General features: G+C 59.7%; 195 protein-coding genes, 3 tRNA genes, 3 riboswitches and 2 other annotated features. Of the genes, 40 read left to right on the top strand and 158 right to left on the bottom strand.

The annotated features are described in order from the left end of the window. The 5 genes from RIN56_11420 to RIN56_11440 form a co-directional block, all read right to left on the bottom strand. Positions 1 to 1,019: phosphoenolpyruvate carboxykinase (ATP) (locus tag RIN56_11420; protein MDR7867419.1), on the bottom strand; the 1,019-nt coding region annotated here is incomplete at its 3' end. 27 nt (positions 1,020 to 1,046) lie between these two features. Further along, positions 1,047 to 2,549, bottom strand: coding sequence for a threonine synthase (thrC, locus tag RIN56_11425; GenBank protein ID MDR7867420.1), 1,503 nt, complete (start codon positions 2,547 to 2,549; stop codon positions 1,047 to 1,049). Positions 2,550 to 2,592: 43 nt separating this feature from the next. After that, entirely contained in the window at positions 2,593 to 3,069 is a 477-nt protein-coding gene (ybaK, locus tag RIN56_11430) for a Cys-tRNA(Pro) deacylase (protein ID MDR7867421.1), read from the bottom strand. Between the two features lie 10 nt (positions 3,070 to 3,079). After that, on the bottom strand, positions 3,080 to 4,153 hold the full coding sequence (locus tag RIN56_11435) for a DUF362 domain-containing protein (GenBank protein MDR7867422.1): 1,074 nt from the start codon (positions 4,151 to 4,153) through the stop codon (positions 3,080 to 3,082). Positions 4,154 to 4,291: 138 nt separating this feature from the next. Further along, on the bottom strand, positions 4,292 to 4,552 hold the full coding sequence (locus tag RIN56_11440) for a hypothetical protein (protein ID MDR7867423.1): 261 nt from the start codon (positions 4,550 to 4,552) through the stop codon (positions 4,292 to 4,294). Positions 4,553 to 4,772: 220 nt separating this feature from the next. On the opposite strand from RIN56_11440, the gene RIN56_11445 reads away from it, so the two are divergent. Continuing rightward, positions 4,773 to 5,837, top strand: coding sequence for an HD domain-containing protein (locus tag RIN56_11445; GenBank protein MDR7867424.1), 1,065 nt, complete (start codon positions 4,773 to 4,775; stop codon positions 5,835 to 5,837). On the opposite strand, the gene aroF is transcribed toward RIN56_11445, so the two are convergent. From aroF to fliB, 6 genes are all read right to left on the bottom strand, one after another. Then, the gene (aroF, locus tag RIN56_11450; protein ID MDR7867425.1) at positions 5,838 to 6,851 is read right to left on the bottom strand and encodes a 3-deoxy-7-phosphoheptulonate synthase; all 1,014 of its coding nucleotides are present in this window, start codon (positions 6,849 to 6,851) and stop codon (positions 5,838 to 5,840) included. It lies immediately after the preceding gene. A gap of 11 nt (positions 6,852 to 6,862) precedes the next feature. Then, positions 6,863 to 7,735: a prephenate dehydratase gene (gene pheA / locus RIN56_11455; protein MDR7867426.1), complete on the bottom strand. Its 873-nt coding sequence runs from the start codon at positions 7,733 to 7,735 to the stop codon at positions 6,863 to 6,865. 63 nt (positions 7,736 to 7,798) lie between these two features. Then, positions 7,799 to 8,051: a binding site (T-box leader), on the bottom strand. A 55-nt stretch (positions 8,052 to 8,106) separates the two neighbouring features. Further along, positions 8,107 to 8,721, bottom strand: a complete 615-nt coding sequence (locus RIN56_11460; GenBank protein ID MDR7867427.1) for a L,D-transpeptidase family protein — start codon at positions 8,719 to 8,721, stop codon at positions 8,107 to 8,109. Between the two features lie 133 nt (positions 8,722 to 8,854). Further along, on the bottom strand, positions 8,855 to 9,106 hold the full coding sequence (locus tag RIN56_11465; protein MDR7867428.1) for a hypothetical protein: 252 nt from the start codon (positions 9,104 to 9,106) through the stop codon (positions 8,855 to 8,857). Positions 9,107 to 9,121: 15 nt separating this feature from the next. Further along, the gene (locus tag RIN56_11470) at positions 9,122 to 9,418 is read right to left on the bottom strand and encodes a hypothetical protein (GenBank protein ID MDR7867429.1); all 297 of its coding nucleotides are present in this window, start codon (positions 9,416 to 9,418) and stop codon (positions 9,122 to 9,124) included. Between the two features lie 136 nt (positions 9,419 to 9,554). Further along, positions 9,555 to 10,754: a flagellin lysine-N-methylase gene (gene fliB / locus RIN56_11475; protein ID MDR7867430.1), complete on the bottom strand. Its 1,200-nt coding sequence runs from the start codon at positions 10,752 to 10,754 to the stop codon at positions 9,555 to 9,557. Between the two features lie 191 nt (positions 10,755 to 10,945). Between fliB and RIN56_11480 the strand changes: the two genes are divergently transcribed. Further along, the gene (locus RIN56_11480; GenBank protein ID MDR7867431.1) at positions 10,946 to 11,284 is read left to right on the top strand and encodes a hypothetical protein; all 339 of its coding nucleotides are present in this window, start codon (positions 10,946 to 10,948) and stop codon (positions 11,282 to 11,284) included. 102 nt (positions 11,285 to 11,386) lie between these two features. Here RIN56_11480 and cobT (RIN56_11485) read toward each other — a convergent pair whose 3' ends face one another. The 4 genes from cobT (RIN56_11485) to RIN56_11500 all read right to left on the bottom strand — a co-directional run bounded on the left by cobT (RIN56_11485) (position 11,387) and on the right by RIN56_11500 (position 15,537). Next, positions 11,387 to 12,472: a nicotinate-nucleotide--dimethylbenzimidazole phosphoribosyltransferase gene (cobT, locus tag RIN56_11485; GenBank protein ID MDR7867432.1), complete on the bottom strand. Its 1,086-nt coding sequence runs from the start codon at positions 12,470 to 12,472 to the stop codon at positions 11,387 to 11,389. Then, positions 12,466 to 13,545, bottom strand: a complete 1,080-nt coding sequence (cobT, locus tag RIN56_11490; protein MDR7867433.1) for a nicotinate-nucleotide--dimethylbenzimidazole phosphoribosyltransferase — start codon at positions 13,543 to 13,545, stop codon at positions 12,466 to 12,468. The genes cobT (RIN56_11485) and cobT (RIN56_11490) overlap by 7 nt, the downstream gene beginning before the upstream one ends. A gap of 92 nt (positions 13,546 to 13,637) precedes the next feature. Then, positions 13,638 to 13,821, bottom strand: a riboswitch (cobalamin riboswitch). Positions 13,822 to 13,879: 58 nt separating this feature from the next. Beyond that, complete coding sequence (locus RIN56_11495) at positions 13,880 to 14,476, bottom strand: hypothetical protein (protein ID MDR7867434.1); 597 nt, start codon at positions 14,474 to 14,476, stop codon at positions 13,880 to 13,882. A gap of 104 nt (positions 14,477 to 14,580) precedes the next feature. Continuing rightward, positions 14,581 to 15,537: a threo-3-hydroxy-L-aspartate ammonia-lyase gene (locus RIN56_11500; GenBank protein ID MDR7867435.1), complete on the bottom strand. Its 957-nt coding sequence runs from the start codon at positions 15,535 to 15,537 to the stop codon at positions 14,581 to 14,583. Between the two features lie 210 nt (positions 15,538 to 15,747). On the opposite strand from RIN56_11500, the gene nadE reads away from it, so the two are divergent. Next, a complete protein-coding gene (gene nadE, locus RIN56_11505; GenBank protein ID MDR7867436.1) occupies positions 15,748 to 17,649 on the top strand; it encodes an NAD(+) synthase in 1,902 nt (633 codons plus the stop codon). 36 nt (positions 17,650 to 17,685) lie between these two features. Continuing rightward, positions 17,686 to 18,576, top strand: a complete 891-nt coding sequence (locus RIN56_11510) for a radical SAM protein (protein ID MDR7867437.1) — start codon at positions 17,686 to 17,688, stop codon at positions 18,574 to 18,576. Positions 18,577 to 18,629: 53 nt separating this feature from the next. Here RIN56_11510 and RIN56_11515 read toward each other — a convergent pair whose 3' ends face one another. The 3 genes from RIN56_11515 to RIN56_11525 all read right to left on the bottom strand — a co-directional run bounded on the left by RIN56_11515 (position 18,630) and on the right by RIN56_11525 (position 21,058). Then, entirely contained in the window at positions 18,630 to 18,983 is a 354-nt protein-coding gene (locus RIN56_11515; GenBank protein MDR7867438.1) for a hypothetical protein, read from the bottom strand. 14 nt (positions 18,984 to 18,997) lie between these two features. Then, entirely contained in the window at positions 18,998 to 20,509 is a 1,512-nt protein-coding gene (locus RIN56_11520) for a hypothetical protein (GenBank protein MDR7867439.1), read from the bottom strand. Positions 20,510 to 20,749: 240 nt separating this feature from the next. Then, positions 20,750 to 21,058: a zinc-ribbon domain containing protein gene (locus RIN56_11525; GenBank protein MDR7867440.1), complete on the bottom strand. Its 309-nt coding sequence runs from the start codon at positions 21,056 to 21,058 to the stop codon at positions 20,750 to 20,752. Positions 21,059 to 21,436: 378 nt separating this feature from the next. Between RIN56_11525 and RIN56_11530 the strand changes: the two genes are divergently transcribed. Next, positions 21,437 to 22,774, top strand: coding sequence for a DEAD/DEAH box helicase (locus RIN56_11530; GenBank protein ID MDR7867441.1), 1,338 nt, complete (start codon positions 21,437 to 21,439; stop codon positions 22,772 to 22,774). Positions 22,775 to 23,101: 327 nt separating this feature from the next. Here the strand turns inward: RIN56_11530 and RIN56_11535 are convergent, their stop codons facing one another. The 15 genes from RIN56_11535 to yedE all read right to left on the bottom strand — a co-directional run bounded on the left by RIN56_11535 (position 23,102) and on the right by yedE (position 40,381). Then, positions 23,102 to 23,713, bottom strand: a complete 612-nt coding sequence (locus tag RIN56_11535) for a lactate utilization protein (protein MDR7867442.1) — start codon at positions 23,711 to 23,713, stop codon at positions 23,102 to 23,104. A 52-nt stretch (positions 23,714 to 23,765) separates the two neighbouring features. Further along, positions 23,766 to 25,142, bottom strand: coding sequence for a 23S rRNA (uracil(1939)-C(5))-methyltransferase RlmD (gene rlmD / locus RIN56_11540; protein MDR7867443.1), 1,377 nt, complete (start codon positions 25,140 to 25,142; stop codon positions 23,766 to 23,768). Beyond that, positions 25,139 to 27,580: an ATP-binding protein gene (locus RIN56_11545; protein MDR7867444.1), complete on the bottom strand. Its 2,442-nt coding sequence runs from the start codon at positions 27,578 to 27,580 to the stop codon at positions 25,139 to 25,141. Before RIN56_11545 ends, rlmD begins: the two co-directional genes overlap by 4 nt. 172 nt (positions 27,581 to 27,752) lie before the next feature. After that, positions 27,753 to 27,998: a hypothetical protein gene (locus tag RIN56_11550; protein ID MDR7867445.1), complete on the bottom strand. Its 246-nt coding sequence runs from the start codon at positions 27,996 to 27,998 to the stop codon at positions 27,753 to 27,755. Positions 27,999 to 28,014: 16 nt separating this feature from the next. Next, on the bottom strand, positions 28,015 to 28,695 hold the full coding sequence (locus RIN56_11555) for a type II CAAX endopeptidase family protein (protein MDR7867446.1): 681 nt from the start codon (positions 28,693 to 28,695) through the stop codon (positions 28,015 to 28,017). Positions 28,696 to 28,921: 226 nt separating this feature from the next. Next, the gene (locus RIN56_11560) at positions 28,922 to 30,013 is read right to left on the bottom strand and encodes a M20/M25/M40 family metallo-hydrolase (protein MDR7867447.1); all 1,092 of its coding nucleotides are present in this window, start codon (positions 30,011 to 30,013) and stop codon (positions 28,922 to 28,924) included. A gap of 6 nt (positions 30,014 to 30,019) precedes the next feature. Then, complete coding sequence (locus RIN56_11565; GenBank protein MDR7867448.1) at positions 30,020 to 31,234, bottom strand: diguanylate cyclase; 1,215 nt, start codon at positions 31,232 to 31,234, stop codon at positions 30,020 to 30,022. Positions 31,235 to 31,254: 20 nt separating this feature from the next. Beyond that, positions 31,255 to 32,688 carry an Asp-tRNA(Asn)/Glu-tRNA(Gln) amidotransferase subunit GatB gene (gene gatB / locus RIN56_11570; GenBank protein MDR7867449.1) on the bottom strand — a complete coding sequence of 478 codons (1,434 nt, stop codon included), beginning with the start codon at positions 32,686 to 32,688 and terminating at the stop codon, positions 31,255 to 31,257. 3 nt (positions 32,689 to 32,691) lie between these two features. Next, the gene (gene gatA, locus RIN56_11575; protein ID MDR7867450.1) at positions 32,692 to 34,155 is read right to left on the bottom strand and encodes an Asp-tRNA(Asn)/Glu-tRNA(Gln) amidotransferase subunit GatA; all 1,464 of its coding nucleotides are present in this window, start codon (positions 34,153 to 34,155) and stop codon (positions 32,692 to 32,694) included. An 11-nt stretch (positions 34,156 to 34,166) separates the two neighbouring features. Then, positions 34,167 to 34,457, bottom strand: coding sequence for an Asp-tRNA(Asn)/Glu-tRNA(Gln) amidotransferase subunit GatC (gene gatC, locus RIN56_11580; GenBank protein ID MDR7867451.1), 291 nt, complete (start codon positions 34,455 to 34,457; stop codon positions 34,167 to 34,169). Between the two features lie 49 nt (positions 34,458 to 34,506). Continuing rightward, positions 34,507 to 36,543: an NAD-dependent DNA ligase LigA gene (ligA, locus tag RIN56_11585; GenBank protein ID MDR7867452.1), complete on the bottom strand. Its 2,037-nt coding sequence runs from the start codon at positions 36,541 to 36,543 to the stop codon at positions 34,507 to 34,509. Between the two features lie 5 nt (positions 36,544 to 36,548). Further along, positions 36,549 to 38,735 carry a DNA helicase PcrA gene (gene pcrA, locus RIN56_11590; GenBank protein ID MDR7867453.1) on the bottom strand — a complete coding sequence of 729 codons (2,187 nt, stop codon included), beginning with the start codon at positions 38,733 to 38,735 and terminating at the stop codon, positions 36,549 to 36,551. Positions 38,736 to 38,843: 108 nt separating this feature from the next. Continuing rightward, positions 38,844 to 39,092, bottom strand: coding sequence for a DUF3343 domain-containing protein (locus RIN56_11595; GenBank protein MDR7867454.1), 249 nt, complete (start codon positions 39,090 to 39,092; stop codon positions 38,844 to 38,846). A 4-nt stretch (positions 39,093 to 39,096) separates the two neighbouring features. After that, positions 39,097 to 39,303: a sulfurtransferase TusA family protein gene (locus RIN56_11600; GenBank protein MDR7867455.1), complete on the bottom strand. Its 207-nt coding sequence runs from the start codon at positions 39,301 to 39,303 to the stop codon at positions 39,097 to 39,099. Between the two features lies 1 nt (position 39,304). After that, positions 39,305 to 40,381: a YedE family putative selenium transporter gene (gene yedE / locus RIN56_11605; GenBank protein ID MDR7867456.1), complete on the bottom strand. Its 1,077-nt coding sequence runs from the start codon at positions 40,379 to 40,381 to the stop codon at positions 39,305 to 39,307. 184 nt (positions 40,382 to 40,565) lie between these two features. On the opposite strand from yedE, the gene RIN56_11610 reads away from it, so the two are divergent. Continuing rightward, positions 40,566 to 41,465: a LysR family transcriptional regulator gene (locus tag RIN56_11610; GenBank protein MDR7867457.1), complete on the top strand. Its 900-nt coding sequence runs from the start codon at positions 40,566 to 40,568 to the stop codon at positions 41,463 to 41,465. A 59-nt stretch (positions 41,466 to 41,524) separates the two neighbouring features. Here RIN56_11610 and RIN56_11615 read toward each other — a convergent pair whose 3' ends face one another. Continuing rightward, on the bottom strand, positions 41,525 to 43,153 hold the full coding sequence (locus RIN56_11615) for a putative manganese-dependent inorganic diphosphatase (GenBank protein MDR7867458.1): 1,629 nt from the start codon (positions 43,151 to 43,153) through the stop codon (positions 41,525 to 41,527). Between the two features lie 160 nt (positions 43,154 to 43,313). Here RIN56_11615 and RIN56_11620 point away from each other — a divergent pair, with 160 nt between their 5' ends. The 5 genes from RIN56_11620 (at position 43,314) to RIN56_11640 (ending at position 48,288) form a co-directional block, all read left to right on the top strand. Next, the gene (locus RIN56_11620) at positions 43,314 to 44,645 is read left to right on the top strand and encodes a putative DNA modification/repair radical SAM protein (protein ID MDR7867459.1); all 1,332 of its coding nucleotides are present in this window, start codon (positions 43,314 to 43,316) and stop codon (positions 44,643 to 44,645) included. After that, positions 44,611 to 45,435, top strand: a complete 825-nt coding sequence (locus RIN56_11625; protein ID MDR7867460.1) for a TIGR03915 family putative DNA repair protein — start codon at positions 44,611 to 44,613, stop codon at positions 45,433 to 45,435. The genes RIN56_11620 and RIN56_11625 overlap by 35 nt, the downstream gene beginning before the upstream one ends. Before the next feature lie 54 nt (positions 45,436 to 45,489). Then, on the top strand, positions 45,490 to 46,269 hold the full coding sequence (locus RIN56_11630) for an ATP-binding protein (protein MDR7867461.1): 780 nt from the start codon (positions 45,490 to 45,492) through the stop codon (positions 46,267 to 46,269). Between the two features lie 76 nt (positions 46,270 to 46,345). Continuing rightward, positions 46,346 to 46,558, top strand: a binding site (T-box leader). An 87-nt stretch (positions 46,559 to 46,645) separates the two neighbouring features. Beyond that, positions 46,646 to 47,125, top strand: coding sequence for an Lrp/AsnC family transcriptional regulator (locus RIN56_11635; GenBank protein MDR7867462.1), 480 nt, complete (start codon positions 46,646 to 46,648; stop codon positions 47,123 to 47,125). Further along, on the top strand, positions 47,122 to 48,288 hold the full coding sequence (locus RIN56_11640) for an aminotransferase class I/II-fold pyridoxal phosphate-dependent enzyme (GenBank protein ID MDR7867463.1): 1,167 nt from the start codon (positions 47,122 to 47,124) through the stop codon (positions 48,286 to 48,288). The genes RIN56_11635 and RIN56_11640 overlap by 4 nt, the downstream gene beginning before the upstream one ends. 37 nt (positions 48,289 to 48,325) lie before the next feature. Here RIN56_11640 and RIN56_11645 read toward each other — a convergent pair whose 3' ends face one another. Then, positions 48,326 to 49,528, bottom strand: a complete 1,203-nt coding sequence (locus RIN56_11645) for a divergent polysaccharide deacetylase family protein (protein ID MDR7867464.1) — start codon at positions 49,526 to 49,528, stop codon at positions 48,326 to 48,328. 90 nt (positions 49,529 to 49,618) lie between these two features. After that, complete coding sequence (locus RIN56_11650; protein ID MDR7867465.1) at positions 49,619 to 50,371, bottom strand: MBL fold metallo-hydrolase; 753 nt, start codon at positions 50,369 to 50,371, stop codon at positions 49,619 to 49,621. A gap of 118 nt (positions 50,372 to 50,489) precedes the next feature. Here RIN56_11650 and RIN56_11655 point away from each other — a divergent pair, with 118 nt between their 5' ends. From RIN56_11655 to RIN56_11665, 3 genes are read left to right on the top strand one after another with little or no spacing between them, the layout of a single operon-like run. Continuing rightward, complete coding sequence (locus RIN56_11655; protein MDR7867466.1) at positions 50,490 to 50,903, top strand: Lrp/AsnC family transcriptional regulator; 414 nt, start codon at positions 50,490 to 50,492, stop codon at positions 50,901 to 50,903. A gap of 14 nt (positions 50,904 to 50,917) precedes the next feature. After that, positions 50,918 to 52,015: a 4Fe-4S binding protein gene (locus RIN56_11660; protein ID MDR7867467.1), complete on the top strand. Its 1,098-nt coding sequence runs from the start codon at positions 50,918 to 50,920 to the stop codon at positions 52,013 to 52,015. A gap of 13 nt (positions 52,016 to 52,028) precedes the next feature. Beyond that, positions 52,029 to 52,919, top strand: a complete 891-nt coding sequence (locus RIN56_11665; GenBank protein MDR7867468.1) for a DMT family transporter — start codon at positions 52,029 to 52,031, stop codon at positions 52,917 to 52,919. Positions 52,920 to 52,946: 27 nt separating this feature from the next. Here the strand turns inward: RIN56_11665 and RIN56_11670 are convergent, their stop codons facing one another. Further along, entirely contained in the window at positions 52,947 to 53,897 is a 951-nt protein-coding gene (locus RIN56_11670; protein MDR7867469.1) for a hypothetical protein, read from the bottom strand. Beyond that, on the bottom strand, positions 53,890 to 54,720 hold the full coding sequence (locus RIN56_11675) for a hypothetical protein (protein MDR7867470.1): 831 nt from the start codon (positions 54,718 to 54,720) through the stop codon (positions 53,890 to 53,892). Before RIN56_11675 ends, RIN56_11670 begins: the two co-directional genes overlap by 8 nt. Before the next feature lie 96 nt (positions 54,721 to 54,816). Here RIN56_11675 and mug point away from each other — a divergent pair, with 96 nt between their 5' ends. The 6 genes from mug (at position 54,817) to RIN56_11705 (ending at position 60,309) form a co-directional block, all read left to right on the top strand. Further along, positions 54,817 to 55,347 carry a G/U mismatch-specific DNA glycosylase gene (gene mug, locus RIN56_11680; protein ID MDR7867471.1) on the top strand — a complete coding sequence of 177 codons (531 nt, stop codon included), beginning with the start codon at positions 54,817 to 54,819 and terminating at the stop codon, positions 55,345 to 55,347. 36 nt (positions 55,348 to 55,383) lie between these two features. Next, positions 55,384 to 55,515 (top strand): hypothetical protein, encoded by a 132-nt coding sequence (locus RIN56_11685; GenBank protein MDR7867472.1) that lies wholly within the window; start codon positions 55,384 to 55,386, stop codon positions 55,513 to 55,515. A gap of 165 nt (positions 55,516 to 55,680) precedes the next feature. Then, positions 55,681 to 56,541, top strand: coding sequence for a MurR/RpiR family transcriptional regulator (locus RIN56_11690; GenBank protein MDR7867473.1), 861 nt, complete (start codon positions 55,681 to 55,683; stop codon positions 56,539 to 56,541). Positions 56,542 to 56,704: 163 nt separating this feature from the next. Further along, a complete protein-coding gene (locus RIN56_11695) occupies positions 56,705 to 57,790 on the top strand; it encodes an NAD/NADP octopine/nopaline dehydrogenase family protein (protein ID MDR7867474.1) in 1,086 nt (361 codons plus the stop codon). A gap of 78 nt (positions 57,791 to 57,868) precedes the next feature. Next, on the top strand, positions 57,869 to 59,230 hold the full coding sequence (locus RIN56_11700; GenBank protein ID MDR7867475.1) for a sodium/glutamate symporter: 1,362 nt from the start codon (positions 57,869 to 57,871) through the stop codon (positions 59,228 to 59,230). Positions 59,231 to 59,268: 38 nt separating this feature from the next. Continuing rightward, positions 59,269 to 60,309 (top strand): ornithine cyclodeaminase family protein, encoded by a 1,041-nt coding sequence (locus RIN56_11705; protein ID MDR7867476.1) that lies wholly within the window; start codon positions 59,269 to 59,271, stop codon positions 60,307 to 60,309. 85 nt (positions 60,310 to 60,394) lie between these two features. On the opposite strand, the gene hisIE is transcribed toward RIN56_11705, so the two are convergent. Genes hisIE through hisG form a run of 8 tightly spaced genes read right to left on the bottom strand, consistent with a single transcriptional unit; the run spans position 60,395 to position 66,801 of the window. After that, entirely contained in the window at positions 60,395 to 61,039 is a 645-nt protein-coding gene (hisIE, locus tag RIN56_11710; GenBank protein MDR7867477.1) for a bifunctional phosphoribosyl-AMP cyclohydrolase/phosphoribosyl-ATP diphosphatase HisIE, read from the bottom strand. Next, positions 61,036 to 61,794 carry an imidazole glycerol phosphate synthase subunit HisF gene (hisF, locus tag RIN56_11715; GenBank protein MDR7867478.1) on the bottom strand — a complete coding sequence of 253 codons (759 nt, stop codon included), beginning with the start codon at positions 61,792 to 61,794 and terminating at the stop codon, positions 61,036 to 61,038. Before hisF ends, hisIE begins: the two co-directional genes overlap by 4 nt. After that, complete coding sequence (hisA, locus tag RIN56_11720; GenBank protein ID MDR7867479.1) at positions 61,776 to 62,531, bottom strand: 1-(5-phosphoribosyl)-5-[(5-phosphoribosylamino)methylideneamino]imidazole-4-carboxamide isomerase; 756 nt, start codon at positions 62,529 to 62,531, stop codon at positions 61,776 to 61,778. Before hisA ends, hisF begins: the two co-directional genes overlap by 19 nt. Further along, positions 62,528 to 63,136: an imidazole glycerol phosphate synthase subunit HisH gene (gene hisH, locus RIN56_11725; GenBank protein ID MDR7867480.1), complete on the bottom strand. Its 609-nt coding sequence runs from the start codon at positions 63,134 to 63,136 to the stop codon at positions 62,528 to 62,530. Before hisH ends, hisA begins: the two co-directional genes overlap by 4 nt. Positions 63,137 to 63,144: 8 nt before the next feature. Then, the gene (hisB, locus tag RIN56_11730; GenBank protein MDR7867481.1) at positions 63,145 to 63,732 is read right to left on the bottom strand and encodes an imidazoleglycerol-phosphate dehydratase HisB; all 588 of its coding nucleotides are present in this window, start codon (positions 63,730 to 63,732) and stop codon (positions 63,145 to 63,147) included. Positions 63,733 to 63,735: 3 nt separating this feature from the next. Continuing rightward, positions 63,736 to 64,797: a histidinol-phosphate transaminase gene (gene hisC / locus RIN56_11735; protein ID MDR7867482.1), complete on the bottom strand. Its 1,062-nt coding sequence runs from the start codon at positions 64,795 to 64,797 to the stop codon at positions 63,736 to 63,738. Beyond that, positions 64,772 to 66,139, bottom strand: a complete 1,368-nt coding sequence (gene hisD / locus RIN56_11740) for a histidinol dehydrogenase (protein MDR7867483.1) — start codon at positions 66,137 to 66,139, stop codon at positions 64,772 to 64,774. The genes hisC and hisD overlap by 26 nt, the downstream gene beginning before the upstream one ends. Next, the gene (gene hisG, locus RIN56_11745; GenBank protein MDR7867484.1) at positions 66,139 to 66,801 is read right to left on the bottom strand and encodes an ATP phosphoribosyltransferase; all 663 of its coding nucleotides are present in this window, start codon (positions 66,799 to 66,801) and stop codon (positions 66,139 to 66,141) included. The genes hisD and hisG overlap by 1 nt, the downstream gene beginning before the upstream one ends. 145 nt (positions 66,802 to 66,946) lie before the next feature. On the opposite strand from hisG, the gene RIN56_11750 reads away from it, so the two are divergent. Beyond that, entirely contained in the window at positions 66,947 to 67,897 is a 951-nt protein-coding gene (locus RIN56_11750) for a D-2-hydroxyacid dehydrogenase (GenBank protein ID MDR7867485.1), read from the top strand. A gap of 49 nt (positions 67,898 to 67,946) precedes the next feature. Here the strand turns inward: RIN56_11750 and RIN56_11755 are convergent, their stop codons facing one another. The 3 genes from RIN56_11755 to RIN56_11765 are packed head-to-tail and all read right to left on the bottom strand — an operon-like array spanning position 67,947 to position 69,962. Beyond that, a complete protein-coding gene (locus tag RIN56_11755) occupies positions 67,947 to 68,474 on the bottom strand; it encodes an HD domain-containing protein (protein ID MDR7867486.1) in 528 nt (175 codons plus the stop codon). Beyond that, positions 68,458 to 69,660 carry an ATP phosphoribosyltransferase regulatory subunit gene (hisZ, locus tag RIN56_11760; GenBank protein ID MDR7867487.1) on the bottom strand — a complete coding sequence of 401 codons (1,203 nt, stop codon included), beginning with the start codon at positions 69,658 to 69,660 and terminating at the stop codon, positions 68,458 to 68,460. Before hisZ ends, RIN56_11755 begins: the two co-directional genes overlap by 17 nt. Then, a complete protein-coding gene (locus RIN56_11765) occupies positions 69,657 to 69,962 on the bottom strand; it encodes a YerC/YecD family TrpR-related protein (protein MDR7867488.1) in 306 nt (101 codons plus the stop codon). The genes hisZ and RIN56_11765 overlap by 4 nt, the downstream gene beginning before the upstream one ends. A 191-nt stretch (positions 69,963 to 70,153) precedes the next feature. Between RIN56_11765 and RIN56_11770 the strand changes: the two genes are divergently transcribed. Beyond that, positions 70,154 to 70,960, top strand: a complete 807-nt coding sequence (locus RIN56_11770; protein MDR7867489.1) for a MetQ/NlpA family ABC transporter substrate-binding protein — start codon at positions 70,154 to 70,156, stop codon at positions 70,958 to 70,960. Positions 70,961 to 71,302: 342 nt separating this feature from the next. Here RIN56_11770 and RIN56_11775 read toward each other — a convergent pair whose 3' ends face one another. The 18 genes from RIN56_11775 to RIN56_11860 all read right to left on the bottom strand — a co-directional run bounded on the left by RIN56_11775 (position 71,303) and on the right by RIN56_11860 (position 90,224). After that, positions 71,303 to 74,389: an efflux RND transporter permease subunit gene (locus RIN56_11775; GenBank protein ID MDR7867490.1), complete on the bottom strand. Its 3,087-nt coding sequence runs from the start codon at positions 74,387 to 74,389 to the stop codon at positions 71,303 to 71,305. Further along, positions 74,386 to 75,480, bottom strand: a complete 1,095-nt coding sequence (locus RIN56_11780) for an efflux RND transporter periplasmic adaptor subunit (GenBank protein MDR7867491.1) — start codon at positions 75,478 to 75,480, stop codon at positions 74,386 to 74,388. The genes RIN56_11775 and RIN56_11780 overlap by 4 nt, the downstream gene beginning before the upstream one ends. A 63-nt stretch (positions 75,481 to 75,543) precedes the next feature. Further along, positions 75,544 to 76,125, bottom strand: coding sequence for a TetR/AcrR family transcriptional regulator (locus RIN56_11785; protein ID MDR7867492.1), 582 nt, complete (start codon positions 76,123 to 76,125; stop codon positions 75,544 to 75,546). 213 nt (positions 76,126 to 76,338) lie between these two features. Beyond that, positions 76,339 to 76,971 (bottom strand): TetR/AcrR family transcriptional regulator, encoded by a 633-nt coding sequence (locus RIN56_11790; GenBank protein ID MDR7867493.1) that lies wholly within the window; start codon positions 76,969 to 76,971, stop codon positions 76,339 to 76,341. Positions 76,972 to 77,039: 68 nt separating this feature from the next. Further along, positions 77,040 to 77,552, bottom strand: a complete 513-nt coding sequence (locus tag RIN56_11795; GenBank protein ID MDR7867494.1) for a DUF456 family protein — start codon at positions 77,550 to 77,552, stop codon at positions 77,040 to 77,042. A gap of 28 nt (positions 77,553 to 77,580) precedes the next feature. Then, complete coding sequence (purD, locus tag RIN56_11800) at positions 77,581 to 78,858, bottom strand: phosphoribosylamine--glycine ligase (GenBank protein ID MDR7867495.1); 1,278 nt, start codon at positions 78,856 to 78,858, stop codon at positions 77,581 to 77,583. 169 nt (positions 78,859 to 79,027) lie between these two features. Then, positions 79,028 to 80,563, bottom strand: a complete 1,536-nt coding sequence (gene purH / locus RIN56_11805) for a bifunctional phosphoribosylaminoimidazolecarboxamide formyltransferase/IMP cyclohydrolase (GenBank protein ID MDR7867496.1) — start codon at positions 80,561 to 80,563, stop codon at positions 79,028 to 79,030. 9 nt (positions 80,564 to 80,572) lie between these two features. Next, entirely contained in the window at positions 80,573 to 81,190 is a 618-nt protein-coding gene (gene purN, locus RIN56_11810; GenBank protein MDR7867497.1) for a phosphoribosylglycinamide formyltransferase, read from the bottom strand. Continuing rightward, positions 81,183 to 82,235: a phosphoribosylformylglycinamidine cyclo-ligase gene (purM, locus tag RIN56_11815; protein ID MDR7867498.1), complete on the bottom strand. Its 1,053-nt coding sequence runs from the start codon at positions 82,233 to 82,235 to the stop codon at positions 81,183 to 81,185. The genes purN and purM overlap by 8 nt, the downstream gene beginning before the upstream one ends. After that, on the bottom strand, positions 82,232 to 83,689 hold the full coding sequence (gene purF / locus RIN56_11820) for an amidophosphoribosyltransferase (GenBank protein ID MDR7867499.1): 1,458 nt from the start codon (positions 83,687 to 83,689) through the stop codon (positions 82,232 to 82,234). The genes purM and purF overlap by 4 nt, the downstream gene beginning before the upstream one ends. A 13-nt stretch (positions 83,690 to 83,702) precedes the next feature. Then, positions 83,703 to 84,413: a phosphoribosylaminoimidazolesuccinocarboxamide synthase gene (locus RIN56_11825; GenBank protein ID MDR7867500.1), complete on the bottom strand. Its 711-nt coding sequence runs from the start codon at positions 84,411 to 84,413 to the stop codon at positions 83,703 to 83,705. Between the two features lie 17 nt (positions 84,414 to 84,430). Next, positions 84,431 to 84,922 carry a 5-(carboxyamino)imidazole ribonucleotide mutase gene (purE, locus tag RIN56_11830; protein MDR7867501.1) on the bottom strand — a complete coding sequence of 164 codons (492 nt, stop codon included), beginning with the start codon at positions 84,920 to 84,922 and terminating at the stop codon, positions 84,431 to 84,433. A 30-nt stretch (positions 84,923 to 84,952) separates the two neighbouring features. Beyond that, positions 84,953 to 86,323, bottom strand: coding sequence for an NCS2 family permease (locus tag RIN56_11835; GenBank protein ID MDR7867502.1), 1,371 nt, complete (start codon positions 86,321 to 86,323; stop codon positions 84,953 to 84,955). Positions 86,324 to 86,595: 272 nt separating this feature from the next. Beyond that, positions 86,596 to 86,697: riboswitch (purine riboswitch) on the bottom strand. A gap of 88 nt (positions 86,698 to 86,785) precedes the next feature. Beyond that, the gene (locus tag RIN56_11840; protein MDR7867503.1) at positions 86,786 to 87,607 is read right to left on the bottom strand and encodes an RMD1 family protein; all 822 of its coding nucleotides are present in this window, start codon (positions 87,605 to 87,607) and stop codon (positions 86,786 to 86,788) included. 13 nt (positions 87,608 to 87,620) lie between these two features. Beyond that, positions 87,621 to 88,439 carry an adenosylmethionine decarboxylase gene (gene speD, locus RIN56_11845; GenBank protein ID MDR7867504.1) on the bottom strand — a complete coding sequence of 273 codons (819 nt, stop codon included), beginning with the start codon at positions 88,437 to 88,439 and terminating at the stop codon, positions 87,621 to 87,623. Positions 88,440 to 88,487: 48 nt separating this feature from the next. After that, positions 88,488 to 88,619, bottom strand: a complete 132-nt coding sequence (locus RIN56_11850; protein ID MDR7867505.1) for a hypothetical protein — start codon at positions 88,617 to 88,619, stop codon at positions 88,488 to 88,490. Beyond that, positions 88,616 to 88,822, bottom strand: coding sequence for a hypothetical protein (locus RIN56_11855; protein MDR7867506.1), 207 nt, complete (start codon positions 88,820 to 88,822; stop codon positions 88,616 to 88,618). Before RIN56_11855 ends, RIN56_11850 begins: the two co-directional genes overlap by 4 nt. 58 nt (positions 88,823 to 88,880) lie before the next feature. After that, the gene (locus RIN56_11860; protein ID MDR7867507.1) at positions 88,881 to 90,224 is read right to left on the bottom strand and encodes a hemolysin family protein; all 1,344 of its coding nucleotides are present in this window, start codon (positions 90,222 to 90,224) and stop codon (positions 88,881 to 88,883) included. A gap of 462 nt (positions 90,225 to 90,686) precedes the next feature. Here RIN56_11860 and RIN56_11865 point away from each other — a divergent pair, with 462 nt between their 5' ends. Next, a complete protein-coding gene (locus RIN56_11865; GenBank protein ID MDR7867508.1) occupies positions 90,687 to 91,343 on the top strand; it encodes a flagellar brake domain-containing protein in 657 nt (218 codons plus the stop codon). Between the two features lie 6 nt (positions 91,344 to 91,349). Here RIN56_11865 and RIN56_11870 read toward each other — a convergent pair whose 3' ends face one another. Then, positions 91,350 to 91,580 carry a hypothetical protein gene (locus RIN56_11870; protein ID MDR7867509.1) on the bottom strand — a complete coding sequence of 77 codons (231 nt, stop codon included), beginning with the start codon at positions 91,578 to 91,580 and terminating at the stop codon, positions 91,350 to 91,352. 255 nt (positions 91,581 to 91,835) lie between these two features. Between RIN56_11870 and RIN56_11875 the strand changes: the two genes are divergently transcribed. Continuing rightward, entirely contained in the window at positions 91,836 to 92,024 is a 189-nt protein-coding gene (locus tag RIN56_11875; protein MDR7867510.1) for a YjfB family protein, read from the top strand. A 516-nt stretch (positions 92,025 to 92,540) separates the two neighbouring features. Here RIN56_11875 and guaA read toward each other — a convergent pair. The 7 genes from guaA to RIN56_11910 all read right to left on the bottom strand — a co-directional run bounded on the left by guaA (position 92,541) and on the right by RIN56_11910 (position 99,476). Beyond that, positions 92,541 to 94,082: a glutamine-hydrolyzing GMP synthase gene (guaA, locus tag RIN56_11880; protein MDR7867511.1), complete on the bottom strand. Its 1,542-nt coding sequence runs from the start codon at positions 94,080 to 94,082 to the stop codon at positions 92,541 to 92,543. 50 nt (positions 94,083 to 94,132) lie between these two features. Further along, positions 94,133 to 94,954, bottom strand: a complete 822-nt coding sequence (locus RIN56_11885) for an MTAP family purine nucleoside phosphorylase (protein MDR7867512.1) — start codon at positions 94,952 to 94,954, stop codon at positions 94,133 to 94,135. Continuing rightward, positions 94,951 to 95,994 (bottom strand): cyclic dehypoxanthinyl futalosine synthase, encoded by a 1,044-nt coding sequence (mqnC, locus tag RIN56_11890; GenBank protein MDR7867513.1) that lies wholly within the window; start codon positions 95,992 to 95,994, stop codon positions 94,951 to 94,953. The genes RIN56_11885 and mqnC overlap by 4 nt, the downstream gene beginning before the upstream one ends. After that, entirely contained in the window at positions 95,991 to 96,830 is an 840-nt protein-coding gene (locus tag RIN56_11895) for a menaquinone biosynthesis protein (GenBank protein MDR7867514.1), read from the bottom strand. The genes mqnC and RIN56_11895 overlap by 4 nt, the downstream gene beginning before the upstream one ends. After that, positions 96,823 to 97,926 (bottom strand): aminofutalosine synthase MqnE, encoded by a 1,104-nt coding sequence (gene mqnE / locus RIN56_11900; GenBank protein ID MDR7867515.1) that lies wholly within the window; start codon positions 97,924 to 97,926, stop codon positions 96,823 to 96,825. Before mqnE ends, RIN56_11895 begins: the two co-directional genes overlap by 8 nt. 125 nt (positions 97,927 to 98,051) lie before the next feature. Continuing rightward, a complete protein-coding gene (gene pdaB / locus RIN56_11905; protein MDR7867516.1) occupies positions 98,052 to 98,792 on the bottom strand; it encodes a polysaccharide deacetylase family sporulation protein PdaB in 741 nt (246 codons plus the stop codon). Between the two features lie 45 nt (positions 98,793 to 98,837). Further along, on the bottom strand, positions 98,838 to 99,476 hold the full coding sequence (locus tag RIN56_11910; GenBank protein MDR7867517.1) for a hypothetical protein: 639 nt from the start codon (positions 99,474 to 99,476) through the stop codon (positions 98,838 to 98,840). Between the two features lie 288 nt (positions 99,477 to 99,764). Here RIN56_11910 and RIN56_11915 point away from each other — a divergent pair, with 288 nt between their 5' ends. Together RIN56_11915 and RIN56_11920 are read left to right on the top strand one after the other, a co-directional pair. Continuing rightward, on the top strand, positions 99,765 to 100,931 hold the full coding sequence (locus RIN56_11915) for an FIST N-terminal domain-containing protein (GenBank protein MDR7867518.1): 1,167 nt from the start codon (positions 99,765 to 99,767) through the stop codon (positions 100,929 to 100,931). Positions 100,932 to 100,945: 14 nt separating this feature from the next. Continuing rightward, positions 100,946 to 101,863 carry an ATP-binding protein gene (locus RIN56_11920; protein ID MDR7867519.1) on the top strand — a complete coding sequence of 306 codons (918 nt, stop codon included), beginning with the start codon at positions 100,946 to 100,948 and terminating at the stop codon, positions 101,861 to 101,863. Between the two features lie 307 nt (positions 101,864 to 102,170). Here RIN56_11920 and RIN56_11925 read toward each other — a convergent pair whose 3' ends face one another. The 11 genes from RIN56_11925 to tsaD form a co-directional block, all read right to left on the bottom strand. Beyond that, complete coding sequence (locus RIN56_11925) at positions 102,171 to 102,590, bottom strand: STAS domain-containing protein (protein MDR7867520.1); 420 nt, start codon at positions 102,588 to 102,590, stop codon at positions 102,171 to 102,173. Beyond that, on the bottom strand, positions 102,536 to 102,940 hold the full coding sequence (locus RIN56_11930; protein MDR7867521.1) for a hypothetical protein: 405 nt from the start codon (positions 102,938 to 102,940) through the stop codon (positions 102,536 to 102,538). The genes RIN56_11925 and RIN56_11930 overlap by 55 nt, the downstream gene beginning before the upstream one ends. 14 nt (positions 102,941 to 102,954) lie before the next feature. Then, complete coding sequence (locus RIN56_11935) at positions 102,955 to 103,854, bottom strand: phosphatidylglycerol lysyltransferase domain-containing protein (protein ID MDR7867522.1); 900 nt, start codon at positions 103,852 to 103,854, stop codon at positions 102,955 to 102,957. A gap of 18 nt (positions 103,855 to 103,872) precedes the next feature. Beyond that, a complete protein-coding gene (locus RIN56_11940; protein MDR7867523.1) occupies positions 103,873 to 105,255 on the bottom strand; it encodes an MATE family efflux transporter in 1,383 nt (460 codons plus the stop codon). Positions 105,256 to 105,559: 304 nt separating this feature from the next. Beyond that, positions 105,560 to 107,194 carry a chaperonin GroEL gene (gene groL / locus RIN56_11945; protein MDR7867524.1) on the bottom strand — a complete coding sequence of 545 codons (1,635 nt, stop codon included), beginning with the start codon at positions 107,192 to 107,194 and terminating at the stop codon, positions 105,560 to 105,562. 22 nt (positions 107,195 to 107,216) lie between these two features. Next, entirely contained in the window at positions 107,217 to 107,501 is a 285-nt protein-coding gene (gene groES, locus RIN56_11950; protein ID MDR7867525.1) for a co-chaperone GroES, read from the bottom strand. Positions 107,502 to 107,892: 391 nt separating this feature from the next. Continuing rightward, positions 107,893 to 108,483 carry a DUF1405 domain-containing protein gene (locus RIN56_11955; protein MDR7867526.1) on the bottom strand — a complete coding sequence of 197 codons (591 nt, stop codon included), beginning with the start codon at positions 108,481 to 108,483 and terminating at the stop codon, positions 107,893 to 107,895. After that, positions 108,483 to 108,968, bottom strand: a complete 486-nt coding sequence (locus tag RIN56_11960; GenBank protein ID MDR7867527.1) for an acyltransferase — start codon at positions 108,966 to 108,968, stop codon at positions 108,483 to 108,485. The genes RIN56_11955 and RIN56_11960 overlap by 1 nt, the downstream gene beginning before the upstream one ends. Before the next feature lie 37 nt (positions 108,969 to 109,005). Continuing rightward, positions 109,006 to 109,584, bottom strand: a complete 579-nt coding sequence (locus RIN56_11965) for a response regulator (GenBank protein MDR7867528.1) — start codon at positions 109,582 to 109,584, stop codon at positions 109,006 to 109,008. Position 109,585: 1 nt separating this feature from the next. Then, complete coding sequence (locus RIN56_11970; GenBank protein ID MDR7867529.1) at positions 109,586 to 111,004, bottom strand: histidine kinase N-terminal domain-containing protein; 1,419 nt, start codon at positions 111,002 to 111,004, stop codon at positions 109,586 to 109,588. 356 nt (positions 111,005 to 111,360) lie between these two features. After that, positions 111,361 to 112,377, bottom strand: a complete 1,017-nt coding sequence (gene tsaD, locus RIN56_11975; GenBank protein ID MDR7867530.1) for a tRNA (adenosine(37)-N6)-threonylcarbamoyltransferase complex transferase subunit TsaD — start codon at positions 112,375 to 112,377, stop codon at positions 111,361 to 111,363. 111 nt (positions 112,378 to 112,488) lie between these two features. Between tsaD and RIN56_11980 the strand changes: the two genes are divergently transcribed. Continuing rightward, complete coding sequence (locus RIN56_11980) at positions 112,489 to 112,692, top strand: alpha/beta-type small acid-soluble spore protein (GenBank protein MDR7867531.1); 204 nt, start codon at positions 112,489 to 112,491, stop codon at positions 112,690 to 112,692. Between the two features lie 119 nt (positions 112,693 to 112,811). Here RIN56_11980 and rimI read toward each other — a convergent pair whose 3' ends face one another. The 4 genes from rimI to thiL are packed head-to-tail and all read right to left on the bottom strand — an operon-like array spanning position 112,812 to position 115,412. Next, on the bottom strand, positions 112,812 to 113,282 hold the full coding sequence (gene rimI / locus RIN56_11985) for a ribosomal protein S18-alanine N-acetyltransferase (GenBank protein ID MDR7867532.1): 471 nt from the start codon (positions 113,280 to 113,282) through the stop codon (positions 112,812 to 112,814). Then, the gene (gene tsaB / locus RIN56_11990) at positions 113,249 to 113,953 is read right to left on the bottom strand and encodes a tRNA (adenosine(37)-N6)-threonylcarbamoyltransferase complex dimerization subunit type 1 TsaB (GenBank protein ID MDR7867533.1); all 705 of its coding nucleotides are present in this window, start codon (positions 113,951 to 113,953) and stop codon (positions 113,249 to 113,251) included. The genes rimI and tsaB overlap by 34 nt, the downstream gene beginning before the upstream one ends. Continuing rightward, positions 113,947 to 114,414, bottom strand: a complete 468-nt coding sequence (gene tsaE / locus RIN56_11995) for a tRNA (adenosine(37)-N6)-threonylcarbamoyltransferase complex ATPase subunit type 1 TsaE (GenBank protein MDR7867534.1) — start codon at positions 114,412 to 114,414, stop codon at positions 113,947 to 113,949. The genes tsaB and tsaE overlap by 7 nt, the downstream gene beginning before the upstream one ends. 11 nt (positions 114,415 to 114,425) lie before the next feature. Next, on the bottom strand, positions 114,426 to 115,412 hold the full coding sequence (gene thiL, locus RIN56_12000; protein ID MDR7867535.1) for a thiamine-phosphate kinase: 987 nt from the start codon (positions 115,410 to 115,412) through the stop codon (positions 114,426 to 114,428). A gap of 152 nt (positions 115,413 to 115,564) precedes the next feature. Between thiL and RIN56_12005 the strand changes: the two genes are divergently transcribed. Further along, the gene (locus RIN56_12005) at positions 115,565 to 117,133 is read left to right on the top strand and encodes a sigma 54-interacting transcriptional regulator (protein ID MDR7867536.1); all 1,569 of its coding nucleotides are present in this window, start codon (positions 115,565 to 115,567) and stop codon (positions 117,131 to 117,133) included. A 1-nt stretch (position 117,134) separates the two neighbouring features. Continuing rightward, positions 117,135 to 118,247, top strand: coding sequence for an alanine racemase (gene alr / locus RIN56_12010; GenBank protein MDR7867537.1), 1,113 nt, complete (start codon positions 117,135 to 117,137; stop codon positions 118,245 to 118,247). A gap of 215 nt (positions 118,248 to 118,462) precedes the next feature. Here the strand turns inward: alr and thiC are convergent, their stop codons facing one another. The 9 genes from thiC to acpS all read right to left on the bottom strand — a co-directional run bounded on the left by thiC (position 118,463) and on the right by acpS (position 125,843). Next, positions 118,463 to 119,764 carry a phosphomethylpyrimidine synthase ThiC gene (thiC, locus tag RIN56_12015; protein MDR7867538.1) on the bottom strand — a complete coding sequence of 434 codons (1,302 nt, stop codon included), beginning with the start codon at positions 119,762 to 119,764 and terminating at the stop codon, positions 118,463 to 118,465. A gap of 72 nt (positions 119,765 to 119,836) precedes the next feature. Next, positions 119,837 to 119,934: riboswitch (TPP riboswitch) on the bottom strand. A 40-nt stretch (positions 119,935 to 119,974) separates the two neighbouring features. Further along, the gene (locus RIN56_12020) at positions 119,975 to 120,538 is read right to left on the bottom strand and encodes a GerMN domain-containing protein (GenBank protein MDR7867539.1); all 564 of its coding nucleotides are present in this window, start codon (positions 120,536 to 120,538) and stop codon (positions 119,975 to 119,977) included. Continuing rightward, on the bottom strand, positions 120,538 to 121,689 hold the full coding sequence (locus RIN56_12025) for an N-acetylmuramoyl-L-alanine amidase (GenBank protein ID MDR7867540.1): 1,152 nt from the start codon (positions 121,687 to 121,689) through the stop codon (positions 120,538 to 120,540). The genes RIN56_12020 and RIN56_12025 overlap by 1 nt, the downstream gene beginning before the upstream one ends. Positions 121,690 to 121,871: 182 nt before the next feature. Next, a complete protein-coding gene (locus RIN56_12030; protein MDR7867541.1) occupies positions 121,872 to 122,093 on the bottom strand; it encodes a DUF3006 domain-containing protein in 222 nt (73 codons plus the stop codon). Between the two features lies 1 nt (position 122,094). Next, a complete protein-coding gene (locus RIN56_12035) occupies positions 122,095 to 122,964 on the bottom strand; it encodes a ComEC/Rec2 family competence protein (GenBank protein MDR7867542.1) in 870 nt (289 codons plus the stop codon). A gap of 111 nt (positions 122,965 to 123,075) precedes the next feature. After that, positions 123,076 to 123,426 (bottom strand): type II toxin-antitoxin system PemK/MazF family toxin, encoded by a 351-nt coding sequence (locus tag RIN56_12040; GenBank protein MDR7867543.1) that lies wholly within the window; start codon positions 123,424 to 123,426, stop codon positions 123,076 to 123,078. Position 123,427: 1 nt separating this feature from the next. After that, on the bottom strand, positions 123,428 to 123,703 hold the full coding sequence (locus RIN56_12045; GenBank protein ID MDR7867544.1) for a ribbon-helix-helix protein, CopG family: 276 nt from the start codon (positions 123,701 to 123,703) through the stop codon (positions 123,428 to 123,430). Positions 123,704 to 123,912: 209 nt separating this feature from the next. Continuing rightward, positions 123,913 to 125,463, bottom strand: coding sequence for an NAD(P)H-hydrate dehydratase (locus tag RIN56_12050; GenBank protein ID MDR7867545.1), 1,551 nt, complete (start codon positions 125,461 to 125,463; stop codon positions 123,913 to 123,915). Then, positions 125,460 to 125,843: a holo-ACP synthase gene (acpS, locus tag RIN56_12055; protein ID MDR7867546.1), complete on the bottom strand. Its 384-nt coding sequence runs from the start codon at positions 125,841 to 125,843 to the stop codon at positions 125,460 to 125,462. The genes RIN56_12050 and acpS overlap by 4 nt, the downstream gene beginning before the upstream one ends. 188 nt (positions 125,844 to 126,031) lie before the next feature. Between acpS and RIN56_12060 the strand changes: the two genes are divergently transcribed. Further along, entirely contained in the window at positions 126,032 to 126,436 is a 405-nt protein-coding gene (locus RIN56_12060; GenBank protein ID MDR7867547.1) for a YckD family protein, read from the top strand. Between the two features lie 41 nt (positions 126,437 to 126,477). Here RIN56_12060 and splB read toward each other — a convergent pair whose 3' ends face one another. After that, the gene (gene splB, locus RIN56_12065; GenBank protein ID MDR7867548.1) at positions 126,478 to 127,503 is read right to left on the bottom strand and encodes a spore photoproduct lyase; all 1,026 of its coding nucleotides are present in this window, start codon (positions 127,501 to 127,503) and stop codon (positions 126,478 to 126,480) included. Between the two features lie 127 nt (positions 127,504 to 127,630). On the opposite strand from splB, the gene RIN56_12070 reads away from it, so the two are divergent. Both RIN56_12070 and RIN56_12075 read left to right on the top strand, forming a co-directional pair. Next, positions 127,631 to 128,290, top strand: coding sequence for a rhomboid family intramembrane serine protease (locus tag RIN56_12070; protein MDR7867549.1), 660 nt, complete (start codon positions 127,631 to 127,633; stop codon positions 128,288 to 128,290). Between the two features lie 56 nt (positions 128,291 to 128,346). Then, positions 128,347 to 128,814, top strand: a complete 468-nt coding sequence (locus RIN56_12075; GenBank protein MDR7867550.1) for a hypothetical protein — start codon at positions 128,347 to 128,349, stop codon at positions 128,812 to 128,814. A gap of 59 nt (positions 128,815 to 128,873) precedes the next feature. Here the strand turns inward: RIN56_12075 and RIN56_12080 are convergent, their stop codons facing one another. From RIN56_12080 to RIN56_12090, 3 genes are all read right to left on the bottom strand, one after another. Next, positions 128,874 to 130,553, bottom strand: coding sequence for an FAD-dependent oxidoreductase (locus RIN56_12080; protein MDR7867551.1), 1,680 nt, complete (start codon positions 130,551 to 130,553; stop codon positions 128,874 to 128,876). A gap of 119 nt (positions 130,554 to 130,672) precedes the next feature. Continuing rightward, positions 130,673 to 131,887, bottom strand: a complete 1,215-nt coding sequence (locus RIN56_12085) for a molybdopterin molybdotransferase MoeA (protein ID MDR7867552.1) — start codon at positions 131,885 to 131,887, stop codon at positions 130,673 to 130,675. A 15-nt stretch (positions 131,888 to 131,902) separates the two neighbouring features. Further along, positions 131,903 to 132,523: a molecular chaperone TorD family protein gene (locus RIN56_12090; GenBank protein ID MDR7867553.1), complete on the bottom strand. Its 621-nt coding sequence runs from the start codon at positions 132,521 to 132,523 to the stop codon at positions 131,903 to 131,905. A 234-nt stretch (positions 132,524 to 132,757) separates the two neighbouring features. On the opposite strand from RIN56_12090, the gene RIN56_12095 reads away from it, so the two are divergent. After that, entirely contained in the window at positions 132,758 to 132,967 is a 210-nt protein-coding gene (locus tag RIN56_12095; GenBank protein MDR7867554.1) for a small, acid-soluble spore protein, alpha/beta type, read from the top strand. Positions 132,968 to 133,100: 133 nt separating this feature from the next. Beyond that, entirely contained in the window at positions 133,101 to 134,417 is a 1,317-nt protein-coding gene (locus RIN56_12100; protein MDR7867555.1) for a metallophosphoesterase, read from the top strand. 556 nt (positions 134,418 to 134,973) lie between these two features. On the opposite strand, the gene RIN56_12105 is transcribed toward RIN56_12100, so the two are convergent. Continuing rightward, positions 134,974 to 136,176, bottom strand: coding sequence for an MFS transporter (locus RIN56_12105; protein ID MDR7867556.1), 1,203 nt, complete (start codon positions 136,174 to 136,176; stop codon positions 134,974 to 134,976). A gap of 180 nt (positions 136,177 to 136,356) precedes the next feature. Between RIN56_12105 and RIN56_12110 the strand changes: the two genes are divergently transcribed. Then, entirely contained in the window at positions 136,357 to 136,830 is a 474-nt protein-coding gene (locus tag RIN56_12110; GenBank protein ID MDR7867557.1) for a chemotaxis protein CheX, read from the top strand. A 77-nt stretch (positions 136,831 to 136,907) separates the two neighbouring features. Here RIN56_12110 and RIN56_12115 read toward each other — a convergent pair whose 3' ends face one another. Beyond that, positions 136,908 to 137,828: a LysR family transcriptional regulator gene (locus tag RIN56_12115; GenBank protein ID MDR7867558.1), complete on the bottom strand. Its 921-nt coding sequence runs from the start codon at positions 137,826 to 137,828 to the stop codon at positions 136,908 to 136,910. 129 nt (positions 137,829 to 137,957) lie between these two features. Between RIN56_12115 and RIN56_12120 the strand changes: the two genes are divergently transcribed. Next, a complete protein-coding gene (locus tag RIN56_12120; GenBank protein ID MDR7867559.1) occupies positions 137,958 to 138,662 on the top strand; it encodes a hypothetical protein in 705 nt (234 codons plus the stop codon). A 1-nt stretch (position 138,663) separates the two neighbouring features. Next, entirely contained in the window at positions 138,664 to 139,029 is a 366-nt protein-coding gene (locus RIN56_12125; protein ID MDR7867560.1) for a cupin domain-containing protein, read from the top strand. Positions 139,030 to 139,142: 113 nt separating this feature from the next. Here RIN56_12125 and RIN56_12130 read toward each other — a convergent pair whose 3' ends face one another. From RIN56_12130 to RIN56_12140, 3 genes are all read right to left on the bottom strand, one after another. Next, positions 139,143 to 139,730 (bottom strand): DJ-1/PfpI family protein, encoded by a 588-nt coding sequence (locus RIN56_12130; GenBank protein MDR7867561.1) that lies wholly within the window; start codon positions 139,728 to 139,730, stop codon positions 139,143 to 139,145. A gap of 175 nt (positions 139,731 to 139,905) precedes the next feature. Further along, positions 139,906 to 140,391 carry a ferritin gene (locus tag RIN56_12135; GenBank protein ID MDR7867562.1) on the bottom strand — a complete coding sequence of 162 codons (486 nt, stop codon included), beginning with the start codon at positions 140,389 to 140,391 and terminating at the stop codon, positions 139,906 to 139,908. A gap of 191 nt (positions 140,392 to 140,582) precedes the next feature. Continuing rightward, positions 140,583 to 140,658: transfer RNA gene (locus RIN56_12140), tRNA-Arg, on the bottom strand. Positions 140,659 to 140,930: 272 nt separating this feature from the next. On the opposite strand from RIN56_12140, the gene RIN56_12145 reads away from it, so the two are divergent. Beyond that, complete coding sequence (locus tag RIN56_12145) at positions 140,931 to 141,800, top strand: methyl-accepting chemotaxis protein (GenBank protein MDR7867563.1); 870 nt, start codon at positions 140,931 to 140,933, stop codon at positions 141,798 to 141,800. 102 nt (positions 141,801 to 141,902) lie between these two features. Here RIN56_12145 and RIN56_12150 read toward each other — a convergent pair whose 3' ends face one another. The 10 genes from RIN56_12150 to RIN56_12195 all read right to left on the bottom strand — a co-directional run bounded on the left by RIN56_12150 (position 141,903) and on the right by RIN56_12195 (position 149,298). Next, complete coding sequence (locus tag RIN56_12150; GenBank protein ID MDR7867564.1) at positions 141,903 to 142,094, bottom strand: hypothetical protein; 192 nt, start codon at positions 142,092 to 142,094, stop codon at positions 141,903 to 141,905. A 167-nt stretch (positions 142,095 to 142,261) separates the two neighbouring features. Then, a tRNA-Gly gene (locus tag RIN56_12155) sits at positions 142,262 to 142,335 on the bottom strand. Positions 142,336 to 142,349: 14 nt separating this feature from the next. Beyond that, positions 142,350 to 142,426, bottom strand: a tRNA-Pro gene (locus tag RIN56_12160). Between the two features lie 129 nt (positions 142,427 to 142,555). Beyond that, a complete protein-coding gene (locus tag RIN56_12165) occupies positions 142,556 to 143,113 on the bottom strand; it encodes a Fe-S-containing hydro-lyase (protein MDR7867565.1) in 558 nt (185 codons plus the stop codon). A gap of 13 nt (positions 143,114 to 143,126) precedes the next feature. Next, positions 143,127 to 143,972, bottom strand: a complete 846-nt coding sequence (locus RIN56_12170; GenBank protein MDR7867566.1) for a fumarate hydratase — start codon at positions 143,970 to 143,972, stop codon at positions 143,127 to 143,129. Positions 143,973 to 144,055: 83 nt separating this feature from the next. Then, positions 144,056 to 145,762 (bottom strand): sigma 54-interacting transcriptional regulator, encoded by a 1,707-nt coding sequence (locus RIN56_12175; GenBank protein MDR7867567.1) that lies wholly within the window; start codon positions 145,760 to 145,762, stop codon positions 144,056 to 144,058. 86 nt (positions 145,763 to 145,848) lie between these two features. Further along, positions 145,849 to 146,592, bottom strand: coding sequence for a succinate dehydrogenase iron-sulfur subunit (sdhB, locus tag RIN56_12180; GenBank protein MDR7867568.1), 744 nt, complete (start codon positions 146,590 to 146,592; stop codon positions 145,849 to 145,851). Beyond that, the gene (gene sdhA / locus RIN56_12185) at positions 146,589 to 148,346 is read right to left on the bottom strand and encodes a succinate dehydrogenase flavoprotein subunit (protein MDR7867569.1); all 1,758 of its coding nucleotides are present in this window, start codon (positions 148,344 to 148,346) and stop codon (positions 146,589 to 146,591) included. Before sdhA ends, sdhB begins: the two co-directional genes overlap by 4 nt. Positions 148,347 to 148,406: 60 nt before the next feature. Beyond that, positions 148,407 to 149,018: a succinate dehydrogenase cytochrome b558 subunit gene (locus RIN56_12190; protein MDR7867570.1), complete on the bottom strand. Its 612-nt coding sequence runs from the start codon at positions 149,016 to 149,018 to the stop codon at positions 148,407 to 148,409. A gap of 88 nt (positions 149,019 to 149,106) precedes the next feature. After that, entirely contained in the window at positions 149,107 to 149,298 is a 192-nt protein-coding gene (locus tag RIN56_12195; GenBank protein MDR7867571.1) for a hypothetical protein, read from the bottom strand. A gap of 397 nt (positions 149,299 to 149,695) precedes the next feature. On the opposite strand from RIN56_12195, the gene RIN56_12200 reads away from it, so the two are divergent. Beyond that, positions 149,696 to 150,394, top strand: coding sequence for a GntR family transcriptional regulator (locus RIN56_12200; GenBank protein ID MDR7867572.1), 699 nt, complete (start codon positions 149,696 to 149,698; stop codon positions 150,392 to 150,394). A gap of 60 nt (positions 150,395 to 150,454) precedes the next feature. Here RIN56_12200 and RIN56_12205 read toward each other — a convergent pair whose 3' ends face one another. From RIN56_12205 to RIN56_12285, 17 genes are all read right to left on the bottom strand, one after another. Then, the gene (locus tag RIN56_12205) at positions 150,455 to 151,333 is read right to left on the bottom strand and encodes a response regulator (protein ID MDR7867573.1); all 879 of its coding nucleotides are present in this window, start codon (positions 151,331 to 151,333) and stop codon (positions 150,455 to 150,457) included. Next, positions 151,333 to 152,646 carry a sensor histidine kinase gene (locus RIN56_12210; protein MDR7867574.1) on the bottom strand — a complete coding sequence of 438 codons (1,314 nt, stop codon included), beginning with the start codon at positions 152,644 to 152,646 and terminating at the stop codon, positions 151,333 to 151,335. Before RIN56_12210 ends, RIN56_12205 begins: the two co-directional genes overlap by 1 nt. Before the next feature lie 50 nt (positions 152,647 to 152,696). Next, a complete protein-coding gene (locus RIN56_12215) occupies positions 152,697 to 153,170 on the bottom strand; it encodes a metallophosphoesterase (GenBank protein ID MDR7867575.1) in 474 nt (157 codons plus the stop codon). Continuing rightward, positions 153,151 to 153,762 (bottom strand): XTP/dITP diphosphatase, encoded by a 612-nt coding sequence (locus tag RIN56_12220; GenBank protein MDR7867576.1) that lies wholly within the window; start codon positions 153,760 to 153,762, stop codon positions 153,151 to 153,153. The genes RIN56_12215 and RIN56_12220 overlap by 20 nt, the downstream gene beginning before the upstream one ends. Next, positions 153,759 to 154,496 (bottom strand): ribonuclease PH, encoded by a 738-nt coding sequence (gene rph, locus RIN56_12225; GenBank protein ID MDR7867577.1) that lies wholly within the window; start codon positions 154,494 to 154,496, stop codon positions 153,759 to 153,761. The genes RIN56_12220 and rph overlap by 4 nt, the downstream gene beginning before the upstream one ends. Before the next feature lie 19 nt (positions 154,497 to 154,515). After that, complete coding sequence (locus RIN56_12230) at positions 154,516 to 155,838, bottom strand: histone deacetylase (GenBank protein ID MDR7867578.1); 1,323 nt, start codon at positions 155,836 to 155,838, stop codon at positions 154,516 to 154,518. After that, the gene (locus tag RIN56_12235) at positions 155,838 to 157,493 is read right to left on the bottom strand and encodes a hydantoinase/oxoprolinase family protein (protein ID MDR7867579.1); all 1,656 of its coding nucleotides are present in this window, start codon (positions 157,491 to 157,493) and stop codon (positions 155,838 to 155,840) included. Before RIN56_12235 ends, RIN56_12230 begins: the two co-directional genes overlap by 1 nt. Before the next feature lie 40 nt (positions 157,494 to 157,533). Then, a complete protein-coding gene (locus RIN56_12240; GenBank protein MDR7867580.1) occupies positions 157,534 to 158,313 on the bottom strand; it encodes an acyl-CoA dehydratase activase in 780 nt (259 codons plus the stop codon). Between the two features lie 5 nt (positions 158,314 to 158,318). Next, entirely contained in the window at positions 158,319 to 159,296 is a 978-nt protein-coding gene (locus RIN56_12245; protein MDR7867581.1) for a 2-hydroxyacyl-CoA dehydratase, read from the bottom strand. A 160-nt stretch (positions 159,297 to 159,456) separates the two neighbouring features. Continuing rightward, entirely contained in the window at positions 159,457 to 160,122 is a 666-nt protein-coding gene (locus RIN56_12250) for a coenzyme F420-0:L-glutamate ligase (protein ID MDR7867582.1), read from the bottom strand. A 12-nt stretch (positions 160,123 to 160,134) separates the two neighbouring features. After that, the gene (locus RIN56_12255) at positions 160,135 to 160,671 is read right to left on the bottom strand and encodes a hypothetical protein (GenBank protein ID MDR7867583.1); all 537 of its coding nucleotides are present in this window, start codon (positions 160,669 to 160,671) and stop codon (positions 160,135 to 160,137) included. Positions 160,672 to 160,704: 33 nt separating this feature from the next. Continuing rightward, positions 160,705 to 161,517 carry a glutamate racemase gene (murI, locus tag RIN56_12260; GenBank protein MDR7867584.1) on the bottom strand — a complete coding sequence of 271 codons (813 nt, stop codon included), beginning with the start codon at positions 161,515 to 161,517 and terminating at the stop codon, positions 160,705 to 160,707. Positions 161,518 to 161,606: 89 nt separating this feature from the next. Then, positions 161,607 to 162,023, bottom strand: coding sequence for a thioesterase family protein (locus RIN56_12265; protein MDR7867585.1), 417 nt, complete (start codon positions 162,021 to 162,023; stop codon positions 161,607 to 161,609). A 1-nt stretch (position 162,024) separates the two neighbouring features. Continuing rightward, a complete protein-coding gene (locus tag RIN56_12270; GenBank protein ID MDR7867586.1) occupies positions 162,025 to 162,450 on the bottom strand; it encodes a DUF3842 family protein in 426 nt (141 codons plus the stop codon). Positions 162,451 to 162,484: 34 nt separating this feature from the next. Further along, positions 162,485 to 163,843, bottom strand: coding sequence for an MFS transporter (locus tag RIN56_12275; protein MDR7867587.1), 1,359 nt, complete (start codon positions 163,841 to 163,843; stop codon positions 162,485 to 162,487). 235 nt (positions 163,844 to 164,078) lie between these two features. Then, positions 164,079 to 164,288, bottom strand: a complete 210-nt coding sequence (locus tag RIN56_12280) for a hypothetical protein (protein MDR7867588.1) — start codon at positions 164,286 to 164,288, stop codon at positions 164,079 to 164,081. A gap of 105 nt (positions 164,289 to 164,393) precedes the next feature. After that, positions 164,394 to 164,618: a hypothetical protein gene (locus RIN56_12285; protein ID MDR7867589.1), complete on the bottom strand. Its 225-nt coding sequence runs from the start codon at positions 164,616 to 164,618 to the stop codon at positions 164,394 to 164,396. Positions 164,619 to 164,738: 120 nt separating this feature from the next. On the opposite strand from RIN56_12285, the gene RIN56_12290 reads away from it, so the two are divergent. Continuing rightward, complete coding sequence (locus RIN56_12290; GenBank protein ID MDR7867590.1) at positions 164,739 to 165,266, top strand: PH domain-containing protein; 528 nt, start codon at positions 164,739 to 164,741, stop codon at positions 165,264 to 165,266. Between the two features lie 226 nt (positions 165,267 to 165,492). Here RIN56_12290 and RIN56_12295 read toward each other — a convergent pair whose 3' ends face one another. The 23 genes from RIN56_12295 to RIN56_12405 form a co-directional block, all read right to left on the bottom strand. Next, positions 165,493 to 166,227 (bottom strand): hypothetical protein, encoded by a 735-nt coding sequence (locus RIN56_12295; protein ID MDR7867591.1) that lies wholly within the window; start codon positions 166,225 to 166,227, stop codon positions 165,493 to 165,495. A 114-nt stretch (positions 166,228 to 166,341) separates the two neighbouring features. After that, positions 166,342 to 166,584: a hypothetical protein gene (locus RIN56_12300; GenBank protein ID MDR7867592.1), complete on the bottom strand. Its 243-nt coding sequence runs from the start codon at positions 166,582 to 166,584 to the stop codon at positions 166,342 to 166,344. A gap of 122 nt (positions 166,585 to 166,706) precedes the next feature. After that, positions 166,707 to 167,162 carry a hypothetical protein gene (locus RIN56_12305; GenBank protein MDR7867593.1) on the bottom strand — a complete coding sequence of 152 codons (456 nt, stop codon included), beginning with the start codon at positions 167,160 to 167,162 and terminating at the stop codon, positions 166,707 to 166,709. Then, entirely contained in the window at positions 167,159 to 167,602 is a 444-nt protein-coding gene (locus tag RIN56_12310) for a hypothetical protein (GenBank protein ID MDR7867594.1), read from the bottom strand. Before RIN56_12310 ends, RIN56_12305 begins: the two co-directional genes overlap by 4 nt. Beyond that, complete coding sequence (locus tag RIN56_12315; protein ID MDR7867595.1) at positions 167,599 to 167,970, bottom strand: DUF6527 family protein; 372 nt, start codon at positions 167,968 to 167,970, stop codon at positions 167,599 to 167,601. Before RIN56_12315 ends, RIN56_12310 begins: the two co-directional genes overlap by 4 nt. After that, on the bottom strand, positions 167,970 to 168,341 hold the full coding sequence (locus RIN56_12320) for a hypothetical protein (protein ID MDR7867596.1): 372 nt from the start codon (positions 168,339 to 168,341) through the stop codon (positions 167,970 to 167,972). The genes RIN56_12315 and RIN56_12320 overlap by 1 nt, the downstream gene beginning before the upstream one ends. After that, positions 168,342 to 168,857, bottom strand: a complete 516-nt coding sequence (locus RIN56_12325; GenBank protein MDR7867597.1) for a peptidoglycan recognition family protein — start codon at positions 168,855 to 168,857, stop codon at positions 168,342 to 168,344. Beyond that, entirely contained in the window at positions 168,858 to 169,292 is a 435-nt protein-coding gene (locus RIN56_12330; protein ID MDR7867598.1) for a hypothetical protein, read from the bottom strand. 12 nt (positions 169,293 to 169,304) lie between these two features. After that, entirely contained in the window at positions 169,305 to 169,649 is a 345-nt protein-coding gene (locus tag RIN56_12335; GenBank protein ID MDR7867599.1) for a hypothetical protein, read from the bottom strand. 39 nt (positions 169,650 to 169,688) lie between these two features. Beyond that, positions 169,689 to 170,255, bottom strand: a complete 567-nt coding sequence (locus RIN56_12340; protein MDR7867600.1) for a DUF4376 domain-containing protein — start codon at positions 170,253 to 170,255, stop codon at positions 169,689 to 169,691. Between the two features lie 15 nt (positions 170,256 to 170,270). Then, on the bottom strand, positions 170,271 to 171,152 hold the full coding sequence (locus RIN56_12345) for a hypothetical protein (protein MDR7867601.1): 882 nt from the start codon (positions 171,150 to 171,152) through the stop codon (positions 170,271 to 170,273). Continuing rightward, entirely contained in the window at positions 171,152 to 171,799 is a 648-nt protein-coding gene (locus RIN56_12350) for a phage tail protein I (protein MDR7867602.1), read from the bottom strand. The genes RIN56_12345 and RIN56_12350 overlap by 1 nt, the downstream gene beginning before the upstream one ends. Next, a complete protein-coding gene (locus RIN56_12355) occupies positions 171,792 to 172,910 on the bottom strand; it encodes a baseplate J/gp47 family protein (GenBank protein ID MDR7867603.1) in 1,119 nt (372 codons plus the stop codon). Before RIN56_12355 ends, RIN56_12350 begins: the two co-directional genes overlap by 8 nt. After that, on the bottom strand, positions 172,900 to 173,217 hold the full coding sequence (locus tag RIN56_12360) for a hypothetical protein (protein MDR7867604.1): 318 nt from the start codon (positions 173,215 to 173,217) through the stop codon (positions 172,900 to 172,902). Before RIN56_12360 ends, RIN56_12355 begins: the two co-directional genes overlap by 11 nt. Continuing rightward, on the bottom strand, positions 173,214 to 173,678 hold the full coding sequence (locus RIN56_12365; GenBank protein ID MDR7867605.1) for a phage tail protein: 465 nt from the start codon (positions 173,676 to 173,678) through the stop codon (positions 173,214 to 173,216). The genes RIN56_12360 and RIN56_12365 overlap by 4 nt, the downstream gene beginning before the upstream one ends. Position 173,679: 1 nt before the next feature. Then, positions 173,680 to 174,162, bottom strand: a complete 483-nt coding sequence (locus RIN56_12370; protein MDR7867606.1) for a phage baseplate assembly protein V — start codon at positions 174,160 to 174,162, stop codon at positions 173,680 to 173,682. Further along, on the bottom strand, positions 174,152 to 175,240 hold the full coding sequence (locus RIN56_12375) for a contractile injection system protein, VgrG/Pvc8 family (protein MDR7867607.1): 1,089 nt from the start codon (positions 175,238 to 175,240) through the stop codon (positions 174,152 to 174,154). Before RIN56_12375 ends, RIN56_12370 begins: the two co-directional genes overlap by 11 nt. Further along, on the bottom strand, positions 175,241 to 175,456 hold the full coding sequence (locus RIN56_12380; protein ID MDR7867608.1) for a tail protein X: 216 nt from the start codon (positions 175,454 to 175,456) through the stop codon (positions 175,241 to 175,243). It abuts the gene before it with no gap. Then, complete coding sequence (locus tag RIN56_12385; GenBank protein MDR7867609.1) at positions 175,449 to 177,575, bottom strand: phage tail tape measure protein; 2,127 nt, start codon at positions 177,573 to 177,575, stop codon at positions 175,449 to 175,451. The genes RIN56_12380 and RIN56_12385 overlap by 8 nt, the downstream gene beginning before the upstream one ends. 179 nt (positions 177,576 to 177,754) lie before the next feature. Next, the gene (locus RIN56_12390; protein MDR7867610.1) at positions 177,755 to 178,030 is read right to left on the bottom strand and encodes a phage tail assembly protein; all 276 of its coding nucleotides are present in this window, start codon (positions 178,028 to 178,030) and stop codon (positions 177,755 to 177,757) included. 56 nt (positions 178,031 to 178,086) lie between these two features. Continuing rightward, positions 178,087 to 178,608 (bottom strand): phage major tail tube protein, encoded by a 522-nt coding sequence (locus tag RIN56_12395; protein ID MDR7867611.1) that lies wholly within the window; start codon positions 178,606 to 178,608, stop codon positions 178,087 to 178,089. A gap of 15 nt (positions 178,609 to 178,623) precedes the next feature. Continuing rightward, positions 178,624 to 180,084, bottom strand: a complete 1,461-nt coding sequence (locus RIN56_12400; GenBank protein MDR7867612.1) for a phage tail sheath family protein — start codon at positions 180,082 to 180,084, stop codon at positions 178,624 to 178,626. Positions 180,085 to 180,088: 4 nt separating this feature from the next. After that, positions 180,089 to 180,304 (bottom strand): hypothetical protein (locus RIN56_12405; GenBank protein ID MDR7867613.1); only part of this gene is annotated, 216 nt, incomplete at its 5' end.

Here is a 180,304-nt window from a genome sequence, read left to right on the forward strand (position 1 = left end):
GCGTCGGCGGTCAAAAAGACGATCGTCTTGGGGTGGCCGCCCACGCCGGGGATGACCGCTCCCGGTATATAGTCGACCGGATAGGCGACGCGGGTGTTCTCGGTGATCGCCTCGCTGTCGTAGTCCACTTCGCGGGTGGCCTCGTCGATAACGACATTCTCCAGCACCGCCCCGAAGCGGATGGCCTCCCAGATCTGCGGCTCGGTCTCGTATTTGAGCTTGATGCACTTGGCGTAGCAGCCGCCTTCGATGTTAAATATGCCGCTATCCGACCAGCAGTGCTCGTCGTCGCCGACCAGTTTCCGGCCGGGGTCGGCCGACAGCGTCGTCTTGCCGGTGCCGCTCAGGCCGAAGAACAGCGCCGCGTCGCCCTTGGCGCCGATGTTGGCCGAGCAGTGCATCGATAATATGCCCTTTAAGGGCATGACGTAGTTCATGCAGGTGAAGACCGACTTCTTCATCTCCCCGGCGTAGTGGCTGCCGCCGATGAGGACAAGGCGGGCGGCGAAGTCGAGGATAATGAACGCTTCGGAGTTGGTGCCGTCGCGGGCGGGGTCGGCCTTGAAGCCCGGCAGGCAGATGACGGTGAAGTCCGGCCTGGGGTCAACGGGCGGCGCGTCGGGCCGCACGAACAGCTGGTGGACGAAGAGGTTCTGCCAGGCGAATTCGTTGATGAAGCGCACAGCCAGCCGCTCTTGCCCCGAGCCGGCGAAGCCGTCGAAAACGTAAAGATTGCGGCCTGCGGCGTAGGCCAGCATCCGCTCGTAAAGGCTGGCGAACTTTTCGGGCGCGAAGGACTTGTTGTTGCTCCAGTCGATGGCGGCGTGAACCGTCGGCGAATCGACGACGAACTTGTCGTTGGGCGAGCGGCCGGTGTACTTGCCGGTGGTGACGCGCAGGGCGCCGCTGGCGGTCAGCATGCCTTCGCCGGCGCGCACGGCGTGCTCCGCCAGCACGGGCACCGGCAGATTGTAGTGGGCCCTGGCGGCCTTCTCTAGCATCTTCTGGGCGTAATCCATTCTGTCTCCCCTATCCTTAATTCTTTTCTATTCCCTGGCCAAAGCCTCGTCGACCATTGTCTTCATCTCGTCCGGATCGCAGACAGCTTTATGCCTTACGGCTTTATGCTCAAGCCCGGCCAGCGAGGGAGGCATCGGACTGGCGGTCAACCGGGAGAGCTCACGGGCGGCCGCGAAGGCCGATTTGCCAATCAGCGCTTCCGGCCCGGCAAGGGCTGCCAGAACGCTGTCGTTGAATTTAAAAGGACTGGCGGTGGAAACGACGACGGCGGGAACTACGTCGCCCGTTGCCTCGCGGTAAGCCTTCAAAACGCGGGTCGCCACCGCGGTGTGGGGATCTACCAGATAGCGGTGCCGGTCGTATACAGCCCTGATTTCGTCGGTCGTGCCCCGGTCGCCGGCCCAATCCGACCAGAAGGTATCCTGGATTGACGCCAGCGGCTGTCCCTCCACACGGTAGACGCCGTCCTGATTAAGCTGTTCCATCCATGCCGCCACCTGGGCGGAGTCGCCGCCGGTGACGTGATACAGGAGCCTTTCCAGGTTACTGGAGATAAGGATATCCATGGAGGGGGACAGAGTTTTGTGGAAACTGCGCCGGCGGTCATAGACCCCGGTGCGGAGGAAATCGGTTAGCACATTATTGGCGTTGGCCGCGCAGACCAGCCTGTTGACCGGCAGCCCCATAAGTTTGGCGTAATAGCCGGCAAGGATGTTGCCAAAATTGCCAGTGGGCACAACAAAGTTGACCGGCTGTCCGGCGGAGATAGTTCCACCCTTGAGCAGATCGGCGTAAGCGCTGAAATAGTAGACTATCTGCGGCAGCAGGCGCCCCCAGTTGATCGAATTGGCGGAAGAAAGTTTGAAGCCGCGGGCTGCGAGTTGCTCGCCGGCCACGCGGTCGCCGAAAATTCGCTTGACGCCGGACTGGGTATCGTCGAAATTGCCGCGCACCGCCACTACAGCGACATTGCCGCCTTCCTGGGTGACCATCTGAAGGCGTTGCATCTCGCTGACCCCTTCGTGGGGAAAGAAGACGATGATGCGGGTCCGCTCCACATCGCGGAAACCTTCGAGAGCGGCCTTGCCGGTATCGCCCGAGGTGGCCACAAGGATGACGATCTCGGCCGTTTCCCCGGTCTTGGCCAGCGCGCGCACCAGCAGCTGGGGCAGTATCTGCAGCGCCATGTCTTTGAAAGCGCTGGTCGGTCCGTGCCACAGCTCAAGCATATGGGTATCGCCGTCCAGCGAGACGACCGGGGCAACCGCGGGGTGGTCGAACTTGGCCGCGCCGTACGCGGCGTCAACGCAGGCGGCTATCTCCTCCTGCGAGAAGTCGGCGAGAAAAAGCTCGAGAATGCTTACGGCGCGTTGCCGGTAGCTGAGCGGCAGGAGAGCGTCGAGGAAATTCCGATCGATCACCGGCACCGCCTCGGGAACGAACAGGCCGCCATCGGGAGCGATGCCGGTCTTGATCGCCGCCGCCGCCGTCAACTTCTCCCGGCCGCCGCGGGTACTATGATATAGCATATCACACCTCAATTTCCGGGGAAGGTTGCCCTGATTCCCCCTGTCATGTTTTCGTCCTGGCGATCGCGCCTGTTTTGCCGCCCACCGCCGCCAGGACGTCGTCCGGCGTCAACACCATCTGGCAGCCGCGCACACCGGCGCTAACCGATATCTCCGGCCAGACGAGGATAGTTTCGTCGAAATAGGTGGGATACCGCTTTTTGGTGCCGACGGGGGAAACACCGCCGCGGATGTAGCCGGTCAGGCTCTGAACCTCTTTAAGCGGCACCATGTCAACCTTCTTGTTGCCGCTGACCGTGGCCAGGGCCTTAAGGTCAAGCTCGAACGAACCGGGAATGCAGGCCAGTATGACGCCCGTTTTGTCACCTTTGGCGACAAGCGTCTTAAAAACCTGCTCGGACGGCATGCCGACCTTAGCGGCGACGCTCTCGGCGCTGAGGTCGTTTTCGTCCACCGGATATTCTATGAGCCGATAGGTTAATTTGAGCCCGTCGAGAATTCGGGCGGCGTTGGTTTTCACGCTGATTACCTCATTTTACCTCGATCAACTCGTATTCGAGGGAGCCCATGCCGACCTTGGCGGCGTGCTCGATCTGGATCATGGCATCATGCTTGGCGTAAGCCAACTGGGCCAGCGACTGACCGTGGGCCTTGGCGGTGAGATCGAGGGTTGCTTTGTCGATGGCTACCGGGTCGTCGGAAGCGAGGATGCCGATGTCTGGTATGAGCTTGCGTTGGTCGACGTTGAAACAGTCGCAGTCTTTGGTCATGTCGATCATGACATTAAAGAAAAAGCACTTGCCCTTCTTGCCGACGATTGCCCCATAGGCGTGCTCGGCCATGCTGCGCTGCATGTAGCCCGATTCCGCCCCCCAGTCGTAGCTGACGGCGTCGAAACGGCACATAGCCAGGCATTCGCCGCAACCGATGCATTTCTCCGTCATTATATACGCTTTGCCGTCCTTCTCGACGATAGCATCGCGCGGGCACCACTTGATGCACTTCCCGCAGAAGCGGCACTTGTCGGTGAGCACTTCGGGCAGCATCGCCGAATGCTGGCGCATTTTGCCCATGCGGCTGGCCAACCCCATGCCGAGGTTCTTGAGGCAAGCGCCCAATCCGGCAGCAGGATGCCCGGTGGGATGAGCCACGGCGATGAGTGTATCCGCGCTCATTATTTCGCGCGCGACTTTGACGCTTTTATGCAATTCGCCGTCGATCGCCACCTCGTACTCGGTGTTGCCGGTGAGACCGTCGGCCATTATGAACGGGGCGCCGACGCTGTCGATGCCGAAACCGTGGCGGTGGGCGTGAAGAATGTGCTTTACGGCGTTCTCCCGTTCGCCTTTGTAGAGGGTGGACGTCTCGGTGAGGAAGGGGACGCCGCCTTTGTCCTTGACCCTGTCAACCAGCAGCTTGATAAGTTCGGGCTTTATGTGGGTGGTGTTCTTCTTTTCGCCGACATGAAGCTTCACGGCTACGAAATCCTTGGCGGCGATTACGGCCTCGGCGCCGGACGCCGTATAGATCCTGTCCATCGCCACCGCCTGCTCGCTGATCGGCAGGCCGTCGGACACGGGAAGAAAGTACACTTTAGCGGTCAATGGGAACACCTCGCGTTTATTTTCTATTTTTTCTCAAAATCATATATACTCTTCCTGCGTTTGTCAAGGCGGGTAATCGACTGCACGCGCGAAGCCGCGGGCACCTGCGCCCGCGGCCTCCCGGCAGCTAAGGTTCCTTTAGAAATCCAGGCTCATTGTCTTAACCTTGACGTTGGGGATGGCGTTGAGCTTTTTCTCCATGTCTTTGACAGGGATGTTCTCACCGCAAAGCTGGAGAAGGATGAGGCCGGTGTTGGTGCATTGGTCGATTGCGGCATCATGCAGTCCGAGCCTTACCCTGATGAAGCAGCCAAATTCGGTGAGAATGTCCTGAACCTTCGGGGCGGTCTCGACGCGGTTCTCTTGGAGAATTGCCACGATCGTCGAGCAGTTGGTCATTGGCGTCACCTCACATTTATTTTTTCTGGCGCATTACCTAATATTTCTTATTATCTTCTTTTCCATGCGCAATAATCCCTGCCGGGGACAATGACAAACCGCTAAATGAAAATAGTCATTTTCGCGAAAAAAGTATTCTTTCCCCGAAATTGATAAAGGAAAAACCGCTCAACCGTCGTACTTACCATAAATAGGAATTACTTCTGAGGAGACTGTGTGAATGACACAAAGGGAAGCCCTGCGTAGAACGGTGCAGCTCCATGTCAATCAACTCGTACCGGGAATGGAACTAGCCCATGACCTCCTCTCAGGAGACGGCGCTGTTCTGATCGGCGCCGGAACTATCGTCAGCAGCCATACCATCAACAAGTTGAAAAACTGGCAAATCGCCGTTGCCAATATCGTCAGCGAAGTACCCGTCAACCCCATCCTCAGTCGAGAGGTCGAGCAGTTTGTCAACAGCTACAACAAGTCGGTCAGTGTCGTTCAGAGTGCGTTTTCCGACCTGAGGGCCAGCCAGGAAATGCCCCTGGAAGCCTTCACGGCCACCGCCGACGAATTGGCCGCAGGCGTTCAGGCGGCCGGCAACGTCGTCGACCGGCTTTACGACCTGCCGCCCTGCGACGACGCCACTTTCCAGCACAGTGTCAACGTCGGCGTCATCGCCGCTCTCATCGCTACCTGGATGAACTACCCGCCGGAAGTGGTCAACGCCGTTTCCCTAGCCGGCCTACTCCACGATGTCGGCAAATCCCAGCTCCCGCAATCCCTTCTCCACCGCACCAACCTGCTGCCTCCCAACGACTACGCCCACTACAAGCAGCATGTCCGCTACGGCTTCGAGCTTGTCAAGGGCCTTGATCTCGCCGCCAGCGTTAAAGCCGCCATCGCCCAGCACCACGAGCGTAACGACCGTAGCGGCTACCCGCTGAGCCTGCCGGGGGAAAAGATCCACCCCTACGCCAAAATCGTCGCCGTCGCCGACATCTACGATGAAGCCCTGACGATAAACCGCAACCCGTGCGCCGTTTACAGCCCCTATTCGGGTCTGGAGACAGTCAACGACGCCAAGCACCAGGCCGACCCGGAAATATGCTTGTTGTTCTCCGGGCGGATGCTCAACTTCCTGTGCGGCAATATCGTCGCCCTAAACGACGGCCGCGAAGCCCGGGTGGTCTACCTTAACCCGGTGTCGCCTTCCCGCTCGATCGTTCAGCTCACGAGCGGCGCGGTCCTGGATCTGGCCGACGACCCCGAGCTCCGCATCCATCACGTAATCCGCTAACTACACCGCCGGGCGGAGAAAGGCGGCCAACGAAAACACCGCCGCCATCAGTTCTCGGTACTGATTGGGATCGAGGGACTGGGGCCCGTCGGAAAGAGCCTCAGCCGGGTTGGGGTGCATTTCGACCATCAGACCGTCGGCGCCCGCGGCCACAGCGGCCAGCGCCATCGGCCCGACAAGCTCGCGGCGGCCGGTGCCGTGGCTTGGATCGACGACGACCGGCAGGTGGCTGAGCTTTTTTGCCGCCACGACCGCGCTTAAGTCCAGGGTATTGCGGGTGTATTCCTCGAATGTGCGGATGCCCCGTTCGCAGAGCATGACCCGGAAGTTGCCCTCGCTGAGGATATATTCGGCGGCGTGCAGCCACTCGCTGATTGTAGCCGCGATCCCCCGTTTGAGAAGCACCGGCTTGCCCGCCTGGCCGACCGCCTGCAGCAGCTTGAAGTTCTGCATGTTGCGGGCGCCGACCTGAAGTACATCGGCATATTCCGCCACCATCGCAACCGAGGTCACGTCTACGACCTCGGTTACTATTTTCAGGCCGGTAGCGTCGCGGGCCTCTGCTAAATACTCAAGGCCCTGGCGCTCCAGGCCCTGGAACGAATACGGCGAAGTACGCGGTTTAAAAGCACCGCCCCGCAGGAACTGCGCACCGCCCTCTCTGGCGATTTCGGCTGCCTCGAGAAGCTGCGTGCGGCTTTCCACGGCGCACGGCCCGGCCATGACGACCAGCTTCCCGCCGCCGATCTCAACTCCACCGACGTCGATAACCGATGCCTCGGGACGGAACTGCCGACTGGCCAATTTATAGCTGTCGGTGACCGGCAGCACCTTTTCCACGCCCGGAAAAGCTTCCACCGGCAGGGTAACGATCAGCCGCTTGTCGCCGACGATGCCGATCAGCGTCCTGTCCTGTCCGCGCGACAGGCAGGTCGATAGGCCGGCTGCCTCGACGCGGCCGACGACGTGGCTGATGTGGCTGTCGGTAGCATCATGTTTCATTACGATTACCATGGTGAACCTCCTCAGTCGTCCTGATATTTGACCATATACACGGGATATGAGCCGAGGCTCTTGAACCATAGGCTTTTCTTGCAGACGGCCTCTACCGCTTCACGGACATTGTCGTCCTCCAGGCTGCCTTCGGCATCCAGGAAGAAGATATACTGCCCCAGGCCGGTGCGCGCGGGCCGGGACTCGATCTTCGTCAAATTGACCTGGCGGCAGGCGAATTCGCCGAGAATATCATGCAAACTGCCTGGCTTCTCGCCGTTGATCTGGCAAATGAGCGAGGTTTTGCAACCCGGCCCGCCCGCTGTCGCCGCATCGCAGGCGAGAACGATAAAGCGCGTGCTGTTGTGCGGATTATCCTGGATTTCCGTAGCCGTCACCGCGAGACTATAAAGCCGGGCGGCCCGCAGGCTGCCGATCGCGGCCGTATTCTTGGCGCCGCCTGCCACCTGATAGGCTGCGGCCGCGGTGCTCTCCACAGCGACCAGTTCGGCGCCGGGGTAATGCTCGCGCAGGTAGTTGCGGCATTGGGCGAGAGCCTGGGGGTGGGAGAGGATAACGTTGATGTGCTTTGTATCGTCCCGCGTCAGCAGATTGTGGCGGATGGGCAGTATCATCTCCTTGACGATGCGGAGATCCACTTCGTGGGCCAGTGTGTCGAGGGTGATATTCACTGAGCCGTCGAGGGAGTTTTCCACCGGGACGATACCCTCCGCCGCCTCGCCGTCGGCCACCGCCCGGATCACGGCGTCAATGCTCGCGTACGGTGTAAAGTATCCCTCGACCCCCCGGTAAAAGCTGAGCGCGATTTCCTCGCTGAAGGTGCCGCGGGGTCCGAGGTAAGCTACTTTGGGCTCGGCAGCCGGTTGCGGTCTGGTTGTTGTCACAGTGATCTCCTCCTCAAATATATATTGGTCCTTTATCCGGGAAAAACAAAAAAGCCCTCGTCCGTAAAGGACGAGGGCTTCGCTCGCGGTACCACCTTTGTTACCCGCCAAACGGCGGGTCACCTCAAGGGTACGGGCCGAAACCGATACCCCCCTTCTTGTAACGGCGAAGGTTCCCGGCATCCCCTACCACCCTTGCGGGCTTCAGTTTGCAACTCCCAGGAGAACTTCGGCATCTTACCCGTACCGGGCTCCCACCAACCCCGGCTCTCTGCGACAAGGCGTCATGCCTACTTTTCCTGTTCACGGTTTTTGTAATGTGCGGTTGTTGAAAGTGATTATAACATAGTCTACCGGAAGGTGCAAGGAGATTACTGCACGCCGAGGACAATCACCGGCCTCTTCCCAGGCTCCAACCAGGCGATAATCTCCAGGAGATCGGCCTCGGCCATAGCGACGCAGCCACTCGTAGGTTCCCCGGGCCCACGCCACAGGTGGACGAAGATCGCGCTGCCCTTGCCCGGAATCACCGGCCGGGTGTTATACTCCACGACGATCCCGTGGCGGTAGAGGCCGTCCGTTCGTAGCATCGTCTCCCACGACGAGGCCTGTAGTCTGCCGCTAATCCAGGTGTTGTACTGCGGCGATGCGGGGTCGTCGACCCAATAGTCCTTTACTGTAATCTGACGGTAAGGCATTGCGGTGTGAGCAGTGGCCGCGTAGCCAAAAACAAGGCTGAGGGGATAGACGCCTGTTGGCGTACCGCCGTCGCCTTCGATTTTATCGGCTGGTGGAATAAAGCCGCTCCGTCCGATGACTGCCGCCGCTTCGCAAACCGGCAGCCAGCAGCCGTTCCGGCGCTCCCAGGTGGTCAAGGTCACTTGGCAGCCACCGACCGCATCGAGGTAAACGGTCACAGCCTGCTCGATGCAGTTGTCGAGGTGGTCGAGGATGGCGGGTTGCTGTCTGAACTGGTCATGCATCATCGTCACTCCATAGGCTCCGTGTAGGGAGTATATTTCCCCCTGGCAGATGGCTTTTCCTGCCTGTCTTGGCTTCGACGAAGCTAATAGCAGAGAAGAACCGGAACCTTGTGGTTCCGGTTCGTGGTCGCTTTATTTAGTCTTCACCTACGGAAGTAACAGCACAAAGATTAATGGTGATATTACCCAAATCAATTTCGTCTCCGCCGGGAAGATCCGCCTCGACGTCTGAACCGAGGGCCAATCTATCCTCCACGCGAACAAGCCGCCCCAGTTCGAACTGGAATCCCCCTACCGTTCTTATGTTTACGTCTTCCTCGCCTTCCAGGCGCTTCAAGATATGGATGAGGCGGCACGTGCTATCACGGGCAACCGGTTCGTCACTCACTTCTATTTCCCTCCTTTAAGCCTCATTCTTTTCACAATTGAACGGGTTTTTCTGTACGTTCTTCGATATTGCTACAACAGTACAGATATCGATGAACGACAGGTCTTCTTCCTCTTCCTCGCCACCGGCGGTAATTACGATAACGTCGTCTTCTCCGGCCGCCGGAAGCAGAATGATTATACCGTCTTCCACCCGGTCGAGCAGGCCGAAGAAGGTGAATCCGTCGGCGGTGAACACCACAACGTTGTTGCCGCAGGCGCAGATCAGCTCTTCACACCAATGTCGATTGCATATGTCATCGAAGAATCCCATATGCTCTTCTCCTCCCTCTATGGTTGCTTTATTACAATTTATGCTGAATCAACACAAAAAGCGACTGCGCAAGGGAATCATTTCGCCAGCAGATTTACCGGTCAGACCAAATTCGCGTTGATACTCCCTCCACCGACTATATGGCGGCCAGGAGCAGACCACGTTCCAGAATCTGCCGCGGGCTTTTCCCGGCATTGGTCGCGGCGGCGTACGGATAAAACCAAGTGCCGTAAAAGATGTTCTCTACATCGTAAACCGCCTGCAACACGGTTTGCTCGTCTACGGTCCGGTTTGTGGAAATACCGAGTCCGACACTGAAGGCAACGATAGCGGCATAGGCGAAAGCCATCCGGTAGTAGGCGAGGTGCGGCGGCCGCAGATAAAAGCTTTTATCCAATACGAAATTAACTAGATAGTTCTCCAGGATACCTTCGCCGACATCGCAGGACGAATAATAGTATCGCTCGACCATTTGCCGGTATTGGTCAGGGCGCGGCAGCGTTAATTTAGGCCGGGCCGCACTTTTGGCGCTTTCCGTGGGGTGTGGCGGATCGGCCGATAGAGGAAGCAGTCTCTGACAGAGAGTTTGCGAGCTTGCCGGCGAACGGGAGTTCACCAAAAAAATATTTGCCATCTTAAAAAGCTGGGCTAAATGTTCTCTCAAGTTCCCTGACCCGTCCGACTTCTGTGGTTCGCCTCCGGGAACCAGTCGCCCGAGTTCCTGCCCCAGGGCGACCATCCGCGGGCCAACGAGGCTTCTCCGATCCTGGAGCAGTTCGATAAACCGGTCTTCGAGCAGAGAGTAAGGCAGAAGCGGATTGCCTACAGGGCTTCGTTCAGGGTAATAGCGCTGGATAGTGTTCGGCTGCATAAAGAAAAATTCCGGTCCTTGCCCGTCCTTTATCGGCCAATCGGTTTCGGCAATCGTTATCTTGCCTTGCTGCAACGTTTTTACCGCTGTTGGACAGGAAAGCGACAAAGAAAATTCCAGCGCGTCCTGAGAGGCGAATACATGGCGCGGATAAACCTTGCAGATGTCGAACAGATAGTCTCCGCCAAGCTCGAGCTGGATGCGGCATAGGTTTTTGTCCGATAGATAGGGACACTTCCCGTTAGGGAGAAACCGAAACCGGGGGGCAATGTAACCACTTATGAAATTGTCCTCTAGTTCCTTTTGTCTACCAAGTTCTGCGAGTTTTTTACACAGCTTGTCAAAGGACACGGCATCGATTTTGATCCGCCACTTATTGGTGCAGCATTCGCCGCATTGGGCGCAGCGAAAGGCGGCGACGTGGCTGGGAAGTCTGATTTTACGTGGGATACTCGTCTCGTCCAAAATGACCCTCCTCACCTCTTCCTTCTTAAATATGATATGGGAAGACCACTGAAATGGTGAGGCGGCGGCTGGAGAGCCATCAACCACGGGCTAAATATTTACATAGCACCTTTACCGTCTACGACGAATATCATACAGTAGATTTACCCTAAAATTCTGGAGTCCCAGCGACTCTAACAGGAGGATTGCAAATGGTGGACAGAGGACAAACGTTTAACGTGGGTCAAACGGTAACGGTTCTTACCGATGACGGCTTTCTGTTTGTCGGCCAGATCGTTGATTGCAGGGTCAAATTAAAGTGTGAGTGCTGCGATGACAGGGGCAAAGACAAATGCGACGATCACAATCACAAAGACGATGTAGAGTGCGACACCTTCCTTGAGCTTGAATTGGAAGAGGATGTCGAAGTGGGAGGCCCCCCCGGCCCGTCCGTCGTCGCGTTTCAAGAAGGCCAGATCGTGTTCATCAACTTCTGCCAGATCATCGCCATTGCCCCAGGGTTCCCGCCGACTAAAGGGAAAGATGCTTAAGTAGTTCAAGAGGAACCGGTTACCTAAAGAAGCTGCCAACCAAACATTATCCCTCACTAAAAAAGCACTCCGTATTAGGAGTGCTTTCGTCTTTTTCGGGTACTATACATCCGTCCTCTGCCGCAGCGCCCCCGGCCCGTCCTGGGCAACCGCCACCGCCGCCTCGCCGAAGGTCTTCATGTCGTTAAGCACGTGAAGGCCGGCATCGATCAGCCGCATGCCGAGGGCCGCGCCGGTCCCCTCCCCCAGTCTCATATTGAGATGAAGGTAGGCGTCAAGGCCAATAAGTTTCAAGGCTTCCTTGTGAGCCGGCTCGCAGGAAAAATGCGAACCGACGAGATAATCTCTGGCTGCGGGAGCGAGCTTCACCGCCAAAAGCGCTGCGGCGCTCGTTATAATACCGTCGAGCACCACTGCCGCCCGGCAGGCGGCGGCGCCGAGAATGACGCCCACCAGGCCGGCGATCTCGAAACCGCCGACTTTGGCGAGCACGTCTAGGGCGTCAGAGGGGTCGGGCCGGTTCACGGCGATGGCGCGGCCGATGACATCCGCTTTATAGGCGATGGCGGCGGCCGACAGCCCCGTCCCGCGGCCGGTGAGCTCGGACAGGGTTTTGCGGCTGTAACAGGCGATTATCGCCGTGCTGGGCGTCGTGTTGCCAATCCCCATCTCGCCGAGACCAATGACTTCCGCGCCCTGTCCGACGGCAACCCGGGCCATTCTGACGCCCACTTCGATCGCCCGCAAAGCCTGCTCGCGGGTCATTGCCGGACCACGGGCGATGTTGGCGGTGCCGGGAGCGATTTTCTCGCGGTACAGGCCGACCATCTGGGGCAATTCGACGCCAACGCCGATATCGACAAGAATCAGTTGGGCTCCGGCGTGGCGGGCGAAAGCGTTGATAGCGGCGCCGCCGTGCAAGAAGTTGACCACCATCTGGGGGGTAACCTCACGTGGGTAGGCGCTTACCCCTTCGGCGACCACGCCGTGGTCAGCGGCCATCAGGATGATGTATTTCCCCAAATCCCGCGGTCTGGGGCGGCCGGTTATGCCGGCCATCCGGACAGCCAACTGCTCAAGGCCGTGCAGGCTGCCCAGCGGCTTGGTCAGGTTGTCGATCCGCAGCTGACAGGCGGCCATCGCCGCCTCGTCCAGGGGACCTATCGAGGCAATCGTGTCCTTCAGCATGATTTCAAGACCTCCTGGCTCTCGCGGCAAACGCCGGCCTCGGCAAAGGTGGCCATCTCGTCCAGCATCTTGATCGCCGCGTCGAGAAGGTTCATGGCCAGCGAAGCGCCGGTGGCCTCACCGAGGCGAAGCCCCATATCGATGTAAGCTTCGAGACCGAGATATTCGAGCATCTTCGTGTGGGCCGGCTCGGCGGAGAGATGGGACGCCAGCAGATACTCCCGTGCGTCGGCGGCCAAGGACGTCGCGATGAGGGCGGCGGCGCTGGCGTTGAAGCCGTCGATGACGACAAGGCAGCGATGGGCTGCGGCGCCGAGGATCACCCCGGCCAAGGCACCGATTTCGAAGCCACCGACTGTGGCCAGGATGTCAAGCCCGTCGGTGCGGTCGGGGCGGTTGACCGCCAAACCCCGCCTGACGGCGTCGATTTTAATGGCCAGGCGACTGTCCGAGATGCCGGTGCCGCGGCCGGTTGCCTGCTCGGGAGTTATCCCCGTGAAAGCCGCAACAATGGCCGCGCTGGATGTTGTGTTGCCGATCCCCATCTCGCCGATGCTGAAACAGCGGTAGCCGTTTCCGCACCGATCTACGACGATTTCGATACCGGTTTCAATCGCCTGAATCGCCTGCTCCCTCGACATAGCCGGTCCCTGGGTAAAATCGGCGGTGCCGTGTGCGATCTTGCGGTGCCACAGGCCGGGAACGTCAGACAGGTCGCCCGCCACACCCATATCGACGACAACCATGTCGGCGCCGCAGAATTTTGCCAGGGCGTTGGCGCCGGCCCCTTGGGAAAGGAGGTAATTGCGGGTCATGTGGATCGTCGTCTCGATCGGGTAAGCGCTGAGCCCCAGCCGGGCTACGCCGTGGTCGGCGGCTGCCAGCACCATGCACTTCCTGGGGATGGCGGGCCGCTCCTCGCCGGTGACGCCTGCGTACTGGCGGATGATATCCTCCAGCCTGCCCAGGCTGCCCGGCGGCTTGGTAAGGCTGTCCAGCCTAACCTGAACTTTGGCCATTACGCCGTCGTCAAGCGGCACAATCGAGGCCAGTGTTTCCTTGAGCAACTTCATGATATCCCTCCTAAAAAAGCAAAAGCCTCTCAGGGGTGAATAACCCCCGAAAAGCCAAAAATAACCGGGAGATTACTCACCTTTCCGCGAAGGTTCGTATCGACGGCAAAGGCAGGTCTCCTGGCTCCCGGTTCTTCGACGCCTGCGCCTTCCCCTCGCGAGTGGCTGTGCAGGCTCTCCCCGGTACAGTGGCGGGACCGCGTGGCAGCATGGGACATGCTCCGACTTCCCTATTATCCCCCGTTTGGCGGGGGCACCTCTGCCGTATGATATTTTGAGTTATTATACCAATCGCCCGTCTCTTTAGTCAAACCTGTTTCTGGAAGTTTGCTCCCTATTCGAGATTGATCTGCTCCAGGGCAAACTTCTCCACGACCTTATCAAGGGCGAGGCGGATTGCCTGATGACGGTCGGCGAACCCGATGAAGAAATCGTGTTTGGCATATTCGTTGATATACGCCTCGTACGCGTAGCCGCCGGTACGGACGTTGGTGGCGGTGAAAGTGACCGGCACAGAAGCCGACCAAGCCTTCATAAGCAGGAAAATGTCGGGAAAATGAACCCGTTGCCGGATGATAAGCGGGTGAATCTCAGCCCTGACCGCGTAATCGATTCCCAGGTTCCTCAGAGCGCCGATAAGGGCGGCGTCGCTGGCCGCGCGAACATCGTCGATACCCTGGCGGCGCAGGGCATCATTCAGCGCCTGACCGTCCACAAGCAGGTAACGGCCGGTGCCGAACTTGACGTAAAGGGCTTCGGTGACGATATCGGTAATGTATTCGGTCCGTTTCTGGCCGGAGTTGTTGATTACCGGCAGCATGGCGACCGTCGGCCTGCGGATTGCCGTCCCTTCATCTGCATGGGCTACCGTCGTCGCGGACAGCAGGCCGGCAAGCAACAAAACGACTAGTGCGAAAAAAAGGCGACGCATCGAAGGTATCTCCCCTTTGGACTTGGTACTGCTTTATGTATAGTTCGCCACTCTCGACCATTTCCCTGTAAATCTTTCCAGCGACCGCAAATTTTTCCTTGTAGTCAGCCGCTAACCGCTGCAAACAGTTTGCCGACCTCACGAACATCGACGTTGCCGCCGCTGAGGATGACGCCGACCCGCTTGCCGACGATGGGCAGCTTGCGGTGGAACAGAGGAGCGAGCGAGACGGCCCCCGAGGGCTCTACCACTATTTTGAGACGGGTCCACAGATAGTACATCGTACTGATTATTTCCTCTTCACTGACGGTAACCATATCATCGACATACTTGCGCACAAGCGGAAAAGTTATTTTCCCCAGCGAGGGCGTGCGGAGACCGTCGGCGATCGTGGGCGGGTTATGCACGGTGTGCAGTTCGCCCGTTTTGAACGAACGGACGGCATCGTCGGCCAACTCGGGCTCGACGCCGATAACCCGGCAATCTGGCAGAAGATGCTTGGCGCTGATGGCGGTGCCGGAAAGCAACCCGCCGCCGCCGCAGGGAGAGAATAAGTAATCCAGGCTGCCGGTGTCCTCGATGAGTTCCTTGGCGGCTGTCCCCTGTCCCGCAACGACCTCCTCGTGATCGAAGGGCGGGATCAGCGTATAACCGTATTGGGCGGTCAGCTCGTCGGCCACCTTCTCCCGCGTCGTTTTCTCTTTGTCGTACTTAACTATCGTCGCCCCGTAGCCTTCGGTGGCGGCAAACTTCACCGCCGGTGCGTCGGAGGGCATGATAACGGTCGTGGCAATGCCCAGCAACTTGCCGGTGAGGGCGATTGCCTGGGCGTGGTTGCCGGAGGAATAAGTCACGACGCCCCGCGCACGCTCTTCAGGCGGCAGCGCTGTAACGGCGTTGTACGCGCCCCGGAATTTGAAAGCCCCCATCCGCTGGAAGTTCTCGCACTTGAGGTATACGGTGTTGCCGGTAACCCCGTTAAGAAGCCTGGACGTCATAACCGGTGTGCGGTGGGCTACACCGTCGATCCGTCTGGCCGCAGCCAGTACTTTGTCAAACATCTTGTCATCTCCTTTAGCTGTTTATAAAGCCTGCCTCTCACCGCAGTCCGCCCGGCTGCACGGAACGCGTTTTTTGCCCCGGGCGAAAAGGAATAAACCTGCCGGCAGAGAATGATAATAACAGCATTTCCACAGCAGCCGCAAACATTCCTGTTTCTTACTAACGTGCCGTAAAATTCCTGATCGGCAACACGCGAGGTGAACTTTCTGTTGGTTAGAATCGCCCTGGCCCAAATGGAGGTAATACCGGGACGACCGGATCTGAATAGCGCCGCCATGTTGACAATGATCGACGAAGCTCGCGGGCAGCAGGCAGATTTGGTGGTTTTCCCGGAAATGGCCGTTCCCGGCTACCTGCTCGGCGATACATGGGAGCAACAAGCCTTTCTCAAAGATTGCGAGGAATACGGGCGCCGCATCGTCGCCGCCTCCCGCGGCCTGTGCGTCATGTTCGGCAATGTCGGTGTCGACTGGGCGAAACGCGGCGATGACGGCCGGGTGCGAAAATACAACGCCTTTTTCGTCGCCCAGGACGGCCAATTACTTGGCGGCGAGCAGTTTCCCTACAAGTTCCGCATCAAGTCCCTCCAGCCCAACTACCGGGAATTCGACGACTCCAGGCATTTCTACAGCCTGCGCAAACTGGCTCTGGACCTTGGACGACAGCCGGCCGATCTTCTCCGTCCGGTCGCCGTAAACATCGGCGGCCACACCGTCAATATCGGCTGCATCCTCTGCGAAGACGGCTGGAGCGACGACTACGGCCTCAAACCCGTCACAATCCTGAAAAGCGCTGGCGCCGAGCTTATCGTCAACATTTCCAGCTCGCCTTTCACCCTCGGCAAAAACAACAAGCGCAACCGCGTCTTCTCCAAACAAGCGCAGGAAAACGGCATCCCCTTAATTTATATTAACAATGTCGGCCTGCAGAACAACGGCAAAACGGTGTACACCTTCGACGGCTTCAGCACCGTCTACGACGGCGGCGGCCAAATCGTCGCCTACTGCCCGCCGTTCGCCCCGACCATGATGACGGTCGACCTTGACCTCGATACACGAAGTGAAAACCTTGCGCCGGTGACCGTTCCGGACGATCAGGGGATCGCAGCCATTTTCCAAACGCTCCGTTACGGCGTAGCCAATTTCCTGGCCCAGATCGGCCTGGACCGGGTCGTTATCGGCGTATCCGGCGGCATCGACTCCGCTGTCGCGGCAGCGCTGTACACCAACATCCTCGGACCTGATAAGGTGCTGCTCGCCAATCTGCCCAGCGTCTACAACTCCGCCACCACCAAGAACCTTGCCGCGGAACTGGCGAAGAACCTCGGCTGCCTGTACGCCGTCTTGCCCATCCAGGAGGCGGTCGATTTCACCGTGGAGCAGCTAAGCCGCACGGAAATCGTGAACATGAGGGACGGCAGCCGCTTCCACCTGACCGTCACCCCTTTCATGACCGAGAATATCCAGGCCCGCGACCGTTCAGCGCGCGTCCTGGCCGGTCTGGCGGCGGCGTTCGGCGGCGGCTTCACCTGCAACGCCAACAAGAGCGAGATTACCGTCGGCTACGCCACGCTCTACGGCGATCAGGCCGGATTCCTGGCCGCGCTGGCCGATCTCTGGAAACACCAGGTATACGCCGTCGCCGAATATATCAACACAAGCGTCTTCGGCCGCGAGATTATCCCGGCATCCGTCTTCCGCCTCGTCCCGAGCGCAGAGCTATCCCACGCCCAGGCGGTGGACGAGGGCAAGGGGGATCCGCTGATATACCCTTACCACGACTATCTCTTCCGGGCTTTTATGGAATGGTGGGACAGGGCTACCCCCGAGGACATCCTCTGCTGGTACGCGGCCGGCGAGCTGGAAACGCGGCTGGGCTGCGAAGACGGCCTTACCGCCCGCCTCTTCCCGACGGCCGCGGAATTCATCGCCGACCTCGAAAAATGGTGGCGGCTTTACACCGGCATGGCGGTGGCCAAGCGAATCCAGGCGCCGCCGGTGCTCGCCATCAGCCGCCGGGTCTACGGCTTCGACCACCGCGAAGCCCAGAACGGACCTTACTTCACTGCCAGGTACCATAAACTCAAAGAAAAACTCCTTGCCGTAACATGAGGGAGTCCAAACCCATATTGGGAGGATTAACGCAAAATGTATCTCGACAACGCCGAAGGCATGGTCTTCCGCCCCCCTTCCGAAGCCAACAGCCTCATCCTCAGAGTGACCATCGGTTGTTCCCATAACGCATGCTCCTTCTGCGGCATGTACCGCGAAGTGCAATTCCGGTCCCGTCCCGAGGAAGAAGTGACGGCGCTCATCGACACGGCGGCCCGCCACTGGCCGGAAACGCGGCGCATATTCCTGGCCGACGGCAACGCTCTCGTGCTGAAAACCGACCGCCTGCTAGCCATTCTCGCCAAACTGCGGGCTTCTTTCCCCAAGCTCGCCCGCGTGACCTGCTACGGCGGCCCCAAAGATATCCTGCGCAAGACGCCCGACGAACTGGCTGCCCTCAAGGCGGCCGGCCTGCAGATCATCTACCTCGGCGTCGAAAGCGGCGACGACGAAGTGCTCACCCGGGTCTCCAAAGGCGGCACCGCCGCCGAGATGATCGACGCCGGACGCCGGGTCTTAGCGGCCGGCATCAAGCTGTCGGTCATGGTCATCCTCGGTCTGGGCGGCGCCGAGCGCAGCCGCGAACACGCTCTCGGCACAGCCCGGGTAGTGAGCGCAATCAGCCCTACGATGCTCAGCGCCCTCACCCTCATGCTCCATGACGGCACCCCACTCAGGGCCGCGGCCGACCGGGGCGACTTCCACCCCCTCTCCCCCCTCGGCCTGCTGCAGGAACTCAAACTGATGGTGGAGCATGTCGACGTAGCCAGCCCCTGCATCTTCCGCAGCAACCACGTCTCTAACTTTCTGCCTCTCGCAGGAACGCTGCCCCACGACAAAGCCCAGTTGCTTGTCGACATCGACGAAGTGCTTGAAGTCTTCAAGAACAGAACGACGCCCACTTACAACAATACAGGCTCATTCTAAGCAGCGAAAAAGCCGCCCTCAAGGCGGCTTTTGACTTCGACGCGATCATTTCCTCAACGGCGCAGCAGGCTGGCAATGAACCATACCAGGCCGACGGCGGCGAAAAAGAGGAAGAACATCGGCAGGACGACGAACACGACTACGGCGACGACGGCCAGGAGAACGAGCTTGGTCAGCAGGCTCGACTTGCCGCCGAAGGAAACATGGCGAACATAGACTCGCTGGCGCTGTCCGGCGTTATCATATCGGTCCCGGCGCTCATCCTCCGGTCCGTCGTCCAGAGTAACCCCCTGGAAATTTTCGCGCTCAGCCGGAGTGAGCACCTTGACCTGGGCTTCGCTGTCCCGGCAATACGGGCAGCCGGTTTCATGCGACGCAGTATCCCGGCCGCAAGTCGGACATTTCATCATACTCCCTCCCGTCAGGACATGAATAAGGAATACACGAACCCCTCTTCATTGAGATAACGGGGATCGAATTTCGTCAGATCGAGTACCCGGAAAATCTTATCGCGGTTGGCGTAAACGCTGGAGGTCGATACGTCGAAATCGGCGGCCAGTTGTTCGGCCGATATCCCCTGGGGAGAATTGATCTGGGCGTACGCGTACACGACTGCGGCCGCCCAGGCTCCGGGCTTGCGGATCGCGTTGACCGCCAGTTGGCTGAAATCGTGCCATAGCCGCCGGGCGAGGTCGAGATCGTGCTTTGAAAAGCCATATTCCGGCATCAGTTTCGTAAACAGGCGGCTCACTCGCGTATCAGGCGCCCGCGTGACGACGATCGGCGGAAACTTGCGCTCCAGTTGGGCGAAAGGGGTAACGTTGACCTTAGCGAGCGTAATGAGCGAGTCGACGGTGTGGCGGAAAGCCAGAGCGTGGCGGTCGAAGAAATCCTCCCAACTGGCGCCGGGTTGCTGAATATCGAAAATCGCCTTCTGGTGCTGCGCTTCTTCCTTGATGCGGCGGCGGAGGTTTGGGCTCAGCTCGACACTGGTGATATAGTTTACCATGACAGTGTCGCGGGCAAAGACATGCCCGAAAAAAAGCAGCTTCTTCATCGTCTTATAGTCGAATTCGGGATGGGGAAGGCGAAACTTTTCGTCGGTGAACACATTAGTGCACTCCACCCATTCCGACGACAAGACGCGATGGACGGTGAATACTGTGAAGCGGGCGTTGAGAAGCTCATCCATTATCTGGCGTTCCTCGTCGCTGAACACGTCCATGTGGGCCGCGGCGAAATGTCTGAGCGGCGTATCGTCGCTCGCCAGGAGGCGGTAGTCGAACAGGAAAAAATCCCAAAATTCCTGCCAAAACAGGTTGAATTCCCCCGGCTCGGTATCGGGCAGGGTGCTCAGCGGACCGGCAAACAGAAAAAGAGCCCGCTGAAAGTCGTCATTGAACTCCTTGCGCTGAAAAAAAGCCCCCAGCTTAAGCATCAGCCCCTCGACAATATCGTTCACAACCTGATCGAGTTCTTCGCTGAGGGTGTCTACCGCTTTGCGCATAGCCGAGTTGCGGTCATCCAGCTTGATCTTCTTGCCGCCGGCGATTTCCTCGGCCGCCTGCTCCAGCCCGCTGGTGTCGGTCACCAGTTTTTTTAGGGCGAGAAAGCGATAAAAATCGATCAAGACGTTGAAAAACCGCCGCACGGGTTTCAGCGTCGCTTTGAAACCTTTGACATGGACCGCCAGCCACTGGATCACCCGGCTGTACTCCTTGCGGGGGATATCCTCGATGTCGGCGGCCTCGGTATGGTCAAGGTAAAGGAAAAACATCCGGAGATTGGTCCAGATCTCCCGGAGACCGTCGTCTCCGGCGCCTCCCCACGCCTTCTGGCGCAGGAAGCCTTCCACCCAGTCGCGCCTTACCGCCGGACTGTTGGCCATTTCCTCCTCGAAAAAGTGTTTTACCTCGTCATAGACGTTTTTCATCAGGTGAACTTTCTCCTTACGCAAAGGCTAGACTCATTATACCACTTCATAGATAAGGCCGCTAGCAGCGACCTGCCCTGTCAGACGATCGCCTTCTTCGGCGCCTGGCGTTCATCCCATATATTCGCAAATCCATAAAACAAAATTCGCCTGGAAGCCAATCCAGGCGAAGCGGAGTCGACCGACACTACATTTCCGGCCAATCAATAATCTTCTCTTGCGGCAAGCATTCAGTTTTAACTAGTGACGGGCGTTTCTGCTAAAGCAATCGCTGCAATATACGGGCCGGTCGCCGCTGGGGCGGAAGGGTACCTGTGTTTCCCGGCCGCACTCCGCACAGGTAGCCGGATGCATCTCACGTCGCTGAAAGCCACCGCCACCGCGGCTATAGCCCCCACCGGGGTTCTGTTGCTTGCGGGCTGCCCGGCAATCGGGGCAACGGCCGGGTTCATTTGTGAAGCCCTTTTCGGCAAAGAAGTCTTGTTCAGATGCGCTGAAAGTAAATTCTCTATCGCAATCTCGGCAGGTTAGCGTTTTGTCTTGGGCCATAGTATTACCTCCCAGAAATAAATAAATTGCCTTTCTCATGTCTATATTATTGACATACGTCGCAACACAGATACCTTGCAGATAATGGGCAAAGCCGCATTGAGCCTTTTATGCGGCCAACGCAAGGAAAAGAATTTGCATTGCACTAGTTAGTGTGCTAGCATAAGTATATAGCCTGTGGTGCACGTCATCTTTAATCCTGAGCTTCCCATGTTTTCGTAAATTTGCGGATTTACCTAACGGTAAGTCCCTTTTTTGTAGCAGCCTGTCCACTCCGCCCTGGCAGCCTACGATGCCTGGCGCTCCCCAGAATACCGTGCCAATGGCCTGTGCAGACTAAGGGCGGAACAGTAACTAAAAAACAAAGGGGTATCATAAATGTCCCACGATTTTTTGACGCTGGGCATCCGGCGGGAAGTAAACGGTTTTCTGCAGCAAATGGGAATTACCGAGCCTACGCCGATTCAAACAAAAGCAATTCCCGTGGCGATGGCGGGAAAAGACCTTGTTGCTCAGGCGCAGACGGGTACGGGAAAGACACTGGCTTTCTTATTGCCTATTATGGAAAGCATTGAGCCTAACAAGCCCTATGTTCAGGCCTTAATCGTCACCCCTACCAGAGAACTGGCGCTGCAGATTACCAAAGAAGCCAAGAAACTGGGCGATAAGTTTGCTGTTGATGTCCAGGCTTTATTTGGCGGCCATACCTTAGAGAAACAGATTAACCAGCTAAAAAGCCCCCCGCACATTGTAGTAGGTACGCCGGGCCGTTTGCTGGATCTTATCCGCCGCAAAAAGCTCAGCCTTGCCGGAGTGTCCAAGCTTGTGCTGGATGAAGCGGATCAAATGCTCCATATGGGCTTCTTGGATGATGTCGAAGAAATCATTAACCAAACCGCCAACAAGCACCAAACAATGTTATTTTCGGCGACAATACCGCCGAAAATCCGTTCACTGGCTGCGCGGTATATGGGAAAAGCTGTCGATATCCGTGTTCAGACCCCTAATGTGACGCTGGACGAAATCAAGCAGATTATTGTGGAGACAACCCAGGAAGAAAAACTTGACAGACTTTGCAGTATGATAGATGAATATCGCCCTTATCTGGCGATGGTTTTTTGCCACACAAAGCAGCGCGCCATATCTCTTAACATCGCGCTTGCTCAGCGCGGCTACGAAGTGGACGAGCTTCACGGCGATCTGTCTCAGGCGAAGCGCGAGCAAGTGATGAAGCGGTTCCGGGAGGCAAAGCTGCAAATACTGGTTGTAACGGACATAGCCGCCAGGGGTCTCGACATCGAGGGCGTTACCCACATCTTTAACTACGATATCCCTCATGACACCGAATCTTATATCCACCGCATCGGCAGAACAGGCCGCGCTGGACAGACCGGTACAGCTGTGACATTCGTCGTCCCGGGAGAACATTCATACCTGCGTATAATCGAGCAAGGCATCCGGGCCTCAATTAAAAGGCAAAAATCCAAGGAAACAAAAGGCGCTGTAGATAACGAGACTATTGATGGCCAAGCGACCGCGAGGAAGTCCCCCCTGTCTCCTCCGGCCAGGAAAAAACAGCTAGCTGCCAAAAATACTCCCGCCCATGGCGGAAGTAACCTGCGAAGCCGCCGCAAGCCTAAAACCGACGAGAGCTCGCCTCCTCCGAGTCATCGGGGGGCAAAAGGCAGACCAGCCAGACGGGGGCGTCCCTCATAAGAACATTCGGCTGCACCCAATCAACAAAAAAGGTGCGCCTGGCATTTAACCAGGCGTACCTTTTTTGTTATTTCCCTCGGCCGCTTTTTCGCATCGGCATCTGACGCTGATTGTTATTCCCTGGTGTAGTTTTCGAGTTCTTAGGAAACGGCTTATTATTCTCATTTGCTTTTTTTTTCTTCTCCGCCAGCAGTGCATTAAGGTCCATAGCTCTCTTCCCTTTCATAGAATTACTCGTTATTTATTTCATGATTCCCCGTCAAATTTCCTCTTGCAAAATGGTGTTACAGCGATTTCCCGCAATCGCGAAAATGCCTACACCCCCGCTCATATTCCCAGGTCTTCATCCACTATTATGACATGAATGCGTTCCTTATCTGCCGGCATTTGGCTGCCGATTACCGTGTAACACCGACAAATTCTCTCCGGTGAACTGCAGTCCGAACATACCCCGCTAGTGGCGCAGGGAGTAGCGCGCCCCAACTTGCGGGCCAGTGAGGGAGCAGCCTTTTCCCGCAGGCGTTGCCACGCATGTGCCTGATCGCGAACTACCTTGTTCCTGCCGACAACGACAACTACCTTATCGGGGCCGAACAGCATTGCCGCAACCCGATTGCCTTTGCCGTCGATATTGACCAACTCGCCATCCATTGTCACGGCACTCGTGCCGGTAAAGTACACATCGGCCAGCAAGCCCCGCTTACGGCGGCTGATATTTTCGCCGGGCGAAATACCTGCTTCGAACTGATTTATGACGTCGTATTTCCCGCTGATTAGTGCGTCAAAAATCCCCGTCTCGCGGAGACTAAGCGAATTACCCATCGCAACCGTAGCCCCGGCCGGGATTAACTCCAAGGCAATCGCTTTTGCTTCCGCACTGTTTCGAACCCAATAAGCGTTTATGTTGCGGCTCTGTAATTTTTCGATCAACTGCTGCATAAACGATCTCCTCTTTTAATACAGCAACCAATAAAGCCTTGGGGACAAGTCTTTATTCGCTGTTTTTCCTTTCCACAAGTGCCACGCACTCTACATGGTAAGTCTGGGGAAACATATCGACAGGCTGAATCTCCCTCACCCGGTACCCCCCGCCCGCCAGGACGGCGAGGTCGCGGGCCAGCGACGCGGGATTGCAGGAAACGTACACGATCCGCTCCGGGCGCATGCGGACGAAGGTCTCCAGCACAACCGGGTCGCAGCCGGCGCGCGGCGGGTCGACGACGATTGCGTGGGGCTGCACGCCGCGCGCCCGCAGCTTAGGCATAACCTCGACCGCGTCGCCGACGATGTATTCCACGTTGCCGATGCCATTGGCGGCCGCATTTGCGCGGGCGTCGGCGACGGCGTCCGCCACCACCTCGATACCGTAAACCCTGGCGGCGCGGCGGGCAAGAAAAAGCGTGATTGTACCGGTGCCGCAGTAGGCGTCGATAACCGTCTCCGTTCCGGTAAGGCCGGCGTATTCTTCCGCCTTGCCGTACAATACCGCCGCCTGGGCGGTATTCACCTGGAAAAATGAGCGGGCCGAAACGCGGAACAGGAAATCGCCGATACGGTCGACGATGGTATCCCGCCCCCAGATCGTCGCCGTCTGGCGGCCGAGGATGACGTTGGTCCGCGCCGGGTTAACATTGTGAACGACGCTGACCAGCCCCGGGATATCGCGCCGCAGACTGGCGATGACGCTCTCCTTTTGGGGCAGGTCGGCGGTGGCTGTGACGATCACCGTCATGACCTCGCCGCTGGCTGTGCCCACCCGGCCAAGAACATGGCGGACGACGCCGCGGCCGCTCTTCTCGTCGTACGGCGGAATACCGAGCTCGGCCAGCGCGGCGCGGACAGCGCGGGCGACGGCATTGTTGGCGGCATGCTGGATATTGCAGTCGTCCACATCGACGATGTCGTGGCTGCCGGGGGCAAAGCAGCCCACCGCCAGCCGGCCGCCCGAAAGCCCCACGGGAAACTGCATCTTGTTGCGGTAGTGCCATGGCTCGGCCGCGCCAAGAGTCGGATGGACAGTGACGTCGCCCAGTTTGCCGATCCGGGAAACGGCGTCAATCACCGTCTGTCGTTTGGCGGCCAACTGCGCCGGGTAGGACAGATGCTGGAGTTGGCAGCCGCCGCAGCGCCGGTAAACGGCGCAGCGCGGCGCCGTGCGGTCGGGCGAAGGCGCCAGCACCTCGTCGAGACGGGCCTTGGCGTAATTTTGCTTGACGACTTCGGCGGTGGCCGTCACCTTCTCGCCCGGCAACGCTTCGGGCACGAAGACGGTGAAGCCGTGGTACCGGCCCACGCCTTCACCGCTGTGTCCCAGGCTGGTTATGTCGAGCCCGTACTTCCCGCCGCGCTCGACAGGCTGCTTGCTCATGTACCGCCATCCTTCGGTCCGGCCCCGCTGCCGTGCTCCTCGGCCGACTTGCCCATCTTGATGAGCGTGTCGGTGTAGACGGTCAGCTGCTTGACGACAAGATGGTGGATGGTGCCGGGCGGAAAGGTTCCGTCGGCGCCCTTCTCCCCTGCCGGCACGCCGGTGAGAACTTCGATCCCCTCGTTGACTGTCGCCACCGGCCAAATGTGGAACTTCCCGGCTCTGACCGCTTCGATCACCTCGTCGTCGAGGGTGAGATTGGAGCTATTCTGGTGAGGGATCATGACGCCCTGGCGGCCTGTCAGCCCTTTGATTTTGCACACCGCGAAGAAGCCCTCGATTTTTTCCGTGACTCCGCCGATGGGCTGGATCTCGCCTTTTTGGTTAACCGACCCGGTGACGGCAATATACTGGCGAATGGGTACACCCGACAGGCTGGACAGGATGGCGTACAGCTCGGTGCTCGACGCGCTGTCGCCGTCGACCCCGTCATAGAGCTGTTCGAAGGTCAGGCTGGCGGTGAGGGTGAGCGGCCGTTCCTGGGCATACTGCTGCCCCAGGTATCCGCCGAGGATCATTACCCCCTTGCTGTGGCTAGTGCCGCTCATCTTGGTCTCCCGTTCGATATTCACGACCCCGCTCTTGCCGAGAAAAGTGTTGGCCGTTATCCGCGACGGCTTGCCAAACATATACTCGCCCACCGACAGCACCGCCAGGCCGTTGACCTGGCCGACCTTCTCCCCGTCGGTGTCGATCAGCAGTTTACCGTCGGCGAACATCTCCTGCAGCTTTTCCTCGTACTTGTTGTAGCGGAACCTCTTCTCGTCGATCGCCCGGCGGACATGGGTCACCCCCACCAGCTCGGCGCCGTCGACGCTCGCCCAGGCATCCGCCTCGCATAATAGCTCGACCACTTCGCTGAAGCGAGTGGTGAATTTGTGCTGGCTGCCGGACAGGCGAGTGGCGTACTCCACCACCCTTGCCACCGCCGCCCGCTCGAAGTGCTTCAGCTTCTCCCGCTGGACGGTGGATGCGACGAATCCGGCCAGTTTGCCGATATTGGCCGCATTATTGGCCATCTCGGTGTCGAAGTCGGCGTAAACCTTGAACAACTTGCGGAAATCTTCGTCGTAGTTAAAAATCATATGATACAGGTACGGATTGCCGATAAGGATGACTTTGACGTTGACCGGGATGGGCTCGGGCTTGACGGACGCCATTGCCAGCATCCCGTACTGCTCGCCGAGGTTCTCGATATGGAGCTTCCTCGTTTTGAGGACGCGTTTCAGCCCCTCCCAGGCGCCCATGTTGGCGAGGATATCCTTGATGTTGAGGATGAGGTAGCCGCCGTTGGCTCTGTGCAAGGCCCCCGGCTTGATCATCGAAAAGTCTGTGTTGACCACGCCCATGCGGGCCTCGTACTCCACCCGTCCCACCAGGTTATAGTACGTCGGGTTGACCTCGACCACGACGGGAGCGCCCTCGACTTCGCGGTTGTCGACCAGCAAATTTACCTGGTACTTGTCCTTCACCGCCTCCTGCATGCTCTTGCGGAACATCAGCAGCGGGTTGCTTTCGTCTTCAGCAGCCGGCCTGAAGTCGTTAATGTTTTTGACCACGTCGTTCTTCACGGCTTCCAGGTAGGCGACGACCGTATCGAAGGCTGCGTACTTTGCCTTGAGTTCGTCGATGAAGTGGCCGACGGCGAACAACCCGACCTTGGAATCGAGTCCCTTGAGCTCCTCACGCGCCTCGCGCTCCAAATGCTGCACCTGGCGGATGGCCTCCATGGCCTTCTCGTGGACGGTCAGCATCCGCTTCTCGATCATTTCCTTCTTATCGCGGTCAAGCTGCTGGAACTCCTCAGGCGTCAGCGGCTTGCCGCCCTCGACCGGCAGCCCCACGAACCCGGTTGTCGTCCACTGGGGCAGGATGCCGTGTTCCTCGGCCTGCTGTCCGAAAACGTCCATAATCTGGCCGCGGCTGTCCTGGAATTTCTTCATAACGGCCGACTTGGCCTGCTCATAGTCGTCGCCGCTGAAGACCTTGGGAATGTCGTTCTTGAGGTCGTCGACCAGTTCCCGCATATCCTGCCGGAAAACGCTGCCCATTCCCGCCGGCAGACTTAGCGCGACCGGCTGGCCGGCGTTTTCGAAGTTATTCACATAACACCAGTCGGGCGGCACCTGCTCACCGCAGGCGACCTTGCTCACCGCCGCCTTGGCGTAAGTTATCTTGCCGGTTCCCACCAGGCCCGACACATAAATGTTGTACCCGAAATTTTTGGCGTATAGGCCGAATTCGATAGCCTTGACGGCCCGTTCCTGGCCGATCATGACATCGAGCGGCGGCACCGTGGCTGTCGTCTCGAACGGGAGAGCGTCATCGGTGCAGAAATAGCGGAGCTTCTCCGGCGGCAGTTCCAGCCGTTTGGTCATTGCTTCAAACCCCCTCGCCAAAACTCGCCACCAGGGCGGCCAGGACGTCGACGGACGGTGCAGTTTTTTCCCAGTTGCTCTTCGGGCAGGCTTGAGAAGTCATTTTCTTTCCTCCCTTTGGCGTTTATGGATAATTATTCCCCTTCCCAAGCCTGTATTCCTTTTTCGGCTATCAGCCCGACCAGTCGATATCCTGGCTGCCGCAGACGAGGCAGGTATCAAAATAATCTGCCGGTTGTCCGCCGGCTGCCCTGACGGTCGCCTTATCGGCCCCGAGGCGGGTAATGGTGACAAGCTCACCGCCGGTGTCGAAGTCACCGAGGAGACCGGAAGCGAAACCGTTGGCGGTCGGAGCGGCAGGCGGAACGCTGCTGGCGGCAAACAAGCGGCGGTTTCCGCAGGAACGGCAGTATGGCATAGCGACACCTCCTTGTCTAAATAAGCGGCACATTGTAAAACAGCATTGCGATCTTGGTCGTGTTGATGAAAGAATGCGCGGCGATAGAGGCCAGCAACGAACCCGTCCAGTGGTAGAGAACCGCGAGACCGACGCCGACGACCACCATCTCGGCCAGCCAGAACGGATTGAAGTGAAAAAGGGCGAATATGGCGGCACTGAGCACCGCCCCGCCCCACAGACCGAAGCGGTCCCGGAGAGCGGTGAAGGTAAACAGGCGGTAAAGCACCTCCTCGGCGACCGGCGCCGCCAGCCCTGCTAAGAACAAAGGCAGCACCAGATCGCGCCACGAGAAAGCCTGCTCGACCATCGCCAGCAGCGGATGCTGGGTCGGCGACAGGAAAAGCACGGTGGTATAGATGCGCTCGGTGAAGAGGCTGACAGCAAGGAGAACGGCGCCGCCGCCCAGCCCGGCGGCAAGATTGCGGACCGGTCTGGCGAAAGCCAGCCCCCAGGAAGCGAGTGTCCCGCCGTGGCGGTGAACGGCGAACCAGACGAGGACGACGACCACTAGCCGGTCGGTAACTTCCACTACCGGCGGCGGCGCGGTGAAGAACAGCGGATAAACAAACCTTACGACGATAAAACCTACCGCCAGCCGCATAAAATGGACAAGAGCCACGTCCCGGATATTCCATGGCGCTTTGCCTCGCAGCATTTTTTCGCCTCCCTGTCGACAGGATCACAGTACCATTATGCGCGGGCCATTTTCGTTTCATGCATTAGAAAACTTTGCTTCGCCAAGCCTCTTGAGGCGCAGGCGAAGCAATAGTTGCCCTCATATCTTTCAGAAATTTTTCTATCTGATAGACAAAAACGAGGCTGCCTAATAGGTCCATTCGGACCTTTTCAGGCAGCCTCGCCGTGGAAGCTTCTTTGCGTTATTACAAAAACTTCGTCAAGTCGTCCACCGCATCTGCCGTAAGCCGGCGTAAAAAGACACTAAGCAAGGCGGCGGTGTTGGCGATGTCGCCGATGTCGGCCACCTCCACCGGAGCGTGGCTGCAGCGCCGCGGCATGAAAACTCCGCCGCTTGGCACGCCCTCACCGGAATAAGCGACCGTAGCCGCGTCCGTCCAGGTGCGGAAAACGTCCTCCTGATAGGGGATGCCCTCAGCCTCGGCGGCAGCCCGCAGCTCGCGGACGATTTTCGCGCTGTATACGGCGCCGAGCAAGGCATGGGTCAGGAAATCGGCCGTGCGGATGACAGGACCGCCGCCCAGCCTCGCTGCCGACTGCTGGGGCGGGGTATAGGGGTCGGCCGCCGGTACAGTGTCGATACAGAGCGCGATAGCGGGCTTCAGCCGCTGGGCAGCCACTTTTGCGCCGCGGGAGCCGATCTCTTCCTGGGAGGTGGCTACGAGGCAGAGAGTATAATTCAGCGGCTCGGCGGCCAGGACCTCGGCCACCGCGAGCAGCACAGCGCAGCCGGCCCGGTCGTCGATAGCCTTGGTCGTGAACCGACCGCCGGCGAGGAGATCGAAATGGCGGCGATAGACGATCGGATCGCCGACCTTTATGCCTAGCGCGGCCACGGCGGCGGCCGAGTCGGCGCCGACATCCAGCCACAGGTCGCCGATGTTCACCGGCCGGGCCAGTTCCTCCGGCGTCATCAGGTGGCGGCTCTTAATGCCGATAACGCCAACATGGACAGTGCCGTCGCCGGCGATAACCTCAACCTTGGTGTCGAGCAGAACCCGCTCGTCGAGGATACCGTTGGCTTCGAAATAGATGTAGCCCTGGTCGTTTATGTACTTGACGAACATTCCCACTTCGTCGGTGTGGGCCGACACCATAACCCTGCGCTCGCCTTGGCCGAGGAAGGCATACACGTTTCCGACCGCGTCCACTTCCACCCGTGACGTGTGGCGGCGGAATGCTTCGGCCATATAGGCTGCCACCGCCTGCTCGCGTCCGGCGCCGCCGGGTATAGCGGTAAGGTCGCGGATAAGATCAAGCATTTTCGTTTTTTCCATAAATAATCATCCCCCGCTCTCGCTATTATCGGGCACCGCAACAACGCGGTTGCGCCCCTGCTGCTTAGCACCGTATAGCGCCTGGTCGGCGGCGGCGATAAGGCTCTCGGTTCGTTCGCCGTCCCTTGGAGACATTGTCGCCAATCCCAGGCTGATTGTGACCACCTTGTCCACGCCGGCGTCATGGGCGATATTCAGGCTGGCCACCGCCACCCGGATTTTTTCGGCCACGACCGCCGCGCCCATGGAATCAGTGCCGGCCAGGACGACGGCGAATTCCTCGCCGCCGTAGCGCGCCGCCAGGTCACCGGCTCGGCCGGCGACGTCGGCTATCGCCCAGGCCACCTGGCGCAGGCAGTCGTCGCCCGCCTGGTGGCCGTAAGTGTCGTTAAACAATTTGAATTTATCGATATCGGCCATCAGCAGCGAAACCGGTTCGCGGTCCCGCATGGCCTGCCGCCAGACCCGGTCCAGGAAATCGTCGAAAACCCGCCGGTTGGCGATGCCTGTCAGGCCGTCCTGGTTGGATAGCCGCTGCAGCTCAACGTTGGCTGCCGCCAGTTGTTCCTGCTCACGGGCGATGGCCTGCACCGCCGGGCGGAAGATAAACATAGCTTCCATCAGCAGTACCAGCAGCGTCAGCCCCAGCACCAGTCTTTCCAGAGCTTGCAGCCTTGCGACCCGCTCCTCGCTCTCCCGCTGAAACTGGGCGACCATCGCGTCCTGAGCTGCCAGCAGTCCGTCGACCGACGCCATGATGGCGGCTAGTTGGGGGTTATCATAAGTAAGCTGGTTATCTTCGAGTGCCAGCAGCGCCCCGAGGGCGGCGAAATGCTGCTGCAGTTTCGCATCCAGCATGACCGGCGGGTTGAACACCAGTGCCCCCATCGCCGGCGACAGGCCACCCGGCAGTCTCAATTCGGGGTCACCGTACACCAGCGCGTAATGAGCATCGCTTATCGTTGCGATGACCTGCCGCAGTTCGGCCCGCAGTCGGTTCCGTTCCGCCGGGCCGGGGGTTATCACCAATTGTTGGCTGAGCAGCACCGCCTTCTGCGACAGCATCCGCTGCCGCCCGCTGACATTGATGACTGCTGCGCTCACCTGTTCGCCAATTATAAGTTCGCGTAGCGTGAAATAGGCAGCCAGCGCCAGCAGGGCTATGAGGCTAAGAGCGACTATATATTTGATGCTCAGCGATCGGACTGATGAACTTTGCATGACGTTAACCGGCATCACCGCTACATCCGCTCGCGCAGCAGTTTGTTGACAAGCTCAGGGTTGGCGCGACCCTTGGTCTCCTTCATTATCTGACCGACCAGGAAGCCCAGCGCTCTTTCCTTGCCCGCCTTGAAGTCGGCTACCGATTGCGGGTTTGCGGCGATGACCTGCTCCACAATCGCGACCACCGCTCCCTCGTCGGAAATCTGCACCAGGCCTTGCTCCTTCACGATGACGGCGGCATCCTTGCCGCTGGCCCACATCTCCTCGAACACCGTCTTGGCAATTTTCCCCGAGACGGTGCCTTTGACGAGCAGGTCGATAAGCGCCGCCAGTTGACCCGGGGCAACCTGGCATTCTTCTATCTCCCGGCCCGCGGCGTTCAGATGCCTCGAAAGCTCGCCCATGATCCAGTTGGCCGCCGCTTTGGCTTCTGCGCCGGCGGCCACGGTGGCGTCGAAGTAGTCGGCCATCGCCCGGCTGGCGGTAATAACGCCGGCGTCGTAGGCCGACAGGCCATAGTCCTTCATGAGGCGGGCCTGGCGGGCGTCAGGCAGTTCGGGGAGGCTGCGCCTGATGTCTTCGACCCAGGCGGGGTCGACCACCATCGGCACAAGATCGGGCTCGGGAAAGTAACGATAGTCGTGAGCCTGCTCCTTACTCCTGAGCGACACCGTCTGGCCGCGGGCATCGTCCCACGAACGCGTCTCCTGCACGATACGGCCGCCCTCTTCGAGCACCTCCGTCTGACGGAGCGCTTCATATTCGAGGCCCTTCTGCACCGCTTTGAAGGAGTTCAGATTTTTGATCTCCGCCTTTGTGCCGAGCTTTGTTTCGCCTTTCGGCCGGAGCGAGATATTGGCGTCGCAGCGCAGGCTGCCCTCTTCCATCTTGCAGTCGGATACGTCGATATACTGGAGGATGGCCTTGAGCTTCTCGAGATAGGCCTTGGCCTCCTCCGCCGAACGGATATCCGGCTCGGAAACGATCTCAAGCAGGGGTACCCCGGTGCGGTTATAATCTACAAGGGTATAATCGGCCCTGGCGATCGTGCCGGCGTGTACCAGCTTGCCGGCGTCTTCCTCCATATGCACGCGGGTGATGCCGATGCGTCTGGTCTCGCCGCCAACCTCGATGTCGAGGTGACCGTCCACGGCGATCGGCAGGTCGTACTGGGAGGTCTGGAAGTTCTTCGGCAGGTCGGGGTAGTAATAATTTTTGCGGTCGAACTTGCTGAAGGGCAATATCCGGCAATTGAGCGCCAGGCCGGTGCGGACGGCGAACTCCAGCACCTTGGCGTTTAAGACCGGCAAGACACCGGGCAACCCGAGGCAGACCGGACATACGTTGGTATTCTGCTCGGCCCCGAACGAAGTGCTGCAGCCGCAAAAAATCTTCGAGGCGGTTTTCAGCTCAGTATGTACCTCAAGGCCGATGACGATTTCGTATTCCATCTCCTACACCTCCCCCCGCGGCGCCAGGCGCCGGTGGTAGTCGTTGGCCTGCTCGAAGGCGTAGGCCGCCCGCAGGATGGTCTCTTCGCCGAGCGGCCGGCCGATGATCTGCAGCCCGATGGGCAGGCCGCCGGCAAAGCCGCACGGCAGCGAGATAGCCGGCAGACCGGCGAGGTTGATCGGCACGGTGCATACGTCCTGCAGGTACATGGCCAACGGGTCGTCCACCTTCTCGCCCACCTTGAATGCCGTCGTCGGCGCAATCGGGGCGATGAGTACGTCCACCTCGCCGAAAGCCCGGTCGAAATCCTGCTTGATGAGGGTGCGGACTTTCAGCGCCTTGAGATAGTAAGCGTCGTAATAGCCCGAGCTGAGGGCGTAGGTGCCGAGCATGATGCGGCGGCGCACCTCCTCGCCGAACCCCTCGGTGCGCGAGCGCTTGTACATGGCGACGATATCGTTGCCCTCGCCGCGGTGGCCGAAGCCGACGCCGTCGAAACGGGCCAGGTTGGAGCTGGCTTCGGCGGTCGCGATGAGGTAATAGGTCGCTAGAGCGTATTCGGTATGGGGCATGGAAACTTCCTTATACTCGGCCCCCATCGCCTTGAGCTGGTCGATGGCGGCGTAAACCGCCTTCTCTACCGCCGGGTCCATGCCGGCGACGAAGTATTCCTTGGGAAGGCCGATTTTAAGCCCCCTGGCGTCGGGAATGAGCGCCTTGGCGTAGTCAGGCACGGGGGCGTCGATCGAGGTCGAGTCGCGGCCGTCGTGGCCGGCGATTGCCCCAAGGACGAGGGCACAGTCGGTAACATCGCGGGTGATCGGGCCGATCTGATCAAGCGACGAAGCGTAGGCCACCAGCCCGTAGCGCGAAACTCGGCCGTAGGTGGGCTTGAGGCCGACCACACCGCAATACGCGGCTGGCTGGCGGATCGAGCCGCCGGTGTCGGACCCGAGGGCCCACACCGCTTCCGCCGCCGCCACCGCCGCCGCCGAACCGCCGCTCGAGCCGCCGGGTACGGCCGTGGTGTCCCACGGGTTGCGAGTGGCGAAGAACGACGAATTCTCGCACGAGGAGCCCATGGCGAACTCGTCGAGATTGGCCTTGCCCACCAGCACGGCATTCGCGGCTGCCAGCTTCTCGGCCACGGTCGAATCGTAGGGAGGAACGAAATTGGCCAGTATCTGCGAAGCGCAGGTTGTCTTGACCCCTTTGACGCACATATTGTCCTTGAGGGCGCCGGGGATACCGGCCAGCGGCGCAATATCCTCGCCCCGCGCGATTTTTGCGTCCGCCGCTTTGGCCTGGGCCATCGCCAGGTCGCGGGTCTGGGTTATATAGGCGCGCACCTTGTCTTCCACCGCGTCGATGCGGTTAAACACCGCGGCGGTTATTTCCGCGGCCGACACTGCCTTGGCGGCCAGCTGCGCGTGCAATTCGTGGGCAGTCAGTTTCTGCAGTTCCAAGCGTCTCCCCCCTAACCTTCCAAAATCTTCGGCACCTTGAAGTAGCCGTCTTCCTGTTCCGGGGCGTTGGCGAGCGCCAGCTCCCGCGGCAGCGAAAGCTTGGCTTCGTCGGCGCGCATGACGTTTGTGACAGGCAGCACGTGGGCGGTGGGCTCGACGCCGGAGGTATCGACCTTGTTCAAGACATCGATGTAATCGAGGATGGCGTTAAGCTGGCCGGTGAACTTCTCCACGTCGTTCTCGCCCAGTTCCAGCCGCGAAAGGAGGGCCACATGTTCAACATCTTTACGGGTAATTTTCATCTCTGTCACCACCAAATCAATATATGTAGCAATTGCCATATCAGCAGTATTATACCACGTCCGGGGCGGTGGCCAGCAAGGCGGTTAAACCTTCTTCGTCCAGCACGGCGACGCCCAGCTCCCTGGCTTTATCCAGCTTGCTGCCCGCCTCCTCGCCGGCCACAACGTAGTCGGTCTTCTTGCTCACCGAGCCGGCCACCTTGCCGCCCAGCTTCTCGATGCGGGCGGTGGCCTCGCCCCTCGTCATGGCGGCGAGGGTACCGGTCAGGACGAACGTCTTGCCGGCAAAAGGCTGCGGGCCGGCGGCCGACGGCTGCTCCTCGGTCAGCTTGACCCGGGCGCGGCGGAACTTATCGATAAGGGCTAGATTAGCCGGGGACGCGAACCAATTTACGATACTGCCGGCAATCTTGGGGCCGATCTCCTCCACGCCGGTCAGCTCCTCGACAGTCGCCGCCGCGATGCGGTCGATATCGCCGAACCGGCGGGCCAGGGTGCCGGCAGCCTTCACGCCGACGAAGCGGATGCCGAGGGCGAACAGCAGCCGGGCAAGACCGGCCTGCCGGCTCTTGTCAATCGCGTCGATCAGATTCTGGGCCGATTTTTCGCCCGTCCGCTCCAGCGTCAGCAACTCTTCCTTTGTCAGCCCGTAAAGGTCGGCGGCGTCTTTTACAAGGCCGGCGGTCAGCAGCGACGCAATGACCGCCGGACCGAGACCCTCGATATCCATCGCGTCGCGGGACACGAAGTGGAACAGCCCCTCGCGGATGATGGCCGGGCAATACGGGTTCGTGCACTTGTGGGCCGACTCGCCCGGCTGGCGCACGACGGCGCTGCCGCATTCCGGACAGTTGCCGGGAATGGAGAATTCCCGCTCCTCACCCGTCCGTCGCTCGCTCAGGACGGTGACCACCTCGGGGATGATCTCGCCCGCCTTATGGATGATGACGGTGTCGCCGACGCGGACATCCTTGTCGCGGATATAATCTTCGTTATGAAGGGTGGCCCGGCTGACCGTCGAGCCGGCTAGGCGCACCGGTTTCAGAACGGCGGTCGGCGTCAGGACGCCGGTGCGGCCGACGCTGACGATGATATCCTCCACCACCGTAACCGCCTGTTCGGCGGGGAACTTGAACGCAATCGCCCAGCGCGGATCCTTGGCGGTGAAGCCGAGGGCTGCCTGATCGGCTAGGCTGTTGACCTTGATAACCAGGCCGTCGATATCGTACGGGAGGTCGGCGCGCCTGTCCGCCCAGCTCTCGCAATAAGCGGCCACCTCCTCGATGGTCGCGAACACCCGGTAGTGCGGGTTAGTCTTGAACCCCAGACCGGCGAGATATGCCAGCGTGCCGGCGTGGGTGGCGAGCTCCACCCCCTCGCGCACCCCGACGCCGTAGACGAATATGTCCAGAGCACGCTCGGCGGTCACGCGGGGATCAAGCTGACGAAGAGAGCCGGCGGCGGCGTTGCGCGGGTTGGCGAACAGCGGCTCGTCGGCGGCCTCGCGGCCCTTATTTATGCGCTCGAACTCGCGGCGGGGCAGGTATATCTCGCCCCGCACCTCGATGCGGCGCGGATAGTCGCCGTGGAGGGCCAGTGGCACGGCCCTGATGGTGCGGACGTTGGCGGTCACATCCTCGCCGTACTGCCCGTCGCCGCGAGTGGCGGCCCGGAGCAGAATCCCGTCCTCGTATATCAGATTGACCGCCAGGCCATCGATTTTGAGTTCGACTACGTACTCGCCCGCATTGCCGTCCAGACCGCTTTTCACCCTGGCGTCGAAGGCCCTGAGCTCATCAAGCGACAGAGCGTTGCCAAGGCTGAGCATCGGCGTGGGGTGGGCCACCCGGCCGAAGCCTTCTCCCGGAGCGCCGCCGACCCGCTGGGTAGGCGAATCAGGGCTGACGAGTTCCGGGTAGGCGGCCTCGATGTCCTGCAGCCTGCGCATCATAGCGTCGAATTCGGCGTCGGTAATTTCGGGGGCGTCGAGGACGTAGTAGCGGTGGTTGTGGTGGTTGAGCTCCTTCCGCAGCTCAGCCGCCATCCGGGCGGCCTCTTCTTTGCTGGCGGGAACTTTGCCGGTCATATGGTTCACCCCTGCAATTTTTTCAGCGGCGCGAATTTTGCCATCAGTTGGCGGATGCCCATGCCCGGGAAGGCCACCTTGACCTCCTGGCCGTCGCCTTCGCCGCGCACCTCGACAATCGTGCCCACGCCCCACTTGGCGTGTTCAACCTTATCCCCCGCCCGCCAGTCGCCGGCAGACTTGTCCGCCTTGAGCGTCGGCGCGACCGGCGTGCGGAGCGGCGTCGGCGCCGGACTGAGGGCGGGGCTGTAACGGTCGCGCGCGACGTTTTGTTTCTCCACCAGTGCTTCCGGGATCTCCTGCAGAAACCGCGACGGCGGGTACATGACCGTGTTGCCGTAGATCGTCCGCAGTTTGGCGTTAGTCAGGTACAGCCGCCGTTGAGCGCGGGTGATGCCGACATAGCACAGCCGGCGCTCCTCTTCCACCTCGGTGTCATTCATCAGCGTGCGGACGTGGGGGAAGATGCCCTCCTCCAAACCGGCGAGGAAAACCACCGGAAACTCCAGCCCCTTGGCCGAGTGAAGCGTCATGAGAGTAATCTTGTCGCCGTCGGAGTCGACGGTGTCGATATCCGACACCAGCGCCACGTGGCTGAGGAAATTCTCCAGCGTGTCCTCGATATCGCCGGCGGCGAACTCCTTGGCCACGCTCAGCAGCTCGCGCAGGTTCTCGATCCGCGCCTCGGACTGGGGCGTCTGCTCGTTCTCCAGCTCGGTCATATAGCCGGAATCGTTCATTACTTTCTCGATCAGCTTGGCCACCGGCAGAGATTGCACCTGGGCGGTGAGATTAAAGATCAGGACAGCCAACCCGTCCAACTGATGCCGCGCCCTTGCCGTCAGGCCGGGAACAGCGTCGGCCCCCGACACGGCGTCGAAGAGGGTTACGCCATTTGCGGCCGCGTAATCGCTAAGGCGAGCGAGGGTTGTGTCGCCGATGCCGCGCCGCGGCACATTGATGATGCGCTGCAGGCCGACTGCGTCGGCGGGATTGAATACTACCCGCAGGTAAGCGAGGATGTCCTTGATCTCCTTGCGGTCGTAGAACTTGAGCCCGCCGACGATAGTGTACGGCACGCCGGCCCGCATGAAAGCCTCCTCGATTACGCGCGACTGGGCGTTGGTGCGGTAAAGCACGGCCATATCGCGATACGGGACGCGAAAAATGGTGTTCTGTTTGATGATGTTGTCGCACACGAACCGCGCTTCGTCGCGTTCGTCCAGCGCCAGGTAGTGGGTCAACCGTTCGCCGGCCGGGTTATCCGTCCACAGCGACTTGGGTTTGCGGTCGCGGTTGTTCTCGATAACCGTGTTGGCGGCATCGAGGATCGTCTGGGTCGAGCGGTAGTTCTGCTCCAGCTTGATGACGCGGGCCTCGGGGTAATCGGCCTCGAAATCGAGAATATTACGGATATCGGCCCCTCGCCAGGCGTAGATGCTCTGGTCGACGTCGCCGACGACGAAAATGTTGCGGTGCCGGGCGGCCAGGTGACGGGCCAGCATATACTGGGCCCGGTTGGTGTCCTGATACTCGTCGATGAGGATATAGCGGAACTTGTCCTGATACTTCGCCAGCACATCCTGGTCGCTTTCCAGCAGGCGGGCGGCGAGAAACAGCAGATCGTCGAAATCGACAGCGTTGTGGTGGCGCAGTTTGCGCTGGTAGAGGTCGTACATCTCCGCCACCTTGTGCTGGTGGAAGTTGTCGGCCTGACGGGCGAACGCCGCCGGATCGAGCAGCGAGTTCTTGGCGTTAGAAATGGCGGCCTGCACCCCCGCCGGCGGAAAATGCTTGTCGTCGAGGTTAAGTTCCTTAAGGCAGGCCTTGACCAGCGCCAGGCTGTCGCCGGCGTCGTAGATGACGAAACTCTTGCTCAGGCCGGGCAGGCTGTCGGCCTCGATACGGAGGAACTTGGCACAGAAAGCGTGGAAGGTGCTCAGCCAGATGTCCTTGGCCCGCGGCCCCACCATCCTGTATACCCGCTCCTTCATCTCGGCGGCAGCCTTGTTGGTGAAAGTGATGGCGAGGATGGCGTATGGCGGCACCCCCTGCTCCAGCAGGTGGGCGATACGGGCGGTAAGAACGCGGGTCTTGCCTGAGCCGGCCCCGGCGATGACGAGCAGCGGGCCGTTAATGTGAGTTACTGCTTCAAGCTGGGCGGGATTGAGCTGGTCGAAAATTTTCGGCATCTTGTCCTCCGAATATGTGCTTTAAACGTAAATAAATTCGCCCACCAGGATAGTATTTCCTGTCAGGCGAGGCAAAATTATAAGAGCCCGCACAAGTCGGGCCCTTCATCACCATATGCTTTTGCCGTCGATCCTGATACCCTCCCTCACCATCGGCACGCCTGCCGCCGTCAGCACCGCCGCCGCCCGCGCGACATCCTCGCCCGCCAGCTTCGCGGCTAATCCCTCGCATGAGCCGGTGAGCTGCCGCGGTACGGGGATGAGGTCGGCGGCTATCCCGGCCGCTTTCAGAACCTTCTCCGCCCGGAAGGAGGAGAAAACCGACGGGAAAGTTATCACCCAGAAGTCTTCCGTCATACCGTCATTTCCGGATGACGATGGTGTACTCGCCGCCTGACGCCGTACAGTCCACCTGGCAATTCTGCGACTTGGCGAACTTGATGATGTTCTCCCGCGGCGCCGGCTCGTCGACGACGACGGTGACGACAGCAACCTCCGCCAGGGCATCCCTCGTCTTTATCAAAGGTATCGGGCAGCTTAGCCCCCTGAGGTCAAGCTTTCTGTCCATATTATCTCGCCTCCGCTTGAACAGTGATTTTTTCCCGAAACGCAAAGCCGATTGCGGCGGCCGCGGCTATGCCGGCGACGACGGCTATCTGGCCGGCTGCCGTGACCCCGGCGGCGCTGGCGGCGGCGTTCAGGCCGTGGGATATGCCCGCGCCCGCCAGCATGCCCAGCACGGTAAACATGGCGTCGGTATTGCCTTCGCCGGTCTGGATGAGCTGACGGAGAGGGCAGCCGCCGGCGAGGGTTGCCGCCAGCCCTGTGAGGAAAAGGCCGAGGAAATTCCACAAATGCATCGTGTGGGCCAGCGGCTGACCGGCAAAACCGAGCTTGAACGTCCCGAAAGCCAGATTGCCGGCCAGGGCGGCCGCGAAGATTACGGCGTAAACCTTGAGGAGATAAGTGTCGCGGACCAACAGAAAATCGCGGATGCCGCCGCTCAGGCACATGCGGGTACGCCAGGCCAGTGCGCCCGCCACCAGACCAGCCGCCAGGCTTAAGAACACCGGCGCGTGCTGGGAGCCGGGGCCTTTAGCGCTGAAATTGAGCCAAACGGCGTTGGTCGCGACGCCGATAACGAGCACAATGGCGGCTGCTGCCGCCAGGTATCCGGAAAAACGGCCCGCACTGCCCTTGTGCGCGCTCGACCGTCCGAGGTTGAAGCCGCTCCTGAGGAAAACGATCCCGGCCGCGATCCCGGCCGCGAAACCGGCCAAACCCGTAATGCCGTTGAGATCCCCGCCCGCCAGGCGCAGGATGCCGCGCAGCGGACAGCCGAGGAAAACCAGCGCCCCGATAACCATCAGCGCACCGAGGACGAACCTGACAAGCGGCCTGGACCCGCCGCGCGGCCTGAACTCGCCGCTCGCCCGCGAAAGGGCGAATGCGCCGAGCACGAAGCCCGGAATCTCCGGCCGTGCGTACTGCAGCGCCGCCGCCTGGTGGATGCCCAAAGCGCCGGCAATATCGCGCAGATGGCAGGCGGCGCAGAACCCGTAATTGCCCGGATTGCCGGCCGCGACCAGCAGCACCGCCCCAAGTCCGAACACCACGCCTGTGGCGATTATCAATACCAAACCCACAACACCACTCCCTATTTCACATTAATAGAATATATTTATAATACTTCCAGATTTATTCTATGATTTTACTTTTATTCCTGCTCAAAGGCAAGGAAATTCCCCTGCGACGAGGAAAGAGCCAAGGAAAAACCTCCTGCACGCCGAAGGAGGTATATATATTCTCTATACTTACGAGGTGACGCCCATGTCCCACTGGCAATCGCTGTCCGTTTTCCTCGCCGTCGCCGAAGAGGGCAGTTTTTCCGGCGCGGCGAAAAAGCTCGACCTCACCCAGCCCACCGTTTCGTTCCACATCGACAACCTGGAAAAAAGGCTCGGCTGCCCGTTGGTTGAGAGGACGGCGAGAGGCGTAAGCCTGACCGCCTACGGCGAGGTATTGTACGGCAATACCCGCAAGGCCGAAGCCTTGCTGCAAATGACCGAGAACCAGCTAAAGGCGATGGTGGCCGGCGCCTCCGGCCGGATAACCGTCGGCGCCAGCACCATCCCGGCAGAATACATCCTTCCCGGCCTGATCGCCGCGCACCTGCGGCAAAACCCCGCCGTCGCGGTCAACCTGCGCACCGGCGACAGCCAGACAGTGCTGGACGCATTTTACCGCGGCGAACTGCCCATCGCCGTAGTTGGCTCCCGCCCAGCCGGCGACTGCGAAGCCCATCCCCTGTGGCGGGACGAGTTGGTGCTTATCGCCCATCCCCAACTGGCCGCACGGCTGGACGAAGCCCCGTCGCCGGAAGACGTGCTGGCCCTGCCGCTCGTCGCCAGAAGCAAGTCCTCGGGATCGATGCGGGCCGTCTACGATGCCTTGTCCGCCCACGGCATCGGGGCGGACAGCCTGCCTGTCACCTTCCAGGTGGGCGGCAACGAAGCCCTAAAAGCGGCAATCGTCAACCAGGCAGGCATAGGCTTCATCTCCCGCTGGGCGGTAACCGAGGAACTGGCCGACGGCCGGTTGACCGTCATCCCCCTGCCGGCGCTGAAAATCGTTCGGCAGTTTTACGCCGTCAGCCGCCCGCCCCTGGTACCGGAGTGCGTGAAGGCGTTCTGGGAATACCTGACAGCTAGTGGCGCACACCCAAAATGAGGAACTATACAAAAGCTGTGGAAAGCTAAGCTTCCCACAGCTTTTTCATTGTTTTTGCGCTATTCGCGCGTGGCTTCCACCAGCGGCGGCACCACCTGCTTCTTCCGCGACATCACCCCCGGCAGGCTCAGTACCCCACCATCGCCCGCCTTGCCGAACGCGGCGGGGATGAGGCCGGTGGCCTGCCCGGCGTAGACGAGGTGGCTCGTTTCGTTCAGAATATCGGTCACCATCAGGATGACGAGGTCAAAATCCTCCTTCTGGCCCAAAGCTTCCATGGCGACCTGCAGTTTCTCTTTCGCCGCCAGCAGCGCGCCAGGGTCCATCACAGAAATCTGCGCGATCGCCACCCGGTACTCGCCGATCTGGAACTCCTTGAGGTCGCTGGCGATGATCTCCCCCGGCGACAGGCTGCCGGGCGCCCAACCTGCCTTGAATATCGCCTGGCCGAAAGAATCGATATCCACGCCGGTGGCGTCCGCCAGCCTGCGAGCAGTTTCTCTGTCCTTGGCGGTGGCCGTCGGCGACCGGAAAAGGACGGTGTCGGACAGCACCGCGGCCAGCAGCAGTCCGGCGATCTTCTCCGGAATCGCCACACCCCGGTGCCAGAACATATTCGCGACAATCGTCGCCGTCGAGCCCACCGGCTCGTGGCGGATGAATATCGGTTCGCCGGTTTCCAAGCCGCCGAGGCGATGATGGTCGATAATCTCGACGATATTCGCTTCCTCGATCCCTTCCACCGCCTGGGAGCGTTCGTTATGGTCGACGAGGATGACCTTTTCCCGCTCCGGAACGATAAGCCGGTCGCGGTCCAGCAGGCCCACCAGCCTGCCCTGGTCGACGACCGGATAGTTGCGGTGCTTGGTGCGGACAATGACATTCTTGATTTCGGCCACAAGGTCGCGGGGGCTGAATGCCACCACATCCCGCTGCATGATCATCCGCACCGGCACGCTTTGGTTGATCAGCCGGGCCGCAGTGTAGGTATCATGAGGGGTCACTATCACGACAACGCCGCGTTGGGCCGCAGCGGCCCGCACCGCCTGAGAAACCCTCGCCCCGCCGGTGACGATCAGGCAGGAGATTCCGCGGCCGATACAGGCCAGTTGGGCCTCCTCGCGGTTGCCCACCAGAACGACGCCGCCGGGTTGGATCACTTTCACCATCGTATCGGCCTTCGCAGCGCCGATCCACACCTTGCCCGCCACCTCGCGGTCAGGATCATCGCCGACGACGAGGTCGCCGTCCAGGACGCTGAGAACGCCGCCGAAAGTGACGCCCGCCTCCTTCAGGTCCTGCATTTCCAGTTCCTCGATATACCTTTTCGCCAGATCGCCCACCGACACGATGCCGGCCAGCCTGCCATCCTCTGCCACCACCGGCACCGACTTCACGCCGTGCCGCTTCATCACGGCGCCGAGCCCGCGCAGCGTATCCCCCGGCCTGACCGATACGGCGACGGAATGCATCACGTCGTCGGCCCGCGGGTGAAGATCGGCCACGAGCAGCGGAGCCTCCACCCCGAAATGGTCGAGCACGAATTTCGTCTCGGCATTGATCTTCCCGGCCCGGGCAGCGACAGCCTCTTCGCCCTGGGCCTTCTTCAGATGCGCGTAAGCTATCGCCGAACAGATCGAGTCCGTGTCAGGGTTGCGGTGACCGATGACATACAGCGGCTTGGCCATAAGAACCTCCTTGGCACTGCATCCTTACCCATATTATAGCACAGCCGGACCAAGTAAATCAGCGCCCGTCCCTCGAACAAATGTTTGCCAAACTAATGTTCCGTGAATTATAATAAGAGAAGAGCATTCTGTGGCATCTGAGCGGAAAGGACGTGGTCACTTGGATGTTTTCGAAAAGCTGAAGATTCTCACCGACGCGGCCAAGTATGATGTCGCCTGTACCTCGAGCGGAGTGGATAAAAAGGCCTCTGCCGGCGGTATCGGCAGCGCGGCTGCCTGCGGTATCTGTCATAGTTTTTCGGCTGACGGCCGCTGCATCTCGCTGCTGAAGGTGCTGCTTACCAACGTCTGTGTCTATGACTGCAAATACTGCGTCAACCGGCGCTCCAACGACACGCCGCGGGCCGCGTTCTCCCCCCGTGAACTTGCGGAACTGACCATAAATTTTTATCGGCGCAATTACATCGAGGGCCTGTTTCTCAGCTCCGGGGTGCTGAGGAGCCCCGACTACACCTGTGAGCAAATGATCGAAGCCTTGCGCATCCTGCGCGAAGATTATCGTTTTTCCGGCTACATCCACGCCAAAGCCATCCCCGGAGCCGACAACACGCTCCTCACCCGCCTCGGCATGCTCGCGGACCGGATGAGCGTAAATATCGAGCTGCCGTCCCAGGACAGTCTGCGTCTTTTAGCTCCGGACAAATCAAAACATGCCATTTTTTCGCCCATGAGCCATATTCAGAAAAGCATCCAGGAAAACTCGCGCGACGTCGTGAAATACCGGCATTCGCCCAAGTTCGCGCCAGCCGGCCAGAGCACGCAGATGATTATCGGCGCAACACCTGATACGGATTATCAGATATTGAATTTAACGGAAGGCCTCTACAAGAAATACCGGCTAAAGCGCGTCTTTTTCTCCGCCTACACCCCGGTAGCCGCAGACAGTCTCCTGCCCGCCCCGGATACCAAGCCGCAGCTGTGGCGCGAACACCGGCTCTATCAGGCTGATTGGCTACTCAGGTACTACGATTTCGCCGCCGGCGAGCTTCTCGACGAACAGCACCAAAATTTCAACCCTTACCTCGATCCCAAATGCACCTGGGCGCTCAACAACCTGCAGTTTTTCCCGGTAGACGTCAACCGCGCCGCTTACCGCGACTTGCTGCGTGTACCGGGGATCGGCGTAACGAGCGCCAAACGGATTATCGCGGCCCGCCGGACATGCGCCCTCCGAATCGAAGGCCTGAAACATCTCGGAGTTGTCCTCAAACGGGCCCGGTTTTTTATCACCTGCAGCGGAAAAACGGCCGACGGCATAAAAATAACCGAGAATAATGCACTACGCTCCCTGCTGTCCGCAAAAACACTGGAGCAATACCGCTTCGATTTCTCGCGGCAACAGCTTTCCCTTTTCGACCAACCGCCGATTAATTTTTACCCTGGGAGGATGTACGAACATGCAGGCGCAGGCGGACCTAACCTACTATTATGACGGCAGCTTCGACGGGCTGATGTGCTGCGTCTTCGAAAGCTACGATAAGCAAGAGATACCCATCGACATCCTCATGGATTCCGCCGCTCCCCAGCTCTTTTCCGGCAAATCGATCCCGACCGATCCGCAAAAGTCAAGCAGGGTACTGGCCTCCATCCCGAAAAAGCTCGGTTCGGCGGCCCTGAATTTCGTAAAACACGCTTTCCTGACCTGCCTGCCGCAAAAAGAATTGTACATCCTGCTCTTCCTGCGCCGCGGTTACCAGCACGGCCCCCAGATAATGAACATGCTCACCGACGAGGTTGTGAACAAACTTTTCAAGGCTGTCAACCACCTGAACCGGGAAAGCCATCTGCTGAAAGGCTTCCTGCGGTTTTCCGTATGCAATGGCGTCCTTGTCGGCGAAGTCGCGCCGAAAAACTACGTCCTCCCGCTGCTCACGCAGCACTTCTGCGAGCGCTATCCCGAAGAACGCTTCCTGATTGTCGATAAAACCCACGGCATGGGCCTGCTGTACCAGCCGTACCAGGCGAGGGTCGTCCCCATCGCCGACCTTGAGCTGCCGGAAATCGACGAAGACGAGCAATCCTATCGCGAGCTCTGGCAGCTGTTCTACGACACCATTGCCATCCGCGAACGGTACAACCCCGAATGCCGCATGAGTCATATGCCCAAACGCTACTGGAAATACATGACTGAGTTCGGCCGCCCCCCAGGCGGCGCCAAGCCGAAGCTTGCTTCCTTCGGCGGCAAGCTGTTGAACCCGGCCGCCGGCGAAGCGCCAAATTGACGCTGGCGATTCGGCCACGCTATAATAAAGAAAAACCTTTACGCGAGGCCGGATATGACAGCAAAGATGCCGCAAAAATATTACTCCCGCCTCTGGCGGGCCATCCTCGAATTCGACCTCCTCACAGACGGCGACAGGATCCTCGTCGGCCTCTCCGGCGGCAAGGACAGCGTCTTCCTCACCTACGCGCTGGCCGCCATCCGCGACTTTTCCCCCCGGCCCTTCGAACTGGCCGCCGTCACCCTTGACCCCCAGTTCACCGCCGACTTCGACCCGACGCCGCTGACGGCGTTCTGTGCCAGCCTTGGCGTGCCTCACCACGCCCTCAAGGCCGATATCGCCGGCGCCATCGCCAAAGGCGGCGGCAAAGACCCCTGCTTCGTCTGCTCGTACTTCAGGCGGGCCTTTATCAACAGCTTCGCCGTCCAAAACGGCTTTAACAAAATCGCTTATGCCCACCACCACGACGACGCCGTCGAAACCTTCGTCATGGGCATGCTCTATACCGGCCAGCTCAAAACCTTCCTTCCCAAAACCCAGCTCGACCGCACCGGCCTCACCGTCATCCGGCCGCTCATCTTTTTCCGCGAGAAGGAACTGCGCGCCACGCCACGCCTGCACGGCTTCACCCCCATCCCCAGCCCCTGTCCCCTCGACGGCAAAACCAAGCGCCAGGAAGTGAAAGAACTCATCCGCGGCTGGGAGCGGACCAACAAACACGCATTCCGCCACCTGGCCGCCGCCATGCGCGAAAGCCCGGCAACCGAGCTCTGGCCCCAGACCCCGCCGAGGGCGGAGTTGCAGGCGATGCACCGCGCCTTCTGGAACAAATGACCGCAACCCCGTTGTCTGAATTTTTTCGCTTGCGTCCCAATCCTATTCATGCTATCATAAGTAGCAAATCTACATTGCAAAGGCGATGAGCGGGAAAGTACGGACGCCGCATCCTCCAAGAGAGCCGGGGTAGGTGGGAGCCGGCAGGAAAAGCGTTCCGGAAAGCCCCCCGCGAGCCGTGGGCCGAAGCACAGTAAGCCCAACCGCGTCCCCGGCGTTACTGGGCAGAGGCGAGCCGCACAGCGGCTAATCTAGGTGGTACCGCGGGATAATAAAACCCGTCCTTGTATAAGGACGGGTTTTTTTGTATCTTCGGTCGCCTAGGAGGGGCATCTGCTGCAAGGCTAAAATGAATATTATTGAGAGGTGGATTTTCATGCGCGAATTACTGGAACTCCTCGAAAAAGACCACACCCTTACGGTTGCACAGCTGGCCGTCATGCTCGACAAGCCGCAGGAAGAAATCGCCGCCCTGATAAATCAGTACGAGGCCGATAAAACCATCGTCAAATACCAGACGATCGTCAACTGGGAGAAGGCCGGCGCCGACCGGGTAACCGCCATCATCGAGGTCAGGATCACCCCCCAGCGGGAAGTCGGCTTCGACGCCATCGCCGAACGCATCTACCGGTTCCCCGAGGTGCGCAGCCTCTACCTCATGTCAGGCGCCTACGACCTCCTCGTCATCGTCGAGGCCAAAACCCTGAAAGAAGCCGCCCAGTTCGTCTCCACCAAGCTGTCGACCATCGAAGGCGTCATCGGCACAACCACCCACTTCATGCTCAAACAGTACAAAGAGGCGGGCGTCATCCTCGAGGATGAGGAAGAAGACCGCAGGCTGGTGGTGTCGCCATGACCTGGGCCGACCGCGTCTCACCCACCGTCCGGGCCATCCCCCCCTCCGGCATCCGCCGTTTCTTCGACATCGTCGCCGAAACCAAAGGCGTCGTTTCCCTCGGAGTGGGCGAACCCGACTTCGTCACCCCCTGGCATATCCGCGAAAGCTGCGTCTACGGCCTCCAGCAGGGCTACACCGCCTACACCTCGAACTACGGCCTGCTCGAGCTCCGCGAGGAAATCGTCAAAAACTGCGCCGCCAGTTACGGGGTGACTTACGACCCCCGCAAAGAAGCGTTGGTCACGGTCGGCGTGAGCGAGGCGCTCGACCTGGCGATGCGGGCCATCCTCAGCCCCGGCGACGAAGTACTGGTGCCCGAACCGTGCTATGTCTCCTACAAAGCCTGCGTTTCCCTCGCCGGCGGCGTACCGGTCACGGTGCCGACGAAAATGGCGGACTGCTTCCGGGTGACCGTCGCCCAACTAGAAGAACTCGTCACCCCCCGCACCAAAGCGCTGCTGATCGGCTATCCCAACAACCCCACCGGCGCGATCATGTCCAAAGCCGAGCTGGAGGCTATCGCCGCTTTCGCGCTCAAACACGACCTCATCGTCATCTCGGATGAAATTTACGCCAGCCTCACCTACGACGGCACCCACACCTGCTTCGCCTCGCTGCCCGGCATGCGCGACCGTACCATCCTCCTCAATGGCTTCTCCAAAGCCTACGCCATGACCGGCTGGCGGATCGGCTACGCCCTCTCCAACGCCGACTTCATCGGCGCGATGACCAAAATCCACCAGTACACCATGCTTTGCGCCCCTATAACCGCCCAGGTGGCGGCGATCGAGGCGCTCAGGCACGGCCAGTGCAACATGCTCAAGATGGTCGAGGAATATAACCGCCGCCGCCGCCTGATGATCGACGGCCTCAAAACCATCGGTCTCGACTGCTTCGAGCCCAAGGGCGCCTTCTACATCTTCCCCGCCATAAAACAGACGGGCCTTAGTTCCCTCGCCTTCGCCGAGGAACTCCTCAAAGCCGAGAAGGTGGCCCTTGTGCCGGGCGACGCCTTCGGCGAAAGCGGCGAAGGCTTCGTACGCTGCTCGTACGCCTCCTCGACCGCCAACCTCTCCGAAGCTCTGACCCGCATCAGCCGCTTCGTGAAAAAGTACATCTAAACAAAAGCGACCCCCCGAATCTCGGGGGGTCTTGCGATTACCTCACAAGTTGCGAGACATACACGAACTTTATGCCTGTGGCCTCCAGCTCGGGGATCATCTCGCGCACGGCGATGGCCGTGGCCGGCCGGGCGTGGCCGATGGCGATCGCGTTGCCGTCCCTGATCGCCAGGCGGGCCGCTGTCCTCAGCTGGCCCTTGATATACTCGACCTCGTTCCTGCCGTCGAGGAAGACCTCGTTAACCCCGGCGCGCAGCCCTGCCTGGCGGGCCGCCTCGTAAGCAATCGACTGGCCGCTGGTGCGGCTGTCGACGAAGAAGAGGTTATTGGCCTTGAGAACGCCCAGCACCGCCTTCATCACCCGGCGGTCGCCGGTAGCCCTGGAGCCCTGGTGGTTATTCACGCCGATTATTCCCGGCACGGCCTTGATGGCCTTCGCCGTCATGTCGCGAATCTCCTGGTCGCTCATCGCCACCGTGATCGTGCTCGCCTCCGACTGTTCGGACGCCGCCAGCGGTTCCATCGGCAGGTGGAGCATCACCTGGTGGCCGGCGCTTAGTGCCCGTGACGCCGCCTCGCCGCTATGGGGCCGGTAAGGCAGGACCGCAAAAGTCACCGGGCGGGGCATCGCGGCGAAGGAGGAAATCGTCTCGGCGCTGTAGCCGAAGTCGTCGATGAGGAGCGCCAGGTTGCCATGGCCGAGCGGCTTCACCACCGGCGGCTCGCCTTTTTTCCCCGGCAGCGGAATGAAAATCCGGTCGGTAATGAGGGTAAGCGGCTCGCCGGCGAGCTTGTCGCGGATGCCGACGTCCACCCTCGTCGCCGGCTGGCCCTGGTAATTGTCTGTATGGGTTTCCAGCACCTCGCCGCCGGTGTTGAGCAGTTGGGCGGCCAACGCCTGCTTCACGGCGTCCGGCTGAGTATCGGCGGCCAGCAGCAGCTGGCGGGCGTGCCAGCGGATGGTGCCCTCCACCGCCGTACGGGGCGACTCGCGCCGGCCTTCCTGCACCTTGCGGGAGTCGAGCTTGGCCCCGGCCAGGCTGTTGTCCACGGCGGCGTGGATCCGTTGGGCGGTTGCCGTATAATCGGCCACCGCACCGGCGCCGGTTTTTTCGAGCGAATAAAGCTGTTTGGGTGCCACCGTCTCCTTGGTCTTTTTGTCCGGCGAATTTAGATAAAAAACGAGGGCGCCGAGAACCATCAATAACAGAATCAACCGCACTTTGCTAGATTTGAGCATCATTCGTCTCCTGTGAAACTATTATGGCAAACAAAAAAATACCTGGCTTAATTATAAGTCAGGTATTCTCCCGATTCAACCAGAATCCTTTTACAGTTTCACCGTTTCGCCGTCAGCCGGCGCCGCCACCCGCCCCGCAAGCCCTTCGCCGTCAAGGAAGGTCTGCAGGAGGGGCCGGGTGAGCAGGCAATGGTTGAAGGCCTCCATATGGACCACCGCCACCCGTGCCGCCGGGGCCGCCGCGCACACCGCCGCGATGTCGGCGGTATCCATCGTTATCGGCCCGCCGCTGAGAAACTGCGCCGCCCCGGCATACAGCACGACCGCGTCCGGACGGTGCTCTTCCAGCGCCGCAGCCACCTCCGGGCACCACACAGTGTCGCCGGCGATGTACAGCACAGGTTCGCCGGGACTGCGGAGCACATAGCCCGACACCGGCCCCATCTTCTCGGCCAACTCGCCGCTGCCGTGCCGGCCGCCCGTCCTGACCAGGGACACGCCCCGCCATTCAGCCTTATCGCGGACGGCGGTCACCTGCGAAAAGCCGAATCCGCGCAGCTTGGCCTCGTCGGCCGGCTGGCAGAACACCGGCAAATCCTTGGGCAGCCGCTCGGCCGCTGCGGCATCGAAATGGTCGCGGTGGGTATGGGTGCACAGTATGCCGTCCACCGCCGCCAATTCGCTTTCATTTATCGGCAGCCCGACAAGAGGATTCCGGAGGGGGTTCGGGGAATTGTCAATAGGCGGCATAGCCCCGGCCGGACTGAGGACCGGGTCGACGAGCAGCCTCACCCCGCCCACGGTCAGAAAAAATGTCGCGTGCCTCAGCAGGCGTATTTCCACATCATCAGCCTCCCAATCAGTCTCTCCCTCTATTGTAAACAACACCGCGCCAAAAAACGATAGCGCGGTGAAAGAATTGGCCCTGGTTTGATTACACCGGGAAAGGATTTGGCTGCCCATGATTGACGAAACCGATCTGGCCATCATCAAACTCCTTCAGGAAAACTCCCGCCGCCAGTGGAAGGATATCGGCGCTGCTGTCCACCTCACCGGCCAGGCTGTCGCCGCACGGGTCAAAGCCCTGGAAGAAGCGGGCGTCATCACCGGGTACTCCGCCGGCGTCGACGCAGCCAAACTCGGCAAGCCGCTGACAGCCTTCATCACCGTATTCATGGCCAGCGCCGACCACGGCGCCTTCCACCGCTTCCTTGAAGGCGAACAGTCCATCACCGCCGCCCACCGGGTGAGCGGCGACGGCTGCTACTGGCTAAGGGCCGAACTCGCCGCCCACGAGGATCTCAACACCCTGCTCGAAAAAGTCCTCCGCCACGGCAACTACCGCCTCCACCTTTCCATCGGCCGCATAAAATAGAAGGAGGTGGCCACATGGGCCATCTGGGCAACGGCAAAGTCGACGTCTTCGGGGCGCTCGCCGCCCGCCTCGACAAAAACCCCGTCGGCGCGCCTCATAACGAAACCCTCATGCGCATCCTCCACATCATGTACACCGAGAAGGAGGCGACCGTCGGCAGCCGGTTTCCGCAAGGGTTCACCACCATCGATAAGCTGGCGGCCCTGACCGGCCTTCCGGAAACCGAGCTCGCACCCCTCCTCGAAAACATGGCGTCCAAAGGCCTCGTCGTCGACATCCCGCGCCGCGACAAAGTTCTCTACTCCCTTTCGCCCCTTGTCGTCGGCTTCTTCGAATACACCTTCATGCGCACCGGCGGCCCCCTGCCCCTGAGCGAACTTGCCGGACTATTCGAACGCTACCACCACGAACGGGGCGTCGCCGAGGAATTCTTCGGCGCCGACACCAAGGTATTCCAGACCTGGGCGTACGAGAGCGCGATACCGGCCGACATCACCACCGAAGTGCTCGACTACGAGAAAGCGTCGGCGATGATCCGCGCCGCCGGCTCGGGAGCCCTGTCGATGTGCTACTGCCGCCACCAGGCCCACCACCGCGGCGTCGCCTGCAGCGCCCCGGTCGACGATGTCTGCACCTCGCTCGGCCCCGCCGCCGAATGGCTCGTCAGGCGCGGCTTCGCCCGCCCGGCCGGCGTCGACGAACTGCTGCGCGTCCTCGACCGCACCGAAGCCCTTGGCCTCGTCCACCTCGCCGACAATGTCGCCAACAGGCCCGCCTTCGTCTGCCACTGTTGCGGCTGCTGCTGCGGCGTGCTCCGCACCGTCAACGAACAGGGCATCCTGTCCGTCCATCCCAGCAATTTCGTCGCTGTCATCGACACCGCAAAATGCACCGCCTGCGGCCTTTGCGCCCGCCGCTGCCACGTCAAGGCGGCAACGCCCGCCGAGCCGTCCGCCGCCATCGACCCCGGCCGCTGCCTGGGCTGCGGCGTGTGTGTCAAAAGCTGCCCGCAAGGGGCGATAACTCTTGTCCGCCGCGATCTGATCCGCATCCCGCCAAGGGATAAGCTGGAGCAGCTGAAACGGATAGCGGAGCAACGAGGCAAGTTATAAAGGAGGCCAGGTTTTGAACCAGTACTACAAAGGCGTCGCCCTCGTATTCCTCTCCGCCCTGGGCTTCAGCCTGCTGCCGATCTTCGCTATCTTCGCGTACCGCGAAGGCGCAAACGTCCTGACAATCCTCTTCCTGCGCTTTTCCTTCGCCGCCCTCTTTCTGTTCGCGTACCTCGCCCTAAAAAAGCAGCCTGTCGCGGTATCACGCCGCCAGCTCGCCCTGCTGTTCGCGCTCGGCGGCGTCCTTTACTCCGCCCAGTCCTCCCTCTTTTTCGGGTCGCTGCGCTACATCCCCGCTTCCCTTACCTCCCTTCTCCTCTACACCTTCCCGATAATCGTCGCCATTCTCGCCAGCATCGTCGACAAAGAAAAACTCACCCGCGACAACCTGCTGGCCATCACCTTCGCAATGACAGGACTTGTCTTCGTCCTCGGCGCTTCCCCGTCGGCGGTCGACATCACCGGCATCCTTATGGCTCTCGGGGCGGCTGTCGTATATTCTGTTTACCTCGTGCTCGGCGCCAGGGTTGTCAGGGAATTGTCGCCGACCGTCACCACCGCCTTCGTCGCCAGCTTCGCCGCCCTTTCGCTGCTGACCGCCGGCACGGCCGGCGGGGCGTTGAACTTCGCCCTCTCCCCTGCCGCCTGGCTGGCGGTGGCCGGCATCGTCGCTTTCGCCACCATCATGGCCATGCTCACCCTCTTCCGCGGCCTGGAGCTCATCGGCCCCACCCGCTCCTCCATCCTCAGCATGCTCGAACCGCTTCTCACCTTTGCCTTTTCCGCCCTCCTGTTCGGCGACCGCTTCACCGCCCTTCAGTTGGCCGGCGGAGTCGCCGTGCTCGCCGGCGCAGCCATGGTGGTGCTGTCGCGCGGCAAACAGGAAGCAGGCGAACAACGATAAAACCCTTGCCTCATGGCAAGGGTTCATTCATACAATGCCCTCAATTGTCAGCACCAGCATCAGCAGCATCACCGCCTGGGTAACCGCAAAACCTGCCGCCGCCACCCTCACTCCCAGCCGCCGGCCGAAAACGCCTATAGCCCGGGGCAGGGACGAAGCGAACAAGTCGTAGAAATTATGCAGCAGGGAAACTGTCAGCAGCAGCGGCACAACAGCCGCCGCCGGCACCGCCCCGTCGCGGAGCGCCGCTCCCACAGCCGCGACGCCGCCGATCATGCTGACAAGCCCGGTGCCGGCAAGGGGCAGCAGGCCGGCGTCCAGCCCCAAGCGGGCGAGAAGCGGCAGATAATCGGCGAGACGCTGCAGATAGCCGGTCTTAATGAAAACCATCGCCACGTACGACATAGAGGCCATCCAGGCGGTCATACTCACGAACGGCCGCCAGCTTCCCGCCACCGCCGCCCGCACCGCGGCCGGCCAGCCCATGACCGGTTTATCCGCCGGCGCCGGGCAGTTGCCCGGCCGGCCGCCGCTCAGCAGGCGCGCGTAAACAATGCCAATCAACGATATTATCACGAAGGACGCGAAATAAACGGTGAGAAACCTTATGGCCACACCCGGCGGATAAAGCGCCGCCATGATGGGAATAAAAGAGAACACAAAAAATTGCACCACCGCCGGCGCCTTCGCCACCAAATTGGCGGCGATCACCTCCCCGTCCGACAGCCCCGTCCGCTCCCTCGCCAACGCCACCGCCGCCATGCCCGCGGTCCGGTCGCCGGCCGCCAGCACCACCGACAGCGCACAGGCCGGCGGCAGGCCGGTCAGCCGGGCCACCGCGGGCAGCAGCCGTCGGCCACCTATCACGACGCCGCGATTGGCAAACAGGCCGGCGAAGAGCAAGCCGATATACAGGGACGGCAGCACGCTCTTCATTATATCCGCCGTCGCCCAGGCGGCGGCAGCCAGTTCATTCATCGCCCTTCCCCCGCCGGTAGATGCAGCCGGCGTGCCTGGCGCAATAATAGCCCCCCTCGTCGCAGGACACGAGGCTCTCGACAGCGCCGGCCGTCGGCCGGCCCGCCTGGGCCTTGACCAAGGCGAAAGCTTTGTCCACCTGCTCGCCCGTTCCCTCCACCAGCATCGTCGTCGCCCCCTCCGCGCCGCACAGACCCCCGGCGCCGATCACCGTCACCGCCGCGCCGGTCAGCATTTCCAGCGCATCCCGCTCGGTAACAACCTTGCCGAACAGCGGCAGCAGGCCCACAGCCATTCCCATCGCCTTGTCGATCCGCCTGCGGCCAGCCTTGCGGCTGACATCGGCTATCGATCCCGGTATTAGCTTCTCCAGCCCGACGGCGATTATCGTCCGTATCCCTTCCGAATAAACCATACTCAGCGCTTTGCCGGCCGCGCCGCCGCCGGCAAGCCCGGCCATCAGCCCGGCAGTCCCGTGCATATCCAGGGCGTTGGCGCCGGTGATAAACACATCGTCGGGCCCCAGCGCCGCAAGCTCCTCGTCCAGGCAGTCGTCTATACACCGCCACCGGCCGCCCTCGACCAGCGCGTAATGCGGCGCCTCCACCAGCACTTTCGCGGTCCGCGCCCCGTCCGGGGTAATCCGGCCGCCGATGCGGAGCGGCGCCACGCCGAAGAGTTCGGCCAGCGCAGCCACGGTCGTCCCCGCCTTCAGCACGATCTTCCCCCGTTCCCTTGCCGCCCGCACATCGGGCATCCCCCAGACCGCAAGGGCGATCAGCCTTTTGGCTGCCGGTACGCTGATGACTACCTGGCCGTTCATACATACGCCTCCTTTTGCGTCCCGCTCGAAGAGGGGCCGCCGTTACCGGATAAATTCCCGCCCGGCACGCGCCAATCCTGCCAAGGAGATGATATAGTGCAAGAAGTCCGCGACATTATCCGTCCTGCCCTCACCGTCCTATTCATCGGCTTCAACCCCGGCATCCGCTCGGCCGAAACCGGCCACCACTTCGCCGGCCACTCCAACCGCTTCTGGAAACTGCTGCACGCCGCCGGCCTTACCCCCCGGCAGCTCAGGCCGGAAGAAGACGACGAATTGCTGTCCTTTGGCTTTGGCATCACCAACATCGTACCTCGCCCTACAAAAGCCGCGGCGGAAATAACCCACGAGGAATATCGCCTTGGTCGCATGGCGCTCATCGACAAGCTCACCCTCTACCGGCCGCGGATCGCCTGCTACGCCGGCATCGGCGTCTACCGCGAGTTCGCCGTCCAAAAGGGTGTCGCCTGCGGGCTCCAGCGCGGCAGGGTCGTGTCGGGGGTGACCGACTTCGTCGTGCCCAACCCCAGCGGCCTCAACCGGATGTCTTTCGACGACCAGCTTCGGCACTACAAGGAATTAAGCTTCCTAGCCTCGCCGCCGGATAGTCCGCCCCCTGCCGGGTAAACACTAACGAAAATACGCTTTACGGGAGGGAAAAACGTGGAAAAAACCAACTTCCCCCAAATAACCGGCCAGTCCGACCTGCTCGACCCCTTCCACCCCGGTCGCTTCCAGTACAACTTCTTCAACCGGTGGGACGAACTGGAGAAAGAATACGCCAGACGGCTTTAAGCGCTTTGTCGGAACCAGCGCCGCAACGACAGTTTTTCCGTTTTCTTTTTCTCGTCAGATAGGGGATTTGCCGGTTTGTTGTCGAAATAGTTGAAAAGCAGGCTTAATACGGCAATTTTTATGCCAGAAGGCCGATTCACGCCTGGTTCAGCAGGAGGGTGCCATATGAACCTCTTTGACGACATTCGCGGAAAAATCGCTTCTCTGCCGCGCAGTCAGAGGAAAGTTGCCCAACACATCGTGGATAACTGGGAACGTGTCGCATATGAATCGTCGACCGCGATTGCACGCCAACTTGATCTCAGTCAGGCGACAATCATCCGAACCGCCTGCGCTCTTGGTTTTGCCGGCTTCCCGGAACTTCAGGGTCATCTGCGTGACATTATACAGCAGCGCGTTTCCTCGGTTGGCCGCCTCGACCGCGTAACCAAACGCTACGGCAAAGGCGCCGAACAAGGAAAACTGAACACGAAGGACCGGGTATTCAGGCAGTTGGCCGGAAATCTCCGGACCTTGTACACAGCTACGTCGGAAGAGGAATTATGCCGCGCCGCAGACTCCGTAATGCAGGCAGAACGCGTCTTTATCCTGGGGATGCGTTCCTCGAGCGCTATCGCCGCCTATTTGGGCTTCAACCTCTCAATGGTTCGCCCCAACGTGATTATCCAGGCCGACGACTACAACCTCCTTGAGAAGATGAAAGCCCTGTCGGCCCGCGACGTTCTTGTCGCCATAGTCTTCCCGCGCTACACTCGTCTCGCTATCGAAGCCACCAGGAAGGCCTATCAGTTGGGCGCCCGCGTGATTGGCGTTACCGACTCCGCCGCATCTCCCATCGGGGCGCTTAGCCACCAATCTTTCTACATTCCGGCCACCTCGACCCATTACAACCACTCCGCCCTCGCCGCCGTAGCCCTTGTCGACGCCCTATTGTCCTACCTGTCGGTGCGCTATGCGGACAGCGTCCGCAAAGAGCTGGAATTGATCGAAGAAGACTTCAAAAACTTCCACATATTTGAGAAATAACGGTACACGACCAGACCGGGACAACCCGGTTTTTTTTATTTTTTCGGGAGGATTTTCCCGCGACAGGCAGAATAGTATGAAAAAAGAATAGACCACTTCTTGCATCGTGATAAAAGTAGCAATCGCTACATAACGACTCTTTTTTACAAGGGAGACTGGTTATATGGTTGATGCAAAGTTTGCTGTAATCGGCGCCGGCAACGGCGGTATGGCCTTCGCCGGCTGCCTTTCCCTCCGCGGCGCGCATGTGCGTATCCATGACAGCGATCCGGCCATCATGGCCGATCTTGCGGCCATGGGCTCGATTGAGGTAATCGATTCCGGCCGGTCATCGACGGTGTCAATCGGCGAAGTTTGTCCAGACCTCGACAGAGCGGTCGCCGGCGCCGACATCATCTTCGTTGTCACGCCGGCCCACACCCACCGCTCTATAGCGACCTCTTTGGCACCCTTCATCGACCAAGGAGCCACCGTCCTTCTTCATCCCGGAAGAACAGGCGGCGCCCTCGAATTAAAGCAGGTGTTCGATACCCTTATCCCCGAACGGCGGGTCATCGTCGGCGAAGCCCAAACATTGCTGTTCGCCTGCCGAAGGTACCCCCCCAACAAGGTGGCTATCATGGGTACCAAGCGTCGGGTAACGATTGCCACTCTGCCCCAAAAAGCCGTAGGTGGTGTAATTGACAAGCTGAAACCGTTCTTCCCCCAGTTCGCGGCGGCCGAAAATGTTCTGGAAACAAGCCTGAGCAATATCGGATCCATCTTTCACCCTGCACCGACAATTTTAAACGCCGCGAGAATCGAAACATCCCCTGAACCTTTCAAATATTACATCCATGGCATTTCCCCGTCGGTAGCAAAAATACTGGAAGAGATCGACTCCGAACGTGTACGGATTGCGGAAAGTCTCGGCAAACCGGTACCGTCCGCCCTTCAGTGGCTCAGACAGGCATACGGCATCTCCGCCTCCTGCCTGTACGATGCGATACAGAAAAACTCGGCCTACCAAGATCTCGTTGCCCCCAAATCCATTGCAGTCCGCTACTTGGACGAAGATGTGCCGACCGGACTGGTCCCGCTTGCCGCCTTAGCAAATCTTTGCGGGATACCCGCCCCGTTCACGAATTCCATAATCAGCCTGGCCTGCGTGATGCGGGGGAAAGACTATCGCCAAACAGGCAGAAATCTCGAAAGACTGGGTCTGGCAAACATGACAGTTGAAGATATCCAAACTCTGGTCAATAAATAAAACCGCACAAAAGGAGGGCTGCCGGAAAATTACGCCATCGACATCGGACGATAAGAAGAGAAAAGAGGTGTATACAAAATGAAGGGTGCTGACCTGCTCAATCTGATGCTGTACGTATCTTACCTTGGTGGTCTGTTATTTGTCGGTAAAATCCTCCGGGCCAAAATAACCCTGTTCCAGCGTCTTTATTTCCCGGCGGCTCTCATTGCCGGCTTCCTTGGGCTTGCCCTCGGACCGTTCGGGGTAAAACTGATTCCTGTCGCAATGATGAATACTTGGAGCATTTTGCCGGGACGGCTGATCGACATCGTGTTCGCCTGCGTATTTCTCGGCACGATAGTACCGTCGGTCAAACAAATCTGGCAATACGCTGGACCGCAATTGGTATACTCATGGTTTGTAGTCGCCTGTCAATGGATCGTCGGTATCGGCCTAACCTATTTTATTATTCAGCCGATCTGGAATATCCCCGCCTTTGTCGGCACGATAATCGAAATCGGCTGGGTCGGCGGTCACGGCACCGCCGGCGGCATGGCGGTCGTCTTCAAAAACCTCGGTTTTCCCGAAGGCGGGGATCTGGGGCTTACGTCGGCGACCGTCGGCCTGGTGGTCGGTATTATCGTCGGCATGATATACATCAACATTGCGGTGCGCAAAGGCTATACTTCCGTCCTCGAATCCCCCGACCAGATAAAGACTGGCAACCTGTCCGGCATTCTGCCTCCGGACCAGGAAAAAGTCATCGCCAAGAGCCGGATCACGACCGACTCGATCGAGCCGTTCGCCCTTCACCTGGGCCTGATCGGAATCTCGGTGATAATCGGTTGGTATATGCTTCAAGGCCTAACCGCATTGCATCCGAAGTTCAACTCCGTGCCGCTCTTCCCCCTGGCAATGATCGGGGGCGTTATCATCCAACTGGTCGCCAATATAACGAAAACCGACGGCCTCATCAACCGCCAGGTGGTTGAACGCATCCAGGGTACTGCGCTCGATTTCCTGGTCGTAGCCGCGGTAGCCTCGATCAAGGTCCCGGTGGTAATAAAATACGCCATTCCGCTGCTTATCCTCATGGCCGGAGCGCTCGTTCTGATGCATATCGTGACCTGGTATTTGGCCCCGCGAATCTTCCCGGATTCCTGGTTTGAAAGAGGGATTGCCGAATACGGCGCTTTATGCGGTGTGCTGGCGGTCGGTCTGATGCTGCTGCGGGTCGTCGACCCCGACCTCAAAACCGCGGCGCCGAAAGCCTTCGCCTTCGAACGTCCGTTTTTCAGTCCGTTCGTCGGCGGCGGTCTTGTGACCGCGGTCGTGCCGATCTTCGTGCACGAACTGGGAGCTCTTGCCGTTATCGGCGCCTCGGCCGCCCTAGCGGTGGCACTGATGGGCCTGGCTTATCTGTGCGGCTGGTTCCGACCGCATCCGGGAGCATACAGATAGGTTGACGATGACACTATAGCTGACGGGAGGAAAAAAGTATGAACGCCAAACAATGCGACATCCTGTTCCTGTCCCAAGAGGACGTAATCAGGGCGGGGGCAATGGATATGAGCATCGCCGTACCCCTGATGGAACAGGTGTACCTCGAACATCATCGGAAAAATTACGTGCTGCCCGGGAAATGCGTCCTGCGCTGGGGCGATGGGGACAGCGAATGGACCCGCGGGCGCATCAACGCCATGCCGGGCTCGATCGGCGGCGACATCGAGGCCGTCGGCATCAAATGGATCGCCAGTTGCCCGCAAAATCCGTTCCGTCATGGCCTGCCCAGAGCGTCGGCGGTCATTATCCTCAACGACCCGGAAACGCTCGTGCCGATTGCGGTCATGGACGGAACGGTCATCAGCGCCGTCCGCACCGGCGCCAATACCGGCGTCGCGGCAAAATATCTCGCCCGTCCGGACGCCAAAATACTCGGCCTGATCGGGGCAGGAGTGCAGAATCGCACGCAGCTCACCGCCTTACTGCAAGTGTTGCCGGCAATCGAAGAAATCCGCATCTTCGACCCCGTTCCCGAACGACGCCAGCAATTCGCGAAAGACATGTCCGCGCAGACCAAGCGCGCCGTCATCCCCGCCAATTCAGCCTGGGCGGCGCTCGAAGGGGCCGACATCTACGTAACGGCAACATCGACCTCCACACCGATAATCAAAAGCGACTGGGTCGTCCCGGGTCTGTTCTATTCGCACGTAGGCAGCCACGAGTGCGAATTCGACGCGATAATGAAAATGGACAAAAGAGTGGTCGACGACTGGGAGCAGATCAAGCACCGCGGCGTGGAGAGCCTCGCCATCATGCACGCTCAAGGCATGATCGACGATTCGGCGGTATCAGCCGAAATCGGCGCCATCATTGCCGGCGCGAAACCTGGCCGCGCAAGCGACAAAGAAACCGTCTATTTCAACACCGTCGGCCTGGGGATTCAGGACGTCGCCCTGGGATCCGCAATCTACAAGCGAGCGCTGGAAGGCGGTTTCGGCACCAAACTGCGCCTGTGGGACACGCCGTTCGCCCTGTAACCTGGCTCAGCGAAGCCATCAGCTATATAACGAAAAGCGGTTGAGGGATTTCTCCCTCAACCGCTTTTCGTCCAAAAAATCCGTTTCATTTCCGCCGGCTCTTGAGCTCGGCGAAGAGTTCTGTCGGCGTGATGTCGTGGTGGGCCAGTAGCACAAGGCAGTGGTACCACAGATCGGCCATCTCGTAGAGGATTTCCTGCTTGTCGTCGTTCTTCGAGGCGATGATCGTCTCCGCCGCCTCCTCGCCCACCTTTTTGAGGATTTTGTCCCGTCCCTTAGCGAACAGGTAGTTAGTGTAGGAGCCCTCCTTGGGGTTCTTCTTGCGGTCGTTGATAACGTTATAGAGATCGTACAACACCGTCATCGCCGGCTGATAATCGGCGGCCGCTGACGTGTCCCGCTCAGTCTCGGCCCCATCCAGGCGGCGGCTGAAGCAGGAAAATGTGCCCTCATGGCACGCGGCGCCCTGCTGGTCCACCTTGACCAGCAGCGTATCGCCGTCGCAGTCGTAGTAAACCTCGCGTACCTTCTGAACATGCCCCGAGGTCTCGCCCTTCTGCCACAGCGCCTGCCGGCTGCGGCTGTAAAACCAGGTCACCCCTGTTTCCAGCGTCTTGGCCAGCGACGCCGCGTTCATATACGCCAGCATCAGCACCGCGCCCGAGGCGGCGTCCTGGACGACCGCCGGCACAAGGCCCTGCTGATCGAATTTAATCATATCCATGTTCATAGCCTGACCTCCACACCGCGCGAGCGGAGATATTCTTTCACCTGGCGGACGGTGAACTGTCCGTAGTGAAACACCGACGCGGCCAGCACGGCGTCGGCTTTGCCGTCCACAAGCACATCGTAGAAATGGGCAAGTTCGCCCGCCCCTCCCGAGGCGATCACCGGCACGTCCACCGCTTCGGAAACCGCCCGCGTCAGGGGAATGTCATAGCCGTCCTTCGTCCCGTCGCGGTCCATGCTGGTGAGGAGGATCTCCCCCGCTCCGAGAGCGGTTCCCTCCTTGATCCACTCCAGCACGTCGATGCCGGTCGAGGTGCGGCCGCCGTTTACATAGACCTCCCACTTGCCCGGCCCGGCCTGGCGGGCATCGACTGCCAGCACGATACACTGACGACCGAAGCGCTTGGCGCCCTCGGCCAAGATGTTCGGGTTCTTCACCGCCGCCGTGTTGAGCGACACCTTATCTGCGCCTGCCTTCAGCATCGTCCTGATGTCGGCCAGTGTGCGGATGCCGCCGCCGACGGTAAAGGGGATGAAAACCTGGGCTGCCGTCCTATTGACCACATCCACCATCGTATCGCGTTCCTCGGCCGACGCGGTAATATCGAGGAAAACCAGCTCGTCGGCGATCTCGCGGTCATAGACCGACGCCAGTTCCACCGGGTCGCCGGCGTCGCGGAGGCCGACGAAATTTGTTCCTTTGACTACCCGCCCGTCCTTTACGTCCAGGCAGGGGATTATCCGTTTCGTGTACACGCTGCGCCCTCCTCCCCCCGGGCCGCTTTCAGCGCCGCCGGCAGGCTGACCGCGCCGGTGTAAAGGGCCTTGCCGATGATGACCCCTTCCACCCCGTCGGCCTCCGCCGCCCTTACCGCGGCTACATCGGCCAGACTGCTCACCCCGCCGGAGGCGATGACCGGCACGCCCGCCGCCCTGGCCAGGGAGCTGGTGGCGGACACGTTGACGCCGGTGAGGGTACCGTCGCGGGAAATATCGGTATAAATTATGCGGGCCACCCCGGCGGCCGCCATGCGGGCGGCAAGCTCCTCCGCTCCCACGCCGCCGCTCACGCCCCACCCCTCCACGGCCACGACGCCGTCCTTGGCGTCGATGCCGACAACAATGCGGTCGCCGTAAGCCGCGCAGGCTTGCTTCACCAGCTCCGGCTGCTTTACGGCCACAGAGCCGAGGATGACCCTCGCCACGCCGGCCGCGAGGACGGCGTCGACAGCGGCGAGGGTGCGGATGCCGCCGCCCAGTTGGACGGGGATGCACACCGCCGCGGCGATCCGCTTGACGACCGCCATATTTACCGGCTGACCGGCAAGAGCGCCGTCGAGGTCGACGACATGGAGATACTCCGCCCCCTCGGCCGCCCAGCGCAGCGCCATGGCCGCAGGGTCGTCGGCATAAACCGTCTCGGCGTCGAACCGGCCCTCGGTGAGGCGCACGCATTTGCCGCCGCGGATATCGATCGCGGGAAAGATTATCATATGGCAAGCTCCTTAAAATTGGCGAGGATTTTCAGACCGGCGTCGCCGGACTTCTCGGGGTGAAACTGAACGGCGTGCACATTGCCCCGGCCCACGGCCGCCGTCACTCTGCCGCCGTACTCCGTCCAGGCCGTTATCAGGGCGGGGTCGTCCGGCACGGCGTGGTAACTGTGCACGAAATAAACATAGGGGTTTTCCGGCATCCCGGCAAACAGCGGGCTCGCCCCGCTAAACTCCAGGCTGTTCCAACCCATATGCGGCACCTTCAGGCCCGGGGCGACCAAACGGCGCACCATGCCGGGGAAAATCCCCAGCCCCGGCACCCCAGGGTCCTCTTCGCTGCCGTCAAAGAGAATTTGCAGCCCCACGCAAATGCCGAGCAGCGGCGTGCCCTTGGCCGCCACCGCGCGGACGACGTCGGTGAGACCGTACTCGGCGAGGTTGCTCATGCAGTCGCCGAAGGCGCCCACGCCAGGCAGCACCACCTTGGCGGCGTCCATTATCGCCGCAGGATCGCTGGTCACGACCGCAGCCGCGCCCAGACGGGTGAACGCCTTCTCCACGCTGTACAGATTGCCTACCCCGTAATCGATGATCGCGATCACGTTACCCACTACAATACTCCTTTGCTCGACATGACGCCGACGATGCGCTCATCGACGCGGGTCGCCTCGGCGAGCGCCCGGCCGAGCGCCTTAAAAATCGCCTCATGGATATGGTGGGCGTTCCTGCCCGCCAGCAGGCGCACATGGATTGTCAGCCCGGCGTTCACTGTCAGCGCCCGCAGGAATTCCTCGGTGAGTTCGCCGGCATAGCTGCCGATAACGCAGGCCGGAGCCTCCACATCGTACTGGAGAAAGGGCCGGCCGCTCACATCGAGGGCCACCATCGCCAGCGCCTCGTCCATCGGCACAAAGGCTGTGCCGTAACGGCGAATGCCCTTCTTGTCGCCCAGCGCCCTGGCGAGCGCCTGGCCGAGGACGATGCCGGTATCCTCCACCGTGTGATGGGCATCGACGTGAAGATCGCCGTTCACCCTGGCGTCAAGGTCAAACAGACCGTGCCTGGCGAACAGCACCAGCATATGGTCGAAAAAGCCCACCCCGGTGGCGATCTCTGCCTGCCCGGAGCCGTCCAGCCCCACGGTCAGCTTGATATCTGTCTCTGTTGTTTTGCGGTCGACACTGCCGACACGTTCCATCATCTACACCTCACCACGGATAAATTTCCCGGTGGCCGCCAGAAACAAATCGTTCTCGGCCGCCGTCCCGACTGTGACCCGCAGGCAGCCTGCTAAGGCCGGCGCGGCGCTGAAATCCCGCACTCCTACCCCCCGGGCGGCCAGATAATCGGCCAGTTCCTTGGCGCGGCTGCTCCTTAAGAGCAGGAAGTTGGTCGCCGACGGGAATACCTCGACGGCGGACATTTCCCGGAGGTTCGCCGCCACACGCTCCCGTTCGGCCATTGTCCGGACGATGCCGAGCGCGAACTCGCTCCTCATCTCCCAGGCAGTCTCGGCGGCCGCCAGCGAAAATGCGTTTATGTGATAAGGCAGCAGCACCTTGCCGATGGCGGCGATTATCTCCTTGCCGGCCGCGGCGTAGCCCACACGGGCGGCGGCCAGGCCGTACGCTTTCGAAAAGGTGCGGGCGACGATCAGGTTGGGATACTTGCCGAGAAGCGGCAAGGCCGACTGCCCGGCGAATTCGCCGTAAGCTTCATCAACCACCACCGGGCAACGGGCGCCGGCCACGATGTACTCCACCGCCTCCAGGGACATCGCGCCGCCGGTGGGATTGTTGGGATTGCAAAGGATAATCAGGCCCGCCTGCTCTTGCAGGGCGGTGGTGAAAACCTTCTCAGGCGCGAGCGCGAACCCGGCGTCGAGCTCCACCGTCAACGGCTCGCTATCGGCCAGCCGGCAATATATCTTGTACATCGAAAACGACGGGTGCGGATAAACGATTTTCCGCCCCACACCGCCAAAAACCCGGCAGATGGCCGCCAGCACCTCGCTGGAGCCGTTGCCGAGGGCTATGTTTTCCGGTTCAAGCCCCAGCCCGACGGCCAGCGCCTTCTTGAGACTGTGCTGGCCGATTTCGGGGTAACGGTTGCCCGCAATTGCCGTAAGGCGTTCGGCTATCCTCGCCTGCACCGCCGGCGGCAGCGCCTCGGCCCGTTCGTTGGCGTCCAGCTTGACCGGCCAGGCGATATCGGGAACATAGTACGACTTAATACTGTCAAGTCCGGGACGAATCTGCCACATCTTTACGCCTCCTTATCCGTACCGCATTGGCGTGCGCCTCCAGCCCTTCGGCGGTCGCCAGGCGGATGACGTCCTCGCCCGCCGCGCTCAGAGCCGCCTCGGTGTAAGCGATAACGCTCGTTCTTTTCATAAACGTCTCGACCGACAGTACCGAGTAGAATCTGGCCGTGCCGCCGGTCGGCAGCACATGATTGGGGCCGGCCAGATAATCGCCCAGCGGCTCGGGCGAATACGGCCCTAGGAACACGGCGCCGGCGTGCCTTACCGCCGGCAGCAGGGCAAACGGATCGGCGGTCAGAATCTCCAGGTGCTCGGGGGCGGCGATGTTGGCAAGCTCCATCGCGGCGTTGATATCGCCGGTGATGATGATCAGCCCGTTGCGCGCCAGCGCCTCGCCGGCGATGTCGGACCGCGGCAGGGCGGCGAGCTGGCGGGCCGTCTCCCGCTCGACCGCCGCCGCCAGAGCAGGACTGTCGGTGATCAATATGCTCGCCGCCAGCACATCGTGCTCGGCCTGACTCAGCAGATCGGCGGCTACATAAGCCGGATCGGCGCTGCCGTCGGCGACGATGAGGATTTCGCTGGGACCGGCGAGCATATCGATGTCGCAGTAACCATACACCGCCTTTTTCGCCAAGGTGACGAAAATGTTGCCCGGTCCGGTAATCTTGTCCACCTTGGGCACGGTGGCGGTGCCGAACGCCAGGGCGGCAATCGCCTGGGCGCCGCCCGCCTTGATCACCGTCGTGACCCCGGCTGCCTCGGCGGCGGCCAGCACATAAGGATTAACGCTGCCGTCCCTCGCCGGCGGAACAGCCATGATAATCTCAGCAACCCCGGCCACAACCGCCGGCACGATATTCATAATCACCGACGAAGGATAAGCCGCCGTCCCGCCGGGGACATACACGCCCACCCGTTCGAGCGGCAGGCACCTCTGACCGAGCTTCGCCCCATGCTCCCGCTCGGTCAGCCAAGACTTCGGCACCTTCTCGGCATGGTAGCGGCGGACATTGGCGATCGCCTTCGCGAGCGACGCCATAACAGCAGGTTCCACCGCCTCTCTGGCGGCGGCAAATTCAGCCTCGCTCACAACCATCGTGTCAGGCGTCAGCCGCGGGCCGTCAGTCAGTTCGGTATAACGCAGCAAAGCCGCGTCGCCTTCCCCGCGGACGTCGGCGATAATCCTCGCCACCACCTCGGCCGCCGTCAGCTCGCGGCCGAACATCGCTTTTACCCGGGCGCGCGCCCCTTCGCCCAGTTCCACAGCGTCAAAAGGCGGCTTCACGAGAAAAGGCTTTATTTCTTCCAAAGATTTATTGCGGGCGTCGATCATTTTCATCATCTGTTCTCGCTTTCGGCCAACCGCCTGAGATCCTCGGTCAACCGGTTGATGCGGTCGAATTTCATCTTGAAACTCACCCGGTTGGCGATGAACCTGGCGGTCGCCTGGTTCATCTGGGCGACCTCGGCGAGCTTGTTCTCCTTAAGGGTACGACCGGTTTCCACCAGATCGACGATCATCTCCGCCAGCCCGACGATCGGGGCAAGTTCGATCGAGCCGCCAAGCTTGATTATCTCCATCTGGATGCCGGCATCGCGAAAAAACCGTTCGGCCGTGTTGGGGTATTTGGTCGCAACCCGCATATGGGCATAGTCGGTCAATTTCTCCCGGCGCAGCGCCTCGGGCACGGCCACCACCATGCGGCAAAGCCCGAACTTGAGATCGAGGAGTTCGTAAACATTCTTGTTCTCTTCCGCGAGCACGTCCTTGCCGATTATACCGACGTCGGCGGCGCCGTACTCTACGTACGTGGGAAGGTCAGCCGTCTTAGTGATGACGAACCTGATCTTTTGCGCCTCGTTGGCGATGACCAGCCGCCGGGAATCCTCGCTCAGCCCGTCGGCGGTGTAGCCGGCGGCGACCAGCAGTCTGGCGGCCGGTGCAAACAGTTTCCCCTTCGGCAGAGCGATCGTCAGGTAATTCATATCACTGGAAGTCATCAGCGCACCCTCGCTTTAGTTATTTAAAGTATTAACATGGTAATATGATATCACCGAGACAATTGATTCGTCAACCCCTCAGTAGGAATTTTTACGTATGTGTAGAAGTATTTGACAGATAATAATCCTCGTAAGGGGGCTCAACATGAGCGCGCTCAACATACTCGTCCTCAACAACCTGGCCGACCGCCACAAGGACGCCATCACCGCCGCGATGCCAAGCAGCACCGTGACCGTAACCGACCTTGAGCATGCCGGCGAACACATTGCCGCTACCGATATCCTGGTCACCTGGGGCTGGACGGACATCCGCCCCCTTTACCTGGTTGCGCCCCGCCTGAAATGGGTCCACGCCCTGAGCGCCGGGGTGGAAAGCCTGACCTTCCCGGAGATCCAGACCAGCGACACCATCCTCACCAACTCCAAAGGCATTCACGGCATCCCGGTGTCCGAGCACATCTTCGCGATGATGTTGGCCTTCACCCGCGGCCTCAACCTGCTCATCCGCCAGCAGCAGGCCGTCATTTGGAACAGGGTGCCCACGGATGAAATCCACGAAAAGACCATCGGCATCGTCGGTCTCGGCAGCATCGGCCGCGAAATCGCCAAAAAAGCAAAAGGGCTGGGCATGGAAGTCGTCGCCACCAAGCAGGAGATGACGACCGAGATCTTCGTCGACAAGCTCTATAAGCCCGAACAACTCCATGAGATGCTCGGCGTCTCCGACTTCGTGGTCTCGGCAGTGCCTCTGACAGACAAGACGGCCGGCCTGTTCACCCTCGAAGAATTCCGGGCCATGAAACCCACCGCCTATTTCTTCAACATCGCCCGCGGCGCCGTCGTCCGCGAAGCCGATCTGGCGATCGCCCTGCAGCTCGGCGTAATCAAGGGCGCCGGCCTCGACGTGTTCGAGAACGAACCGCTGCCGGCCGACAGCCCGCTGTGGGCGATGGACAACGTCATCGTCACCCCGCACCTCGCGGCCATTTCGCCCTACTACCTCGACCGGGCCGTCAAGCTGTTCGTTGACAACCTTGTCCGCTACACCCAGAACCGCGAGATGTTCAACATCATCGACAAGGCTAAAGGCTATTGATAAGTAATAATGTTTCAAGGGCCAAAAGGATTATTCCTTTTGGCCCTTTTCAATGCAAATCGTCCGCTTCGCGCAATATCGTCAGCTCCGGCGGCTCGCCGGGCGACCGCGGCCAGTGGTGCCGGCGAATTATCGCGAGCAGCCGCTCGTCGGCGCCGATGTCCGCCAACACGGCCGCGCTCCGCTCCGGGTGATGGAAATAAACATGGAGGGCGTGGCGGAGATTTGCGACTCTGCCGCCGCGGCCCGGCCGCCCCCAGCCTGCGGCCTTTCCGGGAGCAAACCGGTGCGCAAGGACGGCGAATGTCTTATCGAACGTGCTCACATCTCCCTTGACCTTGCCGACGTCATGCAGGAGGGCGCACCGCGTCAGCAGCCCGGCATCGACGCCCCCCCGCCCGGCGGCGAGGCGGCGGGCGGTAAACGCGACCCTGAGAGAGTGGCACTGATCCGGCAGGTTCATCGCGAAAAACAGCGCCTGTTCGGCGGGTGTGAGCCACGAAGCTACGAACTCACGGTCAGCCGCCGTCACCTTGGCGGTCAGCGCGGCAAAAACCTGTTTAACCCTGCGCCACATTGCCGTCGAAGTACATCAGCCTGGCATAGCCCTTGGCCGCCTGTGCCGTTTCCGCCTCTGAACGCGAACAAGCCTCCAGGGCCATCTCCACCGTAAATCCCTCGCGGCGCAGGCGGTCGGCCTCGGCGATGGCGACTGCCAGCGCCCCTCCCCCCCAGGCCACGTACGCGTCGCGCACTGCTTCCGGCGGCGCTATTCCCTGCCGTTCCAGCGCCAGCAGGATTCTTTCGATCCCCATGGCGAAGCCGGTTGCGGGACAATCCACGCCGAAAGCGGCCACCATATTGTCGTAGCGACCGCCGCCGCACAACGGGAAACCGAGCCCCGGCGTATAGCCTTCGAAAACCATGCCGGTATAATAATCGAAATCGCGGATAAGGCCGAGATCGAACGTTACATAGCGCTCCACGCCGTAGCCGGCGAGGAGGCGGCGGATGTCGGCCAGATTGTCGAGGGCGGCCCGGCTGGTATCGTTGCCGACAAGCCGGTAGGCCTCGCTCACCACCTTATCGCCGCCGTGCAGCAGCGGTATTTCGCGGATAAGCCGCTGAGCGTCGGTACTCAGCGAACTGCCGGCCAGAATCTCCCCCAGGCCGACAAGATCGCGGCTAACCATGCATTGCTTGACCCGTTGCTGCTCGGTGGCCGTCAGGCCGCTTTCCGCCATCACGCCGTTAATGAACTGAACCTGGCCGAGACCGACCTGAAAATTCGTCAACCCCGCCTCCAGCAGCGCGGCGACCGCCAGAGCCACCACCTCGGCGTCGGCCGCCGGCCCGCCCGCTCCCAGCAGCTCCACCCCGGCCTGGTAAAATTCGCATTGCCGCCCGGCCTGCGCCTGCTCCTGGCGGAAAACGTTCGTCAGGTAAAAAAGGCGCAGCGGCGGAACGCTCTCGCGGAAACGGGTCGCCGCCACCCTGGCGATCGGCGTGGTCATATCCGGCCGCAGGGCGAGGATGGCGTTATTCTTGTCGAAAAACTTGAACAGGCTTTGCACAAGATCGCCGCTGACGCCTACCGTCAGCGTCTCCAGATATTCGAAGGTCGGCGTCACGACCTCGTCATACCCCCAGCGGGCGAACAGGCCGGCCAGGGCATTCTCGGCCGCCCGTTTGCGCCGTGCGTCGCGGGGGAGAAAATCTTTGGTCCCGTAAGGAATCTGGGGTAAAAACTGGCTTTTGCTCATTTCGTCTCTTCACCATCCAGGCGTGCAATAATCGTTTTGTAACCATCCGCGCCATAATAAAGGCAGCGTTTGACCCGGCTGATCGTGGCCGTGCTCGCCCCCGTCCTCGCGACAATATCGTCGTAAGTGCGGCCGTGCTTGAGCATCCGGGCCACCTCAAGGCGCTGGGCCATCGCCTTCAGTTCGCCGATTGTGCAGATATCCTCAAAAAACTGGTAGCACTCCTCCGCTGTTTCAAGAAGAAGCACCCCGGCGAAAAGCTGATCGTTGAGGGGATCTTTCAGCCTCGGATTTACCGGCATAAAAACAACTCCTTTACCCTCCGCATCTGTTTCCTAATTATTCGGCCTTTCCCAGCCCCGTTCCTGCTTCACTTCTTTTATTCTTTAATTTGTGAAAACGCTTATACATCCTACTTGCAAAAAAAGCCGGCTGCAGTATAAACTGTCATTAGCGACGCCCGCAGCCGCTTTTTAGCATATGGAGGGTTCCCATGAAAAAATCCCTTCTGCCGATAATCGTCTTTGCCGCCATCGCCGCCCTGCTTGCCGGCGTTTTCGGTCCCGCCGTCCACACGAGCGGCAGCAAACTCAAAGTGGCCACGACATCCGGCCCCCACGCCGAGATCCTGTACGCGGCCAGCGAGATGGCGGCCAAAGACGGCCTGGAGATCGAAATACTGGAGTATGATGACAACCTCAAGCCGAACGCCCTCCTCCTCGCGGGCGACGTCGGCGCAAACAGCTTCCAGTCGCTGCCCTACTTCGAAAGCGTAGTCGCCGACCGCCGGCTGCCGCTGGTGGCAGTGGCCAAGACGGTCGCCTTCCCCGTGGCGCTGTACTCGAAAAAAATCGCCCATACCGCCGACCTGCCCGCCGGGGCGACGGTCGCCATCCCCAACGACCCCATCGGCGGCGGGCGGGCCTTACTGCTGCTGGCGAAAACCGGCCTTATAGCCCTGCGGCCGGGCGCCGGCCTGCAGGCGGCCACAACCGACATTGTCGCCAACCCCCGCAGGATAGGCATCATCGAGGTGGACGCCGCCGATATCGCCCGGCGGCTGCCCGAATTCGACCTCGCGGCCATGGGCAGCGCCTACGCCGTCGCCGGCGGCTTCGTCCCGGCCCGCGACGCCATCGCCAGCGAGGGAGCCGATTCGCCTTTTCCCCACATCATCGCCGTTCATGCCAAAGACAAGGATAACCCTGCGGTCAAAACGCTCATCGCCGCTTACCATTCCGACCACGTCAAGGACTACATCGGCCGGCGCTTTCAGGGTGCGGTCGTCGCCACCTGGTAAAGATGTCCTGATATGTATACACAATGAGCACTTGAAAAACCGCCAGTAATGTCTTATAATAAAGACAAAGGGACGAGCAGAAAAGACAAAACTGACAACCGGGAAATGGGGTGATTCCAGTGAATGGTCCTGACGGAACTCCAACCCAAGCCCCTGGTCTTCCTGCCGATGACGAATCTATGGATCTGACCTGGGACCCGCAATTCAATATCGGGAACTGACGACACGTTTGCGTTTGCCGGCAAACGGTTAGCGGTACAATTTAAATTGTACGAAAAGAAGGGGGAGCGCTTTAAGCGCTCCCCCACGTGTTTTTACCCGCCTGTTCGTCCGTCGCCCACCCTAATGCCCGGCCGTGTGTCCGCTTTCCGAAGCCGGGGCTTCCCGGTCCGGCGCCGCCACCTTGAACCAGGCCGCGTACATCGTCGGCAGGACAAGCAGGGTCAGGACAGTCGCGAAAAACAACCCGCCGGCGATTGCCACCGCCATCGGACCCCAGAAGGCGCTGGGCAGCAGCGGAACCATCCCCAGGATGGCGGCCGCGGCAGTCAGCATTATCGGCCTAAACCGCAGCACCGCCGAATCGACGATCGCTTCCCACGGCGATGCCCCGTCCTTTATATGCTGCTCGATCTGGTCGATGAGAATTACCGAGTTGCGGATAATCATCCCGCCCAGCGCCAGGATGCCGAGCTCGGCCACGAAGCCGATGGGGCGCTGGGTCAGCAGCATCGCGATACTTACGCCGATGATACCCAGCGGCGCGGTAAGCAGCGTCAGCAACATCAGCGAAATCCGCTGCAGTTGGAGCATCAGCAGCGTGATGATAACGATAACCATCGCCGGCACCGGCTGCACGAGGAATCCGATCGATTCCTTGCTCCTTTGCAGCGAACCGGCGATTTCGATGCTGTAGCCCGGCGGCAGCTTCTCCCGCAGCGCGGCGAGGCTGTTAAAAGCCTTCTGGCTCGCATCGTTGCCGGTAATCCCCGGCACAACATCCGCCTGGACGGTAATCGTCGGCTTCAGGTCCCGACGCCAGATCAGCCCTTCCTCGGCCTCGAAGCTGATCCTGGCGACCTGCTCAAGCGCCACGTATTTTCCGCCGCCGATATGGACGGGGAGATTCCTGACCGCGGAAAGATCCTTCCTGTCCCGGTCTTCGAGGCGGAAAACGACGGCGATCGTTCTATCCTTCTCGCGAAACTCCGTGATCGGCGCCCCCGACAGCTGCATCTGCAGGCTCGACGCCAAGCTCTGGCTGTCCACCCCCAGCAGCCGCGCCTTATCCTGATCGACAGCCAACCGCATTACCTTGTTCTTCTCGTTCCAGTCGAAATTAATATCCACCAGATTGGGGTCGCCCGCCAGTTTATCAGCCACCTGCCCGGCAATCCCCCTTACCTTTTCATGCTCGTAGCCGCTGACCCTCAGCATCACCGGATAAGGGGACGGAGGACCAGTCTGAATCAGCTTCACATGGCCGCGCACGTTCGGGAAGCTGCCGTCGAGCAACTTGTCGATCTTCCCCTGCAAAGCGGCCCGCGCCTGCAGATCCTTCGCCACAATAACAAACTGGGCATAATTCGAACTCGACAGCACGGGATCGGTGGTCAGTACGAAGCGGGGCGCCCCCTGGCCGACATAGTAACTGTAGCTGTCGATCTCGGGATCGTCGGCCAGCAGCCCGGCCATCCTCGCCGCCTCAGCCTCCGTCGCCCGCAGCGACGAACCCTCCGGCAGCGTCATCTCGACGATAATCTCCGGCCGCACCGAGGGCGGAAAGAATTCCTGCCTGACGAATGTCAGCAGGAAAACCGACCCCACGAACGACGCCGCCGTCACCGCGAGAACCAGCTTGCGGTTGTGGAGGCACCAGGTCAGCACCTGCCGGAATAGCCGGTAAAACCGCGAATCGTAGATATCGTGCCCGCCTTCGCCCGCCACCTTTGCTTTAATCAGCTTATAGCCCAGCAACGGGGTAACGGTAACCGAAACAAGCCACGACAGCAGCAGCGCGATCGTAATCACCGCGAACAGGCTGCTGGTGAATTCGGCCGCGTTCCCCTTGGCGAAACCTATCGGGATAAAGCCCGCGCAGGTTATCAGCGTGCCCGTCAGCATGGGAAAAGCGGTCGCCTTGTAAGCGTAACAGGCAGCCTCAAAGCGTTCCCATCCCTGTTCCAGCTTGACCGACATCATCTCAATGGCAATGATCGCGTCGTCCACCAACAGCCCCAGGGCGATAATCAGCGCCCCCAGCGAAACCTTGTGCAGATCGATACCCGCGATCTTCATCGCCGCAAAAACCCCGGCAATGACCAGCGGGATGCACAGCGCCACCACGATCCCCGAGCGTACGCCCAGGCTGAGGAAACTGACGGCAAGCACAATAATGATTGCTTCCCGCAGCGACTTCACGAATTCGCCGATCGACTCCTCGACAACCTTGGGCTGATTAGCCACCTGAATTATCTCCAGCCCCAGCGGCAGATCCTTTTTTATCTGCGTCAGCGTTTTGCTCAGTTCCTCGCCCAGTGTAAGGATATTGCCCCCCTTATCCATCGACAGCGCGATACCGATCGCCGGCTGGCCGTTGACGAACATCTTCGGGTCGAACGGCTCCACATAGCCCCGCTCGACCCTGGCGATATCGCCGAGCCGGAAAGTACGGCCGGCCCGGATAGGCAAGTTGCGGATGCTCTCCAAATCCTCGAACAAACCGGATACGCGCAAATAAACATTATCCGTCGCCGTCTCGATCATCCCCGAAGCCGTCATAGCGTTCTGCGCCCTGATGGTGTTTATTATCACGGATGGGTCGATGCCCAACTTGGCCAGTTTGCTATTTTCGATCTCGACATAAATTTTTTCCGTCTGGACGCCGATCAGTTCTACCTTCTTGACATTCTTCACACCCAGCAGAATGCGGCGGATCTTCTCGGCCCGGTCCCGCACCTCCTCGTACGAAAACCCGTCGGCGGTCAGCGCGTAAATACACCCGAAAACGTCATCGAAGCGGTCGTTGAAATAGACCCCCGCCACCCCCGAAGGCAGCGAGGCCTTAATATCGTTGACCTGATTGCGCACCTCCACCCAAGTGGGGCGGACATCGCTTTCCTTCAGCGACTCTTTCAGCATAACGTAAACAACCGCCTGACCGGGACGAGAATAGCTTCTGAGATAATCCAGCCCCGGCGTGTCCTGCAGCTTCTTCTCGATCTTATCGGTGACCTGCTCCTCCACCTCGCGGGCCGTCGCCCCCGGCCAGACGGCGGACACGACCATCTGGCGGATGACAAAATCGGGGTCTTCCATCCGCCCCAGTTGGCGGTAAGAAAAAACACCCATGATAAATATCAGGATAATAAAATAGTACACCAACCCTTTATGGTTAATCGCCCATTCGGTCAGATTCGTATTCTTCATCGACCGTCACCCGTGCGCACCTTCTGGCCCCCGCGCAACTTATGCACGCCCGCCGTGACGATCGTCTCGCCCTCCCTCAGTCCCTCCGTCACCTCGACCCTGCCGTCCCCGAACGAGCCCACCTTAATCTTCCTGAGGGCTACGGCGCCGTTATCCACCACCCACACGCCGGGGTAATCCCCGGTCTGATAAACTGCCGACAGGGGAATATAGGCGGTCTTTCCTTTTCCCGGCCCTGTGGCCGGAGCCGCCACCGTCACCGTCGCCGTCATGCCGAGCTTTACCTCCGGCGGGCAAGCGGGCAGACTGACCCGCACCTTATAAGTACGGGAAACCTTATCCGCCATGGGGGCCACCTCTCTCACATTGCCGACAACCGCCATCCCCGGCAGCGCCCAGAAGCTCACACTGATCGGCCCAGCCTTGCGCAACTCCTCGCCGCGGTTCTCGGGGACATCGATCTCCACCTCCCGCTCGCCGTCTCGCACCAGGGTAACGACCGCCTGGCCGGCGCTCACCACCTGCCCCACCTCGGCATTCACGGCGGAAATAACCCCCGCCCCGTCGGCCTGCAAAACGCTATACCCCAGCTGGTTCGAGCTCTGGGCATGCTGGGCCGAAGCCTGGCGTGCGGCAGCCAGCGCCGCGTCGTATGCGCTCTGATACTGCTCGTACTGCGCGCGGCTGACCGCCTGCTGTTCATAAAGCTGCCGGTAACGTCGCAGGTTGCTCTCCGCCAGCCTCAACTGCGACTCGGCCGAATAAACCTGCGCCGAGCTCACCGCCACCGCCTGGCTGATATCCTTCGGGTCGATTTCCATCAGCGTATCGCCCGGGTTAACCGTGCTGCCGAGGTCGACGGTCCGTCTGACAATTTTCCCGCTCACCTGGAAAGCGAGCTGGCTCTCGTACCGCCCCCTCACCTCGCCGGAATAGCTTACCGACTGCCCGGCCCCTTCCATCCTCACAACCTCAGTGCGGACGACCGGAGCCTCCTCCCTGGCCTTCTCCTTGCTCCCGCACCCCGCCAGCAAAAAGCAACCCGCAATAACCGTCACCGCGATCAGGCCCACCATCGGCTTTTTCCGCATACACTATCGCCCTCCAAATCTGAACAGCGCCCGCTTCCCGGCAATCGCACACACGCGCGCAGGTTATTTCCTGACAAGCGCGTTAACGACAAAATCGACCAGCACCTCGGTGCAATAACCCTGCTCCTCTTTCCCCGGCGCAAACCTGGCTGTCCGCATATAGCTGAACGACTGAAACAGCTTTAGCCCCGCGTACGCCACGACCTCCGCATCCACGTCCCTGATCCTTCCCTGCCGTTTCCCCTCCTCTATTATCCCGGCGATGATTGCGATCAGCTCGTCGTCGATAAGCCGCTGATGCTCGGAAGTTAAAAAGGTCGAAAACAGGGCGTAGTCATCCCTCAGCAGCCTTGTCAGGAAATTGTCCTCGTTAAAATACGCGATCCCCGTCCTGAGCAATTGCAGGAGGCGGTCGAGAGGATCGGCGACTTCGCCCATCCGGGCGAAAATAACATCCCGCGCTGTCCGACATTCGCGCATAAACAGGCAGTTGAACAAGTTCTCCTTGTCCCCGAAGTGCGCGTACACCGTCTTTTTGGAAATGCGGCAATCCCGGCTGATCTCGTCCATCGTCGTCTTCTTGTAGCCGAAGCGGTCGAACCGCTCCCGCGCCTTGTCGAGGATAATTGCCTTGATATCTTCCATATTTACCCCCAAAAAATTAACCGTTGCAGCTCCAATAAACTTCGCTCCTTATAAACTATTATAGTATTTCAGTTTCCAAACATCAACAACATCCTTCCCCGTCGCCCCTGAGGTCGGCCGGAAAAACGAAAAACCCCTTTCCGGCCGCCAGGTCGGGAAGGGGTCCGCTCAATTTGACTATCCGGTCAACGCCGGCTATTTAAAAGGGCCGGGTTACTTCCGAGCCATACCGTACAGGAAAGTTTCCGCCACCTCGCGGGCCGATTCATCCACATCATCCACGAACTGCTGAAATGCCAATGCCACGATCACGCTGAACAAAGCGTAGGAAGCGTGTTTGACATTGACCTCCCTGAGCAGGCCCTGGTCGATGCCTTCCTGCAACACCTTAGCCAGCAGGCCGATCGTGTGGCTGAACCCTTCCCGGTACTTGTCGCGGGTCTCCGGCTTCACATAAGACAGTCCGTCACTGCCGAAGCCGCGGATCTCGTGCATCATCACCCGCCAGAGGGCAGCGTTGTCCAAATAAAACCGCAGAAAAAGCCTGATCATCGTCTGCAGCTTCTCCAGCATAGGCTGGTCAGCATCCGCCGCCTGCTGCAGCGCCGTCTCGAACGGCTGGCTGCGCTCGCGGATAAGGGTGTAGAAAAGCTGCTCCTTATTGTTGAAGTAATTATACACCGTACCCTTGCCGGTATCCGCCAAAGCGATGATCTCATCCACCGTCGCCCGGTGGTAACCCTTGCGGGAGAACACGGCGTAGGCGGCCTCAAGAATTTGCTGGCGCTTGGAGCGCGAATCGTCGCCATGCTGGTCTTCGCGGTAATAGGCCATGGTAACCTCCATGCTCTTTATATCTTTAATTATAGGAGGCCCACGGAAGGCTGTCAACGCAAAATTGACTAATCGGTCAGTCACCATGCCAGCCGTGCGATGATCGCCGTCGCCATCCCAACAGCTACCGCCAGCTTAAACAGCGTGCCGACCAGCAGGCCGGCAGCCGCACCCAGCGCCACCCGCGCCGCCTTCTCCCGGTCGCCCGTCTTACTGTACTCCGCGGCATAGCTCAGTCCAAACGCCCCCGCCACCGCCCCGGCCAGTGTCCCCAGCACCGGCACCACTGCCGACCCAAGGACCGCTCCGGCCAGGCCACCCAGCAGCGCCGCTCCCATCGCCCGCCACGAGGCTTTCTGCCGTTTCGCCCCCAGCATGCCGGCCACAAACTCCACCGCCTCGCCGAGAACGAACAGGCCGCCGAGCACGAACAGAAACCCGCTGTCGAACCGGCTGAACCCCTCGAAGAAACCATAGCCCACCGCAACCAGCAGGATGACGAAATTGCCCGGCAGCGTAAAGAGCGTCAGCCCCACCCCCAGCAGCAGCACCAATATCAAAACGATATTCGCGGCGATCAAAGACAGCTCCATTGCGTCACCTGCCTCTATCTCCCCTTTATTATTTTCTCAGTCTATCAATCACCCTGCGGGCGATATCTCGCCGCCAATGCGCCCCCGCAAAGCTGATTCCGTCTACGGCGGCGTACGCCTTCTCGATCGCCCGCAGCACATCTCTATCCATCGCCGTCACGCCCAGCACCCGGCCGCCGTTCGTGACTACAGCGCCGCCCTTCAGAGCGGTGCCGGCGTGGAAAACCACCGCCCCCGCGTCCGTAGCAGCGTCCAGACCGCTGATGACATCCCCCTTGCCGTATTCCCCCGGATAGCCGCCGGCAGCCATAACCACACACACCGCCGCTTCGTCCCGCCAGGCCACCGCAGCCTTATCCAGCGTGCCGTCGACGCACGCCTCCAACACCGTCGGCAAGTCGCTCTCCAGCAGCGGCAGCACAACCTGGGTCTCGGGGTCGCCGAAGCGCGCATTGAACTCCACCACCTTCGGCCCCGCGTCGGTAATCATCAGGCCGGCGTACAGGCAACCGCTGTACGGGCACCCCTCGGCGCGCATCGCAGCCACCGCCGGCTGAAGGATCTCCTGCATCACCCGCGCCAGCACCGCCGGCGTAACCACCGGCGCCGGCGCGTACGCGCCCATGCCGCCGGTATTCGGTCCCCGGTCGTCGTCGAACACCCGCTTGTGATCCTGAGCAGACACCATCGGCACGACCGTCTTGCCGTCGGTGAACGCCAGCAGCGAGGCCTCCTCGCCCTGCATGAACTCCTCGACGACCACCTGCGTCCCGGCCGTCCCGAAAACGGCGTCCGTCATTATCATATCGACCGCCGCCAGCGCTTCCGTCTCCGTCATCGCCACCACCACACCCTTGCCGGCTGCCAGGCCGTCGGCCTTGACGACAATCGGGGCGCCCTGCTCCTTAATATACGCCTTGGCGGCAGCGGCGTCGGTAAAGACGCCGTACCCGGCGGTAGGTATCCCGTACTTGCGCATGAGGTCTTTCGCGAACGCTTTCGAGCCCTCAATCCTGGCCGCCGCCTGCGTGGGGCCGAAAATCTTCAGGCCATGGGCGGCGAAAACGTCGACCACCCCATTGGCCAGCGGCGCCTCCGGCCCGACCACCGTCAGATCTATCTTCCTCTCCCAGGCGAACGTGACCAGGGCAGTGTTGTCGTTCACATCGACGTCGACACACTCGGCCAGACCGCCGATGCCCGGATTGCCGGGCGCGCAGTAAATCTTCTCCACCCGCGGGCTGGCCGCCAGCTTCCACGCCAGAGCGTGCTCCCGCCCGCCGCCGCCGATCACCAAAACACGCATTAATATCACCTCTTATATTTGTTCAAAGGCTTATTAAATGGCTCAGGCCATTCAGAAAGCCCCAGATGCAAGGCGCACCGGAGACTGCCACCGGAAGCGTACACGAACGTACGCTGAGGATGGCAGCCGAGGAGCAACGCCGCAGATGGGGCTTTATCAATGGCCGTAACTAATGCTTGAAATGACGGACACCCGTAAACACCATCGCCATCCCCTGCTCGTCCGCCGCCTTGATCGACTCCTCGTCGCGGACCGAGCCCCCAGGTTGGATAATGGCGGTGACGCCCGCCTTGGTCGCGGCATCCACCGTATCCCTGAAGGGGAAGAAAGCGTCGGAAGCAAGCACCGCGCCTTCGGCAGCCTCGCCGGCCTGGGTCAGGGCGATGTTCGCCGCTCCTACCCGGTTCATCTGCCCGGCGCCCACGCCGATGGTACGGTTGTCCGCCGCCACGACGATCGCGTTCGACTTGACATGCTTGACCACCTTCCAGGCGAACTGAAGCTGCTCCAGCTCGGCGGCGGTCGGCTGCCGTTTACTCACGACCGTCATCTTCGCCTCAGGGTCGCCGGCGTCGGTATCCTGCACGAGGATGCCGCCCGCCACCCGCTTGATATCCATGGCGTCCGCACTTTTGCCAAACTCGGCCGCCAGCAGGCGGACATTCTTCTTCTCGCTCAGCATCGCTAAAGCCTCGGCGCTGTAGCCCGGCGCGATCACCGCCTCGGCGAACAACTGGCCGATCTGCTCGGCGGTCGCCTTGTCCACCTCGCGGTTGAGGCCGATAATGCCCCCGAACGCCGAAACCGGGTCCGCCTCGTACGCTTTGGCATAAGCCGCCGCCAGGCTGTTGCCCGTGCCGGTGCCACAAGGATTGGTATGCTTGATAATCGTCGCCGCCGGCGCGGCGAACTCGTTCACGATATTAAAGGCGGCCTCAAGATCGACGATATTGTTGAACGACAGTTCCTTGCCGTGGAGCTGCCGCGCGCCCGCCACCCCCGGCCCGGCGAAGCCCCGCTCGCGGTAAAAGGCCGCCTGCTGATGGGGGTTCTCCCCGTAGCGTAGATCCTGAACCTTGTCGAATACCAGCTGCATACTCGCGGGGAAGCGCCCCTGGCCGAGCTGACCGGCGAGATAGCGGGCAATGCAGGCGTCATACTCGGCAGTATGACTGTAGGCCTCTCTCGCCATCTCCATCCGTATTTCCTGGGAAATTTCGCCGTTTTTCGTCAATTCGTCGGCAATCAGACCGTAATTGGCCGGGTTTACCACCACAGTAACATGGGCGAAGTTCTTGGCGGCCGCCCGGATCATCGCCGGACCGCCGATATCGATATTTTCCACCGCCTCGCCCAGGGTGACGTCCGGCTTGGCGACCGTCTGGCGGAAGGGATACAGGTTGACCACCACCATGTCGATGCCCTTGATCTTGTGGTGACGCATCGCCTGCACATGGTCGGGGTTGTCGCGGATGGCGAGGATGCCGCCGTGGATGTACGGGTTGAGAGTCTTCACCCGTCCGTCCATTATTTCCGGGAAGCCGGTGATCTCGCTGACATACACCACCGGGATGCCCGCTTCCTTCAGCGTCTTCATCGTCCCGCCGGTGGAGATGATCTCCACACCCAGACCGTGGAGAACGCGGGCGAACTCCACCACCCCGGTCTTGTCGGAGACGCTTATAAGAGCCCGTTCGATCTTCATTTCAGCCACCTACCGTTTCTCAGTGATGATCACCTTGCGCCCTTCGATCTTGAGCCGTCCGTCGCAGAACAGCCCGACCGCCCGCGGATAAAGCCGATGTTCGACATGGAGGATACGCTCGGCCAAAGCGTGTTCATCGTCGCCGTCCAGCACCGGCACAGCCTCCTGAAGAATGATCGGGCCGGTGTCCACACCCTCGTCGACGAAGTGGACCGTGCAGCCCGATACTTTGACCCCGTACCTGACCGCCTGGGCCTGGGCTTCCAGCCCGGGGAAGGCGGGCAGCAGCGCGGGGTGGATATTCATGATCCGGCCGGGGAAGCGGCCGATGAAATCACTGCTGAGAATGCGCATGAAGCCGGCTAGCACGACCAGCTCCACGTGATGGAGCTGAAGTTCGGCGGCGATCGCCTGCTCGAACGAGCGCTTGTCGGCAAACTTCTTGCGTTCGATGACAGTCGTGGTGATGTCGAAGCCGGCCACCCGCTTCAAGGCCAGCGCGCCCGGATTGTCGCTGATCACGACGCCGATCTTCGCCTTCAGCCGTTCGGCCAGGATGGCGTCGAGGATGGCCTGCAGATTGCTGCCCCGCCCCGACACCAGAACTCCGAGCACCGTCCTATTCATCGAACACGCCTCCCTTGATGGTCACCGTCCGCTCGCCGGCCGTCACCGCACCGATGACGTACGACCGCTCGCCGCGGTCGGCAAGGTCCTTGCGCACCGCCTCAGCCTCGCCAGCGGGCACCACCAGGATCATGCCGATGCCCATGTTGAAGGTGCGGTACATCTCCGGCCAGGCTACCTGCCCCCACTCCCGCAAGAGGGCGAAGATCGGCGGCATGGGCCACGCCGACGCATCGACCGTCACGCCGCAGCCGTCGGGCAGCACCCGGGGGATATTGTCATAAAAACCGCCGCCGGTGATATGTACGAGGCCGCGGAGGGGAAATCTGCCGAACAGCGGCAGGCAAACCCGCGGATAAAGGCGCGTGGGTGTCAGCAACTCCTCGCCCAGCGTTTTGCCAAGCTCGGGGATGACGGCGTCCACGCCGAACTTTTTCACATCGAAACAGATCTTCCTCACCAGCGAAAAGCCGTTCGAATGAAGCCCGCTCGACGGCAGGCCGATAAGCACGTCGCCCGGCTTGATGTTTTCGCCGGTTATCAGGCGGGACTTGTCGGCGATGCCGACCGCAAAGCCGGCGATGTCGTACTCGCCGTCGGGATAGAAACCCGCCATCTCGGCAGTCTCGCCGCCGATGAGAGCGCAGCCCGACTCGCGGCAGGCGATAGCCACGCCGCTGACGATCGCCGCCACCTTCTCCGGCTCCAGGCGGCCCACCGCCAGGTAATCGAGGAAAAACAGCGGCTCGGCTCCCTGCACCAGGATATCGTTGACGCACATCGCCACCGCGTCCTGGCCAATGGTATCGTGTTTGTCCATCATGAACGCCAATCTGAGTTTGGTACCGACACCGTCGGTGCCGCTCACCAGCACAGGCTCCTTGTATCCGCCCGCGTTCAGGGCGAACAGGCCGCCGAAGCCGCCGATATCGCCCAACACCTCGGGGCGGTAAGTCGCCCGCACATGCTTCTTCATCAGGTCCACCGCCCGGTTGCCGGCGTCGATATCCACCCCGGCCTGGCGGTAGGTCAATCCTTCGCTCATCCCTCTCCCCCGCGTTTCTTGCGGCTTGCGGCCGCTTCAAATACGAATTTACTGCTCGCCGCGTCGTCCCCGCCGGGTATGCTGCAGGGATAATCGCAATTGAAGCAGGCGTAACACATCCGGTCGTATTTAATGTTAGCCACCGACCCGTACAATCCCTCCAGCGAGAGATAATAAAGCGCGTCGGCGCCGATGAAATCCCTGATCTCCTCCACCTGCTTGCTGGCGGCGATCAGCTCCTTGCGAGCCGACGTATCGATGCCGTAATAACAAGGATAGCCGATCGGCGGCGAACTCACGCACATCTGGACCGACTTCGCGCCAGCCTCCTTCAGCATCTTGACGATCTTGCCGCTCGTCGTGCCGCGGACGATCGAGTCGTCCACCATTATGACCGACTTGCCTTCCACAACCGCCTTATTGGCGTTGAGCTTAATGCGCACGCCCGTGTCCCGCTTCTGCTGCTCGGGCTGGATAAAGGTGCGGCCGATGTAGCGGTTCTTGATCAGCCCCTCGGCGAACGGCACGCCCGATTCGTAACTGAAACCGAGAGCCGCCGTCGTCCCCGAGTCGGGCACCGCGATGACGAGATCGGCCTTGAACCCGCTCTCGCGGGCCAGCTGGCGCCCCATGGCGAAGCGGGCCGCGTACACGCTCTGCCCGTCGATGACGCTGTCAGGACGCGCGAAATAGATATATTCGAAAATACACAGCGCCCGCCGGTCGCCCTGGCCAAAGCTGAAAAAGCGGGGGCCGTCGTCGTCGATAACCACCATCTCGCCCGGCGCCAGATCGCGGATCATCTCCGCGCCCACCGAATCAAGGGCGCATGACTCGGACGCCAGCACCCAGCCGCCGTTGAGTTTTCCCAGGCACAGCGGCCGGAAGCCGTGGGGGTCGCGGACGCCGATGAGCTTGCTGTCGGTCATAATCACCAGACAGTAAGCGCCTTCGATCCGGGCCACACTCTCCAACACCCGTTCCTCGATCGTGCTCTTTCCCGAACGGGCGATCAGATTGACGATCACCTCACTGTCGATCGACGTCTGAAACACGCTGCCCTTCTGCTCGAGATCGACGCGCAGCTCGCGGGCGTTGGTGAGGTTGCCGTTGTGAGCGAGACTGATATGGCCGCCCGAATACGTCACCATCAGCGGCTGGGTATTGATCAGCAGGCTGGACCCGGTGGTCGAATAACGCACATGGCCGATGGCGATATACGCCCCCTCCATCTCTGGCAGGCCCTTGCGGAACACCTCGCCCACCAGGCCCATGCCGCGCTGGATATCCATCTCGCAGCCGTCGGTCAGGGTGATGCCGGCGCTTTCCTGGCCGCGGTGCTGGAGAGCGTACAGTCCCCAGTAAGTGTTCAGGGCCACATCGTCATGGCGGGAATAAATGCCGAATACGCCGCACTCCTCGCGCGGTTTGTCGCTTAAAAGTTCACAATTCACTCTGTCAGTCACCTCAATACTTCTCGCCCGTCAAACGGAACAGCACCTCTTTGTAAGCGTCCTCGACATCGCCGAGATCGCGGCGGAAACGGTCCTTGTCAAGTTTCTGGCCAGTCTCGCTGTCCCAGAAGCGGCAAGTATCGGGGGAAATCTCGTCCCCCAGGAGCAGTTGGCCGTTGTGAAGACCGAACTCCAGCTTGAAATCGATAAGTTCGAGCTTCTTCTCCTTGAGATACTGACTCAATATGGCGTTGATCTTCAGGCCCAGCTCCTGAATAGCCTTGAGCTGCGCGTCGTCGGCCAGCCCCATCGCTTTGGCATGGTACTCGTTGATCAGCGGGTCGCCCAGCTCGTCGTTCTTGTAATAAAGCTCGACAACCGGCTGCGGCAGCTTGCGCCCCTCTTCCCAGCCGATGCGCTTGGCCAGGCTGCCGGCGGCGATATTGCGCATAACCACCTCGATCGGCAGGATGGTCAGCTTCTTGACAAGCATCTCGCGGTCGCTCACCATGCGCACGAAATGGTGGGGGACGCCGTTCTTGCCCAGCAAGTCGAAAAAGAAAGTGGAAATCTTGTTATTCAGGATGCCCTTGTTGAGGATCGTCCCCTTCTTTTCGCCGTTGAAAGCGGTGGCATCGTCCTTGAAATACACCAGATACTCGTCAGGATTCTCGGTCGCGTATACCTTCTTGGCTTTGCCTTCATAAAGCATTTGGGCCATCATTCATTCCTCCGTATCAATCATTTATTTAGACTGGCAGTCACCTTGGCGGCTTTTTGCTCGACCTCGGCGGCCATCGTCCGGCGATAGGCGGCGAGTTTTTCCTGCAGCGCGGGCTCGGCCGTACCCAGGATCTGCACCGCAAACAGCGCGGCGTTCTTTGCCCCGTTGATCGCCATCGTCGCCACCGGGATGCCGGCCGGCATCTGCACGATGCTCAGCAGGGCGTCCATCCCGCCCAGCGAAGTGCTGTTGACCGGCACGCCGATGACCGGCAGCGTGGTGAAGCTGGCTACGACGCCCGGCAAATGGGCGGCGGCGCCCGCGGCGGCGATAAACACGCCCACGCCACGGTCGGCGGCAGTTGTCACAAAATCGTGCACCTTCTCAGGCGTGCGGTGGGCGGATGCCACCACCACCTCGGCGGCCACCCCGAACTCCGCCAGCGTCTTGAGCGCTGGCTCCAGCACCGGCAGGTCAGAATCGCTGCCCATGATTATCGCTACTTTCATGTTACTCCCCCTTAATATCGATGACCCGGCCTAGGCGGCCAGGAAAACGAACCTTATCACGACAAGCGCCGCCATCACGTAGACAATCCAGTGGACCTCGCGGCCACGCCCGGTCGCCAGCTTCAGGAGCGGATAAAAGACCAGGCCGGCGGAAATACCGTTGGCGATGCTGTATGTAAAAGGCATCAGCGTAATTGTCAGAAACGCCGGCAACCCTTCGCTCAGATCGGCAAAATCGATGTGGCGCGCCCCCTCCATCATCATGGCGCCGACGATAATCAGGGCCGGGGCGGTGGCCGCGTCCGGGATAAGCCCGGCCAGCGGCGTAAAGAACAGCGCCAGCAGGAAGAGCAAGCCGCAGGTCACGGCCGTCAGGCCGGTGCGACCGCCGACACCGATGCCGGCAGCGCTCTCGATATACGAAGTGATCGTGCTCGTGCCCAGAAGAGCGCCGAGGCTAACGCCGGTGGCGTCCACCAGCATCGCCTTGCCGATACCGGGGAAGCGGCCGTGCTTGTCCATCAGCCCGGCTTTGGTCGCCGTCCCGACCAGCGTGCCCATCGTATCGAACAGCTCCACGAACGTGAAGGTGAAAATAATCGTCACCAGCCCCATATTGAGAGCCCCCCAGACATCGAGGGCCATGAAGGCGTTGCGGCTGAAATCGGGCACCGCCACCGGGCTGAAACCCGGCGGCACCTTGACCACCCCGGCCAAAATCGCCAGCACGGTGGTCGTCACGATGCCGGCAAGAATAGCGCCCCGCATCTTCCGGGCGGTCAGCACGCCGATCAGCAGCAGGCCGAACACCGCCAGCAGCACCTGCGGCTCCGCCAGGCTGCCCAGCTCCAACATCGTCTCAAAGTGGGCCGGCGTGCCGTTGCCCTTTGCGGCGACAAGCTTCTCCAGCGTTGGCGGGATGAGCGCCAGCCTGATCGTCATCAGTCCGGACAGCTTCAACCCGATGATGGTGATGAACAGGCCGATGCCGGCAGTGATAGCGTACTTCAGCGAGGCCGGTATTCCTTCCACCAGCAGTTGGCGTACGTGAGTCACCGTCAGAGCAATAAAGATAAGACCGGAAATGAACACCGCCCCAAGCGCCGTCTGCCATGGCACCCCCATGCCGATGACCACCGTGAAAGCGTAGAAAGCGCTCATCCCCATCCCTGGTGCCTGGGCGATCGGGTAATTGACGAACAACCCCATCATGATCGTCACCAAGCCGGCGCCGATGGCTGTCGCCAGCAGCACCGCGTTCTTGTCCATCCCCGCCGTCCCCAGGACGCTCGGATTGACGAACAGGATATACGCCATCGTCATGAAAGTGGTAACGCCCGCCAGCACCTCCGTCTTCACATCGGTCCGGCGCTCGCGCAGGGAAAACAATCTCTCCAGCATATCCTCACCCATCCATTCTGCTAGACTGTTTCCCATTATACCCGCGACGCCGTTTTTTACTCACCTGCAGGGCATGACGCCCCCTACGCAGACCTTGATCCACCGCAGCCGGGAAAACAAATAAACCCGGCGGGGGATTTTCCATCTCGTAATGAGCGAAACCTCCCCGCCCGGGTTTTTATCCCTCCGGTGTAGCGTCACCGAGTGGCGCCTGTACCACTCGGTCCAGGCCAAGCCGAAGCGCAGCACGAGCGGCGTCGGTCATGCGGAACCCTAGGTACACTTTCACCCGTAGTCAGGCGATTTACGGTCGCCCGGTAGGAACTTTTGGGCCATATCCCCAAAATTATACGAGCTATTCATTTGTACAAGTCTATTTTACCGCCGGCGGCGGCACAGTGTCAACGAAAAAAGTGAACCTTTTTGACATCAGTCGCCAAAACGTTCGCATTTTGCCCCCCCCTATCTCAGAAACATATCGGTCAGCGACAGCACGATCTCGATGGCGATAAGGATGATCACCGCCCACTCCAAGCGGTTGCCGCGCTTGGCGTGGGCCAGCCCGGCGAACACCGTCGTGATGTCCATCAGCGCCTCCGTCTTGTGGCGGATGCTCTCATAGCGGTCGGCCAGTTCGAATAGCGCCCCCAGCTCGTCATAGAGCGCTGCCGCTTCCTCGTTCACCCACGTTATATCAGGCTTGTCGAGCAGCATTATATACGACAGCGTACTCAAGCGAAAACCGAGGATGCGCGCCGACATCCGGGCCAGTTGTTCGTCCGACATCGTCAGCCGCCCCTGCCCCAGCAGCGCCACTATATCCTCAATCTCGTCCAGCAGAGCATTCGTGCCGATCTCCGTCCGCTCCAGCGCCCCCGACTTAGCCAGCACCGTCGCCACTATCTCCCGCTGGTAGCCCTCCTCCCTCCGCACCACCAGGCAATCGTTGTTAACCGACGGCTCCTCATCGCTCGATACCTCGATGCGGTAATCGTCGGCGTAAGTCAGTCCGCCAACCTCCGCCAGGCTGCTCTCCACCTGCCCGAGATAACGGATCACATCCATCATCTCATGGTGCTGGCAGTTCACGAACACCATCGAACCGAACGAAAAAATGTGCACAGACTTGCCGGCCGGCTCCAGCACCACGCCCTTGAGAGCACTCTCGCCAAGCGCCAGCGAGTCTTCCCACCGGTACTTGCGGCGGATGCCGAAGTGCGCGGCGATGGCGTTCAGGCCAATCTCGCTCGTCAGCGCTGCCGCTTTGAACTGGGCGGTCGCCATCTCGCCACCTCCGTCACACCTTGGGAATATTCCGACCGTAGAAAATCTCCGCCATCTCCCTCTTCAGGCGCTGTTTGATCTTCTTCTTCTCGCCCGGCAGCAGCTCTTTCTTCGCCGTCCCGAACAGATAATTGTCGAGATCGAACTCCTTGAGGATCATCTTGGTATGAAAAGTGTTCTCCTGATAAACGTTCACATCAATCATATTGTACCGGTCGCGGCTCTCCTTGCCGATGTAATTCTGAATGGAGTTTATCCGGTGATCGATGAAATACTTCTTGCCGGTCACGTCGCGGGTAAAGCCGCGCACCCGGTAATCGAGGATGGCGATATCCGAGTTGAAGCTGCCCAGCAGGAAATTGAGCGCTTTTAGCGGCGAAATCTCCCCGCACGTCGAAACGTCGATGTCGGCGCGGAATGTGCTTATCCCCTTGTCGGGGTGGCTCTCCGGGTAAGTATGCACCGTGATATGGCTCTTATCGAGGTGGGCCACCACCGCCTCGGCCGCCCTCACCTCCGGGGCGGCCGCGTTCACCTGGGCAAGAGCATCGCCCTCCTTGCCCTCGGAAATCAGCATCACCACACTCGCCCCCTGCGGCTCGTAGTCCTGCTGGGCGACATTGAGGATGTTCGCGCCGATGATGCCGGCCACCGCCCTCAAGATAGCCGTCAGGCGGGCGGCGCTGTACTCCTCGTCGATATAAGCGATATACTCGCTGCGGTGCTGCGGACTGGTCGCGTAACATATATCGTACATATTGAAGCTCAGCGTCTTGGTCAGGTTGTTGAACCCATAAAGCTGCAGCTTCTTCTTCAGCGCCTTCACATCCATACTCGCAAAACCAAGCCCCGGCGCTCGTCCGGGGCTTCCATCCTTCCGTCAGTCCTCGTTACCGTCTCCGTCCGGGCTGTCGTCCCGAACCTCGTCTTCGGGCGCGATATCGGCGGTGGCGGCAATAATCTGAGCCAACGGCACACTGGAGAAATATCCGCCGACTAGCCTCTTCTTCACGCAGAACCGCCTCCTTGCCTTCCGTCTTTACTGCCCTGGGAGATGTCCTCCATGCCTCGCATGCAGGCGGCGCGGAAAGAATGCTCATTGGCGACATCCCCGGAAACGATCGACCTGTCTATCTGCTCCCGCGACGCCGCGTTATCGCCGGCGCTCATCGCATACTCCGACGCGAACGCCTCGCTGTCCGTCTTTTTCGGCACCGTTCACCACCTCCTGGCGATAGTTTGCCCCGAACAGGGCAAAAAAAAATCCCCCGGCCTAAACCGAGGGATACTCAACAATGCCATTATCATTTTCCGGCGGCAAAGCCAATACAAGCACCTTATCCACCCGTGTACGGTCCATGTCCACCACCTCGAAACGGTACCCGCCCCACGTGAAGCTGTCGCCCGTCTGAGGGATATCGCCAAGAAAAGAAATCACGAACCCGCCCAGCGTCTGGTAGCCGGCCCGCTCCTCCTCCGGCAGCTCGCCGAAACCGAACAACTCCTTGAAATCCTCAACATCCATCATCCCATCGAGCAGCCACGAGCCATCCTCCCGGCGGACCGCCTCCTCGTCGTTCGCCCCCTCGCCCAGCGCGATCCCGCCGACGATATGCTCCATGATATCGTTCAGCGTCACCAAACCGTCGATGCCGCCGAACTCGTCGATAACAAGGGCGATAGTCATCTTCTCTTCCTTGAACGCCTCCAGCATCTTCAGAGCCGGCATGCTGCGCGGCACATAAATCGGCTCGCGTGCCGACTGCTCAAGATCGAGCTCCTTGCCGGCCACATGGTCGGCCAGCAAATCTTTTGTGAACACAACCCCCACGATTTCGTCGAGGCTGCCTCTCGCCACCGGGAAACACGAATGGCGTCCGTCGGCGATAATATTCAGGTTCTGGTGCGCCGAATCCTCCAAATCAAGCCACTCGATCTGCACGCGGGGAGTCATCAGCGCACCGGCCCGCATATCGCTGAGCTGGAAGATATTCTCCACCATCTCCCGCTCACTCTCCTCGAACACCCCGTGCTGCGCCCCCTGCCCGATCATCACCTTAACCTCTTCCTCGGTCACAGGCGGCTCATCCGGCGGCTTGGCGCGAAGCAGCGCCAGCACCATGCGCGTCGAAAAACTCAGCAGCCGCACCAGCGGCCGGTTTATAAACACGAACACACCTATCGGCCTCGCCACGAGCACAGCGATCGGTTCGGGATTATTGAGAGCGATCCGCTTCGGCACAAGCTCGCCGACGACCAGCGAAACATAAGTTATCACCGCCACCACCAGCACCAGGCTCACCGGATCCGCGAACCTGGCCAGCGCCGGCACCTCTTTGAGCCAGACCGCCAGATGCCCCGAAAGGGTCGCGCCGCCGAAAGCGCCGGTCATGATACCGATCAGGGTAATGCCCACCTGTACGGCCGACAGCATATCCGTCGGCTCCTGCGCCAGCTTCAGCGCCCTTGCCGCGCCGCGGTCGCCCTGGGAAGCCATATGCTCCAGGCGGCTCGCCCGCGACGAAACGATCGCCATCTCGGCAAGGGCGAAGAAGCCGTTGGCGACAATCAGCAGGAAAATTATCCCGATCTCCGAACCTAATGAAGGCGTGTCCAAACCGCTATAACACTCTCCTCGAAAATACAGCTTTTTAGCTAATATTATAGCATGCCCTGCCAACAAAAAGGAAACGGTCCGCAAGAGCGTCATACCCCGCGCCGCCACTCTCTGGCGGCAAAAGCGGCCAGCCCCATAAACGGCCGGGCCCTAGCGCCGGATTTTGCCTATTATCGCCGCCTTTTGCCCTCAAACACGTGGAAAAGCGCAACCCCGCCCTGGCCGCGAGATTGCGCCTTTCCGTTCTCTCGTTCCTCTTCTCACACTCGTTTAAAAGCTAAAAGCTACACTTTAATTAAACTACAAACAAACGCAGCTTGAAAGAGGAGCAATACCTTATTTTCGCAGGTGTCAGGTCCTATGCTCCGCCTCCGTCCGGCCCATGCCCGGCAGGAAAACCGCCCCGCCCTGTCGAATCTCGATACTATCTCACACAACTCGCCTGCATGGAGAGAAGGCCGCATGAAAAACTTTCACGTGACCCAAAAAATCGACATAATCGTCGAAGATCCCGATTCCAAGCAGCGCCAAGTCTATTCCAGCCGCATCGAAGACATTGGCCAGAATTCCATGACCATCGCCGCCCCTTATCGCCGGGGCTTCTACCTGCCTCCCTTGCCCGGCCGCAAGCTCAGCATCCGCGTGGCCGCCGACAGTTGCGCCTTCCTCTTCAACACCATCCTCCTCCGCACCGTCGAAGACCCCATCCCCCTGTGGATAATAGCCCCGCCCACCGACCTCAAAAAAATCCAGATGCGCGCCTACGTCCGCCTCCATGACGTCCTCGACGTCAAACTCGAACTTGTCGATGACGCCGGCGACAACAGCATCATCGCCACCCTCACCAAAGACATCAGCGCCGGCGGCCTCAGGGTTGCTTTAAGCAAACCGCTCGCGGCCGGCACCAAAGTCAAAATCACCCTGCCCCTTCCCGGCGTCTGCACCCTCGAAACGATGGGCGAAGTCATCCGCGACATCCCTCCCGATGAACCCGGCGACCGGCACGCCGCCGCCATCGAATTCAAAGACATCAAAGAGCGGGACCGCGGTGAAATCGTCAAATACATCTTCAGAAAACAAGTCGAGCGTCGCAAGAAAGAACAGGAACTGTTCCAATAAACCGATTCACGCCAAAAAGCCCCGGCTAAAGCCGGGGTTTATCGTGCGCTCCCCAAAATCGACAAGGGCCATGCCTGTCGCACGGCCCTTGTTCGCGGAAAAATGCTGTCCGGGCAATACCAGCGGATAATAGTCAGCCACCCGCATTAACTCTTGTTTTTCCTGTTCATGCACAACCAGATTGTATGAAGTAAAAGCAGCAGCAGAGCCGTGATGTCGATAGCCGTCATCTGGCATCCCCCCTCCGCCCATCCGATGGCTCACTCACCCGAGCCAACCCCTCCCGCGCCGGTGAAAGGAATCCCGACCGACCGACCCTTCCTGTTGTTTGTATTATACCATATTTTGTAAATAAAGACTTTGTCTGGCAGCAAGAATACCGTATACCCGCGTCGCCCCGTCCTGTCCCCCGATAAATAGGACCCCGGTCGGCAGGAATTCTTTGCCCGGCCCGCCGAATATACGATATATAAACAACGCGGGAGGTGCGCAATGAACATCATGTCGGTAAACCCGGCCATCACCTTGTCGGCCAAAGCGGACGGCGCCGGCCTCCTCGTAATGAAAAAAGCCCTCGACACCTTCAGCCGCGACGGGCAGAACATCGTCGACCTTCTCAAGCAGTCCTCCCCGCCCGCCTCGCCCCCCCACCTCGGCAACACCCTCGACATCAAAGCCTGACCCCTCACCCCCGGCCGCACAGCCGGGGGTTCATTTTTCGATTTACTGCTCATTGCCGAAAATTATTTTCACAGAAATAGCGTTTTGGACGAAAAGTGGACTTTTAGTGGACTGTTTGGCCAAAACATGTGATATGATGATAACGTAAAGAAGACCGCCCCGGGTGGACTGAACCCTATCCACCGGGGGGCGGCCTTCTTAATTTCAGGTACAATACGCTTGCCTCCCGGCTGCTCCCCGGCCCTACCATCCGTCGTCCCCAACGATCCCCGCTCTACCCGATTCTCTACGTTCCTGTCATAAATTTAATCAACGAAAATCGAAGCTATTCTAGTTGGCTTCATCGGAATAATATCTATGCCTTAGCATTATGGTTTGCAACGTTTCCATTAGCATTTTGGTATTTATTCACACTAAATGATGCCTTTAACACATACTTGATATAATAGAAAACATAATATTTCGGTAAAACGCCAAAAACAAAAACCCCGGCTTTTTTGAAGCCAGGGTTCTTTTTTATTCCCACTCGATCGTGCTCGGTGGCTTTGACGTTACGTCGTACACCACCCGGTTGACGCCTTTGACCTCGTTGACGATGCGCCGCGAGATTACATCTAGCACCTCGTACGGCAGCCGCACCCAGTCCGCGGTCATGCCGTCCTCGCTCGCCACCACCCTCAGGCCGATAGTGTAGGCGTACGTCCGCTCGTCGCCCATAACGCCTACGCTCTTCATCGCCGGCAGCACCGCGAACGATTGCCACACCTTGCGATACAGTCCGGCGATCTTGATCTCCTGATAGACGATCGCGTCCGCCTCCCGCAAAATGTCGAGCCTTTCCTCCGTCACCTCGCCGATGATGCGGATGGCGAGGCCGGGACCGGGGAAGGGCTGCCGCCAGACGATATCCTCCGGCAGGTTGATCTCCCGGCCAAGGGCGCGGACCTCGTCCTTGAACAGGTCGCGCAGCGGCTCGACCAGTTGGAACTTCATATCCTCCGGCAGGCCGCCGACATTATGGTGGCTCTTGATGACCGCCGCCGTCGCCGTCCCACTCTCGATCACGTCGGGGTACAGCGTCCCCTGGACCAAAAACTCGATATCGCCGAGCTTCGCCGCTTCGGCCTCGAAAACGCGGATGAACTCCTCGCCGATTATCTTCCGTTTCTGCTCAGGATCGAGCACGTCCCGCATACGGTTCATGAACCGCTCCGTCGCGTCCACGTACACCAGATTGATATGAAAGCCGTCACGGAAGGTCTTGACGACCTGCTCCGGCTCGCCCTTGCGCAGGAAGCCGTGGTTGACGAACACGCACGTCAGTTGGTCGCCCACCGCCCGGTGGACCAGCACCGCCGCCACCGAGGAATCGACGCCCCCCGACAGGGCGCACAACACCCGCTTGTCGCCCACCTTGGCGCGGATGGCCGCCACCGCCTGGTCGACGAACGAACCCATGTCCCAGTCGCCCTTGCAGCCGCAGACGTTGAACAGGAAGTTGCGCAGCATCTTCATCCCTTCCGGGGTATGGACGACCTCAGGATGAAACTGTACGCCGAAAATTCTCTTGGCCGTATCGGCCATTGCCGCCACCGGCGAACTATTAGTGTGGGCCGTCACCGCGAAGCCGGGCGGCGGCTCGGTTATGTAGTCGCCGTGGCTCATCCACACCTGCGTCTCAGCGTCGAGCTCGGCGAAGATATTGGCGCGCTGATCAATAAACAGCCTGGTGCTGCCGTACTCGCGCGAATCGGCGTGAGCCACTTTGCCGCCCATCAGGTACGTCGTCAGCTGCATGCCGTAGCAGATGCCCAGCACCGGCACGCCCAGCGTGAAAACGCCGGGATCGCAGTGCGGCGCTCCGTCTGCGTATACGCTGTTGGGGCCGCCCGAAAAGACGATCCCCTTGGGCTGCATCGCCCGCAGCTTATCCAGGGGAATGTTGAAGGGAACGATCTCGCAATATACGCCGCATTCGCGAATGCGCCGGGCGATCAGCTGGCTGTACTGTCCGCCGAAGTCCATAACCAGAACTGTTTCGTGATTCACTGCCGTCATTTCGATACCAAGCCTCCTTTATATAGCCCCCACTATACCATAATTTGGCGTCACTTGTAAACGTCTTTAAGGAGCGTTTCCTTGCGGAGCGATGCGCACTCGCAGCCGCCTTCTTCCTTTAGCGACCTGATGGCTGCCAGCAGGATGCGGCTTATCGGCGCCGCATCGCCGTAGAAGATATCCTTGAGCGTCTGGTGCGACCAGGCTTTGACCACGCCCTCCCCGTAATTGACCACGAAATAGAGTCCGGCGTAGCAGGCGCCGATCTCCCGCGCCAGGTAAACCTCCGGGCACATACTCTGGCCGACGATGTCGGCGTGGCCTTGCAGCATCGCCACCTCCGCCGGGCTCTCGAAGTGCCGCCCTTCGGTCACAGCGTACACGCCGCGGGAAAACACGCGGCCGGCATACCCGGCGTCGGCCGCCGCGAGAAGGGCTGTGCGTATCTCCGGGCACAGCGCGTCCCGCATCACCAGCAGATATTTTCCCTCCAAACCGACATCTTTACGCAACGACTGATCGATATAATCGTGCGGCACCACGATATCGCGCGGGTCAAGCAGCCTGTTCACCGACCCGACCCCGCCCTCGGCGATGATCCGCTTGACCCCCGCTTCCCGCAGCACCCAGAATATTTGGCGGGAGGCATCGCCGCGGTTCACCCCGCTTCGCCAGCCGTGCATGCGGCAGGCCAACACCGGCCGCCCGTCTACTGTAAAACGGCGGAACGGCGGGCTTTGCCCGTAAGGTGTCTCGAAAATAAGGTTGTCGGCCAGAACCTCGGTGCCGGCGTCCTGCGCCCCGCGCGGGAAATCGCCGGACAGCGTGCCGGAACCGCCGATTACAGCTAAAGCCGTCTGCTCGATCTTCATCGCTTCTCCCCGTATACTTTCAGGATTTTGTAGGCCGTGTCCCGCTGGGCCGGCGTCCTGCCCGCCCCGCGGATGAGTGACGTCATCTTGTCCACCGACATCTCATAGGCCGTCCCCGCCGCCCGCACCACGTTCTCCTCCAGCATGATACTGCCGAGGTCGTCGGCGCCGAAAGCGAGCGTGAGCTGGCCGATCCTCTCGCCCTGAGTCACCCACGACCCCTGAACATGGTCAAAATTGTCGAGATAGAGCCGCGCTACCGCCAGCGTCCTGAGGTAATCCCAGGCCGACGTCTTCTCGCCGCCCAGCGCTGTGTTGCCGGGCTGATACGACCACATGATAAACGCCCGAAACCCGCCGGTTTCCTCCTGGAGCCGGCGCACGGCCTCCATATGCGCGACGCGGTCGGCCAGACTCTCACCGAGGCCGATCACCATTGTCGCCGTCGTCTTCATGCCCAGGCCGTGCGCGGCCCGCATGACCGCCAGCCAATCGCCGGCCGTTATCTTCTCCGGGCTAACCCGCTGGCGGACTGAATCTACGAGGATTTCGGCGCCGCCGCCGGGGAGCGAATCGAGCCCCGCGGCCTGGAGGCGGGCCAGCACTGCCGCGGGTTTGAGGACGCTTTGCCGGGCGAGGAAAATGATCTCGGCGGGCGAAAAAGAGTGTACGATTATGTCAGATTGTTGTTTGATTTTTGTCAGAAGTTCTGTATAGTACTCTAGCATCAGGCCGGGGTGCAGCCCGCCCTGCAGCATGATCTGCGTGCCGCCGGCCGCGACCGTCTCCCGCACCTTTTCGAGGATGGCCTCGTGGCTGAGGACATACGCCTCCGGGTGGCCGGCCGGCCGGTAGAAAGCACAGAACTTGCAGCCGCTCACACAAACGTTTGTGTAGTTGATGTTGCGGTCGATGATGAATGTGACGATATCGCCGGGGAAGCGCTTCCGGCGCGCTTCGTCGGCCGCGCGGCCGAGGGTTATCAGGTCGCCCGCCGCCAGCAGTGCCCGTGCCTCTTGCCCTGTCAGGCGGCCGCTCATTGTTTCACCGCCGCGAACTGGAGCGCCGGTACGGCCGGGATGAGGCCGAGTTCGGCCGCCAGGCGATAGTAGTTGGTGAGCGCCTGGCGATGGGCGTCGTCGAGCCGGTAGTCGAGGAGGCCGATGTAGTGGACGACCTGCGCCGCAGTAAGGGGCGTGCGTCCGGCGCGGGCCGCGGCCGCCTCTGCAAGGTGCGCCAGGCCGTAGGCGAATCCGGCCCTGACTTTGTCGTACACCAGTTGCAGCAGGTCGGGGCGGCGGGCGGCGAAGCCGCGGTTGGCCACCCACAGGGCGTAGACCATCGCCCCGCCGGTGAGTTTCCGCCACTCGGCTCCCAGGTCGTAATAGAGCAGGCCGTCCCGGCGGTTGTGATAGGCGAACAGGGCGTCGTCGCCGATGAACAGGGCGGCGTCGGCGCCGTCCAGAACGCCTTCGGCCAGCGACAGCGGGCTGACGGAGTATATCGGCTCGACGCCGTAAGCTTTATTGAGGATTATTTTCAGCAGGCCGTGCGAGGTAGCCGATTTGGCGGTCAGGGCAACCGGCCGGCCGTCAAGGTCGGCCAGGGGCTTTCTGGCAACGACGACGATGCTTTGCAGGGCGCCGGGGGCGCTGATCGACAGGCCGGGCAGCAGCACAAGTTCGGCGGCATTCTGGGCGTAGACGATCGAGGAGACGGGGCTGACGTCGAGGTCGCCGGCGACCACCAGCTTGTTGAGGGCGGCGGGAACGGCGGGCTGTATTTCAAGGCCGGCGGCGAGGTCGCCTGCGGTCAGGCCCCAGTCAAGCGGCAGGCAGTTGATGAAGTTGATATGGCCGAGGCGCGGTTTATCCATTGTCGTCATCTCCCCAGGCACGGCGGCGGTTGTAGAATGTGTCCCGTTCGACGGCGATGTAACCCGCCTCGCGGATTACGGCGATGATGTCCTCCCTGGCGATGCTCGTTCCCGTTGTGGCGCCGGCGGCGTGGATGATTTTCTCCTCCGCCACCGTGCCGTCGAGGTCGTCGGCGCCGAACGCCAGCGCCAGCTGGGCGACCGGCAGGGTGAGCATCATCCAGAAGGCTTTGATGTGGTCGAAGTTGTCCAGCATCAGCCGGGCCATGGCAACCATTCTGAGGTCTTCCCAGGCCCCCACCCTTGTTAGCTGGGGCAGACCGGTATTCTCAGGATGGAAGGGGAAAGCGACAAAGGCCTGAAAGCCGCCTGTCTCGTCCTGGATGGACCGCAGCTTTATAAGGTGCTCGAGCCGCTGGCGGGGCGTTTCGATATGGCCGTACAGCAGCGACGCGTTGGTGGGGATGCCGAGGCGGTGGGCGGTCATTACAACCTCTGTCCACTGAGCGCTCGACGCCTTGCGGGGGCAGATGACGCTGCGGATGCCGTCGTCGAGGATCTCCGCTCCGCCGCCGGGGAGCGAGTCGAGGCCGGCGGCCTTGAGGGCCTGCAGGACGTCGCCGACAGGCAGTCCGCCGATAGCGGCGAAATGGCAAATTTCCACCGGGGTGAAGGCCTTGATGTGTACCTGAGGCAGGGCGGCTCTCACCGCCGCCACGATGCCGAGGTAATAGGAAAAGGGCTTGTCCGGGTGGAGGGCGCTGACCATGTGGATCTCACTGAGGTCGGGCGCTTCTTCCGCCGCCCGGCGGGCGACGGCGACAACCTCTTCCCTTTCCATGACGTAGGCGTCGGCGCTGCCGGGTCCGCGACCGAAGGCGCACAGCGGGCAGCGGGCGGCGCAGATGTTGGTGAGGTTGATGTGGCGGTTGACGTTGAAGTAGATGTCGCGGCCCGACTTGCGCTCTTTGACGGTACGGGCAAGCGAGGCCAGGAGGAGCAGGTCGTTGTGTTCGTACAGGGCCAAAGCCTCGTCGAGGTCGAGGCGCCCGCCGCGGCGTATCTTGGCGGCGGCGGTTTCGGCAATTGGTGTCACTGGGTACCTCCGACCACGAATGGTGTCGTTTTTGGCAGTTTTGTCTACTTCGCTTTCCTTTAGTCATTTCCTGCAACAGGGAAAACAAATCAGGCAGGCTCAACAGCCTGCCCGCCGCTTTGGCTTCAATGCCTCTGTAACCCATTTTCACAGTACTTGCTTAACAATTCCCCCACAGTTACGATCTGATAACCTTCCGCCTTGATCCGGTCGAGCAGGATAGGCAGGGCGTCGGCCGTCTGCACAGGCGTGTCTGAGGCGTGCATCAGAATGACGGCTCCGGGTTTGAGCCGTTTAATCACCCTGTCGACGATGACGTCGCGGCCGGGGTTTTTCCAGTCGAGGGAGTCGACGTTCCAGATGATGGTTCGGTAGCCGAGTTCGTCGGTGACTTTAAGCGACCTGGCGCTGTAATGCCCGTTGGGCGGGCGGATGAGGCAGGCGTCGCGGCCGGTGACCTCTTTGATGAGGGCGTGGGCTTTCTGGATGTCCTCCCTCACCCATTCGGGCGGCATGTCGCCGTAATTCTCGTGCCGGTAGCCGTGGCTGGCGATCTCGTGCCCATCGGCCACCATCCGTTTGGCGACGTCGGGATATTTGGCCGCCCACGGCCCCATTATGAAGAAGGTGACTTTGAGGTTGTGCCGTTGGAGCGTGTCGAGGATGGAGGGGGTAAATTTGTTGCCCCAGGAATGGTCGAAGGTGAGGGCCACGACTTTCTGGTCGGTGCGGGTGCCGGCGATGGCCAACGGTCCGCCGGCGGACAAGTCCGCCACCTGGACGTATACTGTCCCGATGGCCAGCAGACCGATGATACTGTAGAAAAGGTGGCGGTGTTGAATCAGTCCCCGCAGGCTGATGATCATAATAAATCCCCTCCTCGCAACATCTGTATGCGGGAGGGGTCGTTTTTATGAAAGCCAGCGGATATAGGGACGCTTTTGCAGACAACGGACTATTAACAGGTTGGAGATTTTCGACGCCAGCCACAGGGTAAGCATGACGGTGCCGGCAGTCGTCCACCAGAGGAATTCGCTCTGGCGTATCCAGGCGGGGACGAGCAGCACGGTGACGAGTACGGCGGTTAACGAGGCCACGAGTAGAGGCGCGACCGAGTTAATGATGACGAACATCAGCTTGCCGTAGAGCTTGTCGGCTCGCTCGTCGCGCCGCGATGCGAACAGCTCGTCGAGCGCGTCGAAGCGCATGGCTGTCCAGGCGGCATCCTGACCGGCGACGACCAGCGCCCCGGCAGGGGGATTATGGTTGCGGAAGGTAAAGGAGACCGCCCCTTTGCCTTCTAACTCGGCGGTAAACTGCAGGCTGTCGACGCGAGGCAGGGTTGCAAGGATTTCATTGAGCCGCCCCCGATCGGTGACGATTTCCTGCGGGCGGTCCTTTTGTTGACCCAGGAGGTCGCCGCCGGTGCCGACGATGGCTTGCCAGATGAATTCGCCGTCCGCGCCGAGGATGGACCATATCTGGTCGAAGAGGTCTCTGTCGAGTATACAGGCCGGCAGGCGGCCTTTCTCCGAATATGTTTCCGCCATCGTTAACCTCCCGGGTATATTGGAAGACAGCAGGCCATAAGCCGGCGTACCGGCCGCCGACCCGCGGATAAACTGGATTTTCGGCCAGTTCATATTGTAGCATCTTTACCGTTAAAAGACAAGGTTCCCTGTTTTCACGCCAAACAAAAATGCAATATTTTACTAATTAAGGAGGATTTTGGAGAAATTCATCAAAATAAGTTGTACGATACCGATTTTTCCCGGTTAGCGAGCAAACGAGGGGGTTCCGGGTCTGACCGGCGCCTTGTACGATAGTGAGGATTCGTAATGCTAAAAGCAATTGTGGGGCATAGCGAGGATATTATAGCGGCCGAAGCGGCCAGGGAAGCCATCGACCATGTCCGTTGTTCGCTCGGTGAAGCGCAGCCGCAGGCCGGCGTTTTGTTCTGTTCGGTCGACTTCGACCACGCCCGGATACTGTCCGCCGTCCGGGCAGCCTTCCCCGCGATGGAGCTGGTCGGCTGCACGACGGACGGCGAGCTTTCCTCCGCGCTGGGGTTCACCGAAGACTCGCTCACTTTACTTGTTTTTGTTTCCGATACGGTCGAAATCCGGGCCGGCTGCGGCCGCGACGCCGCACGCCGCGGCGAGGAGGCCGGGCGGGAGGCGGCGGCGAACGCCCGGTCGGGCATGCTTCACCCGGCGGCGGAGGATCGGTTCGCCATTATTCTGGCCGACCCGCTGAATGCCGGTATCTCTGATATCGACAGGGGTGTGCAGGAGGTTCTCGGCCATACTTTCCCGGTCATCGGCGGCGCTTCGGCCGCTCACTCCAAGCAGCGGAAAACATTCCAGTTTTTTGGCGGCGAAGTGCTGACCGATAGCGTTGTTTTGCTGCTGTTCTCCGGACCGGTTGTCTTTTCCTGCGGCCTGAAGGGCGCTTTTTCCCCTCTGGGCCCCCGTGAACGGGTGACAAAGGCCAGGAATAATGTATTGTATGAGCTCGACGGTAAACCGGCTGTCGATTATTTTCGCAGGTATACCGGTAATTACGATTTGTTCATGAATTACTGCCTGGCGGTGTACCAGCATGATCGCGACAGTTTTTTCGTGCGCAGCGCGCCTTTTTCCGACCCGGAGAAAGGGACCGTGACCCTCAACGGTCGGATACCCGAGGGGGCGACGGTGCAAATCGGGGCGGCGGACAAAAAAAATCTTCTCGCGTCCTGCACCGATTCGCTCTGTCAGGCGCTCGCGACCTACCCCGGCCCGCAGCCTGCCGCAGCTTTGCTTTTTTCCTGCGCCGGCCGCAAGATAGTAATGGGGACAAGGATCGCCCAGGAGGTTCAGTCCGTCCGCCGGCAGTTGCCCGGCGTTCCTTTCGCGGGGTTTTACTGTTATGGCGAATTCGCTCCGCTGGAAAGGGGCGCCCCCTATATGTTCCATGGCGCCACATTCGTCACCGTGTTGCTGGGACCGGCCCAAGAAGAATAAAGCGAGGTAGCCGTATGGATAGAATGTGCCGGGAAGATTCTGTCGCCGCCCTTGAGCGGGAGAACCGCATTATCAAGCGGAAGCTGAAGCGCAGTGAAATCAACCGCGCGTTGCTGGAGGAAGCGCTGGATAGCCATCTGGAAGTTGTGAAGGCATGCGCCGGTTTCGACCGGGACGGGGCTGTCCACCGCGATAACATCGCCAGACTGCGGACCGAGATCGAGCAGGAATACCTGGCAAAGGCCAAGGTCAACGAACGACTGCATAAGTTGGACCGTCTTAACATGGTCGGCGCGATGGCGGCCAGCATCGGGCACGAGGTGCGCAATCCTCTTACCACCGTCCGCGGGTACCTGCAGTTCTTCGAGAACAAGGGCGGGTTCGAGAAGTATAAAGATGCGCTATGGCTGATGATCGAGGAGCTTGACCGGGCCAATTCGATCATCAGCAATTACCTGTCGCTGGCCAAGAATAAACGGGTCGACCTCCAGCCAGGCAATCTCGAACATGTGCTGCAGGCGGTCGGTCCTACGCTGCAGGCCGAGGCGCTGCGCCACGGCCACGGACTGGATTTCGACCTGCAGGAGACGCCGGCTATCTTGATGGACAGGAACGAGATCAGGCAACTTGTCGGCAATCTGGTTCAGAACGGTCTGGATGCGTTGGGAGACAAGGGCAGCGTAACGGTGAGCACGATTGCCGACGGCGGCAGCGCGTTGCTGTCTGTCACGGATTCCGGGAGGGGAATCCCTGAGGGCGCGCTGGAAAAACTGGGCACTCCGTTCTTTACCACAAAAAAAATCGGCAACGGCCTGGGGCTGGCGGTTGCATACCGGATCGTTGAACGACATCGCGGGTATATCCGTTTCGCTACTTCTCCGGCGGGCACAACGGTAACGGCAAGTTTTCCGGTGCTCCAGCCGATCATTTAGCGGCAGGGATTACATCCCCGGCCGGAGGCAGAGCCGGAAACCCGGCTGGATCTCTTGCGATTGCTCCCCGTAAGTTAATCAAACGAATATAAACATAGTACCCGGACAAAAATGTCCGGGTACTTTCGCTCGGCCGGTTAACCGAGGCGTACCGGTGCCAGTTGCCAATTTCCGACGTAATCGCCGCATACCCCTTGCCCGGGCGGCGAAGTCGCCTATTGCATAGCAAACCGCTGCTGTGGCTTGTCAAGCTTTACCTACCATATGTTATAAACTGCCGTAATTTCTAATATTGCCCAAGAAATGCTTATTTAGCCAGGCTTTTAAGCAATGCTTCGGCCCCGGCAAAATCGGCGCTTATGTTAAGAATGGTGTCAAAGCCGGAAATTTCGAAAACCTCTTTCACTATGCCGTCCAACCCGCAGAGTATCAGTTTGCTGCCGTCGGTGTTGGCCTTAGCGGCCGTCATTATCACCCGCAGGCCCATGCTGGATATGTACGGCACAGAGGCAAAATTCACGATACATACAGCCCCGTTTTCGCCCGCGGTTTCAAGCGCCTTTTGAAACTCCGGGGAAGTAACACTGTCAATTTTTCCGATAGGCTCGACATACATGTATTCGCCTTTATTTTCCACTCTGATAATCATAGTCGCCGCCTCCCATATTTCCTTTATACAAGATTCTTGAACAGACGCGTCGTTGTTATCCCTGCGTCGTGTACGCATTCAATCCTGTCCACAAGCTTGTGAATAATCTTCATACTGAGGTTGCTAATACGCGAATCTGCAGCCGCGGCCGGCCAGACGAGCGCCGTCGGTTGGGCCAGGTCGTATTTTTCGCTCTCGCTGCTGATGATGCATTCCAGCACCTGGTCGTGCTTGACGATTTCCAGGCAGATTCGCGGCGACGTGGTTATCTGCGAAATGTTGGGCAACATCTCGTCCAGCACAACACAAAGACTAGACGCATCCTTCTCCGGGATGGAGTTTTCCCGGCAGAAATCCTGGACAAATACAGGCGCCCGGCCTACACCCTTCAAGCTGTTGCGCACCTTCAAAATACTGTCGGCCATCATATCCCACCACCCTTCTAGCCTTTCCAGGTTACCAGGTATTTTTTTATAAAGCCGATCGGGTTCAGGCTAAGCTTGGATTGGCGCAGGCCGGGTATCCCGCCGTCGCCCCACATGTTGAGAATCGGGAAATGGGCGTATTGGTTCTTGTACACCCAAAGCTGCATAGTCTGATAGACACCGTTGTAATTATAGTTGCCCTTGAGAACATGCCCGCTAAGGATGTAGTCGTCGAGTTCTTCGGTAATAATATAGGATATTATTTGGTTGTCGAGCACCATTTTAGCGCCGAAGACTCGCTTATCCAGCAGTGACTTCCAGTTGTCGAGGATCTTAATGATGGTCCGGTTCTCAGCCAGCAGGTCGTCACAAAGTTTTCCCTTGCTTTCATTCCATTTCATCCATTGTTCTTGGAACTCTTTTATGGCCGGGATATCTTCTACTGTAATCGTGCTGTACTCGCATGCGTACTTGTTGGCGAAGCTTTTGCACCGATTCCGCATGTCGGCGAAAGCTTGGCCCTCCATTGCAATTTGCCGCTTGAGGTGGAAAAGATAGTCCCATTCGCCGCGCATATCGCCAACATCTATTGCAATTTTGTCGGGAAAGCTGTCCAGCCAGCGGTTCGCTAAAAACTCCGGTACAAAACCGAAAACCGTTCCCGGGGGCACAACCGCTGTAAGTATATCCTCCCAGTCGCCCCGCTCCCATTCACCGATCGGCGGCATCCAGATACGCTGTCCATGCCAGTTAATCCGGTGCCAGAATAACTCGCTGTAAAACGCTCGCTCTAGCTCCATTTCCTCTTCATAGGACCACAGCGCCAGAAACGAGGTTTCGGCGCACAGTTGCATGCACAGCTTGTAGTATTCAACGTATTTTTCGTACTCAGCTAATCTTGGCTTATAGAACTCCAAAATACCCCTCCTCCACTTTCAATCAGCCATTGTCTCCGAGGTTTTTGCCGCCATTAGCCCGTGGCGCCTGAAGGATTTGAGCAAAAAGTATATACCAAGCACCGTCGCCACTATATCAACAAGCGGAAAGGACAGCCACACGCCGTCCGCTCCGAGAAATCGCGGCAGAATCAGCAGGGCTGGTATTTGAACAACTAGTTGGATGATTACATTCAAAATAAAATTGTATTTTGCCTCACCCAACGCACTGAGGATGCCCGGGATAATAATCATCGACGTCATGAGCGGCGCAACCGAAAATGTGATACGCAGGGCCCTGGCGGTCACCGCCTGGAACTCAGCATCGTCATCGACGAACATGGCGACGATAGTCTCGGCCCCGATCTGAATGGCAATAAAGCTGATAATAAAGAAGGCCAGGCCTATCGCCAAGGCATAGTAGGCGATTTTACGCACTCGTTCCTTATAGCCTGCGCTGAAATTGTAACCGATCATGGGCTGGACGCCTTCGTCAAGGCCGGTCATCGGCGTGTACAAAAAGCTGACACAGTTGCCGACAACGGCAACCCCGGCAAGAGCCACCGCGCCACCGTAAGCTTCAAGCATATGATTAGAGATAGCTGATTCGACGACAAAGTTAATTTCAAACATGGCATAGGCAAAGCCGATACTGATGATGCTCTGAAGATACGTGAAGTCCGCCGACAGGTTTGTCAGGGATAAGCGGGCGACTTTGTCTTTTCCCAAAAAATGCCACAATCCGTACACAGCCCCAACCCCCTGAGAAATAACCGTCGCCCATGCCGCTCCCGGCACGCCCCATCCATAGAACCCCACAAATATGGCGTCCAGAATGATATTCAACCCGCAGGAACCGCTAATCAGCAGCAGCCCTTTGCGGGGTTCGCCGGTAGCACGCATCAGGGAATTGGCACAATTGCCGATGAACAGGAAGGTTGCACCAACAGCGATGATCCGGATATAGGTAGCCGAAGCCGCGAGCAAATCATCATTTGCGCCGCACACACGGGCGATTAGCTCACTGAAAAAGTAACCGACAGCGGCGATTGTCACGCCACAAAACAGCTGCAGCAGAAATGCGTTGGCAAGTACCCTTTCCGTTCCGGCAATATTGCCGGAGCCTAATGCTCGGGAAAAAACCGAACTGCTTCCAATCCGCAACATCAGGCAGCAGGCGTTGATGAAAGCGACAAAAGGAACGCCAACGGCGATAATAGCCAGGCCCTCATCACTAGCGAATTGACCGATAAAAATCCGGTCGATCGTCTCGTACATGGCGATAGAAATAATACCAAGGATTGCCGGCAGCGAAAAATGCAGCAGCAATCTTGGTATCGGAGCGTCAGTAAGCAGTTTGATGTCCTTATCGTCGCAATCCATTAGTAAGCTCCCGGAAACATGTATTTACCCAAAAGTAGTTACGGTTGGAATAATATAGTGTTTTACACCAAATGGATAAACACCTTCATTTACGCATATCGAGAATCGAATAGCGCGTCTTTTGAAGCTGGCCAACACGAAGAATGTCTATCTTCACGTGGCGAAAACAATGAAAAGAGAGGCCGCTCAAAAGTTCAGTGAACTAATGAGAGGCCTCATCTAAAAATCTTTTATGTGGTCAAAACGTGGTCATTGGCAGTATGTTCGAGCTGGAACCCCTCAAACCAGAGGGCTTCGGCTCTCTTTACATCATGCCGCCCATGCCGCCCATACCGCCCATGCCGCCACCCGGGGGCATCATGGGCTCTTTTTCGGGCTTGTCGGCAACGAGCGATTCGGTAGTGAGGACCATGGCCGCTATCGAGGCGGCGTTCTGGAGGGCGGAGCGGGTAACTTTGGCCGGGTCGACGATGCCGGCGGCGATCATGTCGACGTACTGCTCGGTGAGGGCGTTGAAGCCTTTGCCCTGGCCGGCTTTCTTTACGTTCTCGACGACGACCGAGCCTTCGTGGCCGGCGTTGTTGGCGATCTGGCGAACCGGTTCTTCGACAGCCCGTTTGACGATGGCTACGCCGGTCATTTCGTCGCCGTTGCCGGTGAGTTTGGCGAATACGGGCAGGACGTCGATGAAGGCGGTGCCGCCGCCGGGGACGATGCCTTCTTCCACCGCGGCGCGGGTGGCGTTGAGGGCGTCTTCGATGCGGTGCTTCTTCTCTTTGAGTTCGACTTCGGTGGCTGCGCCGACGCGAATGACGGCTACGCCGCCGGCCAGCTTGGCCAGACGCTCCTGAAGCTTCTCTTTGTCGAAGTCGGAGGTGGATTCTTCGATCTGAGCCTTGATCTGGGCGACGCGGGCTTTGATGGCGTCAGCGGCGCCGGCGCCGTCGACGACGGTGGTCTCTTCCTTGGAGACGCGGACCTGGCGGGCGCGGCCGAGGTCGCCGACCTGGACGCTGTCGAGCTTGCGGCCGAGTTCTTCGGTGATGACGGTGCCGCCGGTGAGGGTGGCGATGTCTTCGAGCATGGCTTTGCGGCGGTCGCCGAAGCCGGGGGCTTTGACGGCCACGGCCCGGAAGGTGCCGCGCAGTTTGTTGACGACGAGGGTGGCGAGGGCTTCGCCTTCGACGTCTTCAGCGACGATGAGCAGTTCCTTGCCCTGCTGGACGACTTTTTCGAGGACGGGCAGCAGGTCGGCGATGGCGCCGATCTTGCGGTCGGTGATGAGGATGTAGGGGTCGTTCAAAACGGCTTCCATTTTCTCGGTGTCGGTGATCATGTAAGGGGAGATGTAGCCGCGGTCGAACTGCATGCCTTCGACGACTTCGAGGTCGGTGCCGGTGGTTTTGGATTCTTCAACGGTGATGACGCCGTCTTTGCCGACTTTTTCCATGGCTTCGGCGATGAGTTTGCCGATTTCTTCGTCAGCGGCCGAGATGGAAGCGACCTGGGCGATGGCTTCTTTGGTCTCTACCTTTTTGGCGTTCTTCTTGATTTCTTCGACGACGGCGGCGACGGCTTTTTCGATGCCCTTCTTGAGGATCATCGGGTTGGCGCCGGCGGCGACGTTGCGCATACCTTCGCGGATCATGGCCTGGGCCAGCAGGGTGGCGGTGGTGGTGCCGTCGCCGGCGACGTCGTTGGTCTTGGTGGCGACTTCTTTGACAAGCTGGGCGCCCATATTCTCGAACGGGTCTTCGAGGTCGATCTCGCGGGCGATGGTGACGCCGTCATTGGTAATGGTCGGCGCGCCGAATTTCTTGTCAAGCACTACGTTGCGGCCTTTGGGGCCGAGGGTCACTTTTACGGTATTGGCCAGCGCGTTGACGCCCTTTTCAAGAGCGCGACGAGCTTCTTCGTCAAAAATAATCTGCTTCGCCATTTCTTTTCTTTACCCCCTTATATTACTCAACAATCGCCAGGACGTCCCGCTCGCTGAGGATAAGATAATCCTGGCCGTCGATTTTGACTTCGGTGCCGGCATATTTGGAGAAGATGACCTTGTCGCCTTCCTTGACGTCGAGCGCGATGCGCTGACCGTTGTCAAGCACTTTACCGGTGCCGACCGCCACGATTTTGCCCTCCTGGGGCTTCTCTTTGGCGGTGTCGGGAAGTACGATGCCGCTCTTGGTTTTCTCTTCCTTCTCGAGGACTTTGATGACTACTCTGTCGCCTAATGGCTTGATCATGTGGAAAAAACCTCCTTCTGTATTTGTATTGGTATGTATTCTTGTTGTTAGCACTCACCACCGGCGAGTGCTAATTCCATAAATTATGATATATAATTTGCGGCGGAAAATCAAGAGCAGAAGCGGCTAAAATCGGCATTTTTTAAAACATTTTTTGGCCCGTGCGGAACATCTCTGGTATTTTCTTCGCCCCACGGTTATTTTATGCATGCGGGAGAGGGCTTAGGCGTTGTCCCGCAGGGCGGTGGATAAAGCAAAACCAGCTTGCCGAGAAAGCTCCAGATGCAAGGCGTACCGGAAGAGCGCTTGCTAGCGTACTCGATCGTACGCTAGCAAGCGCTCTGAGGAGCAACGCCGCAGATGGGGCTTTATCGACAAGCTGGCGGCAGGGTCAAGCCCTGCCGGTTGTCTTTCTGCTGATTAGCCAGTAGGCCAGTACCGCCACGAGGGCGGTGAGGATGATGTTGGTCCAGGCGGCGGCGGCGAACTGGTCTGGCAGAGGCAGCCGGGGATGGGTGAAGAGGATGTAGTCGAAGAAGTCGTTGACTGCCAGCCACAGTACGGTTAGCGCGGCCGGCACCGCCGCCCGGGGCAGCCGCCCCATGTAGACCAGCCCTTGGAGCGCCATGCCGCCGTGGCTGAAGTAGAGCATCCAGTCTTCGATGCCGGGCTGGGTCCCCTGAGCGAGAAGATACTGGCTGATGATTGCGGTGGTCCACAGGCCGTATTTGACTACTCCCAGCACGCCAGCCCAGGCCAGGAAGGTCTGTCCGGGGCCGAGGCGCTCCACCCGTCCGGTCGCCAGCCACCAGACGTAGATGCCGAAGAGGGCGGCATGCCCTGGCGAGTCGGGAACTAGCGGCAGGAGGTACCACGGCGTGTCGAGGAGCTGTTCCCAGTACCAGACGACGCCCCAGACGGTGCCGGCGGCGTTGACGGCGACGAGAGCGAGCAGGAACCAGCGCCGGTAGAAGAGTGCCATCATTTCCCCGCCCTCAGATCCCGCGCCGGCACGCCGCCATAGAAGGAGTGGGGCGGGATGTCGCGGTTGACGAGCGTCATGGCGGAGACGACCGCGCCCTCGCCGATGACCACTCCGGGCAAAATGGTGCAGTTGGCGCCGATGACGACGTCCTTTTCGATGATGATTTTGCCCTTGCGCCATTCGTCTTTGAGGAATTCGTGGCCGAGGAGGGTGGTGTTGTAGCCGATGATGACGTTGTCGCCGATGTCGATGGTTTCAGGGAAGAATATGTCCAGCATGACCATGAGGCCGACGGAGGCGTTTTTGCCGATTTTGACCCCCAGGAGACGGTAGAGGAAGTTTTTTACGTGGAAGGAGGGGGAAATCCGGCCGAGGGAGATGATGGTGAAGTTCCAGATTACCCGGAGGGGGCTGACCGCGTCGGGCCAGAACCGCAGTGAGTTTTTACCGGCGACGGGATGTACTTCGTAACGACGTTTCATACGATTCCCTCTTTAGGCTTCTTAATTACCGCTGCCGCTATTTTTTGGTGGCGGCTTCGACGATCGCCTCGGCCACTTCTCTGATCGATTTGCGCTTGGACATGCTGTATTGCTGGATGCGGCGGTAGGCTTCGCTTTCGTTGAGGTTATAGGCGTCCATGAGGATGCCTTTGGCCCGGTCGAGGATCTTGCGTGTTTCGAGGGAATTTTTTACTTCTTCCAATTCGCGCTCTAGCTCGGCGAACTCCTGAAACCGCGACAAAGCTATTTCGATGGCCGGGAAAAGGTTGGCTTCTTTGACCGGCTTGACGAGGTACGCGAGTACGCCGGAATCTTTGGCCTTTTCGACGATTTCCTTCTGGCTGAAGGCGGTAAGGAGCAGCACGGGGGCGATTTTTTCGTTGGAAATGATTTTGGCGGCGGTAATGCCGTCCATCTCGGGCATCTTGATGTCCATGACGACGAGGTCGGGCTTGTGGCGGCGGGTCAGTTCGATAGCCTTGACGCCGTCGGCCGCTTCGCCGACGACGGTGTGACCCGCTTCTTCGAGGAGTTCCTTGAGATCCATGCGGATTATCGATTCGTTGTCGGCGATGACGATTCGTAAGGGTTGCATGTTATCCTCCCTCCGTGCTGCACGGTACGATTATGCTTGCCCTGGTCCCGTTCCGCGAGTGCAGCCGGAACGTGCCGCCAAGGTCGTTTTCGACGAGGGTTCTGATGATTTGCAGGCCGAGGCTGTTGGACTCTTTCTGGCCAAAATCGGGCGGCAGGCCGATGCCGTTGTCCCAGATGTCGATCTGGTAGATGTCTTTGAGGGCAAGGATTTCTACGCCGATGACTCCTTCGCGCCGGCCGACGAAGCCGTGCTCGATGGAGTTCTGGATGAGCTCGTTGATCGCCAGGGCCAGACTTATCGCCTTGTCGGACGGCAGGACCATCCGCTGACCGTTGAATACCGTCTGGACGTTGAAGTCGGGCTCGAGCATGTTTTCGATGACAAGGTCGAGGATGTTTTTGGCGACTTCGGATACGTCGATGAATTCGGCGTCCTGCTGGGAGAGGAATTCATGGACGACCGAGATGCTGAGGATGCGGTTGACGCTTTCGCGCAGGGCCGCCTTGACTTCGGCCGAAGGGGTGCGGCGCGCCTGGAGCCTGAGAAGGCTGGCGATGGTCTGAAGGTTGTTTTTTACCCGGTGATGGATTTCCTGGATGACCGCCGATTTTATGAGGAGCTCTTTTTCTTTTTTCTTGACTTCCGTGATGTCGGCGACGATCATGACGGTGCGCACGGTCTGCCCGCCACGGACGATGGGGATGGCCCGCTGGGCAAGGATGACGTTGCCGATTTCGAGCTCGCTTTCCTGTGGCTGGCGGGTGCTGGCGGCCTTGAGGGCAAGCCGGAGGTTGACCTGGCGGTCGTAGACGCGGCGGCCGATGATGCGCCCGACGCCGAAGAGTTTGTAGATGCTGGCGGCGGCGGTGTTGGCGTATACGACCCGCCCGCGGTCGTCGAGGATGATGATGCCTTCGCGGGCCGAAAGCGGGCGGTAGACGGTGCCGGCGGCGACGCGGGCCGAGGTCAGGAACTGAAAGGCTGTTTCGATGAGGATACTGTGGTCGCCGGCGGCGTCGTCCTCAATGCCGGATTCGAAGCTTACGGCGGCGACTGTTTGGCCGGCGGCGTCAGCCACGGGAAAGGTCTGCATGGCGAGCACTTCCATGCCGAGCGCCCATTCCCGCTCGCCGCTGATGTGTTCGCCGGTGGTGATGGTCCGCCATATCAGAGGTTCTTCGGTGGCGCTGACCGTCGTGCCGAGGAGGTTGGGCCTGTATTGGATGAAGCTGGTGTGGGGCTTGGCCTGGGCGATTATGACCAGGAAGGCGGCCTCACGGGCTCTGGCGTATACGGTGACCTGGGCGTGAGCGAGGTCGGCGGCGATTTGCAGGCCGTCGGCGACGACTTCCAGCGCCTCAATCTGTTCCGCGGTCAGGGCGGTTGTTTTTCGGCAGACGTCGCCGACGATACCCATAGAAACCTCCAGCGGCGTATTAAGTTTGATAGTATTCCACCTCGGTGGGCGAAAATCCTGTTTTGCGGCGGTAATTTATCGGCCGGCACGACAAAGCCGGCCGCACTGTCCCCATGGGGAAATGCAGGCCGGCGAACTTGCCATCGATAGAGAATATGCGACATTTCCCTCGACACATTCGGACATATAAGAATACTGTTCGCTATTTTTTATACCCATAAGTGCGTGACCGACAAGTCATCCCAGGGTTATCAACACAATTCACAGGTTTATCCACAGAAAACAGCGTTGCTATTCGTCATTTTTTTACATTTTAGCCACTTTATCCACAATTGTAGGATAATTCCTTTTCCACATCAGTAGCGTCGTTCTCCCAGCCTGAGGGACGGTACGGCGTTGAGGCTGAGCCCCGCCCAGTGACCGGCAAGGTGCTGGTAGTGGGCGCGGCAGGCGATCATGGCGGCGTTGTCGGTGCAGTAGACAGGCGGGGGGTAGTGGAGCGTCATGTTGTATTCGGCGCACCGGGCGGCGAGGTCGGCGCGCAGACGGCCGTTGGCCGCCACCCCGCCTGCCAGGACGACATTGCCGATGCCGGCGTCTCTGGCCGCTTGCACGGTTTTTGCGACGAGAACGTCGACGACCGCGGCCTGGAAGCTGGCGGCGACGTCGGCTTCGTTTATTGCCTCGCCACGCTGGCGGGCGACGTTGAGGTGGTTGAGGACCGCGGATTTGAGACCGCTGAAGCTAAATTCCAAGCCTGCGCCGCTCAGGGCGCGAGGGAAAGCGATCGCCTCAGGGTCGCCTTCCGTAGCCAATTTTTCGATCTCCGGGCCGCCGGGGTACGGCAGCCTGAGAACCCGGGCCACTTTGTCGAAGGCTTCGCCGGCGGCGTCGTCGCGCGTCTGCCCCAGGAGGCGAAAGCGGTTGTAGTCGGCAAGCTCGACCAGCGAGGTGTGGCCGCCGGATACGACGAGGGCGATGAGCGGGGGGGCGAGTTCGGGGTCGGCGAGAAAGTTGGCGAAGATGTGGCCCTCGAGGTGGTTGACGCCGATAAGCGGTTTGCCGGCGGCAAAAGACAGGGCTTTGGCAGCGGCAACGCCGACAAGCAGCGCGCCCACCAGCCCCGGTCCGTAGGTCACGCCGATGGCGTCGATGTCGGCCAGTTTCACGCCGGCGTCAATGAGTGCCTGGTGGACGACCGGCATGACGTTTTCGATGTGCTTGCGGGAGGCGAGCTCTGGCACGACACCGCCGTAGCGCTGGTGCAGATCAACTTGGGAAGATATGATGTTCGACAGGACTGTCCGTCCGTCGGCTACAACGGCCGCCGATGTTTCGTCGCAGCTTGTCTCCAGGCCGAGTATCAGGGTCAAGGGCTAAACGCTCCTTTTTGGTAGTAATATTTACAATGTATCCGCAAAAATTAAAAGTGCACAATAGTAATGGGCATGAAAACAAGATTGCCCGAGAAAGGGGGGAATTAAATGGCACGCTCGAGAAAACCCGTGAATCCTGCCGCCGAAAACGCTCTTGACTCGATGAAGTTCGAAATCGCTTCCGAGCTGGGTATTGCCGAGCGCGTTCGTTCCCAGGGCTGGAACACTATGACCTCGGCCGACTGCGGTCGCGTTGGCGGTCATATGGTCCGCAAGATGATTGAGCAATATGAATCGAATAACCTCACCTAAGGGTTCCAAGGGGCGGCTACGGCCGCCCCTTTATATTGGGGTTGTAACACCGGGCGGGGCGCCGGCATATCTTATAGCACAATCACCCCTTAGCCACGTCAAGTGGCTCCTTTTTTTGCCTACAGTTTGTCCCGCCACATTATGACGGCGTCTTCTTTGGTGTCGGTGTAGTAGCCGGGCCGGACGCCCCTGGCTTCGAAACCAAGTTTGCTGTAAAGGCGCCGGGCGGCGTTGTTGGACGGCCTGACTTCGAGGGTCATGCGGGCTGCTCCCAGAGCCTTTGCAATCATGCACAGCGCGCCCATAAGCCTCGATCCCAGCCCCCGGCCGCGGAAGGCCGGCAGCAGGGCAACGTTGGTGACGTGGGCTTCGTCGAGGATTACCCACATGCCGGCGTAGCCGACGACCTGGCCTTCGGCTTCGGCGACAAGATAGCAGGCGAGGTCGTTGTCTTCGATCTCGGCGACGAACGCCGTCCGGGACCAGGGGGTGACAAACGACGATTCTTCCACCGTAAGCACGGCATCTATGTCGGCCAGTTCCATTGCGCGGATGTTCAGCTCGGTCGGCAGATCTGACGTTTCTCCCATAATTCCTCCGCTTCCGACCGTCTGATGTATAATGGCTCGACGCCCATTACGTCGTGGCGTTCGCCCGCAGCGAGAAGCCTGGCGCCAAGCAGGGCGACGCTGCCGGCCCGCGGCATGGCGACGTGAGGCGCGGCAATGGCGATTCCTGCCTGGCGGAATGTGTCGGCGTAGAGCTCGGCCGCTTCGCCGAGGAGCAGCACTGGCTCGGGTCGTGCGGACAGCAGGGCGGCGGCGGCTTCATGGGTCATAACCGCCGGCGGCGTCACTTCGTCGAGACTGCCGCCCCGCCACCGGTAGAGGGCTATATAGATGTTGCCTTTTTGGGCATCCATGGTCGGCGCGAGAACTGCTCCGGGCACGGGACAGCCGTAGGCCAGCGCGGCCAGGGTGGGAACGCCGATTATCGGGATGTTGAGGGCGTAAGCCAGGGCTTTGGCGGTCGCCAGACCAATCCTCAGGCCGGTGAACGACCCCGGACCAATGCTGACAGCGATGGCGCCGACGGCGGATTTGTCCGTGTCGGCCAGAGCCAGGAGTTGTTCGATGTGGGGCATCAGTCGTTCGGAGTGGGTTTTCTTCGTCTGGATGGTCAGCTCGGCCAGCAGCCTTTCGGGGGTGGCAAGGGCCACGCTCGATACCAGCGTGGCGGTGTCCAGGGCCAGTATCAGCATTTGTCGCTCAGCTCCTCGCACAGGAGGCGGTACCGCCCGCCCGTCGGCGTCAGTTGGATGATGCGGTCGCTTTCCCCGGCGCCGCCTGTCAGTTCGATGAGAAGATGCTCATCCGGCATGGCGGCGGGGAACTTGTCCGCCCATTCGATGACGGCGACGCCGTCAGCCCCGGCATAGTCAGCGAAGCCGATATCGTCCAGTTGGTTTTCGTTGTCCATCCGGTAGAGGTCGAAGTGATAGAGGGGCAGGCGACCGGTTTCGTATACCTGCAGGATGGTGAAGGTCGGGCTGGTTACGTCGTCGCCGATGCCGAGGCCGGCGGCGATACCCTTGACGAGAAGGGTTTTGCCGGCCCCCAGGTCACCGGTCAGGCAAAGAACGTCGCCGGCCGCCAGCAACCGGCCGAGGGTGCGGCCGCAGGTGAATGTAGCGGCAGGTGCGCAGGTTTTTATTGTCAGCATGGTTGCTCCCTTTAGCGAAAGTGATTGTAGCCGCGGGGTTCGAGGGGTCGGGCTACGCCGCAGGCGACAAGCGCTACCCCTTGTTCCTGGCCGGTGACTTCGCCGACGACCGTCAGGCCGCCACGATAAGTGATCTGTTCAAACTTTTCCGGGCCGATGGTGAACACCAGCTCGAAGTCTTCGCCGCCGAACAGGGCGTAGTCGAGCGGCTGGCGGCCGAACAGGGCCGCCGCTTCGACAAGCTGTGGGGAAAGGGGTATACGGTCGGCGTAGATTTTTATCCCGACCCCGCCGGCTTTGGCGAGTTCGTTGGCCTCGCTGGCCAGGCCGTCGCTTATGTCGTCGGCGCTGGCGGCGCCCCAGGCTGCCAGTCTCAGACCGGTGGCGATCTGCGGACGCGGCGTGAGGTGGGCGGTGACGAGCGGCCAGGCGAATTCGTGCTCCTCCCAGCCGGGGGTGCGCAGCAGGTCAAGGCCGCAGGCCGAGTCGCCGAGGGTGCCGGTGACCACGACAAGGTCGCCGGGACGGGATCCTGAGCGCTTCAAGAGTCCTGCTGGCGCCACTTCGCCGGTGACGGCGGCGTTGACGACCAGGCCGCTGGGGCTGGCGACGGTGTCGCCGCCGATGATGTTGACGGCGAACTCGCGGCAGATTTCTTTCATTCCCTGATATAGGTCGACGACGAACTCCACCGGCAGGTGCGCAGGCAGGCCGACCGAGACTACGGCTTGCCTGGGACGGCCGCCCATGGCGGCGATATCGCTGAGGTTGACGGCGATCGCCTTGTACCCGAGCTGCCAGGGCGTTGTTTTATCGAGCAGGAAGTGGACGTTTTCGACCAGCATGTCGGTGGTTATCAGCTGTAAGAGGCCCGGCCCCGGGCGGTACGCGGCGGCATCGTCGCCGATTCCCACCACGACGTCGGCCGGCTCGACGATGGCGCCTTCCTTTATGCGGTCGATGAGACCGAATTCGCCGATTTCGCTGAGATGCATCATATCACCGTCTCATAAAAATCCGTGTTTGGTTTATACTACCATTTCACAGTTTAGTATACCACGCCGGCAAAAAAAGTTGTACCAGGCGAAGGATTATGCCTGGCCGCTGTTTAATTCTGTAATATTATTCCTCTTGGGAAGGATGTCCGCCGATGCAGCTGCTCCGCCTGCGCATCCCCAACATCGACCGGGTCGGGCTGGTTCTCGATATCTCGCAGGTGCTGGCTGCCCGCCGTTTTAATATCCTGACGATGGAGGTCGAGCCCAACACCGTTTTCCTGGAAACCGAGATGACCGTGCCGGCGGATAAAGACTCCGTCATCGCTGCCCTCAAATCCATCCCCCAGGTTATCGACGCGCTCGAGATCGACCTTATGCCCCACCAGGAGAAGGCCGAACAGATCAAGGCGGTGCTTGCCTCGGTCGGCGAGGGCATCGTCGCCATAAACCACCACGGCGAGGTTACCCACTATAACCCGGCGGCGGAAATGATCGTCCGCCTCCCCTACCAGGAGGTCATCGGCCGCCCACTGGCCGAGATTTCGCCCGATCTGCCCCTGCTGGAGACGCTGCGTACGGGGGCGGTTTATAACAACCGCGAGATTGTCCTCGAAAGGACCAAGAGCCACTACCTGGCCAGCGGTCGCCCCATCCTGGGAGCACGGGGCCGGATAATCGGCGCGGTGGCCGTCCTCAAGGATATCAGCGACGTGCGGGAACTTGTCTATACCGTTACCGGGCAGATGATGTTCACCTTCGACGAGATTCTATATACCAGCGCCGCGATGCAACAGGTGGTCACGGTGGCTAAAACCATCGCCCGCGGCGACTCCACGGTGCTCATCCGCGGCGAGACGGGCACCGGCAAGGAGCTGTTCGCCCGCGCCATCCATGCCGCTTCCCCTCGGGCCGACAAGGTCTTCGTGCCTCTCAACTGTGCCGCCGTCCCCGACACGCTGTTGGAAAGCGAGCTGTTCGGTTACGAGGAAGGATCCTTCACCGGCGCGGTGAAGGGCGGCAAGCAGGGCCTGTTCGAGTTCGCCAACAACGGCACCCTCTTTCTCGACGAGATCGGCGAGCTGTCCTCCCACCTCCAGGCCAAGCTGCTGCGGGTGTTGCAGGACGGCAAGGTGCGCCGCCTGGGCGGCACGCGGGAGAATACCGTAAATGTGAGGATACTGGCGGCCACCAACCGGCATCTCGAGGAGATGATCGCCAAGGGCGCCTTCCGAGAAGATCTTTATTACCGGCTTAACGTTATTCCTCTTTTCCTCCCGCCATTGCGGGAGCGGCACGAGGATATCCCTATCCTCGTGCAGTATTTCCTGAAGAGGTTCGCCGCCAAGCTCCAGAAGCCCGTCGACGCCATTAGCGAGACGGCGCTCGCCAAGCTGACCGCCTACCACTGGCCGGGCAATATCCGCGAACTGGAGAATGTCATTGAGCGGGCGGTCAACATCGTCGGCGACAAGATTATCCTCACCGGCCATATCGTCCTCGATCAGGGTCAGACCCCCCTGCCGCGGGGCGCTGCCGCTCCCGAACGCCCGCTGGAGGAGACGCTGGACGAAGTGGAGCGGGATGTGCTGCTGCAAGCCCTCAAACGCTACCGGACTTCGCGGCAGATCGGGGCAATCCTCGGCCTTTCCCACACCGCCGTCCTAAAAAAGCTGCGTAAACACGGCCTGTCGATAGGGAAAAAAAGCGATAGAAGGGGTTAGCATGCGACCTACCTACGCCGAGATCGATCTGGCGGCCATCCGCCACAACATCCGCCAGGTACGCGAAGCTGCGGGCCAGGCGGTCAAGCTCGTGGCCGTCGTCAAGGCGAACGCTTACGGCCACGGGGCCGTGAAGGTGAGCCGGGCGGCCCTGGAGGCCGGCGCCGACTGTCTGGCGGTGGCTCTCCCGGAAGAAGGCGCCGAACTCAGGGGGGCCGGTCTGGCGGTGCCGATCTTCGTTCTTGGCCTCACCCTCCCGGACCAGGCAAAGCTGGTGGTCGACTACCACCTCATCGCCACGGTCGCCACGATGGACAGTATCAGAGCCCTTTCCCACGCCGCCCGTGACGCCGGCCGCCGCTGCCGCATCGTGCTCAAGACCGACACGGGCATGGGCCGCATCGGCGTTGCCCCCGTGCAGCTCGAGGAATTCCGCCAGTACATCCAGGCCAGCCCCGGCGTGGAACTCGTCGGCGTCTTCACCCACCTCGCGACGGCCGACGCGGCCGATAAAACCTATGCCGAAAAACAGCTCGCCGCTTTCCGGGCCGCCGTTGACCGGCTGGCCGCCAAAACCAGCCTGCCCTATGTTTCGGCCGCCAACAGCGCCACCGCCATCGATCTCCCTCTGGGCCGTTTCAACACCGTCCGGACGGGCATCGTCATCTATGGCCTGCCGCCTTCCCGCGAGATGCACAAAAGCCTCGACCTCCGTCCCGCCATGCAGCTGAAAACCCGTATCGCCTTTATCAAGGAGGTTTCCGCCGGCACCCCGGTTAGTTACGGGTGTACCTATACTACCGAACGCCCCACCTTCCTCGCCACGCTGCCGGTGGGCTACGCCGACGGCTACAGCCGCCACCTGTCGAATAAGGCTTCCGTCCTGATCGGCGAAAAGCGCCGGCCGGTGGTCGGACGGGTGTGCATGGATCAGATAGTTGTCGACCTGGGAGCGGATGGGGATGCGGCCGTCGGCGACGAAGCAGTCCTTTTCGGCCGCCAGGGCAAGGAGGAGATTACGCTGACCGAACTCGCCGAGCTCGCCGGAACGATAAATTACGAGCTGGCCTGCGCCGTCAGCGCAAGGGTCCCGCGGGTGTTCGCAAACGAGTAACAGAAGTAAAAACCAAGAGCGCCCCGCAAATGCGGGGCGCTCTTGGTTTAGGCAATGTCAGACTGGTGAGAAAGGTCCAGATGCAAGGCGCACCGGAAGAGCGCGCCGCGCCGAGTACTTTGGGACGTACGCAAGCAAGCGCTCTGAGGAGCAACGCCGCAGATGGGCCTTTCTCACCAGTCTGAGCGCCCCGCAAATGCGGGGCGCTCCTGTAATCAGCACCTTTCGATCGGTTTGCCCAGGTACTCGCTGACGATCTTCATCGCGCAGTAGTTGCCGCACATCGAGCATGCCTCGGCGCCGTCGGGGTTGCGCTCCTTGCGGTAGCGGCCGGCCTTGACGGGGTCGATGGCGAGTTCGATTTGTTTTTCCCAATCGAGAGCTTTGCGGGCTTTGGCCATGGACAGGTCCCATTCCCACGCCCCTTTGACGCCTTTGACGATATCGGCGGCGTGGCCGGCGATGCGCGAGGCGATGACCCCTTCGCGTACGTCGTCGATAGTCGGCAGGCCGAGGTGTTCGGCCGGGGTGACATAGCAGAGGAAGTCGGCGCCGGCGGCGGCGGCCAGCGTGCCGCCGATGGCGGCGGTGATGTGGTCGTAGCCGGGAGCGACGTCGGTGACGAGCGGGCCGAGAACATAGAAGGGCGCGCCTTTGCAGATCTGTTTTTGCAGTTTGACGTTGGCCTCGATCTGGTTGTAGGGTACATGGCCGGGGCCTTCGACAAGCACCTGGACGCCTTTGGCCCACGCCCGGTCGACGAGTTCGCCGAGGGTGAGCAGTTCCTCGAGCTGAGCGCGGTCGGTGGCGTCGGCGAGACAGCCCGGCCGCAGGCCGTCGCCGAGACTGATGGTGACGTCGTAGGCGGCGCAGATGTCCATAAGTTCGTCGTAGCGCTCGTAAAGGGGGTTTTCCTTGTCGTTGTGGAGCATCCAGCCGGTGATGAAGGAGCCGCCGCGGCTGACGATGTCGGTGACCCGTCCCTGCTGGCGAAGCCTGGCGATGCTGGCCTGGGTGATGCCGCAGTGGATGGTCATGAAGTCGGCGCCGTCTTTGGCGTGTTTTTCGATGGTGCGGAAGATGTCGTCGCCCGTCATTTCGACGATCGAGCCTCTGTTTTTGATCGCCTCGACAGTGGCCTGATAGATGGGCACCGTGCCCACAGGTATCGTGGAGTGCTTGATGATCTCCCGGCGGGAGTAGTCGATGTTGTCGCCGGTACTGAGATCCATAACGGCGTCGGCCCCGGCGTCGATGGCGGCCTGGAGCTTGGCCAGTTCGGGCTCGACGGCGGGATAGGCGCTCGAGGTGCCGATGTTGGCGTTAACTTTGGTCTTGAGGCCAAGACCGAAGCCACGCGGTTCTAGGCTGGCGTGGTTGATATTCGCGCATATCGTCACCGTGCCGGCCGCCACCCGTTCGCGGATGCTTTCCGGCGCGATTCCCTCCTCGGCCGCCACCGCCGCCATAGCCGGGGTAATCTGGCCACTCAGGGCCTTTTTCATCTGAGTCGTCATCGCAAATCCTCCTACTAATCGTTTATGCAATAAAAAACAGCCATCCAACGAACGGTTAGATGGCTGCCAGTTGCCTGGTAAAACCCACTTCCCTACGCTGGTATTAACCAGAAATCAGGTTCCAAGGGTCGGCTTGCGCCTCTCAGCATTACGCTCCCCTAGTGGTGCGGTATTCGGTTGCAGTCTTATTTTACCAGATGCTATTGCGGCTCACAAGGACTTTTTAATGATCTTTTCCGACCTGCTCAGCGGTTCGCTGGTGTCCATATGGCCGTACAGGGTCTGGATCTTTCTGCCTTCGACCATGATCTGAACCTTGTAGATATCGGCGAATTCGGTCACGGTGTTGACGATGGCGCTCACGGCCAGGATTTCGCCGGCCGAGCCGCCGCTGCCGTTCTTGACGAGTTTGTCGTTGAAGTCCACGTAAGCGATATGGTCCTTGACGGTTATACCCCTGAGCTTGGTCCCGGCGGGCAGGGCGCGGACAAGTTCGGGGGTTTTCGGCCCGGCCAGCAGCTGCTCTACGGCAGCCTGGACGGGTTGGTCTGTTTTCGGGAGAGTGTGGGTTTCCGGCACGAGAAATGCGGCGTCTTGGGTGGCGTGGTATACAGTGACGGACATCGTCTCGGCGGCCGGCGGTGTCGCCTGTTTCTCCGGCTGCTTGGCGCCGGGCGGTTGGCCGGTGACAGCCTGGTCGGGTTCACAGCCTGCCGCGAAGAGCGCGATGAGGAAGACGGCCACTAATGCAATATATCTGCTGCGATTGGACATCACCATTCACCCCCCTTGGTGGCTGCCTGGGCAAAGAAGCTTTCAATGCCCTGGACGATGCCTTCGGCCATCTTCTGCTGGAATTGGGGACTGGCCAGCAGTTTTTCCTCGGCCGGATTGGACAGAAACGCCATCTCGACGAGCGCAGCCGGCATTGTGGTGCGCTTGATCACGTAGAAGTTCGCCGGCAGGGTCCCTTTGTCCTTCAGACCGCCAGCCTCCAGCATGCCTGCCTGGAGGTTGTTTGCCAGCAGGTAATCGTAGCGGGTCTTCTGGTAGAAATATGTAGAGGTGCCGTCGGCGCTACGGTTGGCGGCGGCGTTGGAGTGGATGCTGACGAATATGTCGGCTTTTTTGACGTTGGCGATGGTGGCTCTCGCCTTGAGTTCATCGACGGCCGATGCGTTGGGGCCGAAGACGTCGCGGTCATCCTGGTGGGTCATGACGACTTTAGCTCCCGCCTTGTCGAGAAGCGCCTTGACTCTGAGGGCGACAGCAAGGTTGACGTTCTTTTCCCTGCTGCCCGCCAGGCCGACTGCGCCAGGGTCGCTGCCGCCGTGGCCGGGATCGAGGACGATGGTCTTGCCTTTCAAACCCGCGGTGAAGTTGAATTTGGCCGGGGGCAGGGGCTGGTTGATATCGATAACCACGCGATTCGGTTTCTTGTTGGGAATGTCCTGCGGCAGGGTAAATACCTTGTATTCCCCTTCGTCGACCATCAGTGGCAGTTCCACCGTTATGACGGTGTTCCGGTCGTCTTCGGATTTCATGCTGATGCTGTCGGCGATGCGGCCGTCAAGGTCGATTTCGGTGTCTGTCTGGCCTGGAACCGCACCTTTGACGTTGACAACGAGGCGTGGCGTGGGCGAGGCGGAAACCGTGCCGCTGACCTGAACAGGGCCGGTTGTGTCGATGACAAGGCGAAGCCTGCCGGCGCCGGTGACGGCGTCGGTGTGGTTGGCCCAGCGGATCTGTGTCAGCTGTTGACCGCCGGGAGTGATCGAGGCGCCGGCGGTTTTGCCGACGACGGCCAGCAGTTTGCTGCCGGGCTGGTAGGCCACTGGAGACGTCGGCGCTTTGGCCGCGTAGCCCGCCGAGGAGACGGCCAGCACAACACTAATTACCAGGAAACAGAGGACGCGGCGCAACACAACACCTCCCTATTGCGACGTGTTATGTTACAGTTCGCCTTTTATAGTCAAATTCCTGCCAGTTTCATGTCTGATTTTTTATGTTACGCTCACAACTTGTCTGTAAACTGTTTATTTAAAGCTAAAAAGGAAAAATAAGGAGGCGGCAATACCGCCTCTTTTAGGTTGCAGATGGGGCTTTATCAACGGCCGCTGTTCAATAATTTGCGCAGCAGGTCCTCCGCCTCCGCTTTGGCCGCGCGGGTCGCCTCGCGATCGACGCTCATGGACAGCCACAGGACATCTCCCTCCGCGGTTTCCTCCGGGAGGACCGCCCGCGGCCAGGACACGGATTCTTCGGCGTCACCCACGAGCAGGACCGCTTTTTCGCCTTCAAATCTGTCTAATACCGCCCTTACGCGCATGTCATTTCTCCTTGGTAATGGTGTAGGTTTTGCCGTCGCTGGCGATGGTGACCGTGCCGTCGGTGTCGGTGCGGTAGATCTTCAGCTTTTGGTCCCCGTAGCGTTTCATGAGCGACGGGTGGGGATGATGGTATTCGTTGTTCGCCCCGACTGGGATGACAGCCGCCTCGGGAGCGACAGCCTTGAGGAAAGCGGGCGAGGACGAGGTGCGGCTGCCGTGGTGGCCGCTTTTCAGCACCTGGCTTTTCAGGCCTGCGCCGTATTTTTTGACTATGGCCGCCTCGGCTTCCTGCTCGGCGTCGGCGGCGAGCAGCAGCGCAAAGCCGCCGTAAGCGAGCCGGGCGACGATCGAGTTGTTGTTGAGGCCGGCGTCGCTGGCGAAGAGTGGCACGGGCGGATTCAGTATCTTGAGCGTGCCGCCGCCGATGTCGATTTCTTTGCCGTCGGCGAGCAGCGCGAAGGGGATGCTCTTTTTCTGCACGGCTGTGAGGTATTGACGATAGAGGGCGCTGGTGGTTGTCTGTCCGCTGTCGTAGACCCGCTTGACGGTGAAGTTGTCGAGGATGGCGACGGCGCCGCCGATGTGGTCGGCGTGAGGATGGGTGACGATAAAGGTGTCGATTGTTTGGACGCCCTGCTTCTTTATGTAGGCAACCAGCTTGTCCCTGGCCGGAACGTCGCCGCTGTCGATCAGGGTGACTTGACCGGGGGTGCGGATGAGGATGGCGTCCCCCTGCCCGACGTCGATGACGTTGACCACCAGGTTGTCCACCTTGGCACGGTCGGCCGCAGGCGCGCCGCACCCGGCCGCGATAACCAGCGACAGCGCCAGCGCGGCAAGGGCGAATGCCCAGCTTCGTCTGAACTGCATCTTCTTCCTCCTCGGCTTTTGCGTTGTAGACGGCTTATCTTGCTGCATTGCCAATTATTATATACCAGGGCGGCAATTAAAAAAATAGGCACACGAGCGCCTATCCGCAAGTCAAAGCAGAATGAGCCCCAGGCTAATCCTGATGGCCTCGTCCACTTTCGTCATGACTTCTTCGCTCAAATGAGTAATTTTCTCTTTCAAGCGGCGTTTATCGATTGTTCTGAGCTGTTCCAGCAGTATGACCGAATCTTTGTCGAGGTTGAACTGTTTGGCGCTGATCTCAACGTGGGTTGGCAATTTCGCCTTGGATATCTGGGATGTGATAGCGGCGACGATAACGGTAGGACTATATTTATTGCCAACATCGTTCTGAATGACCAGCACGGGCCGGTGTCCACCCTGTTCCGATCCGACCACCGGGCTCAGGTTTGCATAATAAATGTCCCCGCGCTTAACGATCATCCTATTCACGCTCCACTAGCAAGGTGGGCATCATCTCGTACACTTCCACATCGGCGGTAAGGCCTTCCTCGGCCAAAGACAGGTTGATGACGGCCATTTCCTGATAGCCTTTGCGCATCAAATCTCTAACAGCCTTGCGTTTGCGTTCCTCGATGTAAAGGCGCATGGCTTCCCGCACGAATTGGCTGCGACTAAGCTTTTCCATGGCAATAAAGCCGTCGACTTCCTGCAGCAAGCTGTTAGGGATGCTTATCATGATACGCTTTAACTCGGCCACACCATCACCCCCGCCTCAGGTTATGCACGATATAACATAATATATAATCATTATATGAGTATTGATATACGAATGTCAATGATGCCGCTATACTGAAAAGCCGTTTTAAGCCTGTCAATCGCTGGATTCCCGCTTGTACTGTATCATGGTTAAGTATGCATTGGCAAGACGCAAATTATGCCGAAAAACGCAAATGTTGGCAACCGCGTTCAGGTGTTGTGCAGGGAGGCGATGGCTGCCGGGAGCGCCGCAAGGAGGTCGCCGGCCGCCATTCCGATCACCCCTGCACGGGATGCTGTCCCGCCCGCCAGGCCGTGGAGGAATACGCCGGCGACGGCGGCGTCGTGGCTGGTGAGGCCCTGGGCGACGAGGGCGGCGATGACGCCGGTGAGCACGTCGCCGGCGCCACCGGTGGCCAGGGCGGCGTTGCCGGTGGTGTTGATGAATACTTCGCCGTCAGGATAGGCGATGACTGTGCCCGGTCCTTTGAGCACGACGATGGCGGCCAGGGCGGCGGCCGCGTCGCGGGCTGCCGAGAGCCGGTCGGCGTTGATGACCGCCAGGGGGCGCCCCGTCAGGCGGGCAAGTTCGCCTGGATGGGGCGTGAGGACGGCGAGGGCTTCGGTTTCGAGCAGGATTTCGGTGTGGCCGGCGAGGGCGTTGAGGCCGTCGGCGTCGATGACGAGCGGGCAGCGGACGCTGCGCACGATTTCCCTTACTGCGGCGAAAGTTTCCTCGGCGCGGCCGAGGCCCGGCCCGACAGCCAGGACGTCTGCGGTTTCGGCGAGGGCGGCGATTTCTCCGACGGCCGCCAATCCGATGATGCCGTTGGTCTCTTCGGGCAGCGGCCTGGTCATTACTTCGGTCAGCTTGACTTCCATTATAGGGTTGAGGCCGGCGGCGATTCCCAGCGTCACCAGACCAGCCCCGGCGCGCACCGCCGCCATCGCGGCGAGGGCGGCGGCGCCGGTGAGCCCCGGCGATCCGGCGGCGAGCGCGACCCGGCCTCCGGTGCCTTTGTGGGCCCAGGGGGCGCGCGGCGGCAGGAGGCGCCGGACAAGCCCGGCGGTGACGGTGTTTTGCCGGATGGCGCCGTCGGCGAGGAGCGCGGGCGGCAGGCCGATGTCGGCGACGGTCAGCGAGCCGGCGTGGGCTGCGCCGGGCTGAAAGAGGAGGCCCGGTTTCGGCAGCCCGAAGGTGACGGTATGGGTGGCGCTGACAGCTACACCCCGCACGCGGCCGGTGTCGGCGTCGATGCCGGTGGGGATGTCGGCGGCGACGACGGGCTTGCCGGCGGCGTTGATTATCTTGGCGACCGCGGCGAGGTCGCCGCCGACTTCGCCGCTGAAGCCGGTGCCGAGCAGGGCGTCGACCAGGCAGTCGGCGAAGGCGGTCGCAAGGGCCGCTTTGTCGCAGTCGCGCTCGCCGACGATTTCGATCACTTCGGTACCCATCTTCAGGAGGATGTCGAGGTTGGCGAGGGCGTCGCCGCCGACGGCGCTTTTCGCCCCCAGCAGGAAGACCTTGACCTTGGCGCCGCGGGCTGCCAGATGGCGGGCGGCTACGGAGCCGTCGCCGCCGTTATTTCCTTTGCCGCAGAATATGCATACTTTCTTGTCAGCCGTGCCGCCGAGGATGTCGGCTACCTTGCGGGCCACTTCGCCGCCGGCGTTCTCCATGAGGGCAATGCCGGCGAGGCCGTATTGGTTCATGGCCTGTTCGTCGATGCGGCGCATCTCCGCTGCCGTAGTCACCTTCACGGTTGTTCGCCTCCCCACAGGACAGCTTGCGCGGCCGCGTATTCGCGGGCGTGGCTCAACGAGATGTGGACGGCGGTCACGCCCATTTTTGCGGACAATTCACCGAAGCAGCCGTGGAGTTTCACTGTCGGCCGTCCGTTGGCGTCCGCCAGTATCTCGACGTCTTGCCAGGTGCCTGCCGACAGTCCGGTGCCGAACGCTTTCATGACCGCCTCTTTGCCGGCGAAACGGGCGGCATAGGAGGCAGGCCTCTGCACGCCCCGCCTGTCGCAATACTCGCGCTCGGCGGCGGTGAAGACGCGGCGGACGAAGCTGTCCCGCTCTACGGCCGCCCCGATGCGGTCGATTTCGATGATGTCGATGCCGATACCCACTATCACGCGGGCCACCTCGTTTCGCAGTGTTATGGGTCTATTATTCCGTTTTCGGCGGCGCATTCCCTGCCTACATGGGTAATTTTCCCTTTATCGTCGGTCTGCATGTTTCACATTTTTGTCACAACTGCGTCATATTTTTGCCAAATTGGTTTTTTATAATAAAAGCAAATAAACCTCAAGGAGGAACAAACATGAAAAAGACAATCGCCTATGTAACCCTCGTAGCAATGGTGCTGGTGGTCGCCGCCTCGCTGGTCGTGAGCGCCGCCCCCGCCCAGAATCCGCCTCCCGGCCCGCAGCGCCAGGCCATCACCCTCACCGACGACCAGAAGAAGGAACTCGCCCCGCTCTATGACAAGATGTTCGAGACCAGGAAAGAGATCATGCAGAAATACGTCGACTTCGGCTACATGACCCAGGAACAGGCCGACCAGCGCGCCGCCTGGATGAAAGAGCGCATGAGCCAGGGATACGGCCCCGGCATGATGGGCAAAGGCTTCGGCAGAGGCCATGGGATGGGCAAAGGCCCCGGCTTCGGCCAGGGCGGACGCGGCCCCTGCTTCCAGCAGCCGCAGCAGCCGGCCGCCAACCAGTAGCAACTGAAAAAGAAGCCCTTGCTGACGCAAGGGCTTCTTTTTTATACGAAATATTCCACCTTGGCCGCCGGAAAATACATATCTGCCTGCTCACGCATGGAGTCGCCGATGGCGCGCATTATGGCGGGGTCATAGACGTATTTGCCGTAGCCGAACTGGCCGAATTTGTACTTGCGCTCTTCCTCGTCCATGGGCAGGCCGGTTTCGGGGAAGATGGCGGCGATGTTGGCTTTGGCCCGTTTGGTGAAGCGATGGGTGATGAATTCGAAGGTCAGGTCCTGCGCGGCCGCTTCCGGCAAGGCCTCGGCCAGCCTGCGGAAGAGGGCGCCGTAATCCTCCCGCCAGGCAGGGTAGTGAAAGATGGGGGCGATGATGAAGCCCAGCGGGTACCCTGCCCCGGCCACCTGCGCAGCCGCCGCCACCCTTTCCGCCAGGCCAGGGGTGCGGTGCTCGTACTGGCGGATGACGGCAGCGGTGTTAAGGCTGAAGCGGAAGCGGGTGTGGCCATTGTGGGCGGCGTCCAAGAGCGGCGCCACGTCGACGTGCTTGGTGACAAAGCGGAACCTTCCCAGGGGTTCGCGGCCGAAATGCTCTATTGTGGTGCGCAAAAGCCCGGTGAGGTATTCGGTGGGGATGGGGTCGGAGGTTGCCGCCCCCTCGAATACGGTTATTTCCGGGGCACGCGCCGCGATATATTCACCGGCTTTGGCCAGTATGTCCGCGATATTCACGTATACTCTCAGGTACGGCCGCCTGCCCAGGGTGGTGGCGAGGTAGCAGTATTCGCACATGCCCGGGCAACTGGTGTTGAGCGGCAGCTGGTAGTGGGCCGACGGCTTGCAGGTCGCGAAGTCGGCGCTTTTTCGCACCCCGACCACCAGCGTCCGCTTGGCCTCACGGTAGGCCTCGCCTGCGGTTTTGCCAGGCAGCCCGGTCACGCGGTTATGCGAGCCGGTGAGCTGAACCGGCACTTTGATCGACCGCAGGCTGTCGTACAGCTTGCGGCCCAGAGGGTAATCCAGGGATGCCGGTTCGAAATAGGCCCTGGCGGGAACGAAACGTTGCATGCGTCCACCCCTCGCGCGTTTTTTTCGCTGATAGTATCCCCTCGCGGGAAATTTTCCATCAGCACTGGCGAAAGTATCGGCAGGGCTATAGAATAATAATAAGCATCCTGACAGGAGGTTTCGATCTGTGTTTCCCCTCCGCGACAACATCCCGTCCCGCGCATGGCCGCTGGTAACCGTTGCCCTCATCGCCGCCAATTTTTATATTTTCTATCAGGAACTGCTCCTCAGCGACGTCGCGCTGGGCAAATTCATCAACACCTGGGGCCTCGTGCCGGCGGATTTTATCGCCCGGCTGGTCCGCGAGCCCTTGCAGCCTGCGACGTATGCGCCGCTCTTCGCCAATCTCTTTCTCCACGGCGGCTGGATGCACATCCTCGGCAATATGTGGTATCTGTGGATTTTCGGCGATAATATCGAAGACAAGCTGGGCAAAATCCGCTTTCTCCTTTTCTATATTCTGTGCGGCGTAATCGCCAACGCAGCCCAGATCGTCGTCGACCCCGGCTCCACCATCCCGACGGTCGGGGCCAGCGGCGCCATTTCCGGCGTGCTGGGCGGCTATCTCATGCTTTTCCCGCGGGCGCGCATCGCCACTCTCGTGCCTCTTTTCCCCATCTTCCCCATCCTCCAGATACCAGCCCTGCTTTTCCTGCCGCTATGGTTCTTCCTCCAGCTTTACCAGGGGGCCGCCGCCCTGTTTATGGCCGGCGCGAATATCGCCTGGTGGGCGCATATCGGCGGCTTCGCGGCCGGCTTTGTGCTGGTCAGAATCGTTAAGGCTTAGTATAATCGGGCCTCTTCCCGGCCAACCTATCTGCAAACGGCAAAGGAGTTGGCGCTGTGTTGCAGAAACTATCGCCCTGGCTGGCGGCCGGGCTAACCACCGGGCTCGTCGTCACCTTGGGGCTATGGCTTACGGCGGCCATTTTTTTCAATACCTTCATCATCGGTCAGCGCGTCGCCCCGGACCAGAAGATGGTCGCGGCGCTCATCGAAACCGGCCTCAACAACCCCGAAGTCCAGGCGGCGGTCAAGCACCAGGTCATGCTCTACCTGCGTTCGCCAGAGGGCAAGGCCCGCCTGGCGGAAATGATAAAGTCGCCGGAGATGGTCAAGGCCTTGTCGGAGAACATCCAGTCGCCCGAGATGCGGATCGCCATCCTCAAGTTGATGGAAGTGCCCGAATTCCGCGCCGCCGTCCTCGACATCGTCAAGGACACGCCCGAGATGAAGACCCTCACCATCCTGTCCGCGGCCATCGTCTGGGACCCCCAGCCGGCGACGTCGGCAACCGAGCCTTATTTCTGACACACAAAAAAGAGCCGCAAACGGCTCTTTTTTTATGTGTTTCTTGCGTGCAACCAGGCTTATTTATCGCATTCGAATGGCCAGGCGTTGATGCCGCCCTCCATGACCTGCACGTTCTTGAAGTCCCCGCCTTCGAGGATGAGGGCCGCTTCGTAGCCCCGCAGGCTGATTTTGCAGAAGGCGACGATTTCGTCGTCCTTGTTCAGTTCGGCCAGCCGGCTGCGGAGCTGGCCCAGCGGAATGTACTGCACGTTCCCGCCGGGCAGCTTGCCCTGCTGCTTTACTTCGTCAGGGGTGCGGACGTCGAGGAATACCGTTTTGCCCACATCGATTTTCTCTTTGGCCGTCAGCGAGGAAATGCCTTTGAGCCTGCCGGCCAGCTTGTTGAGAACGGCCAGCGCGGCGACCGCCACGTTGTCGATCGGCGAGTTGAAAGGCGGGGCGTAGGCAACGTCGATGTCGAAGAGGTCGCCGACCGTACCGCCGAGAGTGATGGCGGTGGCGACAATGTCGATGCGCTTGGCGATTTCGCCCTCACCGAAGGCCTGGGCGCCGAGGATGCGGCCGGTATTGGCCTCGGCGATGAGTTTGACGGTGATGAGTTTGGCCCCCGGCATGTAGTGGGGCCGGTCGTGGCCGCCGACCATGGCGGTGACGTAATCGTAGCCGAGGCGTTTGGCGTCCCGTTCACTCAGGCCGGTCTTGCCGACGTTCATGTCGAGCACTTTGACGACGACCGTGCCGAGGACGCCGCGGAATTTCTCGTCGCCGCCGAGCAGGTTATCGCCGATCACCCGGCCGTGCTTGTTGGCCGTCGAGCCCATCGGCGTGAAGATCTTCTCGCCTGAGATGATGTGAGTGTTTTCGACGCAGTCGCCGCCGGCGAAGATGTCGGGGTCGCTGGTGCGCAGGTTTTCGTTGACCGCGATCGCGCCCGTCGAGCCGATGGCGAGGCCGGCGTTTTTGGCCAGAACGACGTTCGGACGAACGCCGATGGCGAGGATGACGAGGTCTGCCGGGATGGTCCGCTGATCGGTGACTACGGCCGACACCGCTCCGTCGCCGGTGAATTTCTCGACTTTTTCGCCGGTCAGGAGGGTCAGGCCCTGTTGGCGGGCGTACTTGGCCACCGAGCCGGCGATTTCCTCGTCAAGGAACGCAGGGAATATCTGGTTCTGCATTTCGATGACGGTGACGTTGACTTCCCACAGTTTGAGGGCTTCGGCCATTTCCAGCCCCACAAGGCCGGCGCCGATTATGACGGCGTTCGCGAACTTGCCCCGCTCGAGCCCCGCCCGCACCGCCTTGGCGTCGTCGGGATGCCAGAGCTGGAAGACGTTTTCAAGCTCTATTCCCGGCAGCGGCGGTTTGACCGGTACGGCGCCGGTGGCGATGACCAGCTTGTCGTAGGGCAGTTTCCGTTCCTCGCCGCTGGCGAGATCTTTGACGGTTACTTCCTTGGCGGCCCTGTCGATACCGGTGGCCAGTGTTTCGGTCAGTACGTCGATGTCCTTTACGTTCTTGAAGAAAGCCTGATTGCGCACCGCGCCGGCGGGGGTCGTCATCAGCTGGTTGATGTCCTGCACGTCGCCGGCCACGTAATAGGGCAGGCCGCACGCCCCGTAGGAAATCATCTTGCCTTTTTCAACCACGGTAATCCGGGCGGCCGGGTCGACGCGTCTGGCTTTGGCCGCAGCCTTAAGCCCGGCGGCAACGCCGCCGATAATCACGATATTCATCAATTTACCCCTTTCGCCGATGGATTTCACCTTCGATTGTATGTTGACCGCTTGTTTAAAGTCAATAAATCGCTCGGAATTGACTGTATCGATTTTCTTATTTCTACATCAGAAAATGTTTATAGGTCGGCCAGCAAACAGACTTCCACGGTGCTGCCGGCGGCCAGGGGCGGACTGCCGGCCGGGATGACGATCATGGCGTTGGCGGTCACCGCAGATTTGAGCATACCGTTCCCCTGCAGCGGCATCGGTTCGACGGTCAGGCCTCCGTTCACCGGCCGGCAACTGGCCCAGACGAACCGCGTCGCTCCCGAGGTTTTCGTGAAAGGCGCGGTCAGCAGCGCTTTGGCCCGCGGCCGCCACCAATCGCTTCTGCCGGCCATCTTGAGCAGCGCCGGACGGACGATCTGCTCGAACGCCACGCTGGCCGCGGCGGGGTTGCCGGACAGCCCGACGTAAAGCTTGCCGTCCTTGTGGCCGGCCAGCACCGGCATGCCTGGCTTTATTCCCACCCGCTCGAACATGACGCTGATGCCCAGCTCACGGTAAACATCGGCGAGGAGGTCGTAGTCGCCGGCGGAAACGCCGCCGGTGGTCACGATCAGGTCGCAGGCTGCGGCGGCCGACAGCCGGGAAATAATCACGGCCACCTCGTCGCGGGCGATGCCGAACATGATCGGCTCCGCGCCGGCGTCGCGCACCTGGGCGGCGAGCATATAGCTGTTGGAATTGCGGATGGCGCCCGGAGGCAGCGGCGCCTCGATATCGGTAACCTCGCTGCCGGTGGCCAGCAGGGCAACCCGCGGCCGTTTGAACACCCGCGGGCGGGAAACACCCAGCAATGCCAGCAGTCCCATGACCCCGGCGTTGACAACCGTCCCGGCCGCGATCACCTTTTCGCCGGCGGCAATTTCCTCGCCGCGCCGGCAGAGGTTTGCGGCAACGCCGGCGCCGGCGAAAACAGTCGCCCGGCCTGGTTCCTCGCGGACATCTTCCCGCCGAACCACGCCTGTGGCGCCTTCCGGCACCGGCGCCCCGGTCATTATCTTGGCGGCCGTACCTGGCCGCACCGCTACCCGCGGCACGCTGCCGGCCGGAATGTCGTCGACTACCTCGAGCACGACCGGCCACTCCGGAGCGGCCTCAGCCACGTCGGCGGCGATTAGCGCATAGCCGTCAAGCGGCGATCTGTCGAAGGGCGGAAAGTCGGCGTCGGCCACGACTTCGTCGGCCAGCACCCGCCGCCAGCAGTCCGCGAGCGCAACCTCTTCGGCGGCGATAACCCGAACGGCCTTGAGCAGTTTATCCTGAGCCATATCCAGGGAAACAGCCATACGGCTCACCTCCAATCAAGCAATCTGTTCATAGCTTTTCCGGTCGGCGCGGAGGAAAACGGCTATTACCCTGAGCACCTGACGGTAGAACAAGGGTATGCCGGTCTTTTCCGCCTCTGCGGAAAGCTCGTCGACCCAGTCGAGATGTTCCCGCCAGAATATCGCCTGACGCTCGGCCGTTTCGTTCGCCAGCAAAAAAGCGGCGAACTCAAGCTCGAGCCCGAGATGGTCGGGTGTGGCGCCGAAATCAGGGGGCAGCTCCAGGCCGTATTTTTCGTAGAGTGCCTTCATGTGCAGGGCGGCGTCGCTCATCAGATAGCCTTTCTCTTTGGCAAAAGGCACTTGGGCGCTGCTGTCGGCCGTCCATTGCCGATATACCGATTCCACCGGCACCACCCGGCGTTCCGGCGGAAAGATAAAACTCTGATTGTACGCCCGCGCGAGAGAATCGCGGTCGCCGGCCAGCCGCGGCCAATCGTTGTAGGCCAGCAGCGGCACGGGGTAATCGAGTGCCGAGAACGCCTCGTGAAGATATTTGACCGTCTCCGGCAGCTCGCCCACAAGCTCGTCGGTGGGCGCCTGCGTCAGATCGGCCAGAATTGCCAGAACGCCTTTTCTGTACGCTAATTTGTCCATCCCGCCACTCCTTATGCGATAGCTTTCGTTTACCATCTTTCGCCACCCGTACCGTTTCATCCTGCCGCCCGGCAGGAGGGCGGGCCGTTTCCTGCGCGGGATTGTGATAGTGCCATAATTAGATTATTATGTCCTGGATCGATCTTCGACTAGCAATCGCGAGCCGGGAAATACTATATTTGTCGCCCGCTGAAAAATCGCTGGAGAAATAATACTTTTAAGGAGGTGCGAAATATGGGTGACAAGGTTATGTCTGAAGAAACGAAACAAAAATTGGCGGATGACCTTGGATTCGGCGATAGAACTGCTGATGGGGATTGGTCGGACGTTACAACGGGTGAAGTCGGGTCTATGGTTAGAGAAGCTATCAAGCGTGGAGAACAAGCAATGGCCGAAGAAGCGAGAAAGAATGGTCTAGCTCATCAAAATGCAAATGATCAATAGCCCTTCGGGGCTTATTTTTTTGTCAGCTCAATGTATTTTTGAAAATTATTGTAAACAGGGCAGGAACAAGATTTGTTTACATCTAAATTTACTAATATCGACATGTATATATGTATTATTGGAGGAAATGAACATGAAAGCAAAATTTCTCTCTTTATTGCTGGTGTGCAGCATGGTTATTGCTTTAGCGCTGTTCACCACTGGATTTTCGTGGAATACCGGCGCGCGGGCTTCCGCGCCGGAGGGCGCCGCAGCTTTGTGGGAGGCTGGCGGCACAAGAGACAAGATCGTCGTTATAAGCGACATCCATCTCGGTATCGATGACCGCTATACCGAAATGCTGAAAAACCGTCAGCGGCTTATTGAATTCTTGCAGCGCCTGCAAAACACCAAGGATGTGCGCGAGCTGGTGATCGCCGGTGATTTTCTGGACGAGTGGTTTCTGCCGGTCTATTATCCCAGCTACACGGATGAACGGCAATTTTATAAGAATGTGATTGCCACCAATCGGGCCGTGATCGACGAGTTGAACAACGTGACCAAGAAAGGAATAAAGCTGGTTTACGTGCCTGGGAACCACGACATGCTGCTGAAGGCCAGCATTTTGCAGGAAGCGATCCCTAATATCGTTCAGGCCAGGGATGCCGAAGGGATCGGCGCTTATTACACCGGCGACCGAAACGAGATTGCAATCGAGCACGGTCACCGTTACGATGTGTTTTCCGCGCCTGACACGGTCACCAACGCGGAGCTGTGTGGTAATGACAATACCATTTTGCCCGCAGGGTATTTTTACGCCCGCTATGCCGCAACCTGGGTGCTGGAGGGTCGTCCGAAGGTAGAGAAGAAACTGCCGGTGGTAACTGACGTGCCGGATAAGACCGATACGGATCAGTATGGCGCTTATCTTTATTACTCGCTTCTCAAAAGCATCACCGCGCGGATGACGCCCAACGAGGGCCTTGACGAGAAGATATTCGATATGCGCATCGCCGGATTTGACAATGCGTATACTTATCTTGATTTCTACCCGGCTCAGCAGAAGGACGGAACTATTTCCGCGCCGGTGCTGTTCAAAAATGTCCAGCGCACATGGGGCGAGCGCCAAAAAGTCAATAACGTCAAGGTTCCGAACAGCTTTATCGAGGCGGTATCCGGCGCCACGGACTGGGCATACTATTTCAGGCAAGCAAAGGCACAGTACCTTGAAAACCCGAACGAAAACGTGGACGTGGTCGTGTTTGGTCATACCCATGTGCCGGCGTATCGGGACCTGGGCAACGGGAAATATTACCTGAACGACGGAACCTGGATCGACCATAACACCGACCATCCGGATGCCACCAGAACCTTTGCGGTCATCACCACCGGCAATAAGGATACGGCTGCGCTCTACAAGTTTACGGAGGACGGCTCTGTTATCGATATTGGCGCCAGCGTCAGCAAATGAAGCGGCCTGGTCAACGCCTATAATGAGGCAGCCTTGTCCCAACGATGACCCATCTCCACTCACGGAGCTATGAAAAAGAATATCGATGAATACTAGGCGCGGCCGACAAAGGTATGCCTTTTCTTACTGCAATGGGGATGGCCCAGTTTGTGGTCAACATTTTGCAACGATATTTTCAGGGGAAGAAAAGGTTATACACCTACATCTCATTGGTGAGAAGTAACCACGGGGAAAGTTGGCTCAATGGTGCGGGAAGCGATAAAACGGGGCGAACAGGCGATGGCCGACGAACTGAATAAAACGGGAAGCGCATCAACACGCGGAGTAAGTTAAATGCCCGGAACTGGATTGTTCCGGGCATTCTTCTGTGAACGGATGCTCGTTAAATACCGTCGAGAACTTCTAATCGAATTCGATAAGTTATCTCTTCAACAACTTTATCGAAGCTGCCTGGGATATCGTGAAGGAAATAAAGACAGGACGGCCATCGGTCAGTTGGTAAAATGCGCTGTTTGGCAGCACGTCTCCAGTTTGTGATTGTTTGAGCAGGAACCGCTTAGCAGCTTTCGTGAACTCCGCCGGACCGCACCAAGGCAAACAACAGGACTGCTAAGAGCGGACCGGCTGCCAGTACCGCAAAGGTCCAGGTATAGTTACCTGTTAGATCAAGGAAGAAGCCTGCCGTTAGCGGTGAAATAACCGATCCAAGTTGCCAAACACCGTTACATAAGCCTATGGCGGTACCGACCTGGAGCGGTGAAACCAGTTCACTTATGAATGTGTTTAAAACAGGTCCGAAAACAAATGCGCCTGCGCCCAGTAACGGTGCTAAGATAACCAATTGTCCCGCGTCCTGGTTGTTGCCGAAGAACCATAAAAGAAACGAGAACAAGGCCAGAATGGTCATGCCGACTTGCCGTCGGAATCTTGGAAGCAAGTCGGCCAGCCAGCCGGCCAAGGGTTGGCCGATCAAAGCCCCCAGGCCGAACAAGGCCATAATTTGGCCGGACTGCTGCAAAGAGAGTCCTAAACATTGGTTCATGTATGTATTTGCCCAGGTTAAAGTTCCCCAGGTGCCCCACATTGCGAAAAAGCCCGCAGCAGCTGTCAGCATCAGGTCGCGGTTGCCAACAAGCGCCCTTAAGGTACTCCTGCCGTCAGTGGCAGTGTTCACGGCCTGATGGCGCGCTTTCGCCGGCCGGGGAATAACCAGCCAGGATATAGCCAGCACCAGCAAGGTAAAGCTGCCGGCAGCCAAGAAGGACGACCGCCAGCCATAGCTGGCTGCAATCATCGGCGACAAAAGATTTGCCATAAGTAGACCGAGAGGAGACGAGGCCATGAAGAATCCCATCGCTGTTGCCCGCCGGGTCGGGCCGAAGTGATCATATACTCCTTTTACCGATGCTGCGAGTACCGCCCCTGACCCGATGCCGGCAAAGAAACGCAGAACTGTTCCTGTCCAGTAGCCCGGAATCCAGGCCATTCCAATCGTGAAGATCCCCATTAAAAAAAGAGAGCCCAACAGCACCTTTCTTGTTCCAAGCCGGTCGGCCAACATTCCTCCCGGCAACTGGGTCAATAAGTAACCAAGAAAAAAGGCGCTCATGAACCCGCCGGCCTGCGCCGCCGTGAGGCCCAATTCCCTCGACGCCATGGGGATGACCGGCGGCCAGGAAAGCCGATCGATGAATGAGCAGAAAAATGCCAGTCCGCCGCAAAAGACTATTTTTATTGCCGTCGATAAATTTCTCTCCATGAGCTTCTCCCCGCATAATTATTCCTTCGTCCGGTTCTTTTCTATCGCAGTCTCAGACGTTCTCCATAAAAAATATATATCACATATAAAAGTTATTTACAAACATCTCATTGGAGCGACGAGTGGACAATGGCGAAAGAGGCCAGAATGAATGGAGAGACGCATCAACATGCGAAATAAGTGAAGACCCCGAAATTTTCGTACAGAGATTTTCGGGATCTTTCTTGTCGGTCGGCAAATTCCAATAACATCTATCGGTTCTATGTATCCAATAAGGGGATTTTAGACTATTTGGCTGACTCGGTTGTGAACAACGGTGGGGTTATTATCAATATCGGCGTAACCGGTCCCTTGAATGGTGTAATTATGATCGATATGGCTTCTGATTCGGCAAAGCTTTTTGCCTCGAAGATGATGATGGGGATGGCGGTGCCGGAGCTGGACGATCTGGCGCAAAGCGCCTTAAGCGAGATGGGCAACATGGTTTGCGCCAACGCTTGCACGCAGTATAGCATGGCGGGCATCAGCGGCCTCGATATTTCGCCGCCTCTCCTGCTAATCGGCAAGGATGGGCGGGTCAGGCTGCCGTTCCCAAAACGCTGGTGGTGGATTTGCTGGCCGATGAAATCGATGTCAGAGTGTATGTCGGCCTGAGTTAACATTCCCGACGCTGACTAGAAAAAACGGAATGACGCATAAAAACGCGGAACTAGATCAAGGACCCGGAAGTCCTAACGCAAGACTTCCGGGTTCTTCGCTTTTTTACTGTCGGCGATATGTTCCAGGGTTACGTCAATGAACGCCTTCAGGGCCGGCGACAGCCATTTGTTCTTGTGGTAGATGAGTTGGGCGCTGATATTAAAGGCGGGGCCCGCCCATTTTAGGTTCGCAAGATGGCCGGCCGCAAGATCGTGGTCGACTACGACGCGCGGCAGGAAGCCTATCCCCCAGCCGTCACAGACGAATCTTTTTATTACCTCGTTGCTGCTGATGCCCATCGCGGAGGACGGTTTGGACCCCGCCTGCGCCAGGATGCTTTCGAATATCCGTCGGTAGGTGCAGCCTTCGGCGGTAAGAACGAGCGCTTCGCCGTTTAAGTCTCCAGGCAAAACCCGCCGTTTCCGGGCCAGGGGATGGGGCGGCGCGGCTATTACGGCCATGGGTTCCGCGAACAGCACGTGAGTGACGAGGTCGGTTTCCCGGCACGGCACGTCGAGGAGGAGGGCAATGTCGATCGCGTTCTTGCGGAGGAGAGTGCGATAATCGTGGACGACGTCGAAACGGATGTTGATTTCCACCCGCGGGTAGCGTGAACGAAAGAGATTGAAAACCTCCGGCAACCTATGGATGCAGAGGGATTCCGCCGTGCCAATAGTCACCGTCCCCTGGGGAGCGAGTGAACTCGCCGCATAGTCCCTGGCTTCGCCGGACAATTCTACGATCTGTGTGGCGTAAGTGTAGAGGCGCTCGCCTGCCTTGGTCAGCTTTATCTGTTTGCCAAAACGCTCGTACACCAGGACGCCCAGTTCTTCTTCCAACAACTGGATCTGGCTGGTGACGGTAGACTGAGCATAGCCCAGCTCTTCGGCGGCTTTGGTGAAACTCAGCAGCCTGGCTGTGGCAATGAAGGTTTTGAGTTGACGGATTTCCACGGCTTACACATCCATCGCTTATTTTGAATAACTTTATCGATATTATCAATTTTACCTATTGATACTTCTATGATAGTATGGTTTCAAAAAGAGGTCCAGGGAAATTTTGGCCTTGACGGGAGGAGAAAGATGCTTCAAAATATCAGCGCCGCTGAGGTAAAGCGGCGAGCGGCCGAGCTGGGGTCGGACCTGTGCGGGATAGCCCCGGTGGAACGGTTCGCGGATGCGCCGGCCGGGTTCCACCCCGCCGATGTCCTAGGAGGCTGTAAAAGCGTAATCGTGATCGCGGAGCGGTTTCCTTGCAGTGTTATCGCATCGCCGTCGGCGGCGGCATACACTTTTGCCATACTTAAGGCAGCCGATCAGATGGATGCCATTACTTACCGAATCGCGTCGGAGCTCGACAGGCTGGGAAGCTGCGCCCTGGCCGTTCCGTCCCGTGACCCTTACGATTACTGGGACGAGGATAAACGGCACGGCCAGGGGATTTTGTCGCTGAAACATGCGGCCGTAAGGGCCGGCCTGGGCCGGATGGGCAAAAACACGTTGCTTGTCAACGACAAACTGGGCAATATGCTCTGCCTGGGCGCCGTACTTGTCGATAGGGAGCTAGCGGCCGATCCGGTGGCCGCTTACCGGACGTGCGAGCCTGATTGCCGGATATGCCTGGACGCCTGTCCGGCCAAGGCGCTGGACGGCAGCACTATCGAGCAACGCAAATGCCGCAGCTTATGCGGGAAGCATACCGACGGCGGAGGGTTCGTCTATGCGTGTAATCTGTGCCGCAGAAGCTGCCCGCATTATCAAGGTTTGCACGTGACGGGGACAAGGTGAAATGAAGGTTCGTGTGGTTAATTTCGCCGATAAATTCGCCGGGATAGGCGAGCTTCACGCTTACAAGCTGGTGGCGCAGATGAACGATTATCACTTCAAACTGGTGAGGATGAAACGGGAGTTTATCTGGCACAGCCACCCGGAGACCGACGAGGTTTTTATGGTGATTGACGGCCACTTGCGGATCGATCTGCGGGATGAGGCGATCTCTTTGACCAAGGGGGAAATGGTGGTGATTCCCAAGGGGGTCGAGCATAAGCCTTCCTGCCGGGAGGAGTGCAAGATTCTGTTGATCGAGCCCGCCGGCACGCTCAATACCGGTAATGCCGGCGGCGACCTGACCGACACGGATATTGAATGGGTCTGACGGCGGGTCAGATTAAGCCAAAAAAGATGAGTCCAGTGCCATCGAAAATGGGAACCCGGAAGCCTAAGAGGACTTCCGGGTTTCTGCTCATGGTATGCGCAAGGGTGCGGGGGTTACAGCGACCGCCAGTCGCCGTACTCCATGTATTTGACCGTTTTGTTGGCGATTTCTTGGCCATATAGCTTCGTCACAATATGGAGAGACAGGTCGATACCGGCCGAGATCCCCCCGGAAGTCATCACCTTGCCGTTATCGGTGTAGCGTTTCTCATCGACGACGATAGCGCCGGGCGCCGTCTCCCGCAGGTGGTCGGCCACACTGTGGTGAGTAACGGCTTCCTGCCCGTCTAACAGGCCTACAGCGCCGAGGATTCTCGCCCCCGAGCAGACGGACATGACTATCTGGGCGCCGGCGGCAACGCTTTTAAGCCAATCCAGGACCGCGTCGTTTTTGTACGCGACCCTGGTTCCTATGCCGCCGGGAACTACCAGGATATCAATCGGCGGATGGTTGTCGAACCCGAAATCGGACAGTGCTGTGAGGCCGTTGACCGATCTTACCGCCGCCCCGTCTTCCGATAACGTGAAGACTTTAAACAACTTTTGGTCGTTAAGTTGGGCCGTAACGGAGAAAACTTCGTAGGGACCGGCGTAATCGAGCAATTCTACATCATTAAACAGGAAAATACCGACGTTATACATTGCGACCATCTCCTCGCGCGGCCCTCCGCCGCTTTTCCCTTCAATCTAACGATTATTATTTTCCACGAGTCCTTCTTTTTTCCTTTTATTTGCCTGAAAAGGAAAAGCCGGGGCTTTCCCACGGCCTGATCGACCTTGGCCGCAACACCCCGGCTTTTCGTGACGAGTATCGATTTTAGCGCTTGCCGAGCTCCTTGTCCATCCAGATCAGGGCGCTACCTTTGTCGCCGGCTACTTTCATTCTCTCGATGATTTCCGAAGCAGACGCTTCTTCTTCGACTTGTTCGGTGATGAACCACTGCAGGAAAATCTGGCTGGGGTAGTCCTTCTCCGCCAGCGCCAGCTCGTAGAGACTGTTTATACGATCAGTCACGTGCTGTTCATGGGCCAGAACCTTTTCAAAAACGGCCAACGGCGACCCAAAATCGCCGGGGGGCGCTTCGATCGCTTTAAGTGCAACCTGCCCGCCGCGTTCGAGTACAAAATCGAACATCTTCATGGCATGGCTGACTTCTTCGTTGTACTGGGCGCGAAGCCAGTGGCCAAAACCCTTGAGGTTGCTCCCTTCACAGTAAGCCGCCATCGACAGGTAGAGGTACGCGGAGGCCATCTCGGCCTGAATCTGGTCGTTGAAGGCATCTTGTACTTTTTTTGAAAGCATATGTATCTACCTCCTTGTGTGTTTTCAAGGATAATTTTAGCATAACGCTTCGCTATTATGCAATAAGATTTATTCTTTTTTAATAATAATTATTATTATTTTGAGATACGCCCGTCTGACAGCGTCATACAACGATAGCACCTAATGCAAAAAAACCAAGCCTCCACATTTCCGCGGAGGCTTGGTCAGAGTGGCGCGCCTGGCACGATTCGAACGTGCGACCAACGGATTAGAAGTCCGTTGCTCTATCCCCTGAGCTACAGGCGCATTATATAATTATTCCTGTCGTGGTACCCGTTACTCACCGAAAGATTATAGCATTTTTGCCGGACCCGTGTCAATAAAGGCTTGCTGCCATTATCGCCCATCGGCTCCCCCGCCGGCGCAATCAACATGAGACGATACCGGCGTTATCAAATTCTTCCGCAGAGGCAGGCTACATAGCGAATTTATGAAAGGTTTTCCCGGATTTGTGTCGAAAAATACTATCACTTTATAAATAATGTCCATTTCGAGGAGGGGGTGGAGTTTTGTTAAAAATGGATCAAACTGTCGCCAGCGAACTGACCGATTTTATTTACGGCAGTACGGGGTATCACACTATTGTCTGCGACGCAACCGGCACGATAATCGCCGATTCGGCCAAAACCCGCATCGGGACCGTGCACGGCGGCGCCAAGAAAATCTTGACAACCAATATCGATGCAATTATCGTCACCGAAGAAGACGCCGCCGCTTCCGATGGCAAAATGAAGCCGGGTGCCAACATGGCTATCAAGGACGGCGGGGAGAAAATCGGCTCTTTCGGCATCGCCGGCAATCCCCAGGTCGTCGAGCCCATTGTGAAGATTGCCGCCGGCATCGTCCTCTCTCGCTTGCAGGATAAAGAGACTACAGCAAGGATCAGCAAGTTGGTTAACGACCTTTATTCTTCGCTGGAGCAGGCGGCCGCAGCCATCGAAGAGTTATCCGCTTCGTCGCAGGAACTGGCTTCCACGAGCCAGGAGGCGGCGTCACTGTCCCGAGAGGCCGCAGAGAAAGTCAATAATACCACGGAAATCCTCGAACTTATAAAGCGGGTCGCCCAACAGACCAACCTGCTTGGTCTGAATGCCGCCATTGAAGCCGCCAGGGCCGGGGAACTAGGCCGCGGGTTCGCGGTCGTCGCCGACGAGGTGCGCAAATTGGCTGACGAGAGCAGCCGGTCAGTGGGGGAAATCAACGCGATGCTCAACCAGTTCCGGGTATCGGTGGAACAAGTTCTGAAGAATGTCGAGCAAAACAGCACCATTACCCAGGAGCAGGCCAAATCCACGCAGGAAATCGCCCGCATGATCGAAGGCTTGCGCAATGTCGGCCAGGATCTGATAGCGGTTGCCGAGAAAACCACCAGTATCGACGGAAATTAGTTGCGCATCGTCATTTTTTGGCCCGACCACTAGGCCAAGCTAAAGCGGCCCCTGCAGCGGGCCGCTTTTTGTGTTTCCGGAAGCCGATTCCCCGAGATATTGTCAGAAGAGCTGCAACTGGTCCTGCTCCGGGTCTATCTTGGCCGGGTTGATATACTTCATCTCCCGCGCGAATATCCATCGGTCGCAGGCGCGGCAGTAGACGCTGGCATTTTCGTACGCCCAGGCGAGGTCGCGACCGCATTTAGGGCAGACAAACTGGATCATGAGCTTTTGCGCCGCTACAGCCGCCAACGAATCCACCTCCGCGCATCCGTGTCTATTATTGTTAATTCGCCCCGAACGCTCAAAACCCTCTTCCGGCGGCCGCAAACGCACCAAGTCGCTTCCCATTCGCACGCTAAAGACCGCCAGCAATACTAAAACCGCCCGGATTATCGCCGGGCGGCTTGTCGAAATACTGGAGCGGGTGATGGGAATCGAACCCACACAACCAGCTTGGAAGGCTGGGGCTCTACCATTGAGCTACACCCGCAGTTTAATAAAACGTGGTCGGAGCGGCAGGATTTGAACCTGCGACCCCCTGGTCCCAAGCCAGGTGCTCTACCAAGCTGAGCCACGCCCCGTGAACCGCAAGGAGTATTATACTATACGGTCTGCGGAGTGTCAAGCGTTAAGTAGACATAATGTTGAAAGATCGCATCTTGAATTACCGAAGGCTGGCCAGCAGATTTCAGCCGCCAGCCAGCCTTTCTTTACAGCCGCCGGTATTGCTTCTGCCCTTCCTCGTAATAGTTGCGCCCCTCACTGTCGATGACGACGATGGCCGGGAAGTCCTCGACCATCATCTTGGCGAACGCCTCGGCGCCCAGATCGGGGTAGGCCACGACTTCATAACCCTTGACCGTCCGGGCGATGAGGGCCGCGGCCCCGCCGGTGGCTGCGAAGTAGACTGCGCCGTGCTTTTTCATGGCTTCGACAACTTCGGCGCTGCGGTAACCTTTGCCGATCATACCTCTCAGCCCCTCGGCCAGCATCCGTGGAGTATAGGCATCCATACGGCCGCTCGTCGTCGGCCCGGCCGAGCCGATAGGCTGCCCGGGCTTCGCCGGGCTCGGGCCGACATAGTAGATGACTTGGTCGTGGATATCGACGGGGAGCCCTTCCCCCCGGTCGAGGGCCTCGATCATGCGCTTGTGGGCGGCGTCGCGGGCGGTGTAGATGGCGCCGGTGATGAGGACGCTGTCGCCGGCCCGCAGTTTCCGGGCAACATCCGCGCTGAGCGGGGTTGTGATGCGGATGGATTCGGCCATGCTCTCATTCCCCCTATATTTCGATTTCCGCATGCCTTGTGGCATGGCAGTTGATGTTGATCGCGACCGGCATGCCGGCGATGTGGGTGGGGAAATACTCGATGTTGACCGCCAGGGCGGTGACAGTGCCGCCCAAGCCCTGCGGGCCAACACCCGTTTTGTTAACGAGTTCGAGAATTTCCGCCTCGAGTTTGGCGTATTCCGGGTTGGCGCTGCGCTGGCTTATCGGCCTTATCAAAGCTTTTTTGGCCAGCAAGGCCGCCTTCTCCATCGTGCCGCCGATGCCCATGCCGATAACGATCGGCGGGCAAGGGTTCGAGCCTGCGGCGCTTACCGTGTCGACGGCGAATTTCTTAATGCCGGCAACCCCGGCTGAGGGCGGGAACATTTTCAGGGCGCTCATGTTCTCGCTGCCGAAGCCTTTGGGAGCGAGGGTGATTTTCACCTTATCGCCGGGAACGATGGCGATATGAAGGATGGCCGGCGTGTTGTCGCCGGTATTCTTGCGGACGAAAACCGGGTCGTCGACAACCGATTTGCGCAGATATCCTTCGGTATAGCCTTTGGCGACGCCGGCGTTGACGGCCGCTTCGAGGTCGCCGCCGACGATGCGGACGTTCTGACCGAGCTCCATGAACACGACCGCCATGCCGGTGTCCTGGCAGATGGGCATTGCCTGGTCGCGGGCGATGCAGGCGTTTGTCACCAGTTGGCCGAAAATTTCCCGGCCGAGCGGCGATTCCTCCGTCTTTTGCCCATTTTCGAGGGCGCTGAAAATATCCTCGGCCAGGTAGTAGTTGGCGTCGACGGCGAGCTTCGCCACCGCCGCCGTTATCTGGCCGGCTTCCACAGTACGCATGAATGGCCTCCTTTTCTTTGACGTATTGCCGCGCCGCGCACGGCTCTGTCCGATTTCTGCCCTATGTATTACTATTATGGCCGCTATTTCGCCTCCCCCAGGTCGTATTTGCGCAGTTTGTTGTACAGGGTTGCCAGAGAAATGCCGAGCGCCCCGGCCGCCTGTTTCTTGCCGTCGAGGTTGTGGCCGTACTTGGCGATCGCCAGGCCGATCAGTCGCCGCTCCATTTCCTCGAAGGTCATGACGTCGGTGTCGCGCAGACTGAGGTCGCGTTTGGGGAAATCGGCCAGCGGCCCCAGTTTCGCGGCGGTGATCGTTTCCCCGTCGGCGGTTACCACCGCCCGCTCGACGACGTTTTCCAGCTCGCGCAGGTTGCCGGGCCAGTCGTAGCGTTTCATCTCGGCCAGGGCCTCGGTGGAAAAGCCGCGGATGCGTTTGCCGAGGAGACGGTTGAATCTGGCGAGAGCGCTCTCTACGAGCAGGGGAATGTCTTCCTTGCGGGCCCTGAGAGGCGGCATGGTCAGCTCGATGACCTTGAGCCGGTAGTAAAGGTCCTCGCGGAAAGTGCCGACGGCGATCAGCTTGGCCAGGTCGCGGTTTGTAGCGGCGATGACCCGGACGTCGACGGGCTTGGGCTGCGTGCCCCCGACCCTTTCGATCTCCCGCTCCTGCAGCACGCGGAGCAGCTTGCCCTGGAGTTGGTGCGGCATGTCGCCGATTTCGTCGAGGAAGATCGTCCCGCGGTTGGCCAGCTCGAATTTGCCCATTTTGCTTTCGGTGGCGCCGGTGAAGGCTCCCTTTTCGTAGCCGAAAAATTCGCTCTCCAGGAGCGTTTCCGGGATGGCGGCGCAGTTGACGCGGATGAAGGGGAAGTTTCGCCGGCTGCTGGTGTTGTGGATGGCGTGCGCGAAGAGTTCTTTGCCGGTGCCGCTCTCGCCCATGATGAGCACCGTCGAATTGGTGTCGGCGATTTTGCGGGCCACCTCGACAATCTGCCTCAGGGCAGAGTTGGTGCCGAGCACGTCGTCGAAGGAGTATTTTGCGCTGGTCACTTCGCCGAATTTGACCGACAGGCGCTCGAGAAGGCGCGACTGGCGCTGAAGCTGTTCCATGAGACGCATGACGTCGGTGAGAGGCTGGAAGACGACCACGGCGCCAACCATCTCGCCGTTGGCGTCGGCGTAGATAGGGGCGGCGTTCGACACGACTTCGATTTCGGTGCCGCCGACGACGCTGCGATGCCCGAATACCGGCTGCCGGGTGCGGAGGCAGCGGGCCAACGCCCCGTTCGGCGAGGCCCGGAAGATATTTTTGCCGATGCGACCGTCGGCGCTGATGCCGGAAATCTTCGTGAATGAAGGGTTGACGTATTTTACCGTGCCGTCGGTATCGGCGACTTCGATGCCTTCCTGGACCGAATTGAGGATGGCGTCGAGTTCGCCTTTGATGTTCTTGATTTCGATCAGCCGCTGTGTCTCGTCAAGGATGGTGAGCATCAGTTCCGCCGCTTTGCCGTCCATGACGGTCGCGCCGGACGGCTTGCCGGCCAGCAGCTTTTCGCGCACCTCCGCGCGGCCTGTGGCCTCGATGTAGATGTTCACGTCAGAAATAGCGAGGAGCGCGGTGAAGTCGGTGGTGACGAAAACTCCGTCCTTGCGGGCCAGCAGCGCGCCGGGCGCTTCGGGGTCGATATCGGCGGCACCGAGGATGATGACGTTTTTCGTTGTTTTCAGAGTCTGGTACACGACCGTGCCGCCCTTGCCAAGGCCGATAATCGCAACTTTGTACACGTTTAGGCTCCCGCATTCTAATTATTATAAATCATTATATTTTACCTTCCGGCCGCTGACAACAAAGTTCAGTTTGGAACGTATCCCTAACCGCCGAGGAGGCGGCTGAGGGCGAAACGGTTGACTTCGCGGTTGAGCTTGGCCAGCGAGGTTGTCAGCGGTATCTGCTTGGGACAGGCGCGGACGCAGTTCTGGCTGTTGCCGCAGCCCGCTATGCCGCCGGGCGCTATGAGGGCGGCCAGGCGCTCCTCTTTCTGCAGCGCCCCGCTGGGGTGGGAGTTAAAGAGCTGCACCTGGGAGACGGCTGCCGGGCCGATGAAGGCGGACTTGCCGCCGGCGTTGGGGCACGCTTCGAAGCAGCAGCCGCAGGTCATGCAGCGGGACAGGGGATAGGCTTCCTCCTGGACCTTGGGGGCGATACGGGGCCCTGGGCCGAGGTTGTAGGTACCGTCAATCTCAACCCAGGCCCGCACCTTTTTCAGGGCGGCGAACATCACCTTGCGGTCGACCATCAGGTCCCTCACTACCGGAAACTTGGTCAACGGCGCCAGACGGATCGGCTGGGCGAGCTGGTCGATGAGGGCCGAACAGGCTTGGCGAGGTTTGCCGTTGATCAGCATCGTGCAGGCGCCGCACACTTCTTCGAGGCAGTTGCATTCCCACACGACCGGCTGCGTTCTGCGTCCGTCTTTGGTCACGGGCTTGCGCTGGATGTCCATGAGGGCGGAGATGACGTTCATGTTCGGGCGGTAGGGAACATGGAACTCCTCGTGGTAGGACGGTTCCGCCGGCGAGTCCTGGCGCTTGACGATGAGGTGGATAGTTTTCATTGCCGCTCGCCTCCCTTGTCGATATCGTAGCGCCGCGGCCGCGGTTTGATGTGGGAAACATCCACGCCTTCGTAAGTGAGCCGCGGGCCGTCAGGGTTGTATTCAGCCTTGGTGGTTTTGAGCCAGTTGGCGTCGTCCCGGTCGGGGAAGTCCGGCTTGAAGTGTGCGCCGCGGCTTTCGTCGCGCGCCAGCGCCCCCAGCGTTATGACCCTCGCCAGGTCGATCATGCCCCTGAGCTGGCGGGTAAAGAGCAGGCTTTGGTTGGACCGCGGGCTGCTGTCGCCGAGGCCGATGCGCCGCCAGCGGGCCGCCAATTCCTGCAGCTTATCGTCGGTAGCCCGCAGCCGGTCGTTGTAACGGATGATGGTGACGTTGCCGGTCATCCACTCCCCCATCTCCTGGTGAAGGGCGAACGGATTCTCCGGTCCGTCCATGCTCGCCAGGACGCGGTAGTCGCTTTCGGCCTGCCTGCGGGCCAAGTCCAGTGCGCCGGGGTCGAGCGGCGGCATTATGCGCCCCTGCGCATAGCGAACGGCGCTGGGGCCGGCAACCATCCCGCCGTAGATGGCCGAGATGAGCGAGTTGGCGCCCAGGCGGTTGGCGCCGTGGTACTGGTACTCGCACTCGCCGGCGGCGAACAGGCCGGTAATGTTGGTCATCTGGCCGTAGTCCACCCACAGGCCGCCCATCGTGTAATGCACGGCCGGGAAAATACGCATCGGCACTTTGCGGGGGTCTTCGCCGACGAATTTTTCGTAGATTTCGAGGATGCCGCCCAGCTTGCGGTCCAGTTCCCGCCGGTCGATATGGGATACGTCGAGATAGACGGCATTTTCGCCGTTGACGCCCAGCTTCATCTCGTTGCAGACTTTGAAAATCGCCCGGGTGGCGATATCCCGCGGCACGAGGTTGCCGTAGGCGGGGTACCACTCTTCGAGAAAGTACCACGGTTTGCCGTCTTTGTACGTCCATATCCGGCCGCCTTCGCCGCGGGCCGACTCGGACATCAGGCGGAGCTTGTCGTCGGCGGGGATGGCGGTGGGGTGGATCTGGACGAACTCGCCGTTGGCGTAGCAGGCGCCCTGACGGAAGGCGGTGGCGGCCGCCGCCCCGGTGTTGATCGTCGAATTGGTGCTTTTGCCGAAGATCATCCCCAGGCCGCCGGTACACATGACTACCGCGTCGGCGGCGAAGCCTTCGATATCCATCGAGGCCGTGTCTTGGGCGACGATGCCCCGGCAGCAACCGTCGCCGGCTTTCACCAGGCCGAGGAACTCCCAGCCTTCGCGTTTTTCGACCGCGCCGGCAGCTTCGTGGCGGCGCACCTGCTCGTCCAGGGCGTAAAGGAGCTGCTGGCCGGTCGTCGCGCCGGCGAAGGCGGTGCGGGCGTATTTGGAGCCGCCGAAGTGGCGGAAATCGAGCAGGCCTTCCGGCGTGCGGCTAAACGGCACGCCCATGCGGTCCAGCAGGTAGATGACATCGGGGGCCGCCTCGCACATCGCTTTGACAGGCGGCTGGTTGGCGAGGAAATCGCCCCCGAAGATGGTATCGTCGAAGTGCTCGGCGGTCGAGTCGCCCTCGCCCTTGGTGTTGACGGCGCCGTTTATTCCTCCCTGCGCGCAGACGGAATGCGACCTTTTCACCGGTACGAGGGAAAACAGGGTTACCCTTCCGCCCATTTCGACGATCTTGATCGTCGCCATCAACCCGGCCAGGCCGCCGCCGACGACAATAACGCTGACGCTGCGCTTCAACCCTATTCCCCCTTATCTGTTATTTTATCTGGCTTTCGCCGCTCTCCAGTGCGCGCGCCTTCAACTTACGAAAGCGAACAGGGCGCGCACGCCGACGGCGTAGAGGAAGACAAATACGAAACTGCAGGCGTACATCGCAGCTGTCTGGGACCGGGGGCCGATGGTGATCCCCCAGGTAATGAGGAAGGTCCACAGGCCGTTGACGAAGTGCAGCAGGCCGGCGGCGAGGCCGACAGCGTAAAGGGCGAAGACCAGTGGATCGCCTAACAGCCCCGCCATGTGCGAAAAAGTGATCTCGGTGCCGTAAAGAGCCTTGCCGATACGCAGCACCCACACGTGCCACACCAGGAAGGCCAGTGTGATCACCGCCGTCGCCCGCTGCAGGTAAAACATCCAGTTGCGGAAATAACGGTAGGAAAGCTGGTTATTTTTTGCGAGGTATGCGACATACAGGCCGTAGAAGGCGTGAAACGCGAGCGGCACGGCGATAAAGCCGATTTCCAGCGGGACAACGAACGGGAGGCTCTGCAGGAAGGACACTGTGCGGTCGAACGCCGCCGGGCCGACGATAGCCTGGGAGATGGAAAACATATGCTCGAGCATGAAAAAGCCGATCGGGACGATCCCGGTCAGGGAATGGACGCGGCGCAAAAAGAAATCGGCGCTGGGCATGGCATCTCCTCCTAAGATTGACTGATAATGCGACCGGCGGGTAAAAAAGCATCACCAGCCGGTGCTGGTGAAGCGAAAAACTTGCCGGTTACTCGCTTTCGGCCGCGTCGCGGCCGCCGGACGATGTCTCGATTATCTCGCTGTGGGCGCCGTGCACCCCGCACTCGGGGCACAGCCACGTCTGCACCCGCAGCATCAGCCTGCGGTCGTTGAAATCGTACCCTACCGTGGTATACTTCGATGCTTTTTCGAGATGCTCACACCAGTGGGCTCTCATCATCTCTAATCACCCTCCCCACACTTTTTGGACCCGTCACATTATAATGCAAAAAGCGTGCCAAGAGCATTTTCAGTATTTTCAGGCCTTTGCGGCGACCGTTCTGCAACCGTGTTTCTAAAAATTATAAGCGCCCGAAAGGCAAGCTGGCGGACAATCGTTGCCGGCAGGAGCATCGCCCGCCTGTCGGTCTGACCAATATACCGTCATTCTAATAATTATAATTATTATAATTTTTATAACTTTTCGGCGCTTAATGAGTCATTTTACGGTCGCAGCAGGTCTCAACTTGGTAAAAATATTGACCGCAGGCGAAAAACTGTGATATTTTATATCTGTATATTTTTCTGTAGAAATTTGCGACCAACCCGGCACGTACGATCCGAGGAGGAGTAAACCCATGGGCAGCATGTCGCCTATCCATCTCGATAATTACAAACCGCTCCGCGAAGTCGTCTTCGATGTCCTGCGCAACGCCATCACCAGCGGCCTGCTGCAGCCTGGGGAACGTCTAATGGAAAACCAGCTTGCCGAGCAGCTCCGGGTGAGCCGCACCCCCGTCCGCGAGGCGATCCGCAAGCTGGAGCAGGAGGGGTTTGTCGTCATGGCGCCCCGTCGCGGCACCTATGTCGCCGACATTTCCATCCGCGACATCAATGAGGTGTTCGAGATCCGCTCCGCCCTCGAAGTGCTGGCAGCCGGCCTGGCAGCCGAACGGATCGGCGAGGACGACCTTGAGCATCTGGAACGGCTGCTGGTGGAGATCGGCGAATATATCGAGAAGGGTGACACGGCGAAAATTGTCGAGGCTGACTGCCGTTTCCACGATATCCTCTACGGCGCCACCAACAATAAAACGCTGGCCGCCATCATCAGTAATCTGCGGGAAAAGCTGACCGTCTTCCGGACCATTTCCTACGGCTACCCCGGCCGAGCGAAGCGTTCGCTGGAGGAACACCGTCGCATCGTCGAGGCGCTGGCGCGTCGTAACCCGACCATCGCCCAGCAGTTGGCCCGCAAACACATGGACAACGCCGAACAGACGCTGCTGCTGCACATGAGCGAAAAGAACCAGGAACGTCGCAAGGCCGGCGAATAGGATAATAAGCAAAAAGCGACCGCGCAGTTCAATAGCGCAGGTCGCTTTTTCATCTCGTTTTTAGGCCTGTTCGTTGGATGCGAGAAAGACCAGCCCTTCGACGAATTTCTTGACGTTGATCTTGCCGTGGTACGGGCTTTTGCCCTGGACGAAATTCATCTCCTGACGTACCTCGCTGAAGTCGAACAGGGCGGTGCTGTATGTCTGGAAGCGGTCGTTGTGATAATCCTCGATACCGACGTTGGCCATGTTTTGGAGCGCTTTGGCGATAGCCCGGCGGACGCGCTGCTCGATGGTCTTGGTGTCCTGGCCGGCGTCCTGGGCCATCTGCTGATAGATCTCGTTGAGCTGGTAGGGCGAATCGTCTGTCAGGCGATCGCTGGCGGCCAAAAGCTTCGCCATCTGGTAGATGCTCTTGGCCCCGACCTCGCCGAGGATGCCGAGGTCGGAGAATACTTTGTAGAGCACGCTTTTCGGGGGGCGGCGCTCCGCTGCCGGCGCGGCCGTTCCGGCAGCCGGCGCATACGGGGCTGTGGCCTGGGAGATGAGAGACATGGCTTTTTTTAGCTCGCGACTCTCCCTGACCTTGTTGATGACGGTGATGATCTCGGATACGTTGACCGGTTTGTGGATATAGAACTCGATGCCGTGTTGGTAGGCCTGGGTTATCATCGGCTGGCTGCGCGATTCGGAAATCATTATGCACGATACGTTCAGACCCTGCTCTTTGAGCTTGCGGATGAGTTCCACTCCGTCCTGTCCGGGCAGCAGCAGGTCGATTACAGCGATGTCCGGCCGATGCTCGGCGATGAGCTTTTCGGCCGCCACGCCCTCGGCGCTTTCGGCCACAACCGTTCCCAGGTCATTTTGCTCGATGATGTTGCGGATTATTTTGCGAATACTGACATCATCGTCGACGACAACAAACCGTAACGACATCAGGCTCCTCCTTCTCCCGCCCATTCGCCGGGCAGCGCTATACTCCGCATAGGCAGCGTCACCGTAAACGTGGTAAGGCGTCCGGTCCCCGACCCGACTTTCACCGTCCCCGATAACATTTCGGTGAGATTCTTAACATGGGACAGCCCGAGCCCGGTGGACATTTTGCCGGTAACGGGGCAGAACTTGGTCGAATAGCCGACCTCGAACAGCAGGTCGAAATCCTCCGCCTTGATACCGCATCCGTTATCTTCAACGGCGAAGACTATTTCCCCTGCCGCCGCCCGCTCGGTCACCCTTATCATGCCGGTGTCGCCGCAGGCTTCGATGGCGTTGATTATGAGGTCGTCGAGGATGGATACGATGGCGTAGTGATGGTCGGTGACAAAGTCGAATTCGTGTTCGAAGGAGATGGTGATGTTCTTGTCGATGCCGGTCAGATAGCGCCTGGTGTTCTGTTCAATGATGAAAAATATCTCCGCCAGGCTAAGTCCGTGGAGGGTGGACGAGGGATGGAGGATATTCTCGATGCCTGTCACCACACGGGAATAATCCTTCTTCACTTCATGGATGTTGCGGGCGACCGCCAGGGCCTGAGCAGCATCGGGATCGGCGCTGTCGCGGGCGTAAAGCCTTTTGTAAAGCCAGTAGCTGTCTTCCATGACCTGTTCGATGTCCTGTGAGGATTTCTTGAGATAGTAGAGCTCGGCTTTGAGCTGGGCGATCATGACGGTCAGTGCGGTGTAGCGGGCCACCTGCTCTTCGGCCAGAACGAATGTCTGATAGCGCCTGAGAGCGTAGTAAGCGCCGACGGCCAGAACGGCGCGCAGCACAGCCACCCCCACCAGACTGGAGAAAACATTTTCGGGATTGCCCTTGAGGGGGTCGCCGCGGGTGAGAAGTTCGACGAGGTTGCTGAAAACGTCGCTGACGCTGAGCAGGAGGATAAGGGCAGGGAGGTTGTCCACCATGCGGCGGATGCCGAGGGCCTGAAAACAGGCTCCATAGGAGATGTAATAGATGATCGACGGCGAGTTGATCAGTACGACATCGATGAATCCTACCGGGTCGAAGGTCAGTTGGAAGGCGCTGCGGCCGACGGTGATCGCTATCCCGGAGAGGATTGCGGTTGTAAAGACGGGCAGGCGGGGGAAATAGAGAAGCAGCGTCGCCAGAACGGCTACGCTGACCGTGAAGCGGAAATGGGTATGGAAGGGGTAGATGTAGGCCAGGCCGGCCAGCCCTACCAATAATACGACTACCAGAATGGACTTATACTCCCGTCTGACGATCCGAATCAATTCCACTGCCATCGTGCTCCGTCCCATAAGCATGATTCACCGGAGGCCCGGCGCTCACAAAATCATATCTCTATTATCTCGGCCGCGACTTTGCCGTCCGCGATCACCAGCACGCCGCAACTGGGCGGATGACCGCCGCGGGGGTGGACGGCGCCGCCGGGATTGAACAGCAGCACGCCGTCATGCCGGCTGATGTCCGGGACGTGGGAATGTCCATATATGACCACATCGACGCCGTATTGGCGTCCCCACCACAGCAGTTCGCCGCTACGCTCCTTGGCGTTGTAGCGGTGCCCGTGGGTCAGCCAGATTTTCCGGTCGCCGGCCTCGATGAACTCGTCTATTTTGGCGTCGGTGACGCCGTCGCAGTTGCCGGCGACCGCGGTCACCGGCAGACCGGTCAGGTCGGCGAGGCGGCGGGCGTCCTGGCTGTAGTCGCCGGCGTGCAGCCACATGTCCACTGGCCCGGCCGCCGCCACGGCCCGCCCGATCGCCGCCTGCGAACCGTGGCTGTCGCTAATCACGCCTATTCTCATTGTAATACCTCGCCAGCGTAGTCGCCATGTTGCGGAGCGCCTGCCCGCGGTGGCTGACGGCGTTCTTGTCCGCCACCGTCATCTCGGCCAGCGTCTTTTCGGCGCCGGGCATGTAAAAGAGGGGGTCGTAGCCGAAGCCGCCCGTACCCCGCGGTTCTTTGAGGATGGTCCCTTCGCAGGTGCCTTCGGCGGTCAGCAGCGCCCCGTCGGGGTCGATGTAGGCCAGGACGCAGCGGAAGCGGGCGGTTCGCCGGTCGTCGGGCACACCTTCGAGTTCGGCCAGCAGTTTGGCGTTGCAGTCGGCATCGCTGGCTTCGGGGCCGGCGTAGCGGGCGGAATAAACGCCGGGCGCCCCGCCCAGCGCGTCGACCTCAAGCCCCGAGTCGTCGGCCAGGCACGCCCGGCCGGTATTGAGGGCGTAGTGGGTCGCCTTGAGGATGGCGTTGGCGGCGAAGGTGTCGCCACTTTCCACCGCCTCCGGGACTGCGGGGAAGCTGTCGAGGGCCAGCACCTCGACCGGCAGGGCGGCGAGGGCGGCGGCGATTTCCGTGACTTTTCCCTTGTTGCGGGTCGCTACTACTAACGCCGTCATGCCCGCCCGATCCTCCAGGCCAGTTGGCCCAGCACGTCTTTCTGATAGTCGATGAGCTCGGCGACGCCTTTTTCGCCGGCAGCCAGCATTAGCTTGAGCTGATCCTTGCTGAAGGGCGCTTTCTCGCCGGTGCCCTGCACCTCCACGAAATGGCCTTCGCCGGTCATGACGAGATTGAGGTCGACATACGCCCTGGAGTCTTCCTCATAGCACAGGTCGAGCAGCACTGCGCCGTCGACGACGCCAACGCTGACGGCCGCGAGGAAGTCGATCACGGGAAAGGGTTTTTCGGGGGCGTAGAATGTGTTTACGGCGTCGACCAACGCCACGTATGCGCCGGTGATCGAGGCGGTGCGGGTGCCGCCGTCGGCCTGGACGACGTCGCAGTCGATGGTGACAGACCGTTCGCCGAGGGCCTTGAGGTTGGTGACGCTGCGCAGCGCCCTGCCGATGAGACGCTGGATCTCGTGGGTTCGGCCGCTGGGTTTGCCTTTGGCCACCTCGCGGACGTTGCGCACCTGGGTGGAGCGCGGCAGGAGCGAGTATTCGGCTGTCACCCACCCCTCGCCCATTCCCTTGAGGAAGGGCGGCACCTTCTCTTCGACGCTGGCGGCGCAGATAACCTTGGTGTCGCCGAACTCGACCAGTACCGAGCCCTCAGCGTATTTCAGATAGTTGCGGACGATTTTCACCCGGCGCAGATCAAGGGCCTGGCGGCCGTCGCTTCTTGTCATAGTGTTGCCTCCCCGCGGGCTAGACCCGCTCCAACGAATCGTTTTCCTTGTCCTGGATGATGTAGTGCCGATATTTCCCCTGGCGTTTGGCAGCCAGCACCGCGTCCTTGGCGCCCTGCCGGCACGTCGGGCAGGGCTCGCGCGGCACGACGGCGGCGAAAGCCGACTGGTAGCCGCAGCGATGTCCCTCGGCTTCGCTGGCGACGGTGAGGTAACCGTGGCAGTGGGGGCAGAGGCGCAGTTTTTCAACCTGCTGTTCGCTGATGCCGCTGTCGTCGTAGTAGATGCCCCTGCGACGCGTCCAGAAGTCGCCTGCCTTCGCGGCCGCGGCGTTGCCCAGCGGCTCGCGGTCCCGCCATAGGGCGGTCTGTTTGGCAACGAGTTCCCTAAGGTAAGCCCGGGCGCCGCCCGTGAGGCCGCGCGGCGCGGCGGCAATATCCGGCTCTACCACCCGGCTGTAGTCGAGGCCGGCCATGGCGAGGATGATGCCGGTGTTGACATACGGCAATGCGTCCTCGATAGAGTAGCCGCCTTCGAGAACGGCGACGTCGGCTTTAAGCTTGGCGGCCAGCGAGGCGTAGCCCTGGGCGGTGATGGCCATGTTGGCCAGGGGGTCGCTGTAATGGTTGTCCTGTCCGGCCGAGTTGATGACGATGTCGGGGCGGAAGTCTTCCAGCACCGGCAGAATCAGGTTGTCGAGCACGTAGTGGAGCCCCTCGTCGGTCGTGCCCGGCGGCAGGGGCAGGTTGATGGTGGCGCCGATGGCGGGCGGGCTGCCGGCTTCGTCGGTGAAGCCGCTGCCTGGGTAGAGGGTGCGGCCGTCCTGATGGAAGGAGATGAACAGCGTGTCGGGGTCGTGGTAGAAGATATCCTGGGTGCCGTCGCCGTGGTGAACATCGGTGTCGACGATTGCCACCCGCCGCACGCCATGGTGTCGCCGCAAATGCTCGACCATGACTGCCTCAATGTTGATGGTGCAGAAGCCGCGCGTACCGTGAACCACCCGCATGGCATGGTGTCCGGGCGGCCGCACGAGAGCGAACGCCCGCGCCACTTCGCCTTTTATCACCGCTTCGGCGGCGGTTATCGCCCCGCCGGCCGAGACAAGGTGAGCGTCGGTGATATGCGAGGCGATATCGGGCACGCCGATATGGACCCGGTCGGCGTCGCGGAGGGTCGCTAGGCGGGGCTTGTATTCGCGGATGCCGGGCATGTCGAGCAGGCCTTCCTCCACGATTTGGTCGCGGGTGTAGAGCAGCCGCTCCTCACGCTCGGGGTGGGTCGGCGTCAGCGCCCAGTCAAACGCCGGGAAGAAGACGAGACCGAACGGTTTGACGGCCATCACGCTCCCTCCTCGACGGCGAAGACGCCGGGTTTTATCTGCAGCCGGCAGGCGATGATCTTGCCGGTGGTGCTAAACCCTCGCACAAGGTTGAATTCTTCGTCATAGACCGATTCGACGTCCGCCACCGGGATGCCGGCCGCAGCGGCGCGCTCGGCCAGGTGGCGGGCCGCCAGCTCCCGCGCGTCGGCGAGGCCGAAGCGGCGGGAAGGCAGCGCGGACCTGAGGCCGAGCTCGGCGACGGTGTAGTAGCCCTGGGCGGTGTCGGCGCGGAGGGTTACCTCGATCGTCGGCCGGGCCACAGCCGCGCCGACCGCGTTGGCCACCATCGCGCCCGCGGGCACGGTGCAGCAGACGCCGAGGCGTTCAGCCACCAAGGGTGCGAGGCCTTCGGCCGCACCGCCCACTCCGACGAGAGCGGCAGGCTGGGGCCGCCGGTCGCGGACGGCGTCTTCCACCCGGTAGACGGGCTCGGCGGCGCGTTCGTCGATCATATTTTCGATGGCGGCGTATATGGCATCGGCCGCAGCGCCAAGCACGGCCCGCGCCGTGTCCTGCACGCTCTCGCCGTCGGCTGCCGTAAGCCGCATGGCCTCCCCGGCCTTGTCCTTGTCGCCGAAATCGGCCGCACCGGCGACGATCATCGCGTCGGATACAGTGGGGACGGGGCCGCCCAGCGCCATCGCCGGGCCCCGTCGTTCGGGCCCGACGGCTATACGGCCGCCTTCCCGGCGGACAAAGCTGTCGCCGCCCACGCCGATGGAGCGCAGCCAGAAGGACCTGACAGCTGTCGGGTAATCGCCGATTTTCGCCCCCCGTTCGGCGAACAGCGGTGCACCATCGCGCCATAAGGCGATGTCGGTCGTGGTGCCGCCGATGTCGAGGGATACTGCTTCACCGCGCGGCGCCGCAAGCGCCATGATGCCGAGAACGCTGGCAGCCGGGCCGGTGAATACCGCTTCGACCGGCCGCTCGCCGGCCGTCGTCAGCGGCATGGTGCCGCCGTCGGCTTTGAGGATGTACAGCGGTGCGGTCACGCCGCGACCGGCCACAGCCGCTTGCGCCGCGCGGGCGAAACGGCCGAAGTGGCGCCAGGTGGCGGCGTTGTAATACGCCGAGTTAGCCCGTCGCCAGAAGTTGAGCGAGCCGGCGACGGCCGAGCCGAGGGTTATGTGGGCAGGGGCCGCGTATCGGCGCAGCCATGCGGCCACCGCCTGCTCATGGGCAGGGTTGCGGACGGCGAATTTGCCGGCGACCGCGAAAACTTCGCAGTCCGCCAGGCCGCGGCAGGCGACCGCGACCTCCGCCTCATCAGGCGGCGCCGTTTCGCGGCCACGGTGGTCGATATAGCCTGATAATAGCCAGGGTCGCTCGGGCACGAGCGAACTGATGTCCATACCAGGTCCGGGAAGAAGGAGGAGCCCTGCCCGCTCCAGTCGCCCTTCGACGACCGCGTTGGTGACAATGGTCGTGGACAGGGCCACGCGCCTGATTCCGGCGGCGTCAACCCCGGCAAGCACCCGGTCGAGGGCATCGAGTATGCCGTGCAGCAGGTCGTCGTGGGTGGTCGGCGCCTTGGCCTGAGCCAACACCTTACCCCCGGACACCACAACTGCGTCGGTGTACGTCCCGCCGACGTCGATGCCCAGCAGCATGGCCTTCCCTCCTTCCCCTTGACGGACGCTTCTGAACGTCCTATCCTTCTTTCGCCAATAACGTCATAGCGTGGACGGCGCAGCCGATCGCCCCGTTCAGCTGCGGCCTCTCCGGCACCACAACTTTCACGCCCATTTCCTGTTCGATGATCCGCGGCAATGCTTCGCCGATGGCAACTCCGCCGGTGAAAACGACGGTTTCGCCCGCGCCGGTAAGGGCGGCCAGCATCGGCCGCACCCGTTTGAAGATGGTATAATTGACTCCGGCCGCGAGTTCGGGCACCGTGTAGCCTTCAACGATGCGGCCGATGAGTTCCGATTCGCCGAAGATCGCGCAGGTGGCGCTGAGTTCGACCGGATTATCGCTATGACGGCTGAGTTCTTCCAGGCTTATCCCCAGCACCGCGGCCATATTCTCCAGGTAGCGCCCCGTGCTGGCGGCGCATTTGTCGTTGGTCTGAAAGTCGACCATCTTGCCTCGGCGCACTTTGATGACCTTACTGTCCTGTCCCCCCAGGTCTAGGAGGGTGAAATCGGTCAGTCCCGTCTGCCATACGGCGCCGATGGCGTGAGCCTTAAGCTCGGGGATGACGGTAGCGCCGGCAATGGCCAGCGTGTTGCGGCCGTAGCCGGTGGCGACCACCGCCTCGCTATCCTCAAGGCCGAGGGCGGCGAAGTCGACCGCCATCTCTCCATTTTTGCGCCGGCCGTAGTCGCGGTAGAACTCGACCGTCTCCAGAACCTTCTCGGTCATTATGCATCCGTCAGCCATCAACACGATCTTGACGCTGCGGCTGCCGAGATCAATTCCGCACAACATCGGCCTCACCTCAGCATTTCCAGAAAACTGTCGAGCCGCAGGCGGGTACGGGCGTCCACCTTGCTGGGCTTGTCGCCCTCAATCGTGAGAATGGGCACATCCAGCTTCTCGCGGAAAATCATATCCTCGATCTGACGGAAACAGAAACTTTGCACATAATGGATGATCCCGTCGATATTGCGGCGCTCAATCTCGCGCCGGATGTCTTCGATGCGCCCGAAGACGCCGTAGGGGTATGTATAGAGCCTGTACTGCTCGACGATGTCGTCGGTGGCGAAGGGCATGGCGAATTGGCGCTGCACCTCGTTGTACACAATCCGCGCCCCCATCTTTTCGATGTAGTCGTAAAGGTCGGTAAGAATGGGGGGCACGCCGATAAAGCCGAGGCGAACGTCCTCGGCGTATTCGGCTGCGTTGCCGGCGGCGGCCAGGAAAGCGTCCGCCTCCTGCTCGAAGACGTTGACATCGCCGTTGAAGTCGCTGCAGCTCACCTGATAGAGATGGTTGTGCCAGCCGCTGACCGTCCCTTCCTGCCAGGTGAGACGGTCGATCTCGGCCACCTTGGCCCTTACGGCGTCGAGACGGCGCTTGACGGCGTTGACTGCATCCCAATTCGTGCCAAGGCTGGCCGTGAGCTTCTCCATTTGCAGCTTCAGCAGGTCGTAGTCGCGGTCGAAGGGGTACGCGAACGGGATAGTTCTGACGCCGGCCAGTTCGTAGGTCTCCATCAGGGCATGGGTATTGCTGCAGTCTCCCTGCGTGACGGCGATAACAGTGTCGATATCGCCGCCCTGAACGACGACGGAATACAGCCCCTTGATCCAGCCGCAGATATTGCGGGGATAGCCCGCTTCCTCCGCGGCTTCGGTCAGCCGTACAGCTTCAGGGTGGCTTATGAGGATGTTGTTGAGGTCCACCGGCGTGTGCCCGGCGGCAAACACGATCTCCGCCGGTATGGTGGTGGTAATGCCGATTTTCGCCATAACGACTCCTCGGTTCTTATATAACAGCGTAGCGACCGTTCAGAAGTGCCCGGATGCAAGGCGCACCGGAAGAGCGCGCCGCGACGCGTACTACGGGCGTACGCTAGCAAGCGCTCTGAGGAGCAACGCCGCAGATGGGCGCTTATCAACGGGCGCCTAATTATCCGGCTGCCAGCTCTCGGGCGGCCTGGGCGTAGTTTTTGATTACCACGATCGGCGTCCGCTGGCTGGCGTTGCCGAAGGGGTTGTCGATAAGTATCTGGGCGAGGTTGGCCGGGTTGAGCCCGACGGTCACACCGAGGATAGCGGCCCTTTTCAGGTCGTTGACATCGGCCACCGCCGCCCCGTGGCAGCCGAACCGCGCCTTGATGGCTTCGGCGACGCCGTTGGGGTTGTCCGGGCCGTAAACGATGTGCTTGTCGAAGGGCGGCATTGTGCCGGTTACGTCGTCGATGAGGGCGGCCTGTTCGCCGGCCAGCTCGTAGAAGACGCCGTTCCTGCCGACGAGCTTGGCCAGGATACCCATAATCATAGCGAACGTTACCCGCCACTTGCCTTCGGCGTCCATCGCGGCCTGCATGCCGTAGGCGCTCGAAAGGCTTCCCTTTTGGGGCACAAGGCGGCAGAGAATCTTGGCCAGGAAGCAGATGTCCATATCCTCCGGGCGGACAACGCGCCCCTGGGTTATGGCCACGACGCTTTCGGCCACGGAAACGACGTCGTCGGGACCGATATTGTCGCCCGCGTACGCGGCGATGGCTTCGACGATATTGTCCTGGGGGGTGAGGATGCGGGTCTTGACGGGTACTAGTTCAACAATTGCCATTGCTTGTCCCTCCTATGCCCCGGCTACGGCCGGTTTGAGCGCCGCGGCCACTTCGTCGGCCATCATGACGACGCGTTGCTTGTCGACGTACCATTTGCCACGGGCGACGACCTGAAAGTAGATTTCGACAGGCATGTCAACCATGCCGGCGAGAGCCTGCCGGATATCGCCCTGCTTGGCGGTGAAAGCGACCGTGACGATGACCGCGTTGCCGTCGGTCTTGGGAACGATGAGCGCCTCAAAATAGCCGTCGCTGCGGCGCCGCGTTTCCAGTTCCAGCCGCGAGGAAACTTCCACGGCGTCGAACTGCTCCTGGGGCAACAGGTGGCGGGTAAAACAGTCCATAATCGTGCCGTCCTGGGTCCCTTTGTTGACGAATGGCACGTTACAGGAAAAAACGGCCCGGTTGCCGCTCAGCTCCTCAAGGTTGAAGTCGGTGCGCTGGTCGACGAGAAACTCGAACTCGGCATCGCCCTGGCGGGCGATGAAAAGCCAGACCGCGACCGCCAGCGCGACGGCTGCCACTACAAAAAACAGCAATAATTCCACCTAGCATCTTCCTCTCTTACCACAGGATATACGTTAGCGATGGGCGTAATCCTGCAAATTGACATATTCGAACTCCACCAGCCGGTCGCCGATGATGTTTTCCGCCAACCGCTCGGCCCGATCAAGCCCGCCGGAAAAGCACAGGCGGACGGAGCCGCGGCCGGAAGCGGCCAGCGAACCGCGCTTGACGAGACAGCGGCGGGCATCCAGCGCCGTCTCGCAGGCCGGATCGACGAGTTCCACCGCCGGACCCATGACCCGGCGAATAAGGGGGCTGATAAACGGGTAATGCGTGCAGCCGAGGATGAGAGTGTCGACCTGTTCTTCCTTAAGCGGCACGAGATATTCCTGTGCGGCTTCCTCGATCGGAGCGCCGTCAAGCACGCCCTGCTCGATGCACGGCACGAATTTGGGGCACGCCTGGGGGTAAACTGTAACATCGGGGTCGAGGTTCTTCAGCGCCATGCCGTGTTTACCGCTGGCAACGGTGGCTTGAGTGGCAATAACGCCGATATGCTTATTGCGGGTCGTCTTGAGCGCCACCCGTGCACCGGTGTTCATGCCCACCAGCGGGAAGGGATAATGGCGGCGGGCTTCCTCCAGGCCTAGAGCCGTCATGGTGTTGCAGGCGAAAACGGCCATTTTTACCCGCCGGTCGGCGAAAAAATTCAGGATCTGGTGCATGAAGCCCAGGATCTGGGCCGGTGGCCTCGAACCATAGGGCGCTCTGGCTGTGTCGCCGAAATAAATGTAATTCTCCTCCGGCATAAGCCAGGTTAGTTCTTTGATGACTGTCAGGCCGCCGATGCCCGAGTCGAATACTCCAATGGCAGCTTCGTCGTTCATGGCGCCACCTCCTCCAGGTTATTATCGGCCGGGCGCCATTTATCTTATGCGGCATCAGCAACGCAGCTAAACGCGTCGGTAACAGGTGACTACTGTTTTCCTTCCGTCGTAAACATCGCTTGCAGGCGGTCGTAGTATTCCGCCGGCAGGCGAACGATCTTGCCCGCCCCATCGGTGAAGGCGTTCTGGGTGCGCCCGGTGGCAATCAGCACGCCGTCCGCCTCGCGCACGACCCGGTAGGTGAATACCATCTTCACCTTCGATAAATCCTCCATGGTCGTCTCGATCGCCAGGCAGTCGTCGAAACGGGCCGAAGCCCGGTAAGCGCAGCTGACGTCGGTGATCGGGAAGAGGATGCCGGCGGCCATCAGTTCCAGCAGATAAACCCCCGCCTGCTTGAGATACTCCACCCGCCCCATCTCGAACCAACGGAAATAGTTGGCGTGGTGGACAACGCCCATCATGTCCGTCTCGACGAACCTTACCCTGTCTTTTACCGTTACCATGTCAGCAGCCTTCCTTCTCGCGGACCAGCACGGCGATACGGTTGACGGCGTCCTTGATAACGATTCCCAACGGCCGGCTCTCCAGGCCGACGATCTCGAAATGGCTCTGGTTTACCGGCAGCAGCACCTTGTGGGCGTCGCAGCCGGCGACAACCTCGGCGATTCGCGGCGTTATCTCGCCCATCATGGCGTTGGCGATGACGATACCGATCGGGCCGGCGACGATTGCCGCCTTCGGCAGCGACACCATGACGGCATTTTCGCCGGTGGCGCCGCGGGCCGCACCGGCGCGCACCATGTTGCTGGTGGCGAGAGCGTTCGTACCGAGGGCTATGACTTCTGCCTTGTTCCCGAGATGGGCCGTCAGCTGGGTTATCAGCTGCGCTCCCAGGCCTCCGCCCATACCGTCGACTACGGCGATTATCATGCAAAATCACCTTCTTCTGATAGATTGATTAGCCTCATAACTCACCGCCGCGGATTACCTTATGGGCGATGTTGACGCAGCCGGTCTCCTTGACGAAGAAGGCCGCCACCGTCGCCACCGCAAGCAAACCGGCGCACAGCCAGAACGCTAGCTGGAAGGCCTCCAGGGGATATACTTTTACCCCTTGCTCGTAGGCTCCCTGCCAGCCGAAGTCAAGCACCAGTCCGAACAGCGGCTGAACGAGCGCCGCCCCGAGGAAGGGGCCCGCGTTGACCAGGCCGGTGGCGATGCCGGTCATGCGCGGCGGGTTGACCTCCTTGGCGCACGCCATGGTAAGCGTCATCCCCGCCCCGCCGACACCCAGGATTACGCACAGAGGATAGAGCGCGGCCGCCGGCGGTTTGCCGCCGTCCCAGACGGTAAACAGCAGCCAAACGCCCAGGAACAGCATCATGTTGAGAGCGAACGGCCAGCGGCGCGAGCAGAAGCGGTCGGACAGATACCCTACGACCGGCCCCGTCACCATATAGCCGGCCGAAACCGCGACCATGTGACTGGCCGCCTCGACCCGCGTCAGGCCGTGGATCTGCATGAGGTAAGGCACGCCCCAGATGCCGGCAAAGGTGGTAAAAACGCCGTAGGCCGCCGTCGCGGCGACAAAGGGCGGCCAGGTATGCCAGTTGGCGATGACGGTGCGAAGGCTTTCCCTTATATTGCTTTTCTCGCCGGCGTCAACGGCCGGCGACACCCCTTCTGCCGCCTCGATATCTTCAATCGATGGCCAGCCGAGGGCCTGCGGGCGGTCGCGCACCACCAGCCAGCAGTAGGCCGCAACCATAAGGGTGATAACCGCTATTATTGAGAATGATGCCCGCCAGCCGGCATTTTCAACCATCATCGCCAGCGGCGCGGCCGCAAGGGCGAAGCCGAGATTGCCGATAAATGACGACAGGCCACACATCATGCCGAATTCCCGGCTACGGAACCAGGTGGCGTAGAATTTTACGATGTTTATGTAGATGAGCGCCACGCCGGCAGCGGTGAGGAACCGACCCGCGAACAACCACACCAGATTGGGCGCCAAGCCGAACATCACCGTGCCGGCTGCGGTCACCAGCAATGCGGCGGCGATCGTGCGGCGCGGTCCCCACGTATCGGCGGTCACGCCGGCAGGGATCTGCAGAGCGGCATAGGTATAGAAATAAATCGAAGACAACAGTCCCAGTTCGGCGGCGTGCGTAAGGCCGAAATCGCGCGCAACATCCTCCGCGACCACCCCCATGGCGAAGCGGTGAAAGTGGGAAAATATGAAGGCGCACGCCAGCGGTATCATGATCAGCCAGCGCCGTTTCTCGACGAGACGGACCAGGCTTGTCCAGGAATTTATTTCCACATCATACCCCTATAAAAAAAGCACGCCGTCAGGCATGCAAGGTATCGTTTCTGGTGCGCCCGGCAGGAATCGAACCTGCGCACCCGGCTCCGGAGGCCGTGATAGCCGTCCGCACGCCCACGAACAGGCAAGAATAAACCCTGTTAATAATTGTACTTTCTGAAGCTGTGTTTGTCAAAAGGGAATGGTCAAGAATGCTGTTTATACTTACTTGTTCCCCATAATAATCCCCACGCTATTTTGGGTATTTTAGCCACCACGAGCCGCTTTCAATGTCATATTTCAACTCAGCCACTTGCCCGTCTTCCATCTCAATAAAAAAAAGCCTGGCGATGCAGTTGGCATGCTTGATATTATGCTTTGTACCGTCGAGCTTAATCGCCATAGGCTTTATTCGTCCGTCTTGATAGAAGTTAACCATCACATCAACTCGGATATCTACCATAGCTTGTACTCCTTAATGCGACATCTAGTTGCACTAGTAATGAAATCATTATATCATTACATCAGGAAATAAAAAAAGCCTGCATGGCAGGTCAGTTGTTTCCAATTATTCTGATGGTACCAGCAGCGCTACGATTTCCCGAGCCCGGCCGACGTCCGCCGGATATTTTGCCTCGTAGGCTGCAAGCATTCTTTCGATCAGTTCGCGCTGACCGCCGGACAACTTCTGGACCTGGACCAGGGCAGTCAGCAGAGCTTTCGTCTCCGCTTCCATCCTGGTGTTGTAAGGTACCAGCTTCGCACCGGCTTTCACCGTCTCTCCCTTCGGCAAACAGTTCGCCTCCAGACAATGAATAAAAGTCATTACTATTGTACAAAAATCGACGGTACTTGTCCAATTATTTCCAAGGTGGTATGCTTAAATCAGCAATTTTGATTCGGAGGTGCATCCATGCCTACGATGGAACAAATTGAGTGCCAAATAAAAGGTCTCGATGGTTGCAGCAGGTTTCTCGGAAAGAAAGAGATAAAAGAACTTCCTAACATCCTATGGGAAGATGAGAACGTCGAGAAGATTGTTCAGGGCTTATATGGAAACGGGTTAGGCATACTAACTGCCACCAACAAACGTCTAGTCTTTATAGACAAGGGTTTGATGTGGGGCCTGAAAGTCGAGGATTTCCCTTATGACAAAATCAGTTCAATTCAGTACGAAACCGGCATAATGTTTGGCGAAATAACTATTTTCACCTCTGGCAACAAAGCGAAAATTCAACAAGTTGATAAGCAACAAGCCAGAGATCTTTGCGAATATGTTCGAGCTAGAATTTCAGGAATTAAGGAGCACGCAAGCGCACCGAAAGTGACACCGCCTGATAACGACATCATTACTCAATTAGAAAGACTTGCAAAACTAAAAGATTCTGGTGCCCTTACTGAAGAAGAGTTTGTTATTGCAAAGAGAAAACTAATTGGGTAACTATTAGGCATCCTGTAACGTTGGTACCCATCAACCATTAGGACTAACCTCCCTCTCAACTGAGCCCGACAGCCTATTTACCCGCTCCCATTCTTCGGTTATGATAAAGACAATCCGTGTATCGAACAAGGCCAGGAGATCATGCTCCTGGTCGCTTTTTTTATAAATAAAAAAAGCCCCCGGCCAGCGCCGGGGGCTTAACCATCCTCCCTTTCCTGATTGTTATTTAGGTATTCACTCGCTCATTAAGCGCTTTCATGATCTCCTTATGTTTTATCAGGACTACGTAAACCAACCCCAATAAAAATCCAATCATTACGCCAAGGAAAGTTATTTTATATAAAACATCAGTTACCTTTAACTGTTTACTGATTATCTTGGTGGGTTTAACTTTAGGTTCTGCGGTGTTCTTGACGTACTGTTGGACTTCACGTTCTAGCGCCAGTTTATTATTGGCATATCTATTTTTTTCTATCTGCATTAATGCTACAAAGGCAACATTTTCTTTGTTTGCATTTATAACGGCACCGACTTCTTCTGTTTGACGGTCTATACGTTCGAGGCAAGTATTATAATACCTCATTTGGTCTTCCCTATTATTTAGATACATCTGAAAAATATTCGAGTGTCTTACCATAACTTCATTTAATATTGTGTCCATCAACTGTTCCGCTTCTTGTTGTGATTCTGAAGCAGTTTTTATTATAAAAAGTCCATCAACCACAGATACATTTTTCAATCCAGTTCCGCCATATTTTGTTTTAGTTTTACTTACGAATAATGCTCCAGATTCAATATCCTTATAGCTTCCATTTTCATATATAACGCCATTGTCAATAATGGTTGTTAATTGATAGGTTTTTTCATTATAACACAAAGCAAATGCAAGAAGACCAAAAAATAAAGCAGGTAACAGAATTATTATAATATGTTTTGCGAAGACCCGAAAAACAGGTAGCATATAAAGCACTTCCTTTCGTTGCGAAAATTCAACACAAAGAAAAAAGTTCCTGCAAACGCAAAAAGCCCCCGACCGCATAGGCCGGGGATCCCACCTAGGGTAGAACAATCTGCCCTATTTTTTATTCCATCGTATTTCGTAGCCGAGCACGTCGGCGATCCGGAGCATCTTCCATACCGGGAGCGTTCCCTGCTTGAGCTGCCGGGTAACATTGGGGGCAGTATCATTCGTGCCGTATTTTTCATTCAGGCGGCGCACGACGTCAGAGACATTCGAGCCAGCGCCGGCGATCTGCTTCTTAATTTCAAATTCGATATCCCGCGCCTCGGCTTCCGGGATGGCTTCACTTCTGGGCATACAATCCCCTCCTGGCAATAGGATATCAAATTATATCATCTTTGTAAATATATTATCTAAAATAATAAAATTATTATTGACCTACATGCCATCTTAGTATATATTATAACTAAGAAGATAATTTAACGGAGGCAACAACAATGTATAACAAGCACAAAAACGAAACCATCGTTTACCAGGTGATTATTGATAACAAGATCTGCATCTCGTTCAATACAGACAAGAAACGGTCGGAATTCATAAAAAAAGTTATGACCGAAGGCAGAAGGAAAATAACCTATCTTTCGCAAGTGATTTACCCAGGAAGAAACGCCTTTGTTACCATCCAACTCGCAGAATGACGCCGGCGACGGCCGGCCCCGCCTGACGATGGCCTGCTGGGTACAGGCCGAAACGCCCTCCGGGGCGTCGCGGGAACCCGCCTCGAGGCTGGCGTGCATGCTGGCCCTTGACATAGATTGTTCTTTTACAAACGAAAACATCGCGCATGATTCGGGTACCGCCCGTTTATTCAACATGCGCACAAATGCAAAAATCCCCCTGACCGTGTGTGCGGTCAGGGGGATTTCGTTCATCATCGCGTACGTTTTCCGATTTCATAACCGATATAAGCACCGACTAGTCCCTTAACCCATCCCTCAATCTCGGCCTTTTTGAGCGCCGACTTCTGCTCTTTCGCCAGCTTCACGAAGGACTCGTTGATTGTCGCTATTAAGGCGTCCTGCTTCTTCGAGTAGTCCTGCGCCGTCGTTAATTTGCTGTCGGACTCCTTGAATAATTTCTCTGCTGTCGCTAACTTGTCCAATGCCGTCAGCAAGTCGGAAGCGAGCTTCGGCGAGCTGGTCTGTAATATGCTGATTATTTGCCCGAGCCTCTGCGAGTTGCTGACTAATTGATTGTATTCGGCTCTCGTAAGCGTCACTGTCTCCGGCTCCGTCCCGGACGCCTGCCCAATAGCCGGCAGCGAAAACAGCAGCAAGAATAAGCAGAGCCACAGCCATTTTTTTGAGCGTGTCAATTGGTATCACCCCCTATCTCAATGTCCGGTAGTTCCACCGTCTGCCCGGCCAGCTCGTGGGTACAGTCGTTAAGGAACTGAATGCAGCCGTCGCGCACGAAACTGTGACAGACGGTACATTTGAACGGTGCCGGCGGTTCACCCTTCTTCTCCTGCTCGGCGTTATAGGTACACCAACAATGGCCGTCCGGCTTGGCATGCGGCGCATAGTGCCCGGAGCGCCGGAGAATCGACGGGCTCAGCGTCGGCCGCTCGGCATCGCCGAAAAAATCCCATTTATAATTTCCGGCGATAGGAACGATGTGATATCCTTTGCAGCCGGGGCACCAGAAGCGGACATATTTCTCCGAGACCTTTGCCTTAGCCATCAGCACTCCACCAGCTCTCCGCCACGAATAAAACCATGCCAGCCGCCGCAGAGGATGCTGCCGGCTCCGGCTGGGCAGGTGTCGCCGTTCTTATCGATGGTGATGTGGGGCAGTTCGCCGTGGATGCACCAGCACCGGTGATGCTTGTCCTCCGGTCGGCCGCAGTTTGAAGCACGAAGACCGCCGTGCCAGTGCGCCCCGTTCGGCAGAACAACGACGAAATGACGTCCGTCGCAATTATCCCAAGTGCAACCGTAGCCTTTGCAGCTACCCTGAAATTTCAGGTAATAGCAGTCACCGGGATGCAATTTGCTGTCTTCGGTTGACCACTGGCCATTCTCGCAGGTAACCAAGCGCAGCTTTATGCCCACCTACGCCACCCCCTGGGCCAGCGCCTCGGCCACCTGCTGCCGGATCTGGGGCAGGATCGAGTACAGCATCGCGCCTGGGCACTCGGTAGTCATCCAGTCCCGGTGGCCACTGATTACGGGTTTGCCGTTCGGCAGTAGGCCCATCGGATCGAAGCCATACTTCTCGCAGTCGTCGGCGGCAGCCGCCACGATGGATTGAAGCTGCGCATCGGCAGGGAGCTGGCCCCCGAAACTGCCGGATAAATGGTACCCCAGGGTGAAGCTATTCGCCCCCGGGCAATGCGCCCCTTGGTACTCCTCCGGCCGGCCGCGCTCGACCTCGCCGCCCTTGCGGAAGATCTTATGATACCCGATGTGTGCCCAACCGTTTTCATGGACATGCCAGCCGTAAATTTGCTCGGCCGATGCGTCGACGTCGTAGTTGCCGGTGTGGTGGATGACAATGCCCCTCACCTCGGTCATGGGTGTCATTTCACGGGCGGGCGCCAGGCCCGTCTCGATTATTTCAACTCGCATTTATGCTCCCTCCCCAGGGTTATCGCTCGGGACGGCCGGCGGCGCCGGCGCGTCCTCCTGGTGCAAATTCTCAATTCCGGTCGCGGCTTGCATCCGTCGGATGATTGCCACCTCGGCGTCGATAATCCATCCTATGACGGCGGCCGGCGGATAGATACGCCACTTGTTTAGTGTCGGCCAGAACATCAGCTGCTGGAACTGGCTGATCGCCTGGGCACGTCTCGACGGAATTCCCATGTAATCGCAGCTACGATCTATCTCGAAAAGGATTTTGTGCAAGGCGGTTTTGAAGCGCCCCGACGGCAGGCCCCTGGCTTTGACGTACAAGGCCATGGCGGCCAGCACCAGGACGTTGACGGCCACAAAAACGATGAGCAGCGCCCACGCCAGGTGCTGCTCAAGCCACGTAAGAATAACCGTTAATTGTTCGGTCATAAGGCACTCTCCTTAAGGACTGGCGAGCATCGCCAGAACCCTTTTTATTTGCGGCCACATTTCGACCAAGGCGGCCCCGGCCGTGAAGGCGGCTGCTATAATAGCCGCCTTTAGACGCTTATTTTTAGCAACCTCCTCACCCGCCTGTTGCTTACCGACCTGTACACCGGCGTTTTTTGCACGGGAGAGCTCGACCGCCCGCAAGCGCTCGAAGACCTCATCGAAATTATCTTCTACGTCCCGGTGCCGCTCGTCGCAATGCCTATCCTGGACAGCCATCTTTCCCTTGATCTCAGCGATATCATTGCCCTGGGAAATCTGGCGCGCCTCCATAACGTCGAGCTTGGCGAGGATCATCTGCTCCGCGTTCGGTGACACTCCCCCACCCCTCTCCTGTTACTCCGTCCAGGTCGGTAACGCTTCGATCTCCGCTGCCGTAGCGCCGGCCGCCATGGCGGCGTCGACGGCAGTCTTAAGCGTCCGGGCCGTTTGGTGCAAGCCGTCAGAGTGTGCGGCCAGCGCGCCAGCCAGGCCGAGGAACTGCTGCGCGCCAAGGTCGATGGTCGTGTTGTCCGCGCAGGTCCACGTGACGGAAAACGTGCCATTTGCCAGGATGGCGGCGACGGCCGTGTTGACGGCGGCGTTGATGCGAATGACGCTGGTCTGGTCGCTGTCGAAGGTTTTGCCGAGATAAGTGAAGCCAAGCTGCTCCCGCCGGTTACGCTCGGCGTTGATGGCGGCGCGTTTGATGGTGGCGGCGGCGGCGGGAACAGGGCCGGGCAGTGTATACTCGACAATTTGGCCGGTGGAGATGTTCACCCGGCGTCGGCCAGGATTGGCGATACATTCGGCGTGGGTTGCATCGTCAACCTCGATGAACGGCGCAGGGATGGTGGCATAGCCAACGCCATCGGGGTAAAACCCAAGGATATTACCATTTGCGTCGTGATGTACTTTTACCATTGTCCCTTTCCTCCCCTATTCGCCTATAGCCAAATAGAAATAGTTTGCGGATGCACTTGTATCCGCAATATGCTTTACGGTCGCCTGTGAAGCTGAAAGAGCTGTGACCTGTAAGCTGGTAGCCGTGGTACCAATATCTCCGTTAATACACGGGGAAAAACCGCGACATGCGGTTGGAAATGCCATGGGGAACGTAACAGTCGCGGGAGTATCATGCGTCAGCGACCCGGTCGTTCCCCATTGCAAAATCTTACCTCCGGGCAGTTTTTGGTACCCCGAGGCACCCGTGGTATTTGCAAATTGGCCGAAATGGACGGCGTCGCCGATGGTCGTGCCGTCGGCTAGTCCGGTTACCTTGTTGCTGTCCATGGCGATGGCACCGGACATTGTGCCGCCGGCCAGGGGGAGATACAGCCCCAGCCTCTCCAGCACCGTCGCTAGCGAAACAAACACCGCGCCCTCGTTGATGGTCGCCGTCACCGTCGCCGAGCTGCTAATCGCCACCACGATATCGAAAACCTGCTCGACCACCACGGCGCCGCCGCCGGCCGGCAGGTAATCGCACTGGCTGCCGGCGTTGGCCACAGAGTACAAGACCTCACCGTCATCCGGATCGGTACCGAATAGACCGATCTCGCGCACAAAAAAGCCGGTCGCGAGACCGGTGTTCGTGAGCGTTCCTCGTACCCGCCAGGTACCATCTCCCAGCGATGTGACCGACTCAATATTGACGATCAGCTTCGGGCTCACCAGGTCGGTCAGCGCCTCCAGAGTGCCACCCACGGGCAACTCACCGTCGCCCAGCTTGATCTTCGTGAACGCAAGCGTCGCCCCCGCCTGAACCTTGGTCTGCAGAGTGACGCCCTTGGTCGTCATCGTCATGCCGTTAAATGCCATCACGACACCTCCAAACTCAGTATTTTGCCGCTATGCAGCGCGCTTCCGAAATAAGTCGGCCCGGTGACCGCTTCCATGGTGAACGCAACCGGGTACAAGGTCAGATTTTTACCGAAAACCTGCGCTGCCCCGAAATACACTGCACCCGACCAGGTTCTCCGTACAGTCACGCTCTCCAGCCAAGAGCGCTCATTCTTGACGGCAAAGACCAAACTGAATAGGCGGTCATAAACCGTCTCGTCAGTAATTATCTCGTCCGTTTCGACTTTAAACTTGTACGGATCGCCGCCGTATTCGAACCATTCGGAGACAACACCGCTCGATAAGACTGTCGACACCATTTCCTGTACGACGCCGGGGGTACCCTTCCGCCGGTGCCAGGCTATCGACTGCCGGACTAGTTCGCGCTTTTTCGCGATCGGCAGCGTCGAATCGTAGAAATCAACATGCCACTGCCAGGCCAGCAGAGCGACGACTGCCTCGACCAGCTCGTTCAGGCGTGGCAAATGCAGCCCCTGGTTGATGTCCGCAATCAGCAGCTGCATCTCCGCATCTATCGCTTCGGCGATGGCTTGAACATTCTCATCGCCTAATAAGTTCGGCGGCAGTATATCGGCCATCTTCACGGACTGCAGGAGCTTAGCCATCCTCAAAACCTCCGAATGACGCCGCCACAGTGCCGGCGACGGCTACCTGGGATTTCAGCAGCGCGGTGTATGCCGGCGACGCTATCAGCACCCGTTTGCCCCCCGCGTTGACCATGCGCCTGTTAAGCTCCGAGGGGTTGATGTCGCGGCCGAGTTTTGACTTCTGCCAAAGCACCCAGTCAGCCACAGCCTGCTCCACGGCCGCTTGAATAGTCGCGGCTACCGTGGAGTTGTCGCTGTCGATCCAGTACGTCGCGTCGACGTCGTAAGACACAACCGTGGGCGCCAGCACGCTGACGAGGTCGGTCAGTGGCCGCACCGATTTGTCGTTGCAGGCGGCCGTCACTGCGTCCAGGACCTCTTGTCCGGGGATTTCGCCGCCGGCCAGCAGGGGGCGAATTTCGACCTCGCCGGGATCGGGGGAGATAACGGAGACATCGACGATCAGCGCCGAGGCTTTTTTTGCGTGGTACTCGTACGCGCCGCCGGGGCCGGCCGTCGAAAACGACTCCGGCGCCAGCCTGATCCGCTGTCGATACGCATCGTCGCTTTCGATATCGGCGCCACCCTCGCTGGTGGTCGTGTTCGTCACTGACGCCACCCATTGGATAGGGTCGACAATCTTGTTGATCTGGCCGGGGGCGTAATCGTTTCCCTTCGCGCCGGTTTCGATGCAGGTTGCCTCGGCGTCGACGTACGTCTGACCGGCCGGGATGGTCGCCGTCGCCGTGGTGGCAAACAACAAATTATCCCCCGGAGTCGCCCTGGTGCCGGCCGGGATGATCACCGCCCCGGCTTGGGCAGCGGAAAGGGTAAACCTGAGCGTCGCGGTCGCTGCGGCCGCCGGAAGACGGTCGGTACCCACCAACACGCCCAGATGGTCCTCGTTATCGCCGACGGCGTATGCAAGGAGATTCTGTTTGCCGGTGTAGTCGATTTCATTACGGACTTGGGCGAACATGAAAGCCACGGCCTCCAGCAGCAGCCTTACAGGGTCGCCCGGGTACAGGGTCTTTTTTGTTTTCTCCTCGTACTTCGCAATAAGCGCCGCCTCGGTCACCCCGGCCGAACGCTCCGCAAACGTTATCTGCGGTAGATTCTTAAACTCCACTGATGATCCTCCCCCTCACTGTCGGCCGGAGTACGCCGTCGATGGCGTTGCCGTCGTACAATACCCTGGTCACCCGGAAGCGGGGCTCATATTTATGTACAGCGGCGATGACCTTCGCGGTCAGTTTCGCCTGGGCAACCGGCAGGGGCTCGTCCAGCATCGTGACATCAATACCGAATAACCGGTCGAGGGGTACGCTGTATATCGGCGTCGTCAGGATGGTCCGGACGTTCTGGAGGATTTCCTTCACGCCGGTGGCGCCGAAATCAACTTTGCCCAGAGTTGCCGTCACGTCGAACTCGCTCATCCAGATTCCTCCTCCCCGCTCGCCGCCGCGGCGCTGGCGTTAGTCGCCGTGCCCGTCGCGTCAGAATCGCGCGGATATTCCTGGAGATCCACGTCAACCCTTGCGAACAGCAGATTGCCCTTGTTGTCGACCGGGCCCCAGTCCTCGGAAACCTCCTCGATTACCCACAGGTTCTCGCTGACGGCCGCGCCGCCGATTACCAGTTCCAGCGGCCCCCCCTTGTCCCGGAGCTCGCGGAGTTTTTTGATTTCGTTCTGCGGGTTAAGGCCGGCGGACACGGAGAAGAACATCGAAAAGCCGATGCTTTCCAGTCCGGGGCCGATGAACTCCTTGACCGGCTTCTTTCCGAGAACGTCGTGGGTGGCGAATCTTGCGCCGCCACGGCGCCGCAGCCTGTCGAAGGTGCGGACCTTTTCCGCCGATACTTCGAAGGCGATATCTCCCAACGTCCCTATCGCCAAGTTACGCACCTCCCGACGGCGGCCCGGTCTGGGTGCCGATGCTCTCCGGATGCACATGCTGCTTCAGGCTGATTCCGTCGGCTATCACGTCGCCGGTCACATTAACGTTGCCGCCGGCGACGATATTGACGGTACCGGTACCGCAATTGATGTCCAAGACGTGGATCTCGCGGTCGTACGACACGATGGTACCGTCGGCGAACTTGACGCTGCGCACGTTGACGTCGGTATGCGGCGGAGGATTGCCCTGGCGGTAGAACGCGCCGAGGCAGAAACCCGACGACACCCCGTTCGGCAAGAACACACAGACGACATCTTCACCCACGTCCATGGGCTTGACGTCCTTGTTGTCCTTGGTGTTTGGCACGACAACCGGCAGCCAGTCGCTGACCAGGCCGTCCTCGTCTTCAAAAGCGACGCGGACCCGATCGGCGGCGACGGCCGACACCACACCGTAACGAACAAATTTGAAATTACTTGTCATACCACTTCCGCCTCCGTGTCCGCTTGCGGCCCTTCTTCTCTACGACAATGGTCTTGGCTTCGTTCAGAGCGTATTCCATGGTTTTGTGGATGTCGATGGCGACGGTGTAGCCGTTTAGAGAATGCTGCGCGCGGGTGATGTAGTATTTGCCGTCGAACGTTCCCCAGCCCTTGACCATTACGGTCACCCCGCCCACCAGGCGGACGTCGCCGACTAGCGTCAGGCTGGCCATGTTTTCCTTGCAGTTTTTCTCCCGCAGGCGCTTCCTGGCCAGGACTTTGCCTTCTTCGGCATCCTCGACGCGCTCGTTGATTTTGAGCAACTGCCCGGTCGCCGGCGCGTTCGGCGGTTCGTAGATATGCTTGAATGTCTGCCCGGTAGATGGATCCTTGTACTGAACGACGCTGGCCCGGTAGATGTCGCGGCTGCGCGAGTTGAACCGGTACCGGAGGACGTTGCTTTTCCCTTTCTCGATGGTCATCACCGGGGACTGGGATTCCATCTGCTCCTCGTCGAAGATGACGATATTGTCGTTGGTCACCTTCAGCGCCAGCCCGGCCTTTTCGCAACATTCGAGAAGAAACGCCAGGTCAGACTGTTCTGTCTGGTCCCGGCGCTTATACAAAGGATTATAATTTGCAAGGTATTGCAGCCCCATTTCCGCCTTGACGGCCATGTCCTGGGCGATGTCCCGAAGCCTGATATTCTCCCAGGCCCGAGTGTTCTCCTCGCCTCTCAGGGCTGCTGAGACGGCCGCAGAAACCGCCTTGACGGTCACGACGTTGGGCGGTCCGGCCATCTCGAAATCATCTATTTCAAAGAAGCCGCAGTCCAACGTCTCGCGGCTGCCTTCGCCGTTGAAATTCAGCGCCGTCAGCTGCGCCGAAATCGTGTCGCCTTTCTCCGGTACCCAGCCGTTTGCCCAGAGCTGTTCGCGATCTTCCAGCGTGATTTGCAGATCGTCAGCCTGGCCGCTGGAGTTGTCAGTGTAGGTCAGGGAAAGCAGGAACCGGGCGATGTCGCTGGATACTTTCGTGTGATTGTAGGTCAGGCTGACTACTACGCGCCGGGACTCCACCTACTCCACGCCCCTTTTCCACGGGGGGACGCTACCGGGAATGGACGAGACTGACCTGGTGGGAACGGTCAGCAGCACCCCCGCTGCGAAGATGACGGTGTTACGGTGGGCCGGGTTGGCTTCGATGAGCGTCGACATGCTTTTTTCGGTACCGTAGACTTTCAGGCTGATGATATCCCAGGCATCGCCTTGGACGGTCGTATATGTGCTAGGCATAGCTGAGCCGCCTCGCTTCCTGCAGCATGTCTTCCCACATCCGCCGGAATTTTGCCCGCTCGTCGTCGAGCACCTTTTGCACATCCGCCGCCTTCGCACTGTCGCCCACCTGGATGACCGGCGCGAATGTGGCGGTGAAGGTACCACCGCCGCCCGCCGACACGCCCAGCATCTCCCCGGTTTTCTGCCACAGCCCAAGCGACCGGCTGCTGCCGTCGATGGGGATTGCAGATTCCGGTACCCCCGCCTCGGCGAGCAGGCCGACATGCGGTCGGTCGAAGATGCCACCGGCAGCGTGGGGGATGACGGGTATGTCGCCGACTCCGCCGGCGACGGGCATGCTGACCGGGACGTTTATGCCGGCGCCGAACAGATTCTTGAGCTTTTCCCACGCGCTTTCCAACCAGGCGAATTTCTCCTGAAACCAGGCGAGCACGGTATCCCAGTTTTTGTAGAGCGCCCAGCCAGCGGCGATCAGCGCCGCTACACCGACGATAACGAGCCCGATAGGATTTGCGGCCATTGCCGCATTGATCAGCCACTGCGCTGCCGCCCAGGCCCTTGTCGCTATAATGGCGGCTCGGGATGCGAGAACCGTACCGTCGGTGGCCATCCTGCCCAGGAACATCCAGCGTGTAAACGCGATCAGCGGCGCCACTGCCCTGGCGACAACGAAGGTTGCCATCGACGCTGCCAGCGCAAAGGCCACCAGCCCGGCAGCGCCAGTCATAACAGCGCTTGTCAGTGCCGGATGCTCACGGGCGAACATGCCGATCGATTCGGCCAAGTTGGCTAGACCCTGAGCTTTTTCATTGAGGCTCGGTAGCAAGCTTTCGCCCAGAGCCCCGGCCGCCCGCGCGAGCGCAGCCTGGGTACCTTCCAATTGCCTCTTTGAGGTCTTAGACATTATCTCGAATTCTTTACGCACGCTGCCCTTGGCAGCCTCGGAATTTGCTTTTTTGATGGCGTCCAGGAATTTGTCGTAGTTCCCTGTCAGCTTACTGATGGTGTCGATATGATCCTTGCCGATCAGTTCGGCGAGCACGTTGTTTTGAGTTGCTTTATCGAGCATCTGAATGCGCTCGAAGAGGTTCAGGATCGTAGCGTCGGCGTCCTTGATCATCCCGGACTGCAGCTGCTCAGCGCTCATGCCGATTACAGCCAGAGCCTCCTGGAAACCCTTTGACTCCACTGGCGCCGCGGCGAATTTGGTCAGCATGTTATTGATTGCCCGACTGGCAATCTCGGCCCGCTCGCCGGCAGCCAACAATCCGCCCCCCAGACCGATGGTCAAACCTTCGCTCATCGACGGCGCCAGTCCCTTTATGACGCCAGCGGTGCGTTTTACGAAGTCAATCAGTTCGTCGCCGGTGGCCAGCGTCTGGTCGTCGACGTAGTTGATCTTGTCGGCCAGGGCTTCCAGCTTGGCAATGCCCTCGGCCGTTTCCAGGTTATAGCCCAGAGCGTTGCCGATCTTCGCCATGTCGGTGGACACCTGCTCGGCCGGCAGTTCGAAGGCTGTCCCCATCATGACGCCCATCTCCGTCATCCTGCGGAGATTTTCAGCTCCCTTGACACCTGACCTGGCGGAAAGGGCATAAGCTTTCGCGACTTCGTCGGGGTACCTCATCAGATCCCTGGACAGTGCCAGGATATCCAGTTTCGCCTGCAGACCGATTTCCGTCAGTCTGCCCGCCTCATCCCTGGCATTGTCGACCTGTTTGGCCACGTAGGCCATTTCGGTATCGAAAGAAATCGCCGCCGCTGCGGGAACTGCGAGACCAGCCCCGGCGGCCGCCGCCGTGGTAGCCACGCCCCTGGCCTTGTCCCCAACCCCGCTCACCCGGCTCTGAAGTGCTTGCGACCTGGCCAGCCGCCCCTGCAGCTGCTCGACCTTATAGAGTTGCGCAGTCAGTTTTTCGTAACTTGCCGCGTACTCTAGGGTGGAAACGATACCTTTCCGCTGCTGCATCTCCAGTTCGCGCATGGCAGCCCGGGTGCTCTTGACGTTGGTCTGCAGGGTGGACAATTGCTGCGACGCACCGGAGAAGGTGCTGCTGAACGAACTGCCGAGCCTAGCGGCGAGGTTAAAGGCTATTTCGTACGTTTTACTGGCCATTAGGCACCATCCTTTCTAACGAGTCGGCTTTTCGCTCGCAACCTTAATCGATGCGTCTACCCATTGCGCCAGCTCTAGTAATGGCGTGTTGAACCAGACCATGGCCGGCGTATACGTCGCCTTGGCCAGTCGGACACACACGACCCTGAGCAGCGCACCGGGATCTCCCGCCGGGAGGTCTATCCGAGTAAAAAATTTTGCACCGCCGTTTTCACCGCCGTGAAATCCTTGGCGGGAAGGGCGAGGATCATGTCGACGGGTACCTTTGCGGCCTTAGCGGACACGACGGCGAGGTAAACGGCCGAAAACTCCTGCACCTGACCCGCGTCTCCGAGCAGTCGCGCTTCCCGCGACGCGTCGACGAGGTCTTTCCCTGTAAGGCCGTCGAGGTCGATCTTCAATTCCTTGTATTCCTTACCTTCGAAGGTATGGGTTTTGCCAAACTTGATGTTCATGTTCACAGCCCTTTCATGAAGTCAGGGGCCCCGTTTTTACGGAGCCCCCGCTTTTCTTAAACCAGCCCCAGCGCCGAGCGGACGTCGGCGAGTACATCCACGCCGTCGATCTTGGCGATATAGTTGTACTTGTCGATTTCGATGACATCCGCGCCGTCGAGGGCAACCTTGATGTAGGAGACCTCGAGTTCGTTGCTGCTTTCCATCTGGGCGCCGACTTCGAACTTGCCCAGCGAGGTTTTCTTCGGGGTGGCCCGGATGGTGATCCTGATCGGAACAACCTTGTAAGCCCCTGACGCGGAATCCATCACCTGAGACGCGCCGCGAAGGTCCAGCGCATGAACCTCCTGCCGCGACAAAAAGGCGATCGGTTTGACTAGCGTCCGCCAGTTCAACACGAGCGTCATGCTGCCGTAGTGCCCGAGGACGGGGCTATCTACCTCGCCGGCAATCCCGGCGCCCTTGATCGTCTCAGTCATGGCTTCGAGCTCGGGCAGCTGCACGTCGGCGGTCCCCACCAGGTCGACGCCGTCACGGTAAACCCGGTAGGAGATGAGTTTTTCAGGTACCTGATTCATCTCTTATCCCCCTTCCTATTCCCCGAACAGCGTAGCCAGGTACGCCGGGTCGTACTCGAGGATGAAGTCGATTTCACGCGCCGGCCCGGGCGGCGTCACGTAAACGTGGAACCGAATTATCCCGTCCATCAGGTCGGTGGTCGGGTTTTCTTCGGTCAGGACCGCAACTCTGCCGCCGAGGATGATGCCGCGGGCGGCGAGGCCGTTAAGCCAGATATTGTTCGAATCGGTGACGGTTTCGACGAGCCGCCGGTTCATGGGGTTGTCGACCTTCTGCCAGTAGGTCAGGATCAGCGTGTTGGCGATCCAGTTAAACATGCGCTTGATGGGGATAAACGCATCTTTCGGGTCGGTCACGCCCGGATAGCAGCCGGTGCGGTTGCCCCAGACCTTCCAGCCGCCGATGAAATTGAGCGCCGTCACGATGCCTTCGCCGTTCAGGTAGGCCGCTTGCTCGGGGCCGAGCACCACTTCGGTACCGTCCGCCAGCACCGCGCCGTTAGCCTGGAGGGACTTGTTCGACGGGCTGACATACGGGATATCGTCGTTGGCAGCGTCGGTTTTGCACATAATGCCGGCCAGCTGGGTGGACAGGTGGTACTGCTTGGTGCCGAGCTTCACTTGGGGCCAGCAGGGGATCTCCAGCGGGTCGACATAGTTGTTGGTGGTTTTCCACGCGGGGACCTCGCTGTAGAGGTCGGCGCCCGTGCTGGTGCTGTCGATGTCAACGACCGCAATGGCCTTAAAATGACTGTTGATGTTGCCGGCCTTGGCTTTCATGACCGCCTCGACCTCGGGATCGTGCGACCAACCGGGCGCCAGGATCATCCCAGGGACCAGGCGGAACAAGGGGAACACCTTGTTGATGAGCTCCAGGCCCTCGGGCGCTCCGGTGGTACCGTCGATGCCGCCGATAATATCGTCCTTGTCGACGGCGGCGGGATCGAGTTTATCGTAGGTTACGACCAGTGACGTGGTGTCGGTGGTGATGGCGCCGCCGACGACGCGGGTGATGAGAACCTTCCCGTCGTCATCGAAGGCGGCGGTATAGTCGGTATTTTTGATGAGCGGCTGGCCGGCTTCGGTGAGCTTGACGACCAGCGAACTGAGCAGGATGCCGAGATCGGTCAACGTCTTCTGCCCGGCGACCAGCACGGCGGCAGAGTTGGTGACAGCGGTTTTGTGGGTGGCGCTGTCCAGGACGTTGACGAATACGACGGGCGCAACGCCGAAAAGGGAGAAATGCGAATTCATGAACTCGCACAGAGTGTAGTTGGCCCAGTCGTCAGAATAGCCGAGGGCGGCTACAGCCTCGGTGTAGGTGTAGCAGAGCACCGGAGTATTGACCGCCGCCGCCGCAGTCGCCAGGTTGACCGGCGCCGTGCCGAATACGACGGGCAGGCCGGCGCTCGTACGCACGGGCGGCAGGATCGAGGTGGGGATTTCGGATGCGTACACACCGTGTTTATAGGTCATTTATTTACTTACCTCCTTTTCTGAGATAGTCGAGAACCTGGCCATAGGCGATATGCGCGGGACGGCCAGTAACGGCCAGGTCTTTCTGCGTGGCCGCCAAGCTGCTAACCGGCACGCACAGCGCTTTGATCGCCGGGCATTTTTCGATAAGCCGGTCCAGGTGAGCCGGCAACTTGCCCTTGAAAACGGTGTGCTGCTGCAGCGCTCCGCCTGGGATATT

It is taken from the genome of Sporomusaceae bacterium, from assembly GCA_031460455.1.
In the GTDB taxonomy this organism is placed as follows: domain Bacteria; phylum Bacillota; class Negativicutes; order Sporomusales; family UBA7701; genus Anaeroselena.

What these genes read in the sequence shown, in the direction of transcription:
- thrC (MDR7867420.1), bottom strand. Translation starts at nt 2,549, where the DNA reads ATGCTATATCATAGTACCCGCGGCGGCCGGGAGAAGTTGACGGCGGCG.
- RIN56_11440 (MDR7867423.1), bottom strand. Translation starts at nt 4,552, where the DNA reads ATGACCAACTGCTCGACGATCGTGGCAATTCTCCAAGAGAACCGCGTC.
- RIN56_11445 (MDR7867424.1), top strand. Translation starts at nt 4,773, where the DNA reads ATGACACAAAGGGAAGCCCTGCGTAGAACGGTGCAGCTCCATGTCAAT.
- aroF (MDR7867425.1), bottom strand. Translation starts at nt 6,851, where the DNA reads ATGGTAATCGTAATGAAACATGATGCTACCGACAGCCACATCAGCCAC.
- RIN56_11460 (MDR7867427.1), bottom strand. Translation starts at nt 8,721, where the DNA reads ATGATGCATGACCAGTTCAGACAGCAACCCGCCATCCTCGACCACCTC.
- RIN56_11470 (MDR7867429.1), bottom strand. Translation starts at nt 9,418, where the DNA reads ATGGGATTCTTCGATGACATATGCAATCGACATTGGTGTGAAGAGCTG.
- RIN56_11480 (MDR7867431.1), top strand. Translation starts at nt 10,946, where the DNA reads ATGGTGGACAGAGGACAAACGTTTAACGTGGGTCAAACGGTAACGGTT.
- cobT (MDR7867432.1), bottom strand. Translation starts at nt 12,472, where the DNA reads ATGCTGAAGGACACGATTGCCTCGATAGGTCCCCTGGACGAGGCGGCG.
- cobT (MDR7867433.1), bottom strand. Translation starts at nt 13,545, where the DNA reads ATGAAGTTGCTCAAGGAAACACTGGCCTCGATTGTGCCGCTTGACGAC.
- RIN56_11495 (MDR7867434.1), bottom strand. Translation starts at nt 14,476, where the DNA reads ATGCGTCGCCTTTTTTTCGCACTAGTCGTTTTGTTGCTTGCCGGCCTG.
- RIN56_11500 (MDR7867435.1), bottom strand. Translation starts at nt 15,537, where the DNA reads ATGTTTGACAAAGTACTGGCTGCGGCCAGACGGATCGACGGTGTAGCC.
- RIN56_11510 (MDR7867437.1), top strand. Translation starts at nt 17,686, where the DNA reads ATGTATCTCGACAACGCCGAAGGCATGGTCTTCCGCCCCCCTTCCGAA.
- RIN56_11515 (MDR7867438.1), bottom strand. Translation starts at nt 18,983, where the DNA reads ATGAAATGTCCGACTTGCGGCCGGGATACTGCGTCGCATGAAACCGGC.
- RIN56_11520 (MDR7867439.1), bottom strand. Translation starts at nt 20,509, where the DNA reads ATGAAAAACGTCTATGACGAGGTAAAACACTTTTTCGAGGAGGAAATG.
- RIN56_11525 (MDR7867440.1), bottom strand. Translation starts at nt 21,058, where the DNA reads ATGGCCCAAGACAAAACGCTAACCTGCCGAGATTGCGATAGAGAATTT.
- RIN56_11530 (MDR7867441.1), top strand. Translation starts at nt 21,437, where the DNA reads ATGTCCCACGATTTTTTGACGCTGGGCATCCGGCGGGAAGTAAACGGT.
- RIN56_11535 (MDR7867442.1), bottom strand. Translation starts at nt 23,713, where the DNA reads ATGCAGCAGTTGATCGAAAAATTACAGAGCCGCAACATAAACGCTTAT.
- rlmD (MDR7867443.1), bottom strand. Translation starts at nt 25,142, where the DNA reads ATGAGCAAGCAGCCTGTCGAGCGCGGCGGGAAGTACGGGCTCGACATA.
- RIN56_11545 (MDR7867444.1), bottom strand. Translation starts at nt 27,580, where the DNA reads ATGACCAAACGGCTGGAACTGCCGCCGGAGAAGCTCCGCTATTTCTGC.
- RIN56_11550 (MDR7867445.1), bottom strand. Translation starts at nt 27,998, where the DNA reads ATGCCATACTGCCGTTCCTGCGGAAACCGCCGCTTGTTTGCCGCCAGC.
- RIN56_11555 (MDR7867446.1), bottom strand. Translation starts at nt 28,695, where the DNA reads ATGCTGCGAGGCAAAGCGCCATGGAATATCCGGGACGTGGCTCTTGTC.
- RIN56_11560 (MDR7867447.1), bottom strand. Translation starts at nt 30,013, where the DNA reads ATGGAAAAAACGAAAATGCTTGATCTTATCCGCGACCTTACCGCTATA.
- RIN56_11565 (MDR7867448.1), bottom strand. Translation starts at nt 31,234, where the DNA reads ATGCAAAGTTCATCAGTCCGATCGCTGAGCATCAAATATATAGTCGCT.
- gatB (MDR7867449.1), bottom strand. Translation starts at nt 32,688, where the DNA reads ATGGAATACGAAATCGTCATCGGCCTTGAGGTACATACTGAGCTGAAA.
- gatC (MDR7867451.1), bottom strand. Translation starts at nt 34,457, where the DNA reads ATGAAAATTACCCGTAAAGATGTTGAACATGTGGCCCTCCTTTCGCGG.
- ligA (MDR7867452.1), bottom strand. Translation starts at nt 36,543, where the DNA reads ATGACCGGCAAAGTTCCCGCCAGCAAAGAAGAGGCCGCCCGGATGGCG.
- pcrA (MDR7867453.1), bottom strand. Translation starts at nt 38,735, where the DNA reads ATGCCGAAAATTTTCGACCAGCTCAATCCCGCCCAGCTTGAAGCAGTA.
- RIN56_11595 (MDR7867454.1), bottom strand. Translation starts at nt 39,092, where the DNA reads ATGACGGAAGACTTCTGGGTGATAACTTTCCCGTCGGTTTTCTCCTCC.
- RIN56_11600 (MDR7867455.1), bottom strand. Translation starts at nt 39,303, where the DNA reads ATGGACAGAAAGCTTGACCTCAGGGGGCTAAGCTGCCCGATACCTTTG.
- RIN56_11610 (MDR7867457.1), top strand. Translation starts at nt 40,566, where the DNA reads ATGTCCCACTGGCAATCGCTGTCCGTTTTCCTCGCCGTCGCCGAAGAG.
- RIN56_11615 (MDR7867458.1), bottom strand. Translation starts at nt 43,153, where the DNA reads ATGGCCAAGCCGCTGTATGTCATCGGTCACCGCAACCCTGACACGGAC.
- RIN56_11625 (MDR7867460.1), top strand. Translation starts at nt 44,611, where the DNA reads ATGCAGGCGCAGGCGGACCTAACCTACTATTATGACGGCAGCTTCGAC.
- RIN56_11630 (MDR7867461.1), top strand. Translation starts at nt 45,490, where the DNA reads ATGACAGCAAAGATGCCGCAAAAATATTACTCCCGCCTCTGGCGGGCC.
- RIN56_11635 (MDR7867462.1), top strand. Translation starts at nt 46,646, where the DNA reads ATGCGCGAATTACTGGAACTCCTCGAAAAAGACCACACCCTTACGGTT.
- RIN56_11640 (MDR7867463.1), top strand. Translation starts at nt 47,122, where the DNA reads ATGACCTGGGCCGACCGCGTCTCACCCACCGTCCGGGCCATCCCCCCC.
- RIN56_11645 (MDR7867464.1), bottom strand. Translation starts at nt 49,528, where the DNA reads ATGCTCAAATCTAGCAAAGTGCGGTTGATTCTGTTATTGATGGTTCTC.
- RIN56_11655 (MDR7867466.1), top strand. Translation starts at nt 50,490, where the DNA reads ATGATTGACGAAACCGATCTGGCCATCATCAAACTCCTTCAGGAAAAC.
- RIN56_11660 (MDR7867467.1), top strand. Translation starts at nt 50,918, where the DNA reads ATGGGCCATCTGGGCAACGGCAAAGTCGACGTCTTCGGGGCGCTCGCC.
- RIN56_11670 (MDR7867469.1), bottom strand. Translation starts at nt 53,897, where the DNA reads ATGAATGAACTGGCTGCCGCCGCCTGGGCGACGGCGGATATAATGAAG.
- RIN56_11675 (MDR7867470.1), bottom strand. Translation starts at nt 54,720, where the DNA reads ATGAACGGCCAGGTAGTCATCAGCGTACCGGCAGCCAAAAGGCTGATC.
- RIN56_11690 (MDR7867473.1), top strand. Translation starts at nt 55,681, where the DNA reads ATGAACCTCTTTGACGACATTCGCGGAAAAATCGCTTCTCTGCCGCGC.
- RIN56_11695 (MDR7867474.1), top strand. Translation starts at nt 56,705, where the DNA reads ATGGTTGATGCAAAGTTTGCTGTAATCGGCGCCGGCAACGGCGGTATG.
- RIN56_11700 (MDR7867475.1), top strand. Translation starts at nt 57,869, where the DNA reads ATGAAGGGTGCTGACCTGCTCAATCTGATGCTGTACGTATCTTACCTT.
- RIN56_11705 (MDR7867476.1), top strand. Translation starts at nt 59,269, where the DNA reads ATGAACGCCAAACAATGCGACATCCTGTTCCTGTCCCAAGAGGACGTA.
- hisIE (MDR7867477.1), bottom strand. Translation starts at nt 61,039, where the DNA reads ATGAACATGGATATGATTAAATTCGATCAGCAGGGCCTTGTGCCGGCG.
- hisA (MDR7867479.1), bottom strand. Translation starts at nt 62,531, where the DNA reads ATGATAATCTTTCCCGCGATCGATATCCGCGGCGGCAAATGCGTGCGC.
- hisB (MDR7867481.1), bottom strand. Translation starts at nt 63,732, where the DNA reads ATGGAACGTGTCGGCAGTGTCGACCGCAAAACAACAGAGACAGATATC.
- hisC (MDR7867482.1), bottom strand. Translation starts at nt 64,797, where the DNA reads ATGTGGCAGATTCGTCCCGGACTTGACAGTATTAAGTCGTACTATGTT.
- hisD (MDR7867483.1), bottom strand. Translation starts at nt 66,139, where the DNA reads ATGAAAATGATCGACGCCCGCAATAAATCTTTGGAAGAAATAAAGCCT.
- hisG (MDR7867484.1), bottom strand. Translation starts at nt 66,801, where the DNA reads ATGACTTCCAGTGATATGAATTACCTGACGATCGCTCTGCCGAAGGGG.
- RIN56_11750 (MDR7867485.1), top strand. Translation starts at nt 66,947, where the DNA reads ATGAGCGCGCTCAACATACTCGTCCTCAACAACCTGGCCGACCGCCAC.
- RIN56_11755 (MDR7867486.1), bottom strand. Translation starts at nt 68,474, where the DNA reads ATGTGGCGCAGGGTTAAACAGGTTTTTGCCGCGCTGACCGCCAAGGTG.
- hisZ (MDR7867487.1), bottom strand. Translation starts at nt 69,660, where the DNA reads ATGAGCAAAAGCCAGTTTTTACCCCAGATTCCTTACGGGACCAAAGAT.
- RIN56_11765 (MDR7867488.1), bottom strand. Translation starts at nt 69,962, where the DNA reads ATGCCGGTAAATCCGAGGCTGAAAGATCCCCTCAACGATCAGCTTTTC.
- RIN56_11770 (MDR7867489.1), top strand. Translation starts at nt 70,154, where the DNA reads ATGAAAAAATCCCTTCTGCCGATAATCGTCTTTGCCGCCATCGCCGCC.
- RIN56_11775 (MDR7867490.1), bottom strand. Translation starts at nt 74,389, where the DNA reads ATGAAGAATACGAATCTGACCGAATGGGCGATTAACCATAAAGGGTTG.
- RIN56_11780 (MDR7867491.1), bottom strand. Translation starts at nt 75,480, where the DNA reads ATGCGGAAAAAGCCGATGGTGGGCCTGATCGCGGTGACGGTTATTGCG.
- RIN56_11785 (MDR7867492.1), bottom strand. Translation starts at nt 76,125, where the DNA reads ATGGAAGATATCAAGGCAATTATCCTCGACAAGGCGCGGGAGCGGTTC.
- RIN56_11790 (MDR7867493.1), bottom strand. Translation starts at nt 76,971, where the DNA reads ATGGAGGTTACCATGGCCTATTACCGCGAAGACCAGCATGGCGACGAT.
- RIN56_11795 (MDR7867494.1), bottom strand. Translation starts at nt 77,552, where the DNA reads ATGGAGCTGTCTTTGATCGCCGCGAATATCGTTTTGATATTGGTGCTG.
- purD (MDR7867495.1), bottom strand. Translation starts at nt 78,858, where the DNA reads ATGCGTGTTTTGGTGATCGGCGGCGGCGGGCGGGAGCACGCTCTGGCG.
- purH (MDR7867496.1), bottom strand. Translation starts at nt 80,563, where the DNA reads ATGAAGATCGAACGGGCTCTTATAAGCGTCTCCGACAAGACCGGGGTG.
- purN (MDR7867497.1), bottom strand. Translation starts at nt 81,190, where the DNA reads ATGAATAGGACGGTGCTCGGAGTTCTGGTGTCGGGGCGGGGCAGCAAT.
- purM (MDR7867498.1), bottom strand. Translation starts at nt 82,235, where the DNA reads ATGAGCGAAGGATTGACCTACCGCCAGGCCGGGGTGGATATCGACGCC.
- RIN56_11825 (MDR7867500.1), bottom strand. Translation starts at nt 84,413, where the DNA reads ATGATGGCCCAAATGCTTTATGAAGGCAAAGCCAAGAAGGTATACGCG.
- purE (MDR7867501.1), bottom strand. Translation starts at nt 84,922, where the DNA reads ATGAAAGTAGCGATAATCATGGGCAGCGATTCTGACCTGCCGGTGCTG.
- RIN56_11835 (MDR7867502.1), bottom strand. Translation starts at nt 86,323, where the DNA reads ATGCTGGAGAGATTGTTTTCCCTGCGCGAGCGCCGGACCGATGTGAAG.
- RIN56_11840 (MDR7867503.1), bottom strand. Translation starts at nt 87,607, where the DNA reads ATGGCGACCGCCCAGTTCAAAGCGGCAGCGCTGACGAGCGAGATTGGC.
- speD (MDR7867504.1), bottom strand. Translation starts at nt 88,439, where the DNA reads ATGGATGTGAAGGCGCTGAAGAAGAAGCTGCAGCTTTATGGGTTCAAC.
- RIN56_11865 (MDR7867508.1), top strand. Translation starts at nt 90,687, where the DNA reads ATGAAAAACTTTCACGTGACCCAAAAAATCGACATAATCGTCGAAGAT.
- RIN56_11870 (MDR7867509.1), bottom strand. Translation starts at nt 91,580, where the DNA reads ATGCCAGATGACGGCTATCGACATCACGGCTCTGCTGCTGCTTTTACT.
- RIN56_11875 (MDR7867510.1), top strand. Translation starts at nt 91,836, where the DNA reads ATGAACATCATGTCGGTAAACCCGGCCATCACCTTGTCGGCCAAAGCG.
- guaA (MDR7867511.1), bottom strand. Translation starts at nt 94,082, where the DNA reads ATGACGGCAGTGAATCACGAAACAGTTCTGGTTATGGACTTCGGCGGA.
- RIN56_11885 (MDR7867512.1), bottom strand. Translation starts at nt 94,954, where the DNA reads ATGAAGATCGAGCAGACGGCTTTAGCTGTAATCGGCGGTTCCGGCACG.
- mqnC (MDR7867513.1), bottom strand. Translation starts at nt 95,994, where the DNA reads ATGAGCGGCCGCCTGACAGGGCAAGAGGCACGGGCACTGCTGGCGGCG.
- RIN56_11895 (MDR7867514.1), bottom strand. Translation starts at nt 96,830, where the DNA reads ATGGATAAACCGCGCCTCGGCCATATCAACTTCATCAACTGCCTGCCG.
- pdaB (MDR7867516.1), bottom strand. Translation starts at nt 98,792, where the DNA reads ATGATCATCAGCCTGCGGGGACTGATTCAACACCGCCACCTTTTCTAC.
- RIN56_11910 (MDR7867517.1), bottom strand. Translation starts at nt 99,476, where the DNA reads ATGGCGGAAACATATTCGGAGAAAGGCCGCCTGCCGGCCTGTATACTC.
- RIN56_11915 (MDR7867518.1), top strand. Translation starts at nt 99,765, where the DNA reads ATGCTAAAAGCAATTGTGGGGCATAGCGAGGATATTATAGCGGCCGAA.
- RIN56_11920 (MDR7867519.1), top strand. Translation starts at nt 100,946, where the DNA reads ATGGATAGAATGTGCCGGGAAGATTCTGTCGCCGCCCTTGAGCGGGAG.
- RIN56_11925 (MDR7867520.1), bottom strand. Translation starts at nt 102,590, where the DNA reads ATGCGTACACGACGCAGGGATAACAACGACGCGTCTGTTCAAGAATCT.
- RIN56_11930 (MDR7867521.1), bottom strand. Translation starts at nt 102,940, where the DNA reads ATGATGGCCGACAGTATTTTGAAGGTGCGCAACAGCTTGAAGGGTGTA.
- RIN56_11940 (MDR7867523.1), bottom strand. Translation starts at nt 105,255, where the DNA reads ATGGATTGCGACGATAAGGACATCAAACTGCTTACTGACGCTCCGATA.
- groL (MDR7867524.1), bottom strand. Translation starts at nt 107,194, where the DNA reads ATGGCGAAGCAGATTATTTTTGACGAAGAAGCTCGTCGCGCTCTTGAA.
- groES (MDR7867525.1), bottom strand. Translation starts at nt 107,501, where the DNA reads ATGATCAAGCCATTAGGCGACAGAGTAGTCATCAAAGTCCTCGAGAAG.
- RIN56_11955 (MDR7867526.1), bottom strand. Translation starts at nt 108,483, where the DNA reads ATGGCACTCTTCTACCGGCGCTGGTTCCTGCTCGCTCTCGTCGCCGTC.
- RIN56_11960 (MDR7867527.1), bottom strand. Translation starts at nt 108,968, where the DNA reads ATGAAACGTCGTTACGAAGTACATCCCGTCGCCGGTAAAAACTCACTG.
- RIN56_11965 (MDR7867528.1), bottom strand. Translation starts at nt 109,584, where the DNA reads ATGCAACCCTTACGAATCGTCATCGCCGACAACGAATCGATAATCCGC.
- RIN56_11970 (MDR7867529.1), bottom strand. Translation starts at nt 111,004, where the DNA reads ATGGGTATCGTCGGCGACGTCTGCCGAAAAACAACCGCCCTGACCGCG.
- RIN56_11980 (MDR7867531.1), top strand. Translation starts at nt 112,489, where the DNA reads ATGGCACGCTCGAGAAAACCCGTGAATCCTGCCGCCGAAAACGCTCTT.
- rimI (MDR7867532.1), bottom strand. Translation starts at nt 113,282, where the DNA reads ATGGGAGAAACGTCAGATCTGCCGACCGAGCTGAACATCCGCGCAATG.
- tsaB (MDR7867533.1), bottom strand. Translation starts at nt 113,953, where the DNA reads ATGCTGATACTGGCCCTGGACACCGCCACGCTGGTATCGAGCGTGGCC.
- tsaE (MDR7867534.1), bottom strand. Translation starts at nt 114,414, where the DNA reads ATGCTGACAATAAAAACCTGCGCACCTGCCGCTACATTCACCTGCGGC.
- thiL (MDR7867535.1), bottom strand. Translation starts at nt 115,412, where the DNA reads ATGATGCATCTCAGCGAAATCGGCGAATTCGGTCTCATCGACCGCATA.
- RIN56_12005 (MDR7867536.1), top strand. Translation starts at nt 115,565, where the DNA reads ATGCAGCTGCTCCGCCTGCGCATCCCCAACATCGACCGGGTCGGGCTG.
- alr (MDR7867537.1), top strand. Translation starts at nt 117,135, where the DNA reads ATGCGACCTACCTACGCCGAGATCGATCTGGCGGCCATCCGCCACAAC.
- thiC (MDR7867538.1), bottom strand. Translation starts at nt 119,764, where the DNA reads ATGACGACTCAGATGAAAAAGGCCCTGAGTGGCCAGATTACCCCGGCT.
- RIN56_12020 (MDR7867539.1), bottom strand. Translation starts at nt 120,538, where the DNA reads ATGTCCAATCGCAGCAGATATATTGCATTAGTGGCCGTCTTCCTCATC.
- RIN56_12030 (MDR7867541.1), bottom strand. Translation starts at nt 122,093, where the DNA reads ATGCGCGTAAGGGCGGTATTAGACAGATTTGAAGGCGAAAAAGCGGTC.
- RIN56_12035 (MDR7867542.1), bottom strand. Translation starts at nt 122,964, where the DNA reads ATGCAGTTCAGACGAAGCTGGGCATTCGCCCTTGCCGCGCTGGCGCTG.
- RIN56_12040 (MDR7867543.1), bottom strand. Translation starts at nt 123,426, where the DNA reads ATGATCGTTAAGCGCGGGGACATTTATTATGCAAACCTGAGCCCGGTG.
- RIN56_12060 (MDR7867547.1), top strand. Translation starts at nt 126,032, where the DNA reads ATGAAAAAGACAATCGCCTATGTAACCCTCGTAGCAATGGTGCTGGTG.
- splB (MDR7867548.1), bottom strand. Translation starts at nt 127,503, where the DNA reads ATGCAACGTTTCGTTCCCGCCAGGGCCTATTTCGAACCGGCATCCCTG.
- RIN56_12080 (MDR7867551.1), bottom strand. Translation starts at nt 130,553, where the DNA reads ATGAATATCGTGATTATCGGCGGCGTTGCCGCCGGGCTTAAGGCTGCG.
- RIN56_12085 (MDR7867552.1), bottom strand. Translation starts at nt 131,887, where the DNA reads ATGGCTGTTTCCCTGGATATGGCTCAGGATAAACTGCTCAAGGCCGTT.
- RIN56_12090 (MDR7867553.1), bottom strand. Translation starts at nt 132,523, where the DNA reads ATGGACAAATTAGCGTACAGAAAAGGCGTTCTGGCAATTCTGGCCGAT.
- RIN56_12095 (MDR7867554.1), top strand. Translation starts at nt 132,758, where the DNA reads ATGGGTGACAAGGTTATGTCTGAAGAAACGAAACAAAAATTGGCGGAT.
- RIN56_12100 (MDR7867555.1), top strand. Translation starts at nt 133,101, where the DNA reads ATGAAAGCAAAATTTCTCTCTTTATTGCTGGTGTGCAGCATGGTTATT.
- RIN56_12105 (MDR7867556.1), bottom strand. Translation starts at nt 136,176, where the DNA reads ATGGAGAGAAATTTATCGACGGCAATAAAAATAGTCTTTTGCGGCGGA.
- RIN56_12120 (MDR7867559.1), top strand. Translation starts at nt 137,958, where the DNA reads ATGCTTCAAAATATCAGCGCCGCTGAGGTAAAGCGGCGAGCGGCCGAG.
- RIN56_12125 (MDR7867560.1), top strand. Translation starts at nt 138,664, where the DNA reads ATGAAGGTTCGTGTGGTTAATTTCGCCGATAAATTCGCCGGGATAGGC.
- RIN56_12130 (MDR7867561.1), bottom strand. Translation starts at nt 139,730, where the DNA reads ATGTATAACGTCGGTATTTTCCTGTTTAATGATGTAGAATTGCTCGAT.
- RIN56_12135 (MDR7867562.1), bottom strand. Translation starts at nt 140,391, where the DNA reads ATGCTTTCAAAAAAAGTACAAGATGCCTTCAACGACCAGATTCAGGCC.
- RIN56_12145 (MDR7867563.1), top strand. Translation starts at nt 140,931, where the DNA reads ATGGATCAAACTGTCGCCAGCGAACTGACCGATTTTATTTACGGCAGT.
- RIN56_12165 (MDR7867565.1), bottom strand. Translation starts at nt 143,113, where the DNA reads ATGGCCGAATCCATCCGCATCACAACCCCGCTCAGCGCGGATGTTGCC.
- RIN56_12170 (MDR7867566.1), bottom strand. Translation starts at nt 143,972, where the DNA reads ATGCGTACTGTGGAAGCCGGCCAGATAACGGCGGCGGTGGCGAAGCTC.
- sdhB (MDR7867568.1), bottom strand. Translation starts at nt 146,592, where the DNA reads ATGAAAACTATCCACCTCATCGTCAAGCGCCAGGACTCGCCGGCGGAA.
- RIN56_12190 (MDR7867570.1), bottom strand. Translation starts at nt 149,018, where the DNA reads ATGCCCAGCGCCGATTTCTTTTTGCGCCGCGTCCATTCCCTGACCGGG.
- RIN56_12195 (MDR7867571.1), bottom strand. Translation starts at nt 149,298, where the DNA reads ATGATGAGAGCCCACTGGTGTGAGCATCTCGAAAAAGCATCGAAGTAT.
- RIN56_12200 (MDR7867572.1), top strand. Translation starts at nt 149,696, where the DNA reads ATGGGCAGCATGTCGCCTATCCATCTCGATAATTACAAACCGCTCCGC.
- RIN56_12205 (MDR7867573.1), bottom strand. Translation starts at nt 151,333, where the DNA reads ATGTCGTTACGGTTTGTTGTCGTCGACGATGATGTCAGTATTCGCAAA.
- RIN56_12210 (MDR7867574.1), bottom strand. Translation starts at nt 152,646, where the DNA reads ATGGCAGTGGAATTGATTCGGATCGTCAGACGGGAGTATAAGTCCATT.
- RIN56_12215 (MDR7867575.1), bottom strand. Translation starts at nt 153,170, where the DNA reads ATGAGAATAGGCGTGATTAGCGACAGCCACGGTTCGCAGGCGGCGATC.
- RIN56_12220 (MDR7867576.1), bottom strand. Translation starts at nt 153,762, where the DNA reads ATGACGGCGTTAGTAGTAGCGACCCGCAACAAGGGAAAAGTCACGGAA.
- rph (MDR7867577.1), bottom strand. Translation starts at nt 154,496, where the DNA reads ATGACAAGAAGCGACGGCCGCCAGGCCCTTGATCTGCGCCGGGTGAAA.
- RIN56_12230 (MDR7867578.1), bottom strand. Translation starts at nt 155,838, where the DNA reads ATGGCCGTCAAACCGTTCGGTCTCGTCTTCTTCCCGGCGTTTGACTGG.
- RIN56_12235 (MDR7867579.1), bottom strand. Translation starts at nt 157,493, where the DNA reads ATGCTGCTGGGCATCGACGTCGGCGGGACGTACACCGACGCAGTTGTG.
- RIN56_12240 (MDR7867580.1), bottom strand. Translation starts at nt 158,313, where the DNA reads ATGTTGTGCGGAATTGATCTCGGCAGCCGCAGCGTCAAGATCGTGTTG.
- RIN56_12245 (MDR7867581.1), bottom strand. Translation starts at nt 159,296, where the DNA reads ATGGCGAAAATCGGCATTACCACCACCATACCGGCGGAGATCGTGTTT.
- RIN56_12250 (MDR7867582.1), bottom strand. Translation starts at nt 160,122, where the DNA reads ATGGCAATTGTTGAACTAGTACCCGTCAAGACCCGCATCCTCACCCCC.
- murI (MDR7867584.1), bottom strand. Translation starts at nt 161,517, where the DNA reads ATGAACGACGAAGCTGCCATTGGAGTATTCGACTCGGGCATCGGCGGC.
- RIN56_12265 (MDR7867585.1), bottom strand. Translation starts at nt 162,023, where the DNA reads ATGGTAACGGTAAAAGACAGGGTAAGGTTCGTCGAGACGGACATGATG.
- RIN56_12270 (MDR7867586.1), bottom strand. Translation starts at nt 162,450, where the DNA reads ATGATAATCGCCGTAGTCGACGGTATGGGCGGAGGCCTGGGAGCGCAG.
- RIN56_12280 (MDR7867588.1), bottom strand. Translation starts at nt 164,288, where the DNA reads ATGGTAGATATCCGAGTTGATGTGATGGTTAACTTCTATCAAGACGGA.
- RIN56_12290 (MDR7867590.1), top strand. Translation starts at nt 164,739, where the DNA reads ATGCCTACGATGGAACAAATTGAGTGCCAAATAAAAGGTCTCGATGGT.
- RIN56_12295 (MDR7867591.1), bottom strand. Translation starts at nt 166,227, where the DNA reads ATGCTACCTGTTTTTCGGGTCTTCGCAAAACATATTATAATAATTCTG.
- RIN56_12300 (MDR7867592.1), bottom strand. Translation starts at nt 166,584, where the DNA reads ATGCCCAGAAGTGAAGCCATCCCGGAAGCCGAGGCGCGGGATATCGAA.
- RIN56_12305 (MDR7867593.1), bottom strand. Translation starts at nt 167,162, where the DNA reads ATGATGAACGAAATCCCCCTGACCGCACACACGGTCAGGGGGATTTTT.
- RIN56_12315 (MDR7867595.1), bottom strand. Translation starts at nt 167,970, where the DNA reads ATGGCTAAGGCAAAGGTCTCGGAGAAATATGTCCGCTTCTGGTGCCCC.
- RIN56_12325 (MDR7867597.1), bottom strand. Translation starts at nt 168,857, where the DNA reads ATGCGAGTTGAAATAATCGAGACGGGCCTGGCGCCCGCCCGTGAAATG.
- RIN56_12330 (MDR7867598.1), bottom strand. Translation starts at nt 169,292, where the DNA reads ATGACCGAACAATTAACGGTTATTCTTACGTGGCTTGAGCAGCACCTG.
- RIN56_12335 (MDR7867599.1), bottom strand. Translation starts at nt 169,649, where the DNA reads ATGATCCTCGCCAAGCTCGACGTTATGGAGGCGCGCCAGATTTCCCAG.
- RIN56_12340 (MDR7867600.1), bottom strand. Translation starts at nt 170,255, where the DNA reads ATGGTAAAAGTACATCACGACGCAAATGGTAATATCCTTGGGTTTTAC.
- RIN56_12345 (MDR7867601.1), bottom strand. Translation starts at nt 171,152, where the DNA reads ATGGCATTTAACGGCATGACGATGACGACCAAGGGCGTCACTCTGCAG.
- RIN56_12350 (MDR7867602.1), bottom strand. Translation starts at nt 171,799, where the DNA reads ATGGCTAAGCTCCTGCAGTCCGTGAAGATGGCCGATATACTGCCGCCG.
- RIN56_12360 (MDR7867604.1), bottom strand. Translation starts at nt 173,217, where the DNA reads ATGAGCGAGTTCGACGTGACGGCAACTCTGGGCAAAGTTGATTTCGGC.
- RIN56_12370 (MDR7867606.1), bottom strand. Translation starts at nt 174,162, where the DNA reads ATGACAAGTAATTTCAAATTTGTTCGTTACGGTGTGGTGTCGGCCGTC.
- RIN56_12380 (MDR7867608.1), bottom strand. Translation starts at nt 175,456, where the DNA reads ATGCCTAGCACATATACGACCGTCCAAGGCGATGCCTGGGATATCATC.
- RIN56_12385 (MDR7867609.1), bottom strand. Translation starts at nt 177,575, where the DNA reads ATGGCCAGTAAAACGTACGAAATAGCCTTTAACCTCGCCGCTAGGCTC.
- RIN56_12390 (MDR7867610.1), bottom strand. Translation starts at nt 178,030, where the DNA reads ATGAACATCAAGTTTGGCAAAACCCATACCTTCGAAGGTAAGGAATAC.
- RIN56_12395 (MDR7867611.1), bottom strand. Translation starts at nt 178,608, where the DNA reads ATGAATCAGGTACCTGAAAAACTCATCTCCTACCGGGTTTACCGTGAC.
- RIN56_12400 (MDR7867612.1), bottom strand. Translation starts at nt 180,084, where the DNA reads ATGACCTATAAACACGGTGTGTACGCATCCGAAATCCCCACCTCGATC.